General features: G+C 33.8%; 157 protein-coding genes, 2 tRNA genes, 6 pseudogenes and 1 other annotated feature (1 of these 166 running past the window's edge). Of the genes and pseudogenes, 80 read left to right on the forward strand and 85 right to left on the reverse strand.

Annotated elements, in window-relative coordinates; genetic code table 11:
- On the reverse strand, positions 1-61 hold the beginning of the coding sequence (locus TERY_RS00850) for a hypothetical protein (RefSeq protein WP_044136254.1). The gene continues 191 nt to the left of window position 1, outside the view; 61 of the gene's 252 nt are visible here — the first part of the coding sequence; the start codon lies at positions 59-61; the stop codon falls past the left edge of the window.
- 657 nt (positions 62-718) lie between these two features.
- Here TERY_RS00850 and TERY_RS00855 point away from each other — a divergent pair.
- Positions 719-1,324: a hypothetical protein gene (locus tag TERY_RS00855; RefSeq protein ID WP_011610079.1), complete on the forward strand. Its 606-nt coding sequence runs from the start codon at positions 719-721 to the stop codon at positions 1,322-1,324.
- A gap of 295 nt (positions 1,325-1,619) precedes the next feature.
- Here TERY_RS00855 and TERY_RS00860 read toward each other — a convergent pair whose 3' ends face one another.
- Together TERY_RS00860 and TERY_RS00865 are read right to left on the reverse strand one after the other, a co-directional pair.
- On the reverse strand, positions 1,620-3,209 hold the full coding sequence (locus TERY_RS00860; RefSeq protein WP_011610080.1) for a peptide ligase PGM1-related protein: 1,590 nt from the start codon (positions 3,207-3,209) through the stop codon (positions 1,620-1,622).
- Between the two features lie 1,101 nt (positions 3,210-4,310).
- Positions 4,311-4,583 carry a hypothetical protein gene (locus TERY_RS00865; protein WP_011610081.1) on the reverse strand — a complete coding sequence of 91 codons (273 nt, stop codon included), beginning with the start codon at positions 4,581-4,583 and terminating at the stop codon, positions 4,311-4,313.
- An 823-nt stretch (positions 4,584-5,406) separates the two neighbouring features.
- Here TERY_RS00865 and TERY_RS34290 point away from each other — a divergent pair.
- Entirely contained in the window at positions 5,407-5,631 is a 225-nt protein-coding gene (locus TERY_RS34290) for a hypothetical protein (RefSeq protein WP_044136256.1), read from the forward strand.
- Between the two features lie 291 nt (positions 5,632-5,922).
- Here TERY_RS34290 and TERY_RS00875 read toward each other — a convergent pair whose 3' ends face one another.
- Positions 5,923-6,549 (reverse strand): hypothetical protein, encoded by a 627-nt coding sequence (locus TERY_RS00875; RefSeq protein ID WP_011610082.1) that lies wholly within the window; start codon positions 6,547-6,549, stop codon positions 5,923-5,925.
- An 85-nt stretch (positions 6,550-6,634) separates the two neighbouring features.
- Here TERY_RS00875 and TERY_RS00880 point away from each other — a divergent pair, with 85 nt between their 5' ends.
- Positions 6,635-7,300, forward strand: coding sequence for a DUF2301 domain-containing membrane protein (locus TERY_RS00880; RefSeq protein ID WP_011610083.1), 666 nt, complete (start codon positions 6,635-6,637; stop codon positions 7,298-7,300).
- 278 nt (positions 7,301-7,578) lie between these two features.
- Here TERY_RS00880 and TERY_RS34295 read toward each other — a convergent pair whose 3' ends face one another.
- Entirely contained in the window at positions 7,579-7,719 is a 141-nt protein-coding gene (locus TERY_RS34295) for a hypothetical protein (RefSeq protein ID WP_196797183.1), read from the reverse strand.
- A 1,018-nt stretch (positions 7,720-8,737) separates the two neighbouring features.
- Positions 8,738-9,268 carry a DUF4168 domain-containing protein gene (locus tag TERY_RS00885; protein ID WP_011610084.1) on the reverse strand — a complete coding sequence of 177 codons (531 nt, stop codon included), beginning with the start codon at positions 9,266-9,268 and terminating at the stop codon, positions 8,738-8,740.
- A 901-nt stretch (positions 9,269-10,169) separates the two neighbouring features.
- Here TERY_RS00885 and TERY_RS00890 point away from each other — a divergent pair.
- The 6 genes from TERY_RS00890 to TERY_RS00915 all read left to right on the forward strand — a co-directional run bounded on the left by TERY_RS00890 (position 10,170) and on the right by TERY_RS00915 (position 21,882).
- Positions 10,170-12,218 carry a dipeptide ABC transporter ATP-binding protein gene (locus tag TERY_RS00890; protein WP_011610085.1) on the forward strand — a complete coding sequence of 683 codons (2,049 nt, stop codon included), beginning with the start codon at positions 10,170-10,172 and terminating at the stop codon, positions 12,216-12,218.
- A gap of 1,755 nt (positions 12,219-13,973) precedes the next feature.
- Positions 13,974-15,011, forward strand: a complete 1,038-nt coding sequence (locus TERY_RS00895; RefSeq protein WP_011610086.1) for an IS630 family transposase — start codon at positions 13,974-13,976, stop codon at positions 15,009-15,011.
- Between the two features lie 1,237 nt (positions 15,012-16,248).
- A complete protein-coding gene (locus tag TERY_RS00900) occupies positions 16,249-17,706 on the forward strand; it encodes an aminotransferase class V-fold PLP-dependent enzyme (RefSeq protein ID WP_011610087.1) in 1,458 nt (485 codons plus the stop codon).
- Positions 17,707-18,247: 541 nt separating this feature from the next.
- A complete protein-coding gene (locus tag TERY_RS00905; RefSeq protein WP_011610088.1) occupies positions 18,248-18,784 on the forward strand; it encodes a methanogen output domain 1-containing protein in 537 nt (178 codons plus the stop codon).
- 21 nt (positions 18,785-18,805) lie between these two features.
- Positions 18,806-20,125, forward strand: a complete 1,320-nt coding sequence (locus TERY_RS00910; protein ID WP_011610089.1) for an ATP-binding protein — start codon at positions 18,806-18,808, stop codon at positions 20,123-20,125.
- Positions 20,126-20,844: 719 nt separating this feature from the next.
- Complete coding sequence (locus TERY_RS00915) at positions 20,845-21,882, forward strand: IS630 family transposase (RefSeq protein WP_011610086.1); 1,038 nt, start codon at positions 20,845-20,847, stop codon at positions 21,880-21,882.
- A gap of 63 nt (positions 21,883-21,945) precedes the next feature.
- Here the strand turns inward: TERY_RS00915 and TERY_RS34300 are convergent, their stop codons facing one another.
- The 3 genes from TERY_RS34300 to TERY_RS00930 all read right to left on the reverse strand — a co-directional run bounded on the left by TERY_RS34300 (position 21,946) and on the right by TERY_RS00930 (position 24,236).
- Positions 21,946-22,152: a hypothetical protein gene (locus TERY_RS34300; RefSeq protein WP_044136259.1), complete on the reverse strand. Its 207-nt coding sequence runs from the start codon at positions 22,150-22,152 to the stop codon at positions 21,946-21,948.
- A gap of 447 nt (positions 22,153-22,599) precedes the next feature.
- Positions 22,600-23,373, reverse strand: coding sequence for an SDR family oxidoreductase (locus tag TERY_RS00925; RefSeq protein WP_011610090.1), 774 nt, complete (start codon positions 23,371-23,373; stop codon positions 22,600-22,602).
- Positions 23,374-23,423: 50 nt separating this feature from the next.
- Positions 23,424-24,236, reverse strand: a complete 813-nt coding sequence (locus TERY_RS00930; RefSeq protein WP_011610091.1) for a hypothetical protein — start codon at positions 24,234-24,236, stop codon at positions 23,424-23,426.
- Positions 24,237-24,641: 405 nt separating this feature from the next.
- Between TERY_RS00930 and murG the strand changes: the two genes are divergently transcribed.
- Positions 24,642-25,766 (forward strand): undecaprenyldiphospho-muramoylpentapeptide beta-N-acetylglucosaminyltransferase, encoded by a 1,125-nt coding sequence (gene murG / locus TERY_RS00935; protein WP_011610092.1) that lies wholly within the window; start codon positions 24,642-24,644, stop codon positions 25,764-25,766.
- A 106-nt stretch (positions 25,767-25,872) separates the two neighbouring features.
- On the opposite strand, the gene TERY_RS00940 is transcribed toward murG, so the two are convergent.
- Positions 25,873-26,232, reverse strand: a complete 360-nt coding sequence (locus TERY_RS00940) for a sulfotransferase domain-containing protein (RefSeq protein WP_011610093.1) — start codon at positions 26,230-26,232, stop codon at positions 25,873-25,875.
- Positions 26,233-26,839: 607 nt separating this feature from the next.
- Here TERY_RS00940 and TERY_RS00945 point away from each other — a divergent pair.
- Positions 26,840-28,897, forward strand: coding sequence for a mechanosensitive ion channel domain-containing protein (locus tag TERY_RS00945; protein WP_011610094.1), 2,058 nt, complete (start codon positions 26,840-26,842; stop codon positions 28,895-28,897).
- Positions 28,898-29,517: 620 nt separating this feature from the next.
- Here TERY_RS00945 and TERY_RS00950 read toward each other — a convergent pair.
- On the reverse strand, positions 29,518-30,831 hold the full coding sequence (locus TERY_RS00950) for a bifunctional cobalt-precorrin-7 (C(5))-methyltransferase/cobalt-precorrin-6B (C(15))-methyltransferase (protein WP_011610095.1): 1,314 nt from the start codon (positions 30,829-30,831) through the stop codon (positions 29,518-29,520).
- Between the two features lie 475 nt (positions 30,832-31,306).
- Positions 31,307-32,047: a hypothetical protein gene (locus TERY_RS00955; RefSeq protein WP_011610096.1), complete on the reverse strand. Its 741-nt coding sequence runs from the start codon at positions 32,045-32,047 to the stop codon at positions 31,307-31,309.
- Positions 32,048-32,120: 73 nt separating this feature from the next.
- On the opposite strand from TERY_RS00955, the gene holA reads away from it, so the two are divergent.
- The 3 genes from holA (at position 32,121) to TERY_RS00970 (ending at position 37,818) form a co-directional block, all read left to right on the forward strand.
- Positions 32,121-33,110: a DNA polymerase III subunit delta gene (gene holA, locus TERY_RS00960; RefSeq protein ID WP_044136262.1), complete on the forward strand. Its 990-nt coding sequence runs from the start codon at positions 32,121-32,123 to the stop codon at positions 33,108-33,110.
- 2,665 nt (positions 33,111-35,775) lie between these two features.
- Entirely contained in the window at positions 35,776-36,732 is a 957-nt protein-coding gene (locus TERY_RS00965; protein WP_011610098.1) for a hypothetical protein, read from the forward strand.
- Between the two features lie 18 nt (positions 36,733-36,750).
- Positions 36,751-37,818, forward strand: coding sequence for a GHMP kinase (locus tag TERY_RS00970; protein ID WP_011610099.1), 1,068 nt, complete (start codon positions 36,751-36,753; stop codon positions 37,816-37,818).
- Positions 37,819-38,628: 810 nt separating this feature from the next.
- Here the strand turns inward: TERY_RS00970 and TERY_RS35900 are convergent.
- Both TERY_RS35900 and TERY_RS00980 read right to left on the reverse strand, forming a co-directional pair.
- A pseudogene (locus tag TERY_RS35900) lies at positions 38,629-39,372 on the reverse strand (hypothetical protein).
- Between the two features lie 1,150 nt (positions 39,373-40,522).
- Positions 40,523-40,936, reverse strand: a complete 414-nt coding sequence (locus TERY_RS00980) for an AbrB-like transcriptional regulator (protein WP_011610101.1) — start codon at positions 40,934-40,936, stop codon at positions 40,523-40,525.
- 1,541 nt (positions 40,937-42,477) lie between these two features.
- On the opposite strand from TERY_RS00980, the gene TERY_RS00985 reads away from it, so the two are divergent.
- Complete coding sequence (locus TERY_RS00985; RefSeq protein WP_011610102.1) at positions 42,478-43,281, forward strand: creatininase family protein; 804 nt, start codon at positions 42,478-42,480, stop codon at positions 43,279-43,281.
- Between the two features lie 691 nt (positions 43,282-43,972).
- Here TERY_RS00985 and TERY_RS00990 read toward each other — a convergent pair.
- From TERY_RS00990 to hpnH, 4 genes are all read right to left on the reverse strand, one after another.
- Positions 43,973-44,287, reverse strand: a complete 315-nt coding sequence (locus TERY_RS00990) for a hypothetical protein (RefSeq protein ID WP_047164161.1) — start codon at positions 44,285-44,287, stop codon at positions 43,973-43,975.
- A 276-nt stretch (positions 44,288-44,563) separates the two neighbouring features.
- Positions 44,564-47,116, reverse strand: coding sequence for a glycogen/starch/alpha-glucan family phosphorylase (locus tag TERY_RS00995; protein ID WP_011610103.1), 2,553 nt, complete (start codon positions 47,114-47,116; stop codon positions 44,564-44,566).
- A 1,339-nt stretch (positions 47,117-48,455) separates the two neighbouring features.
- Positions 48,456-48,602, reverse strand: a complete 147-nt coding sequence (locus TERY_RS34310; RefSeq protein WP_196797184.1) for a hypothetical protein — start codon at positions 48,600-48,602, stop codon at positions 48,456-48,458.
- Between the two features lie 243 nt (positions 48,603-48,845).
- Complete coding sequence (hpnH, locus tag TERY_RS01000) at positions 48,846-49,868, reverse strand: adenosyl-hopene transferase HpnH (RefSeq protein WP_011610104.1); 1,023 nt, start codon at positions 49,866-49,868, stop codon at positions 48,846-48,848.
- A gap of 1,255 nt (positions 49,869-51,123) precedes the next feature.
- Here hpnH and TERY_RS01005 point away from each other — a divergent pair.
- Complete coding sequence (locus TERY_RS01005) at positions 51,124-52,320, forward strand: phosphotransferase (protein ID WP_011610105.1); 1,197 nt, start codon at positions 51,124-51,126, stop codon at positions 52,318-52,320.
- A gap of 162 nt (positions 52,321-52,482) precedes the next feature.
- Positions 52,483-53,592, forward strand: a complete 1,110-nt coding sequence (locus tag TERY_RS01010; RefSeq protein ID WP_011610106.1) for a T3SS effector HopA1 family protein — start codon at positions 52,483-52,485, stop codon at positions 53,590-53,592.
- Positions 53,593-53,911: 319 nt separating this feature from the next.
- On the opposite strand, the gene TERY_RS35905 is transcribed toward TERY_RS01010, so the two are convergent.
- Both TERY_RS35905 and TERY_RS31970 read right to left on the reverse strand, forming a co-directional pair.
- Complete coding sequence (locus TERY_RS35905; protein ID WP_370496370.1) at positions 53,912-54,040, reverse strand: hypothetical protein; 129 nt, start codon at positions 54,038-54,040, stop codon at positions 53,912-53,914.
- 746 nt (positions 54,041-54,786) lie between these two features.
- A complete protein-coding gene (locus TERY_RS31970) occupies positions 54,787-54,984 on the reverse strand; it encodes a hypothetical protein (RefSeq protein WP_155994210.1) in 198 nt (65 codons plus the stop codon).
- A 353-nt stretch (positions 54,985-55,337) separates the two neighbouring features.
- Here TERY_RS31970 and TERY_RS34315 point away from each other — a divergent pair, with 353 nt between their 5' ends.
- On the forward strand, positions 55,338-55,496 hold the full coding sequence (locus tag TERY_RS34315) for a hypothetical protein (RefSeq protein ID WP_196797185.1): 159 nt from the start codon (positions 55,338-55,340) through the stop codon (positions 55,494-55,496).
- Between the two features lie 448 nt (positions 55,497-55,944).
- Here TERY_RS34315 and TERY_RS01015 read toward each other — a convergent pair whose 3' ends face one another.
- From TERY_RS01015 to TERY_RS01030, 4 genes are all read right to left on the reverse strand, one after another.
- On the reverse strand, positions 55,945-56,706 hold the full coding sequence (locus TERY_RS01015) for a peptidylprolyl isomerase (RefSeq protein ID WP_011610107.1): 762 nt from the start codon (positions 56,704-56,706) through the stop codon (positions 55,945-55,947).
- 284 nt (positions 56,707-56,990) lie between these two features.
- Positions 56,991-58,874: an HlyD family efflux transporter periplasmic adaptor subunit gene (locus tag TERY_RS01020; protein WP_011610108.1), complete on the reverse strand. Its 1,884-nt coding sequence runs from the start codon at positions 58,872-58,874 to the stop codon at positions 56,991-56,993.
- Between the two features lie 330 nt (positions 58,875-59,204).
- Entirely contained in the window at positions 59,205-61,931 is a 2,727-nt protein-coding gene (locus TERY_RS01025; protein WP_011610109.1) for an ABC transporter transmembrane domain-containing protein, read from the reverse strand.
- Between the two features lie 113 nt (positions 61,932-62,044).
- Positions 62,045-62,620, reverse strand: a complete 576-nt coding sequence (locus tag TERY_RS01030) for a helix-turn-helix domain-containing protein (protein ID WP_155994211.1) — start codon at positions 62,618-62,620, stop codon at positions 62,045-62,047.
- Between the two features lie 1,401 nt (positions 62,621-64,021).
- On the opposite strand from TERY_RS01030, the gene TERY_RS01035 reads away from it, so the two are divergent.
- The 4 genes from TERY_RS01035 to TERY_RS29610 all read left to right on the forward strand — a co-directional run bounded on the left by TERY_RS01035 (position 64,022) and on the right by TERY_RS29610 (position 70,692).
- Positions 64,022-65,338 carry an AAA-like domain-containing protein gene (locus TERY_RS01035; protein ID WP_011610111.1) on the forward strand — a complete coding sequence of 439 codons (1,317 nt, stop codon included), beginning with the start codon at positions 64,022-64,024 and terminating at the stop codon, positions 65,336-65,338.
- A 549-nt stretch (positions 65,339-65,887) separates the two neighbouring features.
- Positions 65,888-68,251 carry a CHASE2 domain-containing protein gene (locus TERY_RS24585; RefSeq protein WP_011610112.1) on the forward strand — a complete coding sequence of 788 codons (2,364 nt, stop codon included), beginning with the start codon at positions 65,888-65,890 and terminating at the stop codon, positions 68,249-68,251.
- Positions 68,252-68,537: 286 nt separating this feature from the next.
- Positions 68,538-69,413: a DUF928 domain-containing protein gene (locus TERY_RS24590; protein WP_011610113.1), complete on the forward strand. Its 876-nt coding sequence runs from the start codon at positions 68,538-68,540 to the stop codon at positions 69,411-69,413.
- Between the two features lie 1,033 nt (positions 69,414-70,446).
- Positions 70,447-70,692: a hypothetical protein gene (locus tag TERY_RS29610; protein ID WP_011610114.1), complete on the forward strand. Its 246-nt coding sequence runs from the start codon at positions 70,447-70,449 to the stop codon at positions 70,690-70,692.
- A gap of 534 nt (positions 70,693-71,226) precedes the next feature.
- Here the strand turns inward: TERY_RS29610 and TERY_RS01055 are convergent.
- Positions 71,227-72,861, reverse strand: a complete 1,635-nt coding sequence (locus TERY_RS01055; RefSeq protein ID WP_011610115.1) for an HD domain-containing protein — start codon at positions 72,859-72,861, stop codon at positions 71,227-71,229.
- 494 nt (positions 72,862-73,355) lie between these two features.
- Here TERY_RS01055 and TERY_RS01060 point away from each other — a divergent pair, with 494 nt between their 5' ends.
- The 3 genes from TERY_RS01060 to TERY_RS29615 all read left to right on the forward strand — a co-directional run bounded on the left by TERY_RS01060 (position 73,356) and on the right by TERY_RS29615 (position 74,836).
- Positions 73,356-74,231 carry a 4-hydroxybenzoate solanesyltransferase gene (locus tag TERY_RS01060; protein ID WP_011610116.1) on the forward strand — a complete coding sequence of 292 codons (876 nt, stop codon included), beginning with the start codon at positions 73,356-73,358 and terminating at the stop codon, positions 74,229-74,231.
- 145 nt (positions 74,232-74,376) lie between these two features.
- A complete protein-coding gene (locus TERY_RS01065; protein ID WP_011610117.1) occupies positions 74,377-74,610 on the forward strand; it encodes a DUF4277 domain-containing protein in 234 nt (77 codons plus the stop codon).
- A 16-nt stretch (positions 74,611-74,626) separates the two neighbouring features.
- On the forward strand, positions 74,627-74,836 hold the full coding sequence (locus tag TERY_RS29615) for a DUF4277 domain-containing protein (RefSeq protein ID WP_370497365.1): 210 nt from the start codon (positions 74,627-74,629) through the stop codon (positions 74,834-74,836).
- 656 nt (positions 74,837-75,492) lie between these two features.
- Here TERY_RS29615 and TERY_RS01070 read toward each other — a convergent pair.
- The 5 genes from TERY_RS01070 to TERY_RS01090 form a co-directional block, all read right to left on the reverse strand.
- A complete protein-coding gene (locus tag TERY_RS01070) occupies positions 75,493-76,044 on the reverse strand; it encodes a redoxin domain-containing protein (RefSeq protein ID WP_011610118.1) in 552 nt (183 codons plus the stop codon).
- Positions 76,045-76,176: 132 nt separating this feature from the next.
- Positions 76,177-76,776, reverse strand: coding sequence for a peroxiredoxin (locus TERY_RS01075; RefSeq protein ID WP_011610119.1), 600 nt, complete (start codon positions 76,774-76,776; stop codon positions 76,177-76,179).
- A gap of 2,684 nt (positions 76,777-79,460) precedes the next feature.
- A tRNA-Met gene (locus TERY_RS01080) sits at positions 79,461-79,533 on the reverse strand.
- A gap of 1,021 nt (positions 79,534-80,554) precedes the next feature.
- Complete coding sequence (locus TERY_RS24600; RefSeq protein WP_011610120.1) at positions 80,555-83,029, reverse strand: peptidoglycan DD-metalloendopeptidase family protein; 2,475 nt, start codon at positions 83,027-83,029, stop codon at positions 80,555-80,557.
- 795 nt (positions 83,030-83,824) lie between these two features.
- The gene (locus TERY_RS01090; RefSeq protein ID WP_011610121.1) at positions 83,825-84,286 is read right to left on the reverse strand and encodes a TrmH family RNA methyltransferase; all 462 of its coding nucleotides are present in this window, start codon (positions 84,284-84,286) and stop codon (positions 83,825-83,827) included.
- A gap of 917 nt (positions 84,287-85,203) precedes the next feature.
- On the opposite strand from TERY_RS01090, the gene ltrA (TERY_RS01095) reads away from it, so the two are divergent.
- Positions 85,204-87,111 (forward strand): group II intron reverse transcriptase/maturase, encoded by a 1,908-nt coding sequence (gene ltrA, locus TERY_RS01095; protein ID WP_011610122.1) that lies wholly within the window; start codon positions 85,204-85,206, stop codon positions 87,109-87,111.
- 364 nt (positions 87,112-87,475) lie between these two features.
- Here ltrA (TERY_RS01095) and ltrA (TERY_RS01100) read toward each other — a convergent pair whose 3' ends face one another.
- The 3 genes from ltrA (TERY_RS01100) to TERY_RS01110 form a co-directional block, all read right to left on the reverse strand.
- On the reverse strand, positions 87,476-89,380 hold the full coding sequence (gene ltrA / locus TERY_RS01100) for a group II intron reverse transcriptase/maturase (RefSeq protein ID WP_011610123.1): 1,905 nt from the start codon (positions 89,378-89,380) through the stop codon (positions 87,476-87,478).
- A gap of 1,356 nt (positions 89,381-90,736) precedes the next feature.
- Positions 90,737-91,888 carry a glutamate--cysteine ligase gene (gene gshA, locus TERY_RS01105; protein WP_011610124.1) on the reverse strand — a complete coding sequence of 384 codons (1,152 nt, stop codon included), beginning with the start codon at positions 91,886-91,888 and terminating at the stop codon, positions 90,737-90,739.
- A gap of 266 nt (positions 91,889-92,154) precedes the next feature.
- Positions 92,155-92,967 carry a hypothetical protein gene (locus TERY_RS01110; RefSeq protein WP_011610125.1) on the reverse strand — a complete coding sequence of 271 codons (813 nt, stop codon included), beginning with the start codon at positions 92,965-92,967 and terminating at the stop codon, positions 92,155-92,157.
- A gap of 1,042 nt (positions 92,968-94,009) precedes the next feature.
- Here TERY_RS01110 and TERY_RS01115 point away from each other — a divergent pair.
- From TERY_RS01115 to TERY_RS26895, 3 genes are all read left to right on the forward strand, one after another.
- A complete protein-coding gene (locus TERY_RS01115; protein WP_011610126.1) occupies positions 94,010-94,870 on the forward strand; it encodes an Npun_R2479 family HD domain-containing metalloprotein in 861 nt (286 codons plus the stop codon).
- A gap of 392 nt (positions 94,871-95,262) precedes the next feature.
- Complete coding sequence (locus TERY_RS01120; protein WP_011610127.1) at positions 95,263-95,799, forward strand: hypothetical protein; 537 nt, start codon at positions 95,263-95,265, stop codon at positions 95,797-95,799.
- A gap of 629 nt (positions 95,800-96,428) precedes the next feature.
- The gene (locus TERY_RS26895) at positions 96,429-96,899 is read left to right on the forward strand and encodes a DUF924 family protein (RefSeq protein ID WP_011610128.1); all 471 of its coding nucleotides are present in this window, start codon (positions 96,429-96,431) and stop codon (positions 96,897-96,899) included.
- Between the two features lie 200 nt (positions 96,900-97,099).
- Here the strand turns inward: TERY_RS26895 and TERY_RS01130 are convergent, their stop codons facing one another.
- A complete protein-coding gene (locus TERY_RS01130) occupies positions 97,100-98,971 on the reverse strand; it encodes an SUMF1/EgtB/PvdO family nonheme iron enzyme (protein WP_011610129.1) in 1,872 nt (623 codons plus the stop codon).
- A 1,230-nt stretch (positions 98,972-100,201) separates the two neighbouring features.
- Here TERY_RS01130 and TERY_RS35910 point away from each other — a divergent pair.
- Complete coding sequence (locus TERY_RS35910; RefSeq protein ID WP_370496381.1) at positions 100,202-100,333, forward strand: hypothetical protein; 132 nt, start codon at positions 100,202-100,204, stop codon at positions 100,331-100,333.
- A 790-nt stretch (positions 100,334-101,123) separates the two neighbouring features.
- Here the strand turns inward: TERY_RS35910 and TERY_RS01135 are convergent.
- Positions 101,124-102,050, reverse strand: a complete 927-nt coding sequence (locus TERY_RS01135; protein WP_011610130.1) for a fused MFS/spermidine synthase — start codon at positions 102,048-102,050, stop codon at positions 101,124-101,126.
- 479 nt (positions 102,051-102,529) lie between these two features.
- Entirely contained in the window at positions 102,530-103,654 is a 1,125-nt protein-coding gene (locus TERY_RS01140; RefSeq protein ID WP_011610131.1) for a THUMP domain-containing protein, read from the reverse strand.
- Between the two features lie 337 nt (positions 103,655-103,991).
- On the opposite strand from TERY_RS01140, the gene TERY_RS01145 reads away from it, so the two are divergent.
- A complete protein-coding gene (locus tag TERY_RS01145) occupies positions 103,992-104,285 on the forward strand; it encodes a CmcI family methyltransferase (protein WP_011610132.1) in 294 nt (97 codons plus the stop codon).
- Here the strand turns inward: TERY_RS01145 and TERY_RS01150 are convergent.
- The 6 genes and pseudogenes from TERY_RS01150 to TERY_RS31980 form a co-directional block, all read right to left on the reverse strand.
- Positions 104,275-104,883 carry a hypothetical protein gene (locus TERY_RS01150; protein WP_011610133.1) on the reverse strand — a complete coding sequence of 203 codons (609 nt, stop codon included), beginning with the start codon at positions 104,881-104,883 and terminating at the stop codon, positions 104,275-104,277. The two genes, TERY_RS01145 and TERY_RS01150, sit on opposite strands and share 11 nt — an antisense overlap.
- A gap of 736 nt (positions 104,884-105,619) precedes the next feature.
- Positions 105,620-105,784, reverse strand: coding sequence for a CHAT domain-containing protein (locus TERY_RS26900; RefSeq protein ID WP_196797186.1), 165 nt, complete (start codon positions 105,782-105,784; stop codon positions 105,620-105,622).
- A gap of 215 nt (positions 105,785-105,999) precedes the next feature.
- Positions 106,000-106,161 (reverse strand): hypothetical protein, encoded by a 162-nt coding sequence (locus TERY_RS26905; protein WP_370496384.1) that lies wholly within the window; start codon positions 106,159-106,161, stop codon positions 106,000-106,002.
- A 6-nt stretch (positions 106,162-106,167) separates the two neighbouring features.
- Positions 106,168-106,248 (reverse strand): annotated as a pseudogene (locus TERY_RS35915) (hypothetical protein); the annotation flags it as partial.
- 98 nt (positions 106,249-106,346) lie between these two features.
- Complete coding sequence (locus TERY_RS24605) at positions 106,347-106,646, reverse strand: hypothetical protein (RefSeq protein WP_155994213.1); 300 nt, start codon at positions 106,644-106,646, stop codon at positions 106,347-106,349.
- A 767-nt stretch (positions 106,647-107,413) separates the two neighbouring features.
- On the reverse strand, positions 107,414-107,554 hold the full coding sequence (locus TERY_RS31980) for a hypothetical protein (protein ID WP_011610134.1): 141 nt from the start codon (positions 107,552-107,554) through the stop codon (positions 107,414-107,416).
- 1,649 nt (positions 107,555-109,203) lie between these two features.
- Here TERY_RS31980 and TERY_RS01160 point away from each other — a divergent pair.
- Positions 109,204-110,121, forward strand: coding sequence for a peptidoglycan DD-metalloendopeptidase family protein (locus tag TERY_RS01160; RefSeq protein ID WP_011610135.1), 918 nt, complete (start codon positions 109,204-109,206; stop codon positions 110,119-110,121).
- Positions 110,122-110,913: 792 nt separating this feature from the next.
- Here TERY_RS01160 and TERY_RS01165 read toward each other — a convergent pair.
- Positions 110,914-112,440, reverse strand: a complete 1,527-nt coding sequence (locus TERY_RS01165) for a glycosyltransferase family 39 protein (RefSeq protein WP_011610136.1) — start codon at positions 112,438-112,440, stop codon at positions 110,914-110,916.
- Positions 112,441-113,030: 590 nt separating this feature from the next.
- Here TERY_RS01165 and TERY_RS26910 point away from each other — a divergent pair.
- The gene (locus TERY_RS26910; protein WP_011610137.1) at positions 113,031-113,198 is read left to right on the forward strand and encodes a DUF2256 domain-containing protein; all 168 of its coding nucleotides are present in this window, start codon (positions 113,031-113,033) and stop codon (positions 113,196-113,198) included.
- A gap of 143 nt (positions 113,199-113,341) precedes the next feature.
- Positions 113,342-114,265, forward strand: coding sequence for an isoaspartyl peptidase/L-asparaginase (locus TERY_RS01170; protein WP_011610138.1), 924 nt, complete (start codon positions 113,342-113,344; stop codon positions 114,263-114,265).
- Positions 114,266-114,426: 161 nt separating this feature from the next.
- Here the strand turns inward: TERY_RS01170 and TERY_RS01175 are convergent, their stop codons facing one another.
- Together TERY_RS01175 and TERY_RS01180 are read right to left on the reverse strand one after the other, a co-directional pair.
- Positions 114,427-115,239 (reverse strand): RusA family crossover junction endodeoxyribonuclease, encoded by an 813-nt coding sequence (locus TERY_RS01175; protein ID WP_011610139.1) that lies wholly within the window; start codon positions 115,237-115,239, stop codon positions 114,427-114,429.
- Between the two features lie 997 nt (positions 115,240-116,236).
- Positions 116,237-117,097 carry a hypothetical protein gene (locus tag TERY_RS01180; protein ID WP_011610140.1) on the reverse strand — a complete coding sequence of 287 codons (861 nt, stop codon included), beginning with the start codon at positions 117,095-117,097 and terminating at the stop codon, positions 116,237-116,239.
- A gap of 231 nt (positions 117,098-117,328) precedes the next feature.
- On the opposite strand from TERY_RS01180, the pseudogene TERY_RS35920 reads away from it, so the two are divergent.
- Positions 117,329-117,891: pseudogene (locus TERY_RS35920) on the forward strand (IS1 family transposase); the annotation flags it as partial.
- A gap of 285 nt (positions 117,892-118,176) precedes the next feature.
- Positions 118,177-118,487 (forward strand): annotated as a pseudogene (locus tag TERY_RS35925) (transposase); the annotation flags it as partial.
- Between the two features lie 220 nt (positions 118,488-118,707).
- Here the strand turns inward: TERY_RS35925 and TERY_RS34320 are convergent.
- The 9 genes from TERY_RS34320 to rplS all read right to left on the reverse strand — a co-directional run bounded on the left by TERY_RS34320 (position 118,708) and on the right by rplS (position 124,496).
- Positions 118,708-118,872 (reverse strand): hypothetical protein, encoded by a 165-nt coding sequence (locus tag TERY_RS34320; protein WP_196797187.1) that lies wholly within the window; start codon positions 118,870-118,872, stop codon positions 118,708-118,710.
- A gap of 315 nt (positions 118,873-119,187) precedes the next feature.
- Positions 119,188-119,589 (reverse strand): 50S ribosomal protein L7/L12, encoded by a 402-nt coding sequence (rplL, locus tag TERY_RS01195; protein WP_011610141.1) that lies wholly within the window; start codon positions 119,587-119,589, stop codon positions 119,188-119,190.
- A 219-nt stretch (positions 119,590-119,808) separates the two neighbouring features.
- The gene (rplJ, locus tag TERY_RS01200; RefSeq protein ID WP_011610142.1) at positions 119,809-120,381 is read right to left on the reverse strand and encodes a 50S ribosomal protein L10; all 573 of its coding nucleotides are present in this window, start codon (positions 120,379-120,381) and stop codon (positions 119,809-119,811) included.
- Positions 120,382-120,823: 442 nt separating this feature from the next.
- Positions 120,824-121,013, reverse strand: a sequence feature (ribosomal protein L10 leader region).
- A gap of 460 nt (positions 121,014-121,473) precedes the next feature.
- The gene (rplA, locus tag TERY_RS01205; RefSeq protein WP_011610143.1) at positions 121,474-122,190 is read right to left on the reverse strand and encodes a 50S ribosomal protein L1; all 717 of its coding nucleotides are present in this window, start codon (positions 122,188-122,190) and stop codon (positions 121,474-121,476) included.
- Between the two features lie 127 nt (positions 122,191-122,317).
- Positions 122,318-122,743: a 50S ribosomal protein L11 gene (gene rplK, locus TERY_RS01210; RefSeq protein ID WP_011610144.1), complete on the reverse strand. Its 426-nt coding sequence runs from the start codon at positions 122,741-122,743 to the stop codon at positions 122,318-122,320.
- A complete protein-coding gene (nusG, locus tag TERY_RS01215; RefSeq protein WP_011610145.1) occupies positions 122,743-123,417 on the reverse strand; it encodes a transcription termination/antitermination protein NusG in 675 nt (224 codons plus the stop codon). The genes rplK and nusG overlap by 1 nt, the downstream gene beginning before the upstream one ends.
- On the reverse strand, positions 123,414-123,638 hold the full coding sequence (secE, locus tag TERY_RS01220) for a preprotein translocase subunit SecE (RefSeq protein ID WP_011610146.1): 225 nt from the start codon (positions 123,636-123,638) through the stop codon (positions 123,414-123,416). The genes nusG and secE overlap by 4 nt, the downstream gene beginning before the upstream one ends.
- A 301-nt stretch (positions 123,639-123,939) precedes the next feature.
- Positions 123,940-124,012 (reverse strand) — tRNA-Trp (locus TERY_RS01225).
- Between the two features lie 100 nt (positions 124,013-124,112).
- Entirely contained in the window at positions 124,113-124,496 is a 384-nt protein-coding gene (gene rplS / locus TERY_RS01230) for a 50S ribosomal protein L19 (RefSeq protein ID WP_011610147.1), read from the reverse strand.
- 566 nt (positions 124,497-125,062) lie between these two features.
- On the opposite strand from rplS, the gene TERY_RS01235 reads away from it, so the two are divergent.
- The 11 genes from TERY_RS01235 (at position 125,063) to TERY_RS01260 (ending at position 136,540) form a co-directional block, all read left to right on the forward strand.
- Complete coding sequence (locus TERY_RS01235; RefSeq protein WP_155994215.1) at positions 125,063-126,802, forward strand: EamA family transporter; 1,740 nt, start codon at positions 125,063-125,065, stop codon at positions 126,800-126,802.
- Between the two features lie 778 nt (positions 126,803-127,580).
- Positions 127,581-129,266, forward strand: a complete 1,686-nt coding sequence (gene groL / locus TERY_RS01240; protein WP_011610149.1) for a chaperonin GroEL — start codon at positions 127,581-127,583, stop codon at positions 129,264-129,266.
- A 241-nt stretch (positions 129,267-129,507) separates the two neighbouring features.
- Positions 129,508-132,594, forward strand: coding sequence for a pentapeptide repeat-containing protein (locus TERY_RS01245; protein WP_370496391.1), 3,087 nt, complete (start codon positions 129,508-129,510; stop codon positions 132,592-132,594).
- A 201-nt stretch (positions 132,595-132,795) separates the two neighbouring features.
- Positions 132,796-132,936, forward strand: a complete 141-nt coding sequence (locus TERY_RS31995) for a hypothetical protein (protein ID WP_155994216.1) — start codon at positions 132,796-132,798, stop codon at positions 132,934-132,936.
- Positions 132,915-133,205: a hypothetical protein gene (locus TERY_RS01250; RefSeq protein WP_044136273.1), complete on the forward strand. Its 291-nt coding sequence runs from the start codon at positions 132,915-132,917 to the stop codon at positions 133,203-133,205. Before TERY_RS31995 ends, TERY_RS01250 begins: the two co-directional genes overlap by 22 nt.
- Before the next feature lie 66 nt (positions 133,206-133,271).
- Entirely contained in the window at positions 133,272-133,412 is a 141-nt protein-coding gene (locus TERY_RS34325) for a hypothetical protein (protein WP_196797188.1), read from the forward strand.
- Positions 133,413-133,509: 97 nt separating this feature from the next.
- Positions 133,510-133,650 carry a hypothetical protein gene (locus TERY_RS34330; RefSeq protein ID WP_196797189.1) on the forward strand — a complete coding sequence of 47 codons (141 nt, stop codon included), beginning with the start codon at positions 133,510-133,512 and terminating at the stop codon, positions 133,648-133,650.
- The gene (locus TERY_RS32000) at positions 133,629-133,769 is read left to right on the forward strand and encodes a hypothetical protein (protein WP_155994217.1); all 141 of its coding nucleotides are present in this window, start codon (positions 133,629-133,631) and stop codon (positions 133,767-133,769) included. The genes TERY_RS34330 and TERY_RS32000 overlap by 22 nt, the downstream gene beginning before the upstream one ends.
- Positions 133,748-133,936, forward strand: a complete 189-nt coding sequence (locus TERY_RS34335; protein ID WP_196797190.1) for a hypothetical protein — start codon at positions 133,748-133,750, stop codon at positions 133,934-133,936. Before TERY_RS32000 ends, TERY_RS34335 begins: the two co-directional genes overlap by 22 nt.
- Before the next feature lie 78 nt (positions 133,937-134,014).
- A complete protein-coding gene (locus tag TERY_RS01255) occupies positions 134,015-135,232 on the forward strand; it encodes an MFS transporter (protein ID WP_011610151.1) in 1,218 nt (405 codons plus the stop codon).
- Between the two features lie 330 nt (positions 135,233-135,562).
- The gene (locus TERY_RS01260) at positions 135,563-136,540 is read left to right on the forward strand and encodes a sulfotransferase domain-containing protein (protein WP_011610152.1); all 978 of its coding nucleotides are present in this window, start codon (positions 135,563-135,565) and stop codon (positions 136,538-136,540) included.
- 281 nt (positions 136,541-136,821) lie between these two features.
- Here the strand turns inward: TERY_RS01260 and TERY_RS01265 are convergent, their stop codons facing one another.
- The 8 genes and pseudogenes from TERY_RS01265 to TERY_RS35930 form a co-directional block, all read right to left on the reverse strand.
- Complete coding sequence (locus TERY_RS01265) at positions 136,822-138,342, reverse strand: GMC oxidoreductase (protein ID WP_011610153.1); 1,521 nt, start codon at positions 138,340-138,342, stop codon at positions 136,822-136,824.
- A gap of 530 nt (positions 138,343-138,872) precedes the next feature.
- Complete coding sequence (locus tag TERY_RS01270; protein WP_011610154.1) at positions 138,873-139,487, reverse strand: cytochrome c oxidase subunit 3; 615 nt, start codon at positions 139,485-139,487, stop codon at positions 138,873-138,875.
- Positions 139,488-139,936: 449 nt separating this feature from the next.
- On the reverse strand, positions 139,937-141,625 hold the full coding sequence (gene ctaD, locus TERY_RS01275; protein WP_011610155.1) for a cytochrome c oxidase subunit I: 1,689 nt from the start codon (positions 141,623-141,625) through the stop codon (positions 139,937-139,939).
- A 104-nt stretch (positions 141,626-141,729) separates the two neighbouring features.
- Entirely contained in the window at positions 141,730-142,638 is a 909-nt protein-coding gene (locus TERY_RS01280) for a cytochrome c oxidase subunit II transmembrane domain-containing protein (protein ID WP_011610156.1), read from the reverse strand.
- 18 nt (positions 142,639-142,656) lie between these two features.
- Positions 142,657-143,262: a DUF2231 domain-containing protein gene (locus TERY_RS01285; RefSeq protein ID WP_011610157.1), complete on the reverse strand. Its 606-nt coding sequence runs from the start codon at positions 143,260-143,262 to the stop codon at positions 142,657-142,659.
- Positions 143,259-143,759, reverse strand: a complete 501-nt coding sequence (locus TERY_RS01290; RefSeq protein WP_011610158.1) for a DUF2231 domain-containing protein — start codon at positions 143,757-143,759, stop codon at positions 143,259-143,261. Before TERY_RS01290 ends, TERY_RS01285 begins: the two co-directional genes overlap by 4 nt.
- A 1,092-nt stretch (positions 143,760-144,851) precedes the next feature.
- The gene (locus TERY_RS01295; RefSeq protein WP_011610159.1) at positions 144,852-145,925 is read right to left on the reverse strand and encodes an alpha/beta fold hydrolase; all 1,074 of its coding nucleotides are present in this window, start codon (positions 145,923-145,925) and stop codon (positions 144,852-144,854) included.
- 176 nt (positions 145,926-146,101) lie between these two features.
- A pseudogene (locus TERY_RS35930) lies at positions 146,102-147,316 on the reverse strand (DUF1624 domain-containing protein).
- 495 nt (positions 147,317-147,811) lie between these two features.
- Between TERY_RS35930 and TERY_RS01305 the strand changes: the two are divergent.
- Positions 147,812-148,981, forward strand: a complete 1,170-nt coding sequence (locus tag TERY_RS01305) for a transaldolase (RefSeq protein WP_011610160.1) — start codon at positions 147,812-147,814, stop codon at positions 148,979-148,981.
- Positions 148,982-150,146: 1,165 nt separating this feature from the next.
- On the opposite strand, the gene thiO is transcribed toward TERY_RS01305, so the two are convergent.
- Together thiO and TERY_RS01315 are read right to left on the reverse strand one after the other, a co-directional pair.
- On the reverse strand, positions 150,147-151,250 hold the full coding sequence (gene thiO / locus TERY_RS01310) for a glycine oxidase ThiO (RefSeq protein ID WP_011610161.1): 1,104 nt from the start codon (positions 151,248-151,250) through the stop codon (positions 150,147-150,149).
- Between the two features lie 776 nt (positions 151,251-152,026).
- Positions 152,027-152,221: a hypothetical protein gene (locus TERY_RS01315; protein ID WP_063823331.1), complete on the reverse strand. Its 195-nt coding sequence runs from the start codon at positions 152,219-152,221 to the stop codon at positions 152,027-152,029.
- Between the two features lie 397 nt (positions 152,222-152,618).
- Here TERY_RS01315 and cimA point away from each other — a divergent pair, with 397 nt between their 5' ends.
- Positions 152,619-154,223: a citramalate synthase gene (cimA, locus tag TERY_RS01320; RefSeq protein ID WP_011610162.1), complete on the forward strand. Its 1,605-nt coding sequence runs from the start codon at positions 152,619-152,621 to the stop codon at positions 154,221-154,223.
- A gap of 227 nt (positions 154,224-154,450) precedes the next feature.
- Here cimA and TERY_RS01325 read toward each other — a convergent pair whose 3' ends face one another.
- Positions 154,451-154,696, reverse strand: coding sequence for a hypothetical protein (locus tag TERY_RS01325; RefSeq protein WP_044136274.1), 246 nt, complete (start codon positions 154,694-154,696; stop codon positions 154,451-154,453).
- Positions 154,697-155,178: 482 nt separating this feature from the next.
- On the opposite strand from TERY_RS01325, the gene TERY_RS01330 reads away from it, so the two are divergent.
- From TERY_RS01330 to TERY_RS01345, 3 genes and pseudogenes are all read left to right on the forward strand, one after another.
- Positions 155,179-155,928, forward strand: a complete 750-nt coding sequence (locus TERY_RS01330) for a methyltransferase domain-containing protein (protein WP_011610164.1) — start codon at positions 155,179-155,181, stop codon at positions 155,926-155,928.
- A 275-nt stretch (positions 155,929-156,203) separates the two neighbouring features.
- Positions 156,204-157,241 (forward strand): annotated as a pseudogene (locus TERY_RS32005) (IS630 family transposase).
- Positions 157,242-157,884: 643 nt separating this feature from the next.
- Positions 157,885-159,123 (forward strand): trypsin-like peptidase domain-containing protein, encoded by a 1,239-nt coding sequence (locus TERY_RS01345; RefSeq protein WP_011610167.1) that lies wholly within the window; start codon positions 157,885-157,887, stop codon positions 159,121-159,123.
- Here TERY_RS01345 and TERY_RS01350 read toward each other — a convergent pair.
- The 3 genes from TERY_RS01350 to TERY_RS01360 form a co-directional block, all read right to left on the reverse strand.
- On the reverse strand, positions 159,115-159,975 hold the full coding sequence (locus tag TERY_RS01350) for a hypothetical protein (protein ID WP_011610168.1): 861 nt from the start codon (positions 159,973-159,975) through the stop codon (positions 159,115-159,117). The two genes, TERY_RS01345 and TERY_RS01350, sit on opposite strands and share 9 nt — an antisense overlap.
- 1,082 nt (positions 159,976-161,057) lie before the next feature.
- A complete protein-coding gene (locus TERY_RS01355) occupies positions 161,058-162,230 on the reverse strand; it encodes an aminotransferase class I/II-fold pyridoxal phosphate-dependent enzyme (RefSeq protein WP_011610169.1) in 1,173 nt (390 codons plus the stop codon).
- Positions 162,231-163,073: 843 nt separating this feature from the next.
- The gene (locus TERY_RS01360) at positions 163,074-164,372 is read right to left on the reverse strand and encodes an ARMT1-like domain-containing protein (protein WP_011610170.1); all 1,299 of its coding nucleotides are present in this window, start codon (positions 164,370-164,372) and stop codon (positions 163,074-163,076) included.
- Positions 164,373-164,468: 96 nt separating this feature from the next.
- On the opposite strand from TERY_RS01360, the gene TERY_RS01365 reads away from it, so the two are divergent.
- Positions 164,469-167,069 (forward strand): M1 family aminopeptidase, encoded by a 2,601-nt coding sequence (locus TERY_RS01365; RefSeq protein ID WP_011610171.1) that lies wholly within the window; start codon positions 164,469-164,471, stop codon positions 167,067-167,069.
- A gap of 253 nt (positions 167,070-167,322) precedes the next feature.
- On the opposite strand, the gene TERY_RS29630 is transcribed toward TERY_RS01365, so the two are convergent.
- Together TERY_RS29630 and TERY_RS32010 are read right to left on the reverse strand one after the other, a co-directional pair.
- Positions 167,323-167,454: a hypothetical protein gene (locus TERY_RS29630; RefSeq protein ID WP_011610172.1), complete on the reverse strand. Its 132-nt coding sequence runs from the start codon at positions 167,452-167,454 to the stop codon at positions 167,323-167,325.
- Complete coding sequence (locus tag TERY_RS32010; protein ID WP_155994218.1) at positions 167,451-167,624, reverse strand: hypothetical protein; 174 nt, start codon at positions 167,622-167,624, stop codon at positions 167,451-167,453. The genes TERY_RS29630 and TERY_RS32010 overlap by 4 nt, the downstream gene beginning before the upstream one ends.
- Positions 167,625-168,397: 773 nt before the next feature.
- Here TERY_RS32010 and pgsA point away from each other — a divergent pair.
- The 5 genes from pgsA (at position 168,398) to TERY_RS01390 (ending at position 175,241) form a co-directional block, all read left to right on the forward strand.
- A complete protein-coding gene (gene pgsA / locus TERY_RS01370) occupies positions 168,398-168,916 on the forward strand; it encodes a CDP-diacylglycerol--glycerol-3-phosphate 3-phosphatidyltransferase (protein WP_011610173.1) in 519 nt (172 codons plus the stop codon).
- A gap of 447 nt (positions 168,917-169,363) precedes the next feature.
- Complete coding sequence (locus TERY_RS01375; protein WP_011610174.1) at positions 169,364-171,292, forward strand: ATP-binding cassette domain-containing protein; 1,929 nt, start codon at positions 169,364-169,366, stop codon at positions 171,290-171,292.
- 71 nt (positions 171,293-171,363) lie between these two features.
- The gene (locus tag TERY_RS01380; protein WP_011610175.1) at positions 171,364-171,984 is read left to right on the forward strand and encodes a TenA family transcriptional regulator; all 621 of its coding nucleotides are present in this window, start codon (positions 171,364-171,366) and stop codon (positions 171,982-171,984) included.
- Between the two features lie 20 nt (positions 171,985-172,004).
- Positions 172,005-172,424: a peptidylprolyl isomerase gene (locus TERY_RS01385; RefSeq protein ID WP_011610176.1), complete on the forward strand. Its 420-nt coding sequence runs from the start codon at positions 172,005-172,007 to the stop codon at positions 172,422-172,424.
- A 1,089-nt stretch (positions 172,425-173,513) separates the two neighbouring features.
- A complete protein-coding gene (locus tag TERY_RS01390) occupies positions 173,514-175,241 on the forward strand; it encodes a diflavin flavoprotein (RefSeq protein ID WP_011610177.1) in 1,728 nt (575 codons plus the stop codon).
- A gap of 423 nt (positions 175,242-175,664) precedes the next feature.
- On the opposite strand, the gene TERY_RS01395 is transcribed toward TERY_RS01390, so the two are convergent.
- The 4 genes from TERY_RS01395 to TERY_RS01410 form a co-directional block, all read right to left on the reverse strand.
- Complete coding sequence (locus TERY_RS01395; protein ID WP_011610178.1) at positions 175,665-181,274, reverse strand: alpha-2-macroglobulin family protein; 5,610 nt, start codon at positions 181,272-181,274, stop codon at positions 175,665-175,667.
- 1,213 nt (positions 181,275-182,487) lie between these two features.
- Positions 182,488-183,459 (reverse strand): hypothetical protein, encoded by a 972-nt coding sequence (locus tag TERY_RS01400; protein WP_011610179.1) that lies wholly within the window; start codon positions 183,457-183,459, stop codon positions 182,488-182,490.
- A gap of 66 nt (positions 183,460-183,525) precedes the next feature.
- Positions 183,526-185,850: a hypothetical protein gene (locus TERY_RS01405; protein WP_155994219.1), complete on the reverse strand. Its 2,325-nt coding sequence runs from the start codon at positions 185,848-185,850 to the stop codon at positions 183,526-183,528.
- A gap of 12 nt (positions 185,851-185,862) precedes the next feature.
- Positions 185,863-186,429: a hypothetical protein gene (locus TERY_RS01410; RefSeq protein WP_155994220.1), complete on the reverse strand. Its 567-nt coding sequence runs from the start codon at positions 186,427-186,429 to the stop codon at positions 185,863-185,865.
- On the opposite strand from TERY_RS01410, the gene TERY_RS32015 reads away from it, so the two are divergent.
- Positions 186,404-186,562, forward strand: coding sequence for a hypothetical protein (locus TERY_RS32015; RefSeq protein WP_155994221.1), 159 nt, complete (start codon positions 186,404-186,406; stop codon positions 186,560-186,562). The genes TERY_RS01410 and TERY_RS32015 overlap by 26 nt on opposite strands.
- Positions 186,563-187,013: 451 nt before the next feature.
- Here TERY_RS32015 and moaA read toward each other — a convergent pair whose 3' ends face one another.
- Positions 187,014-188,000 (reverse strand): GTP 3',8-cyclase MoaA, encoded by a 987-nt coding sequence (gene moaA, locus TERY_RS01420; protein ID WP_011610181.1) that lies wholly within the window; start codon positions 187,998-188,000, stop codon positions 187,014-187,016.
- A gap of 1,909 nt (positions 188,001-189,909) precedes the next feature.
- Here moaA and TERY_RS01425 point away from each other — a divergent pair.
- From TERY_RS01425 to TERY_RS01440, 5 genes are all read left to right on the forward strand, one after another.
- Positions 189,910-190,773 carry a TSUP family transporter gene (locus tag TERY_RS01425; RefSeq protein WP_011610182.1) on the forward strand — a complete coding sequence of 288 codons (864 nt, stop codon included), beginning with the start codon at positions 189,910-189,912 and terminating at the stop codon, positions 190,771-190,773.
- A 138-nt stretch (positions 190,774-190,911) separates the two neighbouring features.
- On the forward strand, positions 190,912-192,000 hold the full coding sequence (locus TERY_RS01430; protein ID WP_011610183.1) for a DUF4335 domain-containing protein: 1,089 nt from the start codon (positions 190,912-190,914) through the stop codon (positions 191,998-192,000).
- A 288-nt stretch (positions 192,001-192,288) separates the two neighbouring features.
- Positions 192,289-193,152 carry an OmpA family protein gene (locus tag TERY_RS01435; RefSeq protein ID WP_044136280.1) on the forward strand — a complete coding sequence of 288 codons (864 nt, stop codon included), beginning with the start codon at positions 192,289-192,291 and terminating at the stop codon, positions 193,150-193,152.
- A gap of 871 nt (positions 193,153-194,023) precedes the next feature.
- Positions 194,024-194,395, forward strand: a complete 372-nt coding sequence (locus TERY_RS35935) for a Rieske 2Fe-2S domain-containing protein (RefSeq protein ID WP_370497367.1) — start codon at positions 194,024-194,026, stop codon at positions 194,393-194,395.
- A 63-nt stretch (positions 194,396-194,458) separates the two neighbouring features.
- The gene (locus tag TERY_RS01440) at positions 194,459-195,472 is read left to right on the forward strand and encodes a hypothetical protein (RefSeq protein ID WP_370496406.1); all 1,014 of its coding nucleotides are present in this window, start codon (positions 194,459-194,461) and stop codon (positions 195,470-195,472) included.
- 1,082 nt (positions 195,473-196,554) lie between these two features.
- Here the strand turns inward: TERY_RS01440 and TERY_RS01445 are convergent.
- From TERY_RS01445 to TERY_RS01460, 4 genes are all read right to left on the reverse strand, one after another.
- Positions 196,555-197,826 (reverse strand): SPFH domain-containing protein, encoded by a 1,272-nt coding sequence (locus TERY_RS01445; protein WP_011610185.1) that lies wholly within the window; start codon positions 197,824-197,826, stop codon positions 196,555-196,557.
- Positions 197,827-198,348: 522 nt separating this feature from the next.
- Positions 198,349-199,731: an SPFH domain-containing protein gene (locus TERY_RS01450; protein WP_011610186.1), complete on the reverse strand. Its 1,383-nt coding sequence runs from the start codon at positions 199,729-199,731 to the stop codon at positions 198,349-198,351.
- A gap of 453 nt (positions 199,732-200,184) precedes the next feature.
- Positions 200,185-200,793 carry a hypothetical protein gene (locus TERY_RS01455; protein WP_011610187.1) on the reverse strand — a complete coding sequence of 203 codons (609 nt, stop codon included), beginning with the start codon at positions 200,791-200,793 and terminating at the stop codon, positions 200,185-200,187.
- A 111-nt stretch (positions 200,794-200,904) separates the two neighbouring features.
- Complete coding sequence (locus tag TERY_RS01460) at positions 200,905-201,990, reverse strand: TIGR03032 family protein (protein WP_011610188.1); 1,086 nt, start codon at positions 201,988-201,990, stop codon at positions 200,905-200,907.
- Between the two features lie 2,203 nt (positions 201,991-204,193).
- Between TERY_RS01460 and TERY_RS01470 the strand changes: the two genes are divergently transcribed.
- From TERY_RS01470 to TERY_RS01485, 4 genes are all read left to right on the forward strand, one after another.
- On the forward strand, positions 204,194-205,573 hold the full coding sequence (locus TERY_RS01470; RefSeq protein ID WP_011610189.1) for a nicotinate phosphoribosyltransferase: 1,380 nt from the start codon (positions 204,194-204,196) through the stop codon (positions 205,571-205,573).
- A 982-nt stretch (positions 205,574-206,555) separates the two neighbouring features.
- Positions 206,556-207,146 (forward strand): nicotinate-nucleotide adenylyltransferase, encoded by a 591-nt coding sequence (locus TERY_RS01475; protein ID WP_011610190.1) that lies wholly within the window; start codon positions 206,556-206,558, stop codon positions 207,144-207,146.
- Complete coding sequence (locus TERY_RS01480; protein ID WP_044136282.1) at positions 207,116-207,841, forward strand: NUDIX hydrolase; 726 nt, start codon at positions 207,116-207,118, stop codon at positions 207,839-207,841. Before TERY_RS01475 ends, TERY_RS01480 begins: the two co-directional genes overlap by 31 nt.
- A gap of 894 nt (positions 207,842-208,735) precedes the next feature.
- Positions 208,736-209,587 carry a phosphodiester glycosidase family protein gene (locus tag TERY_RS01485; RefSeq protein ID WP_011610192.1) on the forward strand — a complete coding sequence of 284 codons (852 nt, stop codon included), beginning with the start codon at positions 208,736-208,738 and terminating at the stop codon, positions 209,585-209,587.
- A gap of 151 nt (positions 209,588-209,738) precedes the next feature.
- Here the strand turns inward: TERY_RS01485 and TERY_RS01490 are convergent, their stop codons facing one another.
- Together TERY_RS01490 and TERY_RS01495 are read right to left on the reverse strand one after the other, a co-directional pair.
- The gene (locus TERY_RS01490) at positions 209,739-210,173 is read right to left on the reverse strand and encodes a hypothetical protein (RefSeq protein ID WP_011610193.1); all 435 of its coding nucleotides are present in this window, start codon (positions 210,171-210,173) and stop codon (positions 209,739-209,741) included.
- 87 nt (positions 210,174-210,260) lie between these two features.
- Complete coding sequence (locus tag TERY_RS01495) at positions 210,261-210,827, reverse strand: hypothetical protein (RefSeq protein ID WP_011610194.1); 567 nt, start codon at positions 210,825-210,827, stop codon at positions 210,261-210,263.
- 107 nt (positions 210,828-210,934) lie between these two features.
- Between TERY_RS01495 and rpsD the strand changes: the two genes are divergently transcribed.
- The 7 genes from rpsD (at position 210,935) to TERY_RS35950 (ending at position 215,697) form a co-directional block, all read left to right on the forward strand.
- Complete coding sequence (gene rpsD / locus TERY_RS01500) at positions 210,935-211,543, forward strand: 30S ribosomal protein S4 (RefSeq protein ID WP_011610195.1); 609 nt, start codon at positions 210,935-210,937, stop codon at positions 211,541-211,543.
- Positions 211,544-212,599: 1,056 nt separating this feature from the next.
- Positions 212,600-213,319 carry a tRNA1(Val) (adenine(37)-N6)-methyltransferase gene (locus TERY_RS01505; RefSeq protein WP_011610196.1) on the forward strand — a complete coding sequence of 240 codons (720 nt, stop codon included), beginning with the start codon at positions 212,600-212,602 and terminating at the stop codon, positions 213,317-213,319.
- Positions 213,320-213,730: 411 nt separating this feature from the next.
- Positions 213,731-213,901: a hypothetical protein gene (locus tag TERY_RS34350; RefSeq protein ID WP_196797193.1), complete on the forward strand. Its 171-nt coding sequence runs from the start codon at positions 213,731-213,733 to the stop codon at positions 213,899-213,901.
- Positions 213,902-214,242: 341 nt separating this feature from the next.
- Positions 214,243-215,004, forward strand: coding sequence for a carboxy-S-adenosyl-L-methionine synthase CmoA (gene cmoA / locus TERY_RS01515; protein ID WP_011610197.1), 762 nt, complete (start codon positions 214,243-214,245; stop codon positions 215,002-215,004).
- A gap of 191 nt (positions 215,005-215,195) precedes the next feature.
- Positions 215,196-215,330, forward strand: coding sequence for a glutathione S-transferase N-terminal domain-containing protein (locus TERY_RS35940; RefSeq protein WP_011610198.1), 135 nt, complete (start codon positions 215,196-215,198; stop codon positions 215,328-215,330).
- A 21-nt stretch (positions 215,331-215,351) separates the two neighbouring features.
- Positions 215,352-215,531 (forward strand): hypothetical protein, encoded by a 180-nt coding sequence (locus tag TERY_RS35945; RefSeq protein ID WP_011610199.1) that lies wholly within the window; start codon positions 215,352-215,354, stop codon positions 215,529-215,531.
- Between the two features lie 7 nt (positions 215,532-215,538).
- Positions 215,539-215,697, forward strand: coding sequence for a glutathione binding-like protein (locus TERY_RS35950; protein ID WP_011610200.1), 159 nt, complete (start codon positions 215,539-215,541; stop codon positions 215,695-215,697).
- 263 nt (positions 215,698-215,960) lie between these two features.
- On the opposite strand, the gene TERY_RS01525 is transcribed toward TERY_RS35950, so the two are convergent.
- Together TERY_RS01525 and TERY_RS01530 are read right to left on the reverse strand one after the other, a co-directional pair.
- Positions 215,961-217,619 (reverse strand): ABC transporter ATP-binding protein/permease, encoded by a 1,659-nt coding sequence (locus TERY_RS01525; protein WP_044136287.1) that lies wholly within the window; start codon positions 217,617-217,619, stop codon positions 215,961-215,963.
- Positions 217,620-218,295: 676 nt separating this feature from the next.
- Positions 218,296-219,525: a NupC/NupG family nucleoside CNT transporter gene (locus tag TERY_RS01530; protein ID WP_011610202.1), complete on the reverse strand. Its 1,230-nt coding sequence runs from the start codon at positions 219,523-219,525 to the stop codon at positions 218,296-218,298.
- A 1,271-nt stretch (positions 219,526-220,796) separates the two neighbouring features.
- On the opposite strand from TERY_RS01530, the gene der reads away from it, so the two are divergent.
- Entirely contained in the window at positions 220,797-222,158 is a 1,362-nt protein-coding gene (gene der, locus TERY_RS01535) for a ribosome biogenesis GTPase Der (protein WP_011610203.1), read from the forward strand.
- Between the two features lie 326 nt (positions 222,159-222,484).
- On the forward strand, positions 222,485-223,795 hold the full coding sequence (locus TERY_RS01540) for a putative sulfate exporter family transporter (protein ID WP_011610204.1): 1,311 nt from the start codon (positions 222,485-222,487) through the stop codon (positions 223,793-223,795).
- 968 nt (positions 223,796-224,763) lie between these two features.
- Here the strand turns inward: TERY_RS01540 and TERY_RS01545 are convergent.
- On the reverse strand, positions 224,764-225,483 hold the full coding sequence (locus tag TERY_RS01545) for a biliverdin-producing heme oxygenase (RefSeq protein WP_011610205.1): 720 nt from the start codon (positions 225,481-225,483) through the stop codon (positions 224,764-224,766).
- 1,457 nt (positions 225,484-226,940) lie between these two features.
- Between TERY_RS01545 and TERY_RS01550 the strand changes: the two genes are divergently transcribed.
- The gene (locus TERY_RS01550; protein ID WP_011610206.1) at positions 226,941-227,978 is read left to right on the forward strand and encodes a family 10 glycosylhydrolase; all 1,038 of its coding nucleotides are present in this window, start codon (positions 226,941-226,943) and stop codon (positions 227,976-227,978) included.
- Between the two features lie 99 nt (positions 227,979-228,077).
- On the opposite strand, the gene TERY_RS01555 is transcribed toward TERY_RS01550, so the two are convergent.
- Positions 228,078-229,319 (reverse strand): serine hydrolase, encoded by a 1,242-nt coding sequence (locus TERY_RS01555; protein ID WP_011610207.1) that lies wholly within the window; start codon positions 229,317-229,319, stop codon positions 228,078-228,080.
- Between the two features lie 326 nt (positions 229,320-229,645).
- On the opposite strand from TERY_RS01555, the gene TERY_RS35955 reads away from it, so the two are divergent.
- Together TERY_RS35955 and TERY_RS32030 are read left to right on the forward strand one after the other, a co-directional pair.
- Positions 229,646-229,777 (forward strand): hypothetical protein, encoded by a 132-nt coding sequence (locus TERY_RS35955; RefSeq protein ID WP_370496416.1) that lies wholly within the window; start codon positions 229,646-229,648, stop codon positions 229,775-229,777.
- Positions 229,778-229,917: 140 nt separating this feature from the next.
- Complete coding sequence (locus TERY_RS32030; protein WP_155994222.1) at positions 229,918-230,076, forward strand: hypothetical protein; 159 nt, start codon at positions 229,918-229,920, stop codon at positions 230,074-230,076.
- Positions 230,077-230,686: the final 610 nt, after the last annotated feature.

Genomic DNA, 230,686 nt, shown 5'->3' on the forward strand with positions numbered 1-230,686 from the left:
CACAGAATAGGATAACAAAGTCATCAGCATAAATGCCAGTAATACTGGTTCGGTGTTTCAAGTCCTATTAATTAGCTACAATAAGAATGCTTTTCTCACATCAATTCCTCTCAATTTTTAATTTCCTAATTTTTTTTCACAGTAGATATTCTAAAGATACATGAGATTAAACGATCCTCGTTCTTGACAGGTTCAGTTCAGAAAATATTATCAAAAGTAATACTGCCCTTAACGGCTAGTCAAAATAACCAGAGAAACAATATAGGTTGGTCAACAATGAAATTACCCTAATAAATAGTACTTAGATATATTAAATTTAAGTACAGCAAAATTTGTGATAATTGATATAATAGGGTGTAGGAAAATTTTAAATGCTCAAAAGCTTACTCTGTAAGGTTTTTAGGATTGTAAGTAATGAAATAACCCTTAAACCTGAACTGATAAAGGTTTTAGGTGTTTTTTTTCTTAATTCCCAATAAATCTATTATATAGAAGCTTATGAATTTCTATATTGTTTTCCATTAGTTATGATTATAACTTAGGTACCTACCTAAATTATACACTATTTTCATGGTTTACTACCCTTGACTCCTACTATATATGATGGTATATTTGTAACTACTGATTATAAATGTTCTGAAGAAAAAAATCGTAGTTTTTGGGTTAAAATAGGAGGAATAGCTATCATAAATTAATAAATATAATCAGGAGATCAATTATGACTAATCAGTCAGTCATAGCCAAGGAAAAAAAGAAGCAGAAGTCAGAAATTAGACTAACGGTAAACCAAAAAAATTGGCTCATATCTGCTCATGTTATTTCTGGAGCAATTTGGTTTGGTACTGCCCTTTCGATATTAATTATTGTGGTTAGTAATTTTAATACTACTAACGGTGATCAACTTTACGGAATTAACTCTGTTGTAAAATTATTAGATGACTGGGTAGTTGTTCCAGCAGCTAATACTACTTTAATGACTGGAGCCTTACTTTGCTGGTTAACAGTTTGGGGTTTTTTTAAATTTTATTGGGTAATTACTAAGTGGATTATTACTAGTATATTAATAACCTTTGGAACATTTTGGTTAAGTCCTTGGACTAATGCTATGACTGATATTGCTGATCATGAAAGGTTAAAAGCATTAAGTAATCCTCTATTTATGTTTGATACTAAAGCTATAATTATTGGCGGAGCAATTCAAATTTTGAGCCTAGTTTTTATATTTATTATTTCTTTTTTGAAGCCTTGGGGCAGACAATATATTATACCCAAAAACAATATTAAAATTTCAGACAAACAGGACCAGGTATTAGGTGGTAAGTGACGCAGTTTCAGACCAACTTTTTTTCATCTATAAACTCTACATTAACCTAGGATTTACCACCTATTATACCAAGGGCAAAAAAAAAGAACTTTACGAATAGTTTTAAACTTTAGTTTAGATGTCAAATAATTTCCTGAGACTACTTAGGGAGTCAAAGTTTTGTTCAGAATAAATCTTATTTATTTATCCCCAAGGAGGTGGTTAACTTTTGACTTCCATGAAATGCCTATTAACATCCATGTTTCCTGTTAGTTCAGCATCTCGAAAGAAAAAACTCAAGCTTAGTAATAATAAATTAAATTGAACTATTCCAAGAAATAGTATTAGTTGTGGGTAATCCCCAACTCTTATTATTTCCTACAGTTTCATTATCTAAAGTATCAACAACTTTCTGATAAACTTCCTCTGCTTGTTTAGGAGAATTACCAATACTTGTTAAGCCTAATTTGCCAAATTGTGATAAACAACCCATCATATGAAATAACGTTCCTGTTTCAGTACTACTATCAAAATGTAATCTATTAAAAGCCACAATATCCATTAAATCATTAGGCAATAAACCCCGATAACAAATTTTTTGTAAATTGTCCGTAGCTTTGTAAAATTTTGCAGGCCCGTGCTGACTATAAAATAAACCAGTTTCATAATCATAACTTCCATTTGTTAATAACTTTAATGTCATAAATGGATGAGTTGTACCACCCCGACGTAAGTTAATTTCAATCGCAAATAAATCCCATTTTGGCGATTTATTTGTACCTTTATTTACAGCGATAAAATCTACTCCAAACTTATCCAAAGCACCTTTTCTCGCCAAAACTTTTCCGATTTTTATACCTAAATTTTGTAAATTTAATCGGTAAGCTTCATCAGCAGGAAAACGACAACCGATAAAAATTTGCCCATCAGGTCCCCCCAAAATTTGGTCATGGGTAGAGATAATTTCAACTTCACCTTTAGGTGTAATTCGAGCTTGCACACTGGGCGATCGCTTCACATCTCCCTCTATAAAAGCTTCTGCTATTGCCCCTAGTTCAAAAATGCGCTTACTAAAATTTTCCCAAGTTTCATCAACAGACTGAAACCGCAGTGTCCTAAAACTATTAAGTATAGCTTTCACCCTATCACTCTTCCCGACTTTTTGTAGTGGTTGTAAATCTAACAGGGCATTACCTTCTCCTGAAAAACCCTCATTCAACTTAATAACTATCCGTTGGAGGTGAGGTTGCCGTTCCCACAACTGGGATGTTACTAATGCCAAATCATCAACATTCCAAACTAACTCACTACCATCAGGATGAGGAATATTACATTCAGTAAAGATTTGTCTACTACCACTTTTAGTACCCCAATAACTCAAATCTGGGTCTGTCCCTAATAGAGGAATACCTAAGTGCACAGACAATTCTCGTTCAAGTGGAGTACAATTATAACAAACCATGTAAGATTTTTCCTGACGCAACGCCAGATGAATACGCTCAATGAGACGGGGGCGTTCTAAAATTTTTTCAGTTAGAGGCCTGCTAGAAGCATCATAAGTAGCAAATAGGAGCAAGCGATCGCGAGCGTGAGAAAAAGGAATTCCTGGTAATAGTTGCAAATAGTAGTCAATAATGCTGGGATGTAGAGGTTCAGAAGTAACATAAATTAATCGGGTGCGGGGGTTACGCAGACGTATTAAAGAAAATAGATGTCGTTCTTCGTAATTGTGAGCACCCTGTATTTTTAGCAACTCTCGTTGGTCTAGGCTTACAGAAGGGATAATCAAAATATCCGAGTCACCCTGGTCAGGTAAATCTATATTTTGCCAGCGATCGCATAAATGAGTTTGTAGTTCCCTGAATAGTAAGGCTTTTTCTCTATTAGCAGTATCTAATTTTGTCATAGTTTTTATCAATTATTATTGAGTTTGATAGAACTAATTTGACATCTATAATAATCAGCATTTAGTGCCTTTGGGTAAGTCCCGTTTATCTAAAATGGCCCTCGCTATCGTCCCCAAGCCAAGGGATGAACAAACCCATTCTACTTTGTAAACCTTTAAGTTTGCCCGTAACTTTCTGGTTTTAAATTACCCAACCCTCTTGCTCCTCTCTCACCGAGAGGATAGGGGTTGGTTACCCTTTCTCTTACCTAGGGATGTTAGATAAAGGCGTCGGTACAAAATCAATTTTTATCAGCTTGGATAATAGATAGTTTAAAAATTGCTGCTATAGCTAAAGAGCACTCAGAAACCTCTAATAACCACTCTAACCTCTCTCACTTCTTGAGTTTTTTTTCGCTTGAGTAATAAACTGTTTGTATAGCAAGGGAGCTAACAGGTTTTTTCTGTTTTGATTGATACTTTTCACTTTTTTTGCTAAACTATTATTTCCAACAAGACGGACACAACCATTTGCTCCTTTTGCGCTCTCGGTATTTTTGTCCCAATGTTGGATATATACGGCACTTAAATCTCGCTTTCATAAAATAAAATGGATTTGTAACTCACAAAATGATAACATAATAAGAATAACCAAAAAATTACCGTAGAAAGGTGAGGCTTTCAAGCTAGTTTTTTGGTAATTCAAGCTAGTTTTTTGGTGAATTTTCAGAGTGATAACTTCTGGGAAGTGATTTTTCAACTTAGCTAAAAATTTCAGAGTTGTTAGATTGTAAGACCTAGGCTTGGGAAAATGCCAAAGGAAAACAGATCTAGTTGCCTATCTCTTATATTACCTAATTTTTAGTAATCTGTCTTAAAATTTGACATATACTTTTATATGCCTAAGTAGTTTAATTACTTGAAATCCAATATTAATCAGGAATAAAGCATAATATTCTTTTAAAAAGAATTTTTATCTGAACTGAAAAAATATTAGAAAGAAGTATAACAAAAGTCAGAAACGAAGATGATAAAAGAATTTATTGAATTACTCAAGAGGGGAGACTACAACCTAAGAGATCTATCCAATAAACTAGACCGAAACAGTTTTAAATTATTACTTTAATCAAAATAATTCATATCATCATCTTTGTTACTACGAGCGTACTTAGAAGGTGGGCGATCGCTACTCCAAGCCCACCAACTAGTATTACAATGACAATAATAAAATTCTTGCCATTTGCGACGACTATTTTCTGTATATACAGGCGATCGCCGATTTATCCATACAGCTTGTGCCTCCATTGTGCTTGCCCCACATTTAGGACAACAGAAACCAAACCCATGAATTGCTGAGTTAGTCCATTGGGGAGAAATTGGATTAAAAGCTTCCATTATTCACTTTATAATTATCAAATATTATTTATGTAAATATCTTAACTCAAAACTAGACAAAAAATTTACCTTCCATAAGAAAATTTTATCTTGAATAGGAACCAGTAGACATCTTGAAAAATGGGTCACTTATTAAATTAAATTTTTTCCCTTGTATACTTTACGCTCTTTTCTTCTCAACTTAGTTTTAACCCATCAGCATGAAAATTGACAAAATAGTGGTGAATAGGGAACAAGTAAAACAATATTTACCTTCTCATTTGTATCACATTAATCTGCAACCTACTGTAAGCTCTAATATATGTAGCAATCCCAAGTAAATCATAACAGATATAATAGTAAAAATAATATCTTTTTTTGGTGTTTCATCACTGCGGGATGATTTCTAATGAAGTAGAAAATTTTAATTGACGTATACCCCCGCCCAATCATGAAAATAAATTGTCTAAAATATGACTCTAATAACATTATAAAAAATAGTCTAAGAAGGGGGGGAATTTATCAATATCAGAATTGTAGCTGCCAAGTTATTAAATATTATTCTGAACTAGGCAGCAAAAACTTTATCATATAATCTGAGTTAAATTCTGTAATTATTATTTGGAGCGATCGCTATTTTATTAAAACCTTAAAATTAGGAATAAATTACATATAATCTTGCAATAGTACAGTACCAATAATCCTACTAAAAATGATTAATTAGTGAAATAAAACAAAAGTTATAGAGGATAAATTGGCTAAATAGCAACTACACATATAACTCATAAAGCAAGCAATATTTATGATTAACAATATCATCTGCTATGAGGATATATTTTAAGTTATGGTTGAGAAACAACAGATAAAAAAAGAGAAATTTTACTTTACTAATAAAAAAGAAAAGTCGACTTATTCTGGTACCTTAGACTATCAAAACCCAGAATTTATTCATCTTGAAAAGATGTCGAAATACTGCAAATACCATAAAAAATATTTAAGTATTTACAGCAGCAAAATCCCGGAAAAATATCAGCAATATTTGGGCATAGAGCAACTGATCATAATTTGATATAATTCTAATTAACATTTAATGATAATTAATACTCAAAATCCGAAGCATAATCCTGGATAAATTGTACAAAATTTGTTCCGATGCCTCGGGAAAAACCCTGTTAAAGATATTTGGTAACTAGCCCAAAACTTCATCAGACAATTTGCTCATCTTTGTAGTTATTTAAAAATAGTTAAGTTATTTAAAGTTTTTGTTACCGATATTTGAATATTCAACTTTTCCAAAGTTTTTAAGTATGGAATTTTGCCACAACCAATGTGTGGACTACTATAATTATTTCACCACTTATCAATAACGAAAAAACCACATCGCATAATCTTCTAATAATTGAGCATTAACAGAGTTTTCTGCAACCGCTTCTAAATCAACCAATGGCAATGTAAACTTTAAATTATCTGTAGTACGTTCTAACACACCTAAAATTCCATCTTCGACGTCTAATTTCTGGTCTAAATTTAAAAGATTAAACTTATCTGTGTAAGATGGTTGTGTCTTTTTGAGCTTTTTATATTCTTTTGTACTTCCTGGACCCATCGTATAATATTCTTCCCATTCAAACTCTTCCATACCTTTAACTAAACAAGGAATTTTTAGATTTTTCTTCAGATATTTTAAATACTTTTTTAAATTACTTCGATTAACTTCTAAATTTGTAGTGCCGAAAACTTCTTCTAATTTTTGTTCAAAAACTTCCCTCCGATTTTTTTCTTCTTCATCATTATCTTTTACTATCTCTTCAAAAGCATCAATATGCTGTAAAAAATCTTCAATAGGCGCAGTTCTACCTAAATTTTCTCTACCATTCAGTTTAGATGTTTTTCCTGATACAATAGTCTCATCAATTTCAATTGGTTTCAGGTGTATATTATCAGGTTTAGACTTATTTTTATTTGGTCTTTGATTAGATTTTGGCATATAATTCTTACCTTATTCAGGTTTATCATTTAAAGAGTATATATATAGAATAAAAAATTCCATTAATCTATCTGACGAGTAAACTATGACACAAATAACACAGTCCCCAGAACCAATAATTTATCAAGGACAGTTCGGAGATTTTACTATAACTAAAAGCGATCGCCTTAGTGTAATTATTTATCGTAGTGGCTTAATGATAGCTGCTCTTAGTTTTGCATTAGGCAGTGTCCTAGTATTATGGCTTGGTGAAAACCCCATCATCATTAAAGCACTTACGCCCATCATTGGCTGTTTTTATCTAGCTAGTGCTGTAAGTTTAACCACTATTCATATTTATATGGCCAGCTTACATCGACTACTCCAACTATTTTGGATCATAGGGACTATTACTACAGTAATCTTAGCAATTAAAAGTAGTGACCCACTTGCATTAACAGTTTACAACAATCCTGTCTCTATTTTCGGTGTAGGTTTTACATTTGCTGCTTTGACTGGTATTTATTTCAAAGAAGCTTTTTGCTTTAACCGTTTAGAAACTAAATTACTCACACCTTTAGTACCTTTTTTACTCTTATCTCATTTGGTTGGTTTTTTATCAATTGAAATGAAAGAGTTTTTATTAGGAACTTGGGCTTTCCTATTTATGATTTTTGCTATCCGAAAGGCATTTCAACCAATACCTCCAGATATTGGGGATAAGACTGTTTTTGAATATTTACATCAACAAAAAAAATTGGAAAAAAGCTGATCATCCTTAGACAATAGTTAGGGTGGGCAAATATTGCTTAGTTTAACATAATATGTACTACTAAAAAATTGCCCACTATACTAATTAAAAAACTTGAAATCTAGCTTTTTTTATTTGCCTTTTCCCTCTTGTCTGTCATATATCAATGTCGCTGAAAAAAACATCAAAAGCAGTTTAAAAATAACCTCTGTTAAAGTAATTTTTATTAATATATGTTCTTGAAAACTCCACCCTAGTCGTAACTGAATGATTGATTAAAATGTTTTTATTTCAGATATTTACAGCAACGGTTTGTGGAAATTAAACATTATGGATTTTTTAGCCATATTTACAGTAATTATAGGGATGATTTTGATAAAAAACTCCTCATAACTTGATAGCTGATTAAATGTAGCGATCGCCCACAATGAAATTTTCAAATTTTAAGTCCAGATAAACGTAATATTTTCAAGATTAATGTCAATCAATAATCAATTATATTGACTTATCACTATAACAGAGGACTACCAAGTCTTCGATCAAAATAAAAATATAATATGCTATTTTTATCTACTGTAGAATTCTATAATACCTCATTTATCTTCAAAATTATGATTAGATTGCTTGCTATACTAGTAACAAAAACAGAACTTTATTAATTGACTTTCACTTAATAACTAACTACAGCTAGAAGGGTAGATACTGATATGGTTTTTACGAGTTCCTTCGGACAAGCACAAGTACGAGTATAAGTTATGTGTTTCTGAGCTCATCATTATTTACAGATAGTTCCCTAATTTTAAAACTTTTTCTAATTGTAGTTTTGTTAAGAGGATTTGACTTAGACTTGAATTTCGACTTAACGAATCTTAAATTTTGGACTTAGATTCTAGTTTATTGTACCATTTGCTGTTATTATAAGTAGGTCGGTGTTAAAATTTGTCGCTATGTAACAAAATGTAAATTTACTCAAATAAACTGTATGGAGTAGCTTAGAGTCAACACACAAATCTTAATATAGCTAAGTTTTTTTTTCACCCTTACCTACTTATTATCCTAATTTCTCTTTCTTGTGCAACAACAAAACCTTGTAGTTGTAGTTGCGATCGAGACTAGAATGCTAGTTATATTCAAGCAACGGCTGTCAGTTGGATCGTAATAGCCTGTGGACTGGATAACGCCAACTTTATCAGAACAAAACAGAAACAGAAATAGACCAAAATAAAAAAAAAGGAAGTTTTAGATTTCACGCCGTTAGACTAAAGCACTCAAGAGTGATAGATGAAATGACTCTCATGGGAAATTACTTTTGAGTTCTAGGAAAACTTACACTTTCTTGGTTTTGGTGAGGTATAGGTATGAAATCTAAATTTGTCAAGTTAAAAATGCTTTTTAATTAGGAATTGGGTGGTCGCTATTTCCAGAAAAATCATAGTCAAAATTATCAAAGCTGCTTTCTTAATTACCAGTTTGTTGTTGAATACGAATTAATTCAGCTTGAATTTTTTCTCGCCAAGTTTTATCTTTTCTTTGGATCTGTGTAATTTCATTAAACCGAGAAACCGTCAAATCATTTCCTTCAATAATTTTTTTAGCTTGCTTGCAGTAACTCATAGCAATTACCTGAATATTTTTTGGTAAAGCATTAACACTACTTTTCTCATTACAAATTATTGGTGGAACAGACCCTCCGGGACTTCGTTTTTGAAATTCATTTTTAATTTCTCTATATACTTCTATTCTTAGATTCTCAATTTTTAATACTGAAAAAGCATATTTATTTATTTCTTCAGGAGTAATGGCTTGATCTGTGAGTAATTCTTGAGCATAGACTGCTGTAGTAAATATAGAATCTAATGAAAGGTTAAACCATCTAGGTGTTATATTTATCATTAAACCTAATGTAGACAAAGTTACTACTAATACAGACCTGGACAACAACCTCTGGGGACATAGTTGAATAGTATGAGCTAAAGCTTTAATTTTCATACTTCTGATCAAAAATAAGAATTAAACTATAATATATAGAATTGTATTAACCTGAAAAAGTTCCAGATTAGAGAGTATCTGTAAATCAAATATTAAATCTTGATTTAGAGTGAGTTAGGTGCAGATGTACCCATTCAACCTAATAATCTCTGTGATTAGCCTGTAACCCAGGGAAGCTTTGACTTTGAATAGACCTGAAATTTATTTACACATACCTTCTTAATTAATTATATTTAATGAGAGTAGAGAAAATTTAATTAACTTAATATCTGTAATATTATCTCTACTTTCCATAAAAAAAATTAATTAGTAAAGTCTATATAAGTGATAAAATTAGTGTATTTTAATATTTTATTTTTAATAATTTGTGTTTTAAAACCTCAAATAATTTGCTAATTTTAGTAGAAAAATACCAATTATAGATACTAAAAATCGAAAAAAATTAAATCACTAACTAGGCTTTATAAATGTTTGGTATCAATAAATTTTAGGGTAATAGCAGTAAGTTTGAGATGATAACTAAATCTTCATTTTATCTGATTAGTAAATTAATAACTTTGTCCTATTTTTCAGAACAAAAATATGAATTTATAGTTGAATTTTAATAGTAAAAATAATAGTAAGACTATTTTTATAGATATAATACTAAGAGTAACCAATGTTTTTGACAAATGGTAAGGGCATATATTGAATAGAGCTAGGTCAGAAGGAAGAAGTAAGAAGAAGAAAATATTGAAAAAAAATGTATATAATGATAGGCATATATATCTCAAATCAATTGGAGCAGATATTTTTAAAGATATCAAATTAAGATGCACCTTTTTGTAGCATTCTTTTTTCAAAGTGGTATAATTAATTATCTACATTGACTGAATTGTTAGTATTTAGTTTACAAATCATAATGACTAATATTATATTAGATATTCGTAACCTCAAAGTTCAATTTACAACTGAAGAAAAACTAGTAACAGCTGTTGATGGTATATCCTTTAGGATTAAAAGAGGCCAAACCTTAGGCATAGTTGGAGAATCAGGTTCTGGAAAATCTGTCACATCTCTGGCAACTATGGGTTTACTACTGGCGAAATCTTGCCAAATTCAGGGTGAAATTTGGTTCAATAATTTAGCAGAAAACGCGTACAACTCTCAACCAGTCAACTTATTAGAATTATCAGATCAGCAAAAACAACAATACCGAGGTGGGAAAATTTCAATGATTTTCCAAGAACCTATGAGTTCTTTAAACCCAGTTTACACCATAGGATTTCAATTAACAGAAGCTATTAGATTTCATCAAAATGTTTCATTAGGAGAAGCACGACGTCAAGCAGTATCCCTACTTCAAGAAGTAAAGCTTCTTCCTAATGATGAGGTATTGCGACAAAAATGTCTAGAAGAAATAACTGAACATAGTCAAGACTTACTACAAGCAAAATTTAAACGGGGACGAGCCAAAATAGTAGATGAAGATAGCAAACCTGCTGTTAGGCTAGGACAGGAAAGTGAAGCTGTCGCCAGGCTCCGTCAACGCAAAATCATGGTGAAAGTAAATCAAAAAAAGTTAGCCATGTTAGATCGTTACCCCCACGAACTTTCTGGCGGTCAAATTCAAAGGGTAATGATAGCAATGGCAATTTCTTGCAACCCTACCTTACTAATTGCAGATGAACCGACAACAGCTTTAGATGTTACAGTGCAAGCAAAAATTTTAGACTTGTTACGAGAATTGGGAAAAAGCAGAGGAATGTCTATTATATTTATTTCCCATGACTTAGGAGTAATTTCCGAAGTAGCTGATACCGTAGCAGTAATGTATCAAGGGAAAATAGTTGAATATGGTGATATTAAGCAAATATTTTCTCAGCCACAGCATCCTTATACAAAAGGTTTATTAGCTTGTAGGCCTCCTCTACATAATAAAGTTTTGCGTCTACCTACTGTTTCTGATTTTATGGAAGAGGTGATCAACTCTAGTGGGGAAATAGAAATTCGCGAAAAAAACACGGCAGTAGCACAACCACAAAATCTAGATTTGCCAGAGAAAAAAGCACCTCAAACAGCTAAAAATCCTATCTTGCAAGTTAACCATTTGCGAGTCGGGTTCCCAATAAAAGGAATGTTTGGTCAAACTCAGCGCTTATTGATGGCAGTTAATGATGTTTCTTTTACTGTTTCTCCTGGTGAAACTCTGGGTTTAGTAGGAGAGTCTGGTTGTGGTAAAAGTACCTTATCGAGAGCAATACTCCAACTGATTCCAGTTACCAGTGGGCAGGTATTTTTTGAAGGTCAAGAAATTACAAATTCCCAAACAGGTAAGTTAGGAATTAAGAAGTTTTTGGGATCGCTAAAAAACCTTCAGTCAAAAAGTGGGAACAATTCTAATCAAGAAAAATATGAGCAAATGTTGCGAAGGTGCCGGCGGGATATGCAAATTATTTTTCAAGATCCTTTTGGTTCACTTGATCCTCGCTTAACAGTTGGCGCAGCTGTGATGGAACCAATGTTAATTCACAGTGTAGGTAATAGTTTTAAAGTGAGGCGCGATCGCGCAGCACATTTATTAGAAAGGGTGGGATTAACTGCTGACTCCTTAAGTCGCTATCCTTATGCTTTTTCTGGGGGTCAGCGCCAACGGATTTGTATTGCCCGTGCTTTGGCATTGAATCCTAAGTTAATTATCTGTGATGAGTCCGTTTCAGCCTTAGACGTTTCAGTACAGGCACAAGTTCTGAACCTATTAAAAGAATTACAGGATGAGTTTGGGTTGACATACATTTTTATTTCCCATGATTTGAGTGTTGTGAAATTTATGAGCGATCGGATAATGGTAATGAAACAAGGCAAAATTGAAGAAATTGGTCTTGCCGAACAAGTTTATGATCAACCGCAACGGGAATATACACGCCAACTTATTGCTTCTATTCCTATGGGAAAGACTTATACCAATTAACATATCGCCTATAAGAATAGATAGGACTTACCTACGCCAACCCTCAGTTTCTGGGATAAATGTTTGTTTTTCACAAAAAACACCTAGAAAAAAAACTTCGTTTCTAGGTTTACCTTTTTTGTTTCCTTTTCCAAATGGAGACCAGGTAGATTTTGGTTTAGTAAATTGATTCATTCAGTTAAAGAAACCATGAAGCAACATAGTTCACATCTCTCAAAATAATCCATAGTCATCATTTCTGATGACTCACAATTTTTGATTAGGTTATACCACTTTCCTAAAATCAAACTACACATAGTAGACTTGTTGGGAATTAAGGAAAAAAATGGCTAAAACCCTTATCCTTTCAAGTTTATAGTGCTTTGACATATCTAAAATCATAAAAACTTTATATATTAACCTTTTGAGCACTTCAAATTTTCTCACACCAAAAAACTCTAATACTTATTGAAGAAAATTATACTCGGTTACAGAAGTGATATATTTTTGACTAAATCTACCTAATAGTTGTTGTGAAAGAGGGTAAAACGACTCAAAAATTGCTAAATATGAACGAGTCTTAAAACAAAATAGTTTCAAAATCATTAACACCTATTAAACCATAAAGTACTTGAATTCAAGGATTAAAGTCTTTTCATCAGATATATTAGTAAATATTATTCAAAAAACATCATTAAAGGTTTGTGGGAAGAGGTATTTTAGCTCAGTTACACACTAGTAAAGATAGATTATTCTACATTATCTTTTAATTTAAACATTACCCAACCTTGCTTTGAGTCAACAGAATCTGAAGTGTTACTGGGAAAAATTAAGAAATCACACAAAGGTATTTCACTAATCTTTAATTCCTCACAAAAAGCTCAGGTTAAAACTAGTTAAAATAAGATAAAAGCTAAGAAAAGTAAAAAAAAATCTTAGAAAAAATGTAAGGTTAGTGGGTAATTTTTGCATCAAAAAAAAGGGTTTTTGATGATTATTTAAATCTTAATAATAAGGAGTATATTATTAGTTTAATGCTTTAGAAATACAAAAATTTAGGTAAATAATATGAATAAAAAAAGCTAAGAAAAAGAAAAATTAAAAATTGTATATCTGGGGTAAAAATGATTTATATGACTTAAATAGAGTAAAGTTTAGTACAACTCCTAGGGTAATAAATGCCAGACTATATTTTGAAAAATACTCAAAGATTCCCAGTCGCCATAAATCTCCCAAGCTATATGAATGTTAATATAATCATGGATCTCCTCCCAAATAATCATCGAAAGTTATGTTTCAACTGCGAAAATTAATTCTAGAGAAATTATTTTTTGTATAAAGACTTTTTTTATACTGTAAATAAATCTACAGTGATTATTTTATATAAATCATTTATCCACATAAATAATGAGAATTTTTATCAATTGGAAGAGTGCTTATTTCAGCAAACTACTATTTTTGAAGTATCTACTTATTATCCACAGTTGAATTTGAGATAAATTTGTAAAAATTTTGAGTTGAATAATTGGAAACCGTAGTGCTGAAAACTTTATTTAGCTCCGGCAAATATACCCTTGTTAGCCATACTATTTTTTGGTCAGTGATGGAAATCAAGTCAATGAGTATCTATTCCTAAACAAGGCCAGATTGTTAATAATACCAATTATCAAAAATTTTACTATACTTATTTTTTTAATTTTTAAATACTATAGCAATCCCATATTGGTCGCAACAGATATAATAGTAAGAATAACAGATCTAAGAAAAAGACAAAAAATGAATATTATAGATAAACTAAATGATTTTATTAATCAAACAAAAGAGTCTAAAGAAATTAAAAGGGCCTTGGCCGTAAAAATGACCTTGTCAGGAAAATCCTACCATGAAGTCAAAGAATTATTAAATGTTTCTCACAGTTTTATTAGTGAATGGAAAAACCAAGCATTATTTCATGGTGTAGAAAGTTTAAGGCTTCAGTATCAAGGGAGACAAGGTTACTTAAAAACGGTCGAAAAAGAGAAAACAATTGAGTGGTTGAGAGCACAAGATTATCTTAGGTTATCAGATTTAAAAAACTACTTACAGGAGCAATATGATGTGGTTTTTGAGTCTAATCAAAGTTACTATAACTTGTTTAAAGAAGCGGGCATAAGTTGGAAAAAAACTCAAAAAAAGAATCCTGCTAAAAATGATGAATTAGTAGAAGTTAAAAGAAAAGAAATAGAGGAATTTTTAGCTAAATGGCAACCAGAAATAGAAACTGGAAAGCTTACAGTGTTTATGATTGATGAATGTCATCTTCTATGGGGAGACATATTAGGTTATGCTTGGGGAAAAACAGATGAAAGAATAGAAATTGCAATTAAAAATGAAAAAGAAAGACAGACTTATTATGGAGCTTTAGACTATAAAACCAAGGAATTTCTTGTGCAAGAATATGAGAGTGGAAATACTAAAAATACTATTGAATTTATTAAATATTTGCAGAAGCAAAGACCGGGCAACAAATTGGCAATATTTTGGGATGGGGCAACTTACCATAACTCTCAAGAATTTCGAGAATATTTAATGACAATTAATCAATACTTATCAGAAGAAGAATTGTTGATAAATTGTACAAGATTTGCTCCCAATGCTCCGGAGCAAAATCCTGTTGAAGATATTTGGTTACAAACCAAAAATTTCAGTATTACTTTTTATCATCTTTGCAGTTCTTTTAAAGTAGTTAAGTGGCTATTTAAGTTTTTTGCGGATGGTCAAATATTCAATTTCCCAAAACTTTTTCAGTATGAAATTTTGCCGCAACCTACTTAGGATTGCTATATTTATTGATGTAATTTTATTTTTAACTAACTTCTGTTATTTCTCTAGTCCTAGTTGACTACCTTTTAAAAATAGTATTATTTTCTAGAAATAGTATAAAAACTACATGATGAGGGCAAAATGAGAAAACACTCATTGAGGAAACTACTGAGTTTTACTGTCGCGAAAATATGAGGGCAAAATGAGAAAACACTCATTGAGGAAACTACTGAGTTTTACTGTCGCGAAAAATCGTCGCGCTACTCACATATACGGAGATACCAAAGCATTCCATCAGACTTTTAATTCATTATCTCAAATTTAGAAATTTACCTGTTGCTATCTAATTCATCTTTGAATTTCGCCCTCTAAATTGAAATTGCTGACAACGACCAAAAACTAAGCAAAAACCAGCTAGCAGGAAAGGTGGAATCTAGTAGTACGAATGGCGAAACCTTAAACTTATATCTAGTATTAGGTCGCCCTATAAGGATCACAACCCTCATGTACAGTGAGTGAAGGAGAGATCAGAGGCGGAATATTACCCGTCGAGTTTATGAAGAGTATAAATATGTTTGGGTAAGAATCAGAAATACTGAGTCAGGAGGCACTGGAATTATGGAAAAGATAGGAGTAACGGAATTTTAGTGAAAAAATAGTCAAAAAAGGAGTAAAGTATATACATAGTAAGTATTTTATGTTAATTACTACAGCGACGAAAGTACAATTAAAGAGACAACTCCAGTGGCTATACTATACCAACTTGTTTCCATAGATATTATGATCCCTTTAATGATGTTTTTAAGGTCTCGCCGAGTAACAAACTGGTTGAAAGCTATATGTGGAGATGGATTGAATTTCGGGGCATGAGCAAAAATTACTCATCATAAGTCCTGTATGATTTAAGATTATAATATAATTCCAAGGTGTTCAGTAAGTTAGTGAAACCTCTAAATTACTCAACTTTCTTTATTGTTTTTATTAGAAGAACTTGAATCACTGTAAATATAGTAATATAATAGATTAGTAAGAATTAAGCAAAAAAAATGAAATGACTAAAACCGTTATCAGTTAAGCTTTAAGCTTGCTGTCAAGTATTAAAATTCTGAAAACCTAGAGTAGGCTTTTGAGAATTTCAAGTTTTCTATGGCCAAACAATCCTGATTGTATTAGGGTTTTTTGATTCTTACTTATTTACTTAAACCTATGCTATCATATAGGATTTTATTAACTGCAGGGAGCCAACATTATGGATGAAAATTATCTATCTTGGGAAAATAAAGTCAAATCTTTCTTTGACTGTGATGCACTAAATTTTCAGATTACAAATCGTTTCGGAGAGCAGATTAAATACATTAACTTAGATAATGCTGCCACAACAACACCTTTAGCAGGAGTGAAACAATATGTTGACCATATGTTAAATGCTTATGGCAGTGTACACCGGGGAGCTGGCCAAAAATCCCAGATTTCAACTCAGAAGTACGATCAGAGTCGGGATATTATTCGTAAATTTGTAGGGGCTTCTCCAGAGAATTACGTAATTTTTGCTCAAAATACTACAGGAGCAATTAATCAAGCAGCATCACTTTGGGCAAAACGACCAGGAAAAATTCTAGTCTCTGATATTGAACATTCTTCAAATCTATTGCCTTGGCTGACATGCAATAATGTAACTCAATACCGCACTGCTCCAGATGGAACTATTAACCTGGCAGAAATTGAGAAAATTCTCAAGGAAAACAAAGAAAAACCTGCGGAAAAAAGAATTAAATTAGTTACAATTACAGGAGCTTCTACTATTACAGGATATAAACCACCGATTTATGAAATTGCCAAGTTAGCCCACAATTACGGAGCGAAAATTTTCGCTGATCTGTGTCAGCTTATTCAGCATGAGTGTGTTGAAATGCTTCCCGATGCTGACCCATGTCATTTGGACTTTGTAGCCTTCTCTGGACACAAAATGTATGCACCTTATGGTACAGGGGTTTTAATTGGGCCAAAAGAGTTTTTTGATCGTGATTTTCCTTATCAAATAGGTGGTGGAAATTTACCCTATATTACTAAAAAACTAGAAATTAAGAGATTTTATACTGAGCGGGCGCATGACCCTGGAACTCCAAATGCTATGGGAGCAATTGCTATTGCACAAGCTATTGAAGTTCTTGAGAAGATAGGAAGAGAAAAAATTGCTGAGTATGAACATTTTCTGGTGGATTATACATTTCAAAAACTACAAAATATTCCAGGTGTTATACTTTATATATCGGGAAGTTCCCTAGCTCATGTAATTCCTTTCGACTTGGAAGGTTTTGATGGATACTTAGTTGCAGAAATTCTAGCTCAAGAATATGGCATTGGTCTACGTTCAGGGGCTTTCTGCACATACGAATATATCCGAAAATTAAAAAATATTTCCGACCAAAAAGATCAAGAAATAGCTCAAGAAGTTGAAAGGGGAATTACATGCAATATTCCTACTATCATCCGCGCTAGCTTTGCAGTCTATAATACTCTGGCAGACTGCAATAGCTTTGTTGAAGCTATTTCTCAAATTACTGCCAATGGATTTAAGCACTATCTGTCTGACTACGAAAAAAATGAGATAACAGGTGTTTGGAAACTCAAAGAAAATACTCCTATCTCAATTGCTAGAAAACAGATAAATAGAGGCCAAACACTTTTAGGAACATGCATAGAGTAAATTAAAATACATTGTGAGTTATGGGAAAGTTTGATAAGCTAAAAACAACTTTAACCAAATTTATATAAATAATTTGTGCTACTTAGCTCTTGAACTTTTTCTCTTTTAAGGTTTGAAATACTTTTTGAAGTCGGTGTTTTTTTGACTTAACCCTAAGTGATTTTTCAACTATCAAGGATAACTTTACTAAATATGTTTATTCAAAAAATACTCACAAAATCTAAACCTTTTGGTGCTCTATTGTCATAGAGTTGTTTGGTTTTGGAAAAATCAAAGTTATTAAAAGCTTACTATATATAATATATAAGTTTTTGATAACTTTAAGGATAAAAAGCACCTTTCAACCCGGATTTGTTTTGGGTTTTAGCTATTGTTTTGTCTTAATTATAAACAACTTTAATAATGACCTATTGTAGTTATTTTATTAAGGGAAGCGACACAGCAATGTATTATGCTACGCTTACTTTGGCGTTTTCTATACCTATCTACTATTACGGGAGCATGACAACCAAAAATCTAAAATATTAATTAAAAAAAAATTATGAGCCTATCCAAAGATGTGACAAAGTCTATTTCTGAGCTTGATATTCCCTTAGACCGAGATGTGTTTTTACGAACTTTAATTCGAAAACTATCAGGAACATTAGAGAAAATTGTCGGTTTGGAAGAAGCATCAGGTTTTATTAGTATTGTTGGTCAAACTATAGGAGATGAACTTAACTCCGATTACAAAGAAGCACTGAAAGTATCTCAGTTGTCTAGACAAGAAGTGGCTCAAGTGTTAGTTGATTTAAAAAGAAGAATTAAGGGAGAGTTTTACATAATTGAGGAAAATGATGAAAAGATTGTTTTTGGGAACCACAATTGTCCATTTTCTGAACAGGTAATTGGTCGTCCCTCTGTATGTATGATGACCTCCAATGTTTTTGGCTCAATTGTGGCTGATAACTTGGGGTATGGAAAAGTTGAACTGCAACAAACAATTGCAGAGGGTGCTTCTGGCTGTCGGGTAGTGGTTTATTTAGAACTAACAGAAGATGCAGAAGAAGCTGAGGGGAGAGAGTATTTCAAATCCTAATGTAATTTTAAGGTGTTAAAAATGACTCCGGAACAGTTTATCGAATTAGCGAGGGTCTTGCCTGAACCCTCTTTATTCCTTACTCAAAAAGGGGAAATATTGGCCATGAATAAGTTAGCGTCTTCAATCTTTGGCTATCGGAGTAAAGACTTACAAGGGCAACAAATATATGATTTTGTCAAAGAATCTGAAAATATTGTTACTGAATATTTACAAGCTTGTTCCAGGAATCGGAAAATGGTTATAGGTTCTTTAACAATTTGCACCGCTGATGGAGCAAACGTTGTTTGTCGTTCTCGAGGGGCAGTTGTTGAACCAGCTTCTTCTGGGTTACCAGCTAAAATTTTTTTACGTTTAGAAAAAAATAATAATGCCAATAATAACTTTATTATACTCAATCAAAAAATTGAACAATTAAAGTCAGAAATTGGGCATCGTCGCAAAGCCGAACATCAGTTGAAGGACACTTTGAATAAGCTACAAAAAACTCAAATTCAATTGATACACCAAGAAAAACTTTCTGCTTTAGGTCAAATGGCGGCTGGTATTGCCCATGAAATCAATAACCCAGTAAGCTTTATTCATGGAAATATTTTACCCGCTAAAGAATATGCTGAAGATTTGTTAAGATTAATTCGATTATATCAGAAACACTATCCTAACCCAGTACCAGAAATTCAAGAAGAAATTGATGAAATTGATTTAGATTTCCTCGTAGAAGACTTGACAAAATTGCTGAAATCAATGAGTTTTGGAACAACAAGAATCTGTGAAATTGTCAAGTCCATGCGAACCTTTACCCGTTTAGATGAAGCTGAAATTAAACAAGTGAATATTCACGATGGTATAGATAGTACATTAATGATTCTTCAACATCGTTTGAAAGAGATGTCTAATTTACCACAAATTCAAGTTTTGAAAAACTATGAGGAAATACCTCAAATAGAATGCTATTCGGGACAACTTAACCAAGTTTTTATGAATATTTTCAGCAACTCTATTGATGCATTACAAGAATGTTATGAGCAAAAAAGTATTCAAGAGATTAATGAAAATCCACCTCAAATTAGAATTCAAACAGCAGTGTTAAATCATGATTGGGTTACTATCCGAATTGCGGATAATGGCACAGGAATAAATGAAGAAGTCAAGTTAAAACTGTTTGATCCTTTTTTTACCACTAAAGATATTGGCAAAGGAACAGGATTAGGTTTATCAATTAGTTATGGAATTATTGTAGAAAAACATGGTGGCAATATATTCTGTAATTCAGAAGTGGGGAAAGGGACAGAATTTGTTATTCAAATCCCCATCCAACTATCAATGATTCAAGCTGCATAGTACCAATTTACAATTCACATTAAGAGTAGGTACACAAATTTAATTACATATTTTGTCAAGCTGAATTTATTATACTGCATGTTTTACATACATAAAATTAGGTAATGCCTGCAATGAGCGTTTAAATGCTAATGACATCCAAAATATTAAATATTATTACTATGGTTTAACCTTCTGAGGTTACCCTTAAAATCTTTTCCCTAATTGTATAATTATAATGCCTAATTTTATTGTTATGTTTTGGACAAAAAATATCAACTAATAGTTCATCTATGTAGTGCTTATGCAAAATTAATTCCTGATCTTATTAATAGTAATTAATAACTTTTCACTAACAATCACTCTCTAGCAGCAAGCTTCCCATCATAAATCTATATTAGCTGATTCCGGAGTGCTAGTCAGGGAAAAGATAATAGATAAAAAAAAGATGAGATATAAGTATTCATTGGAACGAGAAAGATTGGGGGTATTATATCAAGTCTCATTAATTAGCTATAAGAGATAATAAAAATATTTTAATCACATCAATTGCTCCCAATTCCTAATCTCTTAATTGTTATTCTATTTCCTCAGTTATTACTCAAGTTTTTCCGTTACTAGTTTTGAGGGTTAATAATTGACTTAACTCTCGTATTCAATCTTGACATAACTATAGCAATCCCATATTGGTCGCAACAGATATAATAGTAAGAATAACAGATCTAAGAAAAAGACAAAAAATGAATATTATAGATAAACTAAATGATTTTATTAATCAAACAAAAGAGTCTAAAGAAATTAAAAGGGCCTTGGCCGTAAAAATGACCTTGTCAGGAAAATCCTACCATGAAGTCAAAGAATTATTAAATGTTTCTCACAGTTTTATTAGTGAATGGAAAAACCAAGCATTATTTCATGGTGTAGAAAGTTTAAGGCTTCAGTATCAAGGGAGACAAGGTTACTTAAAAACGGTCGAAAAAGAGAAAACAATTGAGTGGTTGAGAGCACAAGATTATCTTAGGTTATCAGATTTAAAAAACTACTTACAGGAGCAATATGATGTGGTTTTTGAGTCTAATCAAAGTTACTATAACTTGTTTAAAGAAGCGGGCATAAGTTGGAAAAAAACTCAAAAAAAGAATCCTGCTAAAAATGATGAATTAGTAGAAGTTAAAAGAAAAGAAATAGAGGAATTTTTAGCTAAATGGCAACCAGAAATAGAAACTGGAAAGCTTACAGTGTTTATGATTGATGAATGTCATCTTCTATGGGGAGACATATTAGGTTATGCTTGGGGAAAAACAGATGAAAGAATAGAAATTGCAATTAAAAATGAAAAAGAAAGACAGACTTATTATGGAGCTTTAGACTATAAAACCAAGGAATTTCTTGTGCAAGAATATGAGAGTGGAAATACTAAAAATACTATTGAATTTATTAAATATTTGCAGAAGCAAAGACCGGGCAACAAATTGGCAATATTTTGGGATGGGGCAACTTACCATAACTCTCAAGAATTTCGAGAATATTTAATGACAATTAATCAATACTTATCAGAAGAAGAATTGTTGATAAATTGTACAAGATTTGCTCCCAATGCTCCGGAGCAAAATCCTGTTGAAGATATTTGGTTACAAACCAAAAATTTCAGTATTACTTTTTATCATCTTTGCAGTTCTTTTAAAGTAGTTAAGTGGCTATTTAAGTTTTTTGCGGATGGTCAAATATTCAATTTCCCAAAACTTTTTCAGTATGAAATTTTGCCGCAACCTACTTAGGATTGCTATATATAGAAGCATTGATTCTATGTTTTCTGACCAATGAGGTTAAATGAATAATTCTCATAAGCTTGTTTCGTTTTGATCCAATAGATAACTTGTAATATCTTTTGCTTTTAAGGAATCAGAAAAAAACATTTTTTTAAATACATTTGCTCTTCCAAAATATCTATCTAAACAGTCAACATATACAGCAACTTCTATAGCTTCTATTTCCGGTAAGGTATACCAATTGTGGACATCTTCCCTGCAATACAATATTTTCACCATTTACCTTGTACGTCATTTGCTTGCTCAAATGCTGTAACTTCTCTATTTTATCAAGTTTGATATTAAGAAAGATTTTGATAAAGCATAGTTATGTAAGAGCTAATTTCTAAACTTAGCTGAAAGTTTTATATTACCTAGCTCTTAGTAATTTAGGGCTAGATTAGCTATAAGTTATCAATTCTAAGTATAGCAAGGATAAGAACTTTTTAATATTTACTTTATAAATCAACTCTCATAGTAGAAGTGACTATTAAAGTGCATCTGCCTTTTCTCTTTCTAATATTTCTGTATTGAGTCCAGAAATAATCAGTTTAACTTTTCTATAAAAAAAACCCCCACCTATGACGGTGGAGGTCGTATATCAGGGTGCATCTACTTTTTCTCTTTCCCATGTTTCTCTGTTGACTCCGGAAATAATCAATTTAATTTTCTTCTCCTATTTTGATTTTATTGATGTCGATGAACCATTGTTGCATTAGCTTGATCTGTGGGGACTACTAAAAGTTCACTAATATTGACGTGAGGCGATCGCGTCACACAGAAAAGTACTAAATCTGCTATATCATCTCCTGTCAAAGGCATCAAGTTTTTGTAAACATTCTTAGCTTTTTCTGTATCTCCATGAAATCTAACTTCACTAAATTTTGTTTCTACTAAACCTGGTTGAATTTCAGTTACTCGGATGGGAGTTCCTAATAAATCCTGTTTTAAACCCTCAGAAATTGCCCTAACAGCAGCTTTAGAAGCACAATAAACATTACCTTTAGGATATGCTCCACGACCAGCAATAGAACCAATATTAACTACATGACCCCGACCTCGACTGACCATTTCTGGCACTATATAACGAGTAATATAGAGTAATCCTTTAACATTAGTATCAATCATTTCTTCCCAATCCTTGAAATCGCCAATATGGAGTTTATTTAAACCCCTACTTAAACCAGCATTATTAATCAAAATATCAATCTTTTTCCAAGGTTCGGGTAAAGAATTTATGGCTGATTCAACTGCTAGGCGATCGCGTATATCTAAGTTTAATAAATAAACCTTAGTTTGGTATTTCTTAGTTAGTACTTCAGCAAGTTTTTCTAGTTTTTCTTGGCGACGAGCCAGCAAAATTAGTTGAGCTCCTGATTGAGCAAATATCTGGGCACAAGATTCACCAATACCACTACTAGCACCTGTAATTAAAACTATCTTATTTTCAACAGATATCATTTTTACTAGAATAAAATTTTGCTATTTTTTATAATTTTTTCACAACAGTATTATTTCTTTCCTGTTTCTTCTGAAATAACTCGTAGACGATAGGTACTAATAGTAATACCTCCTTTTCGCATTAAAATTGCTGATAACCATTGACTATCTAAATTTTCTGTAACCTCACCAATTTTAAAAATGCCCCCAGAAGATAAAATTTCTAGTTTAAATTTAGCCGGTTCAAAAGTATAAGAATTTTCATTTATAGGTTCTGTCAAAGCAGTTCCTAACATCATTTCTTCCCCCAAAGGCTCTTCAACAACTACATCAAAGTTATACTTTTCACCTATTTCTACCTCTGCCGGTAAATTAACACTAATAGTAGGTGGTGTTTTTCCTGATGTTACCTGACTACGCTCCGTTAAAATTTCTTGTTCAACAATCTTTTCATTTTCATAACGTTGTTTAGAAGTAATAGTAGACTTTAAAGTTAAATTTCTATCTTTCATTTCTTGAATAGCAGTAATATAGGTGATAGTTTCCACCACAATAGTATCACCATCAGTTTCCCAAGATTGAACTTTAGTACGATATTTAACTGATTTATAAAGTTGCCAAAAATTTTTTAACGCTACTTCTAAACTTTCCCGATTTAAACCATCAGAATTAGTAAAATCATTACTATAAAAATTCATGACATCTTTTAAGTCTTGACGACTAGCAGCCTTGTCAATTTTTTCTAATATTTCTGTCAGTTTTTTAGGTGTTCTATAACTACTTTGAGCTAAAGTTAAATTCTGGGAAAAAACTACTCCTGAAAAAACAGTTAAACCCAACAATAATGAACTAGATAATTTTGTTAATAATTGCTGAAATTGCATCAAAAATTTCCTTTGTGGACAAAATGGGATTTGAAAAATAATCATTTTTAACTTATAAAAGTTGTTAGTTCAAAATTTGCAGGTTATTAAAAACAAGTATTGTGGCCATTATTTAAACAAGTGGTCAACAATCAGCATTTAGGAATCAGTAGGACATTTTTTTTGAAGTGAACGAAAGAGATTTAAATCCCCAGCAAACCATCAGGGCTAATAGTTAGTTGCTAGAGGTTTTCATTTATAGCTCTAAAAGCTGGTAGCTAGTTAAACTTTGCCCAATTAATTGCACTACCTTAACTAGCAATAATCGGATATTAGACATTTTTGCAAAACTAAAAGTCAAATAAATTACAATACAGAAATTATGAGTTTATTTCGCTTTTAGCTTTTAACTTCTACCCCAAGGGAATGGGCAAAGGGGAGTTTACTTTTAACTTACTTTGTTGTTATAACAGGGAGGCAGAAACCTTGACCAATAAACCAGTTAAATTACTAATCGCAGCAAGTGGCACTGGCGGACACTTATTTCCAGCGATCGCTATTGCCAATCAATTAAAGGATTATCATATTGAATGGCTAGGAGTTCCTGACCGTCTAGAAACTAAGTTAATCCCATCCCAATACCCTCTCCATACTATATCAGTTGAAGGCTTTCAGCAGAAGTTGGGCATAGAAACCTTAAAGGTTTTAAGTAGACTTATCGGATCTATCCTAAAGGTAAGACATATACTTAAAGAAGGAAAATTTCAAGGATTATTTACTACTGGTGGTTATATTGCAGCTCCGGCAATTATTGCAGCTCGTTATCTAGGCTTACCAGTTATTCTCCACGAATCTAACGTTTTACCAGGAAAGGTAACCCGCTGGTTCAGTCGTTTATGTAATGTTGTAGCAGTAGGATTTGAGGAAGGGACAAAATATCTATCTTTTGAGAAGACTGTATATTTAGGTACTCCTGTAAGAGAAGAATTTTTGTTTCCCCAATCATTAGACTTACCCATTCCAGAAAATGTTCCTGTAATTGTAATTGTTGGGGGTTCTCAAGGAGCAGTAGCAATTAACCAATTAGTAAGAAAGTGTATTCCGGCATGGGTAGAGAATGGAGCTTGGATTATTCATCAAACAGGGGAAAATGATCCTAATGCTTTTAGCCTTAAACATCCACAATATTTTACACTACCATTTTATCATAATATGGCCAGTTTATTTCAGCGAGCTAATTTGGTCATTAGTCGTGCGGGTGCAGGTAGTTTAACAGAATTAGCAGTTACTCATACACCATCAATTTTAATCCCTTATCCTTATGCAGCAGATAATCATCAAGCTTATAATGCTAAGATTTTTTCTAATCAGAATGCTGCCTTAGTTTTTACTGAGGGAGAATTGACTCCAGAAAAACTACAAACTGAAGTTTTAGAATTATTACAATCATCAGAAAAGTTAGAAAAAATGTCTCTAGGGGCAGAAAGTTTAGCTGTCAAGGATAGTCATAAAAAATTAGCAGGTTTAGTTCATGAAATTTTAAGTCATTAAATTATACTCAAAAAGGTAAAAGCTAATCAAGAGATTGGCATTAAGAAGTCAGATAAATAAGTGTAAATCATGAATTTCAACATCAATTGTTTTGGAAATATTTTGATTATCTATCAAGCCAACCTGTATTAGTTTTCTCATAATTCAGTTTAACCAAAACATCATCAAATAGGGCCACAAATCTTGCTGTGTGAATTGGTTTAAAATATTCTTTCCACTGCTGCTTTTTTCCTGACCTTATATGTTTTCTATTTGACACCAAACCTGAAAACAGACTATTATTGTAAGCTATTTTTAATAGACTCGCCATTATCTTCTTATTGAAACCTAGAAACTGAAAAATATTTCTAAATAAATTCATATCAATACCTTGAATTAAATCTTCATACTTTATTTCTATAAACCGTGAATTATTATAGTTCCAATCTTTGATATCTTGAATTATATTTATAGATAAATTCTTCATTTTAAATATTAACTTATCGTCAAAAAATGAATAAGAATTTAGTTTTTATTGATAAGTCAAGCCTCAAAACTATTCTCTTTTAATATGTAACCATTTTTCTGGTGATTTATGATGATAAAAAAGCCAGAAACAATTATATCTATAGGGTCTCTAATAAGATGCAATCCTGTGTAATTATAAAGCTTCTGAAAATCAAAATATGATTGATATTGAAAGAAAATATCAAAGTTACTAGATCGACATATCAAATATTTGTTGCCTCTATTTGCATAAAATTTTCAGTCATAATAGGAAGCAATAGAATTAAATATACTTGACATCCAAACAGCTCCAGTTTTGTGGTGAGTTCCAATCAAAACTCTATTATCTAGAATTTTCCCAAACACTAAACCCTTATGAATAATTCCTAGGGATTTATGAATACAAGATCGAGTTAGCTTTAATAGTGATTTCATTCCTCTCAATTATATTAAAGTTTATGTTAAGATTAACAGATTATAGTAGTAAAAAAAAGATCGTGCTAAAAATTCAGCAAATTTTAGTACATCAGTTTTTCCACATCAATAGTTTATAGTGAAATATTTATTAGTAGTTTTTGAGAGTGACTATGTGGCATAAATATTTGTGGCTAAAGTTAAAAAAAATAGCAAAATTAGAACTACCAAATTATCTTAAAGCAACAAATAATCCCTTAACTTTTCCAAGCAAGAGAGAAACTAAAACCCACCAAAAGCAAATCGCCAAAATATTAATTATTGCTTGTTTAATACCTTTACTATTTTTTATAATACCAGCTTGGGGACAAGCCATTGATAATTATCTAGAAAAAGCTCCAGTAGAATTGAATGGTCAAAAATTATTTGAAGTAGCAGGTAATAAAGAAAAAAATTTGACTGCTATTGAACGAGCGGCAATAATTAGCTCAAAATTAGAAAATATCTTCAGCTCAGATGAATCTATAGAGGTAAATATAGATAAGCAAAACAATCAAGTAATTTTGCTTACTAATAATAACTATTTACTAACTATAACTGCTGCAGATGTTAAAGGAAGAATGAAAACAGAAGAGCAAGCAATCATCTGGAAAGATAAGATTGAAGAAAGTTTTAAAGCAGGCAAAAAAAACTCTCATTCTCCTTACTTATTAAAAGAATTATCCATTAGCATTGTTTTAATTTTAGCAGCTTTAAGTATAGAGCAATTTTGGGGTTTATTAAAGTTTAAAATTAGCAATTTCTGTGAAAAAAAATATCCTCAAATTGTTAGTTATTTACCAAAATTTTTGCCATTAACGATAATTTCTATCCGAGTCATAGTATGGATAAAAATCACCCTATATATCACCTATCTACTACCATTTACTCGTGAGCCTAGTGAGAAACTATTAAGTATTTTATATAATAGTTTTACTTCTCGTATCTTTGACTTAGGCAACAAAGGTCTTTCCATTGTTGATTTGGTATTTTTAACTGGGTTAACTATTGGAATGTGGAAAGGAGTTGGGTACTTTATTGATATTTTTAGAACTAAAATTGTAAGTTTAACAGGAGCAGAGCGAAGTGTTCAAGATACAATCAGTTTCTTAGCTAAATATGGATTAATTTTTTTTGGTATACTAATTATTCTACAACTTTGGGGTGTAGATATTAGTTCTTTGGCAATTATTGCTAGTGTTCTTGGTGTAGGTATTGGTTTTGGTCTACAGAATATTGCTAATAATTTTATGAGTGGTATTATTCTAGTTTTTGAGCGACCAATTCAAGTGGGTGACTTTATTGAAGTAGGAAATTTAGTAGGCATTGTAAAAAAAATAGGTTTGCGTAGCACTTACATTACAACTTTAGACAAAGTTTCTTTAATTGTTCCTAACTCTAGATTTCTAGAAAATGAAGTTTTAAATTGGAGTCATGGTAACCCTATTTCTAGGATAAAAATACCGATAGGTGTTGCTTATGGTTCTAATGTTAAGTTAGTTAAGAAAGCTATATTAGAAGTAGCAAAAAGTCATCCAGAAGTATTATTACATCCCTCCCCACAAATTTGGTTTCAAGAATTTGGTGATAGTTCTCTAAAATTTCAATTGTTGATTTGGACTAGAGAACCACAAAAACAATATCAACTAAAAAGTGAGTTAAATTATCGCATTGAGGCAAGTCTACAAAGATATAAAATTGAAATTCCTTTTCCTCAAAGAGATTTGCATTTAAAATCTCCCAAAATAGAGCAAATGATAGAGATTTGGATGCGGAAAAATTCACCTCCTCAAGAACAAATTTACTATCCGAATAGCCTTAAGTTTAAGTTTGAAAATAATGCTTCTCAGTTAGATATAGATGAGGAGGATGAAGCCAAAGCATTGACTAAAGATTCTCTCAATAATCAAACCAACAAAAATATAAATATAGATACCTTAGTTGAAGAAATGCGTGGTCATAATGGAGTATCAATTAAAGATCGTCAACATAGGTGGGATGTCTACTCAAAATGTTTTGTTGGTTCTGAGGCAGTACAGTGGTTAATGAGAACTCAAAAACTTAACTTAAGTCAAGCAATTTCTATGGGTCAATTATTAATAGACCGTGGCTTAATTCATCATGTTGTAGATAAACATAGTTTTAAAAATCAGTATATTTTCTATCGTTTTTATGAAGATGAAAACTACTAGGGTGAATATGTTTTTAGTAAACTAAAAATTGTCCGTAATTATTAGTCACTTTAATATTTGAATAATTAGTTGTAGGGTTGAAGGGATACTGGAGAAAAATTAAGCTACTATCTAAGATTTGTGAATATCTATATACTTAATTTATAACCTATTAATTGTAAATTGTGGTACACTAATTTTAGTAGATTTTATTAACAAGAATGAACGCTTAATTCCAGACTGCAAAAAATATCTAAGAAGCTAATGTAACTCTATCTTATAAACTACCGAGTTCTATGTATGACTCATCTAAATGGAAAAAGTTCCCATTCCCATCAGGGAACTTCACAATCTTCAAAATATTCTTATGCTAATTGATTGGAGCAATTTTGTTAGAGCTTTGATTTTTACAATTCAGACCGATAAATTATCACGCATAACAAGGAGTTTTAGGATTACTCAGTAGGTAGGCATAAAAATTTATCATTATGTAATATAATAAACTGTAAATTTAATCTCAAATCAACTGTCTAAAGAAGCTTAGAGTTGCTTGACAAAATTTAATATAGTTAAGCTTTTTTGTAGCTACCTACTTGAAAAAAAATTATATAACACAACCCATTTAAGGTGCAGACATAATTTTAATCCCGTTTAACGATCATAATTGTGACAGGATTAAGAGGATTAAATCGAGTTAAATTAGCTACAGGTATAGAACGAGATAACTGCACTTGCAAAAGACGATAACTCCAAGAGCGATCGCTCCTTCTTCTCTCTTCTACCCAACTTATAGCAGTATGCAAATTTTCCAAAGTTGTAAATGCTAAAACTATTACCCCTTCAGGCAACATTCTAATTCCACAAACTCCCAGAATATTTCTGAGTTTACCACTACTACCCCCTATAAAAACTCTGTGGGGAGGACGTAGATGATGCAAAATTTCCGGAGCATTACCATGAAGAGAAACGACATTTTTTAGTTGAAAGCGACGACAATTTTCTTCAATTAAACTTGTTCCTATAGCAGTTTTTTCAATTGCATATACTATAGAACTACTGCAAAGGCGAGCAATTTCCACTGCAACAGAACCGGTACCAGCACCAATATCCCATATTATTTGTCCTGGTTGCAAACTCAACTCAGCTAAAATTAACACCCGGACTTCCCGCTTACTCATCAAGCCTGGATGGTCATCATAACTTAAAAAATAATTATCTGGTATCCCCAAAAGAGGTAAATCAACTAAATCTACAGGTTGATTAGCCATTCTAGCTTTACGCAACAATACCACCAAATTCAATGGTGCAAATGTTTCTTTTTGTATTTCATCTATAGACCATTGTTGGACTCGTTCATCCTCAGCACCAAGATTTTCACATACCCAAAATTGATATGTAGCTGGCAGATGTAAAGATAGTAGCAAATTAGCGATCGCTTGTGGTGTATTGGTCGGGTCTGTGAGTACAGCAACCTTCTCAGCTCCTTGCTGTAATGCTTTAATCAGCTCATCCATAGGACGACCATGAACACTAATTATTTTAGTATCTTGCCAAGGAACTTTGATCCGGCTAAAAGCTAATTGTACCGAACTCAGATGGGGGTAAAACCTTAATTTTTCTGCAGGAAAATGTGCTACTAATAACCTCCCTAAACCAAAAAATAGGGGATCTCCTGAAGCTAAAACCACTATACAACTATTAGGAGTCTCTAAATGCTGTCGTATTTCTAAAATTGCCTCAAGTAGATCTTTAATTACAATACTTTCAGCGTTATTATCAGAAAAATAACTGAGATGGCGATCGCTTCCTACCAACAAAGTCGCTCTTTTAACAATTTCTCGTACTAACTGATTTAGTCCAACTACTCCATCTAAACCTATACCAATAACATTTATAGTCACAATAATTATGTTTTTTCCCTGCTTTTCCCTGAGTTCTGGAGCTAGTTTTTTCACTATAACCAGAATAGAATTTACAACAGTTTAATCGGATATTAAATCTTAACCTCATACAAGAAAACTGATATAAAACCTTACTGGTTATAACATTTCAATGTTTACTTTATGTACCCATCCCCCTCATAGCTATTCCTTTCTCCATTTTCCCATTTTACCCGAATATATAGTATCAACCCAATTTTGTATAATAATTGATCAATGAAATAACCGAATATTGGTAGGGTTACCATTTGACGATACAAAAATTATATTTAACAAATTTTTTATTTATTAATTAACGGCATTACTGAAATATTACTATCAAACCATTATTTGGCCAAATATAAAATGCTTTTCAGTTATATCTTTAAAGATTTTCGGCTGTCGCCGATATGAAAAGCATTATTGATACAGAGCATTATTGCCATTAAAGAAAAATCATAGCCATGCATTAGACCATAATTAATGCCTAGTTAATTATGGTCTGATTTGATCATAAATCTATAACAGGCCAATCAGACTCTCGATAGTATTTAGTCATATTATCAAACTTTCGTAGTTCTGCCCGATGTACCAAAATTTCTGGAGTAGGCTCCAAGAACTTATTATTTAAATTTGAAATAGTTTCCCCCAGACCAGGAATATCTAAATTTGATGGAATTTCCCCAAAATATCCCAAGGTAACATGAGCAGTCAAATGATATTGCTGTTCAATGCCTAGAGCAATGAAATTAGGATTTTGATAAATTGACCGACGTAATTTGAGAACTTGTTCATAAGAAACTTCATCTTTTGGAACTAAACAAACACCAATTGATCTAGTCATGACTATAATTCCGAAAATTTGCCAGTTAACTTTATGGCCATTATCTGAAACAGATAACCCCTGAAAACTTTCTGCAATACAAGAATGTAATTTTTCTTCAAATTTAGAATTATTCTGACTAGCATTTAGAAAGGCACTTTCCCAAATTAAATCCGCCAAGGTAAAATGAAAACTATTGCTAGGAACTGGAACCATTAAACTTGTGCCTAATAGTTCTATTAATTCTTTTTGACACTCTTGTAAACACTTATAAAAATTACTGTTTTGTGAGTCCTCATCCTCTGGTGGAGTAATAACTGAATAGCCGGGAAAGTTTTCAGCCTCAACTTGGCCATCAATGAGTTTTTTAAACTTGGGAGAAGGTTGAATATATTCCAACTGAGATTTGTAACTTTGTGGTAGCGTCATCTGAGCTACTCGGTTAATGTAATTCTGATATGTATCGTCCAATCTTAATTTCCCCTTGTCAAAAATAGCTTTTATGTCAATTTACCTCTACTTTGGCGAGGATGAATATTCAATGATGCAAGCTGTTAATGCTTTACGTCAATCTTTCCTAGATCCTATCTGGACTAGCTTTAATTATGACAAAATTTTGCCAACAACAGACGCACCTCAGATTGCATTAAATCAGGCCATGACACCACCGTTTGGTTCTGGTTATCGTTTTGTATGGCTAGTAGATACTACTATAACTCAGCATTGTTCAGAAAGTTTATTGGAAGATTTGGAAATAACTTTACCTCAGGTTCCCGAAACAACCGTGTTATTATTTACTACCCCTAATAAACCCAATCAAAAACTTAAGTCCACAAAATTGATCCAAAAATGGGCTAAAGTTCGAGATTTCTCTCTTATTCCTCCTTGGAAAACAGAATTACTGGAACAGCAAGTCAAAGAAATAGCTCAGGAAATGGGAGTTAAGCTTACTCCTACTGGAATTACTTTTTTAGCAGAAGCTTTAGGTAACGATCGCCAAAAACTTCATAGTGAGTTGACTAAATTGCAACTTTATATTTCTCAAGATACGGTTTTAGACTTAGAAGTAATTACTACTCTAATAGGGTCTCAAACTCAAAGTAGTTTGAAGTTGGCCGCAGCTATTCGTTCAGGAGAGACGGTTAAAGCTTTAGAGTTAGTAGAAAATTTAATTGCCCATAATGAGCATCCATTAAGAATAGTAGCTACTTTAGTAGGCCAATTTAGAACATGGTTGTGGGTAAAACTAATGATAGAAATAGGAGAAAAAGATGAAAAAGCGATCGCTCAAGCTGCAGAAATAAACAACCCGAAGCGGGTATATTTTTTACGGCAAGAGGTAAAGTCTCTATCATTAAATCAGTTACAGAAAACCTTACCCTTATTGTTAGAGTTGGAAGTAAGTCTCAAGCAAGGAAAAGAAGAAATATCTATTTTAAAAACTAAAATTATCGAACTTTGTCAGCTTTTGAGTTCAAAAAGAAATTTCTAGAAAAGATCGTCAAACTATTAATTAAAATCATTAATTTATAACCGATTACTAATCATGATTCAATTCTATCTTAGAGCTGACTTGTCAATTTAGCTCATAGTAATAAATATTACCTATATTTTATTAGTTTGGGGTTAACTGGATAAAACCTTTGGCAACACTCAAGAGAATATTTATAAACAAAACCATTTGTAGTTTTAAATTTAGGGTGAGGCAGACTTATCACTTCATTATGGGTTTGAATCTCCTAACCCATAAATAGTAAGATTTTTTACTTAAGATTTACTTAGATATTCCCTATCTAAGCATAGCAATAAACTCAGCATCTGAATATTTACTTGATCAATTAGCTTTTAAATAACTGTTCTTATATATTGGTAAAATTAATATTATCCTAATTATAGAATCAAAGTATTTATTAATTTTATTATCTATAGTTAGGAGGAATTTAATATTTTATTCTCGCTTTGTAGTATAACACCTTATTTTACCAGAGGCATGAACAGATAAGAAAGAAATTGTATTTTTTTGCTCTTGTAAAAAAATTATAATTCCTGCTAATATCAGAGTAGATAGATTATCTCAGATCAAATAATGCTCTGACTATATATGATAATCTACACTATAAGTTTAAGTTGTTTTTTTGTTCTTGATCTCCCTAATCCCCTGCTCACAAAGATAGGTTTTGGAAAATAAATAACGTTAGTTCGGGTTAAGGCTACGGGTGTGAATTATGGACAAACTAATTGTACTTACAGCTAACTATAGAATCAGGGATTTAGTTGAGACTAAACTCAGGTTAAAGAATAGAGATAATAGGGTAAAAATTAGTAGATAAGAGTGGAAAGTTAACAAGGAAATAGAAACTTAGAGAATTAAAACTCGTAAAGATTTAGCTATCTATCACCCAAGCATTGTTTTTTCTCCCTTGTCACTAAGTTCTCCAAGCTTAGTAACAACTAGAAAGACAAAAAACATATCTTTGTAATACCAATTTCCTGAAGTTAGACTACATATAACTTGACATCTTGGCTTTCAAGTTTAAAATTATTACTTTGACAAGTAAAGTTTTAAGTTTATAAAAAAGGTCTCATTTTTCTTAATTCTACATATTTATACTTTTAATTTATACCATTTTTATGAATTATTGTTTTACTTTTTTAAATAAAAGATATACCTCTAACTGATCCCAAGAGTATTAGGGACGTTCCATCATGGTATCCGTACAAGAAAAGGATAATTAACAAGCATTTTGGCTCTCTATTCTCAAACAGTACGACTCTTTGGCCATGACAGCCTTGAACTAGAATATAAATGACTGTTTCCAGTTAACACATGAGGATAACCTCGACTTGTGAAAAACTCTTATGATCTTGTAGGTGTAACTCCTAACGCCATCTTGTTTGGCTGACAGAATCAGCCTATGTTAGAAGGTAGCCACTAAAGATAAATTCGTGGAGCTGTTAAAGCTAAAACACTCAAAAGAAATAATGGTAATCCTCAAATATTTTTAAGTCTGGTATGGGATACAGTGGTATGGGATACAGACGAAATACCGCAGTCTTAATCCCAATCTAAAATAGAAAGACATAGATTGGAAACAGATTCTATTTAAGTTATAAAAATTAAAATTAAATTAATTTACAAAGCATCCAACCGTGGTTAACTCCATTTCAGGGCGCAAATACTACAAACTTTTGACGAAAAGTTACGATTCTAGGTGGCTAGCTGTTAGGCCTGTAATATAGGATGAGCCTTGATCAAAAAACTGCCAGAGTAGATGGCATGAAAAATCTATCAGCAATGCAAAGATTTAACCTGGTCCACCTACTTAAATCACGCCACCTTAACGCAAGTCTTATCCGTAGAGTCACTGATACCAAAACAAGAATTGGATTAAAAGCGACCGTTGGGTAAGTAGGAGGCATCCAAATAAGTTAGACACCTGTAAGAACAAAAATATTTTCCCAAATGATAAACAAGAAATTGGATGAAGCCCGGGAGGCGAATAAATTAAAACCGATACTCAGATATACCTATCTACGATCAGACATCTCAAAGTTAAAGGTCATAAATCACCATTAGATAATGACTGGACTTATTAGAGTAGTAGAATTGGCAAATGTCCAGGGGTAAGAAAGGAAGTAACAACCCTACTTAAGCGACAAAAAGGTAAATTTGTATATTATGGGTTAACCTTTAGACCAACGGATATTATTCAAGTATTATTCAAGTTCACCAGATCGCTCCGAGGTCTAAAAGTGATGATAACAAATATAAAAACAAACCACTGTTGCACCAAAATTTTTAGGACGTTAAGACCACCAATAGCTTAAAATTAGTAAACCATTAAGACTTATTCAGTTGCTCGGTGGAATTTTCATGATGTACCCTTGACTTGGGATGTTTAGGAGAGGAGCCTGACGGGATAAAAGTCTAACGTCCGGTTTTGAAAATGAGCAGACCCTATAAAGAATTACCGGAAATAGGTTTATTTAGTCTAACATTAGGGAGATTCTAAACCCAATATATTTTTTGCTAAAACAAGAATCTACCGTTAAAACAAACTATGAAAATTTTCAACCTTGGCGGTAAGAATATCAAAATTGATTATAGTAATTAAGTAAATTAACTATTCGCCCTCCATTCCAAAGGAGCGCTAGTCATGACATCAAAAAATCTACGGGAACTTGCTAAACAAGGAGATCCAAAAGTTATCTCCTCAATTATTAATCATTCACTACAAAAAAAGGGTATTAATGTCCAAGTAACTAAGGAGAATGATTCTCTTGAAATTAAACTGGAGTCGGATCAAGTTTTTAATCAACAAGCCTCTCTTGTTGAATTTATCCAAACTGGAATTAAGAAATTGGGAGTTGAATCAATTAATACAGTTAAGGTATATGGTGTTCCAACTGGTAATGAAATACCAGTCTGGGAAGATGAGTTTTTTTTGGATACATCACTAAAGACTAATACACCTGAACTTGAACAAGAATTGGAAGTAAGGGATTTTCCAAAAACTGCTGTAGATAAGTTGGATCAAGAATTGGAAGCAGCATACGAAACAGAAACAGATGAAGACTACGAGGAAGGAGAATACGACGAAGAAGTTGAAGATGATGATTATGATGAGGAATTATCAGAAGACCCTAACTCTCAAAAAAAGAAGATCCCTTTAATAGCAACAATACTACTGTCTATTCTGCTGGTGCTAGTCGCTGTCGGTGCTGCATTGCACTTTAGTGGGATATTTTCACTCCCATTCCTCAATAATTCAAAGCAGCCAGACGCTAATTCTAATAATGTTAACTCATCTACACCAAACACTTCTCCTGATGATTCTCCGGATTCAACATCTGCAACAACAGACTCTACAACTAGTGTTTCAAATCCTTGGTATTTTGCTGTTAAGAGCGCCCAAAGTGCTGCTAAAAAAGCTCAGACTGCTCAAACTAAATCTGAATGGAATGCAGTAGCTAGTGACTGGCAAAAAGCTGTCGAGCTAATGAAAAAAGTACCGGAGTCCAACTCAAATTATCAAAGAGCACAAAAAAAAGTTGTTGAGTATCAAAATAATTTAGATATAGCAAAGCAAAGGGCAGATAAAGCTTTTAATTAGGAGCCAGTAAACAAAAACATGAAACTTTTTGTACCAGGTCGCCTTTGTTTATTTGGAGAACATAGTGATTGGGCAGGAGGGTATCGTTCTATGAACCCCCAAATAGATAAAGGCTATACAATTGTAGTAGGAGTTGATCAAGGAATTTATGCAGATGTCAAACCCCATCCTACTCATTTAATTATCAAGACAACTTTGAATAATGAAAGTCTGATACAGTCGTTTAATTTGCATAAGCATAAAGAAATATTATTAGCAGAAGCTCGTCGGGGAGGAGTTTTTAGTTATGTAGCTGGGGTTGTATATCAAGTTATTAATAATTATTCAGTAGGTGGTTTAGAAATAGATAATTATTTCACAGATTTACCAATTAAAAAGGGTCTATCATCAAGCGCGGCTATTTGTGTATTGGTGGCTAGAGCTTTTAACCTATTGTATGATTTAAAACTAAATATTCGTTCGGAAATGGAGTTAGCTTATCAGGGGGAAGTTACTACTCCTTCTCGTTGTGGCAAGATGGACCAAGCTTGTGCTTATGGTAAGCAAGCAATTATGATGATATTTGACGGGGAAAAAACGGATATTATTGAACTTAATCCACCAAAAAAAGATTTATTCTTTGTTATTGTTGATCTAGGCGCGAGCAAAGATACTCAAGAGATATTGACTAGATTAAATAAATGTTATATAGAAGAAGCTAATAAAGTAAATGAGAATGTACAATATTATCTTGGAGTTATTAATGCTGATATTACTAAACAAGCAGCATTAGCCTGGCAAAAAGGGGATGGAGAAAAAATTGGTAGTTTGATGCTCAAAGCACAAATTGAATTTGATAAATATATGATACCAGCTTGTCCTTCACAATTAACATCTCCAGTACTCCATTTATTACTAAATTATTCACGTCTCCAAGAATATATTTGGGGTGGTAAAGGAGTTGGTTCTCAAGGTGATGGAACAGCTCAATTCATTGCTAAAGATGAGAATAGTCAACAGAAGTTAATTGAAATAATTAACCTAGATTTTCCTAAAATGCAATGTTTTAAATTAGTAGTTAGGGCTGAATATAGCAATTCTAAATGATATTAGAGAAAGTCTCTATTAAAAAAAATATAGTTAAATTTTGTAAGATAAACAATTGAGTTTTTCCATGATACTTAATTTATATTCAAAATCATTTAGAATGAGTATATCTAACCAATACATTGAATTATAAGCTTCCCTTTTTTTTAGCTGAACCTTTTGCTTTCTAGTTACTTATGCATATTTCTCGTTAATCAAAAAAATTAGGTGGATAGCCTTTCCTTTAAAGGTTTGGGACAAAAGTTCCCTATTAGTATTTTAAGCCTATTATTTTAGCTAGAAGTATTGATAACTAATAACTGGCTAAACTGGTAATAACTTGAAATGACATAACCTTGTAGCCATTGCTCCGAAGCTTAGAATAAATAAAGAATTCCAGCTAGTAAAATCCTGATCTTAAACAGTTGGTAAGTCAATACACGAGTAGCTTGATAAATCAGCTTCTGGGTAGGTTTTTCGACATTTTTTCCACGTTAGGAGCACAAAAACCTCTGCTTACCGTTGTGAATATGGCCATTATTTAGATTTTTTGAAGATGGACACTTTAGACAAATAGCCATAGATGAAGAATATCAATAGTGACTTTTATTCCTCCATAATTACTTATGGAACACTACCTTAATGGTCATATTGCTTAACAAGCAGTATTAGCCTGAAAACAAGTGGATGAGGTGCATCTCAATTAAGCAATAAGTAATTGTACTCAAGAAGAGGAAATACTAAAACCACTTGGTTAATTCACTGGTAAAATTGAATTATAAAGCATTCTTATTTTTGGGGTTTTGCGATCGCATTTATACAACATGAAAATCAAACAGCAAAATTACCATTAAGATCAGCACATCGATGCTGGAGTATACAGGACACATTTTTTCGTGACCATTGTGCCTCTGCCAATTTAACTCCCTTGATAGTTAATAATGAGAGATTGATGCTTTCTCAAATATTGAATCAAACCATTTAAACCTTGACATTTATGTTGACTTAGATAGCAGATGACGAGACAATACCAAACTTTATCCATCTGAGCCTGAGTACCTTGCACTTTGTACAAGTTTTCCATGGTTATGATAGCAGTCCAATATTTCTTCCCGCTGCTCTGCTGTTCCCACCTTAGGGAAGATATTCCATACTCCGTCATGGCCGTCTCCCAAGCAGGCCAACTTTTCACCTAGAATCTGACCATTAATTCCAGAGAATAATCCTTCATGATCTTTGAAAAATTCTACCTTGACTTGAGTGTGAATATTAACTGCTTTGTATTCTCGCCACTCACTTATCTCCCCTAATGGGATGGGTAAGCTCACCATTCCTCCATCCAAGCTGATTTCTCTGATATGCTTTTTGAGAGTTATTTCCTCCCATTCCTGTCACCCTACAATGTTTTGATACAAAAAATCCCAGTTGGGGAGTGATTTGTTCTTGGACTAAACTTTTGAGCTGTTTGTCTATTTCTTCCATACTTTTGAATTCAGTAGCGTCAGCTTCAGAATAGAGTATTTTAGCGATCGCCTCTAGGTGTTTATTCAGTTCAGCATAATTTTGAGCATCTATAAATCAAGTCATTCCTGATAATAAGTCTTTTATTATCCTTTTTTTGATCTCTGTTTTCTTAAGTACAACTATTCTCCCTTATTCTTGAGACAATTAACTACTTATCGCTTAATTGAGATGCATCCAGTGGATAGAAAAAGAAACTGGTAATTTAATGCTAAAAGCACAAACCTGTTTTTGATAAATATTATGATACCAGTTTTACTTCACAATTAATATCTCCTGTAGTGCACTCATTACTAAATTATTTACTCCTCCAAGAATATACTTTTTGGGGTGGTAAAGAGTAGATTCCAAAGGAAATATAACAGCTCAATTAACTAGACATCTTGTGAAAATCTTCAAATACTTACTCTAACTATTATTAGAAGAGTTATCACTCTTCACCTTTGGCTGTTCCTAGCTATCTAGAATTAACTTAAACTCTGTTGAAATTTATTTAACTCTTTTCCGAGTCACTTAAATTTTTTCACCTTTTATAACAGGCTTTATGATAAGATATATCCTATTATCGAAAACCACTAATTAAAAGCATTATTTTAATCATGTTTGACTCACTCCACATTTATTAAGTTTATATGTTTAAATTAATGTTAATATAATCTTTTATAAAAATAATAATTGTGGTCTTCCAGCACCACTACTTGCAATAATTATGAGCTTTTTTTTTGATTAAGATAATTTCTGTTGAGAATATATAATATTCTGTCTTAAATTATTACTTTTTTTGAAAATTATTATAACTATTCATGCTTAGTACGTAATAAATACCGTCTTTCTTGATAACAATTCTGGTACAGTTAGAATATATTACTAATTATTTGTTAAATTATGTGTTAATAAAATGCAATTATTTAATATTTTATGACGATTTATTGATTTTTAGGATATGTCTATCCCTAAAGGTCAAAAGGATAAACAGCAGTTAATTATTTTAATTAACCTAGATTTTCCTAAAATGCAAAGTTTTAAATTAGTAGTTAGGACTTAAGATATCGAACAATTAACTAACTTTACCTCAAAGCTAGAAAAAAATTAGGGAGAGGGAGGGGAATATCGACAACATTGACACATTAACTAGGTAATGATTTTAGAAGTAAAATTAGCCTCTAGTTCCAGTAAATTCAAATTCCCTGACTCCCCATTTTACTTATTCTTCCATCTCCGAGTCATAACCATTAGTCTCATGGTCTTTCTCATTATCTATTTGTTTCAAATGAATATGTTTGTATCCTAGTCTGATTTCAAATTCATCTCCTGGTTTTAATCCCATAGTTTCAGTATAAGTAGCTCCTATAACAATTTGGCCATTTTTATGAACACTAACTCGATAAGTTGGTTCCCTACCCCGACCATCTTTATTACCACTCTTGTCTAAAGGAACCCCTTTTGCTGCTAAAATTGCGTCATAAAAATCTGTAAGATTAACACGAGTTTCATCACTTTTTGTGAGTGTGTAATATCCACAACGTTTAGCAGTTTCCCTTCGCGGTAAGTCAGAAAGTTCTTTTACCTTTTGCAGCAAAGATTTTCCCGTCAGTGGAGTTTCTGTATTTTCAACCATAGTTCTTGATAATTCTCCTTAACTCTATAGCTACTATAGTAAATCAATTTTAGTAAAAATTGTTAGGGTTATTAAAAATATATACTTAAACTTATCAATTGTACAAAAAAAATTTTACTAAGCCTGAAGGCCAATAATATTTTAGTAAATAATCTTGATTTTCTGAATGCACAACTTACCTTTCTAGTTAAATTTAAATTATCTCCTAATTTGTCATATAACAATACTATTTTGATGTTGTCTAAAATCTTGTAACTTTTTGGGGATAGGTTTGGAGTAATCCTAGAAATGAGCAAAAGTCTCGGAGCTGATTTTTAGTTTTTAATTGTGATAACCTAAAATATAGAGGCGATTGTTATAGTTATTATCTGATGAATACAGTGGATTTTTATTATCACAAATTAGTCGTCAATTTTGGGAAACAATTGTGCTTTTATATCTAATGTTGCTTAATTTTAATTTGACTAATTTTGATTTTTGTGAAAAAATAAATAGACCTATTTCAAAAAAATACTTATTGTCATGGCTTTAAAACAATAGACTTTTCTTTTATTATCATTTTTGATCCCGTTAATTTTACTAAAAATCTATTTTTTATCGTGATTTTAAGTGAAAAATATCCTTAATTTATTTCAATTATTTCCTAACCAATACATTCCTGTATTTATTGATTGGATACCAAATTTTGCCAAATAAATATTCAGAATCATTGTCAAAAAAAAGTGCGATATTCCGAAGTGCTTGTTGCTCTTTTATTTTCTATTTATTTTCATTAAAAGTCACATCTAGATCACAATGTACTTGATTTGATATTAACCAATATTCTCTAGTTTTTTTCCCAAATATTTTTGATGTTAATAGTTGACCACTAATATAATATAAAGTTAGCTACATAGTTCTAAGGTCTCAAGACAGTAACAAAACCTATCAAAACAAACAAATGTTACACTAAATTGCCACGATCTTAAAACAGCCAAGGATTTGAAAATAATTAACTATTAGGAGTTATTAAGCCAAAGGTAAAATTTTAAGGATGTGCCCATAACACCATAACAAGTTGCGTTTAAGGCAGGAGCACATGTGGAAGTGAAAGTCTGACGTCTTACCCCTGTTTTTCAAAACGATCAGACTCTATAAAGGGCAACCGGAAATGGGTTTGTTTAGTTTAACTAATCATGTTAATCAATTTGGTTGCTTGATATTAGTACTAACTTTTAATTACTAAAGACTAAAAATATACTAGACAAATATCTACAAAATGTCTCTGCAAATTAAAAAAAATCACCAATTTGCAAATAGGGCATATAACATTATTGACATTCCGACACAGACCATGCTATTATTATATAATATATAATTATAATTAAAATATCAAAATCCTTTGAAAATCTTAGAAGTAAAAAGATATTTTTGAGGAACTTGGAGAATTATATTTACGAATAATCGAATAATAGATTTTATAAGATTTTTGTAGATTTCTGAGAACGGTAGAAAATAGTATCCAAAGGTTGAATAATTGATTGGAGTGACATAGGAGGAAAATGCACAATTTTATCCCACCAGATAGATTTTTTCCCTATCTGACCTGGCAAGATATTGAGACAATGCCAGATAAAGAAAATGTAGTAATTATTCAACCAGTAGGTTCTATTGAACAACACGGGCTTCATTTACCCTTAATTGTTGATTCGGCGATCGCCACTTATGTTACAGGTAAAGCACTTGAAAAACTAGAGAAGAATATCCCTGCGTATGCTTTGCCCACCCAATATTATGGCAAATCTAACGAACATTGGCATTTTCCTGGTACTATTACCCTCTGCGCCCAGACTTTGATGGCTATTTTGACAGAAACAGGAGAAAGTCTATATCGAGCTGGGTTCCGCAAGTTGGTATTTTTAAACGCCCATGGTGGGCAACCTCAAGTTCTTAAAATTGTGGCACGAGACTTGCACCAAAAATATGAGGATTTTTTACTATTTCCGCTCTCAGCTTGGAGGGTACCTAACCCTTGTCAAGAATTATTGACCGAGAAGGAAATGGAATTAGGAATTCATGCCGGAGATGCTGAAACAAGTGTAATGCTATCAATGTTGCCAGATGTGGTGAAGATGGATAAAGCGGTGTGTGAATATCCTCAAGGTTTGCCAGAAGAAAGTATGTTGAGTATGGAGGGAAAGTTGTCTTTTGCTTGGTTGACGCGAGAGTTGACTCATAGTGGTGTATTGGGCGATGCCACGGTGGCGACTAAGGAAAAAGGCGATCATATACTTGACGGTTTGACTAATAGTTGGGCGAAGTTGATTAGAGATCTTTATAAGTTTCGGCAGCCAAGTTTAAGTTAAGGAATTCATAAGTCAGAATTCAGCAGTTTTTTTTTGAACGGTATGGTAGTGAGGAACCCTCTATAAAAAATAAATAGATTGAGAATAATATCATGTTCGGATGATCACTTATAATAAAGCCAAAATCATTAAATTAGATATGTTCATATATTCTGGCCAAAGGAATTGCTCCCTTACCCTGCTCTTTGTACAGCAGTATTCTCAAGATCGAACATGAACCCACGTCTAATTGAGATAGCTCACGAGCAACCTTACTGTTACCTTAGTTTACTAGTTTACTCCTATTTCTTACCAAATTTATTTTGTCAGCGATCCCTGAGGCCTATTTGTTGTCAGACAATTCCGTTAGTACGATCTAATTGCTCCGTTTGATCTTTTCCAATTATGTGTGTTCTACTTCTGGAGGTCAAACTTGTTAAGACCTACTTTAATTAGACCTATGCCATTTTATTACAGAGGTTTTTCCCTTCCGTATTTAAGGGTCAATTATTTAATAAACTGGTCAGAATGTTTACCCACTCTAGCACTCACAACTAATCCTTATGATGAGGTTTGAGTCATACCTATCCAACAATTACCTGGTGTCAATTCATTCATCTGATAATATTTTTGTTGTTTGGGAAAAATGACCCAAATTCATTACTGCTGACTTGTGCTGAATTGTGAGGTTTCTATATTTTGTACATAGGCACTATGAAGTATTTGTCCTTTTTGAGAAGCTACTAGATACTAAACTGATTACTATATTATAGGCGAGTTTCACCGTACAAATAATTTCTCTTAAGCTACTGCCCTCGACATGAGCTTGTAGAACTATGGGTATTTTTTCTGGAATTAATTTGCCGACGATAGTATAAAGTATCAAAAGTTTCAGTGAAAGTTTATCCAAATTCGCGACAATAGTACTATTGGGGTCTAATAGTAGTTTTTCTATGCTTATGGGGTTTATGATTACCACATAGAGAACGCTCCATAATAATTTATACGGTTGAGGAACTATATTCATCTGATCATTCCCACACTTTCTTGCCCACACTTTCTTGATGAATTACCAAGATTTACTAGCCCCGGGAATGCCAGGGGAAAAAATGTCACCGAAGGTATCCACGAATAAATAATATCATGTCCGGAAAATTAGTGATCAAAAAAAACTTTCGACCGTAAGTGCTTTTTTTTCCTCCTGCCTTCTCTCTCCTGTATCAGTGCCAAAATCCTCTAAAATTTAAATATTAAACCGAACATGATATAACTATTTGCCCGATCTAGCACTTTTGTCTATCAATTAAATCTGACAATGACGTTGTAAACCTGCTGTTTCCTGATTATATGCTTCCATATCAATTTTCACAGGATCAACATTCCATATTTCCTGACAATATTCTGAGATAGTACGGTCAGCAGAAAACTTACCCATATTAATCGAATTAATAATTGACATTCGAGTCCAATATTCTGGGTTACGATAAGCCTTATTTACTTCTTCTTGACAATCAATATAAGATTGATAATCAGCCAACAACATATATTCATCTTTTTCTAGTAAAGATACTATCAGTGGCTGGAATAAATCTGGTTTACCTGGTGAAAAATAACCAGAAGCAATACGGTCAATTACTTGTCGTAATTCTTTGTTATCATTATAGTATTTCTGAGGATTATATCCTTGATATTTTAATGCTTTAACTTCTTCAACAGTTAATCCAAATAAGAAGAAATTATCAGCTCCTACCGCTTCTCTAATTTCAATATTGGCTCCGTCAAGAGTACCAATAGTTAAAGCACCATTGAGGGAAAATTTCATATTCCCAGTACCAGAAGCTTCTTTTCCAGCAGTAGAAATTTGTTCAGAAAGATCGGCAGCAGGATAAATTTGCTGGCCAAGAGATACAGAAAAATTCGGAATAAAAACTATCTTGAGACGATGGCGCACGTCTGGGTCATTATTAACTATTTCCGCTACAGCATTAATCAATTTAATAATTAACTTTGCCATAGAATAACCAGGGGCTGCCTTGGCTCCAAAAATAAAAGTGCGGTGCAAAATATCTGTATCTGGATTTTCTTTAATCCGATTATAAAGAGTAATAATGTGAAAGACATTCAACAGTTGACGTTTATATTCATGGAGTCTTTTTACTTGAATATCAAACAAAGAGTTAGGATTAACTACAACCCCAATATTTTGTTTAATATAAGTAGCCAAATCTTGCTTATTCTCATACTTAATCTGACTCCAATTATAGCGAAATTCTTGATCATTAACAAATTGCTTAAGTTGTTGAATTTCCTCCAAATTATTAATCCAATTTTTGCCGATTTTATTTGTAATTAGTAATGCCAGCTTGGGGTTACTAATTAATAACCAACGACGGGGAGTAATGCCATTAGTTTTATTCGTAAATTTCTCCGGCCAAAGTTTATAGAAATCTTTCAAAACATCTGTTTTCAAAAGTTGAGTATGTAATTTTGCTACACCATTGATAGCATGAGCCCCGGTGCAAGCCAAATGAGCCATCCGTACACTCTTTTCAGGCTGTTCTTCTATTAGTGACATCCGTGCTAAACGTCGATCATCACCAGGGTAGCGTTTCTTCAACTCTTCTAGCAAATGGAAATTAATTTCATAAATAATTTCGATATGTCGTGGCAGCAAACTCTTGAACATACTAACTGGCCAACGCTCTAGGGCTTCTGCTAACAGAGTATGGTTAGTGTAGCCAAAAGTATTTTGGGTAATCTTCCAAGCTTTTTCCCATTCCATCTTATGTTCGTCTATCAGCAGTCGCATTAATTCCGCAACCCCAATGGAAGGGTGGGTATCATTCAGTTGAATGGCTACTTTTTTGTGGAAATTATCTAAATTGCGATTTCGCGATAAGTGAGTACGGATGATATCTTGAAGAGAACAACTAACAAAGAAATATTGCTGCTCTAACCGCAACATTTTGCCTTGGAAAATGTTGTCATTGGGATAGAGAACTTTAGAAATATTTTCAGAAACAGTCTTATCTTCGACGGCGCGGTTGTAGTCCCCAGAATCGAAAACTTGTAGGTCAAATTCATTACTAGCTTTAGCACTCCACAACCGTAGGTTATTAACTGTGTTGGTGTTATAGCCTGGTACTAGAGTATCATAGGGCATTCCGATGACTGTGCGTTCAGGTATCCACCTAACACGGTAGTTGCCTTCTTTGTCTGTGTAAGTTTCGGTGTCGCCACCCAGTTTAATTTCTACTTTCTCCTCATAGCGGGGTATTTCCCAAGGGTTACCCAGACTTAACCATTTGTCTGGTTGTTCGACTTGGAAGCCGTTATGAACCAGTTGTTTGAAAATCCCAAATTCATAACGGATACCATAGCCTACTGCAGGAATTTGTAGGGTAGCGAGGGAGTCTAGGAAACAGGCAGCGAGGCGGCCTAAGCCGCCGTTACCTAAACCTGGTTCTGGTTCTTTTTCAATCAAGTCATGCAGTTGAAGACATGATTCTTCTAGAGCTTGACGCGCTACTTCCCAACAACCAACGTTAACTAGGTTTTTGGCTAGTTGGCGACCCATGAGAAATTCGGCTGAGAGATAATATACTGTTTTAACGTTTTGGTTGGAGTAGGTTTTAGTAGTTTGTAGGTGACGGTGGAGCAAGCGATCGCGTACTGTATATGCCAATGCCATGTAATAATCATAAGGTGTGGCAAATTCTATGTTTTTTCCCTGTAAATAATATAAGTTATCTGCGATCGCTCGTTTAATAGTGTCAAGACTCGTACCTGTGCGATCGTCTTCTATTTGAATTTTTACTTTTTCTGTGTAAGGTTTTTCTGGCTGTACTTCTTGCATAATTTTATAATTTACTAATCATAACTTTGGGCTTTGCATAAGTGGGGGATAATTTGAATAGTTTTGTAAAACGAGCATCTTGTTTGTTCGTTATATTTTTGGGTGGGTAGAATATTTACACCAATTATTTATATTCGTCCCTTAATTCAGCACCACCTAACTTTGAGATATCTAGAGGTTAAAACACTCTAGCTTGCCTTAATGGGACCTTGAGCATACCATCAGTAAACTCAACTCAATGTAGGGGACTCTTAACATATTAAAAAGGGATGTTTTTCGTTAACTACAAACCCCAATTTATTTGCATCACGGACTACAGAATTTGTTTGAGGCCAGCAATTTTTTTGGCTGGTTATTTGGCTGTAGTTCGGCTTTGAATCCAAGTAACATGAATCAATATCATTACAGATTATCATAGATAATACCAGATTTATAGCCAACAGTTACGAGTCATCAAAACAGATTGACAAGGCTTTTTTGAGACTTAGTAGTAGTCAGTTGGATATTTGCTAAGATTTCCCCACAAATACTTATAGAGATAAGTTTAGTTGTATTAATTTATTTCTATACTAAATCAATAATATTTTAGTATAAAATAATCACATTTTCCTAAATAATTGATTAATTATCAATTTTTTTTTATTAACAAGTTTTTATTTTTTGCAAATCCCAAAGAAAAAATAAAATATTACACAAATTTTAAAAATTAGTATAATATTATAGTGTTATTTATTAAATAGTCATAATTAAAACTATTCGCATAATATCTGCTGTGTAATTATTAGTCTCTCACATCGTTAAAATAGTATAAGATTGTATTTAGTGAAATATAGTTAGTGTAACTATTTAACAATAGTCTTTATTATAATTTTACTATTACCAATAATTTTACCCGATACAGATTATTGGCTTGGTGATAATTCTGCTAACTAGACTGAGGATAAACACATAAGTTTGGGTTTTTCTGACTATACAAATGACCATAGTTTAGACTCAAGCATTTCGGCAGGTAGCTATGTATATGGGATTTATATAGTATAACTATCATATAGTTATGTAGGTGTTATAGACCATAATTATCGTAGTTAATTTATCTAATATATCCCGTTTAGTATTGGCTATTTTGCTATGTAATCTAGCTATCTTAACAGAAGCTTTTTTAGAATAAGAAAACTTAGTTTGATGTTGGTTTTGAATATTGTATAAAAGAGAGTTTAGCTTCAAACTTTCCATAAGACTTGGCCTTAATAAAAATACTTTACCAGTGGATAACATAGCCTTAGATTCGACTCCATTATTTATACTAACTAAATCTACTAAGAAATTAGTAAGTGATAGATTATCTTTCTACTTTGAAGCCGAAAAAACATTTACTACTTTTTCGACGAATATTTACTAACTTGGGATTAATATTATCAGGCAAGAGTTCAAAAGTTTTAACCCATCTAATTCGAGGCAATACCCACCCATATGTTGGGGAGGGCATTGAACAATATAAAGTGAATTAGAACCGAATTTTTTAACTTTTCTAGTTAGCTATGTTGGGCTTTTTATTTTTGTTCGGACTTACTGATAAAATCTTGATTTATCTGCGAAAAATAAAAAGCTTGTATTTTCTCTTAAACATAAATACATGATTAATTTAAATCACCATATTCCAGATTACTATATTTTCAAACAGTTTAAATAGAAAAAAAATTGACTTTATCTCAGCATTTTATAAATTTATTTAAGCACCAATTTTAAATAAAGAACCCACAACTTGAGGAATATTTTCTAACTGCATTGCTGCCATTGCTGCTGTTGGTTCATAACCACAATGAACCATACAATCAGAACATTTAGGATTCCCACTTTTATAACCATAATTATTCCAATTAGTTTTCTCTATAAGTTCTTTAAAAGTAGCATAATACCCTTCATTCATTAAATAACAAGGTTTTTGCCAACCAAGCACACTATAGCTAGGACTACCCCAGGGAGTACAATCATAATCTTTTTCTCCCATCAAAAAGTCTAAAAATAGAGGATTATGGTTAAAATTCCAATTCTTTTTACCAGTTTTAAAAGGATTCAGAATTTCTTGAAATAACAATCGTGTTTGCTGTCGCTTCAGGAAATTATCCTGGTCTGGTGCCCACTCATAACTATAACCAGGAGAAATCATCATTCCATCAATATTTAAACTTTCTAAAAAATCAAAAAATTCCTGCATTTGTTTCGGGTCTGTTCCCTCAAATACAGTAGTATTAGTAGTAACTCGAAACCTTCTCGCTTTAGCAGCACGAATAGCTTCAACTGCTATTTGAAAAACCCCTTTTCTATCTACACATTTATCGTGATTTGCCTGTAAACCATCAAGATGAACACTAAAAGTTAGATAAGGAGAAGGCTCAAATTTATCAAGATTCTTTTTGAGTAATAAACCATTAGTACATAAATAAACAAATTTTTTCCGGTCAACTAACCCTTTGACAATTTCAGAAATTTGTGGATGTAATAAAGGCTCTCCTCCTGGAATAGAAACTACAGGAGCACCACATTCTTCTACAGCAGTAAAACATTCTTGAGGTGTAAGATGTTGTTTTAATATTTCCTTGGGGTGCTGAATTTTGCCACAACCAGGGCAAGCTAAGTTACACCGAAACAAAGGTTCTAACATTAATACTAAAGGAAAATATTTGCGCCCTTTGAGTCGTTGAGTTAGAAGATATTTTCCGACTTCTAGAGCTTGTTGAAGTTGAATTGCCATAATTTAAGTAATCTGTTTTGCTAGATTTGCAATTGAATAAGTAAAACCAATTTTTAAAGAAAATTCGGTATTGCTGATTCTAGGTATAATATAGATAGCTGAAAGTTATAAATCTAATTCAAAACCTAGAAAAATTATAAAGTTATTCAGCAAGACCAAAAATTTTTAAAGGCTATAAGTTATGGAGTAGTGCATCAAAAAAAGTGTGGGAATGATCAGATGACTATTGTCCCTAAATACTTTCCATGATCATGGAATAGCATCTGTGTGGCCATCAGCAAACTATGGTATGAATTATTGTCCTGAATGGCTACAAACTTTCAATAATACTTTTGACACTCTATACTATCCCAGAAAAATTCCTAATGTAAGTAATAGCTAAAAAAAAAGACATAAATTATAGAATTAAGTCTTTTTTTTGATCTCAAAACACTAGGGAATGGACAAAAATAGGACTTACCCAGGCAGATGAAATTCTACATCATTTGTATGGGTTAACGGAGTGCTCCGCAACATGAAAATTACTACTATATATGATTGGATAACTGCTCTATCAAACTGATACAAAGATTCACATAACGTGATAATAGTTATGTTTACTTCCTGCTGACCCTGAGGCCTTAAGTTACTCAGCTACAGGGGTCGACGCTCAAGTTGAGGGCATTTCTCACCCTTTATGCTTGGGTTTAATCTCGATCTATTGATAAGCTACATTCAGGGCCGTTATGAATTCTCAGCCTTAATGGCATATCTTCGACATGACTGCAGTTAGAGCAAGTTTTTTGATCACAGAAAGAATATATTAACTACGACAACTTACGGCACTATTGGCACTTGTACTCAAATTGTCTCCTGAATTGATAAAATCTTTGGTCTGCATCCACCTCTGTTGTTCCCTTCCGACTGAGGAGATGGGGCTGGGTTTTGGTTGGCTAAAATATTGCTGACATTCAAATATTCTATGATCAAGACTTACACAAATTTACCTTAAACTCAATATTGAGGGGCTTTCTGGAATTTGCTATCACGCTCATGTAGTGCCTGTGGGTAAGTCCTGATGATAATCATATCCTAGTTCTGGGCTAAATATGTTATCAATTTATGAACTGGATCTTTTCTGTAAATAGAGACATAATTATGTCAGTTATGTCTTTTTAATTTCATGAAAATGCTTGTCAGGCTCCTAAAATTTTGTCAGTATAAATAGATAAGTAGTGATTAATAATTTATATATTTAATTGAGAGGCGAGTTGAAATGAAGTTTGTCTTAAACTCTCGAAATGTCTACGACTATTTAGTAGAAAATGGTTTATGTGATTCCCTACAGGAAGGGGAGCCATATCCTTCCCAGAACTCTCAGAGTAATGTTGAGCTAATTAGTGCTAAGAATTTTAATTTATTGGTGACTTTGCCAGAGGGTCGAAAGCTTCTGGTTAAACAAGAACAATATAATTCTCAAGGAAAAACCCTTGGTGAGTTGTTTGGAGAATGGCGAATTCAAAAATTCTTACGGACATTTCCTGAACTTGACCATTGGCGTGTCTTTCTGCCAGAGTTGTTATTTCACGACCCTGAAAAGTCTATTGTGGTCTCTACTTACCTGGATAATTATCGAGATTTAAGTGATTTCTATTCTAAGGAAAATACTTTCCCTACAAAGGTTGCAGCTCAAATCGGTAATTTTTTGGGGACTGTTCACCGCGATACTTGGAATAGAGAAAATTATCGAGAGTTTTTTGCTAGTGAAGTTGTTAGTACTAAACCTGCAGTCTCCCCACTTTTGGTGGATAGTCTCGAAAGGATAGGACCAGACATTTTTGGTATTGCTCCTGTAGATGGGTTGAGATTTTTTGCTCTTTATCAACGATATGACAGTTTGGGGAAAGCGATCGCTCAACTTCGCGAGACTTTATCTCCTACTTGTCTGACTCACAATGACCTGAAACTAAATAATATTCTCATGGCTCAAAATTGGGAAAATTCCGGTGAAAATATTGTGCGGTTAATTGATTGGGAAAGGTCTAGTTGGGGAGACCCTGCTTTTGATTTGGGAACGGCTATCAGCAGCTATCTGCAACTTTGGTTGGGTAGTTTGGTTATTAGTAATTCTCTGAGTATAGAAGAATCTCTCAAATTTGCCACCACTCCCCTTGAATTACTTCAACCGTCTATTGCTGCTTTAGCTAAAGCTTATTTTGACACTTTCCCAGAAATTTTGGCATATCGTCCTGATTTTTTGAGACAAGTAGTACAGTTTGCAGGTTGGGGTTTGATGACAGGAATTTTGTCAATGGTTCAATATCAAAAGACTTTTAATAATACGGGTATTGCGATGCTTCAGGTTGCCAAAGCATTATTATGTCGCCCTGACTCATCAATGTCTACAATTTTTGGTGTTGCTATTGAAGAAGTATTGAGGAGTCAGGAGCCAGGAGTCAGTAGAATGCATTAGTACTACAACGCTTTTTAATGAACTATTACAGGTAATATAGTGGTTGAGAATTGTCATAGGGAACGATAGTAAAGCTATCTCTGGGCAACTTTTCTTTTGCCACATTTAAGATTAAACAGTCCACTACAATAATGCTTAAAAAATTTTACGAGGTTTAAAATTATGCAATTACTTGAGTTTCCAAGTTATCACTTCCCTACTGGAGTAACTGGGCGATTAAAAGAAGTTTTATTAGACATTGTTGAGAGGGTAGAAATTTCCTCTGATTTTTCTATTCGTCATCCTGAGTATAAACCTTTAGATTTGCCTGCTGAGGTGGTTGCTCGTTTTCAGGCATTGCCAAAACAAATGCGGGATAAATATCTGAGTCTACAATTGCGTAGTTTTCTCTATGGTATCTATTATAATGGTTCGATGCAAACTTCCCTGGCATTGGATAGTGAGGAAAATAGTCGCCCATTAGATTTGGAGAATAATACTTTTCTTGGGGTAGAGATGGAGTTTTATATTCAGTTAGAAGAAAGTAATAGGGGAGAGGGGTATTTTGATTCTGGTTGGTCGGTGTTGAGGGAGGAAACTGATGGTGCTTTAGCTGTTACTAAGAATGGTTTGCGACTGCATATTGAACGAGAAAAGCATCTTCAAGAATCTCAGAAAGCTGCTGTTGTGGGGGATTCGGTAGCAATTCGGATGCCTAATAATTTGGTGCAAAATGGTTTCTATATGGCGGTTGGTAATTTGGGTAGTCAGAGTCAGGTAGAGTCGGAAAGTCAATCTGGAGTGGTGCGAGTTTATTTTAACTTTACTTCTGAAGGTGCAGTAGTGGTCATGGGTAGTTTGACAGAGAAATTAAATGAGGTTGCTGTTCCTTTTAGTTTTAAAGTGTTGTATGCTCGTGATTATTATGATCGCTACGATGCTGGGGTACTCTATTTTGATAAGGATAATTATGAGTTGGTGAGGCAGGTTTTGTCGGATGTTTATGGGGAGAATAAATCTTATTTTAAATCAGAAATACCTTTATTTACCATGGAGTTGGCACCGGGTTTGGGATTAGCTGAAGAGCCAGACAGGAAGTTTGCTAGTCAGGAAAGTTTTGGTATGAATAGGTGTCAGATGATAGCAAATGGATTATTGAAAGCTTGGGACCAGGGGGATAATTCGACTGAAGGAAGAATGAGGGCAATTTTGGAGCAATTTTCTTTATTGGGAATTGATTTGCAGCGTCCTTATTTGAATGCTAATTCTGAGGATGTTTATAGGGTGATATAGTTTTTTTAGGTTGGGTTAAAGGACAGCGCCACCCAACAAGAACTCGTAAAGATTAATTTTGAGATCAGGCTAATTATTTGTATGTGTTGGGCTTTGTTCCTCAACCCAACCTACACTATTTTCAATAATTTTTCAGTGGAACTGGGTTGGGTTAAGGGATAGGAAGTGAACAAAAGGTGGTATTTGTGAAGGTAGCGATCGCCTAAATTAACATGATTAATAGAACCGATGTTTATTAAAGAATAGTCTGGTGTAGGTGGGGTTAAGGGACAGCGAACCCAACAAAAAGCCTAACTAATGAAAATGGCGATCGCTAGGATCAGACAAAGATACTAAATGGTTCTACATTTTCTTCTAGTCTGGTGTAGGTTGGCTTAAGCGATCGCGCACACAACAACCTATATCTGTGGTGTTTGGTTCTGGTGAGCAAACCCACGCCCCAGTTCAATAATAATTTTTCAGTTCAGCTCCAGCTCAATTATGGGGCTGTTTTTTTTTGACTTTTATTGTGGTTCGATACCATCAGAAAATAAAAAAAAGACATAATTGTGTGAGTTATGTCTCCAATAATTATCTTTTTTGATTTAATTAACTAGCTTTTAGCTAATTTTGAGTTAAAATGGATGATTATTAGTCGTTATTTCGAGACATAATTGTGTCAATTAGATACACTTTGATTTTGTTCAACCCCTTGCATTTATAAGAAAGTTAGGTAATAATATAAGTGGAAAGAGACAAAACCAAGTCTGATTCCAAATCAACAAAGTTTATCTACTAATTTTACTTAAGGAGTAACTTAAAAATGGCTAACATTAACATCTCTGATTTAAGTCCTGCTGGTGCGGACTTGTTCTTAGATTCTGAAAGCTACCTCAATGATTTGACTGAGGGAGAAATGACGAATACATTGGGTGGTAAAGGTAGCTTCACCTTTTGTGGTAAACGGATCTCATGGAGTATCTGCTGGGGGTACTGATCATAAAATTAAGTAAAAAAAAAAGAAGAGAGTGATTTGGTGATTATTCCATCTTAGTATAAGTGAGAACTATGTCAACAATTCTTTCCTACCTTTTCTGACAGTTGATTTACTGTGACTAATTGACTAACTAATCTTGCTAGTTCCTCACTTTTGGTTACCTGGCACCATAGGCACAGCTAAAAAACTGACCATCACTAATAAAAGGAAAATACCTCTTAAAAGTTTGCTACTTTAGTAATACTTTCTTGAGGTATTTTCTGTGCCTTATGTTGACGACAAGACAAAAAAGCTGGAGGATTAGAATTTGTAGGTTGCAGGTTATCATTGTAGAGGTGTAGGTTAGGCGATCGCGCACACAACAACCTATATCTGTGGTGTTTGGTTCTGGTGAGCAAACCCACGCCCCAGTTCAATAATAATTTTTCAGTTCAGCTCCAGCTCAATTATGGGGCTGTTTTTTTTTGACTTTTATTGTGGTTCGATACCATCAGAAAATCAAAAAAGACATAATTGTGTGAGTTATGTCTCCAATAATTATCTTTTTTGATTTAATTAACTAGCTTTTAGCTAATTTCGAGTTAAAATGGATGATTATCAGTCGTTATTTTGAGACATAATTGTGTCAATTAGATACACTTTGATTTTGTTCAACCCCTTGCATTTATAAGAAAGTTAGGCAATAATATAAGTGGAAAGAGACAAAACCAAGTCTGATTCCAAATCAACAAAGTTTATCTACTAATTTTACTTAAGGAGTAACTTAAAAATGGCTAACATTAACATCTCTGATTTAAGTCCTGCTGGTGCTGACTTGTTCTTAGATTCTGAAAGCTATCTCAACGATTTGACTGAGGGAGAAATGACGAATACATTAGGAGGATCGAGGTGGTGGAACAGATTAAAAGATTGGTTTCGTACACGTTAAGCAGCACTAAGTACTTTTACGTGAGTCCTGATTAAATCTTAGTATAGGTTCAGAACTGTGTCAACAATTCTTTCCTACCTTTTCGACAGTTTCTTTGCTGTGACTAATTGACTAACTAATCTTGCTAGTTCCTCATTTTTGGTTACCAGGCACCATAGGCACAGCTAAAAAACTGACCATCACTAATAAAAGGAAAATACCTCTTAAAAGCTTGCTAGTTTAGTAATACTTTTTTGAGGCATTTTCTGTGCTTTATGTTGACTACAAGACTGCGTGACTCAACCCAAGCTACCCCATAAAAAGATATGACCCAGTGGAAAATGTGATGCTCAACTGGGTGATATTTGGCATTGACATCGGTTGGACTGAGGAGTAGAAAGCAGTAGTGTTGAGGGCGACAAGATCAGATGATGACGCCACCCCAAACCCTATAACTACTCCAATGAGACTATGCAGCAATAAGTTTACTATTTAAATCTAAATCAATTAAAACTTCAACCGACTCAACTTGCTTCTTAAGCCACTCATCAAACAACTCCGCAAAAATCTGAGAGCGCAACTTATTATCTAACTCTGCTGAAATAATTTCCTCCACAAAAATCAAATGTACCCCCTTAGAAGTCACAATAGGTTTAATCATCTGGGGAGGTTTAGCCGCAAAAACAGCCGCAGAAATCTCTGGTTTCAAATCCTTACGATACAACACCCCTCGATATCCCCCCTGACGACGTAACTCTATATCTTCAATGTATTCATGAGCCACATCATAGAAACTTGTTTCCCCTTCCTGAATAGCATAGAATAATTCCATCCCTAAATCTTGATCATCCAAAACCACCTCATACATCACCACACCAGCATAATTCAATTGATTTTCATAAAAATATGGCTCAACTTTATCTGCAAACAGATGAGCCACCAATTTTTGAGCAACAACACTTATATAGACAACTTCCTCAAAATCATCAATAGATAGACAAAACTTTTCTAACCAAGCAAAAGTGTCTTGGGCGCTATGAAGTTTATTTACAAACCTCATAGTATCTGCCGCTTTCTGCAGTTCTTCAGTCTCCACTTTTATACCCGCTTCCTTCGCTGCATTCAGAATAATCTCGCGAGTAATAATCTCTTCTTTCAGCTCAGAAGTTTTTAAAGATAACTTAATGTGCTTCAAAATATCTTCAGCAGTAATAATAATAGATTGTAACATAATTATTCTCCTAATTAATTAATAAAAAAAATGAGTATCAAAAGTCATCTAAAAATGACTTCTACTATAAGCAAAAAAATGAATTTCTTGGTGGTAACTGAGCGCCCAATGACCCGCAAACAATTTATAACAGTACAATTTTTTTGTTTGTCCCAGGGCTTTGTCTATTGAAATATCCACATTAGGGCTATTGCCTTACTACCAGCTTAAATTATAACTATTCAAACCAACATAATATTATCAACTTCTGGTAACCCTAATTAACCGTCAATCATTAATTATTTCTACAACTCTAAACCTCCTTTTTGTAACTTCTTAAACGGGTCAAGAATAAAATCAATCAAAGGACGCTGACGCACAACAACCTCAGCCGTTGCCGTATCCCCCGGACGCAAAACAACACACTCATTAGCAGTAGGAATACAATACTCATCCAACTCAACCTTTAACTCATAAATAGCCACATTTCCCTCAGCAGTTTCCTGCATTTTTGAAGTAGGAGAAATCTCTTTCAACCATCCCCCAACTACACCATAATCCTGAAAAGGATAGGCATCAAACTTCATTTTTACCTCCATTCCTTCCCTTAACGAACCACTTTCTGTAGTTGCCATATCCGCCTTTAATAAAAGACTCGTTTCCCTAGGAGCTATCTCCACTATCATCTCTCCTTGTTGCACAACATCTCCCACACCTTTGATGGGGAAATTAAAAATAGTACCTCCCTGTTGCGCCCTAACTACTCGTTGCTCTAACTGAAAATTTAAAGAATCAATCTCTTTATTTGTCTGAGCAATTTCTCCTTGAATACTAACAATTTGACTATCCATACTCTGAAGTTGCTCTTGTATTTTTGATATAGCAATTTTCCCAGAATGAGTAATAGTTTTAGAGCTATTTTCTTGCTCATTCAAACGTAATTCAGCCTGCTTAATATCTGCCTTAACTTGATTAATTACCATTTCATAACTACTCTTTTGTTCTGCCAAACGTAACTCAGCTTGCTCAATATCTGCCTCCCCTTGATTAATAATTCTTTCATAACTACCTTTTTGCTCTGCCAAACGTAATTCAGCTTGCTTAATATCTGCCTTTCCTTGATGAATAACCCTCTTATAACTACCCTCTTGCTCTTCTATTCGTAATTTAGCTTGCTCAATATCTGCTTGACTTTGCTCCAACATTCTTTGTCTTTCTCGCCCAATATTTTCATGCTCAACTAATTGTATTTCCGTCACCACACCCTGGTCCCAAAGACCACGATAACGTTCTACTTCTTTCATAGCCTTTTCCCAGCGAATTTCTGATAATTGATAAGCAATTTGACTATCTTTTAATTGTCGTTTTGCTTGATTGAATTGAGCCATTTTTTCTTCTTTCTGTAAACTCAACGCTCTCTTAAGAGCTCCCAAATTTTCTTCTGCTTGATAAACTTGTACTAATTTTTCTTCCCTTTGTAAATTTAATGTTCTTCTGAGAGCCGCCAAATTTTGTTCTGCTTGATGAACTTGGGTCAGTTTTTCTTGTTCCTGTAAATTGTACATTGTTTTAAGAGATTGTGCGTTTTGTCGTGCTTGCCCCACTTGAGCTAATTTTTCTAATTTTTGAGATTCATTTTGTCGTTCTTGGGTACGAAGTTCAATTTCCAATTGATTTTTTTGTTGTTGAATCTTACTAAGTCGATTTTTCTGATTTTGCAGTTGAATTTGGAGTTGAGCAAGTCGGTCATGAATAGGGCGAGATTCTAATTCTATTAAAATATCTCCAGCCTTAATTTTATCCCCTTGTTTAACATAAACTTTCTCAACTTTTGCCGTTTGTGTATATGCGGTAAACGTTAAATTTAGCTCTTGTTTAAAAGTACCACCTTGAGGTTCTAAACGTCCTCTAGCTGAACCAGTTTCATCTACTTGAGAAAACATTCCCCAAGGGAGAGCGATCGCTACAAATCCTATTAAAAGATATAGTAATCCTCGTGTCCAACGTTGTGGTAAAGCATCTAATAATTCTTTAGTAGCAAAAGACCAATCATCAACAGATTCATCTAACTTTGTAACTGCTGTTTCTTGATAGTTAGAATTCTTCAAACTTTTTTCTAATGTTACTAAGTCAACCTCTAAAGGTTTATGACCATTTGACTCTAAAGTTAAGTTCAATTCTTGTGGCATAACTTTTATAATAATTGTATTTTTTCTAGTAAAATTTACCCTCTACTTTTGTACTGAAGTTGTATGCAATATCCCCACCTACTTCTCCTCCAGGTCCGGGTTAGAAGTTAGTTGATCAGAGTTACAGCAGTTTTTATTTCAGTAGGGGTTTCTGGCTATTCAGCCTAATCTCAAAAGTGCTGTCGGCGTAGTTACCTTTCTCCAAAGACCCCGTAGAAAAGTTTTTTATAAATGGTAAAATCTCGTGCCTTATACCGTTTTACGGAAGTTAAAAGTTAAAATCTTTGTTAGGTTTCACTTCGTTTTGCCCAACCTAAATTTTTATTCTACCTACCCAACATCTAACTGTTGACGATTCAAATAATAATAATGTCCCCGTTTCGCCATCAACTCTTCATGATTTCCCTGCTCAATTAATACCCCCCGATCCAACACTAAAATTAGATCAGCATTTCTCACAGTAGATAAACGGTGAGCAATAATTAACGAAGTGCGACCCTGGAGAATAGTATTCAAATTCCTCTGAATAATTCGCTCCGACTCAACATCCAGATGAGAAGTAGCCTCATCAAAAACCAAAAAACAGGGTTTTCCTAACAAAGCACGAGCGATCGCTAATCTTTGCCGTTGACCACCAGACAACAAACCCCCACCTTCCCCTATCTGAGTTTCATAACCCATCGGCAACCGTTGAATAAACTCATCAGCACCAGCTAACCTAGCAGCATCCACAATATCTTCAAGAGTTGCAGAAGGACAAGCCATAGTCAAATTTTCCCGAATAGTGCCACCAAATAAAAAAGTATCCTGATCAACCACACCCACTTTATTCCGCAGGGATGGCAACGAAATCGCCGTGATATCGTAACCATCAATCAAAATTTTCCCATCAGTAGGCGGATACAACCCCAAAACCAACTTAGAAATTGTTGTCTTCCCAGACCCAGAGCGCCCCACCAAAGCCACAGTTTGTCCAGCTTTCACCTCAAAACTCAGATTTTCCAAAACATTAATATCGCTTTCTGGGTGGTAACGGAAAGTCACATTATCAAAAATAATATTACCCCGTAGCTCCGTCAAATACTGACGTGCCTGAGATTGTAAATCTTCCTCAGGCTCAGTATCAATCACATCATTAATACGCTCCATGGCAATAACCACCTCCTGTAACTGATTCCACAAAACCGTCAGTCGCTGAAAAGGGCTAATCACATTACCTATCAACATATTAAAAGCCACCAACTGCCCAATAGTTAACTCTCCCTGAATAACCAACCAAGCTCCAAACCATAGTAACCCCGTCGTTACTAAAGATTCAATAGTTAAGCTAAACATTTGCAGTCGGTTACCCATCACCTGTCCAGAAAAGTTTTTTCTGATTGACTTATTCAGAAGTTCCTCCCACCGCCAGCGTACTGTTTGCTCAACTGCCAGAGATTTCACAGTATTTACACCAGTCAAAGATTGAATCAGATAACTACTTTCTTCAGCTAGAGCGGCAAATATTTCTCTAGAGATTTTTTGGAGAAAGGGTGTAGCAATAAGTGCTAATAAAAAAAACGGTGGCACAATAACCAATGCTAGCAAAGCCATCTTCCAGCTATACCAGAACATTAGCCCTACATAAACAAATACCGTCAGCAAATCTAAGACAATAGAAAGAGCTTCTCCAGTTAAGAAATTCTCAATTTTCCGGTTTTCTTGAACCCGAGCAATAATATCCCCCACATAACGAGACTCAAAAAAACTCATGGGTAGTCGGAATGTGTGGCGAATAAACCCAACGATCATGGCTATATGTACTCTATTAGCCGTGTGATCAAGGAGATATTGTCGCAAACCCGTCATAGCCACCTGAAATAAGCCAAAGAGCACTAAACCTAATCCCACTGCTGTTAGAGTTAGAGTGCTACCTTGAACAACTACCCGGTCTAGTAGTAGTTGGGTAAATAGAGGGGTAATAAGTCCAAATATTTGAATTACTAGAGAAGTGATAAATACTTCCAATAGAACTTGTCCATGAGGACTGACCAACTCAAAAAATTGCCAGAAAGGAGTAGTGGTATCTTTAAGTTTTTTGATTAATGCAGTAGGTTGTAGGAGTAAAGTATAGCCAGTCCAACCAGCTTTAAATTCTGGATAAGTAAGATGGCGTTGACCAATAGCGGGGTCAGCGATGATCACCTGTTTATGGGTGACCTCATAGACTACCACATAATGTTTACCTTCCCAGTGAGCGATCGCTGGTAATTTTTGTTTAGCTAATTGATCAAGACTTGCCTTAACTGGTCTGGTAGAATATCCAATGCTTTCTGCAGCAGCAGATAATCCTCGAAGTGAAGCACCGTTACGGTCTACATTAGCAATATCGCGCACCCTATTCACGCTGAAATTTTTGCCCCAGTAACGAGCAACCATGACTAAACAAGCCGCACCACAGTCAGAACCGCTTTGTTGGGCAAAGAATGGATAGCGTCTGGTAATACGCTGCCAGAGATGACCTACTCTTTGGGTGGGACTAGGGAAATAGGCTTTGTTAATAGCTTTTTGTCCTATAACCTCTGGTTGCTCATATTCAGTCCTGTTAAATTCTGGCAGATTTTTACCCAAAGAATTGGGAATTTCTGGCTCCGCTTTTTTCTGTAGAGCATTAAGTTTGAGAGCAACTTGGTAAAGATGTTCTCGAATTTGAGGATGTTTTTTAATTAGTGGGAGTAGAGCTTCTCGAGAGAGATAGGAAAGTTTGAGATTTACTGATGCTCTAGCAGAGTAGGATAAAAAAGAGTTATCTGGAAATAGGGTAGATTCCCCAAATGAAGCTCCAGCAACAAGGGTAGTCATTAATTCACCCTCAGTATCTAAGAGTCTAACTTTGCCTTTGGTGATTATATATATGCCGGTTTGAGCATCTGCTGTTTGCCAAAATTGACCGACTTTGGGCGTTAAATTTTCCATATTTTTCAAGCAACTTTCTATTTCCTGCTGTGAAAGTTGATATCCTAAGACATCACTAAGCTGCTCTTGAGTTAAACTTGGAGTGGATGCAGTTTTAACCATAACTCAAAATTTTAGTTATTAAATATTTATTTTGATTAAATTGGAGTTGAAAATTAAGATCATGCTGCTTTGTTGTCAAAAAGCCTCAGGGAAAAAAGCGTTTGATTCTTATTTTAAATAACTAAAGTGTTGAAAGTTAACGTTTCCAAATCAGAGTTAACATTTTGCTCTGAGGTCAGGTCGCGAATTGCAATGTTTTTTCTCTTGGCATTTTGACTAATAGTTTCATCAGTTTGAGCTGATAATGTTTTAGTAGATAATCCCATCTTTTTGATTAAACGGTTAATATGGCGATCGCTAAATTCTACCCCAAATTCTTTAGCTAAATGTTTCCCTAAGCAATTAGCAGTCCACCGCTCAAATGCATAACCACATTTCTTAGGACTATTAGTTAATAACTCTTTCAACCGCTCTAAATATTGTTCATTAACTTCTTGAGGACGACCTATAGGGTGATTCTTCCATTGTTGAGCTTGACCAGACTGAGCAATAAATATCCAGTATCTAGCTGTAGCTAGAGAACAACCTATAGCCTCACGGATCTGGGTCTGGGTTTTGCCTTCATCTGCTAGAAGCATGATTTCTATTCTCTGGCGATATTGCCTGGTCAACTTCTTATCTAGACTTTTTTCTAACAATTTACGCTGAAAAGACGTCAAGCAGCTGCCGTGTAAACTTGACTCATTCATTGTGATTTTGGATTTTGAGTGATTGTATAACATAGGTTTATAATTATTTTTTGACACTCCAGTTTTTCTCACAGAGATATTTCTCAACGAAATTTATAATCTCAAAAACCCAGTGGTGCAAAGCGCAAAGTGTGGGTTCAATAACTAGATTATTCCATTCCCAAACGGCAAGAGCTAACCAGGCCTTTTGTACCGCAGTATTTTTCTTTACGAATGTGGATCCAGAAATCCAATTGAAGTAACTGACAACAAACTGAGGTAACCGTAAGGTTTGTAGTCATATTTTCCCAAACTTATTCTGTCGCCGGTGCCCAAGATCTTTTTGCTGTCTAACAATTCCATTGGTTCTCTCTAGTTGCTCGGTTTAGTTTTTACCTGGATACCTGAGTTTTGTGATGGCCACACAGAAGACATTCTATAAGAATTAAAAGTATGGAGGAACAATAGTTACATTACTATTCCCACACTTTATTGACGCATAACCTTCTTGAAGCTATAATACTTATTGTTAAATCACAAACTTTAGGCATAATTTTGTCCTTGCTAGTTGAATTGTATTATTTTCTGAAATTAGTCACTATCTTCAGAACAAATAATTAACAATAGACTTGTTGAGAACTAAACTAAAAAAAGTAGCTAAGATCCTTATTATTAAAGGGTAAAGTCTTTTTAAAGCTTAAAAAGCTGAAAGGTTTATATATTAAGTTTTTGAGTAGTTTCAGTTTTCCTTTCCCAACGAATTTAATTATAAATCAGCTTTTTTTGAATAGATCAAAAGTGAAATAAAGTCTCTCCTCTAGCATAAAGTGAGGGAAAAGGTGAAAATATAATTCACCTTTTTACTATTAAGCTAAATCTTTCTCAAACAATAATTTGGCATTTAGTGTGAAGGGCAGCCATCGCTTTTCTGGTACTTTAATTCTCCTCATATTGAGACTTACACAAAAAAAGCAGTAAAAAATACGCCCAAATATAGACAACGGAAAGTTTGAACTGTAAAAAAGTACTAATCCTTAACAAGCAAGGGTTTTAGCTATTTTTATGGTACATACTGTGATTTCCTTATCTAAATTAACATTCAAGGGGTTTTTCTGTGGTGAAAATACCTAAGTACAATAGGGACCTAAATGCTGCATGTAGAATCATGACTTCTTAAAAAATAGCTCCAACTTCTTTTACTTTAGCACAGGCACCTTCTACCTCCTGCCTTAAAAGGCCATTATTTTGATTCTTGAGATAGAATTGCTATAATAATACCTTGAAATATTATAATCATTTAATTTGAACATATGCACCTAAAGAAGAAACCGGATTTATGAGGATCGATTATTGTCTTTATCAAAAACTATGAACATTAAGAATAGGTAGAAAATATGTGCTAAACTGGCAAATAAAAAAGTTATGAATAAAGAAATATTTGAATATATTTATTCCTCTCAATTAACAAAGAATGACGAAAAAACACTAAAGTTATTATTTGCTAATAAGCAACGTAAAGAAATTGCTAAAGCCCTCAAGTGTGTAGAGACAAATGTTAGTCACAAATTCAAAGCGATCGCTAAAAAATTCAACTATTTAGAATCTAATCAGAATTGTAAAGCAACAGAATACTTAGTTAAGATATTTAGCCAATATAAACCTGATATGGTTGATCAACAACTAATTAAATCTTATGCTTCTTATCCAATTTTAATGCCAGATAAACCTGAAGAACCAGACTCCCCTTTTTATATAGAACGTCATCAGATTCCACGTCGTTCTGTTGAATCTCAATGCTACGAGACTATAGAAAGACCAGGTTCTTTAATCAGAATAAAAGCACCCAAAAAAATGGGTAAAACTTCTCTGATCAATCAGATACAAGCCAAAGCAAATGACAATAATTATATTTCTCAGTATCTGAGATTCGATCTTTTGATTGAGCCCCCAAATATCAGTAGTGTTAATAATTTTATTAAAGCATTTAATAAAATCATCAAAAGTCGGTTCCCAGATGTTTCAAAAGGCTCTAATTGGGATAATAATAATGCTAAAATTTCTTGTACTAAAGATTTAAAATCACTATTGCTGAATTTACAGAAAAACTTAGTTTTAATATTAGATGAAGTGGATGAAATTTTCCAATATCCAGAAATAACTAAAGATTTTTGTGGGATGTTAAGACATTGGTATGAAGAAAGTAATAATGTCAAAATTTGGAAAAATTTACGAATAGTAATTGCTTATTCTACAGAATATCATGGCAAATTAGATATTTATCAATCTCCTTTTAATGTAGGCAGCTCAATAGAATTAAAGGAGTTTACAAAAGAAGAAGTAACTCGATTAATATTCTTATACCAACTTGACCCCAAAATAGTGACTGATTTAATGTCTATGGTAGGAGGGCATCCTTATTTAATTAGGTTAGCTTTATATAGAATGTCTCAGGAAGAATTGACAATTGAAAAATTCTTAAAAGAAGCCCCCACTGATAGTGGAATTTATCGAGACCATTTCAGCAGACATTTAGAAACTATAGACAAAAGGTCAAAAATTAAAACAGTTTTTCAAGAAATATTAAAAGCTAATGAACCAGTCAGTTTTTCTGATAAAAATAGAGAGGTACGTCAGCTAGAAGCTATGGGATTAATTAAAATTGAAGGTAATAAGGCTAAAACTGGTTGTCAGTTATATCAAAAATATTTTGGAGAGTTTTTATTAGGCATTAGGTTTTAGGTTTTAGGTATTAAGCGTTAGATTTAAAAATTAACAAACTTTACTCTTTTTTATTTTGACTGAATTTGTTCCATTAAACCATGTAGAATAATGCAAATTTATTGACATTTATTTAATAGGTTTTAGGTATTATTTATTAGGCGTTATATTTAAAAATCAACAAACGTAACTATTTTTTATTTTGACTGATTTGTTCCATTTAACGATGTAGAATTATGCCAAATTATTCAAAGTTTTTTTAAGACGACTTTGATTTAAGGTATCAGATTTAAAGTTAACAAATTGATAATGTATTCTTACTACCAAAATCATCATTTTGGTCTGTCGTTTTAATAATTCTTGAATTCCATAAGACCCCGTCCTTAAGAAGGGAGCTAAAATTATTTCTGTTAACCTGAAACCTGAAACCTGAAACCTGAAACCAACTAAAACTTAACATCTGAATTAGTGCTAATGGTTAGATATTAACCCTTCAACTCCCAAGGAACTTCAGATCAGTAAAACCTTGCTGGGAGGCGAGGACATCAAATATTTATTAATGAAATTATTATGTATCATGATACTGGAGGAAGCTTATCAGCAGACGACCCGACTTATGTAGAAAGGAAACAAGATAGAGAACTATTGGAAAAACTCCTAAAAGGAGAATATTGTTATGTGTTTAATGCTCGTCAAATGGGTAAGTCTAGTTTGCGGGTAAAAGTTATAGATAGATTAACACATCAATTAAGTTCCCAAGGTTGCCAATGCATCTCAATTGATATGAGTATGTTGTCTGATTTTTCGATACCAAAAGAATCTTGGTATGATGGTTTTTTAATTGAGCTATTAGATAGATGTGACTTAGAAAATAGTAGCAATTATCAAGACTGGATAGCTACTCATCGAAACTTAAAAATTAATAATCCTCAGCGTTGCAAACTGTTTATTGAAGAAATTTTATTTATTAATTTTCCTACTCAGAAAATATATATTTTTCTTGATGAAATTGATACATTGGGAAAATCTTATTTTAAACAAGAATTTTTAGGTTTTATTCGGTCTTGTTATAATCGCCGTGCTGAGGATAAAAATTCTGATTATCATCGATTAGTTTTTGTTTTTTTTGGTGCAGTTACTCCAGGAGATTTAATTCGAGATATAAGACAGACTCCTTTTAATATTGGCTATGGAATTGAGTTAACTGAATTAAGTTTTTTAGAAACCAAGAAAAAATTAATTCAGGGATTAGAAGAATTTGTAGAAAAGCCAGATATTGTGTTAAAAAAAGTTTTTGATTGGACTGGAGGCCAACCTTTTTTAACTCAAAAAAGTTGTCAAATTATTGTTGATTATGCTGATACTACTCAAGTAGATGTTGATAGTTTGCTAGAAAAAAATATTGTCAAAGATTGGGAAGATAAAGATAATCCTATTCATTTAAAACATATACGGGATTATTTACTTAGTGACATTGAATTACTGAGACTATATCAAAAGGTTCTTAAGAAGGGAGAAGTTAAATTTAATAATAGTAAAGTACAGATGTCTTTAAAGTTATCAGGTATAGTTCTAAAAAAACAAGATAAATTAGTTGTTTTTAATAAGATTTATCAGAAAGTTTTTAATCCAGATTGGGTTGAGGAACAGTTAGCAAACTTAGAAAATAATCTGGATTTACCTAAACTTAAAAGATTAAGTTCAAGTTGGGTTATTGTTAGTTTAGTATGGGTATTAGCCATTATTATGAGAGCTTTAGGTTGGCTCCAACCATTTGAGTTAAATGAGTTTGATCGCTTAATGCAATGGCGACCCAAAGAAAAACGAGACCCTAATATTTTAATTGTTGAAGCTACACAAACAGACATTAAAAAATATGGTAAAGGTGGGACTTTAAAAGATAAGATATTGGCTGATGTAATAAAAAAAATAAATACTTTACAACCGGCAATTATTGGTTTAGATTTGTGGCGGGAGAAAGCTTTAGGTTCTGAGGCTGATTATCAAAATTTATTGACTCTTTTGGAAAATAATCAGAAAATAATTGCTGTTTGTAGTACCAGTGAAAATAGCCCAAATAAATCTGGTACAAGACCTCCTGAAGGAGTGCCAAAAGAACGTTTAGGTTTTACTGATGTAGTTCTTGATAATGGTCAAGTTGACATTGTCCGTCGCCACTTAATGTTTATGGGTTTAGAAGAGAAAGATCCTTGTAAAACACAGTATTCATTGAGTACTATAGTGGCCTTAGATTTTTTGGAAATTAAAGGAGTTAAAGCCAAAAATATTTCCTCGGAGAGTATTAGAATTGGTAATGTTACTTTCAGGAAACTGAGAAAAGGAAATGGTATTTATGAAAAACTTGACGATGGTGGATTTCAAATTTTACTTAACTATAGAAATTCTCATCATATAGATAATAGAGTAGCTCAAAAAATTAGTATTTCGGAAGTTTTGGATGGGAACATTAATGATTCTTTAGTTAAGGATAAAATTGTCATTATTGGCATTACAGACCGTACTTCTGGTGACAAGTTTTATACTCCTTATAGTAATGTTCAGCCTCCTAATCAAAAGCAAATGCCTGGTGTTATTATACACGCACACAAGGTCAGTCAAATTATTAGTGCAGTTTTATATGGCAGACCTTTGATTATTTTTTGGAGTTGGTGGGTAGAATGGCTATGGATTTTTGCTTGGTCTTTTTTGAGTTATGTGATCGGACATTTTTTTCGAGGTTTTTTATTTTTCTTATTTGTAGGAGGAAATATTATTGTTTTATATTCGGTTAGTTTGTTTTTTCTAGTTCAAGGTTTTGTAGTTCCATTAGTACCATCTATTTTGGTCTTAATTGTGAATACTGTCATTATTTTCGTTGATGATTCTCACTTTTTTAAGACCAGGAAGCTCCCAGGACCGGTAGAAGAGGAATAGGGAGAAAGAAAAGAGTATAATAACTAAGTTCAAATACTTTAAGTCTTCAAAAAAATGTATTTAGAGAATACATTTTTTCTCCCACAAAAGCCTATTAAATACTTATACATAATATGCTTATTTTGTCAAGCTTTATTTTCATAAAAAATATTTGTAAAGCATAGCTTGGAAAGAGGGAAGTTAGATGAAGACATTTTATTTATCCAGGCCATTTTGGTAAATTAAATTCTTCCATCTATTGAACAAATTGGTATTACAAAAAGTTTTTTTTGAGGGATAAAATTCTATGAAATATAAACAAGTTATTATTTGTGCTTTGGGATTATTGGTAGGAATGACTCAACTAGTTTGGGGGGAATTTCAAAACCCACAAACAAGTAGACCAGGGAACAAACGAGATCGGGGGAATCACATGACAGAAAGTAGACCAGAGCAGAGGAAAAAGAAGCCACCAGTTAATATGCCAATAAAGCATAAACCGTTTGAAAGCCCACCAATAAGTAGACCAGGGAACAGAGGAGATGCGGGGCATCAGGCGATAGAACCTCATGGAGATGGACGGACTAGAGGTCCTAATAATCCTGCTGAATTATGTCTTCAAATGGAAAAGCCTCTTTTGGCTCTCATTCCTCAAAGCAACTTCGGATACACTTTAGCAAGTCATCCGACTTTTTGGTTATATCTTCCTGGCTATAACAACTCTATTAATTTCACTTTGAAGGATGAAGATACTGGAAAGGAAATTTATCAAACTAAGTTTAATGTTGAATCTGAACGGGGAATTATTAGTTTGAAGTTACCTTCTGCTGCACCGCGTTTACAGGTAGGAAAAGAATATCGTTGGCAATTTGTTTTTAACTGTAGAAATGAGTCCAAGAATTTATCTGTTGAAGCAGTGGTTGCGCGGAAGGCAACTACCGAGAGTTTGACTAGTCAGTTGAGCTCGGCTACAACTGTGATGGAAATGATAGATATTTATGGGAAAAATGGTTTGTGGCATGAGACTATTACGACATTAGGAAACTTGCGCCGGAGTTATCCTAATAATGTAGCGATCGCCACTAGATGGAATAGTTTATTGGAGCAAGATGGTATCCGTTTTCCAGACTATGATTTGACTAAGACCGAGATTCAAAATTGTTGTAATGTTTCCGATCAGTAGTACTAACAGGACTTACGCAGAATTATTATATCTAGTAGGGTTTAATGACTATTAACCTCTACAGGCAGTGTATTATCTACAAGTTGGTATAAGTCTTATTTCCCTAAGTAGCTTGAGTCAAAAACGATTTTCGTAGCCTGGGTCGTAGATAAGTTACAGACAACATTCAGTGGTATATGTTTGAAATACCGAAGCTAGTTCCAAAGCTCAAAATATGACTATTGATAAATAACCAGGACTTACGCAAGGACCCTATGTATAGCGCATATTTAATAGAGCGATCGCCTACTATTGGTGGCCTTATTACCATAAAAACCGAAATAACTTAAGGCTTAGGTATAGTTAATTTTTCTAAGCTCTATAAGTGTTGCTCTATGTAAATAAATCTTGCCCAACAACTCTTGCCCAAAGAATAATTTTATTTTTGGTTTGAGTTAATAATATGAATTTTAACTACCTTGATTATTATCAATAGTTACTAAATTATCATACAAATTATACCATCAAAAATTAATCAAATTACTTAGAAAATATTAGCCATAATAAAATTAATCGTTATTTCAGAACGTAATCTTTAAATTCAGAATACTTATGGTCACATTTGAGAGAAAAAATTATCCCAAATACAGCAGTATATCTAATTTTTAATGACACAGTAATTAACAAAAAATACGCGAATAAAATTTAACTTGTGTGACGGCAATATAGTAGTAATTAAAATCAAGTAATTAATCGTTATTTCAGAACATAATCTTTAAATTCAGAATACTTATGGTCACATTTGAGAGAAAAAATTATCCCAAATACAGCAGCATATCTAATTTTTAATAGCATAGTAATTAACAAAAAATACGCGAATAAAATTTAACTTGTGCGACGGCAATATAGTAGCAATTAACATCAAGTAACTCGAGGAATAGGAATAGTTAATTGTATATATTTGAACCCCAAAAATGAACAATTTTTAGTATTAAATTACCGCATATATAATCCAGATAGTAACAAAAAAACTAAAATACACCATGTTAAAGAGATGAAATTTAATGTAATAAATCAGAAGAATTTACCATTTAAAACTGTATTAATAGATAGTTGTTATGCAACACAAAGATTAATAGCATTAATAGATAATATGCGAAAAATTTATTATTGCTCTGAAAAATTAATCCAGAGCATAGATGATACTTGTGGTGCAGAAAAATTTGCTACATTAAGTTGGAATGAATCAGAAAGAAAATCAGGTAAAATAATAAAAATTAAAGGAATTATTTTGAGATAAAAAAATCAATCTATTCTGGGCTACTATTTCTGCCAAGAGGACAGAATACATTGTCACTAATGACTTAAGTCAATCTTCTACAGATGATGTAGAATTCGAGTAGCAAACTAGATGGAAAATCGAAGAATTTTACACCAGAATCAAGTATTTAAAAGAAATATAATTTTGTTAATGTCATCTGGCAAAAATTCTAAAAAATCATATTGCTTACCCTATGTTTATCTGGAATCATTTGAAAAAAATAGCTTATATTTTGGGTAAAACTATTTATCAGCTCAAACATCAATTATTATCTAAGTATCTAGTATCTCAACTTAAATATCCTGCAATTAAAACGACAGCTATTTAAGTTTTTTTCAATGAAAAACCAATTATAGCGATCGCTTAATTTTTCATCCGCTATATATAATGTCCTTGCGTAAGTCCTGAGAATAAAGTTGCCAGAAGTTTTCGCGATATTCGTTTTACCAATTAAGGTTAGAAACATTCCTAGTGATTTTTATCAAGAACTTCCTCTTTCACTCAGCTATCAAATCAAGTTACTAACGAGGCAGATTCTAAATTTACTATTAATTTTAAACCAAACTCTTTTTCAAAGGCCTCCTTCTTATTTTCCAAACTCCACAATTCTAAAGCACAATCATCTTTAGGGTTAGCAGGCCGTAACCAGAGATGAAATTCCTGTTGCTTTGTGTTTAACCAACAGGTCAAATTAGCTATCGCCCCTTTTTGTCGCCTATCTAAAGCTACCGCTAAACGTAACAATGAACTCAACTGAGACACCATTTCTTGATATCTTTTGGGTAAAATTTGATAATGGTCGTGTTTTTTCTTGCATAAACTCTTGCGGTGATAACGAGCTAAATTAGCAATAACTTCAATTTCAATTTGAGTATACCCCAATAACTCCCCATTTCTGATCAAATAGTAGGAATGTTTATGATGTTCTGAATGATTTACATATATACCACAATTATGCAAAATTGCTGCTGACCATAACAATTCTCGTTCCTCACTTCCCCAGTTATGCAGAACTCCCATAGTTTGGTCAAATAAATATAACGCCCAAAAAGCAACCCGTTCGCTATACTCCAAATTAACCTGGTATTTTTGCGCAATTTTTAGAGTATTTCGTTGGCGAATTGAACTTTGGAAACGAAGGTGATCCTCAATCAAACCATGATTCAACATCCAATCAACTATTACCCCCTCTCGCAAACTGCTTTCACACACAGTCACCGACTCCATCTCTAATAAACTCATTGCTTCGTGTAACACTAAAGCACCCGCCAAAATAATTTCTGCTCGCTTTTCGGACATTCCCAGAATTTCTCGTCTTTTAGAAATAGGTAACTTCCTCAACTTATTAACCAACTCCTCTAATTCTGTCAAACTAAACTGATAACCACCCAGGGGAGCTGGTACATTACCCAATTTTTCATAAGCATTAATAGTCGCTAAAGCTTCAATAGTACCAGCAGTTCCGACTAACTGAGGTTTTTCACCTTTCTTGATATTAGCTAATATGTTTTTGGTCGGGCGTTCTAATAAGCCTCTAATGTAAGCTTGCAGATAGGCAAACTCACTCTTACTAACGGGATTTGTGGTAACAAATTCTTTAGTCAGACGTACTGCACCTACTTTTGTACTACTTAGAGTTCTCAGTGTATCACTATCACCTAAGATCAACTCTGTGGAACCTCCACCAATATCAATAATAACATGGGGTTGGTTATTAAATTCCATTGCTGAAAGTACCCCTAGATAAATTCGTCGTGCTTCTTCTTGACCAGATATCAAGTCAACATATAGGTTTAACTCATCAGCTATTCTATTGAGAAATTCTTTACCGTTAGGTGCTTCTCTTACAGCACTAGTAGCAACTGTAATGATTTGTTTAGCATTAGCACTTTTAGCAATTTGTTGGAAACGCTCTAAAGTAGCGATCGCTCTATCCATCACTTCTGGTTTTAAGTTACCTTTCGTGCCGCACTCTCCTAGTCTTACTGTTTCTTTATCTTGGTCAATAATAGTAAAAGTCGGCAAATTAGGATCAATTTTTACTACAACCAAGTGCAACGAATTTGTACCAATATCTATTGCTGCTAATATCGGGTTTTGGCCTGCTAGTGGAGCAGGAAATCTAACTAAAGGAACTGATGTAATCATATACAACGTATTTTAAATTGCTGATACAACGTATTTTAAATTACTGATACAATGTATTTTCAATTACATATATCCGAAATTTTATATTAAAAAATGTTATATATTTAATTATTATATAACATTAGTAAAATTGACATTTGTTCTTGACAAACAATATTTTTTAAGGTATTTAAAATGAAAAAATTAGAAAATAATCTTAAGTGTTACAACATATTCTGAGTCTGTAAAGTAAAAATATTAACCTTCTAACCTTTATCCTGTGAATACCTTGGCAGCTAGTAATCTACCTGACTGAGATAAAATGACCATACATATAAGCTAGAAAAATATTGACCCAAAAATAAGGTCTCAAACTTCTGACTTTAGTGGCCAGTAATAATAACTGATAACTAATATACCTCTAGGAAAATTAATCTCAAACTTTTGAATTTACTAGGCAAAAACTTAGTTTCCGCAGATATCTAATAACTAACAACTCATAACCAATAACTGAAATGACCCAAGCCGCTTCACCTGAATCAACCTTAATGAAAGTCATCAGACTTCTCAGATGGGATAAACCTGCCGGGCGTTTTATTTTAATGATTCCTGCCTTGTGGGCTGTTTTTTTAGCGACCCATGCCATGCCACCTATACCATTAGTCGGAGTAATAGTAGTAGGAACATTAGCTACCAGTGCTGCCGGTTGTGTAGTTAATGATTTATGGGACCGAGATATTGACTCAGAAGTAGAGAGAACTCGTGATCGCCCCTTGACATCCCGCGCTCTGACCATTCAAACAGGTATTATTATTGTTATTATTGCCTTTGCTTGTGCTGGAGTTATAGCCTTATATCTCAACCCTCTAAGTTTTTGGCTATCTGTAGCAGCAGTCCCAGTAATTATTTGTTATCCCTTAGCAAAGCGATTTTTTCCAGTACCCCAGTTAGTATTATCTATTGCTTGGGGCTTTGCTGTTTTAATTAGTTGGAGTGCTGCTGTGGCCAAGCTAGATAGTGCAACTTGGATATTGTGGGGTGCAACTATTGTTTGGACATTAGGTTTTGATACAGTGTATGCTATGAGTGATCGTGAAGATGATCAACGTTTAGGCATTAATTCTAGCGCTTTATTTTTTGGTAAATATGCTAATAATGCTGTGGGTATATGTTTCTTTTTAACTACTATTTTCTTAGGGCTATTAGGCATAAAAATGGAGCTACATACTGGTTTTTGGATAACTCTTGGAATTGCTACAGTTTTTTGGTTTATTCAATACAAAAAATTAGGGCAAGAAGATATTTTGAAACCTTATGCTCAGATATTTAGACAAAATGTTTGGATTGGTTTTATCTTATTAGCAGGTATGATTACAGGTTTAATATTTTGAACAAAAATTATAAAAGTACTATAGTAATAGTATATGTAGGAATTCGATGACTTAGATAAACTTTAAAACCTACATTTAGAGCTACAAAACTTAGTATTGAACAACGATAAAATTTGAGTAACAATTTAGATTAATTAAAAAAAACTTGAACTGTCTTTGTAATCTCATTAAGGTAGGAAAAAATGGTAAAAAAACATCATTAGAGGTAAATAATTTAGACCATTTAAGATTAGTAGAAAGAATCCTTTATAAAATAGGCATAGGAAAGAAGATAAATGAGTTAATTGGAGAATCAACAAATGAAAAAGTAACAGCAGTTCAGGTATTTAAAGAAATGCTCTTGAATGGGTTAGGTAAGGTTTTATCTCCACTATATTGATTTAACAGATTTTTTCCTGGGAATTACCATAGGAAATTTAATTAGACCAGGAGTAAAAGTAGAGTATTTTAATGATGATAAATTGGGAAGAGTATTAGACCAGATATATCAAAAAGGATTAAGTAAAATTTTTATGTATGTGGTGTTAGAAACAATGAAAACTTATCAACTAGAAACAGATACGGCTCACTCTTGTTTCAAGTTCATTATATGCTCATGGAGATGATCAAGTAGAAAATAATGAAGCTACTGAAGAACAAGAGTTAAAAGTTGTGAAAATATTTTTTGGATATTCTATAGCTCAACGACTAGACTTAATCTCTACTGGAGACCGAGGCATACGTTTATATATAAGAATAAGAGATAGAAATGAATCATATCAAAAATAATTTCCTCTAGTAATTCAAAGAATTTAAAAATAAGTTTAATTATGACAGCTTAATAGTAGCAGATAGTCCAATATAATACTCAATAAAATTGAGATAACAAATATTAAATGCTTATGTCAAGCTACTTTTGCAAGAAAATCTACAGCCAAGCTGATTGAAATAGATATATTAAAGTAATAGATAATACTATCAAGATTGTGTGTAATAGATATTTTTCTTGATAATCTTTATAATTATTATTAAGTAAAACCTTGAATACTTAATTTAATATCCTAAGCTTGGAAATATTTAATATTAGTTTTAACATAATTGGAATACAGAATTTGCTTTTGGTTTCTGATAGCGATCGCTGATTTTACTGAAATAAGCACCTCACAAAAATTTATTATATCCATTTGTGATACCAAAATTTTTATGCTGTATGACTCACTTCAAATTAGAGTAAGAAAACAATGAATGTAATGGTGCTTAATTTCAACTGTAAATAATTATTTTACTCAAAAATATAATTATCTAAAATACCCAACAAGTCCTCAATACTAGCATTATGATCTAGAAAAGAAAACAAATGTTTGTAGCAAAGTCTACCCTGTTTATCCAATACAAACTGCCCTGATAAAGGCGCCCCTAAAGCTTGACCAACCTTGTAATTTTTAAATACCTGACAGCTAGAATCACTAAGCAATGGCATTTTTAAACTTAAATCATTCACAACTATCTTACTTTGCTTCTCATCGGTACTAGTAATCATTAATACTTCTACTCCTCGTTCTAAAAACCTTTCATAATTTTTGTTTAAAGCCAAAATATGAGGAAAACAAAACGGGCAATACTGCTTTTCAGTAAAAATACGAGTCAAGGCAACTATGACAGGAGTTACTCCCCAATAGTTAGATAATCTAACCAACTTACCATTTGTAATATCTGGTAATTCAAAATCTGGCGTTCTTTTACCATTATCCAAATCATTAATAGCTGGAATAGGTAATAAATTTTGAAAAAAACGTTGATTTAGTAAACCCCTAAAATCATAAGAAGTTAGCATAATCAGAATTAATTAAAGAGTCAACATTTCAAATTTATAACTCCAACACTTTGAGGTCAAACATCTCAGCCATAGTGTTGGAGTGAATATTTCTGGAAATTATGAAGTACTTTCTCCAGTAGCTAAAACAATTTATGAAACAGCAGCAAAAAATTCTTTAGACTTAATTGGATCAGAATTCATAGTTTTATCCCCTGGTTTCCAGCCCACAGGACAAACTTCATTTGGGTGAATTTGTACATATTGAATAGCTTGTAGAGTGCGGATAGCTTCATCCACATTGCGGCCAAAAGCAAAATTATTAACAGTTGCGTGCTGGATAATACCTTCTCTATCAATAATAAATAATCCTCGCAGAGCAATACCAGCCTCTAGATCTAAAACATTGTAGGCTGTACTAATTTCTTTCTTTATATCAGATAATAGGGGGTAATTAAGATCCCCAATACCTCCAGACTTACGATCTGTTTGAATCCAAGCTAGATGTGAAAATTCACTGTCCACAGAAACTCCTAAAATTTCAGTGTTAAGTAACTCAAACTCTTTATAACGATCGCTAAACGCTGTAATTTCGGTTGGGCAAACAAAAGTAAAATCCAAGGGATAGAAGAACAAGACTACATACTTACCACGATAATCAGACAGTTTAATTGTCTCGAATTCCTGATCCACTACAGCTGTAGCTGTAAAATCCGGAGCCTTTTGGCCCACACGCAGGCATTCGTCTGTCATGATTTTTATCTCCTTAATTAAAATGAGTTGATAATTTTTTTTACTATTAGTTAATCTCAATCTAATAGTTTTAAAAGCTTTGAGTTTTAATTACTGATACCTTCATCAGCAAACTGTTATTATTACAGTATTTAAGACCATCAAAAAGTTGATTATTTAACAGTTAACTGTTTCACTTCTCAAGATATTAATCATAATGGTTATAGATTTTATTTTAAGAAAATTACTGTTAAAGTTTTTCCACTTAACAAATTGTACTTTGTCGTCTGACAGCCATAAAATAGCTAATTTATGTAATATGAAGAACCTACCCAAGGATCAACACATTTTGTGAATAAACCAGGAGTAATTATCAATAGACATAGGTTTCTTGTACTTGTTAACAATATATTTTACAAACATAATGTTTATTCCATTAAAAATATAGAAATCAGCAAACTAGATGAGTTTGCCCTGGAAACTATCCTAAAATCATAAAACAATAGTAACCATCTCTTAAATGGCCTGAATTTAACAGTACACTACAATAGTTATCCAAACCCCAGAAATCTTATTTACTTGGAACAAATACAAATAGCCTTATTTAATATTTTAGCATATTTACCCTATAAGATAATCCTGTATATTATTATCAAACCAATTGTTAAAACTTATGATAACTTTCGGACTGAAGATTTTTAGCTAAGTAGGTACTCACAGAAATTGCTAAACTATATTAAATTTTATAAAGTCACTTCAAGCTCTTCTAGAAAGTTAACTTGAGATAAAATTTATATCTTGTTACATAGCACAAATTTTAACGGCTACCTAGGCAAATAAGGTGAATAAACAAAATGATTTACCTATTATAATAACTTGTTGAATATGTTTTATGGGTAAGAGAAAGAGGCAAGGAGACACAAAATATTGAGTCACAGAGGTATGGCTAAATAAGAACTACACAGGATATCGTCGGAAATATTTTATTTCAATTTTTCTATCCTTAATAGCTTTAAATTATCCATTTTTGGCTAAGTTTTGCCAACTTATTCTAAATGTTTTTCCCACAAAATTTATTAATAATATTTAAGTAAATGCTTTCATTTTTTTTCAGCTAACCCTAATTATTCGATCTCACAAAAACGCTAAAAATTTAGCTTGTATAGATTCGTAATTAATTTGATACGAATACTTATTTTCCTAAACTCAACTAATAGATACTTAAAAGTCTTGTTCTACTGAATTACGGTTCAAAAATATCAGTAAGGTGTTTGAGAGAAAAAGATGTCAACAAAATCAATCTACTTGGAGATAATCAATAAATACTATAACAATTATAATTTCAGGATATATAATTAAATAAATATAATTCAAAGATATTTTTTTCCAACGTCTTTTCTTCAAAACTCAGCAATGGTAATTAAAAAACAACAACTTAGTAATATCCCAATATGGATTAAAAAGGATTAACCTACGGATTACCTGAAGTTTTCCAAGGAGTATTCTTTATGAATCGAAACCCTCTTCCTGATGATTCTATAACTATGTATAACTCACAATGGGATGCTAAAAATTTAACTTTGTTGCTTCAGGTTTTTGCTCTCATACAGTAAACATTTCACAATTCCATTACAGGACATTTTTTAATTTATCTTGTAAAACTTTTTCCCTTAACTTACGAGTTTTGTTTTGAGGATAAAACTTTAAAGCTAGCTCATATTATACCCACACTATTAGGATTTAAGGTTCCAAAACTTATAATCAATTTTGTAATAGAACGAGATGAGAATACTCCGAATAGAGATATTTAGTACAGAACAAATATATTGTTTCGATATTCCTCTTCTGATGCATACACTCTAAAAAGAATCATTGATAAAATAGACATTACACATCAGCTTTTTCGGATATGCAATCTAAGATTAATAATGATTGTTTGGTGATTAGTAAAGACTAATTTATACTTGCTATAAGAAATATATAAAAAACTTCAAACTAATAATTTATGGCATTTTTTCATCATAAATTGTGCATTATTTGCATCTAAAAAAACACATCAAAAATAATATATCTATTTACACAATCATTTACATAAAAGTGGGTCAACCTGAAAGTTCACTAGAAAATTTTTAACTGCTGTTAAATGGAAAATTATCCCTAGAAAAACCCTCTATAATGATAGCCAGTTGAACTCCTTTGTAATAATTTCAAGAATTTATAAATTTTTCTTAGTAAACCCTAATTAGGGCTAGCTGATTAGATATTAAAGCATTAACTGAATATTAGCTTTCAGGCTTTTGGGAATCGAAAAAACATTCAGTGATATGACGCCAAAAATTATCACAGAAGTTATAATATTAAGTAAAAAATAAAAAAAAATTAAGGTATAAATATATCCTTTGTATGTCCTGTATAAACTTCCTGTTCCGAACTAGATCTATTCCATGCAAAAAAACTACCAGGCGACTTTTTAGTTGTTTTTTTGAAGAAATATGTCATGTATTAATTAATTATTCCCGTGCAGGTAGTTCGAGACAAAAAACGCAGAGGCACCAGGCAAGGATAGTGGTTTAGGGTGAGTAGCGCCGAGCTTATACTTGCAAAAGATGAACCTGCTTTATAACTTTCGCTCAGTAGAAATACCCCCACAACTAAAAGCTATGGGAAACTTTAGAAATTACCTTAAAAATAACTTTTAATAAAAATGGCTCAGGCGGGATTTGAACCTGCGACCTTGGGCTTATGAGTCCCCTGCTCTAACCACTGAGCTACTGAGCCTAGTTTTTAACCATTTATAACAATAGCATAAATTATTATATTTTTGTCAATCATTTAAGAATTTTTTTTTCAAAAGATTAGTTTTCAAGCCTCATCTATAAGTTGCTGAATTTTTAGTTGTTTTTTTTGAAGACATATTTTGTCATAAATACTAGTTAATTACTTGTTCCCTGGTAGTCCGAGACAAAAAACTATACAGAGGCCAGTTATAAGTTAGGTCTAGTTGTACTATGAGACATGAACAATAGCAACATAAGAAACTTCAATCCGCCATTGGACCTCTGCTAAGTAGGTATATCCGGAGTGCCTAACGGCCGGGGAAGATTTCAAAGACTAGATTAAACCCAAATACAAACTTTACCCGTTTATTAATTCTCATTCCTATAACTATACATAGGAATTATTACACAACAGTATAGTCTCAGGTTCTCACCTCCCAGTCCCACCCTTACGCCGGACACCAGAATAATCTAAGGAGGAAATTTACCGATATCCTGTTTTTTATATTTCTGTTTGGGTTTTGATTGTGACACATCAAGTGCTGTAGCGTCTACAACCATAGATTCTTTCTGATAATTCTTTAGGGACTACTGTCACATAGTTTGATTCATCTGAACTTTTACCATTTTGATGAACAGTTCTTGTTTTCAGTCCAACATTCTCAGCTTTGAAACTTAAAATAGTTAGGAATTAACAAAAAAATTAGGTAAATAGCAGTCTCTAGGACTAGGAATGAAAAAATCAGCTTCAATATTTCAAGACTCTTATTTCAGTAGGGCCTACTTATAACCAAACTTATCCTATCCCAAATAGTTAATTTATTTACTCAATCTGTTAACAAAGAATCCTTTTGATATAAATGAAATATAAGCGCAATTAAATCGATAATAACATCAATTTTTACAAAAAGGACAAAAAATAATATTTGTAAATTAATGGGGCATTAAGCCTCATTAATTTACCGTCAATTTATCTCACGAACTGCTCACAGATTATTCTGCTAGATTTCTCAATACTCTAGCTAATTAGAGGCAATTCTAGAAGGAAGATAGGCCATAGGGTCTACTGCTCCATTCCCCTGAGGATGAATTTCAAAGTGTAAATGTGGTCCAGTGCTACGGCCTGTACTCCCCATTTTAGCGATTAGCTCACCCTGAGACACTTTTTGACCTTCTCTAACCAAAATCTCGCTGTTATGAGCATAAAGTGTGAGACTACCATTGGGATGCTTAATTTCCACTAGATAACCGTAACCACTGCCGTCCCAATCAGCATAAGTAACAATACCAGGAGCTGCTGCAACAATTGGAGTCCCAGTAGGTGCTCCTATATCAATACCCCTATGCATTCTTCCCCATCGCCAACCATAACCTGATGTAAGAATTCCTCTTGCCGGCCAGGTATACCCAGTAAATTGCATTGAGCCACCAGGTAAATAAGAATCAGGTTTACCCAAGGGTGGCAAATCTGGAGAAACCATTTTTCCGATTGAAGGATTATTAAGAATCTGCTCTGGGTTATAAGTTTCTGGTGCTGCTGCCATACGCGATGACTCTTGAGATTCACTAATTTCATCTTCTACCACAGATCCAACTGGAATATAAGTTTCTGGTGCTGTTGGTATAAGGGATGACTCTTGAGATTCAATAATTTCATCTTCTTCCATAGATCCAACCAGAACTATAGCAGTATTTTTTCTTTCTAGTCCGTTAGCTGCTATCTCTTCAGGCCATTGTCTGGTAGTGGGGTTACTAATTTCTCGTTTCTCAGTTGGCTTGAAGGATCCATTGTTAAAGTTCTGATCTATAGGAAATTGATCATTAACAGATAAATTATTTTCTGAAGATAGTGCTTCAGGTACTGAGGTATTTATTGATTCTAAATTGGTGAGCTGAGATTGTTCAAAATCTTTTTGATCATTATATTCCTGTCGTAACCTATCAATTTCTGACCTTAAACGATTTGTATAAGGATTTTCTTGATTATCAGTTATTGTTAATTCACGATCTTGAATATCTCTATCCATTAGCAATAACTGAACAGGTTGCTTGTTACTAAGATGGATTTGGTTTTCTAAATGTGTAGAAGAATTTGACCCGGATACTTTTGATGTTAGATTAGTAGGCCAGACTTTACCATTAACGAGAGGAGTTTTGGGGCTATATGTATTAACGGACTGTCTTGAAGTTATAAATTCTTTTGACTTATGATCTATTTGATAGTCTTGGTCTGTAGCTTGAGGGGAAGAAATCAGATGTGAACTGTCTTTTATTGAAGCTAATGGTTCACTTGTATTAAGTCTATTATATGATGGAGCATCAGATTCTATTATAGATGTCTTAGCTTCTGGAAAATCAAAGTGATTGTTTGTCGTCTCAAGAGTTGGTTGTACAAATTCTTGTTTTTCAGAAGAATTTGATTCTAGGTGAGTAGAGTTTCCACCTCTATAACTTGTTAGAGTTAATGATTGAGAAGGTAATTGCTGAGGAATTTTCAGTAATTTTGCAACTTCAATTCGGTCTGGATCTTGAATTTGATTAAATTTAGCCAATAATCCAACAGATACATTGTGCTCATTAGCAATTAAACTCAATGTGTCCCCAAAACGAACTTTGTACATTAATGAAACTTGTGTAGATGTTATCTCTGAATCAATAACTACTGCTTCTAGTTTTCTTCCTTCAGTTTCAATGGACTCTTGAGAAATATCTGTTTGATTCTCAGCTACTTGTTTAGTATCAGAATTATTATTTAGCTTAGGGGAAGCAATTTCTAGTGATGTTTTGGGAACAACTAAATTTTCTGATTTCTGAGATATATTTTTTTCTAGTAATTTCTTTTTTGATAAGTCAAAAGGCTTGTGTACAGGCTCAGAAACAAACTCCTCATACTTCGACTCCACCAAAATTTTTGCTGGGGGTTTTTTTTGTTCTTGAATAGGGTTAATTCCTGTTTTGAACTTCTCAAATAGCTTGAAATCATTACCCAGAGCTTTCTTACCTTGTAATTTGCCCAGAGATCCTAAAGAAGGCAACTTATTGATTTGTCCTGGTATCAACTTTTTCGGTTTAAGTTCCACAGGGGAAAAAGAAGCCCCTAGTTTTTGGCCCAAAGGTAAAACGGTTTCAGATTGAGTTACACCTGCTTCATAACTACTATTTCTTTGAGTATCTAGATATCCCAATTGTGTCAGCAGTAAACTTTTTTGGCTATTAACCCCAGCACCATTTAGTTCTAAAATTCTTGCTTGATAAGAATATGATTGAAGTTTATCTACTTGAGGAAGTTCTGCTGCTACTGCAGAGTCATCATCTCCAGGGAAGATCATGACTGATGTACCCATTGTAGTTGAGATAGCAGCAAGTCCAATCATTGCAGCTGAGGAACAAGCCTTAGTACTATCTACATTTGTTTGTTTGAGCTGTTCCATACTTGCTTTTGTGTGAAGTTCACACTGAGCAACAGACTTAGTTTGATTCGGAAATGTTCGTTTCATAGAACGACCTCCTATTGAAAAACGTTTAAATGTCTTAAGCCTTATTTATTAAGAATGATCTGGGTCACTTAAGTTTATATGTCCAGATCACTTTTAGTTAGAGACTTAGGCTAGGTTATCTTGCTTTGAGAAAAAAAGCAAGGATAATTTTAACTGAATTTTCATGTTATGAGCAAAATTAAAGAAAATAATTAACTTTTGATGAAGTATCAGCCTATTATAGAGCCTAATTTTTGAATCTAGTTTTCTATTACTCTATTTTCTATTGATAATTAGTCCAGTTATTTTTTTCTATATTTTCTTTTGTTTACTTCTACATAAAGAACCCTCTACTTTTGCAGGAGGATTTCAGGAAGAAATATAATCTAAATTATTGGTATACAACAACTTGTTGTTTTTAACAATTGCTAGAGTAATAAAAATTTTTTATATGTATAGACTGAGGTTTGCCAATCAACTATCAAAGTCTTGGTAAATGAAGGTTTTAGTCTTGGGCCGTAGAAAAAAGTCTGAGCTTTTCTGTAGCTCTTGCTCAGATAAGTTAGCATTATGAACAAAATAATTTTAGAAGGCAGCAAGGGACAAATTAGATATGACTACCTCCTCTATAATTTAATCTTCCTACTAAGTGTATAAACGCCCTTATGCAATGATCCTACCTACTCCCCTTACTTCTTCAGGAAACCCTAGAGTAGAGATCACATAACAGTTCTTATGGTAGCTGTGTAGAAAAATCTGTAGAATTGCTCAACAGCTCCACAGGGATTTTAATTTTTGAGTAATAAAATTAAGATTCTAACTCAGATAACCCAATTGACGCCTGGCCTCAAACAAACCTAACGCAGCACTTACAGAAAGATTTAAACTACGAACGTTTGGCTGAGTCATTGGTATATATAAAGTTGCACTACAATAGTTCAAGACATCTTTTGGTAGTCCATTAGTTTCGGAACCAAATAATAGCCAATCATTTGTTTGATATTGAAATTTGGTATAATTTAATTTTCCCATCTTACTGAAGCCAATGAGTCTTCCACCAAGTTTATGGTGATAGACTTTAAACTCTGCCCAGTCATTGTGATAGTTAAGTTTGACATAAGGCCAGTAGTCTAAACCAGCACGTTTCAAATAGCGATCGCTAATTTCAAAACCTAAAGGTCCGACTAGATGTAATTCGGTTTTGGTAGCAGCACAAGTACGAGCAACATTACCTGTATTTTGGGGAATTTGTGGATAGACTAGGACAATATTAGGCATGAAACGAATGAAATATTTTGACGTCCATCAAATCAGAACGAGTAAAAAGGTTTATTGATGGATATATATTTTGACAGGGAATCAATTAGGGCCGCTTTAACAAATCAGGAGATTCAAAATCCCAAGTAGAAACTTTCAAAAAACTATATAGGTTTTGATCCAGTCAACCCTTTTCTGATTTTTTGGGAGCAAACCCTAATTAATTAAGGGTAGCTAATTAATCTCAAAAACTTATATAATCAGTATTTGAAGCATTTTTATCAAAAATTGTGCTTAAAGTTGCATAAATTATAAATCAAAAACTAAGGCATCTATTTTATATGGGCTAGTGCGACTCGCTGGCCACTAAACCAGGAAACTGGGTATAAATGGCCGTTCTAAATCAATACATAGGACACCCCGATTTGGAATAACTCTTATTACCTTGATAGTGTAATTCTATCCACCTTGTTGTTGGGTTGACAGCATAGGCCACAGGGTAGCGACTGAACATCAATCCCTGAAGCTGGTCTAAAAGCGGGAAAATACCAGTTACCGAGGAACGATACCGCAAGCAAAGGTTGACAAGTGGACGAACAGGAAGGTAATTAAACTCTCGTAAATTGAAACCGTTCCTAAGGTAGCTATGGGATGTAGGACGAAAGTCAGAGGGTTAATGGACATAATTATTAGTTCGATTATGTCAACAACCATATTAATCCCTCCGGGAGATTTTACCCCACTAAATCAATCGTAATAAAGGAATAAGGGAACGAGGAAACCTCTTTAAGACACCTAAGTAAATAGGTCGAAAGCTTAGGAAGCCATTCAAGGTTAATCTACACAAAGTTGTAGGTTTTAAGGAGAGTAGGATTGAGTAAGAAGCATATTATGCAGACGTACTCACTGTTAGACGTAATATAGAGTAATGATTAGTCATGAATAAAGCTGAAATACTAAAAAGAAAATTGGACAATCCAAGGCCCTTTTCAAGTGTGGCATGGGACACGTACGATATACCTAACCAGGTTTGTGTTAATCCCAATCTCAAATGGAAAGACATCAACTGGAAAAAGGTAGAAAAGTATGTGTTTAAGTTACAAAAGTTAATCTATAGAGCATCCAGCCGTGGCGAAATCCGCAAAATGCGTAAATACCAAAAACTTCTGACCAAAAGTTATTATGCAAGGTTGCTAGCTGTTAGGCGTGTGACTCAGGACAACCAAGGAAAGAAAACTGCTGGTATAGATGGTATAAAAAGCCTTCCCCCAATGCAGAGGTTGAACCTGGTAGAAATGTTAGGGTCACGATTTCTTAAAGCAAGCCCAATCCGTAGAGTCTGGATACCAAAACCAGGTAGAGAAGAAAAACGTCCACTAGGCATACCCACTATGTATGATAGGGCACTTCAAGCACTGGTAAAGTTAGGCATGGAACCAGAATGGGAAGCACTTTTTGAACCTAATAGTTATGGTTTTAGACCAGGACGGTCAACATACGATGCTATTGCAGCAATCTATGTCAGTATTAACCACAAACCAAAATATGTTTTAGATGCTGACATATCCAAATGTTTTGACCGAATTAACCATGATGCACTGTTGGGAAAAATAGGAAAATCCCCATATAGAAAATTAGTTAAACAATGGCTAAAATCCGGGGTATTTGACAATAAACAATTCTCAAACACTGTGGAAGGTACACCACAGGGAGGGGTAATATCACCCTTGCTAGCAAACATCGCCCTACACGGTATGGAAAAATGCCTAGAAGATTATGCAGAAACCCTCCCAGGGACAAAGCGTGATAATCAAAGAGCATTATCCTTAATACGATATGCCGATGACTTTGTAATCCTACATAAAGACATCAAAGTATTGTTACAAGCAAAAACTGTAATACAGGAATGGTTAAACCAAGTAGGGTTAGAACTAAAACCAGAAAAAACCAAAATTGCCCACACTCTGGAAGAATATGAAGGAAATAAACCCGGATTTGACTTTCTAGGATTTACAATAAGGCAATGGAAAGGTAAGACAACCAAACAAGGATTCAAAACACTGATTAAGCCATCATCTAAGAGTATTAAAACTCATTATCGGAAGCTGGCGGATATAGGTGACACCTACAAAACCGTCCCTACAAAAGCTCTAATAGCTAAACTTAATCCGGTAATTAGAGGATGGGCCAACTACTTTTCCACCGTAGTCAGTAAAGAGGTATATAATAAATTAGACTACCTTCTATGGGAAAGATTAGGTCGATGGGCAAGTAGACGGCATCCAAACAAGTCAGCCAAATGGGTCAAGAATAAGTATTTTCCTCGCTGCAAAGTCACCAGAAACTGGTTACTTAACGACGGCGAATATATACTTAACCAACACTCAGACGCTGCCATAAAAAGGCACGTCAAGGTAAAAGGCAATAAATCCCCATTAGACGGTGATTTGACTTATTGGAGTAGTAGAATCGGCAAACACCCAGGTGTAAGGAAAGAAGTCACAACGCTGTTAAAACGGCAAAAGAATAAATGCGCATTTTGTGGACTAACCTTTAGATCAAATGACCTCATGGAAATAGACCATATAAAACCAAAGTCTGAAGGCGGTGATAACTCAATTAAAAACAAGCAACTGTTACACCGACATTGCCACGATACTAAAACTGCTTTAGATAATAAAACATACACAAAACCTAAGTTACAGGATTTACCTGATGAATACCTATGGGTAAATGATATGTTAATTCTAAAACAGGGATGTACCTATGAAAAAGGACGTTTAGGAGAGAAGCCGGATGAGGTGAAAGTCTCACGTCCGGTTTTGAAGACGAGTCGGGTAAGGTAACTTACCTGGCGAATGTTTAACTTTACTTCAGTTGTGGGCTAACCTGATACCGGACTAGAAAATTTTAAACTTTTGTTGAATGTCCAATTATCCACATACCAATTTCTAGAGAATAATGGCTAGCTTTAATTCCTTGGTCTTAATGGACTAATGAAGCCGAATCTGGAATTAATTTTTTATTATTGAGCAGATCCAGAATTGTTTTTCATAATAGCACTGGGAGCCTGAGTAGGAATGAAAAAAACTAGGGATAAGTAATAGAAAAACAGCAGAGCAAATTATAGAAAACTCTGATTGACAAGAGTTATATCACTCAAAAATACTATATAAATGAAGCTGTATTGTTAAACATTCGCCAGGTAAGTTACCTTACCCGACTCGTCTTCAAAACCGGACGTGAGACTTTCACCTCATCCGGCTCCTCTCCTAAACGTCCTTTTTCATAGGTACATCCTTGTTTTAGAATTAACATATCATTCACCCACAGGTATTTATCAGGTAAGTCCTGTAACTTGGGTCTTGTGTATGTTATATTATCTAAAGCAGTTTTAGTATCGTGGCAATGTAGGTGTAACAGTTGTTTATTTTTAACTGTGTTATCACCGCCTTCAGATATTGGTTTTATATGGTCAATTTCCATGAGGTCGTTTGATCTGAAAGTTAGTCCACAAAATGCGCATTTGTTCTTTTGTCGCTTTAACAGCGTTGTGACTTCTTTCCTTATGCCTGGATGTTTACCAATTCTACTGCTCCAATAAGTCCAATCACCGTCTAATGGGGATTTATTACCTTTTACCTTGACGTGTCTTACTATAGCAACGTCTGAGTGCCGGTTAAGTATATATTCGTCGTCGTTAAGTAACCAGTTTCTGGTGACTTTGCAGCGAGGGAAATACTTACTCTTGACCCATTTGGCTGACTTGTTTGGATGCCGTCTACTTGCCCATCGACCTATCCTTTTCCAAACTAGGTGGTCTAACTTTGAAAAGGTTTCTTTACTGACTACAGTGGAAAAGTAGTTGGCCCATCCTCTAATTATCGGATTAAGTTTAGCTATTAAAGCTTTTTTAGGAGCAGTTTTGTGGTTATCACATATATCCGCTAGCCTCCGATAATGAGTTTTTATACTCTTAGAGGACGGTTTTATCAGTGTCTTAAATCCTTGTTTGGTTGTCTTGAATTTCCATTGCCTTATTGTGAATCCTAGGAAGTCAAATCCAGGTTTGTTACCTTCATATTCTTCCAAAGTGTGGGCAATTCTGGTTTTTTCTGGTTTTAGTTCTAATCCTACCTGGTTTAACCATTCCTGTATTACGGTTTTTGCTTGTAACAATATTTTGATGTCTTTGTGTAGGATTACAAAGTCATCAGCGTAACGTATTAGGGACAATGCATGTTTATTATCACGTTTACTCCCTGAAAGAGTTTCGGCGTAATCTTCTAAGCATTTTTCCATACCGTGTAAGGCGATGTTTGCTAGTAAGGGTGAGATAACCCCTCCCTGTGGTGTACCTTCCACAGTGTTTGAGAATTGTTTATTGTCGAATACTCCAGATTTTAACCATTGTTTGATTAATCGTCTGTAAGGTGTTCGCCCTATTTTTCTCAATAGTGCATCATGGTTAATTCGGTCGAAACATTTGGATATGTCAGCATCTAATACATATTTTGGTTTTTGGTTAATACTGACATAGATTGCTGCAATAGCATCATGTGCTGACCTCCGGAAAAGACCATAACTGTTAGGCTCAAAAAGTGCTTCCCATTCTGGTGACCTACCTAACTTTACCAGTGCTTGAAGTGCCCTATCATACATAGTAGGTATGCCTAATGGGCGTTTTTCTTCTCTACCTGGTTTTGGTATCCAGACTCTACGGGTTGGGCTTGCTTTAAGATATTGTGACTTTAACATTTCTACCAGGTTCAACCTCTGCATTGGGGGAAGGCTTTTTATACCATCTATACCAGCAGTTTTCTTTCCCTGGTTGTCCTGAGTCACACGCCTAACAGCTAGCAACCTTGCATAATAACTTTTGGTCAGAAGTTTTTGGTATTTACGCATTTTGCGGATTTCGCCACGGCTGGATGCTCTGTAAATTAACTTTTGCAACTTAAATACATATTTTTCTACCTTCTTCCAGTTGATGTCCTTCCATTTAAGATTAGGATTGACACTACATAGGTCCGGTATATCGTTTGTATCCCATGCTACGCTTAAAAATGGTTTAGGATTTTCTAAATTTCTTTTTAGGGTTTTAGCTTTGTTCATAGCTAGTCATTACTTTACATTACGTCTAACAGTGAGTAAGTCTGCATCTGCAATGCTTCTTACTCAATCCTACTCTCCTTAAGACCTACTAATTTCGTGTAGATTAACCTTGAATGGCTTCCTAAGCTTTCGACCTATTTTACTTAGGTGTCTTAAAGAGGTTTCCTCGTTCCCTTATTCCTTTATTGCGATTGATTTAGTGGGGTAAAATCTCCCGGAGGGTTTGATATGGTTGCTGACATAGACACATTAATATCTATGTCCATTAACCCTCTGACTTTCGTCCTACATCCCTTAGCTACCTTTGGGATGGTCTATAGTGTCGAGAGTTTGATTACCTTCCTGTTCGTCCACTTGTCAACCTTTGCTCGCGGTATCGTTCCTTGGTAACTGGTATTTTCCCGCTTTTAAGCCAGCTTCAGGGATTGATGTTCATTCGCTACCCTGTGGCTTATGCTGTCAACCTAACAACAAGGTGGGTGGAATTTCACCACCAAGGTAATAAGAGTTATTCCTAAGTCGAGGGTGTCCTCATGTATTGACTTGGAACGGTCATTTATACCCAGTTTCCCGGTTTAGTGACCAACGAGTCGCACTAATGCTTCTATATTGGTTCTTTTGATAAAAATATGTGCGTTATGGGCGTTAATAAAATATTCTTATGTTGTCAAAACGAAGGGTTAAAAAAAACAAAATGCGAAGGAAAAAAACTTAGAAAAAGACAAGAATCAAGTTCAATTAGTGTCTGGATGGAATTTATGCTAATGCTGATATCATCTATCCCACAGACTAAAATATCCTCAAGTTAATTGATAATTTTCACTGAAAAATCATAGGTGTTCTTGGAGGATAACAAAAAATTATAACTAGCACTATAAATAATGGTATATAGGATTGTTCAAGGAAAGGTCGGTACAGTTTTTTTCTTTTTTTCTATACCCTGTTTTCCTTGCTTACTAATATTTAAGGGATGTTGCATGGGTATTCCCTACTAAAACAAATAAATTTTGTACCGATTCAGTGTGGGAATTGCTATACTTAATTAGTAAATAAGAGTCTATTGAAATAGTAAAAATATAACTATTGCAGGGAATGTTTATGGGTACTTTGGCAAAACATAAGCTCTCAAATAGCATCAAACGGAAATCTTGTCTAAGAGAGTCCCTTGAAGAAAAAATGAATCCTTATCTATCTTTGTTTTTTTTGAGCCATTTTTAGCAATAGCTGTGTATTTCCCTTACTCCAAAAGCGTGATTAATACAATTTTCGTCCTTTAAAAATACCAAAGTACCCCTTAGGAATTTCCCCGCACAGGAACGAGAAAAAATAAATAGTGGTATGATCAAAAATCTCTGGTTATGCAACCATTGATTGACACAATTTCTCTTCTAACTCTTCTTCTTGTTGTGCCATTTCTAAAGTTGCGGTTTTAATTACACTTTGAATGTCCAAACTACTCTGATATTGCCGTAACAATTTTTGTGCTGTATTACCTTCGCGAAGAATTTTTTTAATAGGTGAAAGAAAGCAGCTAAAACCACGATTTTTAGCGTAAGGTAAAACCTGTTGATAGATTTCCTCTATCCATTGTCTGGCTAGAATATTTCTACCGTCTTGCCAATGGCAGAGTTTAGCTTCTAAGCTATTATGAGCTACTGCAGTTTCATTATGATTTGCTAAAGCTACTAAGTCTTGCGAACTCTTAGTTCCAGGAAAATTACTTTTTTCTAATGGATCAAGATGAGGCTGATCAAATAATTGCCATAAACGAGCTTCTAAAAAGGCAACTAGGGCTAGTTGGATAACTGGGTTGTCTACAAAGTCACAGATTCTTAGTTCTAAGCGATTAAGATTATAAGGACGACGGTCCCCATTAGGGCGCACAGAAGACCAAAGATGACGGACATTTTGCATAAGACCTGCTGCAATTTGCTCTTCAGTCCATTTTATGAAATGACTATGACTTTCAAACAGAGGGACATCAGTTGGAGTTTTAGGAAAAGTAGCCCAACGAGTAGAGTGAAACCCTGTAACTTGAGTATCTAAAAAAGGAGAAGAGGCACTAAGAGCTAAGTATAAGGGAGCTTCCATCCGAATTAAGCGAATAGCCTGCATCAGTAATTCTGGGTCACTAATACCAATATTGATGTGAATACTGGTTGTAACAATTTTGGTAGAGTAGGTTTTCTCTATATATTTGTAATATGGGTTGTTTGGGTCAGAAGGATAAAAAAGATTACTATTTCCAAGGGATAAGGTGCTTCCTGGAATTATAGTATAATCTCCTAAAGTGGTTAAGTATTTTCGCAGTTCTCGTCTTGGCTTGACTAGAGCACATAAGAGTCGATCATAGCTACACAATGGTGCAGTAGTGTACTCTACAATTCTACTATCTGGTTCTCTAGCAAACCCCTCTAATTTTTCCACAATTTGCTCTGAGAGGCCAACTATGTTTCCTTGGGATGTGCCAGTGTAGATTTCTAGTTCAAGTCCTTTTGATAGCAACACGACAGGCTCCTGAATCTAATTTATTGATATTTTTTATCCTATCGCGTATTTGTACTTTAGTAAGTTATGATTTTAGTTTTATTGAAAGTTGGGAACTTGATATTTAATGAAAGCTTCATTGTCAATAAGTTGGGGATAATTTTCTTGAAGTTATGACTTTGTTTAATATAAAACTTTTGACTTTATGGCTTGGACTTGATTTTAAAATTAAGTTAGTTTTATTAAAATTATAATTAAATAATGACTGTATTCTATATTCTAATTAACTATAGATTGAAATTCACTGGAAAAATGTCTTCTTGTTCTTGCTGTTGAAAGATGTAATCAAAGTCAAATCGTAAACCTTTCACGTGGCGAGTGATGATGAAACCACATTTATTAACTTTCTCAGAAGTAAAAGTTTCTATGATTAACTTTACTAATTTTTTAGGGGATATCTCAGGTATTTGTACATAGTAATCTCTTTTAGCAAAAAATATACTTTTATCTTTAGGTACTATAATACTATTAACTTGATGGGCAGATTGAATAGGCTTTATATATGTATTAATAAAGGTTTCTTGATTTGTCTGAAGCCGAGCTAGTCTCTCGTGTTGTATCCAACTCATTGTGAACATAATTTTAATGAACTCAAATCCTAATATGTAGTTGAATATTTGATTTCTTTTTTCTGTATTCATGACTAGCTTCATGGCAGACTCTAAATACTGTTGAGTTTGAATATGTACATTCTGAGTTACATGAAAATAGTATAATCTAATGTACCTTCGAAGTACGTGTTCATTGATTTTTGTTCTGGCATGAAAATGTCTAAGATATTTGTTAACTCTGTTAACTGTATCTATATCTTGTAGCATTTTTATTGCTAAACCATCTGCTATATAATCATCTAAAAATTCTGCTTGTTTCTCAGGAGAAGAAGCACACAAAATATAGGAAAATGATAAAACATAACGACGTTGATGCCAAGGTAAGCTAGCTGCCCATTCCTTCACTTCTTGAGGAAGTTTTTCTAAGATACCATCTTCTTTATTTGGCTCTAGAAATTTTTCTTGATACTTATCTGTATGATTCTTCATTGGTATCCTTTTTAATTAGTATAAATATTGATATAATATGTCTTATTACTTTTTGTGTTAAGGATCACATGAAAATAATTTTCTTGTCACAAGTCATAGTGAGTGTTAATCACAGAAAAGTTGAGATATAATCATATAAGATAGTAGATGATGATTCCATGCTATAAATAGTCTAAATTTCATAATTATAGCTGCTTGAAAAGAAGATTATGGAAAAAAATTATATGATAATTTATCGTCAAGAATTGTTATTTTTTTTGACTATGTGCTCAACCTTAGATGTATTTTAATATAATAAAATGCTAGAGTTCATATGTCAAATTTATCAATATAGAAATCCTCTTTTTATTTGGTCCAAAACATTGTTATTTTTTGAGAATAGGGAATAAAAATATAGTAAATGGCTAATAATGTGAGAATTTATGTTTAGTTTTTTTAATTGTGAAAACTGCTTGATATGATCCCCATAGTAAATGCTATAAAATTTGAGGACGGAGAGAATATACTTATCTAAATAATAATAATCTAGTTATCCCAAATAATTGATAAATAAATCTAGAGAATAAAGTTTATTTTTAACTTTATAAACTTCCTCTGTACTTTATTATGCAATTTATTTATTGGTAAATTACTATATAAATTTAAACTAAATTATCAAATATCAGTGTTTTAGTTTCCCTAATTATTCTTGCTTAACTTTAAATAACCGTGATTTTAGCTCGCGATGACTAGGAAGTGCTATGGCTGGAAAAAATCTATAACGATAGATAAAAAGTATGAAAATCTTATGCCTTGTTCCTAATATTCAGTTAAATAAAAATTACTGACGTAGGTTGTATTCATGAACGAGGTCAAAAAAACGTGATTTTAGAGAACAGGTTAATGGAGCAGAAAAAATAGTGAATTATTCTGATTAATTTACTAATATAAATACAGAAGTTTATCAAATATCAAAAAATGAGCTTAGACTATCTGTTTATTATAGTAAATAAGAATAAGTATAAGTTGACAAAAACAGTAAATTCAAACTAGGAGACTGCAGATGTTTAACTCTACTGAACTTTTGATTGATGCTTTCATACAACGGCTGATAAGTGGCTATAGTCATACTTATGGTGGATATAAGCCAGATTATTCTGATATTATCGCCTGGGCAGCTGGAATGGCATTGGAAAATATTGCTAACAGTGATGCTCTTTATCACAATGTGGAACATACGGTTCTTGTAACTTTAGTGGGACAAGAAATTTTACGAGGGAAGCATATCCGTGAGGGAGGGGTATCTTGTGAAGATTGGTTACATTACCACATTTCTTTACTTTGTCACGATATTGGGTATGTCAAAGGTGTATGCCGTCAAGATCGAGAGGATTTAAGGTTGTATGCTACGGGAGTAGATAATATGAAGGTGTCTTTACCAAGAGGTGCTACAGATGCTAGTCTTACTCCCTATCATGTTGATCGAGGTAAGCTATTTATTGATGAACGTTTTGGAGGTCATAAGTTAATTGAGGCAGAAATGATTAAGCATAACATGGAACTGACTCGTTTCCCAGTACCAGCAGATAAGGATCATCAAGATAAGAATAACTATCCTGGTTTAGTGAGGGCTGCAGATTTAATTGGTCAGTTGAGTGACCCCCGCTATTTACAAAAAATTAGTGCCTTGTTTTATGAGTTTGAGGAAACAGGTCAAAATAAAGTACTAGGATATAATAATCCTGGGGATCTACGTCAGGGTTATCCTAAGTTTTATTGGAATGTAGTTTATAGTTACGTTAAAGATGCGATCGGTTATTTGAATTTGACTCAACAGGGAAAACAAATTATAGCTAATCTAAATGCTAATGTATTTAGAGTCGAACATGATAATTCTTTACCGGAGATAGCATTTATCAGGTAAATAGGCTCTTGAAACAATTTAGGCAGTTGTTAGTAGGGAAACTGGGTTTATATATCTGCTAAGGATGGGAAACCCGGTTTTTTTCATGATCAGGACTTATGCAGACTCCCTATATATAAGGTATTGCTCACTGAGTGGCAAGGTGGCTAAAGGCTATATATAGAATCAAATTTGTTAATGCAGCACCGCCCCGTCTATTCTCAATAAGGGTTACTTTTCTTTTGAGGTATTCTTCAGTTTTAAGAGGCAAGTTCTTCTCTACATATAGCTTTCAACTGGTTTTTCAACTGGTGAGAGAACTTTGCTCTAAAGGTACGAGGAAAAAGTACAAAGTTCTTAGCTATTGGTATGAAAAAATTCAAGAAGAAATAATATAGAATATAAAGATTGAAATGGCTATTGATTTTAATAATACAAGTCAACTAAATTTTAAGGGTTTTATTAAGGTGTTTAAATCTCTTGGTCTTATGGGTGTTGTTATGGCGATCGCTGGGCTAGCTATTTACCCATTAATTAATAACAAGTCTCTTAATAACATTAAAGCTCAGGTAATAGAAACAAGGACTCAGTTTCAACAACCTTTTTTATCTCCAGCTTCTTATACTATTGTTATGGGTAAAAGTGACCGTGAGGTAGCAATTAAATTTGATAATCAAAACTCAGATTTACATCTTAAAAATATTGGTATTGATGATGATAATTGTCTACTAAATGGAGGTAGAGTTAATTGTGTATTACAAGTAGCTTATCAGTCTAAAATAGAGCTAGTACAAGAAACTAATAAGTCTACTAATGAGACTAAATTTAAACAGCTAAAGTTTGACTTTTTGAATATAAAAATTACTGAAGATACAATAGATATGTTAATAGTAACTATTGGAGTTATTTTAGTTTTGTTATTAGGTAAAAAAGTTAGTAGTAACAAGTAATTTATCTGACTTGGGAAATATTACTACTATAGTAATAACAATTATTGCTGTGAAAATATGATAGTGATGTTAGTAATAATTAAGTTTATAAATGTAAAAATTATCATAAATTTTGATTTTTTTTTACAGAAACTAGCATAATTAAGGTTCATATTTTTACTACTTATACAGCATATTTTTGCTATGTAAATACAGAATAAATAGTAAAAAATATTTATTTGAGGCATCTTGCTTCTCTGGGTATGCTTGATAAGAAGGTAAATATCTATATAATTATTGGATTATTATGTAATAAATTAAAAGCTTATCAATTTAATTTAAATATCTGTGTTTTTTTATATATTTTGTAGTTTTATTTTTACTAGACCATGTATCTTTTAAGTAATATATATCAAAAAAAATAACTAATTATAGTATTGACAATTTCATATAACAGCACTCTAAATAATGCGTGCCTCCGTGAGTCCTGATCAAACATGCTTTCTCTAATTTATACTTAGAATTCTCTATGACTAACCCTTCTCATAAACTTTTTATGAATATCCTTACCTTCTGGTTTGGAGATATCAACTCCGATGGAACTGTTTCTAAAAAAATAGCTGCACGCTGGTATCGAAAAGAAAAAAGTTTTGACAAGGGTTTGGGAGTCTATAAATAAGTCTAACATTTCTAATTGGACAGTTTCTCTAGTAGGGAAACTTGCTTTAGTCATTGTGTTAGATCAATTCTCTCGAAATATGTTTAGAAATTCACCAAGATCATTTGAGAAAGACTCTTTTGCTCTAGAATTAACTCTATGTGGGCTGGAGCAAAAAATGGATCAACAATTCAAACAAATTGAGCGTCAATTTTTCTATATGCCTTTGATGCATTCTGAGAATATAGAGCATCAAAAAATATCTATCCAATGTTTTGAAAGGCTTGTGGCAGAAAGTACTGGTTCTCTTCAAGACAGGTTTAAAAATACCTTACGTTATGCACATCTTCATGAAGAAATTATTCAACGTTTTGGTAGATATCCACATCGAAATGAGATACTTGGGAGAAAGTCAACGTCAGAAGAAGTTGTATTTCTCAAGCAGCCTCATTCTAGGTTTTAGTTTAATTTGTTGGTCTTTTTTTTGCTCAAAATAAAATGGTGGAACGCTCAGGTAATTTGCACAATGATGGTAAGTTTATATATAGTTTTGAAGTTGGCTATAAAAAAATACTACATTATAGTACGTTGTCAGGAAAAAAATTTTCGCTCCGCTTTAGCGAAAATTAAATAGGGCAAGAGGGCAAAAGTGCAAAGGGCTATTCAAGAGTCCTGGGGGGGAACACTCAAAACACGAAAACCAATATCATCGTCGTTCGCCTTGAGGGAGAAATAGAAGCAGCGGTTCGCAGAGCGACAACACCCAGGATCAAAGCTGCAGGAGCCTCCACGAATTACTCTCCAGTCACTATCACCTCCAGTTTCCCAAGCACTTCCATCAATAGGTGCTCCATCATAACAAAGATGCCAAATATCCTGACACCATTCCCTGACGTTTCCATGCATATCATATAGACCAAAAGCATTAGGAGGAAAACTTCCTACATCTGTTGTTTTTTCTCTGTATTCTCCTTTTGGACCATGAGCATAAGCATGGCGACCATTATAGTTTACTAACTTAGTTGTGATAGTTTCTCCAAAATAGAAAGGTGTAGTTGTTTCTGCCCGACAAGCATATTCCCACTGACTTTCACTTGGTAAACTATATTTTTTACTTAGTACCTTAGATAATTTTTGACAAAACTCTGTTGCATTGTTCCAACTTACACATTCTACAGGGCGTTTTTTTCCTTTAAAATATGAAGGATTTTTACCCATAATTCTTTGATATTGTTCTTGAGTTATTGGATATTTACTCATATAAAAAGGGTGAATATTTACTTGATGTTGCGGGCCTTCAAAATCCTTTCTTCCACGTTCTTTTTTTGGAGAACCTATTAAAAAACTTCCCCCAGGAATATAAACCATTTCTAACTTAATACCATTACCCAAATCTTCTATTTTTTGCCTAGCACTTTCTTGGCGACGATTAATAATCTTTCCATAATGATCAACTGTGACTACCTCAAAAGTAAATTTTTGAAGAGATAAATAATTAGTCTCTAATACCTCAGAATTAAAAGTCTTTACGACGCCAGAAAAAGTATTGTTAATATTTTTACTAAGTGGATAATTAGGAGTTATTTTATTCTGCTTTAATTGCCACCATTCTTCAATATTTCCAAGGCGATTTTCCTTTTCCAAAGCCAAAGCGGACATTACTAATTTATACCAAGATGATTCTAAATCTTGAGGTCGCCAATTTTTCCCGTCTTTAGATAATGAACGTTTTAAAGCATTAGGAGGTAACTTTCCAGTTAACATTTCATAAACCATCATTCCTAATTCAAAAATATCACTTTCTACTCCTAATTCTCCCCCGAAAATAACTTCTGGAGCTGCATAATTTTCAGTAAAAGTTCGAGTACTAGAAGTACCAATTATAGTACCAAAGGTTTTTTTTGCTAAACCAAAATCAATTAATACTAGATGTCCTTGTGGAGTTAATAAAATGTTATCAGGTTTTATATTTAGATGAAATACTCCTTGTTTGTGTACTGTAGATAATGCTGATACTATAACAGTCATTATTTCTTCAACTTTTTGAGTGGAAAACTTTTTGTTAGGTTGAGAGTCTAATTCTTTTCTAAGACTTTTTCCTTTTACCAGTTCCATTACTAAATAAACTGTTTCATTTTCTTCAAATAAATCAGTAACTCGAACTACATTAGGATGATTAAGCTTGGCTAAGATTCTACCTTCTTGTATAAACCTTTTTAAACCCTGTTGAAATATTTTCTTCTGGTTTATAGGAATTGTAAAGCCGCCAGTAATAGGATGTCGTAAAGCATAATTTTTAGGGTAATATTCTTTAATGACTACCATTTCATCTAAAAGTATATGATGACCTTGATAAGTAACACCAAAGCCTCCATGACCTAAAGCATAATCTATTTGGTAAGTTTTATTACGAAGTTGGGTACCTGGTTTTAAAAGGTCTCGATTAAGTGATGGTAAATATACACCACATTCTTTATTAGGACATATTTCTGTGTTGATTGGAATACCATCAGTATAACAATTTAAACAACGCATAATTATCTTTAAATAAAAGAATTAAGAGATTTTAACCTTAAGTTATATAGCTCTTAAGGTATGACTTTTGATCGGCTAAAAGCTATAGCTTCTTTATGGATTATACCTAAAGCTTGATGATTAGTTTATTAAGTTAATATAAAGCATATATTTATCCGATGAATAATAGATTGCTTTATACTAAACTCCATAAATATCTTGTTAATAATTTCCCAATTAATAGTAGCAATTTTACTTGGAAGGAAGTGGGAGAAGTTTGCCTCAAAGCTTGCCTCTGCCAGGACAGCCCGGGGAGCTATTGACGAAGGTGTTATTGAGAGTTTAGGCATAAAATTTTAAGGTCATGAGTGTATATGTATTAATGATTTAATGACTTTCTGGCTGTGGGAAAGTTGATAAAGTATTGATACTAGTTGTCATGGCTGTTTTTCTAATTTACTTTATCAATAAAATCTACATCTAGCTGAAGAATAGATGAAGTACTTGAGTCTTCATTGAGAAGCTACTAAAAAGTTGTTTAAAGCTTGTTAGTCTAAGTTATTACTATCAACAAAGTATCAAATAAAGTTTTAATATTTCTCACAGTCAATAAAAGTTGGGTGCTTCACATAATTTAAGTTTGTTAAGTTTACTTCTGAATAGATGGAGTTAGTTTGCAATCTTAACTATGGTTTGAAAAATGACAAATGAATGGCAAGGGTATGTAGATGAATATTTACCACTATGGTTGTAATGTTTATTTGTTCTTTAATGAAAGAAAATACTATGTTTTTTACGGAGATTTATAAGTTTTAGTTTTATAAGATTATGAGCCTTAATATATTGCTTTAAAGTTATCAATTATTTATTCAGTTTTTTTTGTAAAAAAAGTTTTAATCATTATAAATTTTGCTTCTATTCAAGTATTTTGATGATTTTATTAGGGGAGTTTTATTATGATTAATGGAGTGTAATTTTTTAGTATTCATTCTTGAAAAAAAAGATATTGAAATTCAATTATTTTGAATAATATTATGCCCTCAGCAAAAGCTAAAGTTTACACTAAAAAGTTAAGAAACGCCAAGTCTTTCAACCACAATGACGACAAAGGTTAGGGTGAAGGTTTTGGTGTCGAGCCAGATATTGGGAAGCTAAAGGTTCTATCCATCAAGGGATGTGAAGAGTAGACAACAGAGTCAGAGCTTTTTGCTATCGTTGTATGCCAATGGAAAAAGGAGAAACACAAGCTTGATGTCGACAGTACATGCATGGTTCTCGCTGGTTGTGGTGTTTCAGTTGCTAATTTATTTACCCACAAGAGGAAAACAGTGCAAGATGGGAGTTGATAGTTATATTGTTGTTGATCATGCTGTTGAGAGTTAGTTGAGGTGGTTTCTTTCAAAAGTAGGAAGAGCATAAAAAGAAAGAGTTAGCAGCGAAGTTGCAAGTAAAATTACTTGAAATTTTTGATGATGCTTACAGATGTACTCCATCTATTTAAATATATGCTCAGTATTTTAATTATGATCACAAAGTTTCTTATGGTTTAGTCTTATAGGTTAGATCGGTTGCTTGCACAGGTGAAGCTGAGTTTGTAGCTGAGTTGCATCAATTTTTGATTATTAATTCTGCTCACACTGAAGTGATAGATGGCAGTCAGTTTTATGAGAAAGGTCTTTTAGTTTTATCAAGTGGTAGCTGTCGACTGAGAGAAATATGCAGATGAAGGTAGAGCAGGATGTTTAAGGAAAGATCGCAATAAATATATCAAATAGCTTAATTCTCAGGAGGTGACAAGGTAGTTGAAAACTATGTTGAGAGAAGAGTTTGCTTTTTAACACTGAAAAATAAGTCGACAGAAAGGGAGTGCTTGTTGAAAGTAGATGGAGGTGTGGTGCGGTCGCGGAGGGTGGTTTCAGTAGTATCGGATCACACCTCTCGCTTGTGTTGAATATATTCTCCACTAAAATGGCTAATAATATTAGAAAAAAAGTTACTCTTATTAATTTTAAGGTGCTGATAAATTAGGGTATGATGTTTATATGTGTAGTTAATTTTGTGTACTTGTTTCATATTATTTATTAGTCAAAATATTGTAAGATTTTTAATATAGATTAGGTATTAGATAGTTATTTGATTCCAATTTTTTAATTTATTGCTGATTACTATCTGATTAAAATAACCATGAATTAAAGTAATTACTAGGTGAAGCATTATCCTGGAGAATTGGAACATTTTCTAAATTAAAATTTGATGATTCTTCTATTACTTTTAGATTATTTGACCTATCTACTAAGGGAAATGAAAACTGATGAGAATGTTGAAGTGATTTAGCTTTTTCTCTAATTTCTTTTTTGTCAATTGGACGGTTCCGAGTACCAATAATAATAGTATTTCCGCCACTAGTATTACAGATATAAAGATGTGGAAAGACAGTTTTAATAGTTTTCAGATATTCTACCTCAAAACCATTATTTTTTAATATATTGACAACTATAACTCCAGATTTTGATAAATTGCGATCGCAAAGCTGATAAAATTCTTGAGTCGCTAAATTATAAGACATATAGCCATTACCAAAAGCTACATCAATCATTATAATATCATACTTATCTTGGCAATTTTTTTGTTCTAAATATTCCCTACCATCCTGAATTTTTACCCTTAATCTCTCATTTAATTCTACTCCGAAAAAATTCTGAGCAATTGACAATATATTAGCATCTACTTCCGTACATTCTATTATTACCTCTGGAAAATAGTGATGTAAAAATTGAGGAATACTACCCCCACCAAAACCTGCAATATAAATTTTTTTTGGTTGACTATTCCAAAGTAAAGCTAACATCATGGCCTGAGTGTAAGGAAAAATTAAATATATAGGGTCATTCAAATTAAGTATAGATTGAACCCAATCCATTTTTAAAGTTATTTGCTCTACTAAGACTAACTGAATAATGAATTTAACTTTTTTTATAGTTAAAAAATGTATACCAGAAGGTTGAGAAAAAATTATCCCATCAGGTTGTTTGTGGAGCCAATAAATTCTTTCCCGAATTCCTTCTAAATTTTTAACTTGCCAATATCTGTAATTATTCATTTTGAAAAAAGAAGCCAGATTTAATCTGGTAATTTTGTTATCATTCAAGGAGAGAAACTAGGTTTATATTAGTTACCCTAAAATACTCACATCTGTCTTCCATAAACTCGGTTTATTATAATGATCTAAAGTCAGGATATCTGATATTATACTAATTGCCATAAATTCTAAAATACCAAGATAACAAAAATCAATTATTAAGTAAGCTTTTTTTTGTTTTAAACGACTTATTTTTGTCTGCTTCCTTTAGGTAAAAACCATTTTTTATTATCAAGCAAACGTTATAAATTACTAAGACATATTTTTTTTATACGTGTTTTTATAATAGAAAATTTAATCATCAAAAGTATATTTTTAATTTCCTATACAGCGATTATTTTTGCATTTTTTTCCTGTTTATATATCCTGTTTAGATAATTAAAATTTCTCAACTTTAACCTTTTTTTTATTTCTGCCTTCTGCCCTATAATTTCTTTATATTAATATAATTCATACTTTAATAGTGTACAAGAAATCGGACCATTATAAACAGGTATTCTCCCAGAAGTTCTTAACCCCACCTGTTTAGATAACTGCTTATTTCCTGTCAAAATAAAAGCCGTCCAACCAGTAAAACGTTGTTTAAAAATATCCCCCAACATTTTATAAAATTTACCCAATTCTTCCACTTCTCCTAAACGCTCTCCATAAGGAGGATTACAAATAATTATTCCTTTTTCAGCGGGAGATTCTAAATTAGATATATCTGTTTGGATAAACTTAATTTTATCTAAAACAGCACATTTTTTAGCATTATTACGAGCTTGAGAAAGTACCTCCGGATTTCGATCGCTTCCCACAATTATTGATTTTAATTCAGTCAATTGACTATTCTTAGCTTCTGTCAATAAATCTTGCCAAATCGACTTATCAAAATCACGCCAATTCATAAAAGAAAAATTATTTTTCAACAATCCAGGTGCAATATTTAATGCTTTTAAACTTGCTTCTAAAGGTAAAGTTCCAGAACCACATAAAGGATCTAAAAAAGGCAATTCTGGAGAGTATTCTGCCATCTCCAATAAAGCTGCTGCTAAAGTTTCTTTTAGAGGAGCAAATCCCATTGCCAACCGATAGCCACGCTGATGTAAACTACTACCAGAACTATCTAAACTAAGGATACAATTATTATGTTCAATATGACCATTAATTAATATCTCAGGATTTTTAGTATCAATATTTGATCTATAGCGAAATTTTTCTATTTGTTGCTCAGTAATAGCATCCTTTATTTGCAGAGCAGTATAATGAGTATGCTTTAATTTCTCATTAGTTCCCGTACAGTGAACTGCCAATGTATTTTTAGGAGATATATATTGCTGCCAAGGAATTTTTTTGACTTCTTTATATAAAACTTCTCGGTTAACACACCTAACTTGTGCAATAGGAACTAAGACTCTAAAAATAGTTCTAGCCCAGAGATTAACCCGATAAAGTAAAGTCTTATCTCCAGTAAAACTTACCCCTGTAAATTCTGGAGATATATTTTGAGCTCCTAAATTTTCTAATTCTTGAGCAGCAATAGTTTCTAACCCTTTAGCAACTTTTGCATAGTATTGATTCATTGCCTAAAAATAATTTTTGTATTTAGTATAAAATAACTTTATTTGGTATTATGCTTGAAAAAAATGCATAAGACTATCAGTTAAATAATTGATTAACATTTTCAGTGTTATAGTTTTACAATTTCCTATTACTGTACTTTAAAAAAACCAATAAAAAAACTCTTTATTTAACTCTTTAATGATACTATAAAAAATCAAAAACATGAGATAAAACTCAATTAAAACTTCAGCTAGCTATAATCACTTAATTTCTCAAATATTTTCATAAAACCCTTACAATGGCTTTGATTTTCAACAATATCCAGAAGATTTATAAGGTTGGAATAGCAGATATAAGGTGTTTGCTCAAATTATATCTGAAGTCAAGCCTAAAGTTATTATTAAGGTTGGAGTGTGGAAAGGACAATCTACGATCCACATGACAGAGATAGCTAAAGAAATTAATCCCAAAGTAATATTAATCGCAATAGATACTTTTTTGGGTAGTCCCGAGCATTGGAAAGCAAAATACCCTATTGTCGATATTACTGATGAGATAATACTCATTAAACCTAATAAAATTAAAACATTTATACTTTTTTTCTATCCTGTTTTTCCTGCAATTAAAATTATAAATAAAATTATAAAATAGGAGAACAATCTGAAATATATATCCTATTACTATCTCTAGAAACTATATATCCTTGATATGGACTTGTTAATTCTATAAATCTTTGAGTCCCACTACCAATTTCTTCGTTTCCTGTAACTTCTATTCTTTGACCATTTTCTACTACCCCAAGTTTACGACTTGCCGAGTTACGTGCCTCAAAAATATATAGTCCATTTGGTCTTAAAACATAACAAATTTTTGACTTAATTCTTCCCTTTGCCTGGTAATTAATTACAGGTTCTGTGAAGCTATTCTGTATTCTTGAATATACATGATATTTGTCTGGGCCAATAATATGTTCATTCCCTTGTACTGGGTCATAAGCTGCCCAAGAAGTATCTCTTTTGATAGCATTACTAACAATCAACCAATCTTGCTCAGTTCCGTTTTGGGGATATCTAATGAATATATACTCACCTTGGCCAGTTTCGCAAATATTGATCCTAAAGTTTGTAGTTTCATAATTTGCCCTCTCAGCTCCATATCCATAACAGGTTTGTCCCTGGGATGGCAGAATTATAGTCCCTAAGACTAAGGCAGTTGTCAAACTTCCAACAGTGGCTAATTGGTGTTTCATTCTTTTTCCCCTTTTTGCCATTGGATACCAGCAAAACTAAATAATCCTAACAGAAGTTGAAAAAAATATCTATCCTCAAAAAGGTAAATTAAGTTTAATTTGACATTCTTAACTTTATATAAACTTTTCTATCAATAACTTGGCAGTTTCTTAAGATTTACTTAATAAATTAGCTCTTATAGTTAAATTACCTAAAAATTTTCACAACCAAATAAAAATAATTATTTTATGTTGGAGTTTTCTGATGATAGGAGTAAAATATCAAGTAAAGAATAGACTCACAATTAGAGAAAATTGATCAACTAAAAAGTTAAATTAAAAAGTCAGAAGTTACAAATAGTAAGAGAGAGAAATTTTCTACTAATTTTAATTTGCTTAACTGAAATTTATAGTAGGATTTCTTCAGCTTATTTGAAACCCTGGGAAATAGAAAGTTAAGTTTGAAAATTATTTATGAAAAACTTCTAAGATATAACTTCCTATCGTTGTTTAGTAGAATATTATGGCATAAAAGTATCGCCTTTTACCTGCATTATTATAACTAATTACCAACAATAACAAATGGTGATCAATAATAAGGTTTCTTGTATTCCTCTGAATTTAATTTAATCTCTCCTTTAATAAATTTAATTTGAACTTGACATAGTGCTTCTGCCTTTCTCAGTTATCAACTATTAGACTGCTGTGAACTATCAGACTGCAACTCCAATAATTGTTCATAAAATTGTTTCATTAATTATGCTGTCGAGGTATCATTTACACTCCATAAACTCCCTAAAATACTAATAGCTCCTTCCCGAACTGCAACTCCAGCCAAACCCAATGCTGCTCCTTGATCCCCAATTGCTGTCTGACAAGCACTTAAACTTAATAACTCTATAGCTCGATCCGATCGCTGCAAATTATCACTCTGGAGCAGTTGATTGAAATCTTTAACATTAATAGGTTGATCCCATGCTAAAATATAAGTTTGATAGGAATTAAAACTAAATTATCCGTGAGTTGCAATATGGAGAATGTTAAAGGGCTGAGAATTAATTTTGTCTTAAATTGTAATTTTTGTGAATTTTTCATCTACTAATTCCTCAGACTGTCGCATTGTATCATTGATAGCCTCTAGTTTCTGTTCAACGTTAGGTAAACTATCATAGCCTTTCCTCTATAACTTGGTGCTTCTTTACCTATTCCAGCAGTTAATACTCGTACTTCCTTTTTTAATAAGGGTTTGGGATCAAGCAATTTCAAACTGGGAGCTACAGCGATCGCGTATCGTTCCACTACATATCTTTCCCGTTCACTATCATATAAAACGGATATAGGAATATTTCTGAGTTTTCCTTCCCAGACAAAAACTAGGGTTTTTATTTAACTCGCATCATGTTTTAGATCTATTTCCAAATATCCCTCAAAAGGTTTAATGAACCAATTATAAAGTTGATTTGACTGGGATTTGATTTCACTTATTAGCTTTGGTTTTCGAGGACTAAGTGTAATATCAAACCTGAGTCTGAAAGGTTTTCCTCAAATTTAGCTTGAAAGTCACTCTCACTTACGGTAGCATAACGAAAATCATCAGTGCCAGACAATTTAAGAATCACACTTAATCTATCCTTGAATAAGATTGGATAAATAATAGCTGCGCTCTGATAAATTTTATCAATATTAATATCCTGAGCATTCACACAAGCATCTTGGAAAAAATTATCTAATTCTGCCAATTTTAGAGATTCAATTACTTCAACAGCAACTCTAATATTTGCCACATTGGGTTTATTTGAATCGAGTTCAGGTTGAAGTAATAAGTCTAGAAAATTTCTATACAAAGGTTCAATACTATCACGAAAGTTAAACTGAATATCTCGATTTAATGCTACTAAATCCCGTCGTAAAACTTAGAGATTATTAAAAGCATATTTGTCAGCTAAGAGTGCTTATGAATAATTTTCTTGTTCAATGAAAATATATCCTAATTGTTATTGAAATTGATGAAAAATATCATAATTAGATACTTTTTGGGCATTCAAAAATTCTTTATTTGTCAATTTAAGTGTTTTTTATATAGTTTATTTTTTGACATTAAATCTTGCCTATGCGCGAATTTTGTAAGCTTCTAAACGGTAATTATTAATATCTTTTGCTTGTTCAATTTTCCGTTTTAATAACTCGTTAGTCAAAGTTAATTTAGTAATATTATCTGAGATTAAACAAAAGCTAATTTATCTTTAATTTCCTCAATATCGGGGTCAACAATATTGATAAAAACTTCTGCTAATTTAGTTCTGGCTAGAATTGATTTAGGAGTGAGAATAATTTGATTTAAAGAATTAATGATTTTTGGTAAAGTATTAATGTGAAATAGAACATCAGTATCTAAATCACCAATTTATTTAGTAAATTTTAGTAGCAAACTAAGATTATTAATAGTTTTTTGAATTTGAACTAATTTGTCAGTATAAATATTTACAGCTTCTTGATAATTAGATAAATTTTGATTAACTAGGGTTTTAAGTTTTTGATCATCGGTGGAGAGTCAAATATTAGCCTCAATATTAGCAATATTTTTGGCTTGATAAAGTAGATTATTACCTAAATTAATCAACAATTGAGCTTTAGTATTATTAGAATTTGCCCACTTATAACTTGCTTCTAATACCTTTTCAGATAACTCCAATTTACCGAATGCCAGTAGTCCATTTCCTAAAATTTGTAACCACTGAAAATTAAGGCTAGTATTTGATATTTGAAACTTTTGCAGAATATTTTCTAAGTTATTTTCAGTTAGCGGCCGTCAACCATTACTTGCAATGTCTAATTAACCAAATTCTAAAACTCTTTCTCTATGTTTGGCTGTTTTTTGGTCCAACAACAACTTTTTTAGCACTTCTTCTGACTCTGTAATATTAATTTTTAGTACTCCAGACATAGATTTCTAATATTATGCGATCGCTTTCGTTATTTGTAACATTCTTTTTCCACCCTTGGTATTATGCAAGTCAATTCCCTTCTTGATATTTTATTTGAAAGAACAGCAAATTCCTCTATCCCCTTAATCATTCGTTATTGTGCAATGCTCCTTTCTCCATGATGGGGAACCAAAACAAAAGTTAAACTAAAGAATATAATGCTAACAACTGTTGAATGTGACAGCGACGACTTTCATATTTAAAGGGCAGAGGAAAATAAGCAGCTAACATGCCCTATTTTGATATTTTTTCGGACAGTAATTAACCAAACTAAAATTTTTCAAGTTTGGATTTTAGTTCTAGTCAAAATTTTTTGAAAATGTAATTTATAGAATAATAAAAATTGTATTTAAATTAGTCTCTTTGTGTAAACATATTGATTTTTTTTACCATAAAATGTAACTAATTGCCATATAATAAAGTGATTGTTTAAGATTTTTTTCTTAAGTCTAAATACTTACTCAAATTTTCTGGCTTTTATATACTATATTTTGTAGTATATAAACTGGATTGAATAATTGATTTCGGGGTGTGGAGTAGCGATCGCTAATTTACTAAATGCCATACCAATTCAATTATGTCATAACCTGGACTATATTTAGACAAATACTCTAAATAGATATTTAGAATTTATGTTTCAATTTTATTAATATATTCTGCTTTCAATTTAAAATAATCTAGAGCTAAAATAATTACTATTTTGGCTCCTTTTTGGCAATTTACTCTCTTTTATCATCAGCTTTTATCCATTCATTTATTATCTCTTAATTAAATATTTTTAACACTTCATCAAAACTTTTGCTATTGCTGATTTTCAAAAAATCTATGAATCTTTAATAATTTTAAACATCGTCTCCAAACATTGCATTTACTCTCGGTTTTATTCAATCTATTCTTACTTTTTTCCTTAGCCCTTGATTATACCAATAAACAATTTTTGATTACTCTTAAATCCAATCCACTTTCGTCTTAAAATCATACCGAAAAACTTTTTTTATTAGTATTTTTTTATTTTTAAATACTCTTCTATATTTCTTTAAATTTTTTATTTTTTCAAGATTATTATAGAACTCCCAGCTATATTTTCTCCTTATGTAAACGTACCTTTCTCTTTACTTACCCCATTTCCCTAATTATTGTGTTTAAAATAATCAGAGTCGGAAAATTTATTCAAACAATCTAATTTAGCCTTTTGTCCTAAAAAATGTACTTGATATACCAATCTATTATGATATTAGAGAAAGTATCATATTTAGTAAAATCAGGTATACTAAAGAATTGTACTTTTCCATAATACCTCATTTATATTCAAAATCATTTAGGATTACTATAGTATATTTATAGAGTTTTATTATCTATGATTTATCAATTTTACTTTTGGCTTTTAACTACATTATTATGCTTAATTAATCCACTGTTAGTAATCCAAGTTAATGCTCAATCTGAAAGGATAAAAATTCCTACTTATTCTATTACACAAGAAGGAAAAGAAGTTTGTCCGCCACCCGCTTTATCTCGCCTTCAGCGCCATACCATTGCTTCCGGAGAGAGCATTAAAACAATTGCCCAACAGTACAACCTCATTCCCTCAACCTTATTAGCATTTAATCGTCTCCTACAGCGAGGACAAGTAACCGTAGGTACTGAAATTATTATTCCCCCCTATAACGGTATCGCTATAAAAGTACCTGTTGGTAAAACCTGGAAAAATGTTGCAGAAAATTATAATATTCGGGCTGACACTTTATATGAAGTCAATGGTTGTCCAGAAACACCAAACCAACAAACACCAGAAATAGTTTTTTTACCAGGGGTAAATTGGTCTCCAGGAGGAAAAAGACCCCCAGAAATATCTTCATTAACAGGTTATCCTTTACCTTTTGAAGCTAGGGTAATTTTAGGTTATGGTTGGTTGTTACATCCAATTAAAAATCGAGTAGTTTTTCATAGTGGTTTAGACTTAATTGCTGATAGTGGAACATCAGTTTTTTCAGTAGGAGAGGGAACTGTAGCATTTGCCGGGAAACAAAGTAATTATGGAAATTTAGTAGTTATTAATCACGCCTCTGGTAAACAAACTCGTTATGCTCATTTAGATTCTATTCAGGTTAAAACTGGTCAAAAAATTCTACAGACAGAACTTTTAGGAACAGTTGGCCAAACAGGAGAGCCTGATTTTGAAGAAGCTCATCTACATTTTGAAATTAGATATAATTCTCCTTTAGGTTGGGTAGCTGAAAATCCAAATTCTTATATAAAAGTTATTTTTAAGTAATTGAAATTAGTATGATCTAAACCGTATTGTTTTATACTAAGTACCGAAGAAAGGGCAGAACAAAATCCTACTTTGGTCAAAAAAATTGGAAATACCGCCGACATCCTTAAGCAGGTGAAAAAGCTTTTTCATTTTGACGACCAATTGATGCTTTGATTTGATTTTTTCAATTACGATAGCAAGCGGGTCATCGAAAATTTTCGATGAATTTGAGCATTATTCATAATTAATACTGAAAGAATTAAATATGAAGGTAATAAATATATAGAAATTTTTGGGTAGATATAGCAATTCTAAATCATTTATAAAAAATTACTAGTTTTTGGAAAAATAACTCTAAGCACTGTTACTTTTGGTTTCTTTCTTCAGTATAAGTAATTTCTAGCCACCCATCTCTTTCGCTTTTCAGATAGGATTGTTATATGTATGGTTAATTGTGGGTTATTCCTGGGGAATATTTAGTTGAAGTTGTCACAGATATGATTAATTTAATCCTCAGAAAAAGTATCCTTATTAAAGGTAATTAAAATCTCGATTAATGTAAATAATATTTATTTATACTCAAAATTTTAACCTGATCATTAAAAAGAATTAATTAACTTATAGAAAATTGAGAATTTCTACTTAATTTAACAATCATTGAACATACGGTTTAGCTTGGCTATACCAGCAAGAAAAATAATTATAATTTTCATCAAAAATGTTATTTTTTTTCTTCTATGCTGATATCATTAAAACCCTGATTTAATAATATTTTTCAGATTATATAAAGCTTTTTTTTCTATAGTTAATCTATAGTTTATGTTTTTGTAAATAGTAATAAAAACCCTGATTTTGGTATTGCAAAATATAACGGTTATCTAATAGATTGATATTACCATAAACTTGCAAATTTTCTTGAAATATTGGATCAGAATCTTTTAACTCTATTAGATCTATACTTACTTCTTTGTCAACTTGCTGTAGCTCTTGTAATGTTTGAGGTAATTGCCAAATAACTTGAGTCGGATAATTAGCGATCGCTAAATAAAAGTTTTTATTAGACATAACTACTTGTGGTTGAATTGATAATTTTAATATTACTTTTTCCAACCGTGAACTATAAGTATATAAACGTTGATACTGTCGCCGTTGGAGATTTTTTAGTTTGTGAAAAGTCACAAAGTTTGAATAACTTAAACAAAGACAAATTCCTAATCCACTAGCTACTACTTTTTGGATTTTTAATTGTGGTATCAATAGCCACAAACTAGTCACAGATAAAATTGCCATTAATGGAGAAAAAACTGATAACCCTCTTGTTGCATTAATATATTGATAAAGTAATAAAAATGCTAGTAAAGCTGACATAAAATTAATTAAACTAAAAACACATAAATGTGTATATTTTTCCCATTTTTGTAATTTTTTTTGATGACTTGCTGTTGCTAGTACAGCTAAAGTAATACTCCATAACAGAAACATTGAAATAGTAATTGTTCCATAGACTGGAAACCTTTTAAAATTAATTACGAGAGTACAATTAAATAGAAAGTTTTCCCAGATCATTCTCAGCATATCAGTCAAATTAGATTGGGATAAAATTCTCGTTGCTGCATAGGGATAAATTTCTTGATTTTGAGAAAGGGGAATTAAAACAGTAACAAACAGTAATCCAAAAGAAAAAAGTAAGCTTAATAAAGTTTTTTTGTAATGTTTACTTTTCTCAATCCACAAAAGAGTAGTACTGGTAATAAACAAAGTCAATAAAAATGGTTTAATTAAATATGCTAAAGCTATTGCTAAACCTAAAAATAGCCCTTTTAAAAAACTTTCTTTTTGTAGAAACAAAATAGCAACAACTACCATAATAACAGCGGCAGCCGATATTTCTGTCATGACTGAATGAGTCAAAACTAAAGTATAAGGATAAACCAAATAAATCAAACTAGCCCCAAAGCCCACCCATTGATTCGCAATTAATCTGCCAACTGTAAAAATTAAAAAAATCGTCAAAATAAGGAGTAGATAATTAACAAAAAATGGTGTAGCCTCATTAATTCCACCAATCAAAAAACCAAAGGCCAATATGATGGGATAACCAGGGAGATGAGTATCCTTAGTTGGATAGCCTTTTTGAATAATACTACTAGCCAAATAATGATTACTATTAAAATCAAAATGACGGACAATATTTTGAGCTACAGTATAGTAAAGTGTTTCATCATTCCAGCGAATTTGTAGAGAGACTGGTTTAGTAATGTAGAGAGCGATCGCCGTTATTATAAATAATAATATATATGGAAAAAGATGAGTAAATAGATTTCTACGAAAAGTCATTTTTGAAGTTAGAAGAAAGAAACTATAAACAAAGTAAGAATAGGTAAATAATATAACTTAGCTTTGGGGTAAGCAGGTTAATACTTGAGAATTACAGATTTTATTAAACTGAAATCCAATCCTTGTAGAAACATCACTTTTATCAATAATTTTGTGGAGGTACCTATAAATACTTGAACAAAATTATTTACCCATTCTAATTTTCTAGAATTTTTAGAAGGCAAACAATTCAGCTTGTATAAATGTGTAATGAATTTTGTGTACCTACTTAATAGACATACAGCATATTTCGGGCAGATAAGGCACAATCTAAATAGTAAAAATCATGTATTACTCGTATATTGCTTACATAGGTGTACCTCACCAGCCAAGGAAAGCGCTGTATCTCTAAATTACATAAAATTTCCTCTAGGCTACCTACAAAAGTAGCCAATAAAATGAATCACAGGCAGGTAGCAAAATATCTACTCTGCTGTATATATCCCTTTTTAGGGAATAGATTCTATTTATAAATTAATATAAAATTATAAAAATTAAAAATATAATTTTTTAGGTATAATAACTAATAAATATAGAATAGGTGTGGTACTATGGGAAAGACTAAGTCTAAATCTAACTTACCAACAAAAATATGTCCTGTATGTAACCGCCCTTTTAGCTGGCGAAAAAAATGGGCCAATTGTTGGGATGAAGTGAAATATTGTTCCGAAAGATGTCGGCGACATAAGTCATCTCCGTTATTAGCACCTCCTAATTAAGTAGGAGGAAAGACGCCGAAATTTCCTTTTTTATCTCCTAGAAAAAAACAGGTAGAACTTATTTATTGGTCAAGATTGACAAAAAAACGAGACTTACTTAATATTATATCTCAACTAAGTTATTCTGTAGTTAATACAAGAAAATGCAGCCAAAACTTATTATTCATGGTGGTGCTGGTAGTTCCCTTGACGAAAAAGGAGGATTAGAAATTGTTCGGAAATCTTTACATCGAATAGTAGATGAATTATATAACCTACTTCTAGGTGATACCGCTGCTCTAGATATAGTTATACGTGGTTGCCAAATGTTAGAAGATGACCCAATTTTTAATGCTGGCACCGGTTCAGTGCTCCAATCTGATGGACAAATTCGGATGAGTGCTTCGCTGATGGATGGTTTAAATCATCGGTTTAGTGGGGTGATCAATGTCTCCAGGATTAAAAATCCCATTGATTTAGCCAGAGCATTGCAAGAATCCCCTGATCGCGTATTATCAGATAGTGGGGCGGCTGAATTTGTGCGGGAATTACAAATGCCAGTTTACAATCCTCTGACAGATAAACGATTAAATGAATGGCTTGAAGACCGCAAACAAAATTTTAATAGAAAAATGGCAAACGTGGTTACAGTATCTCCAGGTACTGGCACTATTGGTGTAGTAGCTTTGGATAAAGAGGGTAGATTAGCTGCAGGTACGTCTACTGGTGGGAAAGGTTTTGAAAAAATTGGTCGGGTTAGTGACTCGGCGATGCCTGCGGGAAATTATGCTACTGATAGTGCTGCAGTAAGTTGTACTGGTATTGGAGAAGATATTATTGATGAGTGTTTGGCTGCAAAAATTGTGATTAGGGTAACGGATGGTTTTTCTATTAAGGCAGCTTTTGAGCGTTCATTTGCTGAGGCCCATGAACATAAAAGAGATTTGGGAGCTATCGGTATTGATGCTGGTGGTACAATTAACTGGGGAAAAACTTGCGATGTAATTTTAGCTGCTTTTCACGATGGGGAAAAAATTGGTGATAGTTTGGAAGCTGACAAGGGAAAATCAACTTTTTCTGTTGAATAAAGCCAGGGCTTACCCATCTAAACAAGGAGGTTTGTTCCCCTGGTTTTTTATTGTGATTCAAACCAATAAACTTCCTTGATATATCCGTTTTCTGCATAAGTCCTAAAAACGCAATGTAGCCAAGATCAGAACCCCGTGCTACATTGTATTTCATATTCTAATTAAGAAAGTATTTTAATTTCAATCCAAACTCCTATTTTTTTAATATGAGGAATATATTCAATATTAAGCTTAGGAATACAACTTAAGCGATCGTCTTGAAGTACACCCGCACCATTTAATGTTAAAGCATCAAGACAAGCTCCTGCTAAATTATCTAAATCAGAATTAGTGCGATGTTTCCCACAAAAACTAATAGAAATAGCTGCTCTTTGAATTGGCAAACTTACCTCTAAATTAAGTTTAGAAACTTGACGGTAGATTTCTACTTCTGCCTGATTTCTCCAGATACGATACCGAGATGGTAAATAAGTACCATTAGCAGTAACTCGTGGACGTGCTTTAGGAACTATTTTCCCAGGAATATACAAATTAATTATTGTAGAACTTTTATATTCTTCAGACTTGGGAGGACAAGTGGTAAAATCATTAGTATTATCCAATGACGGAATATTTTTGTTAACTTCCTTCCCTAGCTTCTCTAGTAAATTATCTTTTGATTTAGAGGTAAAAAATTGCATTTGGGATTTATCCTCAATAGCAGATAAATCAACTTTTCTGTAAGTATCTAATTGTCTCCGGAAACTAGGCCAACTTTTAGCTATTTGTAAATAAGTTTCTGTACAGTTTTCCGATAAATGGCAATTATTTTGTAGCCACGATTGCCATTCAGTAGGAGAAAATAAAGATTTAGTTTCTAATAATAATTGACCTAAAGAATAAGCATAAGCTATAGAATTCTTATGGTAATCTTGGCATTTTTGATGTTTAAAATTAATATCTTCTATTAAGTATTGCCAGTTAATTAATACCATTTTTGTATAAAATAAGTAAATATAAAAACGGAGAGAAATAATAAAAATATGGGTACAGAAAGTAAGTATTAGGGAAAAAGAGATACTCTGTTGAAATATAAAAACATTTTTGTTATAATTAAATAATCAGATACTATATAAATTATCAATAGGATATTATAGCATTTTTTATTATTCCAAAAAAACAGATATTTTTACTTAAAATTACTGATGAGTCAGCCATTTTTTTTGATTAACATGATTAGAAATATTTAAAATACAAATTAAGGTAAAATTTTAATAGTAAATTATATATAACTTATTTCATAATAAATAATGTATTAGAATATATTTATAGCTACAAAAAAAGAACAAAAATAATTCTTGGTATTACAGATAAAAAACTAAAAAAATTAATATAAAATGCTCAAAAATTTGAATAAAAAAAGACAGGTGAAAGCCAGTCAATAAAAAAGATTAATCAAGGTAAAAAGAGGTCAAAAACAGCTTAAAAGTCGAGGAATAAATCACCCTAACTATATGCTATATAAGTCAAATTCCTACATTTACTCATACTAGAAATATCATTTGATATCAGTGAGTTAACAGCAAATAATATTTTCAGGCTTTGGATAGATATACTACAAGAGTTATTGTCTCCCCACCCCCATCCCCTTGGTAGTAGGAGGGCAAGAGGGGTAGATAAAATTCCGAGAAAAAGAAGAGCAATATTTGTGGATACAATAAATTTTAATATAACAAGAATTAATTGTAGAAAGTACAGAACAAAGTATACATAAAACAGATAACTATGATAAACACAAAAAAATATTAGAGTTGTTGGAAATCAAGGGAAAAAAGTGCTTAAACCAAAGACGAGTCCAGGTTTAAGCGTGCTTTTGAGATTTGAAATCCTGAAAAATTTATAGAGTAAACTTTTGATGATGTTCAATTTTCCCACACCAAACAACTCTATTAATTAATTTTTACAACTATAATTCAGATAAATCTCATAAATTTATCGGCGTCGTCTACTGTTCCGACGTGAAGGTGAGAACGACCCACCACTACCAAAACTACGAGGTTGTTGACGAGGTTTTGCTGTATCTGAACGACGCAGATCGCTGGCACTAACTCCACTCCCTGTAGAACGATTTGTATTTTGTTGCTGTTTAGGAGTTTTGGTGCTGCGAGTGGAATTAGTTACACCTGTTGAACGTAAAATTTGACGATTTTTCTCCGCCACTGGTGGAGCTTGATAACGTTCTTGATAACGGTTAACAGCTTGGTTGTAGTTGCTACCATATCCACCATAACCAGTCATTACTCCACCCGGTTGATAAACTGGTGGTACATAATATTGAGGGGTGAACAACATACTACTAATAGCTCCACCAACTACTTGACCTGCTACTGCTCCTGCAAAAGGTGTCCAGAAGTTAGACTCACGGCGCACAATAACTGTTTCTTGTCTACCTGTTTGTGGGTTAGTTTGGGTTTCGGTTACGTTGTGTACATATTCAATTTTAAAATCTGGTTTAATATGTAAACTAGCTTGATTACCATTAATGTTAATATAATTAGTCTTGCCTTCCTGAATTTCTTCATCAGTTAAACTTGCCATTTGCAAATCTTTAGTGTTATAAATTGGGGGTTTACCAGGAGGAGTATTCAATAACATCAGGGAATATTCCCCATTGGCATCGTTATAGGTTGCTTGCTGTACAGGATATTCTCCTTCAGTTACTTGGTTACGGTTTTGATTAGATGAGACATTGGGATTTGAGTTTTGAGATGAGCTAGTGTTGGAGCTGCCACAAGCGATGGTTGTCCAACATAATGTCAAGCATATAAACAAAACAGTTAATTTACGCAGCATACAATTATATCTCCTAAAATAACTTTGAGTCAGTTATAGTTATTATTTTAGCTTGATTTGACTTTTGAAAACGGAGCGAAGCAAAATCTAGAATAGAGAACTATGAATTAAGAAGCGGTTTGTAAACAATTATGAAGTATTAGTAGCGATCGCTAACCGTTTGAGCATTAAACGAATCATTGAAATATGAATGAAGGCTTCGCTGTTTTGAGGATGTTCTTCATAATCTTTAGAATGTATGTTAATGCTATGGGCTTAAGAGGAATATCAAGAGTCAAAAAGCTACACCATACTACAATTATCAACTCAATTAAACAAGCAGGAAAACTATTACCACGTTCTTACTCTCCTCAAAAAACTCCTCAAGTAAGAGAGCTAGAAGAATTACAGACATAATTAGGCTCAAAAAAAACCAAATTTGGGTATGAACGGCAATAAATCATTTTAAAAAAGGAATTTTAGAATGGGTTATTGGAAATTGTAGTGGAAAAACATTTTATCCTTTATGGGAACAAGTTAAAAAATGGGAATGTTATTTTTAAGTCACATATGGATGGAAAGTATATGCCAAGGCCTATTAATGATAGGGATAAAATTATCAGCAAAACCTATATGACCATTGTAGTTGGAGAAAATACTAGACTTCGGCAATATCTTGCCAGATGACATCGAAGGACTCTTTGCTACTCAAAATAATTCCGAGAAGTTAAAGCATTCAATTCCCTTACTGATTCATTAAATATCAATTTTGGGATGTTCTAGTTCCTTATAGATATTTACAGCGATCGCTATGAACTCAAATCATACCTTAATTCACCAAAGCCTTATTATTTAACAACTACATTGTTTAGTGAATTTATTCAATAAAAATTAACAAAATCTTACCTGCATTTATTCTCTGATTACTACTAGTACCAGGACTGAGATTAAAGATAGTATGTATGAGCTAAAAAACCAGGAAGTAGAATTGAGCTGAATTCACTAAGAAGATACGCGTTTATGTAATGTGCCTGGGTAAGTCTTAATCATATAAATCTATTATCATTGGTATAATTCAGTATTGATAAATAATTTTTGGGAAAGATTTAATAGCACCAATTATATTTAAAATAACCCTAAATGCCGTGGGATTTGAACAATGGTTAGATAAACATTTATTACCATCATTAAAAATTCCCAATATACTAATTATGAGAATTAAGCAATTCATAGAAAAAAGGTTATTAGAGAATTAGTAGAAGCAGGGGGTAATCAATTACTATTTTTGCCAAAATACTCTCCTGATTTAAATAACTAAGAACATGATTTTAGTGCATTAAAAAGAGCTAGAATCTATTCACCTATCAATACATCTCTTGATGAAATTCTTCGTAATTATTGTACCAAATAGTGTCTCATTCTTATTCAAAATAACTATATTATTTAGATACTTCTCCACGTCCAATCTTATGTTGATTGACCCACTGCTCTATTACCATTACAGTGAGCCAAAATATCATACTCCCTCATTACTTTACAGCCCTTTTCAGATAAATAAACCACAATGATATAACCAAGCAAAGCCATCATCTTCAGTAATTTCAGTGATCGCTTCTGTTAAATAGGGCTGGCTAGTTAACTTTCAAAAGACCTTTCCATAAAAGGTTATCAAACCCTTGCCCCGCCATTCCCAAATCAGCGTTTTTCGAGATATCTAAAGTATTGACACAATTATGCTTTAGCCAAATTTTGCACAAGGCACGAAAAGTACCAGAAGTTTCATAGCTAAAGCTCATGTATGGATAAGATTTTGGGCATACCTAGGCCTAAAAAATCAGGGGACAATTCTTACTACACCAGACCTGATGACCAAGCCATTTATCCGTACCTCAGTTCTGACCTGCTCAACCTGCTAATAAAACAACCCTCACCCCATTAGACAATAGATATGCTAACCCGAAATTTGGCTTTTGAGGTGCCTGTCACCCCGTGAGATAGTTAACTTATAAACAAAAGAGCCTGTATCTTTGATACAAGCTCTGACAAAAAAGTCTAGAAATATGATGTAATTTTTAAGCAAATATTATTTACTAACATTTTCTCAAAGATAACTATTTAATTTCTACCTTAGCTCCTGCTTCTTCTAATTGCTTCTTGATATCTTCAGCAGCTTCCTTGGCAATTCCTTCCTTAAGTGGCTTAGGTACAGACTCTACTAACTCTTTTGCTTCTTTCAAACCCAAGCCTGTAATACTACGGACTACTTTTAAGATAGCAATTTTCTTGTCTGAAGGAAATTCAGTAAGAATTGCATCAAACTCAGTTTGCTCTTCCTCTGGTTCCGCCGCTGCTGCACCAGGTGCTCCTGGCATAGCCATAGGCATCATCATACCACCAGCAGGAGCAGCAGCACTAACACCAAAAGCGTCTTCAATTTGTTTAACTAATTCCGATGCTTCTAGCAAAGAAAGTGACTTAAGTTGTTCAAGAATTTCGTCAGTTTTTGCAGACATTATTAATCTCCTATGTATTATTAGTTTACAGTAGCTTTGTTGGTGATAATTTTGACTATTTATGATCTGAACTAAGATCTAAAAATTGATAAAATATCAGTGAAAAAAATCATTTGATTTGTACAGCAGTCAAATATTAGGTGCAGATATTCATAAATCCTGAAACTGATCAGAGATTACTTTTGAATTTACCCCTTCTGACTTGCATGTAGGGCTATATTAAGCAGCATCACCTTGTTGCTCTTTATCTGAGATAGCTTTAATTGCTCTGTTTACAGAAGCTGGAACCTCATTAATACCAGTAGCAAGCTGGGTAGGTACAGCATCCAGACTAATAGCCAACTTAGTAGCTATATTATTAATAGCACCAGCAACTTGAGCAAGTAACTCTTCCTTAGATGGCAGATCAGCGATCGCTTTCACTTGATCTTTATCCAGCAGTCGCCCTTCCATGACGCCACCCTTAAACTCAGTTTTCTTGGTGGCTTTTTGGAAGTCTTGGTATGCTTTAATAGCACCACCAATATCATTTTTCAAAAATAGGAAAGCATTAGAACCTGCAAGTAAGTCTTCCATAGGTTGCCAGTTGCTATCTTCTTTAACGGCAATTCCCATCAAAGTATTTTTAGCAATTGAACAAATACTACCTGTAGGTATTAGTCGCCGACGCAGGTCTGTAATCTCAGCAACAGATAGTCCTTGATAATTAATCACCAAGGCTAGCTGACTTTCACTCAAGTTTTGCTTGATACCTGCTAACATTTCCTCTTTTTGTTTTTTACTTTTGCCCATCTTTATCACCTCCTTAACAAATTGACATTACATAAATGCAGGATAATTTTAATAGTTTTATAGAATGGACATCTTGCCTGCTAATTATATTTTCAGACGGGTATAGTCATGGACAAAGTCCTCAAGACATTTTTGCACCTCTCAAGTTTAGTCCGTGCTGGCAATTTAACTCTTGATATTATGTCCGCTCATAAGATTAAGTAACAATTAGAAAAAAAGCTTTTGATTTTCTTCCACCAAAGTGTAAGTATTTAAAGAGGTATAATACACCATTGGATTGGGCAAATGATGTACAAAGCGTGAATGGTAAAATCATACTAGTGAGAATATCTAGTCCGTAGGTGTATACCTCACGGGCAGCGGAAGTGCCATATTACTTCTGACATCTGACTTTAGCAAAAGGGATGCTTACTCCACTTATATTCACCCTACCTCTGAGCAATACCCAAATCAAAAACCCTAGCAGATTTAGCTATCTGCCAGGGCTAAGAATTATCAAATCCAAATCAAGCAATTAAATTAGGGTCTTTAATAAAACTCCCTATTGTTATCTTTGAATAATTAATTCTTGAACCTCGGCAGAAAATTAAGCTATTAGCACCTGCTGTCTTTAGCTCTTGAATTTGAAATTTTTTGGAAAATTTTTCAGCTTTTTTATATTGACATCAAACTGACTTATACAGTTAACTAAATTGTTGACATCCTCCCCGGCTTGTTAGAAAAGGGAAAAAACCGATTCTTAGATCTAATTTAGGTTCATGTCTAATAGACTGTTGCAGCTACCCTCAAAAGAGGTAGGTTAGTCTGGTCGATCCGTCCATTTAAAGTCTCGGAATGCCCAAGCGCAACTTACCAAAAATTCTTGTGGGTCTTTATTTGTCTATTCAGATTTGAACTGCTCCGAAACCTGAAAGCTTCCCAAGTTATGCTCTCAACTGAAGGAGTTTCGACCTAATCTTCTTTTCTACAGAATTTATGAAACAAGGCATGTAAATAACTCATCTTATTATAACATGCAAAGCCAACCAATAGATGGGCGAGACTTTCAACTTAAATTTTTCGGCAATTACTGAGTGCTGATAGCTTTTCAAATTAAGCTGCTTCAGTTAATTTTAGATCCTGTAGGGAGCTAACATCAATTTCAATTGAAGGACCCATCGTTGCCGATACAAATATAGTACGCCAATAGCGACCCTTGGCTCCAGAAGGACGGTTACGGTCAATACACTCTTGTAGAGCTTTTAAATTTATCAGTAAATCTTCTACTGAAAAGGAAGTTTTACCAAACATAACATGAACAATACCACTTCGGTCTGCCCTAAACTCCAACTTACCTGCTTTAAATTCGTCAATTGCCTTAGTCAAGTCAAAAGTTACAGTACCGCCTTTAGGAGATGGCATTAAACCTCTCGGTCCTAGTAAACGTCCTAGTTTAGCTACTTGAGGCATCACATCAGGTGTAGCGATTAACCTGTCAAATTCCATCATACCTTTACTAATTTGTTCGATCAGCTCTTCTGAACCTGCTAAGTCTGCTCCTGCTGCTAGAGCTTCGTTAACTTTCTCACCCTTGGCAATAACGGCAATTCGGATAGTTTGACCTGTTCCCTTTGGTAAAGCTACTGTAGTTCGTAGTTGTTGATCTGTGTATTTAGGATCTATCCCTAAACGAACATGAGCTTCTGCAGCTTCTAGAAATTTGGCTGTAGCTGTTTCTTTTAAAAGTTGGAGTGCCTCTTTTGGTTCATAAGGTCGCTCTTCTACTTTTTTTCTTAATTCTTGCAATCTACGAGAGATTTTTTTTGGCATTTCATACTCCTGGGGTACTTAGCGAAGCTTGGCTTCTCCCCCTATATCAATTTACTTTTGCTTTTATTTCTACTGTGAATAATGTAGATTAATTAGTATATTATAGTTAAGTGATTAATTTTATTCATCAATCACTGATGGTAATACCCATATTTCTTGCTGTACCTGCCACAATTTTCATTGCAGCTTCAATATTGTTAGCATTGAGGTCTGGCATTTTCGTTTGTGCGATTTCTTGGAGTTGAGCTTGCGTAATAGAGCCTACCTTTGTTCGGTTTGGTTCACTTGAACCACTTTCTACACCTGCTGCTTTTTTTATTAATACCGCTGCAGGCGGAGTCTTCAAGACAAAAGTAAAACTACGGTCTTCATAAACTGAGATTTCTACTGGTACCACTGTACCAGCTTGATCTGCTGTTTTGGCGTTATATTCTTTGCAAAACGCCATAATATTTACACCATGTTGACCTAAAGCTGGACCAATGGGCGGAGAAGGGTTAGCCTTTCCTGCCGTAATAGCCAACTTTATAACTGCCACGACTTTTTTTGCCATTACTTATGCTTTTCTACCTGATTAAACTCTAATTCTACTGGCGTATCACGTCCAAAAATGGATAGTAGCGCCTTCAATTTATTTCTTTCTGGGCTGACCTCAATCACATCACCTTCAAAGTCTTTAAATGGCCCTGAAAGAACTGTAATATGGTCTCCTTCTGCCACTGTTACTTTTAAATATGGCTCTTGTTCTTGAGCTCGCCTAAAGATCCTCTCCACCTCTGAAGAACTTAGAGGTAATGGCTTAACATGACCACGACCTCTTCCATAGCGACGCTTTTGTTCAGCTCCTACAAAGTTAATCACATTTGGAGTACTTTTGACTATTTGCCATGCCTCATCATCAATTCTCCATTCTTTCTGTTCCTCATGCCAATTTAGCTTCATTTGTACCAATACATACCCAGGAAAAACTTTTTCTTCACTATGTTGGCGACTACCGTCTTTACGAAGCTTAATTGCAGCTATGTGAGGTATTTCTACTTTAAATATTTTATCTGTAATATCAAGGGTTTGAATACGCTGGCTTAAATTAGTCTTAACCCGCTTCTCACAACCAGAAGCGACTTGTACTGCGTACCATCGCAATTCTCCTTTAGCAAACTCTGTAGTTTTTTCTTCTCCTTGGTCTAATTGTGTTGTCTGTTGTGTTTCTTCTAAAGATAAATTCATCCAAACACCACCTGGGCTCCCCAACTAAAAAACTCATCTACTAGGTAAATGATTGTTGCTGATAGAATAACCATTAATAGTACAGCTACAGATTCACTGATTAATTGTTCTCTGCTTGGCCATACTACTTTATCTAGTTCTTCTTTTGTTTCTTGGAAAAAAGTTACAGGACTTAAACCTTCTTTATCTTCTTGTACTTTTATCCCCTCTTTTTTTACCACAATAATTTATCTTCCCCCTAAGTTTGTGATGTTATTCCACCGTTCACGGGACCAAGTTATAGTTGTAGTAGGCAATATGCCTGGGCTACAAAAGTAGTATGTTTAATACTTGCACTTCATTATGCTTAGAATTTACTATCGAAAATTATAGCATAATTTTTGGCGACAGAATTAAAGTCAAAGTTTCCCTTAAAAAAGTATAGGGAAAATTCAATAGAGCCAGTAGAGCAGAGAATATTTTTTTCCCATACTTTGCCCTATACTTTAATGTCTATACTGTTTATGTTTTTTATTAATTCACCGCGCCCTGGAGGACTCGAACCCCCGACATCAGGTTTTGGAGACCTGCGTTCTACCAACTGAACTAAGAGCGCATATCAGAGGTGATTAGATTTAATCTAAGCAACCTCACTTTTTTCATTATAACATAACTTTTGAGAAAATGGGGAAAAATTTTTGAGATTCTTTTTGAAACTATAAAGAACGATCAAATCTTTGCTTGACACGAGTGGCCTTACCAACACGACCCCTCAAGTAGTATAGTTTGGCTCTACGCACCTTACCTCGACGGATCAACTTAATATTAGCAATCCTGGGAGAATGGAGCAAAAATACCCGTTCGACCCCTACACCTTGAAAAACACGACGAACTGTAATAGTTTCGTTTATCCCTCCATTCCGCATGGCAATAATAGTTCCTTCATAGGGCTGAACTCGTTCTTTTCCTCCCTCTATAATTTTGACTCCGACTTTGACTGTGTCACCTACATAGAGTAGAGGAATTTTCTTTTTCGAGTTTTGCTTTAATTTTTCTATTTCTTCAGCTTCAATTGAGGAAATTATTTCTTGGGCTTTCATAATACTTTTTTAATCTGACAATCTATATATTATAGATCAAAGGTTAGGGAGTAAAGAGTAGGGATAAAGAGATGATTAGGATATTGGATATTGGACATATAATAATTATTATATATTCATTGGGCTACATTAATTTGGAATATTTTGTATGTTAAGAATATTCTACTGAAGCATTTAAGCATTACTGTTTAAGTTTTTAGTCTTGTTAAAGGAAGTATTTTTTTGTTAAGCCCGACTAAGTTAAAAGAGAAACTGCTAGCTCTCTCAATTAACTATATGTCCCAAAAATCCTGGGCAAATTCAGCTACATAAAAGTCAAATCGATGAAAATGGGACATTATTCGTTATTTTATAGGCATTATTAATAGCTGTCGCTGAGGTGCTTAGGACATTCTCAAACTATCAGATTTAGTCACAGTAGGAATTTATGGTGTAATAGTCATTAATCTGTACTAAGTTCTGTTATAGTTTGGCACTCAGTTCAATATTGATATTCTGTTGCTGAGACTTCTAGGATGGAGCAATAAAAGTATTGTGAGCTATTGTTAGCAAAGATGGAACGGAAAATGGATACTCAACCTTCAAATCAAGGAGCTTCAACTCCTCATACAGCAGAAGAAGTCCTGAAATTAGTGATTCAAGACTTGGACAATTTTCGTCAAGATTTGACACATCAGTTAGGGCAAGATGTAAGTAGATTAAGAGCTGAGAAAGAACAGCTCAATGAGGATGTTAATAAATTAAGAAAGCAATATGAACAGTTGCAAGTTCAACAACTGGAATCTCTTTCTCAACGACAAATAGCCCAGCAACAATTATGGCTGAAACAACTGGCCCAAGTACTGGCAAATAATTTACAAAAACAGTTAGGCCATAAAATTAAAGAGTTAAAGGAGAGTGTTGACCCAGGATTACAACAAGGTGTTTCTTCAGGAGGAGGGTTACCAATGACTAATTCTCCAGATAACTATTATGAATCTGCTAATGAGTTGGGCTCTTCTTTGTCTGCTACTTTGAGCAGAACATTTGATACTCTAAAAAAGGAGTTGGATAGTTACGAAAGTGACCTTTGTGTGCAACTAAATAATATGCGTGGTATGGAACAGCAGAGTGAGGTGATTTTAGAAACCTTGCTCAGTCGTCTTCAGGGACAACTAGAAGGTAATAATGTAGTTTTATCACGAAATTTTCAAACTTTTCAGTCTGATCCCAGGAATTCATTAAATAATGCTTCTAGTGAAATATCAACTCCTATTGAGTCCCCAGAAATAGCACAAATAAGCAAACCTGAATCTACTGCAAAATCTCAAAAGTCTCCTTCTCAAGTTCAGATAGGTTTAATTTTGGCTTTGCTCTCAGCAGCAGTTCTATCTTTATTTAATGTTTGTGTAAAGATAGTTTTCAATACACCACCACAACCATATCAAGTTTTCGGTGGTTTATTTTCAGTATCAGGATTAATTAATCCTGATGTTTGGAATTCTTTGTTAATTTTATTACTACGGCAAGGGGTAGTAATGTTATTGATGCCTTTGGTTGCGACATTTCTTTATCCTGCTGTTTGGAGTGATATTGAGCATTTAATCAAATCCAAAAATTTTTCGTTATGGTGGAAAGTTATTGGTAGTGCTTTCTTTTTGTTTTTATCTCAGGTATTAATATATATTTCTATTGGTAATATACCTACTGGTATTGCCATGACAATTTTCTTTATTTATCCAATTATTACTGTTTTATTATCTTGGGGATTATTTGGTGATTCCCCTTCTGTTTTAAGAATTTGTGCGATGGTTATTATTGGTTTGGGAGGAATTTTAGTTATTCCTGGTGGAGTTGGTAATTATCAACCAGGAGTTATGGCTGGAGTTGCTGCTAGTATTACTTTTTCTGGATATATTTTACTAACACAAATGTCAGCAGGAAAGCTTCATCCTATTCCTTTTAGTTTAATTAATTTTGCTGGAATTTTTGTATTTTCGGCTTTGGGAATGATGATGCCTAAACCTGTAGAATGGTCTGCTAATTTTGATCCTAGTCTGTGGTCTAATTTAATTGTTATTAGTATTATTTTAGGGGTTTTAACCATTTCTAGCTATGTATTAAATAGTTTTGCTATTAAATTTGCTGGAGCGGCAAGAGCATCTATTATGGGTACTTTGGGTCCACCTTTAACTGCTTTAATTGCCCTTTTTACTATTGGAGAAGCATTAGGAGTAAAAGAGATTTTTGGGATAATACTGGTAATTATTGGTGTGGCAGCGATGAGTTTTGAAAGAATGTTTGGAGTGAAACGAAAGCCTAGTTAATATTGAGTGCTTACTATGTCTTTATACATTCATAATTGAGGCTATAAAGTTTGAATTTTCCTTTTTTTATATTCTTAAGAGGGGATGCTTGAGACTTTATCTATTGGTAAACCTAATAGTTAAAATACAGAAGTAATTAATATTCATGCAAAATTAATTACACGTTTATACAAATTTGTATAAAATTAATTATTTGCCTTCTACAGAGTACAGATAATTACAATGGGTAAATAATTTTGCTGAGGTACTTATGAAGTATCAAAGCTAATATTTCCTAGTTGCTTTATATATAGAACTATGGTGACTATGGTTTTTAGGTACTGAATTTATACTGTTCTTCTTAAAGGCGTGAGTTACAGCTATTCTTCTAACAAAGGAATTTACGGGGGATTTCCGAAATGGGTGAGCTACAGCTATATCTGGCGATGTATGAACGCTACAAAGGTTTGATTATTAATAGGGTTGTGGGGAATTAAGCCTAAAAAATTCCTTAAACCCAAAACAATTTCAGCTTTAGGAATGCTTTTAAGAATAAAATCCTAAAAACTTTATAGAATGAGCTTTTGAGAATTTTAATTTTTTCTACAGCTAACAATTCTAATATTTGTATCTCATTATACTTGGTATTTCCCATAATTCTCACCCCTCAGTTACAGGATTTTTGCGACTTTTGAGTTTTAATTTGTGACTTTTGACTTTTAAATGTACGGTTTCCACTAACTAGCACTCTATTGTATAGAGTGCTAAATTTTTATTTGGAAGTAATAGGAAAAAGTATATGGCTAAAATTGTAGAATTTGATGATAAGTCCAGACGCTCTCTAGAACGAGGTATCAATACTCTAGCTGATGCGGTCAGAATTACTATGGGCCCAAAGGGTAGAAATGTATTACTAGAGAAAAAATATGGCGCTCCCCAAATTGTTAATGATGGTATTACAGTAGCTAAGGATATTGAACTGGAAGACCCTCTAGAAAACACTGGGGCTAAATTAATTCAAGAAGTGGCGTCTAAAACTAAGGATATTGCTGGAGATGGCACAACTACAGCTACTGTTTTAGCTCAGTCTATGATTAAAGAAGGCCTCAAAAACGTAGCTGCTGGTGCGAACCCAGTGGCAGTTCGTAGAGGGATTGAGAAAACTGTTAGTCTGCTAGTGAAAGAAATACAAACAGTTGCTAAACCGGTAGAGGGAGAAGCGATCGCTCAAGTTGCTACGGTATCTGCAGGTGGTGATGCAGAGGTAGGCAGAATGATTTCTGAGGCCATGGATAAAGTTACCAAGGATGGGGTAATTACTGTTGAAGAGTCTAAGTCTCTTTCTACAGACTTAGAGGTTGTGGAAGGAATGCAAATTGATCGCGGTTATCTTTCTCCTTATTTTGTGACTGATCAAGAACGGTTAGTAGTCGACTTTGAAAATGCTCGCATCTTAATTACTGATAAGAAAATCTCTTCTATTCAAGATTTGGTACCGGTACTGGAAAAAGTTGCTCGTGCTGGTCAGTCTTTATTAATTATTGCTGAGGATATTGAAGGGGAAGCTTTAGCTACTTTGGTGGTTAATAAAGCAAGGGGTGTACTGAATGTTGCTGCAGTGAAGGCTCCTGGTTTTGGCGATCGCCGTAAGGCAATGCTCCAAGATATTGCTATTCTCACGGGTGGTCAACTCATCTCGGAAGAGGTTGGTCTGAGTCTAGAGATGGTAGACCTAGATATGATGGGTATTGGTCGCAAAATTTCTATTAACAAGGATAACACAACTATTGTTGCTGATGGGGGAACGGCTGAGGAAGTTAAAAAGCGGATCGCTCAAATTCGCAAACAGCTTGGTGAAAGCGACTCTGATTATGATAAAGAAAAGTTACAAGAGCGCATTGCTAAGTTAGCTGGTGGGGTGGCAGTCATTAAGGTTGGTGCTGCTACTGAAACTGAGCTTAAAGACCGGAAGTTACGCATTGAGGATGCTTTGAATGCGACAAAGGCTGCTGTAGAGGAGGGTATTGTCCCTGGTGGCGGTACTACTTTGATTCACTTGTCTACTAAAGTGGAGGAGCTAAAAGGTAGTCTCAATAATGAAGAAGAGAAAATTGGTGCTGATATTGTTAGACGTGCTTTAGAAGCACCTTTAAATCAAATTGCTAATAACTCTGGTGTAGAGGGTTCGGTAATTGTAGAAAAAGTACGTTCTACTGATTTTAGTGTTGGTTACAATGTGATAACTGGCGAGTACGAAGATCTGATTGCTGCTGGTATTCTTGACCCGGCGATGGTGGTACGTTCTGCGTTGCAAAATGCGGGTTCTATTGCTGGTATGGTCTTAACTACTGAGGCTGTGGTTGTTGAGAAGCCTGAGAAGAAAGGTGCTGCTCCTGATATGGATGGCGGCATGGGCGGCATGGGCGGCATGGGCGGCATGGGCGGCATGGGCGGCATGGGTATGCCTGGTATGGGAATGATGTAATTTTGCCTATCTACCTAAAGTCAATGTATCAGTTAGTCTGTTTATGGAGGGCTAATAGGGGTAATTGGCAATAAAAAATTAATGACATCAGGTTAGACATAACTAGATATTTATTTGATATTCTAGGTTTATGTCTAGCCTGTTAGTTTTTTTGTCTGACAGCAAAATTTATGTAAATTTGAGAGTGCTATAATTGTTCTAATTAACATTGATATTTTTAACAATTATGGCTGTTAAACTGTTGGACGATTTTTCGAAATCTCTCGGGTTGGAAACTGTTAACGGTGGGGCTAACCTTGTTAAGGCGCTTTTTAAATTAGCTGAGACACTAGAAAAATATAAGGATACTCAGGAATTAAAGTCTGCTATTGAAAAGATTAATATTGAATCTCTGTTGGATGCACTAAATTCTCCATTGGGAAGTGTTGTTAGAGATAGTGTACCTTTCTTGCCTATTGCAACTGGAATTATTTCTTATATTGTTAAACAAAGTCGTCAGGAGCCTACTTTGGAAGATGAGGTGCAGTTGTTGGTTCAGGTGGCTTTTTTAGAAAGTTTTCGACAATTTTTTGTAGAGCATCCAGAAATTAAGGAGCAGTTCACAGACACTGAGGCTTCGGAGGATGTAAAAAAACAGATTAAGAAGTTGGGTAAAGATGGTTTTAATCGCCAAGATGCTAAGGATACTTTGATTTGTTTTTATGATTCACCGTTGAGAGAAAAGTTTGATAATGTTGTATTGGCACGCTTAAAAGAGTCTGGTTTGGATGAAAAAACGGCGAAAATAGTGACTGAAAGAATTTCTCGCAGTACCCATCGTTATATGAAAGAAGCGGTATCAGAGGTGAAGGATGATGCTAAAAAATTAGCGGGAATTTATGGGTATGGCTGGCAGCAAGATTTGGAGGTTTATGGGAGTGTTGATGGGTATTTGAAAAATAAAGTTGCTCGTCTGCCAGAGGAAAAAGTATTTGATGAAAGTTTCTCTTTTCAGGATATTTATGTACCACTTGAGGTCGAGTCTGTGTCCGATGGAGAGGTTGATAAAAATGCTGAATCTCAGAATATTGAGAAGTGGGCAAAAACAATTTTGTTACCTCAACACTTTGATGAAAATTTTGATGAAAATTCGCGGAAAAATAATGAGGAAAAAGATAAAAAAGATAAACAGGTTTTATTTATTCAAGGGGGGCCTGGAAGAGGAAAAAGTGTATTTTGCCGGATGTTTGCTGACTGGGTGCGGCGGGAACTACATCCTATCTATACCCCTATTTTGATCCGGTTGCGAGATGTGAAAAATTTTGCAGCAAATATTGATCAGACTCTGGCTGATGCTGTGAATTACGATTTTGTGAAAATTGATGGGGGCTGGTTGACAGACCGGAATACTCGGTTTCTGTTTTTGCTGGATGGGTTTGATGAGTTGTTGTTGGAGCGGGGGGCAAGCAGTGAGTTGAAGGTGTTTTTAGATCAGGTAGCACAGTTTCAGAAACAGGCAGCGGAAAATAAGGAGCGCGGTCATCGGGTTTTGATCACGGGTAGACCTTTGGCGCTTTATGGTATTGAAAGGTTGATGCCTCCTAATTTGGAGCGGGTGAGTATTTTGCCGATGGATGATGATATCCAGGGACAGTGGTTTGAGAAGTGGCGGACGGTGGTGGGGGATGAGGAAACAGAAAAGTTTGGGGAGTTTTTACGGAGTGAACAATGTCCGGAGCAGGTTAACGAGTTGGCGCGGGAACCTCTTTTGTTGTATTTGCTGGCTTCAATGCACAGGGGTGGGAAGTTAAAGGTAGAGATGTTTGCTAATACTGATGTTGGTGAGACAAAGGTTTTAATTTATGAGCAGGCGTTGGAGTGGGTACTGGAAAAACAGCGGGTAGAAGAGGGTAAAAATATTAATCTTGAAATTACGAAGTTGGAGCCAGAAGATCTGGAGGTTTTATTGACAGAGGCGGGGTTGTGTGTGGTGCAGTCTGGTGGGGAATATGCTGCTATAGAAATGATCGAGGAGCGGCTGGTGAAAAAGGGAGATAAGGAGTTAAAGCGGTTAATTGAAAATGCTAGGGAAGATAAGCGGGAGGATGGGTTGAAAAATGCTTTGGCTGCTTTTTATTTGAAGTCGGCAACGGGGGCAGAAAATTCGGTGGAGTTTTTTCATAAGAGTTTTGGTGAGTTTCTCTGTGCAAAACGGATGGCAGAAAGTCTGGAATATTTTACGCAGAAAACTAAGAAAGGACGCAAGTTTAGTTACTCTGTTTCTGATGAGGAGTTGGTATGGCAGGTTTACGATCTGTTTGGTTATGGGGGTTTAACCGTGGAAGTTGTGGAGTATTTGATGGCTTTGTTGGTGAAAAGTGAAGCAAAGCTGGTGGTTTTGTTTGAGCGCTTACATGAGTTTTATCTAGACTGGTGTGATGGGAAGTTTATTGAGGCGACGGAGGAAACTTTACCTCAGAAAAAGGCGAGGGAGTTGCAGCAGTGGCGTATTAAGTCTGGGCAACGCCAAGTGGATATTTATACTGGGTTGAATGTGATTATTTTGTTGTTTGAGCTGGATCGTTATGGGCAGTCTCAGGAGGAGTTGCGGGAGCAGTTGCGTTTTTATCCTTGCGGTCAACATGGTAGTGAAAATTTTGAGGCTCTAAAACTGTTAACAATTATTGGCTATAGTCAATGTTTAGGAGTTGGTGCGTTTTGGGAAACAGTAGGTCAGTTTCTAAGTGGTGCCGACCTCAGATATGCCGACCTCAGTGGTGCCTACCTCATAGTTGCCAACCTCAGATATGCCGACCTCAGTGGTGCCTACCTCATAAGTGCCGACCTCAGTGGTGCCTACCTCATAGGTGCCAACCTCATAGGTGCCGACCTCAGTCGTGCCGACCTCAGATATGCCGACCTCAGTGGTGCTAACCTCAGTGATGCCAAACTCAGTGGTGCTAACCTCAGTGATGCCAAACTCAGTGGTGCCGGCCTCAGTGGTGCCGACCTCAGATATGCCGACCTCAGTGGTGCTGACCTCAGTCGTGCCAAACTCAGTGATGCCGGCCTCAGTGGTGCCAACCTCAGTGTTGCCGGCCTCAGTGGTGCCGACCTCAGATATGCCGACCTCAGTGGTGCCGACCTCAGATATGCCGACCTCAGTGGTGCTGACCTCAGTGATGCCAACCTTAGTAATGTCAGATGGAATAGTCAAACCAAGTGGTCAAATACTATTGGTTTACATGAAGCAATAGAAGTTCCAGAAGACTTACAACAAGATCCAGAATTTGCCGCAGCAGTTGCTGAGTCGGAAGCAGCAAGTCAAGAACAACAGTACATTTTTTGATAGTGAAAGACTCCTTCATTCATTCTGGATCTAAACTTGAAGTTTGAGAGATAGTCAGTTTGTAGGTTGGTTTGACCCCAGGAAACCCAACTAAAATTTGGGGGTGTTGGGTTTCCCCAGCTCAACCTAGGGAACAGGAAAAAAAACTGGAAAATTCTGAGTGATAACAACATCCGATGAACAAAAAACTGGTGTTGGGTTGTGCTGGGTTTCGCCGGCTTAAGCTTACCTACGGGAGTGGGAGCTTTCAGTAAAGAGCTGGGAAGTTATGAGCGATCGCTACTTGGGAAAATTTTACCCCCAAATATATCTGTTGGGTTGTGTTGGGTTGGGCGGGCTTAAGCTTACCTACGGGAGGGGGAGCTTTCAGTAAAGAGCTGGGAAGTTATGAGCGATCGCTACTTGGGAAAATTTTACCCCCAAATATATCTGTTGGGTTGTGTTGGGTTGGGCGGGCTCAAGCTTACCTACGGGAGGGGGAGCTTTCAGTAAAGAGCTGGGAAGTTATGAGCGATCGCTACTTGGGAAAATTTTACCCCCAAATATATCTGTTGGCTTGTGTTGGGTTGGGCGGGCTTAAGCTTACCTACGGGAGGGGGAGCTTTCAGTAAAGAGTTGGGAAGTTATGAGCGATCGCTACTTGGGAAAATTTTACCCCCAAATATATCTGTTGGGTTGTGTTGGGTTTCGCCGGCTTAAGCTTACCTACGGGAGGGGGAGCTTTCAGTAAAGAGCTGGGAAGTTATGAGCGATCGCTACTTGGGAAAATTTTACCCCCAAATATATCTGTTGGGTTGTGTTGGGTTTCGCCGGCTTAAGCTTACCTACGGGAGGGGGAGCTTTCAGTAAAAAGCTGGGAAGTTATGAGCGATCGCTACTTGGGAAAATTTTACCCCCAAATATATCTGTTGGGTTGTGTTGGGTTTCGCCGGCTTAAGCTTACCTACGGGAGGGGGAGCTTTCAGTAAAAAGCTGGGAAGTTATGAGCGATCGCTACTTGGGAAAATTTTACCCCCAAATATATCTGTTGGCTTGTGTTGGGTTGGGCGGGCTTAAGCTTACCTACGGGAGGGGGAGCTTTCAGTAAAGAGCTGGGAAGTTATGAGCGATCGCTACTTGGGAAAATTTTACCCCCAAATATATCTGTTGGGTTGTGTTGGGTTGGGCGGGCTTAAGCTTACCTACGGGAGGGGGAGCTTTCAGTAAAGAGCTGGGAAGTTATGAGCGATCGCTACTTGGGAAAATAGCACTAAAAAATATATCTATTGAGTTTCAGCAGCTAAAGCAAACCAACAGAAACTCAAGAAAACTGAAAACCATAAAAACCATAATTATTTCTTAAGAGCAATAAAAGAAAAAATAATAACCATAAAAATTGAGAGAACTATCAAAACTAAACTTAATATGAGATAGTTTAATTATGAGTAAAAAAACAGTATCTCAAAACATAAAAAACTCCATCAAAATTTATCAAGATTCTAATTTTCAGATTATTATTGGAATCATTTCAATGGCAATTTTAGGTGGTCCTGGTATAAGCCCTCTTTTACCTTCAATAGCTAAAAATTGGAACATTTCTCCCGAACATATTGGTTGGGTAATCTCAGCATTTTTTATTCCTATTACTATAGGTACTCCAATCTCTGGAATATTAGCAGATCGTTATGGCAGAAAACAAATTTTGATACCTGCCTTAATCTTATTTGCAATTAGTGGAACCCTTTGTTCATTAGCTCCCAATTTTCAGACCTTAATAGGGCTTCGTTTTGTACAAGGAATTGGCGCAGCACCACTAGAGTCATTAACTTTAACATTAATTAGTGACTTTTATAGCGGTAAGTTGCTAACAACAGCCATGGCTTTTAAGACCATGAGTGTTGGTCTTAGTTTAGTGATTTATCCTTTAATTAGTAGTGGATTAACTACCTGGGGATGGCGGTATCCTTTCTTATTATATTTAATAGCTATTCCCTTAAGTATTTGGATTTTATTTTCTTTAAAAAATCCAGCTATACCTAAGCAAAAATCATTTAACTTAAAAAAATATTTGAGAAATATTTGGCAAAGTTTTAATAATTATCAAGTTAGGAGTTTATTAATAGTAATTATTGTAAACTTTATATTTTCATTGGGTCCTTGCTTAACTTATATACCTCTATTTGCCGATCGCCAGTTAGGAGCTTCTTATATTGTCATCGGAATTATTTTAGCCAGCAGAGGTATTTTTTTAGCATTTGCTTCATCTCAATTAGGGATATTTGCCAAGTACCTATCTGAACTGACCCTGATAAAAATTTCATTTATTATTTATTGTATTGCTTTTATAATGATTCCCACAATAAATAATATTTGGCTGTTATTTATTCCTGGCATTTTATTAGGTTTAGCTCATGGTATGTTAGTTCCCTCAACCCAATCTTTATTAGGGCAATTATCTCCCGAAAATTATCGAGCAGGTTTTATGGCAGTTACTTCATCAGCTTTATCTTTCGGGCGAACTTTAGGTCCAATTCTAGCAGGAAGTATGTTTTATATTGGGGGAATGGCAGGAGTATTTTATAGCAGTTCAATTGTGAGTTTAGTTATTTTTGTTTTTATCAGTTATCTAGTTATAAATACCCAATCCATAAAAAGTTAAAAGCAGTCAAAACAGAGCAGCTAAAAAATATTTAGGTAAGACTTATCTATAACTAAAATATATAGTACAATAATGCCAAAATAACACTAAAGCTGTTATAATATAAAGCCATAAAATGAGCTTTTAAAGTTACAAAAATTTGCCAAAAATTCTGAAATTAATCCTACTTATATATAATATATTTTAACAGTAATTCACCTCAATAAATAATGTATAAATTTATTTTTTATGTAAGTTATGATATAGTTTAAATGCTAAACAGCTAAGTTGAGGATTAAGATTATTATCTAAAACTGAAGATGTCAACAAATTCACTTATCCTGATACACTATGTCTATCAATTTATCTCAAACTTCTGAACCAAAAATGAACTGTATACCCCGTTCATTTGATGTAAATGCAATAGAAAATTTTTATACTACCACTTTTATTACGAAGAGTGGAATAGAAAATGTATTTAATCATTTTGTACCTAGGGATAGTGATATTTATGTAACAACCTATCCAAAGTCTGGTACAACTTGGACTATGTCAATACTTGAACATTTAGTAAAAAAAGTTAGTGAAAAAGGTATTTCACTAGGTTTTAGTACAGAACATTTTTGTCCTTGGTTAGATAGGGCTGCAAGTACAGAAAACTGGCGTTTAATATTTTCAAAATTTGAAAAAGCTACATCTCCACGATTTTTTAAATCCCACGCTAGTGTAGGTTTAATCAAACAACCAGCAAGAATAATTCAATGTTTAAGACATCCTCTAGATACATTTGTTTCTGCATGGCATCATGTTAGGGGAAAAGAAGAAGTTTTTAACTATAACGGATCTTGGCATCATTTCTTTTCCAAAATAGCACTAAAAGGAAAATTTGAGAGCAGTGACTGGTTTGACTATCATGAAGAATTTCTGAAAGCTTCTGAAGAAGGAAAAATTGAGGTATTATTTTTAAGGTATGAAGAAATGAAAAAAGATAATGCTATTTCAGCTATACATAAACTTGCTGAATTTATTGGGGTTGAATCATATGATGCTGAAGAAATATCAAGAGCCACAAATTTTACAAAGATGAAAGAAAAATCCAATCAGGGACATATAGAGCCAGATGGAAGCTTATCTGATATGTTGGTTTCTCAAGAAGTTGGTGATAAAAATACCCCATCTAAAGCCCATATACGCAAAGGAATTGTAGGAGATTGGAAAAATTACTTGAGCGATAGTGAACTCAACTTGTGGCAGAATTATGTACATATCAAAAAAGAAACCTGTCCCCGTGTGATAGATTTCTTTTCATTAGAGGGTTTACTTTGTTAATTTTCTAGAATTTTTGCTGCTAGCAATTATTTAATAAGGGAATTTAATTAGGGAATAGGGAATAAGTAATTGAGTAGAATAATTAGTTGCTTACTTACTATTTACTTTTCTCTGCAATGAGAGCTTACCCATGTGTAGTAGCAATTTTCGATTCGCCCTTACAAGATATGAAGCTTGGTGCGTAAGTCCTATCAAATAATAGAAAATAAAAAACCCACGCTAAAACTTGCTAACGTGGGAAAATATTATACACTCTCAAACTGATATAATTTTTACTGTTACTATAGACGCTCCTTTAAATGTTCCCCTACTCGTAAAGCATTAGCAATAATTGTTAAAGCAGGAGTTATAGCAGAACTTGATGGGAAAAAACTGCTATCTACAACATATAAATTATCTACATCGTGGGTACGACAGTTAATATCTAAAACTGATGTAGCTGGATCTTCCCCAAACTTACAAGTACCGCACTGGTTGGCAACTACTTCGATAGGAGCTTCTCCACGAGGGTAAACATTACCTCCTGATCTTGCAAAGAAAGAATTTCCAACCGCTTTGTCTACTGACTTTAATACCTCTATCCAACGATGAACTAGGCGATCGTGTGCTTCCAAGTTATTGGGAGTGTAATGGAAGAAAAGTTTGTCTCCCTTAACTTCAATGCGGTTATTAGGATCTGGTAATACCTCCGAATATGTCCACCAACCAACAGAACGTAATGCTAACCGCTTCAAACCCACCTCAGGCATTGCTTTTGCTAAAATAGACAAGATAGGTGGAGATTCAGCAAAAGTAATATCTTGAAGTAACCCACCTGTATTCTGAATGTGACCCATGGGATAAGAATAATTTTCATCTCCCCAATAAAAGTCATTTACACAAACGCTTCTGAGAAAGTTGCCAGAATTAGGTTTTGGACTAGGTTGCACTACAGCAGTCATTTGATGTTTCATCAGGTTGCGCCCAACTTGTCCAGAACTGTTTGCTAAACCATGAGGATGTTTTTCGTTAGCAGAACGTAATAACAATGCTGCTGAATTTACAGCTCCACAAGCAACTACAACAATATCCCCAAAAAATAGAAATGATCGTTCGTCAATTTCAACTTCTACTGCTTTGACAGTATTACCAGAAGAGTTGGTAAGTAAACAGACTACTTTAGCATTAGTTTTAATAGTAATGTTAGGAGAATTGAGCAGTGGTGCAATACCAAATACTTCTGAGTCTCCTGTGGGGTCTTCCTGTTCCCGAGTCAGAGTTAATGGTATGTTTTCTGGATGTAGACCTTGGCCGGCGATAGCGTTGACAACTGTTTGAATTTGTGGGTCGTGGTCAACTGCGGGATAAGGATATTCTTGACTATGATGAGGTTCATTAGAATTATTGCTTGAGTGACCATGAACTTTATAGAGTTGTTCTGCTTCAGTGTAATAAGGTTCAAAGTCCTTGTATTTGAGACACCACTCTGGAGAAATTCCTTCTTGATGTTCCACTGCCTCAAAGTCTTTTTCCCGCATCCGAATTAGGGCTGCTCCATAAATTTTTGTATTACCACCAACAGCATAATTTGTCTGAGGAGAAAATGCTTCCCCTGCATCATTATACCAATTTTCATGGGCACGGTAAAGTTCTTTCTTAAAGATATCAACATTAACTCGATTTTGGATTTCTAGAGGCATAAAATCACCTCTTTCCAGAATCAGAATTTTTTTGCCAGTGGCAGCAAGTTTATATGCTAAAGTACCACCGCCTGCTCCTGTACCGACAATAATTACATCATAATGTTGGTCGTCAATAATCATTTTTCTCTTCCTGTAGTAATTTTTTTGAGGTGTATTGAAGAAGGAGTTATACCAATTATTAAAAGCAATGCTATACTTAAGCAAGAGTTCAACTATTAAGTTATGAACATCTACTCAATAAATGTTTTGATAATAAAGATCCAGTAGAGTGTTAATTATTTTTCTGACAGTACGGATCTTGTATAGAAATTCCCTACCTACTCTCAATAAAATGTTGAAATGTTTTTGAGAAAAAGTATTCTAACATTTCATAGAAGTCAACAGAAGTCCTTCCCTCCTCAACCAGGAAAGTCATCCATTAAGATTTTATAGGGTCAAAACTTGGAAGCCACAAAATTTGAAACTATTTGTAACCTTCTTTTTTCTAATTGGTATTAGGAGCCATGAAAATTCAATTTTTAAGTAGTGGGAGCGTCTTGCTCCCGTTTTTGAGTTGCATTTTTAATTAGTTCTACTGTTGCAAACATCAAATTCCCGCAGTTGAATGCCTTTTCATCGGGGGTGAGTGAGACGCCCACACTATTAACATTTCACTGCCAAATATAGATAAGAATAAATAAAATAATCCAAATTACGTCAACAAAATGCCAAAATAAAGAAGTAGCATTAATGCCAAAGTGACTATTATCATAGTTGCCAGGAATAAAAGAACGACGTAACATAATTCCTTGTAACAAAATGCCTGTGATCACGTGCAGGCCGTGAAAACCAGTCAACAAATAGAAAGTGCCACCGAAGACCCCTGTAGTAAAGCCAAACTCTAAAGCACTCCATTCAATTCCTTGACCCACCACAAAGTAGGTTCCCATTGCCATGGTTGCCACCAAAAATATGCGAAACCAAGTTAAGTTATCCTTTTCTAGAGCTTTTTCCGCAAAGTAAATAACAAAACTACTGGAAACCAAAATCACTGTATTAATTGCAGGTTCTCTCACTTCCAGACCAGAAATACCGGGCGGTAACCAGTCAGGCATTGTGGTTTTGTAGATAATATATCCGACAAAGAAACTCAGGAAAATCACGCTTTCCGAAAGTAGGAAAACGATAAACCCAAACATACTATTGGCTTCTTCGTCGTGATGATGTTCTGCAACTCCTGAGTGCAAAGATCCATGCACTTTTTCTGAAGTTACTGCACTATTCATATGATAATTCTCCTTTAATTTACTGGTTTTATCCTCATATCCTGCTTCATCAAACTGATAAACGTCACTAGTTATGACATTTCAATGCTTATTATTGCTAGGCTCGTTCACTGTCAGTCGTATTACTTCCACAGGCAAAACGCGCTCAAACAAATTCCATTTATATCTCTTTATACTTGATACTTGCATTTAAGTCTCGGTCTACAGAGAAACCAAACTTCATGCCAGTCAAAAATCAAAAGTTTTAATGGTATAGCTTTTCAGATAGATGAACCACATCGCCGCAAGCAAAACCATTGATAGGCAACCAGTACATTCTTACTGTGACTAAATTTGAGAGGAGCAAGAATTTCCTAACTGCCCTGAGAAATGCTATATTACAGATAGATATTTTTGTTGGGTTGCGCTGTCGCTTTTAATATTGCGTAGCAAAACCCAACCCAGGACTGTTAACCATTAACTGATAACTGTGTATGACCATTAGGGTTATTAGCAGTCAAAGGTTCTGATTTCCCATAACCATAGGGTTCAGAAATAATTATAGGAAGTTCCTCAAAATTCTCCACATCTGGTGGGGAAGAAATCATCCACTCTAAACCTATTGCTCGCCAAGGGTTAGCAGGTGCTTTTTTACCTTTGATCCAGGAACTAACCATATTTAAAATGAATGGCAAAGTAGACATTCCTAACAAAAATGCTCCCAGACTTGCTAGCACATTCCATAATTCATATTGAGGTGCATAGGAAGAAACACGACGCAACATTCCTTGCAAACCTAATGGGTGCATTGGTAAAAAGTTGAGGTTAGTGCCGATGAATGACAACCAAAAATGTAATTGCCCTAAACCTTCGTAATACATTTTCCCAGTCATCTTAGGAAACCAATGATAAATGGCGGAATACATTCCCATAGTCACGGTGCCGTAGAGAACATAATGAAAATGACCGACGACAAAATATGTATTGTTAACGTGAATATCTACAGGAACGGAAGAGAGCATAATGCCAGTAATACCAGCAAACACAAACATTACTAAACCGCCTAAAGAAAACAGCATGGGAGTATTTAGTCGAATTTTTCCACCCCAAATAGTTGCTACCCAGGCAAACACTTTAATACCAGTTGGTACAGAAACGCACATAGTTGACAACATGAAAACCATCCGCATCCAAGGAGGTGTACCACTAGCATACATATGGTGTACCCAAACCAGACCACTTACTCCAGCAATGATCATGGATGAAATTACTACCACTTTGTAACCAAATAGGGGTTTACGACTATAGACTGGAAAAACTTCTGAGAAAATGCCGAATATAGGTAGGATGATAACGTAAACTGCAGGGTGGGAATAAAACCAGAAAAAGTGTTGGAATAAAACTGGGTTCCCTCCATTAGCAGGGTTAAAAAATCCTGTTCCTACTGTAATGTCAAATAATAACATTACTGCGCCTGCTGTTAGTGCTGGCAGTCCGAATAATTGAATTATTTGGGCAGCAAATACTGTCCAAACAAAAGCTGGCATTCGGAAAAAAGTCATACCTGGAGATCGCATCCTCACAATAGTTGTGACAAAGTTGACCGCTCCCATAATGGAGGAAACCCCAGAAATTGCAACCGCAAGAATCCATATTACCTGACCAGTAATTATGCTACCCGTAGGGTTTTGGATACTTACAGGAGGATATGACCACCAACCCGCTTGGGCTGGTCCACCAGGAGCAAAGAAACTAGCCATCATTAGGATACCGACTACTGGCACCATCCAGAATGCAGCAGCATTTAAACGAGGGAATGCCATATCTCGCGCTCCGATCATTATGGGTACGAGATAGTTTGCCAGACCAACTAGGGATGGAAAAGTCCACAAAAATAGCATTACTGTGCCGTGCATTGTGAACATTCCATTGTAAATGGTGCGGTCTACGAGGTCTGATTCTGGTGTCATTAGTTCCCCTCGTATCACCATGGCAAATATTCCACCGACAAGGAAAAAGAGAAAGGAGGTAACCAGGTATTGGATACCGATAACTTTATGGTCGGTGCTAAAACTGAAGTATCGTCGCCAGTTTGGTGGTTGTTCTGGTTCTGGTTTTTCTATGGCATCGCTGATGCTTTCGATTGTTATTTCTTTCATAGAAGATTCTTTTCCTTGATTACAGGCTAGGGTTCAGTAATGTTTTTTTCGTTTGAAAAGAGTGAGGATATCTGAATTCGTTTTAACTTTAGTGAGCCTTATCCCTAACTATTATGATAATTAACAATAGGAGGTGAAGCAGGTCTCACTGAAGGCCAACCTGGTTGCACAGGTGCTTCTAATTTTTGAATATATTCAGTATGTGCTTGATTTTTGGCAGGAGATAATTTATTATCCGTTACTTTTGCCAGCCAATTTTTGTAATCTTGAGCAGATTCAACAACTACATCTGCTGCCATTGTGGCAAAATAAGTACCGCTATATTGAGAATCAGTTAGACTATATTTGCCAACACGAACTGGAGTAAATTCAAAATCTATTGGATGGTTGGGAATAATATCTTGCTTCAGTCGAAACGCAGGAATATAAAACCCATGCAGCACATCTTCTGAATTTAACGCTACCCGCACACGCCGATCTACAGGTAAGTGCAGTTCGGTGCTAGTCACTCCATTTTCTGGATAACGAAATACCCAAGACCACTGTTTAGCATAGACTTGAATTTCTTCTACAGGTTCAGTTACAGGTTCTAATGGATCTGCATAAGCTGATTCCATTTCTAATGGTGTATGCAAATGCACTAATTCCATCGGTCCTTGAATAGCCATTTTTTCATAGACATTGTAGCTGTAAGCAGCAATCCAAAATACTAGAAAAATTGGTATTGCTGTCCAAACAACTTCTAAGGTAACGTTACCCTCAATATGTGGCCCATCGCTGTAATCATATTTAGCAGCACGTTGGAAAAGAATTGAATACATTATAGTTCCAGTGACACCCAGAAATATGAAACTACCAAGAGTGACCAGAAAACTAAATAACTCATCAATTAACATAGATTCTGCTGCTGCTTGAGGAGGCAACCATGAGTAGGAGAGTTGCCCGATCCAAATACTAATAGCAGCTAACAAGAGAGCGATCGCCCCCAAGGTTAAAATAGTGCGGGTTTTCATATCAATATCCTACTAAGATTATTTCAGGACAATATTAGGATCTTTGCCTAGTTCTAACAAGGCATCAGCAGTATTATGTACTCCAAACTCTGCTGCTAACTGTGCGCCCAAAGTACCATGAACGTACATAACAAAAAGGATTACTAAACCTACTGCTAAATAACTCCATTGTACTTGTAGGAGTTTATCCTGAGACCAAATATAACGTTGAAATCCCCTCCAAATCGTCATACCTATAATCATTGCTAATAGCAACACACCGCCAATGCCATGCCATAACATTGTATCCATTGCTCCTAAACCCCATACACTTTTAAGTTCAGGAGATGGTGTCGCTAGCATGATTTCATAAAATCCTGCTGCTACGGTGAAAAATGTGATAATTGATGAAGCTAACATATTGTACCAACCTACATCAAAAAAGTTGGAACGAGTAGCAGATATCGCTAAAACTTTCAGGACTGGTTTTTGTAGAGGGAACAATATGCCAACAATATCAAAAGCAATTCCCATAATAAACAGACCTAGAGTCAGATGAACTAAGTTTGGATGAATTGGGATAGCGTAAGGAAGCCCATTTGCCCCAACTTGGGCAGTCAAACTATCTATTAATTCTAGGTTCATTGTAAAATTCCCTCCTTTATTGCTTCCACTACTGGCACTGTGTGTAGTCCATAAACCCAAACTAATTCATCTCCCAAGTAAACTTGAAGGCAGACTATTCCTACTAGTACTAATCCTAGTCCTAGATATGGCATCGGTAATTTTTCTGTGTTATTAGAACGAATCACATAACGCCAAGCAGTGAGAGCCGCGATAATTCCTGAGAGAGACCAACCAATTAATGTATGTAAGTTTAAGATAGGTTCAACCGCTTCGTAGGGTTGTGCCAGACCAGCTTCAAACTGACCAAATATTATGGCAATAAAAATAGAAATGGTGGCGAAAAACATGTTCCACCAGCTAACTTCATATAAACGGAAATTACGAGTGAAATAACCAATAATGTCACATAGTAACGCAAATAATACCATCGCAATTACGAAGTGGACAACGATGGGATGTATTGTATCTGGATAGGGTAAATTATGTTCGTTTAAAGGTGGTAGATACTCCCACATAGTCTTCTCCTTAAGTAGATATAGATATGCGTGAAAAAAAATTAAACTTTACGAGTTGTTTCAGATAAATATTTTCATCAACTCTTGCTCATAACGTTCTAATTGCAATTTAAAAAAAATATCTATTTTTAACCGTATCAATACTCACAATTTTCTAAGAAAAATATTCCATTTTTTTTTGATAAAAGTTGAGAATTTATGTCTTTAAGGCGACTGAGTTTTTTGAATATTTTATGGTTTGCCAAGTTGCAACTAAACTATTTTCCCCCATGAAAATGGGTTTTGCTGTATACAACGTTGCTGTAGGATAGATATAGCTGGAGCACTTTCTCAGAATTTCATGATTGTGCAGCAAAACGCAAATTACTTCCACGGGAGGGGAGAGCAAATGTTTATTTGATAACTTTTAGGTTTACCATTCTCTATCGTGAGGTTTAGTATGGGGTATTAAATGAATAATTTCACTGCAAGATTTGTCAAACAATTGTTTTCTCAACTTCCCCCTAAATAAAGCGAAGAAGTCTGTCAATTGTAGTTTATGATAGAGAACTATATGGTAGCCACTTTGACTCTTCTGCATATTCCCTCCACAGATGCCAATGGGTCTCAGGTTTTCACCTGTTAAATCGGGAATCACTCTACAGTTGCCATATTGTCATTTACCCCCATTTGTTGGTGGAGGAATTATTGTTTTACTAGTTGTTTAATTAAAATTAAAGACTTCTCTATAATACTGTCACTAAATTTACAGAAAAATTTAAATTTATTGGTAAGAAAAGTATTGGTATTGAAAACTTTTTTTTAGCTGTATCAATTTAGTAGGATTAGTTTTAATGAAGAGATAAAATTCATAAAACCTAAAAAAAATTCATACATATAAAAGTATTCTATCAACAAAATTTAAGAAGAAACTTACTAAAGGATGCAAAAGTAATATTCCTCTAGGGCGTTACTAAAATAACCTGTGGAACTAGTAGGCGAGTAAGTGTTAATAGTAAAAAAAAGGTCCTTTAACTACTAACGACTAACTACTAACTACTAAATTAAGAACTATCAGGAATTAGGAATATTACCTAACTCCTGAGGATAAAATTAGACAGCAACTTCAGTCCTTGATGTTACTGTTTCATTTTGTTTAATCCATTCAAAAACTCGATTCCATGCCCACCAAATATCAGGATCTTGGGCAAGCTTTTGACATGATTTGTTGCTAATATGAGCTACATGACCACCGTAACGAGTTAAAATCAAATCAATAGCAGAATTATTTTGACAAATAGTTTTTAATTCTGGCACAATTGTTGGGTCAAATAGTGGATCATCTTCCGCATAAATAATCAATGTTTTTTTCTGAAGATGAGGCAAAAAATATAAAGGACTTGTTGCTTTATAATAAGCTTCTACTGATGAGAATCCTAAGCTTTTGATAATAAATTCTGCATCAAATTTCCAGATAGAGTTAGCCCGTTCTATTGCCTCTATATCTATAAAATCTGGATGATAATCGTGAATTAACCAAGCTAATTTTTTGAGGTTTTTAGTAATTCCTTTATCTAAGCGTTTTCCTAGAGGAAAACTATTTAAATAAGAGAGAGAACGTTGAGCTTCTAGACTGGGACAAATAACTGCACAACCACCAATATCTGTTTCTGCTAATCCTAATTCTGGAGCCAGACTTTCTGCTACTTTAGCACCCCAAAGTGTTAGTTGTCCTCCCAAAGAATATCCAGTAAACCAAAAATTAGGTGGACAACCCATTGCTTTTGCTTGAGCAGCAATATGAACAAAATCTTGCCCTTCATAAATACCGTCTGAAGTTAGAGTTGGTGATAGTAATGCTGTCTTACCGTGGGCACGCCAATCAAATAAAACAACGGCATAACCTTGAGCATAGGCTTTTCGTCCCAATAGCTTTAAGAACCATTGATTATCTAAATCTCCTGTAATTCCATAAGTCCCAATAATTGTACCTTTTGGGTTTTCTGGGATAGCCATCCACCCAAAAATTGGTACATCATTTGCACCAATAAAAATTATATCTTGGTAAGAAAGCTTAGAAAATTTAATAGTCTCTTCCCAAAAACGGGGTATCCAAAACGTTGCATAGAGAGTCATTGCTAAACCGTTTTTTAAGAACCACGGAGGGGAATAAGAAGGATTACCCATAGATGAATCTTAATCTCATAAAACTTAAATTTGTTAATCTGAAAGTATATCAGTATGGTAATCAAATTACAGTAGATTCTAAGTATATAAAGTGTAAATCTTAAAAAAGATGTCTACCGATCAGGCCTGGTTTAAATAAACCTTTGTTGAGTAGGCCTATTGCTGGGGATAACTCTTTACAAGTAATTTAACCACCACTTACCTCGGTGCTTTTTCTTATACTTAGCAAACCTCTCACAAATAATATATAAGATAACAGTCATTAACAACCAAATTAGATAAACAATTGGTAAATCATACCCAAATGCTTTAGGTTTCCAACTAATGCCTAATTGGGAGAAAGTAAAAGGTGTTATACCATATCTAGACAAAGCAAATAAAATAGCAGTTATATGAATTAACCAAAAGTGGATGACATAGAAAAATAATGGTTGCTGACCTAAGATAATTAATGGCTTAAAATAACGTATTTCTGATTTTTCTAAAAAATAAAGTAATAGAATTGCCAAACCAAGTGTTATTAATAAATATAGCAAAGAAGGTGGATATTTATGACAGTTTATAAAGGATAGTAAGGTATAAAAAAATCTAGACTGAATTAACCAAGGATTGGGGTCACCATAACTATTAATTACTCGAATAATAATAAAAGTAACAATCATACTTAAACTTATTTTTCTTAATAGCTGAAGTCGCCGATTTTTTTCAATTTCTAACAGTGTTCCAAAAGCATAACCTACTGCCATGACTCCGATCCAAGGAATCAGAGGGTAAAGGATAAATAAGCGAAACCCGGAAGTTAGTTCCAGAATTTTCCTTTCGTGAAGTATTGCCCAAACCCAACCAATATTTCCTAGTTGTTCTGCTTGTACATGATCGAAAAAATTATGTCCGACTATCATCAAAATTCCGATCGCTGCAATTGTACGAGTAGGAAGATAAATTACTGCTGCCAAGAAAACCATCGACTAACCGATCGCCCATAAGACTCCGGCCACAAAAAAATTGTCCCTCAGGTTAAAACTCCAGCTAAAAGTTACTACTGTTAAATCTAGGAACACTAACCACAGTCCTCGGAGCAACAAAAACCGACAAAGTTTTGGCTTGCTTTTGCCACGTTTGAGAGAAAGATAAGCTCCTATTCCTGCTAGAAAAATAAATGTAGGGGCGCAAATATGAGTCACCCACCGGGTTAGAAATAAAGGAATGTTTGACTGGGTAAGATCTAAGGGGTTAAAGTCAGCATTAGAGAAAAAAAATCGTACATGATCTAAGGTCATCAACACCATCACGACTCCAGGCAAAATGTCAATTGATATTACTCGTGGAATGGGACTTTGATTTTGATTTTTAGATCCCAAGATGAATTGGTTTGTATTAGGTGTTTCCATTAGCTTAAGTGTTATTCAAATTAGAACAGGTAAAAAAACAAAGTGGTCATAAGGAAGCCAAACAAATAGACCTCTCCAAAATACTGATTTTGGAAAAGTCCGATAAAGGTTTCAGAGCCTTTTGATGTCGAGCTCTAATATTAACGGATGTAAACCAATAGCCTGAATACATAGATAGTGTATGTTAGAACACAGAAACATCTAAGATATCATATTAACTTTATATTTAAAAGTTCAACGAAAATTCAATATGCCAATGTGCCATTATTTCATCCTGTTCACATAGCATATGCTTATAATTGTCACAATATTTTCATACTCCCCAGAGCTCCAAATTATATAATAGTTATTTATATAATGTATTCAACCAGATTTGATCTTAAAAGGTGGGGCGAGGCACCCCAATGATTTTGATCAAGTTTTACATAAGTTTTATGAAGTGACAGTTATCAACTAAAATCTAAATAAGCAACTTATTCTAAAAAGGAGAAACAAATGGCTAAAAATTTGCTAGAACAACTACGAAAAGTAACCATTGTAGTTGCTGATACAGGCGATATTCAAGCAATTGAAAAATTTCAGCCACGGGATGCAACTACTAATCCCTCATTAATTACTGCTGCTGCTCAGATGCCACAATATCAAGAAATTGTGGATGAAACTTTGAAAACAGCAAGGCAAGAATTGGGAACAGATGCAACCGCTTCTGATGTGGCAAATTTAGCATTTAAGAGATTGGCAGTTGCTTTTGGACTCAAGATTTTACAAATTGTTCCTGGGCGGGTATCCACAGAGGTTGATGCAAGACTATCCTATGATACAGAGGCAACAATAGCTCAAGGAAGAGATTTAATTGCTCAATATGAAGAGGCTGGGGTTTCACGTGATCGTATCTTGATTAAGATTGCTTCTACTTGGGAAGGGATCAAAGCAGCAGAAGTGCTGGAAAAAGAAGGTATTCACTGCAACTTAACTCTACTGTTTGGTTTGCATCAGGCTATCGCTTGTGCTGAAGCTGGTGCGACTTTAATTTCTCCTTTTGTGGGAAGAATTTTAGACTGGTACAAAAAAGAAACTGGACGAGATTCTTATCCCCCAGCAGAAGACCCTGGTGTCTTATCTGTAACTAAGGTCTACAACTACTACAAAAAGTTTGGTTACAAGACCGAAGTTATGGGAGCTAGCTTCCGTAATACAGGAGAAATTACGGAATTAGCGGGTTGTGATTTATTGACTATTTCACCAGGGCTATTGGGTGAGTTAGAGTCAACAATAGGTGAGTTACCTACTAAACTTTCTGATGAGAAAGCTGCTCAGTCTGATGCAGAAAAAATTCTCATGGATAAAGAAACTTTTGATCAGATGCACGCTGAAGATCGGATGGCATCTCAAAAGTTAGATGAAGGTATTAAAGGTTTTTCCAAAGCATTAGAATCATTGGAAAAACTATTAGCAGAGCGGTTGACTCGCCTAGAAGGAGTCACCCATGCAGCAGAAGATATTTTCTATATCTATGACCTAGATGGTGATGGTTTTATTACTCGCGAAGAGTGGGCAGGAAGTGATGCTGTATTTGATGCTCTCGATATCAATAAAGATGGAAAAATTTCTCCAGCAGAAATGGCATCTGGTTTGGGAGCAGTGTTTGAATTAGCTAAGGTTTAGTTCTTAATTAGCTATCAGCTTTTAGCCATTTAGGATTCCAAGTGTTCAATGGTTGACAGCGGTTTTAATGTAGCTAGACCACAGCAGGGAGCCATGGAGCGTCCCAGAGCGGGTGAGCATTTTTTTTTAATGTTCGCAAGCTGAAAACTCTTACAGCAGTTTTCAAATTATTGAAAGACGACCGTTTCAAGATAAAATATAGCAATTCCTATATTAGTGAGGTACGATTTTGTGCCTCATTATTTATGGGAATTGTTATAGAATAAGATGAGTTGTAATCATCTCCCTTTGAAAAATAGAGTTTCACTCTGTGTAATTTCTCAATTGAATAAACTCTATATCCAAAAGTAAAATAACTCTAATAGATATCTCCAAAATTTAAAATTAGAGAAAGTTAGGCTTAGTTAGACTAAATAATTTGCTAGTTTATATTAATATAAATTCTCAAAAATTGAGATAGAAAATAATCAGAAAAAGTAGAATAAATATTTATATTAGTAACACAAAGTATCTCTGAGTATCTCTGATACTTATAAAACCTTACAACTTAACTATCTTGATTAGTGGCGATCGCTCGACTCAAGATAGTTAGGATAGTCGTTTGAGTACTTTTGGAGATGTCTAATTATAATCATTATTCATACCAACAGAAATAAACTTTTTAGTTATAAACTAGGGTCAGAAAACTATAAAAACCATTGACTGGCTTTGTTTTGTTTCTGTTTATTTTCCTATTTTTTTCCCATTTTTATTTCCATCGTTAAACATAAAATAGAAGTTAAACACATACATAAAAAACCATTGACTGGCTTTGTTTTGTTTCTGTTTATTTTCCTATTTTTTCCCCATTTTTATTTCCATCGTTAAACCTAAAATAGAAGTTAAACACATACATAATTGAAATAATTTAATCAGGTTATCTAATTTATTTTATATGCGATCGCGATAACATATATCTATTGAGCAAGAGTTATAGAAATGAATTATTCCCGAATTTTGTAGTAGTCACTTGTATATATATTTCCTCATGAATAATTAAACTTTTATCTATCCTGTACATGAGCAATAATCTACACAATTCCCTATAAGTTAATTGACTAATTTTTAAGTATTTTGCTCAAATAAATTGAATATTCTAAATCAAAGGTTATTTTATATTAATTCCTCAAACTTGACTTCCGACTTCCATAAACCGAGAATAATTAAAAGCTGTCAATAAGGAGTTAGATTGATTATTCCAAATTAAATCAGCTATCAACATTCCTGTTACAGGTGCTAATAAAATTCCATTTCGATAATGCCCAGTTGCTAAAGTCAAATTATCATAATTACTTTTTCCTAATATCGGCATTTCATCAGGAGTATTAGGACGAAAACCCCACCAAAATTCTAAGATTTCGTAATCCCTTAACACTGGATATAATCTAATTGCATTTCCTAATAATTGTTGAATTCCTACCGGAGTATTTCCATCAACAAATCCGATATTTTCACAAGTTGCACCAATAATTATTCTGCCATCTTTGCGGGGTACAATATAACAGTGACTTCCATATATAACTTGTTGCAAAGATAGATTTTCTCTACTTACATATGAGGGCACTTTTAATGATAACATTTGCCCTTTTGTCGGAAAAATGGGAATTGGTAATAACTCCTGCGACCATGCACCTGTAGCTAAGACATAATGTTCTGCTTCTATTTCACCTATTGATGTTTTGAGACTTTTAATTTTTCCTTTTTTCCGAATTATTTCTGTCACAATTCCTGATTGAATTTCAACTTTCAATTCTTTAGCTGCTGCTATAATTGATTGGTATAAATAACGATTATCTACTTGCCCATCTTGAGGGTAAAACCAGCCCCCAATTACTTCAGGACTTAATCCTGGTTGATATTGATGGATTGCTACTTGATTTAGCCATTGATAATTCAGGCTTGGTAAAGCATAATTTTCTCTATCTTTTAGAGCATAAACTGGGGATAAAATTCCACAAGACCAATAACCAGTTTCTAAACCACTAATTGATTCTATTTTTTGTACCCATTCTGGATATAATGTTCGACTTTTTAAACATAAATCTAACATTTTTCCAGGGGGAATAGCTTCAGCTTGGGGGGCTAACATTCCGGCAGCAGCATTTGTGGCAATTTGCTGAAAATCTCGGCTAATAACTGTTACTTTAGCTCCGCGTAACTTTAGTTCTATTGCTATTGATATACCGATAATACCGCCACCAATAATGATGATTTTGTTTGATTGACTCATAAGGGTAAACTCAGGACTTTTTTACACTAATTAACTGATACTTTTACGAATAATTGTATAGATAATTATCAAGAAAAGTTAGAATTAATACCATTTCTTAACAAATTTTTAACCTGTATATTCTGTCGCAAACTGTCAATATTTAGGGACTTTTTTTGCCATTTTATCTCTAATAGTAATTAACATTAATTTAGTATTCATCGTGCAAAAAGGAAAAAAATATAAGTCAACTATTTAATAACTGAAGTCATACCTAAGCCTAGTCTAATTTTCTAGAAATTGGGATAAATTAAAATGAAATAGCATAGATTTTTTAGACTAATTTACTGATACTTTAAAAATCATTGTAGATATATTAATTAGGAATAATAAATACTTATTTATACTATAAATTTTAAATATTTTTTATCTCTTTATTTTATCTCTTTATTTTATTTTTATTAGACCAGATATTGGGGATTATTTTTATTTAAATATATTTAATCTATCTTGATCAAGATAATTGGTTTGCACAACTCAAACTTGGAATTTTAAATATTTTTTAAGGGGGTGTTTAAATCCTCGTTGTACTCATTTTCTAAAGTTAGATTACTATAAGTTTAACTCTTGGCTTTGAAGACATGATAGATTACTTTGGCAAGTGAATTTTTAAGTTTATAAAATACGTATTACGAAAACAAACTATGATTTTGTTAACCTGTCTAGAGTCCAAAACATCTCAAAACACTTGCCCCAAAAGCCACTATATTTAGTATTCTTGATATCTCCTAAAACTTTCACTTAAAAGGATAATTTTTTCTGATAATTAGGAGAATAGGGAGGCGAAGAAAATTTAGTTTTTTCTCGAATTTCTTTCCTTGAGAAACTTCTTCTTCTATTTCCATAGCGCAAGTGGCACAAGTACCAATACTAGGAAAGTTAATAATTGAGGCATTGCCATTATAAACACCAACATTATTTTTGATCAACATAGATGGTGGATTTGCACCAGAATTACAAATTATAATTTTATTCTGAAGTCTAAATTATAACCATAACAAATTACTTACTATATTGAATAATATTAATTATATATTAACAGCTAAAAATTTACATAATAAAGTAAGCTGGGCAAATATAGCAATTCAATCAAAGGGTTGTAACAATTCAAAAACTAGAAATAAACTCTGAAACTCTTACCCATTACTCCTGTGGACAATGTAAAAAGAGAATTCCTATAGTGATTCCCTGATGTTCTTGGTAAGCATAATGTGATAAAGTTTAAATTAACTTTAAAAATTTTTTCTGTCGCAACTATAACTTGCTTAAAACCAGATTATATGATATAATAGATTATTACCTAAGCTCTGAAATCTACCATCAACTACCATGAACAAAATCTGGATTTACGATACAACTCTGCGGGACGGTGCCCAACGAGAAGGATTATCCCTATCCTTAGAAGATAAATTACGTATTGTCCACCAGCTCGACAGTTTAGGGATTCCCTTTATCGAAGGCGGTTGGCCTGGAGCCAATCCTAAAGATGTACAATTTTTTTGGCATCTCAAAGAGCAACCCCTAACTCAAGCAGAAGTCGTAGCATTTTGTTCCACCCGACGTCCTGGAAAACAAGCAGCATCAGATCCTACTCTCCAACCTATCTTGTCTGCGGGTACACGGTGGGTAACAATTTTTGGTAAATCTTGGGACTTGCACGTTACTGAAGGGTTAAAAACTACTCTTGAAGAAAATTTAGAGATGATTTCAGATACAATTTCCTATCTGTGTAGTCAAGGTTGTCAGGTTATTTACGATGCTGAACATTGGTTTGATGGTTACAAACATAACCCCAATTATGCTTTACAAACTTTAACTGCTGCCAAAAATGCAGGGGCTCAATGGTTAGTTCTATGCGACACGAATGGAGGAACCCTACCACACGAAGCTACTCAAATAGTAGCAGATGTTTCTAGAGAGTTACCTAATACTAGATTAGGTATTCACACTCATAATGATTCTGGTACTGCTGTGGCTAATGCCTTGTCTGCAGTGATCGAAGGAGTACAGATGGTGCAGGGAACTATTAATGGTTATGGGGAGCGTTGTGGTAATGCTAATCTCTGTACTTTAATTCCTAATTTACAAATTAAGTTGGGTTATGATTGTATTCAATCACAAAAACTGGAAAAACTGACTCAGGTCAGTCGAGGTATTAGTGAAATAGTTAATCTTGCTCCTGACGACCATGCACCATTTGTAGGTTTATCAGCTTTTGCTCATAAGGGTGGTATTCATGTGTCTGCGGTGGAACGTAACCCTCTAACTTATGAACATATTCAACCCCAAGAAGTAGGTAATACTCGTCGTATTGTGATTTCTGACCAAGCAGGTTTGAGTAATGTGTTAGCAAAGGCAAAAAGTTTTGGCATAGAACTAGATCGCCAAAACCCAGCTTGTCGAAAAATTTTGGATAAGTTAAAAGAGTTGGAAAATCAGGGGTATCAATTTGAGGCAGCGGAGGCCAGTTTTGAGTTATTAATGCGAAGTGCTTTGGAGCGAAGGCAGCATTTTTTTGAGATTAAAGGTTTCCAGGTACATTTAGATAAGGAGAGTGCTAAGGTTTCTAATTCTCTGGCAACGGTGAAGGTTGCTGTTGATGGTAGGGATATTCTCGAAGCTGCTGAAGGAAATGGTCCGGTTTCTGCTTTGGATACTGCTTTACGGAAGGCTTTAGGAAATTTTTATCCAGCGATCGCTAATTTTTACTTGACAGACTATAAGGTGAGAATTTTGGATAGTGGAGCGGGTACTTCTGCTAAGACTAGGGTGTTAATTGAGTCGAGTAATGGTCAACAACGGTGGACTACTGTGGGAGTTTCTACTAATATTTTGGATGCTTCTTATCTCGCTGTTATTGAAGGTTTGGAGTATGGTTTGATGTTGGAAAGTCAGTCTCAAGAAAATGCGGTCAGTGTAGTGATCGTAAACTGAGTCTGCGGACTTTAACTTTTAACTTATTTATAAGTCTTGAAGTTTCCATTGTTATTCACTGCAATGGAATTCTTTTGTGTTGAGCTTTCACTATCCTAGTCAATAGTCAAAATGTTCTAATATAAATAATGGTATTATACATCGAAATTTATGTTATTAATGTATCATCACTAGAGCAGAGTAATGATTGATGACGAGTTACGGCTAAGTTTAAAGTCTAGGCTTCCCTAAGTCATGGCTTTTGAATTTATAAATTCTAGGAAACTCACATACATTTCTTCTTTGTTTGGACTAAGTGAGCTAAAGTTTTCTCTTGCTACTTGGCAGGTAGGTAGTTCTAAATTGTCTGAGCCTAAAACCTCTTGAGCAACATATAAAAAATTATAATTTCGTTTTAACCACTCCCACTCATTCAGGGAGCCACAATTAATCATTGCAGTAGCATCAAGAATTATTCGGTTAGCTGATAGCATAAGCCTCAGTTTATTGAAAACGCGCCCGTAACTCTTCAACTTTACTATACAAAAATTCTGTTGCTTTTTATTCTGAGATTTTTTCAGGTCAAGACTTGGTAAAATAAGTTGTTGATTAAATTATTTTTATGGATAATATTCCCCCTTTTATACCAATTAAAAACAGTTTTTCTATACTTCAAAGCTAGCAAAAACAACTTTTTTTCCGAACTGAAGTAACCCAAATATTCAGTATTGGAGCCAACAAATAATCTTTATAAATATCAAATGTGAGTATAGAACAGTTGATAATAATTAGTATTAGATTTAGTTGAATTTTTCAGAAGAAAATGATTATTTTGTTTTGAGAATTTGCTTTAATTTTATGATTTTTTTTTGCCTATAGTCAATAAAAACTATAGTGTTATATAATTTAATCATTGAAGCCATATCTTTATTATTGATAATTATTTGTAAATATCCCTTAAAATATCCCTTAACTTATGATAAGTAACCATAGCAAAAACCATTACCAAAATATCGCCAATATTTACGATAATCTCTGGTCATACTCTCCTGATTACATTAAATTTACCACTCAAAAAATTATCCAATATCTACACCTAAATGCCACAGACACTTTAGTGGATATTGGCTGTGGAACAGGAATTTATAGCAAAGAAATTCTCCATCAAATTCAATTACAGCAACCGATTATTTGCGTTGATAATTCTGCTGAAATGGTAGGAAAAATTCCAGCAAATAGTCGATTAAACCCCATAGAAATGGATGGAGTAAAATTCTCTCAAAAACTAGGAATTTATAACAAAATTTTATTGAAAGAAGCTATCCATCATATAAAAGAAAAATTTATTCTATTCCAGAATTTGTACCAAAGATTAACTCCTGGAGGAATTTTTCTATTATTGTTATGGCCACCTACTATTGAGCATCCTTTATTTACGGAAGCACTAGAGTCTTATGAAAAAAAACAACCTCATTATCAAGAAATGATTAATTTACTTCAGCAAGTAGGTTTTGTTGTTGATATGGATATTATTGAGTATCCTTTAGAATTGCCAAAAAGTCAGTATTTCGAAATGGTAGAAAATTGTTATATGTCTTTGCTTTCTGAATTTAATGATGCTGAATTGGCAGAAGGTTTAAAGGAAATAGAAGAGAAATATCAGGATAAGTCAGTATTGAAATTTAGCGATCGCATGGTTTTTATCATAGCAACTAAGTCTAAGTAAATACAGCAGCTCCAGTGATTAATGTGTTACAACTGACGGAATCAATATTTTTTTCCTTGTTCCTATAATATGCATTTTTATTATTTCCTATTTTAATAACTTTTATACTAACATTTTAATATGAGGAATCTTTCAATATGGGAAAAAAAAGTGCAAAAATAGTTCCTTGACTGTAGTTTTTTTTGGAACTGATAATTATCTGTTGATATAGCAATCCCATATTGGTCGCAACAGATATAATAGTAAGAATAACAGATCTAAGAAAAAGACAAAAAATGAATATTATAGATAAACTAAATGATTTTATTAATCAAACAAAAGAGTCTAAAGAAATTAAAAGGGCCTTGGCCGTAAAAATGACCTTGTCAGGAAAATCCTACCATGAAGTCAAAGAATTATTAAATGTTTCTCACAGTTTTATTAGTGAATGGAAAAACCAAGCATTATTTCATGGTGTAGAAAGTTTAAGGCTTCAGTATCAAGGGAGACAAGGTTACTTAAAAACGGTCGAAAAAGAGAAAACAATTGAGTGGTTGAGAGCACAAGATTATCTTAGGTTATCAGATTTAAAAAACTACTTACAGGAGCAATATGATGTGGTTTTTGAGTCTAATCAAAGTTACTATAACTTGTTTAAATAAGCGGGCATAAGTTGGAAAAAAACTCAAAAAAAGAATCCTGCTAAAAATGATGAATTAGTAGAAGTTACAAGAAAAGAAATAGAGGAATTTTTAGCTAAATGGCAACCAGAAATAGAAACTGGAAAGCTTACAGTGTTTATGATTGATGAATGTCATATTCTATGGGGAGACATATTAGGTTATGCTTGGGGAAAAACAGATGAAAGAATAGAAATTGCAATTAAAAATGAAAAAGAAAGACAGACTTATTATGGAGCTTTAGACTATAAAACCAAGGAATTTCTTGTGCAAGAATATGAGAGTGGAAATACTAAAAATACTATTGAATTTATTAAATATTTGCAGAAGCAAAGACCGGGCAACAAATTGGCAATATTTTGGGATGGGGCAACTTACCATAACTCTCAAGAATTTCGAGAATATTTAATGACAATTAATCAATACTTATCAGAAGAAGAATTGTTGATAAATTGTACAAGATTTGCTCCCAATGCTCCGGAGCAAAATCCTGTTGAAGATATTTGGTTACAAACCAAAAATTTCAGTATTACTTTTTATCATCTTTGCAGTTCTTTTAAAGTAGTTAAGTGGCTATTTAAGTTTTTTGCGGATGGTCAAATATTCAATTTCCCAAAACTTTTTCAGTATGAAATTTTGCCGCAACCTACTTAGGATTGCTATAGTTATTTAAATACGATAATTTATTCAATTTTTACATTCACAGCCAAACATTCTAAAAGAGTAGCACGAGCATAAAAAAAATCGTTTTTTAACAAGTATAGTGATTTGAAAAATGATATAAAACTAGTATAATTATATCATAAATTTATATTAGCAAATAAAATTATTCAGGATCGGGATGGCAAAAATCATATACATATAAAAATACTAAAATTTTAACAACAGCAATATCTAGTTCAGGTTATGAATTAGGAAGAGTAACTAGATGTGCTTTGTATATTTTTGCTAGACTTGGGAACTTTTTTCGCAAATATTCCGCAACAAAATTAGTCATTTTCCCATATCAAGGTTTTTGGATCGACATTTCAATAGTTTTTCCTTCTCATAATTCTAAGTAGCGATCGCCGAGAATGCCTGTATAAATCATCATATAATCTTGTATTAACCATTTAGTTAAAATAATCATATTGTGTTTATGAGTAATTTAAGCCTGTGGCCAACAAGTAAATAATCTATCAGGTGAAAACATAGAATTAAAATTAAATTCTGAGAACAAATTTATCTAAATATATGTCAAGATACTAAATAAACATTAAAATATTCAACTTTATCAAGATTATCACAGGGTAAAATCATGATTTTGTCTCGTTGTAATTCTTTTAATACCTATTTCTTAGGTACTGCTACTCTTGGAGCAATTGTTATTACTATCCCAACAGCAGCAACTGCTAAAACTGCTCAACAAGTAGCAGAAATAGCTGCACCAATTACAGTACAAATTAATAGTAACTTAGGTGATGGTTCTGGTGTAATAATTGCTAAAAATGGAAACATTTATACAGTGCTTACTGTTAACCATGTCCTTGAAGATTCTACTATTAAATATAGTGTGAGAACTTATCAAGAAAAAGACTATGAAGTAATAGATATAGTTAACTTACAAATAACTGATGAAGAACCAGATTTAGCAATACTTAAATTTGAAAGTTCACAAACATATCCAGTAGCAACTTTAGGTAACTCTGAACAATCAGTTATTGGTTCTCAAATATATGTTTTTGGTTATCCAGCAACTGGTGGTTTATTTGGTACTGATAGAGCACCAGAATTATCTCCAGGATTAGTAACCAGCCGCCCTAAAAGTCGTCCTGAAGGTTATACTTTACGTTATCAAGCTGTTACTTGGAGTGGCATGAGTGGGGGTCCAGTTTTTGATACAAATGGTCGTATAATTGGTATTCATGGGCAAGGAGAATTTGGATTTGCTCAAACTAATTCTGGAGATGTAGCACCAATTAAAACTGGGTTTAATGCGGCAGTTCCTATTAATAGTTTTATGAGAAAATTATCTACTGCTGGTATTGATCGTTCAGACTTGATTTTTGATAATACTCCAGTAAATACCAATCCTATTTCAACCATTAATCCTCAAAGTGCTGAAGCTTTATATTTTAGAGGTATAAGTTATTTAGATCAGGGAGATGCTTGGGAAGCGATAACTAATTTTAATCGTGCTTTAGAAAAGGAACCTGATAGTCCAGAAATATATTTTAATATGGGTATTGCTAGAAGTTTATTAGTTAACCCTTATGAACCAATAACGAGAGGTCCAAATCCAATTAAAGATTATACTAAGGCAATTGAATTGAATCCAGGTTATGCTGATGCTTATTATAATCGTGCTAATGCTTATTATCAGAATAGCCTCATTTATAAAAGTCTTAAAAATAAGAGAAAAGCTAATCAAGAACTTCTAAAGGCAATAAAAGATTTGCAAAAAGCAGGAGAACTTTATCAGGAAGGTGGTCGAATTAAAGCTTATAAAGAAAGCCTATATTTAATAAAAAAGTTACGGAATTTATTATTAGTCTAATTTGCTAAGATGTCTAATTTGACGTTGATACTCAGTTTTAATAGATTTAATTTTTAGTTGAAGCTGAGTATCGTAGTTTTGCTTTAATAATTGAATTTTTCGCTGAAACTGGTTTTGATTTTGAGAAGTTATAGACCTCATAATTTCTAGTATTGATTCTTGGTTCATTTCTTCTAATTCCCTAATCTGATTTCGGAGTTTATTTTTATGTTTTACTTCTAAAGATTGAATAGTTTTTTGTATTTCTTGATCGTGTTTATTCTCTAACTTAGTAATTTCCTGCTGATGCTTTTCTTGTAAAAAATTGTTAATAGATTGAATTTTTTCCTGATAAATGTTTTCTAATTCTTGAAACTTTTTATGATACTCTAATTGCCAAAAACTATTATTTTCTTGTATTTTTTGTTGATAATTTCTTTCTAATTCTATTTTTTGATGAGAATATTTATCCGTCAACTCTCTGATAGTTTCTTGCGCTTGAGATTCAGCAAATACTAAATTTTGTGTTTGTTCTGCTTGCAATGATTTAATCTGTGTCTGTAATTCGTGCTCCAATTTAATTTTATCTGTCAATTTTTTTTGATGTTCTACTTCTAAAGCTTCTATTTTTGCTTGTTTTTTTTCTAACTTATTTTTCAGTTGTTGAATTTGCCCTTGATGTTCTGTATGTAATAATTCAATTTTTTGTGCCCATACTTGTTCAACATTATAGGTTTGTTCATGGGCGGCTCGTAACTGTCCGTTATAATTTTGAGCTTGTTTTGTTAAGCGTTTTTCTAATAACCAATAAGCAAAACCAAGACCTGCTAAACAACTAATAATTGTAGTTACTAAATATAATGTTATTAACATAATTTTACCTATCCCCTAATTTTTGATAACTACCTATAATGATATAGCATTCAGTTATTAGCTCCAGTCAAAACCATTAGTTCTCAACAATTTCAATTTTATTGATGTCCTATTGTGGTCATGTAAAAGGTATGCTCATAAGGCCGAAAACTTATAGCTGACTTCGGACATCAGGAGGTATAAGGCGTTAGCACGGTTATCTTACTTAACTTTTATGTCTAATAACAGGGGAAAGTTTTGTATGATATCAAATTTGATAGTATTGGTATAATTAGATAGTTAATTAGGAGTCAGTACTCAAAACTTAAGAGGGAAGAGAACTTAGTAAGATTTAAACTTTTGCTGCTCCCAGAAATTTTTTTGATGCTAAATTAACCTGATTTGATATAATACCTCGGGTTTGTTGCATATCTATAGACGGAGTGTGAAATACAAGTTTAATAGTGAGGAATGGGGTGGGATAAAACCTTTTAATATCTGTAGATAAGTAATACCAAGTCTAAAAAAAATAATATTACAAATAAATTGAGAGAATTTAATCAGATTTTCCTTTGATTAAAAAGTGGTATTGAAAGTATTTTTTTAACTTCTGAATACTTTCTCCTGACTCAATGGTGATAGTCTCAATTTCATTGAGCAAAATTGAGCTGAAGTAGTATAATTGCTTATAATTGCCAACGCCTAAATACTCTTAATTTGACATTTTTCAAGAGCAAAAATTCCTATCATTGCTCAGTTGATGTAAGGGCAATACCCAGGTATTGCTAAAAAAATGGCTCAAACCTAAATATATCAGGAACATAGCTTATTAAAATGTAACCTATACTATATAAGGGTTTGATGCTATTTTGAACTTATGTTTTACCACATTGCTGCTACTTGAGAAGCTAATTTAGCTTAAAAAAGATACCTGTAGAGGTTCTATAGTAGTCGAAGCACTGAGGCCTGCAAATTACTCAATGCTATTTGTGCAGTATTTGCGCACCAAAAACTAAGTCATATATGACTTCTGAGTTTGCCCTTTCTAACTTCTGAGTTACGGGTAGCGCCATACCCGTCCCTACATTAAGATCCCAAGAAAACTAGCCTGAGCTCTGAGATCGGATAAACCGCTCTAACCTGTCCATCCCTTTTTCTATAGTTTCTAAGTCAGTAGCATAAGATATCCGAATATGGTCATCTGCGCCAAAAGCAATACCAGGAATAACAGCCACATTCTGATCCTCTAATAGAGCATTACAAAATTCCAGAGAACTACTACTAATCTTGCTAATATTTACAAACATATAAAAAGCGCCCTCCGGTTGATTACAAGAAATACCAGGCAGAGTTTTCAGTAAATCATAAATTATCTTGCGGCGTTTAGCAAAAGCTTGACGCATCTGTTCAACACAGTCTTGAGATGACTCCAATGCAGCGATCGCTCCATACTGAGCAAAAGTACAAACATTCGATGTACTATGCCCCTGAATTTTTACTGTGGCGTTAATTAATTCTACAGGTGCTGCTAAATATCCTATTCGCCAACCAGTCATGGAATAAGCTTTAGCAAAACCATTACTAATAATAGTATTTTTAAAGATTTCTGAATTTACTGCACCAATACTCAGATGTTCGGCATCATCATAAATAATTTTTTCATAAATCTCGTCAGAAACTACCAAAATATCCTTCTCTACTAATACTTCTGCTAATGCTTTAATTTCTGCTGGTTGATAAACCATCCCAGTTGGATTAGATGGCGAATTAAGCACAAATAATTTGGTTTTATCAGTAATACTTTGTCGCAGTTGCTCTGGTGTCACCTTATAACCAGTTTCAGGATCGGTAGTCAAAATTATTGGTTCCCCACCTGCGAGTTTAACCATTTCTGGATAACTTAACCAATAGGGAGCCGGAATAATTACCTCATCTCCTGGTTCAATTAATGCTAACATCAGGTTAAATAAAGAATGTTTTCCCCCGTTAGTAACAATAATATTTTCAGCTTTGTAGTTTAGGCCATTTTCTTGAGACAGCTTATGGGCGATCGCTTCTCTAAGTTTTGGTTCTCCGGCTGCTGGGCCATATTTTGTATAACCAGAGTCGAGCGCTTTTTGAGCAGCTACTTTTATGTGTTCTGGAGTATCAAAATCAGGTTCTCCGGCACTAAAACTACAAACATCTTTTCCATCAGCTTTCATTGCTCTTGCTTTAGCTGAGATAGCTAAAGTTAGAGACAGTGGTACTTTGCCAACTCTTGCTGCTAGTTTCATTTTTTATCTTTTTGAGTTATTTAATCTTCCATTTTATGTTGAACAATAATTGGGTTCAACCTAGACTATTAGGAAATATTGACATTCAAAGTAATAATTTTAGCACTAGGCATTCAGGGCACGGGCAACCTTAGAGTACTTGTCCCTAATATATTCAGTATATGCTTAGTCCCCTATTTTGCCCAGACAACAATGACTATTCATTGCCCTTCATATCATGCCCCAGCCTATGGTACAAATACTATTTGCAGATCATTTATGCACCTCAAACTTAGTTAAATATAACTTTTGACTTTTATTATTTGACTTTTGACTTAGTTGTAGTATTGATTATTAGCTATTATAATAATTAAAGAATTTACGGAAAGACATTATATGTATATAGTGTTTACTACTCTGAAATATTGATCTATTTGGCAATCGGATAAAAAACAAAATATAAAAAACTTAAAATTTTAATTCAAGTTACTTGAGATTATTTGGTATGCTAATAGTTTAAAATAAATTATTTGTTTGTAAATACCTTAAAGATGAATTTTGATTATATAAAATATTGTCAGTATTTAATAATGTAGTCATAAAAATTACACCCTGACAAATCTTACTGACTATCATCAAAAAAGTTAGCTACTATCAAATTAACAGTTATTTGAAAAAAATGGTAAATCTATAGGTGGAAATTTTTGATAAACTGAAACATCAATTATGGCAAAATATAAACGTATCTGAGTTCAAATATCTGACTATTAAAATGACAGTTATTGAAGTTTTATAGATTTGTAAAAATCAGTAATAACGGGCGATCGCTATAAAAATTTAAGCGATCACCTAAATTGGTGGGCACTATATGTAGTGTATTTGTGTAAGTCCTGAATTATTCAACTTCTCTGGTATTACAAACTGAATTACACCCCACTGACCATTAGTTAACCACAGAGGGTCTTGTTCATTTAATATTTCGATTTGATCTGGTTCTAAACTGGTTGCTACTTCTGACTTGAGGGTACGCAAAGCGACAAATGGTGCGGGAAAATAATTAGCAATATCTGACAAAGGTGTAGTAAATAGCCAATGGCGATCGCCCAAAATACGCCGATAGTTAGCATCTCCCTTAATTACAACTAAACTAGCCTTAGCTAACTCTTCCCTTAAAGACTCTGGCATTTCCCAAAAAGCTAGAGGAGCATTCCAGAAAAGGTTATCTTGACAAATTAAACAACCAGTAGCAATGTACTCCTGCAAACGAGCTGCCAAAATTCGGACATTTTCTGAGGTATCATTAGCTAACCTTTCTAGAGTGTAAAAGACATCCTGATGTATAGCATCAGAAACAAAAGTTGGATATGCTTTCAAGTGTAGATAAACAGTATGAGCAGTTTGAGTAGATAAAAGGAAGTCTATCAAAAAAAAATCGCCAACTAACTCAAAACTTGCGTTATCTGTTATAATTAGATATATTCGTTGCCCTTGAATATTGCTTAAGTAGTTGAGTAGATTATAGGTATCATCTACTAAAATGTGAGTTTGTTGCTGTGTAAGATATCTATTAGTATTATCTCCTGCTATAGCTTGCCATAAAGTGAGATCAAATTGTTCACCCCATAAAACAGCTTGAAGCACAGTAGTTATAAAAGTTTGATAAGTCTGTTGTTCAGATTTTATAGTACTTAAAGTAGTCAAGGAATATTGCTGCGCCACCCTAACGCTATCACTTATAAATCTAATAGCATCCATTGATTTTTCTAAACTCAAGCGTTTTTGATAACCAAATGGGTCTATGCCTTGCCAAATTCCAGGTACAAAATAATTAGTTGCCTCAAGCAAACGCCGGAAAAAATAAGCTTCAGCAAAATAAAATGGTAAATCAAACCAACTTTTCCCCTCAAAAGGTTTTAAATAGGATTCCCAGGCAACTAAATCTGGCCCTTGATCATCTTTCAAAGGACGCACCCATCCTTCAAATAAGTCTGTTACTAAAAATTCTAATTCTTGCACAATGGGAGGAGGAAAATTATTGTCTTTGATGACTCGTTCGATAACACCTGGTAGTCTACAAACAATTGTGTAATGGGCAAATGTATTTTCCTCTGAAGGCATTACTGGTAAAGGTAGTAAAAAATCAGAGGTTTCAAATTTATTCATATATTTAAAAAAATCAGAAATAACCTAAAATATAACTATCAGGACTAACAGCACAATAACCATTGCTTTGTCCAAAAATATTAATAATTATACCAAATGTCCAGTATTTACTCTGAAATTGAAAACAATTCCAAATCTTTTGAGTTACCAGGTGCGAGGCCACATTATAATCCTGACCGTCCAGGCCAAGTAGAACATATTTTCCTTAACCTAGAGCTTGATATTCCTAACAAAAGTTTTCAAGGGATCTGTATCATTAGCTTAAACCCCATACGGAGTGGTATTGATAAGTTAACTATTGATGCAGTTAATTTAGAAATTAAGTCTGTTAAAATTGAAAACATAGAACAAACTTTTGACTACGACGGCAAACAACTAGAAATTTATTTACAAGTACCAACAACTGTAGGCCAACTAGTAAAAGTAGCGATCACATATAGTGCCAATAACCCGCAACGAGGCATCTATTTTATTGCTCCTGACGAACATTATCCAGACAAACCAACCCAAGTATGGACTCAAGGGGAAGACGAAGACTCCCGTTTCTGGTTTCCTTGTTTCGACTATCCTGGTCAACTATCAACATCAGAAATTCGCGTCAAAGTCCCTAATAAGTTTATTGCTATTTCCAATGGTGAACTTATCCACACTGAAGAGAGTGAAGATAATAAAATTTATCACTGGATACAAAAACAAGTTCATCCTACGTATTTAATGACCTTAGCAGTAGGTAAGTTTGCCGAAATTCAAGATGAATGGAATGGTATTCCTGTCACCTATTATGTAGAAAAAAAATACCAAGATCATGCTCGACGGACTATGGGCAAAACTCCTCAAATGATAGAATTTTTTAGTCAACAATTTGGCTATAAATATCCTTATCCTAAATATGCTCAAGTTTGCGTCAATGATTTTATTTTTGGCGGTATGGAAAATACTTCCACAACTTTACTTACAGACAGATGTTTATTAGATAAAAAAGCTGCTTTAGATAACCGTAGTTCTGAGAGTATAGTTGCTCACGAACTCGCCCATCAATGGTTCGGAGATTTAATCGTAATTAAACATTGGTCTCATGCTTGGATCAAAGAAGGAATGGCATCCTATTCGGAAGTATTATGGACCGCAAATGAGTATGGTCAAGATGAGGCTGCTTATTACCTATTGAAGGAAGCTCGAAGTTATATTGTTGAAGATAAAGGTCGCTATCGTCGTCCAATTGTAACTAATATTTATCGGGAAGCGATTGAACTTTATGATCGTCATCTCTATGAAAAAGGTGCTTGTGTTTATCACATGATTAAAACAGAATTAGGAGCTGAGTTATTTACTAAAGCAATTCATGATTTTGTGCAAGGTAATGCTCATAAAACTGTTGAAACTATTGATTTATTAAGAGCAATTGAACAGACAACCGGGCGGAACTTATTATCCTTATTTGATCAATATGTTTTTCGGGGTGGCCATCCAGATTATAAAGTTAATTATGCTTGGGATGGCAACAGTAAATTAGCCAAAATTACTGTCACACAAATCCTACCTAAAAATGACAAAAACGGTGATGTAAGCAAAGGATTATTTGACCTCAAAATTCCTATAGCTTTTGGTTATATCCAAGCTGAAAAACCAGAACTAATTAACTTTACTGTCCGCATACATGAACAGGAACAAACCTTCTATTTTCCCCTCTCAGAAAAACCAAAATTCATCAGTTTTGATGTGGGTAATAATTATCTCAAAACAGTGAAACTAGAATATCCATTGGCGGAACTGAAAGCACAATTAGAATTTGATCCAGACCCTATATCTCGTATTTATGCTGCTGAAGCATTGGTGAAAAAGGGCGGTTTAGAAGTTGTGAAAGCACTTTCACAAGCACTGATATCTGAACCTTTCTGGGGTGTGCGAGTTGAAGTCGCCAAGCAACTAGGAAAAATTAAATTAGACCAAGTTTTTGATGGTTTAGCTATAAGTTTAAAAGATGAGGATCCTCGTGTGCGCCGTGCTGTGGTAGAGGCTCTAACACAAGTAAAAACTCATAAAAGTTATAAGTTGCTCAAGTATCTAGTAAAAAATGGGGATCCCAGTTATTATGTTGAAGCTATTGCAGTTTCTGGTATTGGAGATATTGCTGCTGCTCATGCTAATTCTGATGAAAAACCTACTGAGGAAAAAGCAATTAAGTTGTTGAAATGGGTATTACAAAACAAACAGGGTTGGAATGAGGTAGTACGTGCTGGTGCAATATCAGGTTTGAGTAAAATGAAGACTTCAAAAACTGCTCTGAATCTGATCTTGAAATACACTGTTCCTGGTGTGCCACAAGGGTTACGTTTGAATGCTATCCGTGTTTTGGGAACTATTTCTACTGCTCAACCTCCTGTTAACTTGGAACGAATTTTGCAACGACTCACAGAATTGTCACGAGAAACGTTTTTCTTGACTCAGGTTTCTGTAGTTGCTGCCTTGTCGCAAATGCAAACTTCTCGAGCAATTGAAATATTGCAAAATTTAGCTAACCAAACTCCTGATGGCAGGGTTCGTCGTCGAGCTGAGGAAGCAGTACAGAAGGTGCAAAAAAATATTGGTTCTGACAAGGGGATAAAACAGTTGCGTGATGAACTGGATAAAGTGAAAAAGGAAAATCAGGAATTGAGGAGTCGTTTGGAAAATTTGGAGGCAAAGGCTAAAGTTTGAGTAGGGTTTGCTGAAAAAGTCTAAAGTTTTAGGCTCCGAGTCACTCATCAGGAGTCAGGAGTACCTAGGGACGTTGCAGACAACGGACTTAGGTAGAAATGAGAATTAATAGGAGGTAGTCGAATATATTTGTCCCTTGATTTTTGGGCAATTATTCGGCTCTTAATGCTAATATCTATGAGCAAGAGTCACTGAAAAGCTGACACTTTTTTCGACCTAAAAAGCCTAAACCATTAGCAGAAAATTTCACAGGTCACACTAAACCGGGGTGTCTGTGAAGTGTTTTTACACATTCTCTGATCATCACATCCCAAATTTTTAACGTACTATCCTCACTACTACTTACTAAAAATTGCCCACCTGAACTAAAAGCGATCGCTCTCACATTATTTGTGTGCCCCTGTCAAGTTTGAAGAAATTCTCTAGTTCTAATGTCCCAAACTTTAAGAATGTGGTCATCACTACTCCTGGCAAGGTTTTGCCATCGGGGTTAAATGCTAACCTTTCAAACCAACTTTCATACCTTTCCCAAACAAGATAACTACTCGCATTCATATTCCAAATTTTAATATTTGCATCCTGACCTCCACTAGCTCAAATTTGACCGCAAGGACTAAAAGCTACCGTCCAAATTCCACCTTAATATTGTTGAGTAGGATATCGCCAAATTTGCCTACGGCAAGATGCATTAACATCCCAAAGCATAATATTTTTATCATCACCACAACTAGCAATTTATTTACCACCCGGACTAAAAACCACTGCGAAAATTAAACTAATATACCCCCTCAAATCTTGTATACACTCTCAAGTTTCCACATTCCATAACCTATTCCCTAAGCTAATAGCAGTGTCTAAATGACTGCTAGCAATTAGTTTCTAATTTAGACTAAGAGCAACAGAACAAACTGAATTAGTATAACCTGAAAAAGTTTTCAGGAATTTTCCCCCAAGAGTCTCCCATCATTTAATTATCTGGTCATGATCATCTATTCACACAATTGTGTTATCGCGACGAAAAGCAATAGTTCGGATGGGAGCTTGATGTTCCTTTTCTGTTACTAAACATTCTCCAGTTTCCAAATTCCACAAGGGGAGAATGGCTTTGGTAGTCCTGTAGATATAGTGATACTTATAAATAAACCCTTTTCATGCTCAGGAGTCTAACTACAAAAATCACTACTTGTACACCACTACCTAAAAAATAAAATTAATTATCGCACTTTTATTCATTAGTTTTTTTACCCTGCTTTGTACTCTCTTTTTTCCAGAGATGTCTATTATTATATAATAATATTTACTTCTTTTTCCTGATTTTTTATTCAATTATGAATATACCTAACTCAATTACTTTTTCTCGTCTTTTGGGAATACCTATTATTCTTTACACTCTCAAAACTCCAACTAATCAAAATCTTTGGATATCTTTAGTGATATTTTTAATGGCTTCAGCTACAGATTTTTTAGACGGTTATTTAGCACGAAAACTCAACCAAGTGACTGACTTAGGTAAATTTTTAGATCCTTTAGTAGATAAATTATTAATTTTAGCACCTCTATTAGCATTAATTGAATTAGGCAAAGTTCCGGCCTGGGGAGTATTTTTAATTTTAAGTCGGGAGTTAACTATAGCTGGTTGGCGTGTTAATCAAAGCAAAGTTTCAGGAGCTAATATTTGGGGAAAATTAAAAACTGTAAGTCAAATTATCGCTGTTGCTCTATTAATTGCTCCTTTGCCTAAAACTTGGGCAACTTCAACAATAATTATATTTTGGGTTTCTGTTGCTTTAACGATCATTTCAGGGATAGTTTACTTATTACCTACTCAAGAAACTAGCAATACATAATACCATTTATTAAAAAAAAATTTTACTTGGCTATTGACCTGGATAGGAAATTTGTAGACAACATTCTTACTGTCAAAGGAGTAATTTATACGCTTCTAGTTAATAATTAGAAAAAAGGTTATTATATCTGTGTTAATTACTTGATGATTGAAGTTTTACCTAAGTATAGTGTTCATCTATAGTAATTTGTATAAGTTGTATTTTTTTTAGTAATTTTTAATACCTATTAATCACTAAAATTATTTTTTTAATGAATAGATGGAGAACAAATTTATATAGTATAATAACTATATTTAAGTAAATATTCAGCTATTAGCTGATATTAAAAATCATCCTTAAAATCAAATATTTTTTACAGCGTTTGCTTTAAGCTATAATTCATGTATAATCTAAATTATAGTTGAATTAGTTAAAAAAGATTATTGTTTTATAGTTGATCATAAAATTATGAGTATGTTCACACTTCAATCAGTCAAAAAAGACTTTGGTATCAAAGAAATTTTAAAAGATGCCAGCTTCAGTTTAGATCCTAAGGACAAAGTTGGTTTAATTGGTACAAATGGCTCAGGAAAATCAACTCTTTTAAAAATGATTGCTGGTTTAGAACCCACAGATAGCGGTGAAATTTTAGTTAATCAAAATGTGAGGATTATTTATTTGCCTCAACAACCAGATTTGAATGAAAATAATACTGTATTAGAACAGGTTTTTGCCAACAGTGGTAAACAAACGGCACTGATAAAAGAGTACCAAGAACTATCAGAAAAACTAGCTCATTATCCAGAAGATAGTCAGTTAATGGCGCGTTTTTCACAGGTAACTCAAAAGATGAATTATACTAATGCTTGGGAATTAGAAACTAAGGCTAAAATCATCTTGAGTAAATTAGGAATTCAAGATTTTGAGGTTAAAGTTGGTAATTTATCTGGGGGTTATCGTAAACGAATTGCTTTAGGGACAGCCTTACTTTCTGAACCTGATGTTTTGTTAATGGATGAGCCAACAAACCATCTAGATGCTATGTCTGTAGAATGGTTACAAAGTTACTTAAAGACTTTTTCTGGAGCAATTTTATTAATTACTCACGACCGTTATTTTCTTGACCGGGTTACTAATAAAATTCTGGAAATAGACCGAGGAGATATTTACACTTATTCTGGTAACTATTCCTACTATTTAGAAAAAAAAGCTTTAGCTGAAGAATCTATCGTAAGTTCTCAAAAGAAGCATAAAGGTCTATTACGTAGAGAATTAGAATGGTTAAAACGAGGACCAAAAGCTCGCAGCACTAAACAAAAAGCTCGAATTCAACGCATAGAAGAAATGCAAGGAAGAGAATTCAAAGAATCTTTAGGAAAGGTAGATATTTCTACTGCTGGTCGTCGAATTGGCAAAAAGGTTATTGAGTTAGAAAATATTTCTAAATCTTATAATGGTAGAACTATAATTAAAGATTTTACTTATGAGTTTATCCCAGAAGATAGAGTAGGAATTATTGGTAGTAATGGTATGGGAAAATCAACCTTAATGGATATTATTACAGGTAGGGTAAAACCTGATTATGGCAAAGTAGAAATTGGGACAACAATACATATAGGTTATTTTGACCAATATTCAGAAAACTTGCTGGATGCTGGGGCTGAAAATCAACGGGTTATAGATTATATAAAAGATGTGGCAGAATATGTTCAAACTGCAGATGGTACTCAAATTAGTGCTTCTCAAATGTTGGAAAGATTTATGTTTCCAGGTAATCAACAATATGCTCCTATCTATAAACTTTCTGGTGGGGAAAAAAGACGATTATTTCTGTTGAAAGTATTGATGAGTGCTCCTAATGTTTTGATTTTGGATGAACCAACTAATGATTTGGATGTACAAACTTTGGCGGTGTTGGAAGAATATCTCGAAGAGTTTAATGGTTGTGTAATTGTGGTTTCTCATGATCGCTATTTTCTTGATAGAACTGTAGATAGAATTTTTGCTTTTGAAGGGGTAGGAAATTTACGACAATATCCAGGAAATTATTCACTTTATTTAGATTATAAAGAAGCAGAAGCAACAGCAAAAAAATTTTCAGAAGTTGAGGAAAAGCTAAAAGAAAGTCAGCCTAAACAACAAAAATCAGAAAGAGTTTCTCGTGATCAAAGGGGGCAAAGAAAATTATCATCAAAAGAGAAACGAGAATATGAGAACTTAGAGAAAAAAATTGCTCAGTTAGAAACTGAGAAAGCTGAAGCAGAAAATGAACTTTATAATTCACCTCCAACAGAGGTTAGTGAAGTTCAAAAACTTCATGAAAAGGTAGAAGGTTTAGGACAAGAAATTGATATTGCTACAGAAAGATGGTTAGAGTTAGCAGAGATAGATTCTTAAATTATAGTATAATAAATAATATTTAGTAAAATATAATTCAGTTATTTCAGTTATCAGGATAATTTAATGGCATGAACTGTCAAGAACTCTTAAAAAAATACTCTGAACAATGGCAAGCAGCTACTGTACATCCATTTTTAAATGAATGTAAATTAGGTACTATTAAACCTAAACAATTTAATACTTGGCTAGTACAAGATTATTTATTTGTTGTGGAGTTTACTCGAATGGTAGGTAGAATTTTAACCTATGCTCCAACTTCTCATTTTGATGTGATTCTTATGGGAATAAATGCTTTGCAAGATGAACTAAATTGGTTTCAAGATAAAGCCAGAGAAAGACAATTAAATTTGAATATTGAAAAACAATCTACTTGTGCAGAATACGGCATTTTTATGAATAAACTAACAGAAATGCCATACCCAATACAAGCAACTGCATTATGGGAAATTGAATTAGCTTATAATCAAGGTTGGCAATTACCAGGAGAAATGTTAATGCCTTATAATGAATTTGCCAATCGTTGGGGAAATCCAGAATTTACAAACTATGTTAAACTATTAGAGGCACAAGCTAATGATGTATTGGCAAGTGCCTCAAAAACAGTACAAAGTCAATCTGAAGCTACTTTTTTAAATGTCGCTAGACTGGAAAAAGATTTTTGGCAAATGGCGTATAATGCGACTAATTAAATTTAGGAGAAATTAAAAAAATGACACGAGCTATCATGGAAACAGAGAAGGGGACAATTAATCTAGAATTGTTTGATAATGATGCTCCTAATACTGTAAAAAATTTTGTTGAATTAAGTGAAAAAGGATTTTATGATGGCTTAAATTTTCATCGTGTTATTCCTAATTTTATGATTCAAGGAGGTTGCCCAAAAGGTACGGGTACAGGTGGTCCTGGTTATAAAATCAAGTGTGAAATTAATAGTAATAAGCATTTAGCTGGCACTTTATCCATGGCTCATGCTGGTAAAGATACAGGTGGCAGTCAATTCTTTATTTGTCATGCTCCTCAACCTCATTTAGATGGCGTTCATACAACTTTTGGAAAAACTGAAGATATGGAGGTTGTCAATGCTATTGGTCAGGGTGATAAAATTATTTCTGTAAAGATTGAGAAGTAATTTAAATCTACTCCATCTATATCTATAATTTTTGATGTAGATGGGGATTGTTTATAGAATTAGTTTGATGTCTATAGCATACAATTTTTGAATTTTAGGGAACAGAAAGCAGGAAAGAGAAAAAAATAGAATACTTTATTAATATGAGAAACTCTTTATAATTTAATTTTTTACAATTAATAAGGGCTGAGTTAAGTATTAGTTTTTAATGATTAGATAGCTATCAAATTAGATCTTTATTAAAGGAATAGATTGAAAGGATAGTATATTTTTCATAAATTCTAGATAATAAGGTGGTCATATTTTTTAAAACATTTAGTAATAAAAGTAGAGTTTTGATTTAAATGTCTATCTAAATATTTTACTGGGAGATGCTGGAGACGATCGACTTTATTTGAACTATTTTATTGTATTTACTCCCAGATAATACCTCAGACAAACAACGATTAAATAAGAAAATTGTTCTATATTTCTACTACAAATTACTAAATTAATATCAATATCTTAATCAGGTAAGGGGAGCTATTCAGCTAATTTTTGATAATAACCAAAGTTTTCATAATATATCATTACTGAGTAAAGAACAATTTCGATTAATAGGATATTCCATAGAATTAAAAATGTATTTTTCTAAGTAATACTGCTCTTGATATTATCAGTAGGTGTAAGCATTCAGTTGTCAGCTATCAGCTAGAAGGAAAAATTAAAATCCTACAGGAAAAATATGATAAGCTTTACATAATTATTTGATTACTTTTATGTATCTTTTTCCGCAGCTAGACGGAGGAAAAACTCTGGAGCTGACTGCTAAGGTGCTGAATTCTTGCTTTTTTTGACATCCTCCCCAAGCAAAAGGTATGGATATTTCTACTTAGCTAAAGCTCTTGGCTAGGGGTGAGCCCGAGAGATCCATATCTATTTTTTATCTCGGACTATCCCCCCAGGAATCATTAAGAAATTACTAAAATAGTATATAATATATAAAAAAAACTCAAAGGTCTCTACTTATGAGTGGGGCTTTAAACCAAGTTTTTAGGTCAAAATGTTAATAGAATAGAAATAACCATTTTTTTTAGAAAGAGGTCTCTGATGGTAGCAATAACAGATCCAGTCAAAAATAGACTGACAATAGAGACAAATAAAATTGCCTCTGATACAATGGCCATTCGTTCTCTAGATTGGGACCGCGATCGCTTTGATATAGAATTTGGTCTACAGAATGGTACCACATATAACTCCTTTATCATTCAAGGAGAAAAAACTGCTTTGGTGGATACATCCCATGGAAAGTTTCGCCAATTGTACCTAGATACTCTATTGGGTCTGATCAAACCTACCGAAATAGATTACTTAATTATTAGTCATACTGAACCCGATCATAGTGGTTTAGCTAAAGACATTATTGAACTAGCTCCACAAATTACAGTAGTTGGGGCAAAAATAGCAATTCAATTTTTAGAAAATTTAACTCATATACCATTTAAAAAACAAATTGTCAAAAATGGAGATCAACTGGATTTAGGTAATGGTCACGTTTTAGAATTTGTTTCAGCTCCCAATTTACATTGGCCTGATACAATATTTAGCTATGATCGTAAAACCCAAACCCTATTTACCTGTGATGCTTTTGGGATGCACTATTGCTCAGACAAAACTTATGATGAAACTCTCAGTGATATAGAAGCAGATTATAAATTCTATTATGAATGTCTCATGGCCCCCAATGCTCGCTCAGTTTTAAATGCCATGAAACGCATGAAGGCACTGGGAGATATCAATACTATTGCGACAGGTCACGGTCCTCTCCTACGTCATAACTTAGTAGAACTAACAAACCGTTATCAGGAGTGGAGTCAAGCAAAAAGCAAAGCAGAAAAAACAGTAGCAGTATTCTACATTTCTGATTATGGTTATAGCGATCGCCTCTCCCAAGCTATTGCCCATGGGATAATCAAAACAGGGGTAGCTGTAGAAATGATGGACTTAAAGTCTGCTGATCCCCAAGAGGTTAGAGAACTGGTAGAAATGGCCAAAGGAATTGTGATTGGAGCTCCTCCCAGTACAGGTCCTATCGCTACTACTGCGGAAATAGGCATCAGCACTATTTTAGCAGCAGCTAATAAAAAACAAACATTTGGCTTATTTGAATCAGGTGGAGGGGATGACTTATCTATTTATCCTCTTGCTATCCAGTTTAAAGGACTAGGGCTCAAGCAAGCATTTCCTAATATTACAATCAAAGAAACACCCTCAGAATTAACTTACAAGTTGTGTGAAGAAGCTGGAACAGATGCAGGACAACTTTTGAGTATCAAGGAAAATATTAAGCAGATGAAATCCCTTGATAGTGGCCTGGATAAGGCTTTAGGTCGCCTGAGTGGAGGTTTGTATATTATTACTGCTAGTAAAGGTGAGGTTAGTAGTGCCATGTTAGCTTCTTGGGTAGTGCAAGCTAGTTTTAAACCATTGGGAGTTTCTATCGCAGTAGCAAAGGATCGAGCTATTGAGGCACTAATGCAAGTAGGCGATCGCTTTGTCTTAAATGTATTGCGAGAAGATAACTATCAATATTTGATGCGACATTTTTTGAAGCGCTTTAAACCTGGTGCAGACCGTTTTGCAGGGGTAAATACTCAAACTGCTAATAATGGTAGCCCCATTTTGAGTGATGCTCTAGCTTATTTAGAGTGTGAAGTGGCAACTCGGATGGAGGCAAGTGACCATTGGATTATTTATGCGACTGTTGATAATGGGCGAGTTAGTGACTCAGATGTTTTGCCTGCAGTGCATCATAGAAAAGTAGGTAATCATTATTAATTTAAGCCTATAAAACTGTAAAAATAAACACCAAAATATTTAGCTGCCACAGTTAAAATTGTCTTGTTTGATTCTGATTTGATTCTGAATATAGTTGCGAGTATCTTCTATTATCTAAGGAAGATGCTCGCACTTTATTTAGGGCTAGTTGATTAATTATCAAAGCCTTGACACAAGTTATGCAAAAATCCACACTTTGAATTTCAATAGGAACTTTTTTCCTTAAAGATTTATTTTAATGAGTGAAGTACATATTTTAAATAATAACATTAATTAGGGTACGCAAAACGTACCCTAAAAATATAGGTTTTTTTTGTTAGATGAGGTCCCCTAATATTCTCCTTTTAAAGCTGGAATTTGAACTTCCAGGGACTTAAGGGGAATCAAATATCCGTACCTCACAAATTAAAAAAATTGCTATAACTACTTCACAACCAACGTCGCCGTTGCCGATCGCCCAAATTCTTCGGGGGCATATTGTAACCGCGCTTCTGCTCCAGGCCATATAAACGTTCCGGGAGTCACAGACCTAGCTAAATAGTGTAAGGTATATACCCCAGGCTTTAAACCCTCAGCGTAAGCTTCGATACGATCGCTATATATCTGTTGATATTGTATTTGCCAACTATCAGCTTTTGCCTTCACAGCAGAAGTGGAAGTTTGAAAACTGGTATCAACTGCTTCTAAACCTGCTGGCAGTGGGTCCCTGATCACTACATGGTCTACAGGGTGGTCTACAATAATTTCGACTCCAATATCAAAGACTTGACCTGCAACAACATCTAATGTTGATGGAACCTCAGAGATATCCATCCGTTGCCATATTTCCTCTTCATTTGCCAGACTAATTTCACGTGCTACTCGCAGACCGTTATACTTTCCTGGCTGGTTTCCTGGGAGACGATAACTATACTCAACTAAATAATGCAACTTCCCTTCCCCTGATTTTTCCAAGACTAGATCTGATTTACCTTTTGGCAACCCATCCATTGCCACATTCACAGATAGATTTTGATTTTCATAACCTTGAAAACGGGTAGTATCTAGCTGTTTACCAGATAAATTGGCGGTTGTGACAAAGTCTGGTGGGGTGGGTTGAGTATTGCTATAAGTAACCAACGCCCTCAATGCTTCGGCATTATCATAAGTTGTACGCCAGGTGCCATCCCGCCGCAAGTTGAGCAAACTTTGTAATATTCGGTCTATTACTTCTGGTTTGGCGTCGCGGGTAATAAATAGTCGCAATGCTTGAGCTTGACTTGCGGTAGTTGAATTCATCCATCCCCAGGTAGGTGGTAAATTCAATGTGGCACTGCGCCCTGTTTCATAAACACTGTTCTGAATTTCCCTAAATATTTCTTCTGACTGCTGACGCCACTGGGGGAAACTAGATAAATAACGCCCTAGTCTAATTTGGTTGACTAGTGACAATTTTTCCCGTTGTTGATAAATATCTGACAGGAAATTCTTGCGGGTATAACCTAATTCTGACAATGCTATTAAGACATTTAACCGCACCTGATTTTTACAGGGTTGTTCGGTACAATAATCATATTTACCTGGGTTTGCTAATAGGTTGTTTAAGTAATTCCGTAGACCATTTAACATTGAGTCATTCACTAAATTTGGAAATGCTTTTTGGGCTTGAGCGATCGCCTCCCCGGCATAAGCAGTCAAATAAGGGTTAGAAATTTCCTGCCCTGGATAATAACCAAAACCGCCATCTGGCAGTTGTAACTTTTCTAATTTTTCTAATGTTATTTTTGCCTGTTCCTCTGGGTTAAAGTCTACAAATGCTTGCTCATATTTTTTACCTAAAATTTGTAAATTAGAAGCGATCGCTAACTGACTAGCCACAGGTTCAAGAAATGGTAACTGGTCTTTTTTCAACACTGCTTTTGCCGGAGCAGTAATTTCTGGTATCAAGGTACTTGCCATAAATATTTCCAGACCTCCCACATCTGGCATCACATTCTCAGTAATATTCAGAGGAATTTGCACTTGAGACTCAGTTATACCAGACTCCACCACAGTTTCACTTGCTGCCAAAGACCGAACGGGTAAAGCAACTTCAAACCCATCAGTGTCAAGGTCATTCAAGCCAGTCCTAAACTGCACTTTTGCCTCGCCAGGTTGTTTTGCCTCCATGGGAAAGCGGTAAGCATTCGTGCCTGGGTCTGCTTTTATTTTTAGAGTTTCTGTAGTTTGGGAATTTTTAGTAAACAAAATATTCTGACTAACTTCCCCATTTATTTTTAGACTTCCTTTTTTGCCAGTATTATTCGTAACGGCTACACCACCCTCAAACTTGTCACCAATACGAGCAAACTGAGGCAACATAGCATTTGACATTAAAGGTTGAGTCGTAATAAAAGTCGCCTCTCCATTGCCAAAATGTAAATTCCCATCTGTGGCAACAGCCATTATACGCCAGGTTGTTAAATCATCTGGTATATTAAAACTTACCGTTGCTTTACCTTGATCATCCGTAAGAACAGACCCATTATAATAAGCTAAAGACTGAAAATATTTCCGAATGCGAGTACTAACACCGCCAGATGATATCCCATCTCTAATATTCTCATTTGAACTTGATATGTAACCTGTACTATTCGATCTTGCCATTGTCATTTTTCTTGCTTTGCAGTTATCATTGAAACGAGTAGATATTGCTTGCTGCGAGTAGCGGGTAGATATTGGTTGCTGCGCGTAGACAGTCTCAACCAAATTTGGTGGTCGATAACCACTCAGTTGTAACACCGCTTCATTCACTACCATCACTGTCAACTGACCTTTTATCGGTTGCCCTTGATTATTTTTCAGTGCCAACTCCACATTTTCCATTGCCCCTGGTTGTAACTCCAGACTTTGGGGTGTCACTTCCACCTTTAAGTATTTGTCCGTCAAATCAATTTTCAATGGAGTAAAACCAACTTTCATCAAATTTTCCACACACCCAGGTTCCACATCTGGCAGTGGTTGACCTTGCGGGACTAACACTGCCTCCACTGCAGCATTAGGTAACATATTTTCTGTAACTTGAAATTGAATTTCCGGTGCGCCACTTTTAACTTTGACAATTTTTTCATATAGAGGTTTATCACGCACGACAGCAAAATATAATTCCCCTTCTGGATAGGGCGACTGAATTAAAGCAGTTGCAGTTTCCCCTACTTGGTAGGTGTCTTTATCGAATTTTATTTTTAGACGTTCTTCCTTCTGGCTTCCCCAATAAACTCGCCCTGCTCCCGTTGCCCAAACCTGAATATCAGTAGCAGTAATGTCATCCTCAGCATTGGCAAAGTTGGCACGAATGCGATAACTGCCTGGTTCTGGGGGTGTAAGGTTGACGGTCTTGGGTTTGTTGTTGCTTATAACTTTTTCGGTAGCAACAGTTTTGTATTCTACTTGGGCGACAGCACTCTGGGTGACTGCACTGTATTCCATTTTTTGTAATTCCAGTAGAATATTTTCCCCAGAAAGTGCTTTTCCTTGAGAGTTAGTCACAATAATTTCTACTGGAAATTTTTTATTCGCATCAGCAACAAATTTACTTTTTAAACCTATTAACTTCTGACTTGTTAGAGCAGTAAATGTTTGAGTATCTGCTACAGAAAGATTGGATATATCTGTTACTTCCAGATCTACTTGATAATTCATTGGATAAGGTAAATCTTTCCCAACTGTAAATATTTGATTATCGCCACCATTATTATCTAGTATTACATTTTTTGTCAGCACATTATTAGGAACATTTGGTATTTTTTCCGGCCAAAACCATTGACGACCAAAAGAAAATTCTTGCCAATTTTTTGGAGAAAATTCTGTTTTTGTACGAGTCAGATAATATTTAGCTTTTCCCCCTTGCAACGGGGAACCAAACAAATAATTACTTTCAGCTTTTACCCCAATTTTTTCACCAAGTAAAACAATTTGTTTATCAAGTTTCAAGTCAACTTGAAAATTAGGTGGTTGAAATTCAGCGACACGAAATAGTCCGTAAATTTCTACACCATTTTCTCCTTTTGCTTTTACGGTGTAATAACCGAATAGCTGATTACTATCCAGAGGAATTTCGAGAGAAAAAGTACCAAATTTATTAGTTGTCTGAGTGCCTAAGTTTTTATTATTACCATCTGGATTTATCAGAGTAATTTGATAATCTGTATTTTTGGCTTGTTTCAAGTTGCCATTTTCCAAATAATAAGCAGCTCCAGTCAACCAAACTTTTTCTCCTGGTTGATAAATTTTTCTATCTGAAAAAATAGTACCCCGCGATTTAGGTTTTCCACTATCCCAACCATAATTAATGTCATAATCATAGTTTATACTATATTCTTTAGTTATAGTAAATGCCCAATCTTGATTTTCTTTAGCAATTACTAATAGTTCTGGTGGTTGAGAAAAAAGCTGACCGTTCATACATTTTTTTAAGTCTGTTTTAGTTAAATTTACCAGACCATTTTTATCAGTTTTTCCAGTAGCACAAGGAGTCGTTTGAGATTGAGATTTAGAATTTAATTGCAATTGATAAATCTCCACATTTGCCACAACTGGAGAACCATCATCTAGATGATTTACTCTAATAATTCCCGACTCTGGAAACCACTGAGCAAATACTCTTAAATTTGTTAATTGTATTAATCCATAAAATTCTGGTTCTTGCCATTTTTCCTGACCGTTTTGTTCAGAAAAACTCGTCCGAGCTTGTACTCCATAAGCTAACATTCCGGTCTGACCACCCAATTTTTCTTGAAGGGGAATTGCTACTTCTGTTATTTTATTTTTTTCTCCAGAAACAGGATATTTTTGCCACTTTTTATTTATCGGTAATAAGTTCTTCCGATTATTTATAGGATAGGCTGACTCTGTGTAAACTAAATCTGTTGGTTGTACAACTTTATAGGTTGCTTTATATTCTGATTCTGGCAGATTTACTGTAGAAATTTTTAGTTGTAAATCTTGACTAGACGCGAAAATTTTTAACCCTGAAGGAACAGAAATATCTCCTAATAAATCTCCTGTTTGATAATCTAAGACAACGGGCTTTCCTAGTATTTGCCCAAATTTATCTTTGGTATTAGAACCAATAGTAATTTTATAATTTGTATCGGGTTCTAACAGCAAAGGATTAAGACGAACAATGTTATAGTTATTGTTAGCTTGAATCAGATTTTTAGTTTCTTTTGGTGCGGGCTCAATTGTAATATTTTTAACCGCTGAATCTTCTACAATTCCATGATTAAATTCTAATATAGGATTACCTTTAACAAATATACTCCTTCTCTCGGAAAATTTGAGTTGAGAAAATTCAAAATTAGAGTAGGTTTCTACTTCACTAATGAAAGGTGTTTGACTAGGTAAATTACCTTTCAATGTTTGAATACCTGAGTCAAATTCTAGCCGATATTTAGTACCTTTTTCTAGAGTTACTTGGGGAGTAATTAAATAATTCCATTGATGCCAAGAAGGGTCAAATTTTTCTCTGGGAGATTGTTCTTTTTCAGAATTTTCTAATTTTTCTAAACTAACTACAAAGGGTAAGCTTTCTGTCTTACCATCTGGCAAAAATTTTAATTTTTTTGTAATTGAATCTAAATCCAATTCCACATTTGAGGTGAATTTTAAAGTTGGATTTATATTAATTGGTTCTTTTCTGCTACTCCTTGGTAAATTTGTTAGTTTGACTGGTTCAGTATTAAAAGTCCAGACTAAATCTTGATCTAATTGATGATTTTTTAAGTCAGATAAACCAGATTTTAGAGTAACTTTAAATCTGGTGGATTTTGGCAAGGCTTCTTCTGATTGAAAACCTACCATTTTCGGAGTCAAAAATCGGAATTGACCAGGTAATTCCGGGAAAATTTCAAACTGCTTTAATTTTTCCTGTTGTTCTAGAGAACCTACAGTTTCCAAAGGAATTAAAGGTTCTTTAAACCGAATCAGAATTTGACTTAAAGATTTTGCTTCTCCCGTGGGAGTAATTTGTTCTATCCACTCGGGTAGTGGAGCAGTAATTATTAAGTCTACCATTGGTGATTTTTCCTGTTTTGAACTTAAGCTAAAGCTACTAAATATTCCTATGGTCAATACTAAGCATAATCCTATGAGAAAATATTTCCAATATTTAAGAACCATATTTTTATGATTTAAGGATAATTTTTACTGACAATTATTAAAGGTCTAATGACTGAAAAGAATAGGCTATTTAATTTATTAATCTTAAACCATTATATCTCTAAGAGTTAAATACTCAAATAGTTGAATAGTTATTAAATCGTCAAGTCTAAACTATATAAATTTTAGCAGAAATAGCACAGATACTTTTTCGGAAATAGTCAGTCATTTTTTTTACTCCAGAACATAAGAGCGATCGCTTAATTGAATCATAACTGGAATTAATTTTTTAGTCATAGGACATTAAATAAATTCCAGATTGTGGAAAATTTATAAAAAGTAAAACTCTAAACAAAAAAAACTAATAATTATGAAATATATAACAATCATATTTTTATTTTTTCCAAAATTTTACCGCTTTTGGCGACAAGAACTTGGGTGTAATAGCTAAGAGCTTCAGAACAAATTACTTTAATTATTAAAGAATAGCTTTTTCTCCGGTTATTTCTGTTTTTTGCCCTCTACTTCCTTCCTAACAGTCGCCAATTTTTTCACTTTTTAGATAGCATGACTATATTTAATAAATTGATAAAAAATAAAAATTTATGGTTTAAATATCAAATGGTAAATAACTAGTTAATTTTTGTAGAGTAATAATTTATGATAATACCTAAAGCAAAATTTAATATACTTTGCTCAAAAATGTTGATGTTAGAAAAGCGGCTCAGGATTTGAGCAACTTCTTTTGAGATATCTATTAATTTATATTTCTCATGAATGGAATAGTATCACTATTAAATAGTTTTAATTATGGGTAAAGAGGCTGTAGTTTTTGGAATTAATTGTTATCCATTTTTGAAAAAATAAAAGTTAGGAGATTTTGATTTTAAAGCTCCTGTTAAAGATGCCGAAGGTATTACTAATATCTTGGAAAAATATGGTAAGTTTCGATTTCAACACTGGCCAAAGAAGGATGATGAGGAAGGTAAAAAAATATTTGGTTCTAAGGGCAAGGTTATAATTAATGACCTCTAATATTAGTAACTTCTTTGGAAAAAGATGAGATAGAGGAAGCAATTAAGAACCCAGCGGAATTAGTGGGAATGGCAGTAGAAGCTAAGTTAGTTACTCAAAAAATTGACCTTGATACTAATACAAAAACCAGAGAAACAGACCCCCAACTTGTAGCCAACAAATTTGCTGCTCCTGCCAAAGTAAAAGAAGGTAAAAAATTAGCAAAATAGGGAAAAATAAAACAGACAATTTCTATCTTCAAAAAATCTCTAGAACTGGAACCAGAAATTGACCTTGATACTAATACAAAAACCAGAGAAACAGACCCCCAACTTGTAGCCAACAAATTTGCTGCTCCTGCCAAAGTAAAAGAAGGTAAAAAATTAGCAAAATAGGGAAAAATAAAACAGACAATTTCTATCTTCAAAAAATCTCTAGAACTGGAACCAGAAATTGACCTTGATACTAATACAAAAACCAGAGAAACAGACCCCCAACTTGTAGCCAACAAATTTGCTGCTCCTGCCAAAGTAAAAGAAGGTAAAAAATTAGCAAAATAGGGAAAAATGGAACCAGCAATTTCTATCTTCAAAAAATCTCTAGAACTAGAACCAGAAATTGACCTTGATACTAATACAAAAACCAGAGAAACAGACCCCCAACTTGTAGCCAAAAAATTTGCTGCTCCTGCCAAAGTAAAAGAAGGTAAAAAATTAGCAAAATAGGGAAAAATGGAACCAGCAATTTCTATCTTCAAAAAATCTCTAGAACTGGAACCAGAAATTGACCTTGATACTAATACAAAAACCAGAGAAACAGACCCCCAACTTGTAGCCAACAAATTTGCTGCTCCTGCCAAAGTAAAAGAAGGTAAAAAATTAGCAAAATAGGGAAAAATGGAACCAGCAATTTCTATCTTCAAAAAACCTCTAGAACTGGAACCAGAAATTGACCTTGATACTAATACAAAAACCAGAGAAACAGACCCCCAACTTGTAGCCAAAAAATTTGCTGCTCCTGCCAAAGTAAAAGAAGGTAAAAAATTAGCAAAATAGGGAAAAATGGAACCAGCAATTTCTATCTTCAAAAAAGCTCTAGAACTGGAACCAGAAATTGACCTCGTTCCTAATACAAAAACCAGAGAAACAGACCCTCAACTTGTAGCCAACAAATTTGCTGCTCCTGCCAAAGTAAAAGAAGGTAAAAAATTAGCAAAATAGGGAAAAATGGAACCAGCAATTTCTATCTTCAAAAAACCTCTAGAACTGGAACCAGAAATTGACCTTGATACTAATACAAAAACCAGAGAAACAGACCCCCAACTTGTAGCCAACAAATTTGCTGCTCCTGCCAAAGTAAAAGAAGGTAAAAAATTAGCAAAATAGGGAAAAATGGAACCAGCAATTTCTATCTTCAAAAAATCTCTAGAACTGGAACCAGAAATTGACCTTGATACTAATACAAAAACCAGAGAAACAGACCCCCAACTTGTAGCCAACAAATTTGCTGCTCCTGCCAAAGTAAAAGAAGGTAAAAAATTAGCAAAATAGGGAAAAATGGAACCAGCAATTTCTATCTTCAAAAAACCTCTAGAACTGGAACCAGAAATTGACCTTGATACTAATACAAAAACCAGAGAAACAGACCCCCAACTTGTAGCCAACAAATTTGCTGCTCCTGCCAAAGTAAAAGAAGGTAAAAAATTAGCAAAATAGGGAAAAATGGAACCAGCAATTTCTATCTTCAAAAAATCTCTAGAACTGGAACCAGAAATTGACCTTGATACTAATACAAAAACCAGAGAAACAGACCCCCAACTTGTAGCCAACAAATTTGCTGCTCCTGCCAAAGTAAAAGAAGGTAAAAAATTAGCAAAATAGGGAAAAATAAAACAGACAATTTCTATCTTCAAAAAATCTCTAGAACTGGAACCAGAAATTGACCTTGATACTAATACAAAAACCAGAGAAACAGACCCCCAACTTGTAGCCAACAAATTTTCTGCTCCTGCCAAAGTAAAAGAAGGTAAAAAATTAGCAAAATAGGGAAAAATGGAACCAGCAATTTCTATCTTCAAAAAACCTCTAGAACTGGAACCAGAAATTGACCTCAATACTAATACAAAAACCAGAGAAATAGACCCCCAACTTGTAGCCAACAAATTTGCTGCTCCTGCCAAAGTAAAAGAAGGTAAAAAATTAGCAAAATAGGGAAAAATAAAACAGACAATTTCTATCTTCAAAAAATCTCTAGAACTGGAACCAGAAATTGACCTTGATACTAATACAAAAACCAGAGAAACAGACCCCCAACTTGTAGCCAACAAATTTGCTGCTCCTGCCAAAGTAAAAGAAGGTAAAAAATTAGCAAAATAGGGAAAAATGGAACAGACAATTTCTATCTTCAAAAAATCTCTAGAACTGGAACCAGAAATTGACCTTGATACTAATACAAAAACCAGAGAAACAGACCCCCAACTTGTAGCCAACAAATTTGCTGCTCCTGCCAAAGTAAAAGAAGGTAAAAAATTAGCAAAATAGGGAAAAATGGAACCAGCAATTTCTATCTTCAAAAAACCTCTAGAACTAGAACCAGAAATTGACCTCGATCCTAATACAAAAACCAGAGAAACAGACCCCCAACTTGTAGCCAACAAATTTGCTGCTCCTGCCAAAGTAAAAGAAGGTAAAAAATTAGCAAAATAGGGAAAAATGGAACAGACAATTTCTATCTTCAAAAAATCTCTAGAACTGGAACCAGAAATTGACCTTGATACTAATACAAAAACCAGAGAAACAGACCCCCAACTTGTAGCCAACAAATTTGCTGCTCCTGCCAAAGTAAAAGAAGGTAAAAAATTAGCAAAATAGGGAAAAATGGAACCAGCAATTTCTATCTTCAAAAAAGCTCTAGAACTAGAACCAGAAATTGACCTTGATACTAATACAAAAACCAGAGAAACAGACCCCCAACTTGTAGCCAACAAATTTGCTGCTCCTGCCAAAGTAAAAGAAGGTAAAAAATTAGCAAAATAGGGAAAAATGGAATCAGCAATTTCTATCTTCAAAAAAGCTCTATAACTAGAACCAGAAATTGACCTTGATACTAATACAAAAACCAGAGAAACAGACCCCCAACTTGTAGCCAACAAATTTGCTGCTCCTGCCAAAGTAAAAGAAGGTAAAAAATTAGCAAAATAGGGAAAAATGGAACCAGCAATTTCTATCTTCAAAAAAGCTCTATAACTGGAACCAGAAATTGACCTTGATACTAATACAAAAACCAGAGAAACAGACCCCCAACTTGTAGCCAACAAATTTGCTGCTCCTGCCAAAGTAAAAGAAGGTAAAAAATTAGCAAAATAGGGAAAAATGGAACCAGCAATTTCTATCTTCAAAAAACCTCTAGAACTAGAACCAGAAATTGACCTTGATACTAATACAAAAACCAGAGAAACAGACCCCCAACTTGTAGCCAACAAATTTGCTGCTTATGCCAAAGTAGAAGAAGGTAAAAAACTAGCAAAATAGGGAAAAATAAAACAGACAATTTCTATCTTCAAAAAATCTCTAGAACTAGAACCAGAAATTGGCCTCAATACTAATACAAAAACCAGAGAAACAGACCCCCAACTTGTAGCCAACAAATTTGCTGCTCCTGCCAAAATAAAAGAAGGTAAAAAATTAGCAAAATAGGGAAAAATAAAACAGACAATTTCTATCTTCAAAAAATCTCTAGAACTGGAACCAGAAATTGACCTTGATACTAATACAAAAACCAGAGAAACAGACCCCCAACTTGTAGCCAACAAATTTGCTGCTCCTGCCAAAGTAAAAGAAGGTAAAAAATTAGCAAAATAGGGAAAAATGGAACCAGCAATTTCTATCTTCAAAAAACCTCTAGAACTAGAACCAGAAATTGACCTCGTTCCTAATACAAAAACCAGAGAAACAGACCCCCAACTTGTAGCCAACAAATTTGCTGCTCCTGCCAAAGTAAAAGAAGGTAAAAAATTAGCAAAATAGGGAAAAATGGAACCAGCAATTTCTATCTTCAAAAAATCTCTAGAACTAGAACCAGAAATTGACCTTGATACTAATACAAAAACCAGAGAAACAGACCCTCAACTTGTAGCCAACAAATTTGCTGCTCCTGCCAAGGTAAAAGAAGGTAAAAAATTAGCAAAATAGGGAAAAATGGAACCAGCAATGAATCTTTATAATCAAGCACAAAAATTAGATTCAGATGTCGAAATAGATACGAGTAATTTAGGATACTTATATTTTTTTTGCAGCTTAAATAATCAGGCTCAAGATATAATTTTTGCCTGTGAAAAAGCCGTTAAACTGGAGCCTAATAATAAAAAAAACTCAGTTTTATTGAGGTTTAGCAAGAGCATTAACAGGAGATTATTCGGGAGAAATTGAGGGTTTTTAAGTATTAATATATTCTCTCAAATATTAGGTTTAAAAATCCAGATTTTAGGTTAGGATATAAACTTTTACAAAAGGAGAAAAATCATTTAATTATGAGGTATTGAAGGAGTGGAAAAAAGAGGTAAATATACTAATAAATAGAAAGTCTTGAAAAGTCATATTAGGGAATCCCGTGCTGCCTCATAGGAGCAGCCTCGGGAGGATATTAACCACCAATTTGTGACATAGTTCGACTATAAATTCCAGTAGTGCCAGACTCTCTTTGCTTAAAATTAATTTCTGGTTTTAGACCTAATAAATATTCCACCTGCTGCCGTAACTCTTCCACAGAAATTCCATTACGCAAACTACTTTTTAAATCTATTTGACCGATTTCATTTAATAGACAAGGTCTTAACCATCCATCTGCAGAAAGACGCATTCTATTACAGCGATCGCAAAAGCATTCAGACATCTGACTAATAAACCCTAAAGTTCCTTTTGCTCCAGGAATTTGAAATATATCCGCCGGTCCATTTCCCGGGACAAAAGACTCTGTTAGCCCCCATTTTTTCCTAATTATTTGCCTTAATTCTTCAGAAGAAATCCAACCCTTATTATCAAACAATTTATCATTACCTATAGGCATAAATTCAATAAATCGAATATGCCAATTACGGTTAATAGTTAAAGCAGCTAAATCTAAAACTTCATGATCATTAACCCCAGGAATAATAACTACATTAATCTTTAAAGGATCAAAACCAACCTCATAAGCCGCTTGAATACCATTCCAAACTAGCTGCCAATGACTACGATTTTTATTTCCAATAATTAAATTAAAAGTATCTGAATCAAGAGTATCTAAACTAATATTAATTCTTCTTAAACCAGCTTTATATAAATCTTTTGCCATCTTTGATAGTAAAAAACCATTAGTAGTCATAGATAAATCTTTTGTTTCAGGAAAAGAAGCGATCGCCTCAATCAAACCTATAACATTAGGACGTAATAAAGGCTCGCCTCCAGTCAAGCGAAACCGAGTAAAACCTACAGGAATAAACACCTCTTTAAGCAGACTTAATAACTCATTATCAGTTAACAAATCTTGTTTTAAGATATAATCTATTTCTGCACCTTCTGGCATACAATATTGACACCGAAAATTGCAACGATCTATCAGACTAATTCTTAGATAATCAACTGTGTTCATGTTAAAAATATTCTGTTAATATAATTTTAATTGTACTTTACCTGCTAGATATTTGCTAGTTATAGCCACTTTTTTGAAACTTTAATTTATCTCAATATTACTAATTTTAGAAAAAATATTCATAAAAGTATTGCTAATAGAGAAAGGTGTCAGTCTAGAAAGTCTAAAAAATAGACAATTGCATTACTTTTTTGGACATAATATGAAGTATATTCTCAACAAAAATAGATATAAAATTACAAATAAAATAACAAATAAATGATATAATAGTAATTTTAAATAAACTTCACATACGTCCAATAGTGAGAGGAAAAACTAAAAAAAACACAGAATTTGGAGCAAAACCTTGTGCAAGTTGTATAGAGCAATATGTATTTTTACATCGAATAAGTTGGGATAACTATAAAAAATCAGGAGATTTAAAAGTAACTGCAAAACGACACAGGCCGTCACCCAGAGTCGGCTGGTGCAGAGCAAGTTTACAGATCAGCAAGAAAATCTAAAATTCTGTCAAAAGAAAAGTATTTTATAGGAGCATTATTTCCCTGTGTTGACCACCCAAAAATATTGATCAAATAGAAATATTCTAGGTCAGGAGCGATCAAAAATTGCCTAACTATATTGAGGGTAAATTTTGGCCACTACAAAAGAAGATTTAATCTAGGACAAGTGATGGCCAAACTTTCTGAAACTTCCACAACTTGGATAGAATAACCTTTAGCAGCGCGATCGCAATTACTTTTTTTAGTAATAACCTTTCTACCCTCTTAAAAGCAGCTTTTTCTCTTTTTTTGTACTTTTTTTTTTCAGTCTGTTTAACTATTTTTCCTTATAACTAAATGAATATATAATAATAAAAAATTATCACTCTCTTTGAATAAGAAATCAACGATTTTCAGATTTATTCAGTCATCATAAATTAAGTCCATAATTTTTGTGAAAGAACTCAAATGATATAGAGCTTAGGTAATTTTTTTTGTGTAGATCATCAAATTATCGTTCCTTTACTTGGGTTAGGTTGACCCCTCCAAATACTCTTCTCGTCCTTTCTGGGTGTCCCAGTTGCCCTTCTGTTTTTCCATAGCTGTAGTCCAGTTCCTTCTTAAGTGGGGCTTTTTCTCAGGGCTGGCCCAGGCCACTAGAGGTTAGCAATAATGAGATTTGAGGATTTTTATTCAGTTTTTCTATTACTTGTTACTATTGTCCAACGAGTTCAACTAGAGCATTCACCGACAGTAATTCTTAGTCTTTTCTCTCTTTTGGAATATCTGGTGGAATTCATTTCTCTACAATACTCAAGAGCTTTCCCTTTTTATTAGCTCCCTACCCTTCAATGCTTACCCCCTGGAGTATCTAAAAAATTCTTTGCCTTCCTATGATTAGCCAACTTTAAACCTAATTTTTTCTGTAATCAAGATTTACTAAAGTATGCCCCATATTTTTCTAATAGTAAACTCAGAAATTTAGCCGACTGGTTACCGACAAACCACTACAAAAAATAGAATAGTAGCTAGCCTAATTTGGGATTAATAATTGACAAAAAATTAATCAAAATATATTAATATAATAAAAATTGTAAAGAAAATTCAAAAAAAGCAATGATCAAAACACATTAGTTGTTCATATAGCCTATCCCTGTCCAGGGATGAATTTGTCTAAAGCTTCCCAACTATTTGGGAGAGAACTAACAAAACCTGGCTAGCTAGATAGCTAAGTTGATCATAAAAAAAAGATAATATATATTACGATATTTTAAGAGGTACCAGGATTTGAATACCAAATTAAAAGTATTAGTTTCTCAAAATACAGTTTTAATATCCATTGCACTCTTAGTCTGGAGTACATAATCTTACTAGGAGCAACAGAAGCATTTTCCTATTTACTAAATAATTGGGAAATAGCCTTAACAATGGTCTTTGGGTCAGCTATAGCTGGGGGTACAAGCTTGGGAGGAGGAGCTGTGGCATTTCCAGTTTTTACCAAAATTCTACACATTCCACCTTCTGATGCTAAAATATTCTCCCTTGCCATTCAAAGTGTAGGTATGACTGCTGCTGCCACTACCATTCTTTTAACTGGAATTAAAGTAGAACTACGAGTAATTTTGTGGGGAAGTCTGGGTGGCTTTTTAGGAGTATTTGTAGGTTCAGCCTTTTTAGCGCCTTTTGTCCCCCCTGATGTGATTAAAATGTCTTTTACTGTTATGCTGACCAGCTTTGCTATTACCTTATTAAAATTAAACCAAAAGCCAAGAGAATTGTATCAAGTCATGCCAGTTTGGAGAGTGAAAGAGCAGAGAATTTGGTTAATAGTTGGTTTTCTCGGAGGAGTTATGAGTGGTTTAGTTGGTAGTGGAATTGATGTATTTACGTTTTCTGTAATGGTAGTTTTGTTTGGCCTTTGCGAAAAGGTTGCTACCCCCACTTCTGTCATTCTCATGGCAGTTAATGCTATAGCTGGATTTATTTTACAGGTCTTTGTCTTTCAGGATTTTATCGACCCAGTGCGTAGTTATTGGTTTGCAGCTATTCCAGTGGTTGTTGTTGGGGCACCTCTGGGGGCAATATGTTGTAACCTGTTACCTAGAGAAACCATTGCCAATATCCTGATAGGTTTAATTTGTATAGAAGTTATTTCCTCTTTACTTGTGATTAACTTAACATTTATAGTTATCTACTCTAGCTTGATAGCTTTAGTGGTATTCTCTTGTTTGAATTACTGGATGTACCGCACAAAAATCTTTGCTCAAAATCAAAAAGAATATTATGGTTAATAACCTTCTAAATAAAAGTATTGAATAATTGCCATAGCAAAATTTCATCAGTATTGCCAATAGTTTTTGGATGAGGAAATTACAGATCAAATTGTCACAATATGACCTTTTGTAACAGTTTTATGGAGCAGAAATGCAATGACTATTAAACGTCAGTATAGTTTACCTAACTGCAAATTGATTTTGCAAGGCTGGAGTGATACTGGAGAAACTCTTAATTTAAGTCCAGGGCAAGGGCAGGTATTATCTACATTAATGAGTGCTGAATGTCATCTTCATGGCCAAGAGTCACCATTGACTGGAGGACGAGATTTTTTTGAAAGTTTGGTGAGAGAAGTTAGTAGCTATACTCAGGAATTTCTGAGTGGAATATCTAGCCCTAAACACCATAGTCAGAGTCCAGAGTTACTGCACTTACAAAAAATAGATGCCAATGTACACAGATTAACACTTTCTGATAGCAATATTTCCCCTAAAAAACACCAACAACCAGAAAGAATTATTGACTTAACCACAGTTGAATTATTTGATCTTGTTGAGGCGATCGACCAATTTATAGCTGATACTCTAACTTTACCAGATTTTTCTTTGTCACTCATACCTGTTTCCCGAAAGCTGGCCAACTCAGGGGAACCTCTAGCTTCAAAGGTTATGCCTGCTGCTGTGGGAGTCTCCGGGCTAGCAATAGCAGCATTAGCTTTATTCTTTATACCTATTCCAGAAATACAACGTCCCAAAGATCCTCAACCAAAATCAAATGATAGCGAGAGCGTAGATAATTTAGAGACATCCCCTACCGGTACCCCAGAACCGGGTTTTAATCAGACTCCCACCCCGAAAAGTCGGGAATATTCTCCCGAGTCAACTACTAATAATTCATATGAAAAGAAACTATCTGAAAAAAATTTAGAGTCATCTTTAACTACCAGTTCAGAAATTACTGATGCAAAAGAGATTGAAAGATTACAGAATTTACTATCTAAAACAATTAATAATAATTGGAGAACAGAAATAAACACAAATTTGATTTATCGTGTCAAGGTCGCTGCCGATGGTTCTATTATTGGGTACAAACCAATAAGTTCTACTGCGGCTGATGAAGTGGATAAAGTTCCTCTGCCAGATCTATTAAACCAACAAGCACTAAGTCGAGATAATAATCAATCTACGACTGAGTTTAAGGTGTTGTTTACCAAACAAGGTTTCGTAGAAGTAGAACCCTGGTAAATATAGCTGAAGTCAGATGTTAAACTAGCAGCATCAATTAAATTTGAGAGCTGTGAAAATGTCTGTCTTAGTAATGGCGACTGATATATAGAAATCATTTGGTATTTTTGCCAACATTAAGTTTTTTGAGTAGGAGTCAGGAGTCAGGAGTAGGGAAAAAAAGGGTTGGGTAAAGTGAGGAAGAAATTATGAAAGAGGAATTTTTTTCCTCAAAACTTATACTTAAAAAACTAATTTTCCCAAAATCAGATCTAAAGCTAAATTAAAAATATCGCCAATAAAAAAACTGTGAGTAAATTGTCTCCTGATCGAATTCCCCCTAATTCTCCGGGGATAGGTGTGTTAATACTATCCTTGATATTTCGCTTGTTAGTGCTTGGGATAGCTAGCAGTTTTTCCTGGGTGCTGGGAATGGCGATCGCTTTTCAATATCCCTCTACTTCTCAAAAGGTACCCATAGCAGAAAAACTCCTTAATAATTTTAAGAGTAGAGTATCTGAAAAACAGTTGCCCCTAGTTTCAACTACTCCTCCTGCACCTATTTTAGAAACTATAAAACCCCGCGTTCAACTCACTGAGGCAGAAAAAATTGAGTTAGAAACAGAACTGAAACAATTACAAGCACAGCTCAAAACTCTTATTGTTCGTACTACAGCTATAGAAAATAAACTAAATATCACTAGAGGTGATATAGATCTAGAAACCAGGTTAAATATAATTGCTCAAGAGTTAGCTGCTCCCCCTTCTGCAAATAAAAATAAACAGAGAAATCAATATTCTTCACCAGTTTTGACTAAAGCTGACATGGTGACTCTTCCTAGCGATATTTTGTTTGAGTCGGGTAGTAATAAAATTCGTTTTGATGGCAGAGTTATTGTAGATAATTTAATTCGTGAATTGAGAAATTATCAAGATGTAATAATTAGCGTTTCTGGTTATACTGATAATAGAGGAAAAGCAAAAGTCAATCTAGAAAAGTCATTTTTACAAGCTGAAGTAATAGCAGAATATTTATCAAAAAAATTAGGTCAGGGTTATCGTCTGTTAGCTATTGGTTATGGAGAGTCTCGCCCCATCGCAGAAAATGACTCTCAGACTAATAGACAACGTAACCGTCGCATAGAGGTGAAAGTACATCTGAGAAAAAGGTAAGGAGTTTGAAATATGAATTTATCCCACTAATACTAAAACGATGATATTATGATAAGCGTTACTAAGTATATGTAAATTGAAAGAAAATGCCAGGTAGATTTAAGAATTAAGTAACATAGAATGGAAGTTATTTGAAGATATTTTTCCTATTTCACCAGAAAAAAGAGGTAAAGGTATGTCTCATCTCACGGGGTGACAAGCAAGCTGGAAAATAGATGTATCAAAGTTTTTACAGGTTTAACTGAATAATAGTCCAAGTCAAATAGAAAACTGCTTGAGAGTATAGTAGCTTTTGGCTTGAATTATATGTTTTTTCTTAGATATTTTATGATGGTTTTATCCAAGAATGGGTAGAAAATTTAATGAGGCTAAATTATCATAAGTTACCCTATTATAAAAAATGAATTCAAGCCATCTCAAAGATTAATACACTGTACAATTGTTGATTTTTTATGACTAATTAAAATTAATAAGAGTTACCTTTTTTCTAATATTATTTGCTATCGCACTAGAACTATTTTTCAACTAAATGGAGGGTTTCTTTTAGTTGAAGCATTCTTCATATTATTTGGCAAATCTCCTCCTATATATAGCTTTTGACTAGCTTTTCAACCAGTGAGATTTGCTTGATATAACTATGCTGATAGACCGCCACCCGAAGCCTGTCCCTCGTCATCACAGAAATAGATTACCCGTGGATAAGTCATGTAAATCAAAAATTTAATCAGGGCAAAAAAAAGACATCAAATTATTTGTATAATAACTTTTGGGTGGAATAACATCTGGATTCATTTCTAGTAGACTGAAACTTCTAAAATAAGAACTAACCATGGTAACAGAAAAATTTTTTTAACAAGACATTCAAGAAAAAATAGAAACAAAAACATTCCAGTGGACAAAACAATGGTATCCAGTTGCAGTTGTGAACCACACTGACCCATCTCGGCCATTTCCATTCCAGTTACTAGGGAAAAATCTACTTCTGTGGCGGGATAGTGGCAGAAAATGGTCTTGTTTTGAAGATGTTTGCCCTCACCGACTTGTTCCTTTGTCCGAAGGTAGGGTAGAGTCAGATGGCACTTTATTGTGTGCATACCACGCTTGGCGGTTTAACTCTGAGGGAAAATGTGTCAGCATTCCTCAGTCTAAAGACAAAGAAACTGAAGCCAAACATTGTGCCAATAGTAAATCTTGTGCAACTGTCTATCCCACCCAGGAACGTCAAGGTTTGCTTTGGGTGTAGCCAGAGTCAGGAGAACAAGCTCAAGCAGAAAGTCAGTTACGGGAACCTAGGGTTGTTCCTGAATTGGAAAATCCATCAGACAGAGTTGTCAAACAATTTTGGAATATGCGGGAACTTCCTTACGGCTGGGATTTCTTTATGGAAAATGTTTCAGATCCTGCTCATGTTCCCGTTTCACACCACGGACTTATGGGTAGTAGGTATACTGATAATAAATATTATGACATGATTCGAGTTAGGGAATTTTCTACCCAGGAAGGCTTCTCCTTTAAAATCCAACCAATAAATACACCTGGTGTCAAACAAGCTATCCATGATTTTCAACCACCCTGTCACATGAGAATTGTCTCTGAACTTGAGAATGGGGGAAAATCCATTTTCGCTTTGTATGCTAGCCCCTCTCGCCCTGGTTGGTGTCGTACCATTGGATGCCAGGTATTTGTAAAGGACGAGCAAGGAAAGCGAGGTAAAGGTCTAGCATTCTTTGGTTTACCTATGCCTGAATGGTTGAATCATCTGTTAGGTCCTCTATTTTTACATCAAGATTTAGTCTTTCTCCATTACCAAGAGAAAATTTTGGCAAATAAACAGGAAGAAAAATACCTGGATGCTGTCTATACACCTAACCCCCAAGATAAAATGGTTATTACTTTCCGCAAATGGTTAGAGAAACGTGCTGGAGGTGGGATACCCTGGAGTAAAGAATGTAACCCTGAACTACCAACACCAGAATATGACAGACGTAAGCTTTTTGATGTGTGGGAAACTCACACAAAAAATTGTATGGTTTGTCAAAATGCACTCAAAAACATTAATCGCTTCAAGATTTTGACTTATGTTGTGGCGGTTTTGTGTCTGTGTTTGGGTATAATTATTGATGCGCGGGCGATCGCTATTCAAGTAGCAACAGCAACGATAACTGAAACGGGAACATCGGTTTCAGGTTTTCCACTTCCTCCACTAGGGTTTTGGTTTGCTTTAGGAGGTGCAGCTTTATTTGCTTTTAGTGGATATAAATTGCAACAGTTGATCAGACTGTTTTATGTTTATGAATTTGAACATGCGGATAATCATTAGGAGAGACAGGACTAAGGAAAACTAACAGATTTCCGTCCGAAGCAATTTCAAACTTCAAAATTTCCAGGACTTATGCGGTAGAATTCAGAAACCGCATTTCTTTTGGCAAGTCCAATCTCAAGAACAATTTGATAGTTTTTAGATCTATCTTTTCAACCTAGAAGTTGAGCAAATAGCTTCTTCTGAATTTGATTTTAACAAAATCACTCAGTTATTACTTTAACTTTAGCGATCGCCTCTGATACATTATTTTATAGACTCACTCATTACCATTACTTTACCTCACAAGGGAAGAAAAGTGTTGTAAGTCAAATTAGCATGAATAAATATTTTATGATTACACAGTCTGAAAACTTTCAATAATCACCATTTCCTTGACCCATAGATATTCCCATTATCTGTGTTTATGGGTTGAGTTTCCAATTCAGCAGGATTATTTATATTCATACCTCTAGTAAACTTATTGATTCCAAGCCCGTGACAACATTATATAGGAGCAATACGAGGTTTTGCTGCACTATTAGCAACAGTTGTTATTGCTTATGCAGAACATCAAGCATTTCCCCTATTACGAGGATTTCGGAAAATTATCCCTCAAATGCGTACCCTTACCTTTTGGTGAACCTGTTTGTCATTTTTCCCCATTGCTTCCAGAAATTTGAGGTACAAAACTATATTACAACCTAGTGAATACAGACAAAAAGCTCGGACTGGACTACTAAGGCACAAGCTCCACAAATATGTCTCAATTTGTATCAAATTAATACTTTTGATATTAGCAAAATTTCCTAAGCGCCTACTTGGAAGTCAGTAACAGTCGTAAATATAATGCTGGTACCTTTAATTCTTTTACCCTTGAAGAAAAGAAAAATCTACATTAAAAGGCGATCACTAATAATTCAAACACTTACTATATTAACAGATTGAAAATGGTGTCCTGTAACAGATTTTGACAACACTTTTTATAATTAGTAAACCACAAATTAGGGACGTCCTTATGCAACGTCCCTACAAAGTATCATTTTTTGTATCTAGTTATATGTAGCGCTAGCATCTTCTCTGCTACACAACAATTTAACTTCTTAATCCGTTGACTTCTGACTAGTAATTTGCGATGTATCCCTCCCTGCTGTCAGATTTTCCACAGTAGCAGGTATATCAATACCAGCAGTTTGCTTTAACTCCTCAAAGAAAGCAGCCATTTTTGTAGCATTGCTCCCACTTTGAGCATTAATTACAGTCACATTATCTACCTCAACCTCAGGGACAGTAGACACTATAATCTTTAGCAACTCTTCCAACTTCTGATACAGAAAAACATCCCGTGCATTTGCACCTGCTGCTTTCCAAGATTCCGCCAACTTGCGAATACCCTCAGCTTGTGCCTTCCCTGGTTCCACAATAGCAGCAGCATTTCCTTTAGCCCGAGCGATCGCCTGCTTACATTCAGCTTCTGCCGGAGCCACCACATCCGCCTGTAACCTTTGTTTTACTTGTTTGATCTGCTCGTGCTGTACCGCTACCTCAGCCTTAGTTCGTGCTACTTTTGCTCCTATCTCTGCTTCTGCCTCAGCTACCACAGCTTCCCGTTTCGTTATCGCATCTTGAATCCGTTTTTCTGCATCTGCATGAGCAATCTCAATTTCAGCTTCAATCTTTTTGAGAGCAGTATTTCTCTGGTTTTCTGCATCCTGTATAATTGATTCAGCCTGACTTTTAGCTTCAGCGATGCGAGAATCTCGTACAAGTTCCGCCTGTTGCTTACGACCAATAGAATAAAGATATTCCACTTCATCGGAAATATTCTGAATTTTCAGAGTATCTAATACCAAACCTAACTTTTCTAAGTCGTCTTCTGCCTCTTCTAGTAAGTTTTTTGCAAAAGCAATTTTATCCTCATTCACCTGTTCCGGTGTCAAAGAAGCTAAAACACCGCGCAAATTTCCCTCTAGAGTTTCCTGAGCTAGTTTTTCGATCTCCTGGCGAGATTTTCCTAGCAACCGTTCGATCGCATTATGAATCGTAGGTTCCTCCCCAGCTACTTTGATATTTGCCACACTTTCCACTGTCAGGGGAATACCACCTTTAGAATAAGCATTATTAACCTTGAGTTCAATAATCATATTACTCAAGTCCATGCGAAAAGCTTGTTCTAATAGAGGTACACGAACACTACTACCACCTTTTACTAAACGATATCCCACTTTTTGCTTGCTGTCTCCAACACGGTGACGACTACCAGCAAAAATTAGGACTTCACTTGGTTGGCAAATGTAATAAAGATTGCGAATTACAAAGAGACCCGCACCAGAGCCTAATCCGAAAACTGCCAGTAATGCTAATATGATTTCCATTATTTTTTGACTCCGTAATTTTAGTTAGTAATACCAAGGCTGAAAAAATAATTTTTATAAATAATCGGGGATTAATTCAGCAGCATTACACTCATTGTTTACCTAGTCTAGTTTGACTAATTTTTATAGTACAAAAAGTTCAGTATCACATATAAGTGTAATTAATTTTGTGTTACTGTTTAAGGTAATTTAATCAGATTTACCTTGGATTAAAAAGGAATATTTTAACTATTTATTCTGAATTATGAGTACTCTCTCCTCACCCAATAGTGTTAGCTTCAACTTTATTTAGTAATTTATATTCTTGGCCTAATAGGGAATAGAGAATAGTATTAAACTGTACCTTACTCTCCTTAAAAGTGCTGTAAATTTTAGTACCTTTAATATACTTACTGACAGCAAGATAGTTAAATAAAGTTTATTTTTCATCTCTATAAATACAACCATTTTTTTCATTGAAACTGCTTGTAAAAAATACCTATTATCAAGGTTTATGAAGCAAATTATCAAATAAAAAAAACTCTATTTTTGAGTTCCCATAAATTCAACTTTTTTACTATTATGACTGCTTAAATTTCCTGTTACATCAATGCCAAGAGTTTGATTAACATTTTTGAGGAACTGGCGGAAGATTTCCGGATAGGCATTTATTAAACTAGCGATCGACTTACCATCCCCACTATCAATAACATTAATATTTTCCAGTTTAACTTGCCCTGGAATCTTAGCAGACTCCCGCAAAATCATGCTAATCTGCTGTAAGTAGAATAACTCAGCAGCATCCTTACCAGTCTCTTGCCAAACTAACGAAAGTATATCGTTAACTAAAGCTTCAGCTTTAGCATTTTCCGAGAGTGAAGTGGCATTTCCCTTAGCTAATAATTCTTTAGCTTCCCTTTGCGCTTCTGCTGGCAAGACTTGATCTGCTTCCAGACGTAACCTTTCTAATTCGGCGCGAAATGTTTGCAATAATTGTTCTGCTCTCGCTCTAGCTTCTTTGCCTGCTGCTATAGTTCGTTCTTCTTCCGAACGCGCTTGCTGTTCCAATTCAGCTTTGATTTTACGAAGTTCGTTTTCTTTCTGAACTATCAATGTAGCTGCCTGAGTTTTAGCAATTTCTGACTCTCGTTTGGACTCTGCTTCTACCTGGTCTGCTTCTGCTTGAGCATTAGATTCAGCAATTTCTGCATCTCGGCGAACCATAGCAATTTGTTTGCGACCGATGGAGTTTAGGTAGTCTACGTCATCAGAAATGCTTTGAATTTTCAGGATATCGAGTTGTAGACCCAATTTAATTAAGTCGCGACTTACATCTTCGGCAATACGTTCGGCAAATTGGAGACGGTCTTCATTTAATTGTTCTGGGGTAAGAGTAGCAACAACACCTCGCAGGTTTCCTTCTAAGGTTTCTCTGGCAACACGGGTAATTTCTGAGCGATCGCGTTCGAGAAATCTTTCTATAGCATTGCCTACTATTTTCGGATCACTCGAAACTTTAATATTAGCGATAGCTTGAATATTTAATGGAGTACCTCCTTTGGAATAGGCATTGCGCACTTCCACCGGCACTGGCATTGTTCGCAAGTCCATGGTTTTAGTTGTTTCCAGAATGGGAATGGGAATTGCTCTGCCACCAAAGATTACGCGATAACCAACTGTTTGTCCTCCTTTAAGTCGACGTTTACGACCGGATAAAATTAGAATTTCATTAGGTTTACAAATTTGTATAAATGTATTGATAAACCAGATGAGTATTAATACTCCAAATATAGATAGAGCTATGGGTAAAGTAGAATTTTCACCTTTCAAATTATCAGTTTGACTACCATCTATTACATTAGGAGCTTGTGCTATTTCTACAGTTTGTATTTTGTTTATTTCTGACTCTAAAAATCTATTTTGCATGAGCTATATTTCCTGAATAACTTATTTTGAAATAAATTATCAATTTTTTAAAATGACAATTTAGTATCATTAACTACTCATTTTTATTTATTGTAGTAAAAAGATGATTTTTAAACCACCCATACCTAATTATTTTCCATACTTAATAATAAATACTCTTTCCCCCTTAGTAAATTATTTAGATTGTTCTGTACGAGCAATTAACTCAAGACTAGATTCTTTAATATTTAGGTTGACTTTACCCCTACTATTAGTATTAAATGTAATTTTTACAGTGCAAGTTAAACCAAACAAACCTTGAGGAGTAACCAGACTATTTATAACTTTTCCTTAGCGAAAAATCCACAACAAAAATACTATTAACATCCCGCCAAATATTTTCACTGCCACTGATATATAAGCTAGCATTAGAGTTTGATTTTTCATCTTGATTCGTTTCTTAGCAAAAAAATTCTAAGATTTCTCATCATAAGATCTAGCTAGGGAATCTTCTGATACTACCAATACCCTACTATTTTCTACTCCTACTATAAATACTTTTTCTTTTTTAGTAAACTCCCTGTTTTCTTCAGTAAAAGCCGTAAATGCTACCACAGATCCCTTAACACTTACTCTAATTTTTCCCTTACTATTTCTATCAAAAGGAATCTCAACCGTTCCCCAAAGACCGACTAAATCATTACTACGCACCAAACTATTAACCTGACTATTTTTTAGAGTATGTAATACCCATGCCATAATTGTGCCACATAAAATACCAACAATTATAGAAATAATAGCAATTATTTTTGGTGAAAGGTTGGGAGAAAGATAGTGTAATAAAACTCCAGTTAAGCCAAAAAAGCAACTCCCAAAAGTCCAAAATTTTAAACTAAATAATGGTAGCCATAGCCGCCGACCATATTGATATATTGAGGTATTACCTTGTTTATCTCCTTGGTCAGTTATTTCTAGGTCTGCCTCAAAGTCTTGATCAAAGTCTACACCATCTAGACCTGCAAATGCCGAAAGTGCAACAAACACTCCCCCAATAACTAGACAAAAAACATAAGCTGATGCCATAAAATGTCCTTCATGATTTTTTTGTACCCTATTATCTATTTATATTCTGGCAAATTAGTTTCTCTATTTACACACTTTGTAAAAAAAATTTGTATTTTTCTAACAAACTACTTATTCTTTTTCCAAAAGAAATTCCATTGGGTCCAAAGTCAACAGACGACTAATTTCATCTGTTTGAAATCCTAAAGCCATTGGTCGTTGAACTCCTGGTAATATCTGTACGTCGTATAATTCTGTAATTACTCCTTCTAAGCGCAACCATTCAACTATACTACCTGTATTAATATCAATTACCATTAAACCACAACGAGGTTTCACATCTTTAGCAAATAAATTTTCATCTAATTCTAAACCCAAAAAAGTTCTATCCCTGGGTTTAGATAATCCTACGATCGCCCAATTTTTCCAAAAAGCTAAACCTCGCAAAAAACCAGGGCAAAAAGTTATCGGTTCAAACCTACCCGTATTTAAATCAACTACACCAAAAAAACCTTTTCCAGAGTTCAATAACCACAACTTTCCTTGATAAAATCTGGGGGAATGAGGCATGGATAAACCACTCATAATAATCTCGTTTGATGCAATATCAATTACACAACCACCATCCCTTCTTCTTTCTCGCCAACCATCAATTACATCTGAAGTACTAACAGAAGTAACATATGAAGGTTTTCCTTCTACCATTGCTAAACCATTTAGGTGACAACGGTCTTCATTAATAATGTCAGAAATAAAAGGTGGTTTCCATAAGGGAGTACAACTATTTTTATGGCTAACTGTAGCTAAACAGTTCAATAAGCTACTAACAAAAATGATTCTGTCATTCTTGTCAACAATAATATCATGAATATCTAAATCCCCAGTTGTATAAGCTATTCTGGGAACATAAAGTTTATCATAACCATTGTAAAATTGTTCTTTTTGGAGAACATTATCTAACTGCCACAGTTGATATTTTGAACTCATATATAATCGTTCTGAAGTAGCATATAATCCCATGGCACGATTAAACAAACGCTCAAAGCCAGAAAATTCACCTTGGGGATTAACTCCTAGCAAAAGTAATCTAGAAGTTTTATAAGTGCTAAATGCTAGACTAATTTTTTCAGTTTCTAACCAGTTAATAAAAGTTCGAGAAGCTACTATTTGTGGACTGGATTTGTTAGCGGAATTATTGCTGTCAGATTGTTGTGCCATTTTTATTTAGATAATTTCTTAGTGAAGTTTTTTTGAATGAATCTCATGTATTTATTTATGAGGTTCATTTAATTCCTACTTTTTTTCTGATTCAAAGTTTTATATAGCTAGGACTTACCCAGAAACCTGATTATAAAACGAAATTTCCCTAAACTGCAGAAAAACAATAATCAGAGCAATAAACCCGGTTTCTTATTTGGGTGCCTAAGTACAGTTGTCTTTTCATTTTCTTGTTTCCTAAAATATAGAACTTTGTATTTAACGAGTATAAAAATTTCTATGACAATACAGAATGCTGAAAATTAGAATTATAATCAGACAAAATATTTATAGTAGTTTGAGTTACTCGTAAAGTTAATGATAGTTTAACTTTACCACTTGTATCACATATATATCGATCAGTAACTTTATCTGTAAACATCACAAATATACCAAGTTTAAGCAAAACTGGTATTGCTTTTATCTTCATGTATTTTTAATTTCAAATAAATCATTTTTACTTAACTTAAAGTGTCTATTTTTTTCAAAGATAGATAGATACATTATTGTTAATATTAGCATTATGTATAAACTCAAAGCCTTTAATATCATTGAGTTAATTTAGGGCAATATAAACATTAATTGTCTGACCTACTCCAGAAAGTAACTTATTACAATAGTTTCTATTTACAATAGTTTCTATGCTATAAGGTAATTAATTTTTTTGTGGGATAATTTACCCATAATACAGAATACCATAAGACTAATTTTTTCCTTAAATACTCTGGCAATTTTAAAAATAAATTTCCATCCTAACATAATTTCCATACCCCCGGAAAATTAAGATGTGTTTCCATATAAAAATGCTGACTTTCCAATTTAAATTAATAATAGAAAAGCAGCACAAATTTTGACATTAAATAGGAGACACAAAAACCTCAACTTCAATATAATATAATGAACAATTTGTATACAATAGAAATATTACAACAAATACAGTTAACTCTCAAATCATCAATGCTATTAACCAAAGCCATACTAATTTCCTGGGGGATGATTCTGCTCAATTAATAAAGCTAGTCTATCAAACCACAGCCCATTGTGTAAGTTTGATTATACACAATAGTTATACCTTCAGAATAGGTCATACTTCTTGATCAAGTCATACCTTCAAACTAGATTATATGGCTAAAGTTAGAAGGGAAGAAGCTAGAGGTACAGGACAATGGCCATTTGCCCCTACATTCTTATTGTTACTAAATTTCAGAAGCGCAAGAATGTCATAACCGCCTTGGCGACTGCTATAACCAACCTATAAACGCTACAAAATGTAATTTGACATCCTCCCCAAGCTTTTAGGCGGGAGGCTTTTGCCAGCCAAAGTCTAAAGCTAAGTTGACGTTTTACACTTAGCACGCACTCCCCTCTCGGGCAGACTATAACCACTCTTGCCCCCTCCCAGCAGGGGATGGGAGTGGTGCCTCCGCTTTCATTTTGTATCTCGGACTGCCTGTGCACGACTAGTTAATTAACATTCAGGATAACATTGGACTAAAAGCAACTAAAAGTCCCCTGATAAGCGCGAGAGGTTTTCAACCCAATTTTTCGGTAAAAAATCAGAAGTTAGGACTCAGAAATCAAAATACAGCGGCTCTCGTTGCCAGTCAGGTACACAAATTGCGGGCAAGTTATGGCACTACAATATTTTCACCATTTACCCTGTAGGTCATTTGCTTGCTCATCTGCTGTAAATAGCTTCAATACCATTTTTTAATTCATAACTTATTTTTTTAGTCAAAAATACATCTCCTATCAAGTTTTTTAATTGCCCTTATTATTCTTACATTCTTGTTTCACTCATGGTACGATAAATATCTACAAAAAAAATCTGGTTTCTGGGCTTGTTTGCTTCAGTCCTGATACTTTCGGTGGGTAGGATTACTTTTTTAAAGTTGTAGAAATTTTGGTCACCCTTTGAGTAGTTTATGATAGCATTCAATACTAGTGATAAATCTCATTATTATCTTTAATAATAACTCATCAGTAGACAAATATAGTAAGAATAACTATAATAAAAATAACAGCCATATAAATAAGAAGTTCTCCAGTCAATAACCATGAATGAACTCAAGTAAAATAGCAAACGAGCCCAAAATTATAAATTGTGCGTTTTTCAGACTTTAACTAAAATACTGCGGGTTTCCTAACTACCAAGAATTTTTAAATGGTACAAGAATATCTAGAACTTTCTCTATCTCCAGAAGATTACACCTTGTTAACAGACCTCTATCAATTAACAATGATAGCTTGCTATGTTGGAGAAAAAATAGACCAACGACAAGCTAGTTTTGAGCTATTTGTGCGAAAACTACCTACAGGTTTTGGCTATCTCATTGCTATGGGTTTAGCACAAGCATTAGACTATCTCGAGAAATTTAGATTTAGCTCTGAGCAAATTGACGCCTTAAAGTCAACGGGAATTTTTGCTAATGCCCCTAGTGAATTTTGGTCCTTACTAGCAGAAGCTAAATTCACTGGAAATGTATGGGCGGTGAAAGAGGGAACAGCCATTTTTCCAAATCAACCCCTACTGCGGATAGAAGCACCGCTTTGGCAAGGGCAGTTGGTAGAAACATATCTACTAAATACAATGAATTACCAAACCCTGATAGCAACAAAAGCAGCGAGAATGCGGGATATTGCTGGAAATAGCACCAAATTACTAGAATTTGGCACAAGACGTGCATTTAGTCCCCAAGCTAGTGTTTTGGCTGCTCGTGCTGCTTTGGCAGGAGGAATGGATGCTACTTCTAATGTTTTGGCAGCCTTGAAATTAGGTCGGAAACCAGTAGGAACGATGGCTCACTCTTTGGTGATGGCAATATCTGCAGTGGAAGGTAGTGAGGAGGATGCTTTTAAAAGTTTTCAGCGATATTTCCCTACAGCCACTTTATTGATAGATACTTATGATACTTTATCAGCTACTCGTTTATTGGCACGACGAGTTAAACAGGGTGAAATGCAGATAAGTGGGGTCAGGTTAGATTCTGGAAATTTGGTTGAATTGTCCCAGAAGGTGCGATCGCTACTGCCAAAAGTGAGGATTTTTGCTAGTGGAGATATAGATGAGTGGGAAATAGCTAGACTTCAGAAGGAAAATGCTTGTATTGATGGATATGGTATTGGTACTAAGTTGGTAACTGGTGTTCCTGTGAATGGAGTTTATAAACTGGTAGAAATAGATGGTATTCCTGCGATGAAAAATACTACTGGAAAAGTTAGTTATCCTGGTCGAAAACAAATATATAGATATTTGGAAAATGGTCAATTGAAACAAGATTATTTGGGGTTAATGGCTGAAGATGTATTGAGTCAAACAGAACCTCATACTGATTCTTTTGTAAAATTAATGATACAAGTAGTTAAAAATGGGGAGATGCTGCAAACATCAGAAAGTCTAGAAGCGATCGCTAAACGTACTGCTATTTCTGTTGCTAGTTTGCCACCTGAAACTCGTAGTTTAGAAAATCCTATTTTGCCACCAATGAAAATTTCTCATAAATTACAACAACTTACACAAAAAACTCAAGCTAACAGCTCTTAAAAATTAAGCATTGCATATTTATGGGATGAATGATACGTTAAGAGAGAGAATAAAAGGAAAAAAGTATAAGATGCCCGTATGGCTTGTAGTTTTGGGGTTTACCTGTTCCATTTAGATACCAAAAAGTTCTTTCAGCAACATTATTTTTTTCTGGTGAGTTCTTTTGGATATGATTTCATAACTATATCATCAAATTCTTCTTCTTAAATGTACCTCATATCATAGAGCGCGAAAACTTCTGTACATTAAATCTAGTATCTCGTTTAGCAACTGCTATCTGGTAATATCAAATTCGGTAGCATGGGTATTATATAATTAAACCTGATAAACATTATTTGAATAGTTTGAGAGTTAATCAGCCAGTCATATAAGCAGGTACACAAAATTAATTAAACCTATATTTGAGACTGAATCTCTTATATTATATACCTGACGTCAAACTAGAATAGGTAAACAATGAGTATAATGTTGCTTATATTATTTCTAATAATATAATAATAACTATTAAACTGGACATGATATAATATTAAATCTTAAAAAGATTGCTATACTTATATTTTATATTTCTAAATACTATTTATTGACCATTATTTATAAGTTAACTTACCTCTGTGATTCATCTAGTTTTTTGTCTACCTTCTAATAGTAGCATTAATACATAAGAAATAATATAACTTTTTATCTTGGAACAAAGAATTAGCCTCCAAAGAGAATTAAAGTTATGTAGCGAGAGTATTTCGTGGCAAATAAAAAGGTCATTAACTAGCCGATTTTAGTTATTAAATTTAAAAGCAGTTTGCGTAGCATAAACCAGACTTAAGGTCTCAAGCCCGCCCTTCCAAAGGAATGAAAAAAAATCGGTTTTCAAGGAGCCTAATTTATTAGGAAGTATTGATAACTGACAACTAAAATCACACAGGAAAAGCTGAATTTAATAACTAAATACTTACAAACTTATCTAATCTAAAAAAAATATAGAATAATGACAAAAATAGCCTTATTTGGAACTAGTGCAGATCCACCAACAAAGGGTCATCAAGCGATTATTAAATGGCTGTCTAAAAACTTTGAAAAAGTAGTAATTTGGGCATCAGATAATCCCTTAAAAAATCATCAAACATTCTTAGATAAACGCTCAAAAATGTTATCAATTTTGATTGAAAATATTGACTATAATCAAAACAATATTTGTCTACATCAAGAATTAAGTAGTTGTCGTACTTTAGAAACTGTTGAACTTGCTATAAAAAAATGGAATGATGGAGAATTTACCTTAGTAGTAGGTTCAGATTTAGTCAAACAATTACTAAGTTGGTATCACATCGAAGAACTTTTACAGAAAGTAGAATTATTAATAATACCTCGCCAAGGTATTACAACAGAAGAAGAAGATTTACAGAAATTAAGGGAGCTAAGTACAGAAGTAAAAATAGCTTTTCTAGAAGTTCCAAATGTTTCCTCATCTGCATATCGTGAACAAGGAGACGAAATGACCATTACACCTCCTATTAAAGATTATATATATCGGCATAAGTTATACCAATGGCAAAAAACGAGCACAGAGAAATTATAAATAATAAGGCAGACTTTAACGTAAGAGTAGATAATGTAATTTTTTCAGTTGACACCCAACAAAATCGTCTTTTAGTATTATTAATAATGCGACAAAAAGAACCATTTATTAAATACTGGAGTTTACCAGGTACATTAGTAATAAAAGGAGAATCTTTAGAAGCAGCAGCATACAGAATATTAGTGGAAAAAATTAGGGTTAAAAATCTATATTTAGAACAATTATATACTTTTTGCAGTCCTGATAGTGAGCCTAGAGAATCTATTGATAATTTTAAATATCTATCCGTCAGTTATTTTGCCCTAGTTAGATTTGAAGAGGCAGAATTAATTGCTAATGGGGTGACAAGTATTTGTTGGTATCCCATTGATAAAATTCCTCAGTTAGCATTTGACCATCAAAAAATTATTGAGTATGGATATTCCAGATTACGCAATAAACTTGAGTATAGTCCTATTGCTTTTGATGTTTTACCAGCAGAGTTTACTTTAGGAGAATTATATCAACTTTATGCAACTATTTTAGGAAACAATTTTTCAGATTATTCTAATTTTCGTGCCAGACTATTAAAGTTAGGTTTCTTATCTGAAACTGGCGTAAAAACATCACGAGGAGCTGGTAGACCTGCTAGTCTTTATCGGTTTGATGTTAAAGCATTTGTTTTAGTAAAAGATAAGCCTTTAATGTTTATTTGATAAGAATAGGGAATAGTTATAATGCTTTGAGGTTGAGTTATATTAAATTTGTTTGCTTCACGGTAATATAACTCTTTTTCCCAAAAGTATTTTTTGCTCCGTGGAGTAATTTTTTCATCTATTTCGGTTGTATGTATTGAAAATATTTCCTTCATTAAATGAGGTAATAACGGTAGTTGTCAATGACTAAAAAAACAAACCCTATTGTATTTTAATTTGTAAAAATAGAATAGATCTGAAAATAAGTTCTTTACCAAAAAAATTTGCAACTAACTAATTTCCCATTTTAGTAATAATTAGTTCAACTTTTGTACATAGAGTCATGCTAGAGCCAAAAACCTTACTCTCATCTTGCAATTAATTTTTTGTTGGCTTCCCCAAATATGCTTTAGCCACTTCCTTGTTAAGTTCCTTTTTATTAATAGATGCCTTTGCCGAATTTAATAATGTTATAGTTTTTTCTTCACATCAGCAGGAATATTAGACTCACTAATTTTTGCGTCAAGTTTCCCTAAAAGTTGATATTTACTTTAGCTTTTTTCTTAAGTTTTTTTAGACAAAATCAAAAATTTTTACTAGATAGTATTATGTATAGTATAATAATCATATTAATGTCAAAATGAAAGCGATAAATATCTGTTTTGTAGATGAAGAACATCAAAAAAATCTAATAAGCTAGCTAATTTTTAGAGGACTATATTAACTAGTTTGTTTGTAAGTGAAGATACTTAATTATCCTAGCTGAGTTTTTCGAGGTAAATTTATGAAAAAGCAGAGAATAATCATCTTTTCTGAACAGCCTAGTTTCAAATAAATGTAAAAACTTTGAATAATTCTAGCTATGTTTTTCATTATTTTTATATCTTTATTTTTTTTGTTATTTTACCTTGCCTAATGAATAGAAAAAAGCTGCTTTTAACTGGATTATTTTTAACAACTTTCCTCCTAATAATAATCAACTTATTCTCTGTACATAACTCTGAAAGTAAATTACAAAAACCTCTCTCTCTTGGTTTTAAAATCATTAGTAATTCTCAGGGAATCACTCTTTATAAAAAAGATTCAGATTATCTACAGCTTATTGATTTATCTGAAGGTGCAAAAATTGATTTTATCTATGGAAAAATTACAGATTTAGGTACGAAAAAAGGAGCTTACGGTGGTAATAATCCACAATTTGAACGTCAAACAATATCACAAGTATGGTCTAATTTATATTCAGAAAATTCAAGTTTATTTTGCATTACTAATGGTCAATTTTTTAGAAATGATAAAAGCTCCTCTACAGCCTTAGCATTTCCTCTAAAGTCAGATGGAATTATAGTTAGTGATGGTTATGCAGGAGAAATAGAATTTTCTCATGAAAAGTTAATGCTAGAAGTCTGGAATAATAGAGCGTTAATTAGTAAGTTTCAGCCAAATAATTTGCAATTCTCAATAGCAACTAATTTTATTGTTGGTTTACAGGAAAATGCTGATAAAGGAGTTGAGGATCAAACAGGTAGAACATTTATTGGAGTGCAAGATAAAGATGGCGATCGCCTCTATGAAACAATTTTAATTTTTACTTCTAAACAAGCAACTCAACCTCATGCTACTAATGTTTTGAAAAGTTTTGGTGCAACTCAAGTAATGATGTTAGATGGTGGAGGTTCAACACAATTAATTTGTCAGGGAAATAACTACATAGATTCACAAAGAACTATTCCTCAAATGATTGCTATTTTTAGTGGAGATAAAGTCTAATTAATTCCATTATTATAACTATATTTACTTAAGTATTCAGGATTCAGTTGTTATTCTTTTTTTTCTATTCCTTACTGGATATCAAAAAACTCCCAGTTTTTAGAGACTGGAAGTTCAGATAAAATTTATTTTACTTATTCTAATTATCAAATTATTTCAAAAGAGAAATTTCTTTATCCGCGACAACTTTTGATTCTATATTATCAACCAAATTATCCTCAACTAAATCTAGTTGGCCACCAGGTGCTTCTGGATGTTGTTGTACAAATGTTTGTTCTGCTGGTACTTCTTTTGATTCATCACTAGCATCAATATTAGCTTCTGCTTTACGAGTAATATAACGAGTAGTAAAAAAAGCACCTAACCCAGTTAAACCTAGAGAAGCAGCAGCAATACCAGCAATAGCAAAGTCAGACCTATTAGGAAGTTTTTTGCTTAACCAAGAATTTGGTGAAATTAAAGATTTTTCTGATGTTGAACCATGAATTTTCTTCAAAAGACAAGCTTCTACAGAATTAGCACAAAGTACACTACCAGCGATCGCCACAGTAGACAAAGCAGTGGCCACAATGTTCAGCTTTTTCATGTTAGTTTAGTTGATAAAATATCCTTAAAATAATTATATTAACATCATTTTCCAAAAGTAGCAATAAAAGTATTCAGCTTAACTTTATTAATCTCCAGAAAGCTCAGTTTTTTCTTGGTTAGGATTAAGACAAGTAGTTAATAATTCTTCTGTCGATAATCCTAAATTAGCATTTAAACCAATAACACAAGAAGAAAAACTTTCTGGCAATAAACTAATACGACAACTTTCTAAGATATTCTCTTGATTAGATGTATCTTGAACTGATTTATTAATCCTTTCTACACAAGTTCCTAATTCATCAACTCTTCTCACTTTTTGACAATTCAATAAAATCTCTTCTGCGGAAAGTTCTTCTGTTGTATTGTCATAGATTTTTGTGACACATTTTGATAAATCTTTTGGTTTAAGAGCTGCACTACAAGCATTAGCAACCTCTCTTTCAGATAAACCTACACTTAATAAATCTCTGGAGCAAATTATAAATGATTTTCTATTTACTTGGGCTGTTGCTACTTCAGGAATAGCCATCAATAAACCACAGGTAAAAAGTTGTATTGTTGTTAAATATACCCAGGGTTTACTCAAGTATTTCTGAGGTTGATATAAGGGAGATTTATCAGATAAAAAATGATAAAAGTTCATATTAGGCATAACAAATAATCAAAGCTAAACTCAATCGTGAAAAATTGACAAAGTAGTAATTCAATAGTATATGATATAGGATTGTGGCTAAATTTTATGTTAATGAGGAAATTATTATGTCTAGGTATAGAGGTCCACGTTTAAGAATAGTGCGTCGTCTAGGTGATCTACCGGGGCTAACTCGTAAAAGTGCCAGACGTGCTTATCCACCTGGTCAACATGGTCAAAATCGCAGAAAGCGTTCAGAATATGCGATTCGACTGGAAGAGAAACAGAAACTACTATATAATTATGGTGTTTGTGAACGTCAACTCCTACGCTACGTAAAAAAAGCTCGTCGTGCAGGAGGTTCCACAGGAAAAGTATTACTAGAACTTCTGGAAATGCGTTTAGATAATACTGTATTTCGTTTAGGAATGGCTCCAACTATTCCTTCTGCACGACAGTTAGTGAACCATGGTCATGTCACAGTTAATGGTAAGGTAGTAAGTATTGCTAGCTACCAGTGTAAACCTGGAGAGGTAATTAGTGTTAAGGAAAAAGAAAAATCTAAGGAAATGGTCAAGACTAATCTCCAATATCCAGGTTTAGCTAATATTCCTAGCCATTTAGAATTTGATAAAAACAAGCTGGTTGGTAAAGTTAATGGTATTGTGGAACGGGAGTGGGTGGCGCTTCAAATTAACGAACTGTTAATTGTGGAATATTATTCCAGACAAGCTTAGATTTTTGTTTTTCATCTCTATGGATGTATTTAATATCAAATCTGTTGGCTTCGGAGTAATATAATTTCTTTGATCGTCATAGAATAGGTAAGGGGGTTTTATTGCGGAATACTACGCAAATATATTGCGGGGCATTCATGGCTATTAGCCCCTAAGTTATAAACTATGCTTCTTTAATACTAAATAACACCTATGCTACCGGATTTAATATAACAATTAAGCGGGAGACATATAGCATATTTCTGGTTTATGAGGTACGCAAACGCGGGCTAGATGCCCGCACTACAGATTTTTACCAAACACAGCTATACATTATTTGCCTGAAATTAGCTGTAATTAAACAGACTAGGTTGGGTGCGATACAAAAATAGGAATTAACTATTTTGAAATTACTTCTCCCCCGACCCTTCTTCTCGCAGGAGAGGTGAGGGGACAATAAGTATCATTAATATAAAATTTTTACGGAAAAATTAGGTCTCTATTACCTCGCCCTTATAGGGGAACTTTTTAGTTTGTTTTATTTTAATATATAAGTTATCCTAAATGTTAGTTAAAAATTCAGCTCATGACTCCCTAAATTTCAGTCAAGTATAGCAATAATGCATAGGAATTAGTATGAGAAGAAAAACATGAAAAATACAGTCATTATTTTAGAGTAATTAATGGTTAAAAAATTATTTAAGAAGCTAGTGTGACTGTAACTCATAAACCATTAAATGCGCTGTATTAGTTACAGGGGCTAAGTCCGATAAAACCACAGAAATGAATATCAGTCGAATAGCAGGGTCAAGCTTTGCGATAGCTGGGGAAAAATTACAGCAGTCAATATTAGGGAAGGGAGTGCGTGCTAAATATAAAAAGTCAATCCCCCAAGGAGTGTCGTCCCGTGCTTAATGTCAAAGTCTTTAATCATATTTGAACCTATCCCACTAATAAAATGCGATTAATCCACATAAGTATAGTGGCGAGGGCTACAATTGCTTCAATACAAGCAGAAATAGACTCCCATCGTATAACTAATTGAGGTGATTACTAATTAATAGCTATTTACAAAATATGGGAGGAAATCAATTTAGATTTAAGCAGTTTACTATCAGACAAGATAGATGTGCTATGAAGGTGGGTACAGATGGTACTTTATTAGGGGCATGGGTCGATGTTTCTGGAGCAGAAAAAATTTTAGATATTGGTACAGGTACTGGTTTAATTGCTTTAATGCTGGCACAGCGTTCGTCTCAGCTGAAGGTTGATATTGATGCTGTAGAAATTGATATCAACTCATCTATTCAAGCTAGGGAAAATGTGGAGCGATCGCGTTGGTCAGATAGAGTTAAAGTTGAAAATTATTCAATCCAAAAATATATAGATATTTGTCAAAAACGTTATGATTTAATAGTCTCAAATCCACCTTTTTTTGAAAATGCTTCTAAACCTGTAAAAAAGGCAAGAACAGTTGCCAGACATACTGACTTTCTCTCACAAGCTGATTTATTGCAGGCAGCAGTTAAGCTTTTATCTGACACTGGCAAATTAGCTGTAATTTATCCCGTGGAACAAGCTCACAATTTTCAGGAAAAGGCAGAATATTTGGGATTATTTTGTCAGAGAAAACTTGATGTTAAACCTATGCCAAAAATTCCTACAAAACGAATTTTGATGGAACTCAGCAAAAAAAAATTACCATTACAAAAAAATACTCTGACTATTGAAGTCAAACAATATACATATACACCAGAATTTATTACCTTAATTAAAGATTTTTACCTAAAATATTGACTTCCTTTGTCAAGGCTATTGGTTGAACTAAAAAATTCAGGTATCAAGTCTCTCAATTCATAGAGAAAAAAATAAAAAAAAATCTTTTTAACTAATGTTTCAGTTACAGAAAAGATAATTATTAATTCTTGAAACACCTCGAATTTTTTTTGAACATTTAGACCTACCTAATTATACTAAAGTTATTTATTATTGATGTCAACTTATTTTTTAAAGCTAAATAAAAGAGTTATCTCTTGAACTAGATAGAGTTAAAATTTAAAATTATTCAATCTAAAAATATACAGATATCTGTCAAAAAAATTATGATTTAATAGCCTCAAATCCACCTTTTTTTTTTATCCTTATAAAGTTGCTAAAAAAAAGAGGACAGTTGCCATACATACTGACTTTCTCTCACAAGCTGATTTATTGCAAGCAGCAGTTAAACTTTTATCCAAAACTGGTAAATTAGCTGTAATTTATCCCGTAGAAAAAGCTCAAATTTTTCAGGAAAAAGCAGAATATTTGAGATTATTTTGTCAGATAAAACTTGATGTTCAACCTATGCCAAAAATTTCCATGGAACAAATTTTGATATAACTCACCAAAAAAAATACCATTTACTTCAAAAAACTTTGAACCTTGAAACTAAACAATATATATATGCTTTATTGCTTACTTACTTATAGCCTTTTGAATAACAATTAGGTATACAGACTCAAGTAATAATCTTTTGAAAACATCAAATTTTTTTTACTCATTGTTATCAATTTACCAATTAGTCATGCAAAGTATTGTATTTAATTATTACTAATTTAATGTAATTTAAAATTATCAAAAAATTAGGTCAATAGCCTTCCTTTGGATAGAGGATGAAAAAATAAACTTCAGTTTTTCTTGGCTTTGGCTTCATTTAGAAGTACTGATAACTGATAACTGAAATGACTGAACCACTAGAAACAGAACTATATTTAAGTTCAGAAAAAGACGAACTATTTGAAAAAGGTCCCTGGCCGAAACCTTTTGCCTTTAATGCCGAAGTAGTCAAAGTTTTCGATAATATGGTATGCCGTTCGGTGCCTCTATATCGAGAAGTTGTTGCTGGAGCAGTCCATTGGACACGAGCATATTATCAGCCAAAAACACGCATTATTGATATAGGTTGTTCTACTGGTACATTCCTAGAATTATTAGGGCGATTTTTGAAACAACCAGCAATTTTAGTGGGAATTGATAACTCTTCAGATATGTTAGATAAAGCTAAAGAAAAATTAGCCCAAGTAGAACAAATTCATCAGATAGAATTAATTTGTGAAAGTGCTGAAAATTGTTCTTTTGAAAAGAGTAGTGTAGTCGTTATGAACTATACCTTACAATTTTTATCTCTTCCTCAAAGACAAAAATTATTACGAGCAATTTATCAAGGTTTAGTTCCTGGCGGATTACTATTTATAAGTGAAAAAATTCGTTCTGATTGTCCTCAATTTCAAGAAACAATTACTCACCATTATGAAGCTTTTAAGGCTAAAAATGGTTATGCTCAAAATGAAATAGAACGGAAAAAAGAAGCACTAGAAAATGTATTAATTCCACTCAGCGAAGCTGAACAATTACAGATGTTAAAACAGAGTGGTTTTTCATACATAGAATCATTAATTAAATTGCATAATTTTGTCTCATTTGTGGCTTTCAAATCTGATTGAATCAAAAAAAATTAGAGGTGAAGACAAAAAAAATATTTCTACCAGTTAAAATTTAAGTGTTAAAATTAATAATACCTATACTATTAATAAAACCATGAGTTTTCTTAATGTTGACCCTTGATCACGCTCCCATATTTCCTAACTCCCGTCGTGTCTGGGTAACACTACTAGAAAAATGACTTAAGTTTGAATTGGTAGAAGTTAAACTCAGTGGAGAGCAATTTTTACCTGATTTTTTGGAACTTAATTCTTTCCACCACATTCCTGCTTTAGTAGATGATGGTTTTAATATAATTGAATCTTTGGCAATTCTTGACTATATATAAGCCAAATATCCTACTCCTAATATGTTACCTAAAGAGGTCAAAAACTTAACAATTGTGCAGATGGTAAAAATGGTAAGTATTAATGAATTGTTGCCCGCTATTCATCCACTGGTAGAACAAATTTTAGATTTACCTGGAGAAAACCCAGAAAAAGCTGAGAAAGCAGAGGAGAAAATTGCAACAGTCCTGACATTTTTTTGAGAAATTATTGAGCGATCGCCCTTATTTTGGTAGTGACAATTTAACTTTAGTAGATGTTGTTGCTGTTACTATCATCTCTATGTTGTCCTTTAGAGGCGGTATTTCTTTAAATAAATATCCTAAAATTAGTGCTTGGTGCAGTAGCCTAATAGCACGTCCAGCATAGCAAAATTCTGAGGCGACAGAAGAAGCATTTGCTGAATTTAGATTTAATATGTTAGCTAGAATGCAGCGAAACTAAAGAAAGTATACTACCCTCATAAGGGGTGTGAATATTAGTAAATGCGAAATTTTCTCGTTGTGTAAGTATTATTCAGACGTTAATTATACTAATTATCAGTACCTCTAGCTTAAGCTAGAGGCTTAATATCTGAATTTTTTAGTCAAATTCAATCATGACTTACCCACTTCAGCAAAAAATTGGGTTTATTATCTTTTATCTAAGGTTATAATAGGCTTAAGTTGCCAAGATTCGTTCGCAGTAATTTCTAGTAATTGTTGATGATATTTTTTTAAAGTCGGGCGATGTCCAACACTAATAAATGTTATGGATGTTTCTTGCAATTGTTTATATAAAATTTCCTCAGTTGGCACATCTAAAGCACTGGTGGCTTCATCCAAAATTACATATTTAGGTTGAGTTAATAATAATCTAGTAAAGGCAACTCTTTGTTGTTCTCCCACTGACAAAACTTGACTCCAATTTTCTTCTGCATCTAAACCACCAAATCTTTCTGCTAATTTGGTGAGATTTACTTTTTCTAAGACTTCCTGTATTTTTACATCAGAAATGTTTAGATTACTCTGGGGATATAAAAGCTGTTGACGGAGAGAGCCTAAAACCATATAAGGTTTTTGAGGCAAGAATAATATTTCATTCAATTTAGGTCGATAAATAGCTCCTGTGCCAGAGTTCCATAGACCAGCGATCGCTCTTAAAATTGAACTTTTGCCACAACCGCTAGGTCCCATAATTAATAATCCATCTCCTGGTTTTATTTCTAAGGAAATATCTCTGAATAAAGTTCTTTGATAATTGGGAGTTTTTAATGTTAAATGTTCTAAAGCTAGACAAGAATTTGTTATTGTATCAATAGCTAATTCACCTTTAGGAACTTCAGTAGATGATTGAATAGCCTCAGAAAAAGTAGATAAACGATTAATTCCAGCAGCAAATTCTGTCAGTCTATCCAATTGACTAACAATAACTGTTAAGGAACTTAAGATGATACTAAAAGCTACTCCGGCTTGAGTAATTACACCTATTTCTAATTCACCAGAAAGCACACGGGGACCAATAATTATAGATGGTAATGCAAAAGTAATAAATTCATAACTATTTCTAAAAATATCCAAATATAGTTGCCATTGAATTAACCGATTAAAATTATTAAAAACATCATTAAATATGTTCTTTGCCTGTTGTAGTTCCTGTTTCTCTCCTCTATAAAAAGCTATAGATTCAGAATTTTCTCTAACTCTAATTAAACCAAAACGAAAATTAGCTTCTCGCTTCAATTGTTCAAAATTAATCTCTACCAAAACCTTACCAAATACTCCGGTCGTGATAACTGTACCAGCAATAGCATAAGCAATTACAAAAAATACTAATGGTTTAGAAATTGACCATAATAAAGTACTAAAACCAAATAACTGAAATATGGCATTGAGAGTAATTACAAGAAAACTTAGAGATTGGTCTGTAAAACTTTTAATATCTTGAGCAATACGTTGGTCTGGATTATCAATTTCTGGGTGGTAACTAATTTTATAGAAAGAGCGATCGCTTAAATAACTTTCCATAAAACTCTCAGTCATCCACCTTCGCCAAAATACACTAAGTTTTTGTCGAACAAAAGAATAGGAAGATACAAAAGGTACAGCAATCACAACTGCGCCAAAAAACTGTATAATTGATCGCCAAAATCTCTCAGAATTTTGAGAAGATAGTGCAGAAATAAATTCTGCTCGTTGATTTGTGAGGAATAAATTAAATACAGTAAATGTTCCTAATAAAACAATTACTAGTAACAATAAACCCCTAGCTCGCCATTTCTCATTTTTTGAGAACCAATAAAGTTTAGCAATTGACCAAAAATCTTTTAATAAATTTAAGTGATTTTTTTTTTATTCAGCATATTTTTAGATATTACTAATGTGATTTTTAGTTTATTTCCTATATATAATTTATCATAATATTAGCCGATTGTCAATCAATATACCCTTGATAAAATTGGTGAGAGATATAATTTTTTATTCTTAGATAATAGGCAATAAAAAAAATATAGATTTTGTCAAGTTACTGAAACAGAATTGTTTTTCTTATTTTCTATTCATTGCTTCCCTGTACAGACGCCCTTATGCAGCCCTACTTACTTTTTGTAAAACTTCAGTTATTAAATAATTATTACACAAGGAATAAATTTTTTTTTATCCTCTTCAGCTAAGTTAATTTTATAGAGCTACTTGCTCAGGTACTTAGAAATTCTAATTCAAAGTTTCTTAAGGGAAAAAGAGTACAAAAAATAATGTGTAAATATGCCAGAGCGCATTGCTATAATTTTATCAATATTTACTTGTCCCCCACTTCTTTGAAGCTACAAAAGTTTTCTGCAACATCTCTACTCTCACTCAAAATACAATTTGAAAAGTTTTTGAGAAATGGCATAATAATTTCAGACTTCTAGCCCAAGTAATGGGAACGCTATCTTTGAGTAGAAAAAGCACTATTTCGAGAAATTATTTGCCAAAAATAGGGAAATTTCTACAACAAAATTCCTGCGATACAAGCAGTCATAAAACAAGCAATAGATCCACCTATCATTGCTCGAACTCCCAACTTTGCCAAATCACCCTGTCGTGATGGTGCAATGGTACTAATTCCACCTATCTGTACAGCAATGGAACCAATATTAGAAAACCCACATAAAGCATAAGTAGCAATAATCTGCGATCGCTCAGAAATCACATTTACCATTTCACCTTTTTGAGCATTTTCAATGAGTGTCTTTAAATCTAAATAAGCGATAAATTCATTCAAAATTGTTTTCTTACCCAACAAGATCCCCACTTGAGGACAGTCTCCCCAAGGCACTCCCATCAACCAAGCAACAGGAGCAAATAATAAAGAGAAAACCCACTCCAAGGATAACTGAGGCAACCCAATACCATTACCTATCCATGCTAATAGTCCATTGACCATTGCTACCAACCCTAAAAAAGCAATTAACATTGCTGCCACATTGACAGCCAATTTTGCTCCCTCTTTAGCACCTAATGTTGCTGCATCAATAACATTTGCATAAGTCTGTTCTACCTCTACCTTGACCGTTCCTGCCGTCGGAGACTCTTCTGTTTCTGGCAACAATATTTTTGATATTGCCAATGCTGCAGGTGCTGACATTACCGAGGCAGCAATTAAATGTTCGGCAGGTACTCCAAAAGAAATATAAGCTGCCAATACTCCTCCAGCGACTGTAGCAAAACCACCTGTCATCACTGCGTGTAATTCTGATTTCGTCATTGTTTTCACATAAGGTTTAATCATCAACGGTGCTTCTGTTGACCCCACAAAAATATTAGCGGAACAAGCGAGAGACTCTGTGCCAGAAGTTTTCATAGTTTTCAGCATTATCCATGCAAATGCTTTGACTACTTGTTGTAAAATTCCATAATGATATAAGATAGTAATTAATGAAGAAAAAAATATAATTGTTGGTAGTATCTGGAAGGCAAAAAAGTGTTCGAGATAGTTTTCTCCAAATACAAATTTAGCCCCGGCATCAGAAAATTTGAGTAACTGACTAATTATATCGGCAATAAATTTAAACACTGCTAAACCTGTTTTGCTTTTTAAAATTAGCAGTGCAAATAATAGTTGCAAACCTATTCCCCATAAAACAGTTTCCCACTTAATTGCATTTCTTTTTGCCGATAACAGAATAGCTAAACCTATAAAAACTATTAACCCCAGTGCTGATATTAATCTTTCCACAATTAATTATATATCCCTTAATTTATTATACTATTTTCTGAAATTAATCATCACGAAATATCTGATCATATTAAATATTTACTATATATTTGCTATATAAATTATTATAATGAGCGAGGTAGAATTTTTTTATGCTTTAAGGAATCAAAAAATAAAGTCAGTGTACTTCATTAATCTAATAAATGCTATATACAGAAATCCTAAACTATTTTTAAGAATTTTTATAATAACTAACTTTAACTGAAAATCTTAAAAATTATGACTCCAGACTTCTAACTACTAACAAAATATTAAAACTTATATAGGGTTTCTGTATTTATTATAACCTATTTGGAATTGCTATAACAATCCTAAAGAATTTGTTCAAAATGCAAAAATAGATAAATAAAAATGTATCAAACTCTTCCCCATTGCCCATTCCCCATTCTCTGAAAAGCCTAGATGTTTATCCGACAGAGCAAGTAGGATTGCTATACAATGTATTTTTTACCTAGACTTTATATCTAGATTTTGAAATTTACAGCAGAGGCTACCATAACGAAGAAATTCAGTCAACAGTAAATATATTGATAAATATATTGATTAAATGTAAAAAATTTGCAAAAAGCAGATCGAGGAACTAGACTAGTTGTATTAATGATAGCAGAACTAGATCAAAGAGAAAACCTGATCCAAACTCAACAAAATATTTAGACATTTCCCTACAATGACTTAATTATAGTTGATATACTTTGGTTTCAATCTAGTCAAAAATGTTTTGGCTTTAGAATTATCAATAATATTTATGAATAAGTGCAAGGAAACATGGATTAACTAGCAAAAAATTATGACAATACAATTTTTTTTATATCAGTGCCCCAACTGGACATTTCCCTTAGAATAAGTTAGTGGCGACTACTTTCGGGATGTACTGGCAAGATCGTTTTACTAGTGTAGCTTGGGAGTTACTTTAATCTTGTTTTCATAGTTTTCAAATATCAGGGAATTAAAGAGCGAAACATCTCCAGAAATTAAATAATTTTTTTCAAGTAACTTTTGCCAGCACATTCCCTAAACTATTTTTGTTCAATGATTTTTTTTGCTTAATAAATTATTTAAAATGGAAATTACCCTTTAGTAATAGTTCATCCATTTAGATTATTAATATCTTTAGATTATTAAGATATTTTTTGGTGGGGATGCTCAGATTTTTGATTGGTTAAAACTCTTAAATTATTGCTATAATTAAAAATTGAATATTTTTGATTTACCTAAACTAATTAAAATTAACTATGCCCTTACCTATTGTAGCTATTATTGGCAGGCCAAATGTGGGGAAGTCCACAATAGTCAATCGCTTGGCTGAAAGTAAAGACGCCATCGTCCACGATGAACCAGGAATAACTCGCGATCGCACCTATCGAAATGCATACTGGGAAGACCGGGAGTTTCAAGTTGTAGATACAGGAGGTTTAGTATTTGATGACAATACAGAATTTTTACCCCTAATCCGCGAACAAGCTATGGCAGCTCTAGTAGAAGCAAGTGTAGCAATTTTTGTGGTAGATGGACAAACAGGTCTTACTGGAGGAGATGAAGAAATTGCCCAATGGCTCCGTCAACAAACTATTCCGATCCTCCTAGCAGTTAATAAATGCGAATCTATAACAGAAGGATTGACCCAAGCTGCTATGTTTTGGGAATTAGGTTTAGGAGAACCTTATCCTATTTCTGGTATTCATGGCAATGGTACTGGAGAATTATTAGACGATTTAATTACCTACTTACCAACCCAAGGAGAAATTACTGAAACTAATCAAACTAAAATAGCAATTGTTGGTCGTCCAAACGTTGGTAAATCAAGTTTATTAAATTCATTTATTGGAGAAAAACGTGCAATTGTTAGTCCTATTTCTGGTACAACAAGAGATGCTATTGATACTGTAGTAGAACGAAATGGCAAAACTTATCGTTTGATTGATACTGCTGGAATTAGAAAGAAAAAAAATGTCGAATATGGTGCCGAATTTTTTGGGATTAACCGAGCTTTTAAAGCTATTCGTCGTGCTGAAGTTGTTATGTTTGTAATTGATGCTTTAGATGGAGTAACAGAACAAGACCAAAAACTAGCAAATCGGATCATAGAAGACGGTAGAGCTTGTGTTATTGTAGTGAATAAATGGGATGCCATAGAAAAAGATAATTATACTATTTATACTTATGAACAGGAAGTAAGGTCGCGACTATATTTTGTGGAATGGGCAGAGATGATTTTTGTTAGTGCACTAACTGGAAAACGAGTGGAGAAAATTATAAATTTGATAGATAATGCAGCCAATGAATATCAGCGTCGAGTGACAACTTCTGTAATCAATGAGGTATTAGAAGAAGCAATTAGTTGGAATTCTCCCCCCACTAATCGTCAAGGTCGTCAAGGTAAAATTTATTATGGAACTCAAGTAACAAGTAAACCACCAACAATTGCATTATTTGTCAACGATCCTAAACGTTTTCCTGAAAATTATCGGCGTTATATTCAAAGTCAATTTCGTCAACATTTAGGATTTACAGGTACACCAATAAGATTACTTTGGCGTGGTAAAAAAGCTAGAGAAGTAGAACAAAATACTGTTAATAGAGCAACTCGTGTCTAATATGTTATCTGCAAATTAAATATATTGATAGCACTACAGGCAACTCAAAAATCAAATCCCCCTTACTCCCTAAAGGTTATTCATGATTACGAACTCCTAAAAGCATTTTCATTCTAGAGAGATAGAAGCTGGGAGCAAGGGAAGCACCAAATCACTAAATGATAGAATTTGAGTATTGATAAATGTCCGCGCTCTAGCATACATAGTGCTATATTTTATAGATATCTTATTCAGCGATCGCCCATAGATAGATAAAAAAAATATAGAGAAAACCCCCGAACTTATCTCAATTGAAATAAAATAAATATTTATTTTCAATTAATTCTATGAGTAAAACAAAATGGTCTGATTTATACAAATTAGAAGACTGGTGGGCAGTCTGGATCGGTTTGTTACTGTTAGCAAGTGTATTTAGTGGATGGGTAACACTTGTACCCAAAATTCCTAAATGGAAAGGAATAGATATTCTGGCTGCACTCCCGATAGATTTAATTCCTAGCTTAGTATTATTAGCGATCGCTCTGTGCGCTGTATTTACATTTGGCAACATTTTGATGCAGGGGCGTAGGGCAAATGCTATGATACCAGGATTTTTGGCCATCTTTATCTTAGCTACTCTCGCTTATGTATTGGGAAATTCTCAAGCTGCAAAAGCAATAAATCTCGGTTATGCCTTCTGGGCACTACTAATAGGATTATTAATTAGTAATACAGTAGGTACGCCAGAATGGTTGAAACCTGCCGTGCGCACCGAATACTATATTAAAACTGGGTTAGTCATTTTGGGAGCAGAAATTCTGTTTAGTCGCATTGTCGAATTCGGACCCTATGGTTTAGCGATAGCCTGGGGAGTCACGCCAATAGTAGTGATATTCATGTATTTATTTGGCACTCGCATCCTGAAAATGCAGCAAAAAACATTAGTAATGATAGTAGCAACTTCAACCTCTGTCTGTGGAGTCTCGGCAGCTATTGCAGCTGCAGCAGCTTGTCGCGCAAAAAAGGATGAGTTAACTTTGGCCGTCGGAATGACTCTGATATTTACAGTCATAATGATGGTTTTCATGCCCTTGTTTGTCAAAGCTGTCAACATGAATGAATTAGTGGGAGGAGCCTGGTTAGGTGGCACCATTGATGCTACTGGCGCTGTTGTTGCAGCAGGCGAAGCATTGGGGGATGTGGCCGGAAAAGCGGCAGCTTTAGTAAAAATGATTCAAAATATGTTGATCGGAGCGATCGCTTTTGCCATAGCAATTTTTTGGGTTACATCTGTGGAAAAGCAACCAGGATCTTCTACTCCTACTTTAAATGAATTATGGGTGCGTTTTCCTAAGTTTGTTTTAGGTTTTATTGTAGCATCTTTATTAGTTTCTTTTGTATTTTTACCCGTTATAGGTTTGAATAATGTTCAAGCTTTATTGAAGCAGACTAAAAATTATCGTGGTTGGCTATTTTGTATGGCGTTTATCTCAATTGGGTTAGAGTCTAATTTTCAAATTTTAGCCCAACAAATGCGAGGCGGTAAACCGATGATTTTGTATATTGTAGGGCAAAGTTTTAATATATTGCTAACTTTGGCTGTGGTGTGGTTAATGTTAAGTGGAAACTTCTTTCCAGTTCCAGAATTAGGAGGGTAGATAGTCCTACTCCCGTAATCGTTTTTGAATAAAACAGGGAGTAGAGTAATGGGATGATGGGGAATATTTTTCGCGGTTTGGGATCCTGTATATTGAGTTTTTCCCTAAAACGATCATGAAAAAATTGTCACGTCCCATGTCCTTCACCATTACTATGCACCAATACCTACAAAAAATGTACAACTGGTCAACTTTTGTCCAATTATTTTATTTCAGTAGTTAGCGCTTATTCTCTTCAAACAAAATTCTGGAGATTTGGTGAGTGTAACCTCACTCATCAAACCCCCAATATTTAAAACAATATTTCAAAGACAAATTAACACTCTAGTCTTTCGTGAGATAGTAAATATTAATTAATTAGGGCTGGCTAAATAAATAGATTTGGTGAGTGTAACCTCACTCATCAAACCCCCAATATTTAAAACAATATTTCAAAGACAAATTAACACTCTAGTCTTTCGTGAGATAGTAAATATTAATTAATTAGGGCTGGCTAAATAAATAGAGTGGTTAGGAATTGAGCCAAAAAAATGGCTAAAATCAAAAACAAGTCTAGTTTTAAGCATGATGCTTGAAAATGAAAATTATGAAAATTTTATTATAGTAAGCTTTTGAGCATTTGAAATTTTCCCACACCAAACAACTCTAATACATAATCCTGATAATCCATCAGTTTAAGTGATGGCTTACCTTGAGAAAAGTGCCAAAACAAAAATTTATCAAATTAATATTCATGCTAGTTATAATTTTCCCTGACCTGAGGCCGAAAAAGAAAAATTAACATATTGCAAATAAGCTTTCGTCTATCTATATTTTATATTCCTCTTTGCCTGTTAACTCTAACTCATTACTTTTGACAAGAATTGAATATATCATTTAAATACTGAAAAGCTTATTGCTTATTGTCCTTAAACTTATTTAAGGCCCTCACTCTTCAACTTTTTTAGCCAAGCCTAATTGAGCATTATTTATTCAGCAGCAGTAGCCAATTCTGTACTGCCAGCCGTGCGCTTTCTTGTTAAAGTATTAAATAATAAGGTACCAATAGCCTTAATTAAATTACCCTCTAATTCATTGAACATTTTCATATTCATACCAAAAGCAGCATTTGCTTCATCTACTATTCTACTTGCTGTTGCCTGATCGATAGGTAAATCATTCATGGCCTGACGATAGTTATTCTTAAATGCCTTCTCATCCAGAATATCTGGGAATTCATAGAAAGCAGTACCTTCTCCATCAGTTAAATTCATGCCTCTCTGAGCAATTTTCTTAAGAATTTGACCACCAGACAAATCTCCCAAGTAACGAGTATAGGAGTGAGCTACTAATAATTCTGGTTGTTTTTCTGATATGTCTCTAATTCTCTGTACATAAGCTTTACCTGCAGGGGAGGGAGCCACTTGCTCCCGCCAACCATTACCATAATAGAACTTTAAGTCTTGCTCTAAACTTTGCTTACGGTTTAGTTCTGGAAAGTTAATTTTGGAAATGACTGGATGTTCTCGGTGACGTTGAATTTCTTCTTCCATTGCGGAATAAACGAAGTAAAAATTCTTAACTAAATTTCGGTAGGAAGTCTTTTCTACAACTCCTTTTAAAAAACACTTGACAAAACTTACATTTTCTGCGTTTGTATGAGCTTTTTTAGTTCCTTCACGCAATTGAGTTGCCAGGTTTAAATTCATGCTAAATATCCTTACTGATACCAAACTATATAATTGGCCGTATAAATTCCTACAGAAACTGAGAAATTAATTGCCTATTTGAATACCTTAAAATGAATGGATGAAAATTTACGTTAAGAATAATTAAGTAAAAAGTAATTATTAACTATAGCTATATCCTTAAAAGCTATCAGCTATATGCTCAAGTCATAAATATTAGTTGTAAAGAATTTCAACTTTTAAAATGTCCTAGCACTTTTTTATAAAACTACAAACTTTTCACTATTATATACCTGTTTCATAAACTTAAAACTTCACTTGTAAAAGTAATCTACCAAACTTGAAAGCCAAAATATCAAGTTATATGTAGTCTGACTGTAGGTAATTAGTATTACAAACTTAGACAAAACTTAATTTTTTTTTATTTTTCATTTCAAATAATTAGCTATTTTAATCACTATTGACTAGGTATAGTACTAGCTATATTTTATAGCTTATTTAAATCCTGATAACTAATTATCAGTAAGTTGGGCTAACAATTTACCCTATGTAACAAAATTTCAAGAACCCCTCAACTTAACTATTTGGAAGAGCTTGGAGTTAGTATATAAATCTATAAGCTAGTTGATGCTTATCTATTGATTATGTCTATTAGTAGAAATTATTTAACATCCTCCCCTTTTGTTAGATGGGGAGTTCTTGCGAGCCATAGCTCTGATGCAGGTTAATATTTGACAAGCTGGTGAATTTATTATCGCCAGCGCGAAACTTAACGGTAGCCAAAACCTGTGCTTGGTGCGTCCTTTTTTTTCTGAAACTTCCCGACCGCGACTAATTAATATAATAATAACATATATATTAGATTCAAAAAAAGAATCAAAAAGTCGTCCGATGGGCGTGTCCTGCTTTAAACCAAATTTTTTGGTAAAACTTGGAGAAATATCTACCCTAATACCAATTTATCAAAAACTTTTCTAGCTGTATCAACAGCCGGGAACCTAACCCTAACCCCAACCATAAAAGGTTAAGGAGTTTCCATACAACGTTTATACAGTAGGGACATTGCAGACAATGTCTGTAGAACATTGATAAAATTAACACCACTCTAGAGGGTTGAGCGTGCAAGAAGGAAAAAGAATGGCTATGTTAATTACTTAATAACTGAAGTGCTACCTAAATAATTCATTAGAGTTGTTGGGAATTGGTATAAGATTAAAATGCTTAGAAATGAGAATTTATTGCAGAAAAGTTTTTTGCAGAAAAACCTTTTACTGCAATACTCCTAACCAATATTGTGAATCATATTTTATCCTTATTGCGTGCTTGACTTACGAACCCATAGAGACAGCATTTGTGTTTCATCTGTGTAAGCCTTGCAGTCCGTGGCTGATAGCTTAACTATTCTAACATACATAAGTCCTGATGCTGATAATTGAAAGCTTTTCAAAATCAAACTCATAAATTTATCTGACATAATTATGGAATTACGTGGTATTTGGCTGACAAATGTTGATAGCAAAATTCTCCATTCTAGAGACAAAATTGCTGAAGCAATGAATTTTCTTGTTGACACAGGATTTAATGTTATATTTCCTGTTGTCTGGAATAAAGCATTTACTCTCTATCCTAGTCAACTGATGGAAACAACTTTCGGACAAGAAATAGACCCCTTATACAAAGGTCGCGACCCTCTCGCAGAAGTCATCATAGAAGCACAACGAGTGGGTCTCAAGGTTATTCCCTGGTTTGAATATGGGTTTGTTAGTTCTTATAAACAAAATGGAGGGTTGATCCTGAGCAAAAAACCGGAATGGATAGCTCGTGAGCGTAAAGGTAATTTACTAGTGAAAAATGGTTTTGAGTGGATGAATGCTTTAGATGAAGAGGTGCAAAATTTTTTGATTGATTTGGTTTTGGAAGTTGTGAGAAATTATGATATTGATGGTATTCAGGGAGATGATAGAATGCCGGCCTTTCCTTCTGAGGGCGGTTATGATGCAAAAACAGTAGGGCGTTATCGCCAACAATTTTCTTGTCATCCACCCCAAAATAATAAAGATCATAAGTGGTTACAATGGCGGGCGAATATTCTGACAGATTTTTTAGCTCGTTTATACGGAAAAGTGAAAGCAGTTAAACCTAATATTTTGGTCTCAATGGCACCCAGTTTTTATAAGTGGGGTTTCAATGAATATCTACAAGACTATCCCACTTGGATAAATAGGGAAGTTGTTGATATTGTTCATCCTCAACTTTATCGTCGTGACTTTTCTAGTTATAAGTCTCTTGTAGAACAGTTGGTAAAACAGCAATTTATTGCTACTCATTTAAATAAGATATTTCCGGGAATTTTAATTAAAATTGGTTCTTATCGTATTAGTATGGATTATTTGTTAGAAGCGATCGCTTATAACCGTTCTGTAGGTATTAATGGAGAAGTGTTATTTTTCTATGAAGGTCTGCGAGAAAATAATGATGTTTTGGCTAAAGCATTGAGAAAATATGTTTACAATTAAAGTAACCATTCAGCGGTCAGCTATTAGCTACCAGCTACAAGTTATTAACTTATTAGAGTTATTGGGCTTATTTCCAAACAACTCTAATGACCATCCAATTTATTTGCTATCCATTGCCATCATGCGATCATAAACATGACGAGACAATTTAGGAAATATTTCTTCATCATTAGAATAAGCAGCATCTTCTGCAAAAATTGCTAAAATATAAATAGCTTGATTATCTAAAGTTCTGACAAAGGCGACATCCATACGATCTTTAGAAGTCAAACCAACTTTAGAACCGAAATAAATATTAGCAGGCAGAGACTCTCCCAGAAAACCTTTGACTCCATTGTAGGGATCATTCTGCCATACTTGGGGTCTTAAATCTCTCGTTAATAAATAAGCCATTCTCGTACTATACTTTCGTGAAACTGCCTGCCTAGTGTATATTTCATATATTAATCTGGTAGCCTGGTCAGTTGAAATCAAATTTCGGAGAAACTTACCATCTTGCTTTCGTAGTTGGCGATCGCGACCTACTGGACCTGTTTGACTAGGAGAATATCTTGGATAGTTTTTTGTACTAACTATTAAATCTTGGTAACCAGCTTTTTGAAAAAATTCATTGACTGATTTTCTTTTTTCTAACCAAGTATTTAACTTTTTGCCTTCCAATTTAACCCCTGATTTTGTATCAGTAATTGCATCTAAAATTCTACTAGCAGAATCATTATGAGATTTCTGCATCATTAATCTTAAATCTTCATAAAACTTCGGTTCATTATCAATTAAACTTTGTTCAACTGCTCCATAAAATGCAGCCATCCAAAATAATTTGGCTACACTAGCAGGGTATCTTAAAACTTGATTTTTATATCCAGCATATGTGTGAAGATCTGGGTTACTAACATCAATTAAACTAATAGATAGAGGCGCTGTAGGCAGCCCTTTTTCTTTAGCAATACTGAGTAATTCATCAACTATTTCTTGTAACTGCGGGCTATTACGTTTGTATGTTTGTCTACGAACATTATAGGCAAATCCTAAATCTTTTGGAGTTTCTTCAGGAACTGGGGGTACATAGGGTGGTATTAGGGTAGGTGATACAGAAGATGCAGGAGTAGGTAAAGGTTTCTCTGAAGCTGGCCGACCTCTAAAAGGTAAGGTAATAATCCAGCTCACTGTCATTAATAAAGCAACTAAAATAAATATATTTTTATATTTTAACTGTAATAATATTAACTGTATATTTTTGGTTTTAACTCGCCGACGAACTTTAACTGGCCGTTTTTTTACTGGACGATATCGTGGACGAACTCGACGAAATGTTTGGGATACTACCTTTTCTGCGTGCATTTGAATAGGATATGAAAAATATAAGTATTGATAATTTTATTGCTTTTGAAGACTATAATATCTAAAAGTATTGGTTAAAAAGATATTATCTTAACCATTGATAAAGCTCAATATCATACAAGTTCTGAATTAAAGATTTCTTTGGCCTAGCACTTGGGAGTATTTTCCAGTCTACTCACTTTTATTTAAAACTGGCAGAGCGTTTATGGCCTCTAATTAATGAACCTATAGCAAATCATTCATTAGATTTGTTGCTTCATAAGTTAAAGTAATAGTTGTTATATATATTTAAAAGATCAAATAAGAAAATGCTGGACATCAATTGAGTGTTCAAAGAAGATAGACTGTTAAAGGCATTAACGGGACTAAACCGTAGGGCATTTGATGAATTGTTGGAAGCTTTTTCTGTCCAGCTTGACTTGGAAGCGATCGCCACTACCCAAAAGCCTAGACTTTGAGACAAAGGAGAAAGTTATTTGCCAAACTGCGAGAAGCCAAAGAGCTGCTATTTTTTATTTTGCTCTATTTTTAATGCTATTCTACCTTTGATTTGCTGGAGGTATTATTTGACTTGCATCCCAGTCGAGCACACCCTTGGATGTTAATACTACAAATAATACTGGAGAAGTCCTTAGGTCAAAAAAAGGCCCAAATAGAACTTAAATGGGAAAGCGTTGGAGAATTTATGAGGAAATTTCCTTCAGCCTTAGAAGTAATAATTGATGGTATAGAACGTCTAATTCAACACCCAAAATAGCAACAGAAGCAGAAAAATAATTACTCAGGTAAAAAAAAGCCTCATACTTGTAAACACTTAATTATGACAAATAAGAACAAGAGAGTTTTAGTGCCTTCAAAATGACGAGAGGGTAAGGTACATGATCAACAGCAACTAGATTAAGAAAAACTTGTAGACTTTGTGATATATAAAGTGAAAATTCATCTGGAATCAGGTCTTTAGGGATTACAAAAAGAATTTGTTAACATCAAAATACCCACAAAAAGCCAAGAAAGAAAGAAAGAAAGAATTAACAAATAAACAGAAATAATCAAACAGAAAAAAAGTAGCGTTCTCCTTGCTGTATGAACACAAAATATCAGGAGTAAAAAGAGACAATGCAACAATAGGAATAATTAGAAATAAGCTAAAAGGTTTAAATGATTGCCTGATTTTAACTGCTGTATAACTATAGAATTTATATTTAATGGCAGCATAAGTTAATGGATGTAGCCGAGGATTTAATAATTTTGTTTTTCCACTTTCCAGTTTCCAGGTTTTATTTAGCGACAAGTCTATTTGCTATTCTTAAGGAGCTAGAAAAAGTTTTGTTTAAATATTTTCAAGTTCTTTTAAAACAGTAGTTTCT

The organism is Trichodesmium erythraeum IMS101, assembly GCF_000014265.1.
Classification (GTDB): Bacteria; Cyanobacteriota; Cyanobacteriia; order Cyanobacteriales; family Microcoleaceae; genus Trichodesmium; species Trichodesmium erythraeum.

Coding starts and splice junctions, on each gene's coding strand:
- TERY_RS00855 (WP_011610079.1), top strand. CDS start 719: ATGACTAATCAGTCAGTCATAGCCAAGGAAAAAAAGAAGCAGAAGTCA.
- TERY_RS00860 (WP_011610080.1), bottom strand. CDS start 3,209: ATGACAAAATTAGATACTGCTAATAGAGAAAAAGCCTTACTATTCAGG.
- TERY_RS00865 (WP_011610081.1), bottom strand. CDS start 4,583: ATGGAAGCTTTTAATCCAATTTCTCCCCAATGGACTAACTCAGCAATT.
- TERY_RS34290 (WP_044136256.1), top strand. CDS start 5,407: ATGGTTGAGAAACAACAGATAAAAAAAGAGAAATTTTACTTTACTAAT.
- TERY_RS00875 (WP_011610082.1), bottom strand. CDS start 6,549: ATGCCAAAATCTAATCAAAGACCAAATAAAAATAAGTCTAAACCTGAT.
- TERY_RS00880 (WP_011610083.1), top strand. CDS start 6,635: ATGACACAAATAACACAGTCCCCAGAACCAATAATTTATCAAGGACAG.
- TERY_RS00885 (WP_011610084.1), bottom strand. CDS start 9,268: ATGAAAATTAAAGCTTTAGCTCATACTATTCAACTATGTCCCCAGAGG.
- TERY_RS00890 (WP_011610085.1), top strand. CDS start 10,170: ATGACTAATATTATATTAGATATTCGTAACCTCAAAGTTCAATTTACA.
- TERY_RS00895 (WP_011610086.1), top strand. CDS start 13,974: ATGAATATTATAGATAAACTAAATGATTTTATTAATCAAACAAAAGAG.
- TERY_RS00900 (WP_011610087.1), top strand. CDS start 16,249: ATGGATGAAAATTATCTATCTTGGGAAAATAAAGTCAAATCTTTCTTT.
- TERY_RS00905 (WP_011610088.1), top strand. CDS start 18,248: ATGAGCCTATCCAAAGATGTGACAAAGTCTATTTCTGAGCTTGATATT.
- TERY_RS00910 (WP_011610089.1), top strand. CDS start 18,806: ATGACTCCGGAACAGTTTATCGAATTAGCGAGGGTCTTGCCTGAACCC.
- TERY_RS00915 (WP_011610086.1), top strand. CDS start 20,845: ATGAATATTATAGATAAACTAAATGATTTTATTAATCAAACAAAAGAG.
- TERY_RS34300 (WP_044136259.1), bottom strand. CDS start 22,152: ATGGTGAAAATATTGTATTGCAGGGAAGATGTCCACAATTGGTATACC.
- TERY_RS00925 (WP_011610090.1), bottom strand. CDS start 23,373: ATGATATCTGTTGAAAATAAGATAGTTTTAATTACAGGTGCTAGTAGT.
- TERY_RS00930 (WP_011610091.1), bottom strand. CDS start 24,236: ATGCAATTTCAGCAATTATTAACAAAATTATCTAGTTCATTATTGTTG.
- murG (WP_011610092.1), top strand. CDS start 24,642: ATGGGCAAAGGGGAGTTTACTTTTAACTTACTTTGTTGTTATAACAGG.
- TERY_RS00940 (WP_011610093.1), bottom strand. CDS start 26,232: ATGAAGAATTTATCTATAAATATAATTCAAGATATCAAAGATTGGAAC.
- TERY_RS00945 (WP_011610094.1), top strand. CDS start 26,840: ATGTGGCATAAATATTTGTGGCTAAAGTTAAAAAAAATAGCAAAATTA.
- TERY_RS00955 (WP_011610096.1), bottom strand. CDS start 32,047: ATGACGCTACCACAAAGTTACAAATCTCAGTTGGAATATATTCAACCT.
- holA (WP_044136262.1), top strand. CDS start 32,121: ATGTCAATTTACCTCTACTTTGGCGAGGATGAATATTCAATGATGCAA.
- TERY_RS00965 (WP_011610098.1), top strand. CDS start 35,776: ATGACATCAAAAAATCTACGGGAACTTGCTAAACAAGGAGATCCAAAA.
- TERY_RS00970 (WP_011610099.1), top strand. CDS start 36,751: ATGAAACTTTTTGTACCAGGTCGCCTTTGTTTATTTGGAGAACATAGT.
- TERY_RS00980 (WP_011610101.1), bottom strand. CDS start 40,936: ATGGTTGAAAATACAGAAACTCCACTGACGGGAAAATCTTTGCTGCAA.
- TERY_RS00985 (WP_011610102.1), top strand. CDS start 42,478: ATGCACAATTTTATCCCACCAGATAGATTTTTTCCCTATCTGACCTGG.
- TERY_RS00990 (WP_047164161.1), bottom strand. CDS start 44,287: ATGAATATAGTTCCTCAACCGTATAAATTATTATGGAGCGTTCTCTAT.
- TERY_RS00995 (WP_011610103.1), bottom strand. CDS start 47,116: ATGCAAGAAGTACAGCCAGAAAAACCTTACACAGAAAAAGTAAAAATT.
- TERY_RS34310 (WP_196797184.1), bottom strand. CDS start 48,602: ATGCCCTCCCCAACATATGGGTGGGTATTGCCTCGAATTAGATGGGTT.
- hpnH (WP_011610104.1), bottom strand. CDS start 49,868: ATGGCAATTCAACTTCAACAAGCTCTAGAAGTCGGAAAATATCTTCTA.
- TERY_RS01005 (WP_011610105.1), top strand. CDS start 51,124: ATGAAGTTTGTCTTAAACTCTCGAAATGTCTACGACTATTTAGTAGAA.
- TERY_RS01010 (WP_011610106.1), top strand. CDS start 52,483: ATGCAATTACTTGAGTTTCCAAGTTATCACTTCCCTACTGGAGTAACT.
- TERY_RS34315 (WP_196797185.1), top strand. CDS start 55,338: ATGGCTAACATTAACATCTCTGATTTAAGTCCTGCTGGTGCTGACTTG.
- TERY_RS01015 (WP_011610107.1), bottom strand. CDS start 56,706: ATGTTACAATCTATTATTATTACTGCTGAAGATATTTTGAAGCACATT.
- TERY_RS01020 (WP_011610108.1), bottom strand. CDS start 58,874: ATGCCACAAGAATTGAACTTAACTTTAGAGTCAAATGGTCATAAACCT.
- TERY_RS01025 (WP_011610109.1), bottom strand. CDS start 61,931: ATGGTTAAAACTGCATCCACTCCAAGTTTAACTCAAGAGCAGCTTAGT.
- TERY_RS01030 (WP_155994211.1), bottom strand. CDS start 62,620: ATGAATGAGTCAAGTTTACACGGCAGCTGCTTGACGTCTTTTCAGCGT.
- TERY_RS01035 (WP_011610111.1), top strand. CDS start 64,022: ATGAATAAAGAAATATTTGAATATATTTATTCCTCTCAATTAACAAAG.
- TERY_RS24585 (WP_011610112.1), top strand. CDS start 65,888: ATGTATCATGATACTGGAGGAAGCTTATCAGCAGACGACCCGACTTAT.
- TERY_RS24590 (WP_011610113.1), top strand. CDS start 68,538: ATGAAATATAAACAAGTTATTATTTGTGCTTTGGGATTATTGGTAGGA.
- TERY_RS29610 (WP_011610114.1), top strand. CDS start 70,447: ATGAAATTTAATGTAATAAATCAGAAGAATTTACCATTTAAAACTGTA.
- TERY_RS01055 (WP_011610115.1), bottom strand. CDS start 72,861: ATGATTACATCAGTTCCTTTAGTTAGATTTCCTGCTCCACTAGCAGGC.
- TERY_RS01060 (WP_011610116.1), top strand. CDS start 73,356: ATGACCCAAGCCGCTTCACCTGAATCAACCTTAATGAAAGTCATCAGA.
- TERY_RS01070 (WP_011610118.1), bottom strand. CDS start 76,044: ATGCTAACTTCTTATGATTTTAGGGGTTTACTAAATCAACGTTTTTTT.
- TERY_RS01075 (WP_011610119.1), bottom strand. CDS start 76,776: ATGACAGACGAATGCCTGCGTGTGGGCCAAAAGGCTCCGGATTTTACA.
- TERY_RS24600 (WP_011610120.1), bottom strand. CDS start 83,029: ATGAAACGAACATTTCCGAATCAAACTAAGTCTGTTGCTCAGTGTGAA.
- TERY_RS01090 (WP_011610121.1), bottom strand. CDS start 84,286: ATGCCTAATATTGTCCTAGTCTATCCACAAATTCCCCAAAATACAGGT.
- ltrA (WP_011610122.1), top strand. CDS start 85,204: ATGAATAAAGCTGAAATACTAAAAAGAAAATTGGACAATCCAAGGCCC.
- ltrA (WP_011610123.1), bottom strand. CDS start 89,380: ATGAACAAAGCTAAAACCCTAAAAAGAAATTTAGAAAATCCTAAACCA.
- TERY_RS01110 (WP_011610125.1), bottom strand. CDS start 92,967: ATGAAGAATCATACAGATAAGTATCAAGAAAAATTTCTAGAGCCAAAT.
- TERY_RS01115 (WP_011610126.1), top strand. CDS start 94,010: ATGTTTAACTCTACTGAACTTTTGATTGATGCTTTCATACAACGGCTG.
- TERY_RS01120 (WP_011610127.1), top strand. CDS start 95,263: ATGGCTATTGATTTTAATAATACAAGTCAACTAAATTTTAAGGGTTTT.
- TERY_RS01130 (WP_011610129.1), bottom strand. CDS start 98,971: ATGCGTTGTTTAAATTGTTATACTGATGGTATTCCAATCAACACAGAA.
- TERY_RS35910 (WP_370496381.1), top strand. CDS start 100,202: ATGTCGACAGTACATGCATGGTTCTCGCTGGTTGTGGTGTTTCAGTTG.
- TERY_RS01135 (WP_011610130.1), bottom strand. CDS start 102,050: ATGAATAATTACAGATATTGGCAAGTTAAAAATTTAGAAGGAATTCGG.
- TERY_RS01140 (WP_011610131.1), bottom strand. CDS start 103,654: ATGAATCAATACTATGCAAAAGTTGCTAAAGGGTTAGAAACTATTGCT.
- TERY_RS01150 (WP_011610133.1), bottom strand. CDS start 104,883: ATGAAACACCAATTAGCCACTGTTGGAAGTTTGACAACTGCCTTAGTC.
- TERY_RS01160 (WP_011610135.1), top strand. CDS start 109,204: ATGATTTATCAATTTTACTTTTGGCTTTTAACTACATTATTATGCTTA.
- TERY_RS01165 (WP_011610136.1), bottom strand. CDS start 112,440: ATGACTTTTCGTAGAAATCTATTTACTCATCTTTTTCCATATATATTA.
- TERY_RS26910 (WP_011610137.1), top strand. CDS start 113,031: ATGGGAAAGACTAAGTCTAAATCTAACTTACCAACAAAAATATGTCCT.
- TERY_RS01170 (WP_011610138.1), top strand. CDS start 113,342: ATGCAGCCAAAACTTATTATTCATGGTGGTGCTGGTAGTTCCCTTGAC.
- TERY_RS01175 (WP_011610139.1), bottom strand. CDS start 115,239: ATGGTATTAATTAACTGGCAATACTTAATAGAAGATATTAATTTTAAA.
- TERY_RS01180 (WP_011610140.1), bottom strand. CDS start 117,097: ATGCTGCGTAAATTAACTGTTTTGTTTATATGCTTGACATTATGTTGG.
- TERY_RS34320 (WP_196797187.1), bottom strand. CDS start 118,872: ATGAGCTTTAGCTATGAAACTTCTGGTACTTTTCGTGCCTTGTGCAAA.
- rplL (WP_011610141.1), bottom strand. CDS start 119,589: ATGTCTGCAAAAACTGACGAAATTCTTGAACAACTTAAGTCACTTTCT.
- rplJ (WP_011610142.1), bottom strand. CDS start 120,381: ATGGGCAAAAGTAAAAAACAAAAAGAGGAAATGTTAGCAGGTATCAAG.
- rplA (WP_011610143.1), bottom strand. CDS start 122,190: ATGCCAAAAAAAATCTCTCGTAGATTGCAAGAATTAAGAAAAAAAGTA.
- rplK (WP_011610144.1), bottom strand. CDS start 122,743: ATGGCAAAAAAAGTCGTGGCAGTTATAAAGTTGGCTATTACGGCAGGA.
- nusG (WP_011610145.1), bottom strand. CDS start 123,417: ATGAATTTATCTTTAGAAGAAACACAACAGACAACACAATTAGACCAA.
- rplS (WP_011610147.1), bottom strand. CDS start 124,496: ATGAAAGCCCAAGAAATAATTTCCTCAATTGAAGCTGAAGAAATAGAA.
- TERY_RS01235 (WP_155994215.1), top strand. CDS start 125,063: ATGGATACTCAACCTTCAAATCAAGGAGCTTCAACTCCTCATACAGCA.
- groL (WP_011610149.1), top strand. CDS start 127,581: ATGGCTAAAATTGTAGAATTTGATGATAAGTCCAGACGCTCTCTAGAA.
- TERY_RS01255 (WP_011610151.1), top strand. CDS start 134,015: ATGAGTAAAAAAACAGTATCTCAAAACATAAAAAACTCCATCAAAATT.
- TERY_RS01260 (WP_011610152.1), top strand. CDS start 135,563: ATGTCTATCAATTTATCTCAAACTTCTGAACCAAAAATGAACTGTATA.
- TERY_RS01265 (WP_011610153.1), bottom strand. CDS start 138,342: ATGATTATTGACGACCAACATTATGATGTAATTATTGTCGGTACAGGA.
- TERY_RS01270 (WP_011610154.1), bottom strand. CDS start 139,487: ATGAATAGTGCAGTAACTTCAGAAAAAGTGCATGGATCTTTGCACTCA.
- ctaD (WP_011610155.1), bottom strand. CDS start 141,625: ATGAAAGAAATAACAATCGAAAGCATCAGCGATGCCATAGAAAAACCA.
- TERY_RS01280 (WP_011610156.1), bottom strand. CDS start 142,638: ATGAAAACCCGCACTATTTTAACCTTGGGGGCGATCGCTCTCTTGTTA.
- TERY_RS01285 (WP_011610157.1), bottom strand. CDS start 143,262: ATGAACCTAGAATTAATAGATAGTTTGACTGCCCAAGTTGGGGCAAAT.
- TERY_RS01290 (WP_011610158.1), bottom strand. CDS start 143,759: ATGTGGGAGTATCTACCACCTTTAAACGAACATAATTTACCCTATCCA.
- TERY_RS01295 (WP_011610159.1), bottom strand. CDS start 145,925: ATGGGTAATCCTTCTTATTCCCCTCCGTGGTTCTTAAAAAACGGTTTA.
- TERY_RS01305 (WP_011610160.1), top strand. CDS start 147,812: ATGGCTAAAAATTTGCTAGAACAACTACGAAAAGTAACCATTGTAGTT.
- thiO (WP_011610161.1), bottom strand. CDS start 151,250: ATGAGTCAATCAAACAAAATCATCATTATTGGTGGCGGTATTATCGGT.
- TERY_RS01315 (WP_063823331.1), bottom strand. CDS start 152,221: ATGTTGATCAAAAATAATGTTGGTGTTTATAATGGCAATGCCTCAATT.
- cimA (WP_011610162.1), top strand. CDS start 152,619: ATGAACAAAATCTGGATTTACGATACAACTCTGCGGGACGGTGCCCAA.
- TERY_RS01325 (WP_044136274.1), bottom strand. CDS start 154,696: ATGCTATCAGCTAACCGAATAATTCTTGATGCTACTGCAATGATTAAT.
- TERY_RS01330 (WP_011610164.1), top strand. CDS start 155,179: ATGATAAGTAACCATAGCAAAAACCATTACCAAAATATCGCCAATATT.
- TERY_RS01345 (WP_011610167.1), top strand. CDS start 157,885: ATGATTTTGTCTCGTTGTAATTCTTTTAATACCTATTTCTTAGGTACT.
- TERY_RS01350 (WP_011610168.1), bottom strand. CDS start 159,975: ATGTTAATAACATTATATTTAGTAACTACAATTATTAGTTGTTTAGCA.
- TERY_RS01355 (WP_011610169.1), bottom strand. CDS start 162,230: ATGAAACTAGCAGCAAGAGTTGGCAAAGTACCACTGTCTCTAACTTTA.
- TERY_RS01360 (WP_011610170.1), bottom strand. CDS start 164,372: ATGAATAAATTTGAAACCTCTGATTTTTTACTACCTTTACCAGTAATG.
- TERY_RS01365 (WP_011610171.1), top strand. CDS start 164,469: ATGTCCAGTATTTACTCTGAAATTGAAAACAATTCCAAATCTTTTGAG.
- TERY_RS32010 (WP_155994218.1), bottom strand. CDS start 167,624: ATGAATGCGAGTAGTTATCTTGTTTGGGAAAGGTATGAAAGTTGGTTT.
- pgsA (WP_011610173.1), top strand. CDS start 168,398: ATGAATATACCTAACTCAATTACTTTTTCTCGTCTTTTGGGAATACCT.
- TERY_RS01375 (WP_011610174.1), top strand. CDS start 169,364: ATGAGTATGTTCACACTTCAATCAGTCAAAAAAGACTTTGGTATCAAA.
- TERY_RS01380 (WP_011610175.1), top strand. CDS start 171,364: ATGAACTGTCAAGAACTCTTAAAAAAATACTCTGAACAATGGCAAGCA.
- TERY_RS01385 (WP_011610176.1), top strand. CDS start 172,005: ATGACACGAGCTATCATGGAAACAGAGAAGGGGACAATTAATCTAGAA.
- TERY_RS01390 (WP_011610177.1), top strand. CDS start 173,514: ATGGTAGCAATAACAGATCCAGTCAAAAATAGACTGACAATAGAGACA.
- TERY_RS01395 (WP_011610178.1), bottom strand. CDS start 181,274: ATGGTAGACTTAATAATTACTGCTCCACTACCCGAGTGGATAGAACAA.
- TERY_RS32015 (WP_155994221.1), top strand. CDS start 186,404: ATGGAACCAGCAATTTCTATCTTCAAAAAATCTCTAGAACTAGAACCA.
- moaA (WP_011610181.1), bottom strand. CDS start 188,000: ATGAACACAGTTGATTATCTAAGAATTAGTCTGATAGATCGTTGCAAT.
- TERY_RS01425 (WP_011610182.1), top strand. CDS start 189,910: ATGGTCTTTGGGTCAGCTATAGCTGGGGGTACAAGCTTGGGAGGAGGA.
- TERY_RS01430 (WP_011610183.1), top strand. CDS start 190,912: ATGACTATTAAACGTCAGTATAGTTTACCTAACTGCAAATTGATTTTG.
- TERY_RS01445 (WP_011610185.1), bottom strand. CDS start 197,826: ATGGAAATCATATTAGCATTACTGGCAGTTTTCGGATTAGGCTCTGGT.
- TERY_RS01450 (WP_011610186.1), bottom strand. CDS start 199,731: ATGCAAAATAGATTTTTAGAGTCAGAAATAAACAAAATACAAACTGTA.
- TERY_RS01455 (WP_011610187.1), bottom strand. CDS start 200,793: ATGGCATCAGCTTATGTTTTTTGTCTAGTTATTGGGGGAGTGTTTGTT.
- TERY_RS01460 (WP_011610188.1), bottom strand. CDS start 201,990: ATGGCACAACAATCTGACAGCAATAATTCCGCTAACAAATCCAGTCCA.
- TERY_RS01470 (WP_011610189.1), top strand. CDS start 204,194: ATGGTACAAGAATATCTAGAACTTTCTCTATCTCCAGAAGATTACACC.
- TERY_RS01475 (WP_011610190.1), top strand. CDS start 206,556: ATGACAAAAATAGCCTTATTTGGAACTAGTGCAGATCCACCAACAAAG.
- TERY_RS01480 (WP_044136282.1), top strand. CDS start 207,116: ATGGCAAAAAACGAGCACAGAGAAATTATAAATAATAAGGCAGACTTT.
- TERY_RS01485 (WP_011610192.1), top strand. CDS start 208,736: ATGAATAGAAAAAAGCTGCTTTTAACTGGATTATTTTTAACAACTTTC.
- TERY_RS01490 (WP_011610193.1), bottom strand. CDS start 210,173: ATGAAAAAGCTGAACATTGTGGCCACTGCTTTGTCTACTGTGGCGATC.
- TERY_RS01495 (WP_011610194.1), bottom strand. CDS start 210,827: ATGCCTAATATGAACTTTTATCATTTTTTATCTGATAAATCTCCCTTA.
- rpsD (WP_011610195.1), top strand. CDS start 210,935: ATGTCTAGGTATAGAGGTCCACGTTTAAGAATAGTGCGTCGTCTAGGT.
- TERY_RS01505 (WP_011610196.1), top strand. CDS start 212,600: ATGGGAGGAAATCAATTTAGATTTAAGCAGTTTACTATCAGACAAGAT.
- cmoA (WP_011610197.1), top strand. CDS start 214,243: ATGACTGAACCACTAGAAACAGAACTATATTTAAGTTCAGAAAAAGAC.
- TERY_RS35945 (WP_011610199.1), top strand. CDS start 215,352: ATGTTACCTAAAGAGGTCAAAAACTTAACAATTGTGCAGATGGTAAAA.
- der (WP_011610203.1), top strand. CDS start 220,797: ATGCCCTTACCTATTGTAGCTATTATTGGCAGGCCAAATGTGGGGAAG.
- TERY_RS01540 (WP_011610204.1), top strand. CDS start 222,485: ATGAGTAAAACAAAATGGTCTGATTTATACAAATTAGAAGACTGGTGG.
- TERY_RS01545 (WP_011610205.1), bottom strand. CDS start 225,483: ATGAATTTAAACCTGGCAACTCAATTGCGTGAAGGAACTAAAAAAGCT.
- TERY_RS01550 (WP_011610206.1), top strand. CDS start 226,941: ATGGAATTACGTGGTATTTGGCTGACAAATGTTGATAGCAAAATTCTC.
- TERY_RS01555 (WP_011610207.1), bottom strand. CDS start 229,319: ATGCACGCAGAAAAGGTAGTATCCCAAACATTTCGTCGAGTTCGTCCA.
- TERY_RS32030 (WP_155994222.1), top strand. CDS start 229,918: ATGTTAATACTACAAATAATACTGGAGAAGTCCTTAGGTCAAAAAAAG.